Consider the following 229,033-nt stretch of genomic DNA (forward strand, 5'->3'; position numbering starts at 1 on the left):
CAACCGGCTCAAGCAGTTCCGCGCGATCGCCACCCGTTTCGACAAGCTGGCCAGCCGCTACCGCTCCGGACTACTGCTGGCCAGCCTCATCCTCTGGCTCCGCGAATTGTCAGACACGCCCTAGCCGAGGCCGGGGCCCGCGGTGGCGCCGGGCACGGCGAACCAGACGGCCTTGCCGCGGACGGACGGCCCGAGCCGTGATCGCGTCCGCCGCATGCCCCAGCGTCCGCCGGACAGCTCCCGGACGATGCTGAGCCCGCGTCCGCAGTCGCCGGACGTCCACGAGTAGCCGGGGAGCGCGGCGTCGGGGAACGCGTCGAAGACCGCGCACCGCACTTCGCCGCTCACCGCGTCACCTCCCGCCGCGCCCTCGCCGTCGCCGTCGGCGCTGTCATCGCCGCCGTCGCCCTCCGCCGCCGTGTCCGCCGCGTCCTCGCCCGTCTCGTTCTCGCCGAGATACAGCCACAGCTCGTGCGGGCCGTGCTCGCCGGCGTGCTGGTGGGCGTTCGTCGCCAGCTCGCTCACCATGAGCTGGGCGTCGGCGATCGCGTCCCGCGGCACGCCCAGCGAGGCGAGCGCGTCGCGCAGGACGCGGCGGGCGTGGCCCGCGCATCCCGCCCCGCCCGGGAGGGCCCAGACCCATCCGGGCATGGATCCGGCGGCGGCGCGGCGGTCGCCGTCGCCGTCCGCCATCGCGTCGGCCATCGTCTCGGCAGTCGTCTCGGCCGTCGTGTCGGCCGTCAGACCGGGTGTCGTCTCGGCCCTCAGGCCGGCTGTCGTGCTCTTCACGGGTTCCTCCCGCGTTCCTCGTGCCCGGGCGCGCGGCCGGCCCGCTCGTCACTGTCGGTCCCCCGGTGGTTACGGACCCAAGCGTGTCGTGAGAATCTCACCGGCGCAACAGCCTTCGCGGAATTGCTCTACCCTTCCTGCCGGGTTCGTCAATCGCGTTGTGACTCGCGTCAAGAGTGGTAAGACTCCACTCCCATGACCTACCGCCCCACCGTCCGTGGCCGCCGCCTGGCGCGGGAACTGCGCAAGCTGCGAGAGGAGCAGGGCCTGACCCTGCAGGAGGTGGCCGATCGGCTCGACTGGTCGCGAGCCACCGTCTCCCGCCTCGAAACCAGCCAGACCCGCCCCAAACCCGGGGACATCGCCGACATCCTCGACCTCTACGGAGTGCCCAGCCCCGGCCGCGACGCGCTCATCACGCTCGCCCGGCAGGCCGGTCAGCGCGGCTGGTGGACGGCCTACCAGGACGTCTTCGCGGGCAGCTATGTCGCGCTCGAGGACGAGGCGTCGCACATCCGCACCTGGGATCCGCAGCTCGTCCACGGGCTCCTGCAGACCGAGCAGTACTCGCGGGCCGTGATCACCGCCGGCCGGCTGCTGCCGGGTCCCGAGGACATCGAGCGCCGCATCGCCGCCCGCAAGATCCGCCAGGCGTTACTGGACCGGACGGACGCGCCGCGCCTGCACGTCGTGTTCGACGAGGCGGTGCTGCACCGTCCGATCGGCGGCGAGAAGGTGATGCGCGACCAGCTGGAGGCGCTCGCCACCGCCGTGGATACCCGCCCATCCGTCACGATTCAGGTACTTCCGTATACGGCGAGGGAGCATGCGGGCCTGGACGGACGATTCACCATATTGTCGTATCCAGACCCCGCTGACCCAGATATCGCCTACGTAGAGGGCACCATGGGCGACGTTTACCTTGAGAGTGCGGAGGCAATAGCAAAACATAGGGATCGCTTCGATCGGATCGAGGCGGTCGCCCTGTCCCCCGAGGATTCCGCGCACCTCATAGCCGAGGCAGCAAGGAGCAGCCCGTGACCAACCTGCAGCGCGAACTCACCGGTGCCGCTTGGCGCAAGTCGTCCCACAGCGGGAGCGGCGACCAGTGCGTCGAGGTGGCCTCCCTGTCCAGCGACCTTCGCGCGGTCCGCGACTCCAAGGACCCCGCCGGTCCGGCGCTGGTGCTGACGCCGTCCGCCTGGCGGCGCATGCTGAGCGCGATCAAGGAGGTCTAGCGACGGACCCGGGGGCCGCGGCGAGCCGTCGCCGCGGCCCCCGGCCGTGCCCGGCCCTTCCCGGCCCCTTCCCGGAAACTAGAACGTGTTCTAGTATCGCGGTGCGACGATAACCGGAGGGTGCACCGTGACCGCGGAACTGAAGCTCGGCGTCAACGTCGGCTACTGGCAGCGCGACGCCGACGACCAGACCGACACCGTCCTCGCGGCCGAGCGCTGCGGCTACGACTCGGTGTTCACCGCGGAGGCCTACGGCTCGGACGCGTTCACCCCGCTGACCTGGTACGCGGCCCGGACGTCCCGGATCAAGCTCGGCACCGCCGTCGCGCAGATCTCGGCGCGGACCCCAGCCGCCACCGCCATGCACGCGCTGACCCTGGACGCGCTGTCGGGCGGGCGGGTCATCCTCGGGCTCGGCGCGTCCGGCCCGCAGGTCGTCGAGGGCTGGTACGGGCAGCCGTTCCCGAAGCCGCTCGCCCGCACCCGCGAGTACCTCGACATCGTCCGGCAGGTCTGGCGCCGCGAGGCCCCGGTGACCAGCGCGGGCCCGCACTACCCGCTGCCGCTGCCCGGCGGCGCCGGTCTCGGCAAGCCGCTGCGGTCGATCGTCCATCCCGTCCGGCCGGACATCCCCGTCTACCTGGGCGCGGAGGGGCCGAAGAACGTCGCGCTGTCCACCGAGATCGCGCAGGGCTGGCTGCCGCTGTTCGTCGACCCAGCGCAGATCGAGCCGGTGTTCGGGGCGTCGCTGGCGAACCGCCCGGACGGCTTCGAGATCGCCGCCACCGTCGCCACGATCGTCACCGACGACCTCCCGGCCGCGCTGGAGTTCGCCAAGATCCCCGTCGCGTTCTACATCGGCGGGATGGGCGCGCGGCAGCGCAACTTCCACCTCGACCTGATCGGCCGGCTCGGCTACGCGGAGCAGGCGGCCCGCGTCCAGGAGCTCTTCCTGGACGGACGCCGCGACGAGGCGATCCGCGCCGTGCCCGACGAGCTGGCCGACGCGATCTCCCTCCTCGGCCCCATCGGACGGATCAGGGAGCGGCTCCAGCTGTGGCGCGACAGCCCCGTCACCACCGTCCTGATCGCCGGCGTGCGGGACGAGCCGACGCTCCGCGCGATCAAGAACATCGCCGATTCCTGAGCGGATTTCTGAGAGCGATCGCACATCGACGGGCGGAATCGCGGTAGGGCCCAGGATGCTGAACGAGGCAGCACCCAGCGATCAGCAGACTGGAGATGGGACACACGATGTCCACGCAAGAAGCCCCCGCTCAAGAGGACGCCGCACGGCTGCTCGTCAGGGCCCTTGAGGCGGAGGGCGTCGAATACGTCTTCGGAATTCCGGGCGAGGAGAACATCCATTTCGTCCACGCCTTGAACGACTCGTCCATTCGCTATGTCCTCGTCAGGCATGAGCAGGGCGCCGCGTTCATGGCGGAGATCTACGGCCGCCTCACCGGCAAGGCGGGCGTGGCGTCCGCGACGCTCGGCCCCGGCGCGATCAACCTGCAGCTCGGCGTGGCGGACGCGACCACCAACAGCACCCCGGTCGTGGCGATCTCCGCGCAGGTCGGCCTGGATCGCATCTACAAGGAGTCGCACCAGATCGTCGACCTGGTGTCGCTGTTCCGCCCGATCACCAAGTGGTCGGAGCTGGCCCCGCGGGCCGAGGCGCTGCCCGAGATGGTGCGCAAGGCGTTCAAGACGGCGCAGACCGAACGTCCCGGCGCCGTCTACCTGGCGATCCCGGAGGACGTCGAGGCCGCGAAGGTCTCCGCCGAGCTGGGGCCGCTGCCGGTCAACGTCGTCCGGACGCAGGAGCCTTCGCCGTCGCAGATCGCCCGCGCCGCCGACGTGCTCGCGCTCGCCGCCCGGCCCGTCGTCCTCGCCGGGCACGGCGCGACCCGCGCGGGCGCGGGCGACGCGCTGCGGCACTTCTCCGAGCACCTCGGCCTGCCGGTCGCGACCACGTTCAACGGCAAGGGCGTCTTCCCGGACGACCACCCCAACGCGCTCGGCGCCGTCGGTTTCATGCGCCACGACTACGTCAACTTCGGCTTCGACGAGGCGGACGTCCTCATCGCCGTCGGCTACGAGCTGCAGGAGTTCGACCCGGTCAAGATCAACCCGAACGCCGACAAGAAGATCATCCACATCCACCAGTTCCCCGCCGAGGTGGACGACCACTACCCGGTCGAGGTCGGCATCCAGGGCGACATCTCCCGGACGCTCCACGCCCTGGCCGAATCCGTCCACCGCCGCTTCGACGTCAACGGAACGGGCCGACAAATCCGCCAGATGCTTCGTGAGGAGCTGGCCGAGGGCGCGACCGAGGACGGGCACCCGCTGTCGCCCCGCCGCATCGTCTCCGACGTCCGCGCGGCGATGGGCCGCAGCGACATCGTGCTCGCCGACACCGGCGCGGTGAAGATGTGGATGGCGCGCATGTATCCGACGTACGAGCCGAACACGCTGCTGGTGTCGAACGGGCTGTCGTCCATGGGCTTCGCCGTCCCGGGCGCGATCGCGGCGAAGCTCGCCCACCCCGAACGCAGGGTCCTCGCCGCGACGGGCGACGGCGCGTTCCTGATGAACTCGCAGGAGCTGGAGACGGCCGTCCGCGAGAACGTCCCGATCACGGTCCTGATCTGGGACGACTCCGCCTACGGCCTGATCGAGTGGAAGATGGACCTGGACCTCGGCACCAGCTCCAACATCAAGTTCGGCAACCCCGACTTCGTGAAGTACGCGGAGAGCTTCGGCGCCCGCGGCTACCGCGTCGAGGCGGCCGGCGAACTCCTCCCGACCCTCCGCAAGGCCCTGGCCGACGACACGGTCTCCGTGATCACCGTCCCGGTCGACTACTCCCACAACCTGCAGCTCACCGACAAGCTGGGCGAACTCACCGACCCATTCTGAACCTGCCCGACTGATGTCAGGCGCGGCAAAGGATCTCGCCGTGGGTGACGGAGTACCAGCCGTCGTCGGCGGCCGCCCAGGCCTTCCAGCCCTCGTAGATGCGTTGCAGTTCTTCGCGGGTGGCGTGGCCGCCGGCTACGGCGCGGTCGGCGACGGACGAACGGAGCAGGCGGCCGCCCCATGACTCGCTCCACCATTCGCGTTCCTCGGGGGTGGAGTAGCACCAGGCCGAGGCGGAGGCGGTGATCTCGGTGAGTCCGGCGGCGCGGGCCCAGGAGACGAGGCGGCGGCCGGCGTCGGGCTCGCCGCCGTTGCCGCGGGCGACCCTGTAGTAGATCGGCATCCAGGCGTCCATGCCGGGCGGGTCCGGGTGCCAGACCATGCTGCCGAAGTCGGCGTCGCGGGCGGCGACGACGCCGCCGGGCCTGGTGACGCGGCGCATCTCGCGGAGGGCCTGGACGGGGTCCGCGACGTGCTGCAGGACCTGGTGGGCGTGGACGACGTCGAACGTGTCGTCGGCGTAGGGCAGGGCGTGGACGTCCGCGACCGCGAATTCGGCGTTGGCGAGGGCGGCGTTTCTGCGCGCCTCGTCCAGGACGGTCCGCGCGGAGTCGGCGGCGACGACCCGGCCTGGGGCGACGCGTTCGGCGAGACCGGCGGTGATCGTGCCGGGGCCGCAGCCGACGTCCAGGACGGACGCGCCGGGACGCAGGTGACCGACCAGGTAGGCCGCCGAGTTCTCGACGGTCCGCCACGTGTGCGAGCTCAGGACGCTCTCGTGATGGCCGTGGGTGTAGGTCGCTTCGGGGGACATCGGATCACCTCTCTGTGCCGTGCCCTCAGCCTACGACTCTTTCTCACACTTTGAGAATTCTGTCTTGCTATTTGAGACAGCAGAGCAAAGCGAAGGGGACCGAGGAATCCTCGGTCCCCTTCGACGTCGTTCGACTGTCAGGCCGCCACGGCGACGCGGGCGGGCGCGGGGCGCAGGGCCGGGGCGGCCCGCATGGGCAGCGCCTCGACGGGGGCCAGCGCAGGCGGGGTCTCGGCGTAGGCGTTCAGCGACGCATGGGAAAGATCGGTGAGCCACGGCTGCACGACGGTCCGCTCGGCGGGCCCGTCAAGCCGCGGGTGGGAGAGATGGAACGTGCCGGTCGCCGCTCTCATGCCAACACCCCTTCCATAAGCCCGGTGGGCCGCTCCTGTGCGGAAACCACCGTCAGTCACATACCCCTTGGTACGCCTGTACAAGCCACTCGGTTCGACATCTGTTCCCAGGTGTCGCCCGAATCACAAGGTCAACGCTACGGGTCACCTCTGACAAATCTCGAACCCTTTTCGACCGGCTCAGAGACCGGCTCAGGAACCGGCCCAGAGACCGGCTCGGGGAGCGGCTCAGGAGCGGCGGCCGCGGAACGACTCGGCGATCTCCATCGCGGGCATCACGATGCCGCCGTAGATCACGAAGGCGGCGAACGCGAGGACGAACGGCACATAGATCAGATACATGACTCCAGCGTGCGCGGAGCGGCCCGCCCCCCGCATCGGACGCGGGGCCGGTTCCGGGCGGCGGAGTATCGGCCGAACGGTCGATCCGCCGGTCGGCCGCGGGTCGTACGCTCCATGGGCGTGAGCGACATCGGGGCACGGCTGGACCGCATCCACTCGGCGGGCGGCTGCCTGGCGCGCGTCGCCTACGCGGCGTTCGCCGCGATGTTCCTGCTGGTCTGCCTCGCCGTCGGCGTCCGGGACACCGCCATCGTGTGGATGGTGCTCGTCGCGGCCGCGGCCAACGCCGCCGCGATCTCCGGGCGGCGCTTCGTCGCCTGGGCGGCCGTCGCCGGGACGCTGTCGGCGCTCACCACCCTCCTCCTCGCGATGGAGCCGGGGGCCGAGCCCGGCGCGCCGAGCCTGTTCGCGGAGATCGGCGCGCTGCTGATCCTCGTCGTCCGGACGGCGTGGAAGATGCCGCGGCGTCCGCTCGTCCCCATGGCCGTGCTGCTCACCGTCGCGATCCTGTCGACGCCGCTGCGCTGGTCGGCGATCGCGGCGGTGCTGTTCACCGCGCCGCTCGGGATCACCGTGGCGATCGCCGCCGGGGCCGGGCTGTACCTGCGGGCGATGGACGCCCGGCGCGCCCGGTCCCTCGCCGCGGCGAGGCGGGACGAGCGGCTGGAACTGGCTCGCGACCTGCACGACTTCGTCGCCCACCATGTGACGGGGATCGTCGTCCAGGCGCAGGCGGCGCGGTTCGCGGCCCGGTCCGGGGCGGCGCCGCCAGGCCCGGAGGAGCTGGACGGCATGTTCGGCGGGATCGAGAAGGCCGGCGCCGAGGCGCTCACCTCGATGCGCCGCATGGTCGGGCTGCTGCGCGACGCGCAGCACGTCAACGCGCCCGACGGGGACGCTCGCGGGGCCGTCCGCCGTCCGGTCGGGGATCTCGCGCGGCTTCAGGAGCTCGTCGAGGGGTTCGCCCACCCGCCGGCCGCGCTGACGATCGCGCCCGGCCTCGGCACGCTGCCGCCCGAGGTGGCGGCGTCCGCGCACCGCGTCGTGCAGGAGGCGCTCACCAATGTCCGCAAGCACGCCGCGGACGCCGCGTCCGTCCGGGTGACGCTCGCGCGCGTGGGCGGCGAGGTCGAGGTGGCCGTCCGGGACGACGGGCGGGGACGCGGGCGGCGCCTCCCGTCCGGCGGGTTCGGGCTGACCGGCCTGGCCGAGCGGATCGGCGCGCTCGGCGGGCGGCTGCACGCGGGTCCGCGCCCCGAGGGCGGCTGGGAGGTCGTCGCCGTCCTGCCCGCGGGGGACGGATGACCTGACAGAATCGGCGCCGTGGCCATCCGCGTACTGATCGCCGACGACCAGGAGATGGTCCGGACCGGGTTCCGGATGATCGTCGACTCGCAGCCCGACATGGAGGTGGTCGGGGAGGCCGCGGACGGCGCCGAGGCCGTCGCGCTGGCCCGCCGCCTCCGCCCCGACGTGTGCCTGTTCGACATCCGGATGCCCGCGATGGACGGCCTGGAGGCGACCCGCGTGCTCGCCGGGCCCGGCGTCGCCGACCCGCCCCGCATCGTCATCGTCACGACGTTCGACATGGACGAGTACGTGTACGGGGCGCTGCGCGGCGGCGCGGTCGGGTTCCTGCTGAAGGACAGCGGGCCCGCGCTGCTGCTGGAGGCCGTCCGCGCGGCGGCGAACGGCGAGTCGCTGGTGTCGCCGTCCATCACCGTCCGGCTGCTGGAGCACCTGGCGAAGCCGCCCGCCGCGCCGCCCCCGCCGCGCGAGCCCCTCACCGACCGGGAGCTGGACGTCGTCCGCCTCGTCGCCCGCGGCCGGACGAACGACGAGATCGCGGCGGAGCTGTACGTGTCGCTGTCCACGGTCAAGACGCATCTCGGCAGCGTCCACCGCAAGCTCGCCACCCGGAACCGGGTCGAGACGGCCGCGTGGGCGTGGGAGTCGGGCCTCATGGCCTGACCCGGCCGCGGCGAACACGGACCGGTGGGCATGAGAGGGACGGACGGGAAAGGACAGGGCGCTGGCACCGGAGTCGCTGAACGGGCTGCCCACGGCGGTCGTCGCCGTCTGGGCGCTGTGCGCGGCCGGATGGTGCGTCGTCCTCGCCCGCCTGCGCGGCGGCGTGCACGGTCCTGCCCGCGGCCCCACCCTCTTCGCGCACACGATCACGCCGCCGGGCGTCGTCCTGACGTGCTCGCTGATCGGCTTCGGGTCGTTGTACGCGACGATCGCGCTGGCCGCCGAGTGGTGGGCGCTGCTGCTCGTCACCGGGTTCCGTCCCGAGCGGCTCCTCAGCACCGGCGGCCTCGGACGTCTCGCCGCCTGGGCGGCCCTCACCGCCGCCGCCACCTACCTCACGGCGCGGCTCGTCTTCCAAGTGTGACGATCGGCACGCGGGTGTGAAGATCCACACGCCTCCGGCCCGAACCGGCGGCGGGACGCGCAAGTCAAACGTACGTAGTATCCAAAGCAGCGAATCGCAAAGGCCGTCGGAGGTGAACCCATGCCGTGTGCGCTGTGCGGCGACATCATCCCGGCCGAGGTCACCCGATGCCCGGCATGCGGAGCATGGGCGCGGCGCCGCGACTTCCGCGCCGTCGGCGTGGCGGTGTTCATGCTGCTCGGCTTCAACGCCTTCGTCGCCCTCGGCTCCGGCATCAGCCTGCTCCGCCTCTCCCATCCGCTGCGCGGGGCCACGCACGACAACTACGACCCCGCCACCACCGGGAAGGTCCTCGCCCCCTACGCGGACGTGTTCGCCATCAGCGCGATCATGGCCGTCGTCACCGGGGTGCTGTACCTGACCTGGCTGTGGCGCGCGTACCGGCAGTCGCCGGGCCCGCACCGGCACCACCGCGCCTGGGTCCTGCTCGGCTGGCTCTGCCCCGTCGTCAACCTGTGGCTGCCGCCGCGGATGGTCTACGACATCTGGGTCAACAGTGGCCGGTACCGGACGGCCGAACGCCAGGCCGCGGGCCTCGTCGTCGCGGCCTGGTGGGTGTGCGCCCTCCTCGGGCTGCTGCTCGGCCGCGCGTTCACCCACGGCAGCGTCGACACCCTCGCCGACGCCCGCTTCGACGTCCACGTCGGCGTCGCGGCGGCCGCGTTCCAGGCGCTCGCCGCCACCCTGTGCATGGCCACGGTCTTCCAGATCACCCGGCTCCAGTGCCTGTCGGTGACGTCGTCGGCCCAGGCCCCCGGCGCGTGAGGGTCCGCTAGGACCCTGAGCTGCCCTGGCTCCTGTGCCACAGGCGGGCGGCGGGCGGACGCTTGACGGCCGCGCCCGCGTGCCCGATGTCGGAGTAGGGGGACATCGCGAACCCGGTCGGCTGGACGATCCTGCGGCCGACGGGACGGGCCGGCGGGGACGGGGCGGCCGTCGCGGCGCGGGCGGCGTCCGGGCCGCCGCGGCGCCACTCCTCGTGCAGGGCGTTCAGGTCCCAGCAGCCGTCCGCGATGATCGAGACGGCGCGGGCCCCGGCGCGGCGGACGCGCCCGCGCGCGACCAGGAGCCAGCAGCCGAAGATCGTCGCGGCGCATCGGTCCTGCACGGACTCGAAGAACGTGAGGTCGACGGGGCCGGTCGCGTCGTCCAGCGTGGCGAAGATCACCCGCTGGCCGGACCTGACCGCCGGGGTCTGCGTGGCGACCTTGACGCCCGCGACCAGCACTTCGCTCCCGGCGGGGCGGCCGGGCAGGTCGGCGGCGCGGACGACGCCGAGCCCGGCGAGCAGCCCGTCGTAGAAGGTGATGACGTGGCGGCTGACGTCCATACCGAGGATGTCCAGTTCGGCCTCGACCACCTCGGCGGGGGTCATCAGGGGCAGCTCGCCCGCGGGGATCTCCTCCTCCAGGCCGGGCAGCGTGCCGTCCTCGTGTCCCAGGGAGATCTGCCCCTCCATGACGTGCGCGGGACGGGTGTTCACACGTTCCAGGGCGCCCACGCGGCAGAGGAGGTCGCGGCGCGGGACGTCGTGGACGGCGTCGAACCCACCGGCCAGCACCAGCCGCTCGGTCGTCGGACGGGACACGCGGGCACGCCGCCAGAAGTCGCCCAGCGACGCGTACGGCCGGGCCGTCACGATCTTGGTGACCTCGCCGTCGGAGATGCCCTTGACCTCGCTCAACGCCACCCGGATCCCGGCCGGGCCGCCCGCTGCGACGGGCTCGGCATGCCACTCGGCGGACGACCGGTTGACGTCCAGCGGCAGGATCGGGACGCCGAAATGCCGCGCGTCGTCCAGGATGACGCGCTTGGGGTACAGACCGGGGTCGTGGGTGAGGACACCGGCGTAGAACGCGGCCGTGTGGTGCCGCTTCAGCCAGGCCGACTGGTAGGTGGGCAGCGCGAACGACGCGGCGTGCGCCTTGCAGAACCCGAACGCGCCGAACGCGGTCAGCATCCGCCAAACACGCTCGACGGACGCCTCGTCGTAGCCGCGCGCCAGCGCCATCTTGCGGAACCACGCGCCCACCACGGCCTGGCCCCGCTCGTGGTTGAGGCTCCGGCGCGCGGCCTCCGCCCGGGAGAGGCCGCAGCCGGTCATCACGTCGATGACGCGGAGCACCTGCTCGTGGAAGACGATCACGCCGAGGCTCTCCCGCAGCACCGGTTCGAGATCGGGATGCGGGTAGGCGGGCTCGCGGGTCCCGGCGCGGGCGTCCAGGAACGGCGTCACCATGTCGGAGTTCACCGGGCCGGGGCGGAACAGCGAGATGTCGAGGACGAGATCGTCCAGGTCGCGGGGCTGGAGCCGGCCGATCAGCTCGCGCTGGCCTGGCGACTCGATCTGGAAGCAGCCGAGCGTCCGGGACGTGCGGACCAGCTCGTACGTCGCGGGGTCGTCGCGCGGGACGTCCTCCAGCGCGATCGTCCGGCCGGTGAGCCGGGCGGCCTCCGCGACCGCGTGCGCCATCGCCGACTGCATCCGGACGCCGATGACGTCGAGCTTCAGCAGGCCCATCGCCTCGACGTCGTCCTTGTCGAACTGGCTCATCGGGAACCCGGCCGCGGCCCGCTCGACGGGCGTCCGGTCGCGCAGGGACGGGTTCGACAGCAGGACGCCGCACGGGTGCATGGCGATGTGGCGGGGCAGGCCGTCCAGGCGCTCGGCGATCCGGAACAGGACCTCCAGGCGCCCGCTCGCCAGGTTGCTCTGCCGCAGCTCGGGCAGGTCGTCCAGGGCCGCACGGATCTGGCTCGCCCTGATCTGCGGGAACGCCTTCGCGATCGCGTCGATCTCCAGCGGCGGGAGGCCGATGGCGTTGCCGACGTCGCGGAGCGCGCTGCGCGCCCGGTAGGTCTCCATCATCGACACGCAGGCGGTGCTCTCGGCGCCGAACCGGTCGAACAGCGCCTCGTACGCCTCCAGGCGGCGCGCGGACTCGACGTCCAGGTCGATGTCGGGGAGGCCGTCGCGGCTGTCGGCGAGGAACCGCTCCATGACGAGGTCGTGCCGCAGCGGGTCGAGGTCGCCGATGCCGAGCAGGTAGTTGACCAGGCTGCCCGCGCCCGAGCCGCGGATGGCGCAGCGGATGCCGCGCGACCTGATCAGCGCGGCGGCGTCCGCGACCGTGAGGAAGTAGGACGCCAGGCCCTTCCTGGCGATCACGCCGAGCTCGTCGTCCAGGCGCGCGGCGGCCTTTCGTGATCCTTCGAGGTTGCGGCGGGCCAGGCCGTCCGTGCAGCGGGCGGCGAGGCGGGCGTACGGGTCGCCTTCGATGACCGGGAGGTGGACGTCGTCCATGCCTAGGTCGTGGGCCGGGTCGAGGACGCAGCGTTCGGAGAGCCGCCGGGTGGCGGCGAGAAGCGCGTCCGCCTCGTCCGGGCCGCAGCTCAGCTCCGCGACGCGGCGCAGCTCCGGGACGGACTTCAGGTAGGCGTGCCCGGTGCGGTCGTCCAGGTGCCGCCGGTCGAGCGGGACGAGGCGGCGCGTCACGTCCAGGACCTGCGCGACCGGATGATCGGACGGCTCCAGATAGCGGACTGCGTTGCCCAGCACGGCGGGCACCCCGGCCTCGCGGGCGAGCGCGAGCATCCGGGCCGCCCGGTGCCCGTCGCCGCGATCATGGTGGTCGACGATCTCGACCACGGTCTCGGCCGCCGCGCGCCATTCCGCCAGCCGCGCCGCCGCCACGTCCGGGCGGCGGCCGGTGATCGCGCGTCCGACGTCGGACGCCGGGCCGAGCAGGACGACGAGGCCCTCCGCGTGCGCGCCGACCAGCTGCCGCGTGACCACGGGGTTCCCGCGCTCCCCCGCCGCGTGCGCCGCCGTCACCAGCCGGCACAGCGACCGCCACCCGGCCCGGCCCTCGGCGAGCACCACGATCCGTTCCTCGCCCGTGGACGCGACCCTGAGATCGGCGCCGACGACGGCCCCGATCCCCGCGTCCGCACATGACCGGACGTGACGGACGGCGCCGTACAGCCCGTCGCGGTCGGTCAGCGCGAGCGTCTCCATGCCGAGGCCCGCCGCGCGCTCGGCCAGCGCCGCGGGCGGCGCGACGCCGTACCGCAGCGAATAGCACGAGGCGACGTGAATGTGCACGTCAGTCCCATACCCGGGAAAGCAGCCAGCTGTCGGCGGCGACGTCCAGACGCAGCTCGTAGACGCCGATCTCCTTGTCCGGGGTCGCCTCGACCCGCCAGAACTCCCGCTCTCCGGTGGCCTCGCCGTCGGGATGCTGCTCCCGCCACCAGTCACGGGTCGTGACCCAGTGCTCCAGCACCCGCCGCACGGTGTAGAGCCGGCCACGCCAGACGAACCGGACAGGACGTCCATCGCTCACCCAGACGTCCACCGGGTCGCCGAACACGCGTGTCATCTGCCTCCCCCTCGCGCTCACCGCACGGGGGAAGTGCATGCGGGAATTCGAACAAACGTTCGCGTCCGAGTCTAGGGAAGCCGCCCGCGCGGGAGCAAGGTGAGGAGGACCTCAGCCGGATTCCGTCAGCAGAGCCGGGCGAGGCGGTCGGCGACCGTCGCGGCCTCGGTGACCTCGGCCATGCCGCCGCCTGGCCACAGGTAGTACCAGCCGTCGCCGCACGGGGTCGCGACGACCATGATCTGGCGCCGCGTCCGCGCGCCGGACACGCTCAGCAGGGACTCCTCGGGACCGGCGAGCCTCCAGGAGAGCCCCCGGGCCTCGACCTCGTGCGCTAGCGCCGCGAGGTGGCGCCTGCGCACCTCGGCGATCTCCCGCCCACCGACTACTGACACATCAGCCTGCCTCAGCCTGGTCCGAGGCGCCGGACGATGACCTTCGGCGACCGTCCGGCGACAATTGGTGACCGGCCCTCAGCATGACCCGAATCCGCGGGCTGCGCAGGGGATTTCCGGAGAGTGGGACGCCTGATTCCCGATCGGCCGGGGATGGTCTGGAGGGAGCGCCGCGACGCGCCGGGGCGGCATGCGCCAATCGCGCGAGGCCCGTTCCGGACGTTGGAACCCCGTCGCCCGTGCGGAGTACCCGTCCGTGATAGAAGCCTCTGAAAGGACGGGCGTCCACCCGCCCGCGTAAGCGCATAGAAGGAGCGAGCCGATGAGCGCCGTCCCCGCCGGCGACCCGTCAGGCCCCACAGACCCCGGCCCCGCAGACCCCGGCCCCGCAGACCCCGGCCCCGCAGACCCCGGCCCCGCAGACCCCGGCCCCGCGAACTCGGAGTCGCCCCCCGCCGACTCGGAGGCCCCCGCGCCCCCGCCCGCTCTGGCGGGGCTCCGCGAGCGCAAGAAGCAGCGGACCCGCGTCGCGCTCGTCGACGCGGCGTTAGAGCTGTTCGTGTCCCAGGGGTACGAGGCGACGACGATCGACGAGATCGTCGCGGCCGTGGAGGTGTCGCAGCGGACGTTCTTCCGCTACTTCGCCACCAAGGAGGACGTCGTCACGAGCTTCCTCGGCGAGCACGACCAGCTCCTCGCCGACGCCCTCGCCGCGCGCCCGCCCGGGGAGCGGCCGTTCGCCGCGCTGTACGAGTCGCTGCGCGTCGTGCTGCGGACGATCGCGGACGGCGACCCGGCCGACAGCGCCCGGTTCCGCCGCGTCCGGCAGGTGATCGAGGCGACGCCGTCGCTGATGGCGGCGCAGATGGCGCGGTACGGGGCGGCGACGGAGGCGCTGGCCGCCGAGATCGCGCGGCGCGAGGACGTGGACCCCGTCGAGGACCTGCGGCCCAGGATCGTCGTCGCGTTCTTCATGGCGGCGACCAAGGTCGCGTTCGAGGACTGCGCCCGGCTGGACATCTGGGAGCCCGCGACCGTCGCGGCTCGCGTGGAGGAGGCCGTCGCGCTCGTCGGCCGGACGATGCGCGACTGGGTTTGAGCCTCCCGGCGGTGGAATAGCCCGCGGGAAGGCCCGGTTGCCGAGATCAATCCCCGTCCGACCGGGGATCCCCGACCCGAGAGGCAGGAGAGCACGGCATGCGCGCGATCGTGATCACCGAGAACGGCGGCCCCGAGGTCCTGGCGCCGGCGGAGCGCCCCGATCCGGAGCCGGGGCCCGGCGAGGTGCTGATCGACGTGGCGGCGGCGGGCGTCAACTTCATCGACGTGTACTACCGGACGGGCGCGTACGCGCAGGACCTCCCGTACACGCCGGGCATCGAGGCGGCCGGGACGGTCGCGGCGGTCGGCGACGGCGTCCGGGAGTTCTCGGTGGGCGACCGCGTCGCGTCCAGCGACGTGAAGGGCGGCTACGCAGCGAAGGCCCTGGTCGCGGCGGACAGGCTCGTCCCCGTCCCGGACGGGGTCGGCCTGGAGGACGCGGCGGCCGCGATGCTGCAGGGCATGACCGCGCACTACCTGACGCGGTCGACGTACCCGATCAGGGAGGGCGACACCGTCCTCGTGCACGCCGCCGCCGGAGGGATGGGGCTGCTGCTCACCCAGGCGGCCAAGGCGCTCGGCGCCAGGGTGATCGGGACGGCGTCCACGCCGGAGAAGGAGAAGCTCGCGAAGGAGGCGGGCGCGGACGTCACGATGGGGTACGACGGCTTCGCCGACCGGGTCCGGGAGCTGACCGGCGGGGAGGGCGTCGCGGCCGTGTACGACGGCGTCGGCGCGCCGACGTTCGACGGGAGCCTGGCGAGCCTGCGGCTGCGCGGCGTCATGGCGCTGTACGGGGCGGCGGGCGGGAAGGTGCCGCCGTTCGACCCGCAGCGCCTGAACCCGGCCGGTTCGCTGTTCCTCACCCGTCCGATGCTCGCCCACCACGTCGTGACCCGCGAGGAGCTGCTGGAGCGGGCCGGCGACGTCCTCGGCTGGGTGGAGTCGGGCGCCGTCCGGATCCGGGTCGGGCACCGCTACGATCTTGCTGAGGCCAGTGCCGCGCACGCCGATCTGGAGGCGCGGCGGACGACGGGCAAGCTCCTGCTGATCCCTTGATCGTCCATTCCGGGCACGGCGGCTCCCTTAGGCTGGGCCGGGAATATACGATCTTCGAGGAGTCCCGCCCACCATGACCACATATGCCGCCGAACCGCTGGAGCAGGACGAACCGCGCGTCCTCGGGCCCTACCGCCTGCTCGGACGCCTCGGCCGCGGCGGCATGGGAACCGTCTACCTGGGCGCCGAGCCGGACGGCCGCCGCGTCGCGGTGAAGGTCGTCAACCGGGAGCTGGCCGGGGAGGCGGCGTTCCTCGCGCGGTTCCGGCGCGAGGTGACGGCGGCGCGGCGCGTCCACCGGTTCTGCACCGCGCCCGTCCTGGACGCCGGGCTCGACCAGGACCCGCCGTACATCGTCACCGAGTACATCGACGGGCCGAGCCTGGAGAAGGCCGTCGACGGCAAGGGCCCGCTGCCGGGCTCCGACCTGGAGGGCGTCGCGGTCGGCGTCGCCACCGCGCTCGCCGCGATCCACGGCGCTGGGATCGTCCACCGCGACCTGAAACCGGCGAACGTGCTGCTGTCGGCCACCGGCCCGCGCGTGATCGACTTCGGCATCGCCCGCGCCCTCGACGCCCCCGACGGCCCCACCCGCACCGGCCAGTTCGTCGGGACGCCCGCCTACATCGCGCCGGAGGTGCTGCGCGGCGAGCCGGTCGAGCAGGCGTCGGACGTGTTCTCGTGGGGCTGCGTCGTCGCCTACGCCGGGACGGGGCGCCCGCCGTTCCTGGGCAAGACGGTCGCGGAGACGTTCCACCGCATCGGCAACGACGAACCCGACCTCGACGGCCTCGACCCGCGGCTGCGCGACGTCGTCACGGCCGCGCTCGGCAAGGACCCGCGCGGCCGCCCGACCGCGCGGCAGATCCTCACCCGGCTCGTCGGCCAGGAGAGCCCGGAGCACGCCGCGGAGGCGATCTCCACGACCTGGGTGGGCCCGCCCCCTACGTCGGAGCGCGCTCCGGAGGCGGAGGCGCCGCGGCCGAGGCCCGTCCCCGACGTCGAGGAGCCGGCGCGGGCGCCCGCGTCCCCCATCCCCCGCGAGCCCGCCGCGGACGAGAAGACCGTCGTCGTCGACCTGCCGTTCCCGGAGGAGTGGCAGGGGCCGAGGCGCTGGTTCACGTTAGTGCGGGGTGTGCTGGTGCTCCCGCACCTGATCGTGATGTTGGTCATGTTCGCGCTGCTCGTGGTGGTGATGGCGCTGAGCTGGCTGGTCATCCCGTTCACCGGCCGCTACCCGCGCCGCCTGTACGGGCTCGTCGTCGGCTGGCAGCGCTGGTCCGCCCGGGTCGTGGCGTACGCCTTCGGCCTCACCGGCGAGATGCTCCCGCCCTTCCGCACTCTTCCTCGCGTGCGGCGAACGCGCTGAGCACTTTGCGCATCCGATTTAGCACAGCCCGCTAGGGTTCTACGGAAACGACTCCCTAATCCCAGTTCAGGATCACGATGACCACGCACGCAGGAGAGAACGGCGAGGCCCTGCGCCCCGAGGACCCCGCGGAACTCGGCCCCTACAGACTGGTCGGCAGGCTCGGCCGCGGCGGCATGGGGACGGTCTATCTCGGCGAGGACCGCGGCGGCCGCCGCGTCGCCGTCAAGGTGATCAACCGGGAGCTGGCCGGGGAGGCCGCGTTCCGGGACCGGTTCCGGCGCGAGGTGACGGCCGCCCGGCAGGTCCGCCGGTTCTGCACCGCCCCCGTGATCGACGCCGAGCTGGACGAGGACCCGCTGTACGTCGTCACCGAGTACATCGAGGGCCCGAGCCTGGAACGCGCCGTCGCCGACCGGGGCCCGCTGCCCGGCTCCGACCTGGAGGGCGTCGCGGTCGGCGTCGCCACCGCGCTCGCCGCGATCCACGGCGCGGGGATCGTCCACCGCGATCTGAAGCCCGCGAACGTGCTGCTGTCGGCCACCGGCCCCCGCGTGATCGACTTCGGCATCGCCCGCGCGCTCGACGCCGCCGACGGCCCCACCCGCACCGGCCAGTTCGTCGGGACGCCGAACTACCTGCCGCCCGAGCTGCTGCGCGGCGAGCAGGTCACGCCCGCGTCGGACGTTTTCTCCTGGGGCTGCGTCGTCGCCTACGCCGGGACGGCCACCGCCCCGTTCGCGGGCAACACCGTCCCGGAGATCTTCTACCGCGTCGTGCACGACGCGCCGAAGCTGGACGGCCTCGACGCGGACCTCCGGGACGTGGTCGGCGCCGCCCTCGACAAGGACCCGCGGAACCGGCCGTCCGTCCAGGAGCTTCTCGCGCGGCTCGTCGGGAACGGCACCACCGACCCGGCGACGCTCGCCGAGACCGTCCAGGCGGGCTGGCACGGCGCGGCGGCCGACCCGACCGTCCAGGCGCGGTCCGGCCCGCCGGGCCAGCCGACGCACGCCCAGGTCCCCGGTCAGCCGCCCGGTCAGGCGCCTGGTCAGGCCGGGTTCCAGCAGCCGACGGCGATGCTCGGGCCTGACGCGACGCGCAACGACGCCCGGCCGTCCGGCCGTGGCTCCGGCGGGCTCCGCCGCCGTCCGCTGATCATCGCCGGAGCCGCAGCCGCCGCGCTGGCCCTGTTCGCCGTCGTCGGGTTCACCGTCCTGAGCGCGGGCGGGCCGCCCGACAACCTCGCGACGACGTTCAGCGACGACTTCTCCAACGACGACTCCGGCTGGGAGAGCTTCGGCGACGACTACGGCTACCGCGACGGCAAGTACTGGATGCAGACCAGCGACTCGACCGCGACCGTCGGCCGGTGGGTGCCCACGGACGACGTGAAGACCATCCCCGACCAGATCCTCACGACCGTGACCGCCGATGTGGCGCAGGGCCCGCCCGACGCGCTGTTCGGGACGACGTGCCGCGCGAACAACACCGACAGCAAGATCACCCAGTATCTGTTCCTGATCCGCAACGACGGCAAGGGCGCGGTGCTCCGCAAGGTCAACGGGGATCAGGGCAACAAGGAGCTCGCCGCCCCCGACTCGGTGCCCGGCTACTCGGCCAAGGGCGCGAACAAGATCCAGATCGCCTGCGAGGGGCGCGACGGCGGCAAGGAGGTCCGGCTGCGGCTCTGGGTGAACGGCGACCAGGTCATCGACGAGACGGACGCCGACCAGCCGCTCGGCAACGGCTGGACCGGGCTGGAGATCCAGCGGGGCGGGAACCCGGCCCAGCCGGTGAGCGTCCAGTTCGACGACTTCGACATGTCGAAGATCCGCGGCTAGGCGGCCTGGTCGGGCTGGTCGGGCGCCGGGGCGCCGGTCAGGCGGGCAGGTAGGCGTTCGTCCAGCGGGTCAGCTCCGCGAAGACCTGCGACCGGGCGGGCTCGGCCGACAGCACCAGGTCGTGCAGGCCGCCGTCGATCCGGACGAGCGTGACGTGCCGCCCGATCCTGGGCGCCCACCGCGCCATGTGCTCGACGTCCAGGACGGCGTCGGCGCCGGTCACGTCCAGCACCTTGCGGGTCGGACGGACGCTCCGCGTCGACGCCATGACCAGCACGGGCACGTCCACGTCCAGGCCCCGGTGCAGGCGGAGCTGCCCGCGCCGGACGGCCGCCAGCCACCCCGCCCGCACCGGGAACCCGAGGATCGGCTTCCAGCCGAGGTCGAAGTCCCATTCGCCCTCGTGGTCGCGGTGGATGCTCCGCGGATACCGGTCGGACACGCCCGCCGGCAGCTTCGCCTTCGGGAACCGCGATCGCAGCGCCCGCGCCAGGCCCGCGCCGAGCTTGCGCATCACCAGCGGCTCCGCGATGTCGAGGAACGGGCTGTTCAGGAACACGGCGTCGACCAGGCCCTCCCCCTTCGCCCTGTCCGCCCACAGGGCCGCGATGAGGCCGCCGGTCGAGTGGCCGTTCAGCAGGAGCGTGCCGTGCCCGTCCACGTCCCGGACGATCCGGACGGCCTCGTCGATCTCCGGGAAGTAGTCCGACAGGCTCTCGATGAAGTTCGGCGTCTGGTGCGGACGCAGCGACCGCCCGTATTTCCGCAGGTCGAGCGCATAGAAGTCGAAGCCGAGCTCCAGGTAGAAGTCGGCCAGATGCCGCTGGAAGAAGTAGTCGACGAACCCGTGCAGGTACAGCACGGCCCGGCCGGACGGAGCGGCGCCGCGCCGCCGCACGAGCGTCGCCACGACCTCGCCTTCGGCGTCGCGGCCCATCGGCAGCTCGATCGCCTCGTACCCGGCGCCGAGCACATCCGCCGTCACGTCCACGCTTCCTCCCAGGTCGGGCGAACTGATTCCCCTTGATCGAACGTCATAGAGACTGAACCGCAAGACCGACCGAACCACAACACAGCCCTCCGGCCCCCGGGAGTCCGAGCCATGCAGGCCCCTCTTCGCGACCGCGACCCGCAGCGGCTCGGCCCGTACCGTCTCACCGGCAGGCTGGGCCGCGGCGGCATGGGCACCGTCTTCCTCGGCGAGGACGAGTCGGGCCGGCAGGTCGCCGTCAAGGTCATCAATGCGGAGCTCGCCGACGACGAGGCGTTCAACGAGCGGTTCCGGCGTGAGGTGACCGCGGCGCGGCAGGTCAGGCGGTTCTGCACGGCCGCGGTGCTGGACGCCCGGCTGGACGGCGAGCCGGTGTACATCGTCACCGAGTACGTCGCCGGCCCGTCGCTGGACGACGCCGTCAAGGAGGGCGGGCCGCTGCGCGGCGGCGACCTGGAGGCCCTCGCGGTGAACATCGCGACGGCGCTGAGCGCGATCCACGGCGCCGGGATCGTGCACCGCGACCTCAAGCCGTCCAACGTGCTGCTGTCCCCGACCGGCCCGCGCGTGATCGACTTCGGCATCGCCCGCGCGCTGGACTCCTCCGACGGCCCGACCAGGACCGGCCAGTTCATCGGCACCCCGGCCTACATCGCGCCCGAGCTGATGCACGGCGCGGACGTCACGCCCGCGGCCGACGTGTTCTCCTGGGGCTGCGTCGTCGCCTACGCCGGCACGGGACGCGCCCCGTTCGGCGGCGGCACGCTCCCGGAGATCATCCAGCGGGTGACGTCCGCCGAGCCCGACCTCGACGGCCTCGAACCGTCCGTCCGCGACCTCGTCGCCCGGTCGCTGGCGAAGGAGCCGTCCGAACGTCCGGCGGTCAAGCAGCTGATCCGGGCCCTGACCGGCGAAGACGAACCGCCCGCGACGCCACCGACCTTCGTCCTCCCGCAGAACGCCGCACCCCCTCCCCCGCCGGAGCCCAGCGGCGGTTCGGCTCCTTCGCCCGGATCCGGCGGTTCGACGCGGCCGTCGCAGGGGCCGGTCGGGCAGCCCGTCCCGGTGACGCGTCCGGTGAACGCGCCGCCGACCCCTCCGCGTGCGCGTCCCGCGGCGCGGCGCGCGATGCAGCATCGCCGCCCGCTCATCGCGGCCTTCGCCGTGGCGGCCATCGGCGTCCCGATCCTGGCCGGCGTGCTCGCTCCGGGCCCCCGCGGTGTGGCGAACGACTCCGACGCCACCACGGCCTCCGATTCCGGCTCCGGCTCTGGTTCCGGCTCCGGCTTCGGCGCGAAGCCGCCGGAGGTGAAGGAGAAGGTCTTCGAGGACGACTTCGGCGACGACGGCTCGGGCTGGAAGAAGGCCTCGACCCCCAGCTGGGACGCGTCCTACCGCGACCGCAAGTACGAGCTGCACGTCCTCCCCGTGACGAACCGGACCCGCGTGGACGCGCCCGTGAACGACGTCCCCGAGTCGCAGCTCATCGACGTGAAGGTCGAGTCGTCCGAGGGCGACGGCGGCGAGGCGGGGGTCTACTGCCACGGGCAGAGCTCGGGTTTCGCGTTCCTCCTCCGCGAGGACGGCCGCGCCCGCATCGCCAAGCTGGGCGACCTCAGGCTGACGGAGCTGGCGACCGGAACCGCCACCGAGCTCCGCAACAACGAGAACCGGATCCAGGCCGCGTGTGTGGAGGACGGTTCGCAGGTCAGCCTCGGCCTGTGGGTGAACGGCCAGGCCGTCGCGAAGACCACCGCCGCCGCCCCGGACGAGGAGAACGGCGCGAGCGGACTCATCGTGTTCCGTCCCGACGGCTCCACGGGCCACCCCGAGGCGAAGTTCGACGACTTCTCGCTCTGCGAGGTCTGACCTCACCCAGGACGGGCCCCGGCGCCGACCCCGGCGGGGGTCAGTCCTTGCGGCCGGTGGTCGCGACGGTGACGCCGAGGCCGATCATCATCAGCCCGCCGGTGCCGCCGATCGCGGCGAGGCGGCGGGGCGAGCGGGCGAACCAGTCGCGGGCCGTCCCGGCGGCGATGCCCCAGACGCTGTCGCTCAGCAGCGCGATCACCGCGAAGAGCAGCCCGAACACGATCATCTGCAGCGCCACGTGCCCGTGCTCCCGCACGACGAACTGCGGGAGGACGGCCGCGAAGAACACCGTCGTCTTCGGGTTCGTCACGCCCACCACGAAGCCCTGGACCAAGGCCCGCAGGTCGCCGCCCTGCGTCCGCTCGTCCGCGCCGATCGTCTCCTGCAGCGACCGGCGGTGCCGGATCGCCTGCACCCCGAGGTAGACGATGTAGACGGCGCCCACGATCTTCAGGGCCGTGAACACGACGGCGGACCGTTCCACGATCGAGCCGACGCCGACCGCGACGGCCACGGTCAGCACGAGCGCGGCGAGCACCCCGCCGATGACGCCGGCGAGCGCGGTGCGGCGGCCGTGCGCGAGCGCGCGCCCGACGACGAAGAGCACGGACGGGCCGGGAATGATGATGATGGCGAAGGCCATCGCGGAGAAGGCCAGCATCTGATCTATCGACACCATGACCGCGACTTTACGCAGCACGTCCGACACGTCCCACCGAATATTCGGCCGCACGAGCCGCCCCGCGCCGCCGCCGCGCCGTAGCGCCGGCCGGGGCGGTCTCACCTGGACGGACGTGTCCAGGGGTGGCCGTTTCAAGATCGTGACTCGGGGCGCGGGCCCGCATTAGGTTCGTCGCATGTCCGCCCCTGCCTCCGCGGCGTCCGGTCGTCCCGTCGAGATCCCCCGTCCCGCCGCGTCCGCCGCGTTCGCCTGGCGGCCGGTGCTGCTGATCGCCGGCGTGCTCGGCGTCGTGTTGCTGGCCGTCAGCGCGCGGTACGGCTACCACCGCGACGAGCTGTACTTCCGCGTGGCCGGACGGCATCTGGCCTGGGGTTATCCGGACCAGCCGCCGCTGATGCCGCTGATCGCCCGCGCGGTCACGGCCGTGTTCGGCGACTCGGTCGTCGCGCTGCGCGTCCCGTCCGCGCTGTTCGCCGCCGCGAGCGTGGTGGTCGCCGGGCTGACGGCGCGGGAGATGGGCGGCGGGCGGCGGGCGCAGCTGCTGACGGTCGGCGCGTACGCGGTGTGCCCGTTCGCCGTCGCGGCCGGCCACCTGTTCTCCACGGCGACGCTCGACCTGCTGCTGTCGATGACGATCGTGTGGCTCGCGCTCCGGTGGGTCCGGACCCGCGACCAGCGGCTGCTGCTCGCCGTCGGCGTCGTGGCGGCACTGGCGCTGAACGTCAAGTACCTGGCCCCGTTCCTGCTGGTCGCGCTCGTCGCGGGGCTGCTGGTGTCCGGGCCGCGCGAGTTCCTGCGGCGGCCGATGCTCGCCGCCGGGGCGCTGGTCGCGGCCGCCGCGGCCGTCCCGGGGCTGCTGTGGCAGGCCGACCACGGCTGGCCGCAGCTCGACATGGCGAGCGCCATCGCCGACAACGCCGACTTCGGCGGACGCCCCGGGTTCATCCCGTTCCAGATACTGCTGACCGGGATCTTCCCGTCCTGGCTGTGGATCTACGGGCTGTGGCGGACGTACCGGTCCGACGACCTGCGGACGTTCCGGTTCGTCGGGCACGCGTACGTGCTGCTGACCGTCCTGTTCCTGATCACGGCGGGCAAGCCCTACTACGTCAGCGGGCTCTGGGCGGCGCTGTGGGCGGCCGGCGCGGTGGAGATCGAGCGGAACGGCGCGCCGCGCGGCTTCGGATGGCTCGCGTCCGTCCCGGTGTACGCGATCACCGCGGTCACAACCGTCCTGCTGACGCTGCCCGTGTATCCCGTGAAGCAGCTCGCGGGCACCCCGCAGCCGGCCGTCAACGGGGACTCGTCGGAGACGGTCGGCTGGCCGCGCTTCGCCGCCCAGGTCGCGCGGGTCTACGGCGCGCTGCCGCCGGACGAGCGGTCGAAGGCGACGATCGTCGTGAGCAACTACGGCGAGGCCGGAGCGCTCGACAAGTACGGGCCGGACCTCGGGCTTCCCCGCGCCTACAGCGGCCACAACGGCTACTGGTACTTCGGCCGTCCGGCGGACACCGGCGGGCCCGCCGTCGTCGTCGGCCCGGAAACGGTCGCGGGCGCGTCCTACCTGCGGCAGTTCTGGACGGACGTGCGCCCGGTGAGCCGCGTCGACAACGGCGTCGATCTCGACAACCAGGCGCAGGGCAAGCCCATCTGGGTCTGCCGGGGGCAGCGGGCCCCGTGGCCGGAGCTGTGGCCGCGCCTCAAGAGACTTTCGTGATCAGTCCTGGAAGACGTCCCAGGCGATGCCGCTAGCGTTGTCGCCGGTGGCCGGGCGCCGCACCAGCAGGTTGTGGGTGAGCAGGCTCCCGGCGGGCACGTCCCAGGCCGGGTCGCCGCCGGTGTCGCTCCGGTCCCCGGCCCACACCTGCGCGACGGTCCAGCGGAGCTTGCCGACGCCGTCCGGGTGGCCGGTTCCGGACGCGACGAACACGTCCCGCGCCGGGACGGCCACGACGAGGTCGCCGTCCACGTCCTGGGCGAGCTTGTCGAGGAATCCCTCGTCGAGGAGGAGGCTCGACTCCAGGGTCCCGCGTCCCGCCGCCGCGGTCGTCGCGGTGGCCGCCGTTCCGTTTAGGGAGACGGTCACGGCGCGCACGTCCGGATACCAGCTCAGGCTCAGCTCGGGACGCCGGTCACGGAGGTTGAGCACCGCGTGCCGGCGCAGCTCCTCGGGCCGCACGCCGAGGTCGGCGCAGTGCCGCCGCGCCACATGCTCGTGCCGCCGCCCGGACGGGACGGCCTCGTCGGCGATCTCCAGCGCGTAGGCGATGTACAGGTCGGCGGCGAACGGGTCGCGGATCGGCTCCTCGTCCGGCGGCAGCGGGAACTCCAGCTGGACCTCGGCCGGCACCCGCGCCTTCATCAGCGGGACGATCAGACTGGACCGCGGCTCGGTCACGGAACGCTCCTCCTGATGCGGCCGGTGCGGTTGAATGGATCACCCTACCGTCGCGGCGGGCGCCCCGCCCGGCGGGACGACGGGAAGCCCGCGCGGCGCGCCGCCCTCGATGATCCGCCACACGGCGTCGGTGTCGAGGTGCTGTTCGACGAGGTCGCCGAGAGCGTCCAAGGTCGCCTCCCGCAACGCCTGGAACGACACGTCGGGCGCCGGTGTGAAATCGCGGCCGCTTTCCTGAGCGACGTCCCTGAGAAAGGCCCGCCTGAAGCCGTCGTTCTCCATTGCGCCGTGCCAGGTCGTCCCCCAGACGGCGCCTTGGCGGCACCCGTCGAGAAACGGCTCACCCTCGGCTTCTACTTTGCCGTGGTGGATCTCATAGGCGTGGACGTCCTCGCCGTACGCCCGGCCGCTCGGCCGCCCGAGTGACTTCTCTTTTCCGAATTCGACTCTCGCGGGAAGCAGGCCGAGCCCTTCGACCCGCCCGGCGCCCGACTCGACGTGGTCGACGATTTCGTTGGCGAGCATCTGATAGCCGCCGCAGATGCCGAGCACGGGCCGTCCTTCGCGGGCGCGCTTCAGGATTTCGTCGGCCATTCCCCGCTCGCGAAGCCAGGCGAGATCGTTCACCGTTGCCCGCGTTCCCGGCAGGACGACCAGATCCGCCTCCGCCAGATCCCCGACGCTGGCGGCATAGCGGACGACGACACCCGGTTCGCAGGCCAGCGCGTCCAGATCCGTGAAGTTGGAGATCCGCGGAAACCGCACTACGACGATCCTGAGCGTCTCCCGCCCGACCGGCCCTTTGGCGTCGGGACGGGGCGCGTCCAATGCCAGCGTGTCCTCAGAATCCAGATACAGGCCGAGCGTCCAGGGCAGCACGCCCAGCGTGTTGCGTCCGGTGAGCTTGCGAAGCTGGTCAAGACCGGGCTCCAGCAGTTCCCGAGCGCCGCGGAACTTGTTGATGACGAATCCCGCTATCAGGGCCTGGTCTTCGGGTTCCAGCAGGGCCACCGTCCCGTACAGCGACGCGAAGACACCGCCCCGGTCGATGTCGCCGACCACGACCACGGGCAATTCGGCGGCCCTGGCGAGCCCCATGTTCACGATGTCGCCCGCACGCAGATTGATTTCGGCCGGACTTCCCGCGCCTTCGCAGATCACCACGTCGTACTCGTCCCGAAGCTCCGCGAGACTCTGCTGCACAACACCGCTGAGCCACTCCTTGCGCTCCCCGTACTGAAGCGCGTCGACCTCCGCCACCGGACGTCCCAGAACCACGACCTGGCTACGCCGATCACTGCCCGGCTTGAGCAGCACCGGATTCATCACGGCCCTAGGCTCCACGCCCGCGGCCTGCGCCTGCATGTACTGCGCCCGTCCGATCTCGGCCCCGTCACTCGTCACCATCGAATTCAGCGACATGTTCTGAGCCTTGAAAGGCGCGACCTTCACCCCGCGCCGCGCGAGCCAGCGGCACAGCCCCGCGGTGACGACGCTCTTTCCGGCGTCGGACGTCGTCCCGGCGACGAGCAGCCCGCTCACCGCAGACTCCAGATCACGGCCGCCGCCGCGAACGTCACCACGGCGGAAAGCCCCACGGCCCTCCTGATGTCCCGCACTTCGGGAGCCCTTCCGTCCCCCATTTCAGGACGCCGTTCGACCTGTCCCCCGTACTCGTTCACACCCCCCAGCCGCACGCCCAGCGCCCCCGCGAACGCCGCCTCGCACCGCCCCGCATTAGGACTCGGATGCTTCATCCCGTCCCTCCGCAGAACCCGCCACGCGTCAGACCCCGAACAAAGCGCTACCAGCCCGCCGGTCACCCGTGCAGGAACCCAATTGGCGACATCGTCCAGCCGCGCAGCAGCCCACCCGAACCGCTCGTACCTCGGATTCCGGTACCCGACCATCGCGTCCAGCGTGTTCACGGCCCGGTACATGAGCAGTCCCGGAATACCCCCCACCGCACCCCACACCAGCGGCGCAACCGCCGCATCAGAAGTGTTCTCAGCCACCGACTCCACAACGGCCCGCGCCAACCCTTCCCCGTCCAACCCGCTCGGATCCCGCGCGCACAAATGCGGAAGCCGCTCCCGGGCGGCAGCCAAATCCCCGCGCTCCAACAACCCCGCCATGAGAAGCCCCTCACGCCCCAAGGACGTCCCCCCAAGCACAGCCCAAGTACACCCCGCAGTTACCAGAACACTCCCGCGCCCGACCCGCTCAAGCACAAGACCCACCGCGCCCGCGCCCCCCACCAAAACCCCGGCGAAAACAACCCCACGCCACCGAGAGTCCCCATACACCGACCGCTCCACCCTCGAAGCAACCCGCCCGAACCCGGCAACCGGATGCCACCTCTTCGGATCACCGAAAAGCGCGTCCAACGCCACCCCGAGAAGAAGCCCCTCACCAGAGACACGCATCAAGCTCATCCCAGTTCCGCTCCAGCCAATCCTGCGCCCGAAGTATCCGCTGCCCCGCCCCACGCCGCCACATCCGAGCCCACCCACCGCCACCCTCGGCCCGAACCCGCATGGCCTCATAAGACCGCTCGAACCGAACCCGAGCCGCCGGCAGCACGTCCCTCCGCAACCCCCGCTCCAACCCGTACGCATCACAGAAGACCCGCAGCCTCGGCCCGACCTCGACCTGATAGAGCACCGCGTCCCGATCGGCCGGATCGGCGATCGGCCCCCAATGCCGCAACGCCGTCACCACATCGAACAACCGCGTCGTAGGACGAGCCAGATCGAAGTCAATCAACGCCACCGGCGACCCATCCCGAAAAACGACGTTCTCCGGCGTCACATCACAATGCCCGATCACCTCGGGCTCCCCGTCCAGATTCGACGTCTCCCCGTCCCACGGAGCCCCGTCAGGCGCCTCATAGGACGCCACCGCCTCGTGATACCGCCGCAAGAGCCGCCCCACACCCCTAAGCGCGTCCTCCGAAACCGCGTACCCGGGCAACGGCTGGCACGGCACCTCCCCCGGCACCCAGCTCAGCACCTCCCGCCCCCGCCCATCCACCCCGAGCACCCGCGGCGCCCCGTCGAACCCCACCGACTCCAGATGCCGCAACAACCCGTGCACCGCCGGACTATGCGCCCGCAACGGCCTCCGCACCGTCTCGCCGACCCGCACCACACCCTCCGACACGTCCCCGCCGGAGAGCGGCACTTCAAAGTTCACCGCCACAGCAACCAAAGATAAGACCCCCAATACACCACCTCCGCCCGCCCACCCGTGGTAACGCCGTTATAGATGTGGAGCCGAAGGACCCTCACCCTTACACTGTGTCCCGGCGTCCCGCCGGGCGCCGGGCGCCCGTAGCTCAGCTGGACAGAGCATCGGACTTCTAATCCGACGGTCGCGGGTTCGAATCCTGCCGGGCGCGCCCACCCACCAGCACATCTTGGCTCTGACCTGCAAGAATGCATCTTGATCTTGCTCCTCCGGATGCAGCCATGTGCCACCGGAGGCAGCCGCAGCGCACCGTTCACGGAATATACGCGGAATGACCTCGCCCACGTTTGCCCAGGTCAGCACACAAGCGAAGAGAGGCCCCGGACGCTCCGAAGCCTCTCCACCGCGCTCGTTCGTCATGCCGCCAACGCGTCCTCTATGCGTTGGTTGGCGACGTCCCGTTGCCCGTCTATGCACTTAGCGTAAACACGCAGCATCACGTCGACCCCGTGCCCAGCGCGTTCGGCCGCTTCGGGCGCATGCACGCCCGCGTTCAGCCACAGCGAGACGGCCGCGTGCCGCAGGTCGTACGGACGCGCCGCCAAGGGTGACTCGACTTGATCAGGAGTCAGCGCCAGGGCGCGAGCTCGCTTCCAGACTTGTGCGTAGGCTGAGCCGGAGAACGACGCGCCGCTACTGGTGACGAACAGCCGCCCATCATCGGCCGTGCCGAACGCGGCGAGGTGTTCGCGGAGGATCGTCACCAGCTCAGGTGCCCGAAAGGTCGAGGCCGCCGCTGGCTGTCCGTCGAGCTGGAGCGCGAGGACCTCTAGAGCACTCCGCGCCAACCGCGGTTCGTCCAGGGCCGTGATCGGCATGGACGCCGTCTCCAGCCACCGCAACGCCCTGCCCAGATCAGGCGACATCTCCGGACGACGCTCGTCCGCGACGAAGACGTATTGACGCAGCAGCACCCGCAGAAGCGACGCGTCCGGACGTCCCGGCGCATCCTTGAGCAAGAGGAGCGTCACGGCCGTCATGGTGCCGGTGAGGCCCTCACGCGACTTGGCCGCCGCATGCGGCGAGGGTCGCCGCGCTCGGCTCCGAGCTGGTCGTCTCCGGGGCGGTCCCGTCCACCCTCGAACTGCCTGCTGACTCGAGCCTTCCGATCGAGTCGGTCCTCCTCTGAGGCGGGCCCTCTCCTCCTTCCGGCCCAGGGCGAGAGCGCTCGAGCGTACGCGTTTTTCAGTACGCGAATCCTTGACACGCACGATTACGGGAGGGTGCGCGCCCGGAGAGCCTTGTGGGGTTCCCACCAGCAGATACGGAGACTTTCCATGGCCACCTTCCTGTACCGGTTGGGGCGCGGGGCATTCAGATGGCGCTACCTGGTGGCGCTGCTATGGCTCGCCGCCCTCGCCGTCGCCTTCCTCGGCTCCCAGAACGCGGGCAAGGCCCCGTCCGACTCGTTCACGATGCCGGGGATCGAGTCCCAGAAGGCGTTCGACCACGTCAACGAGAAGTTTCCCGGCGCCGCGGCCGACGGCGCCGACGCCCGGGTCGTGTTCATCGCCCCGAACGGGCAGAAGATCACCGCGCCGGAGAACCGCGCCCCGATCGACGCGCTGGTGGCGCAGGTGGCCAAGGGGGCGCAGGTCGCCGACGTGGAGAGCCCCTTCGAGGCGGGGGCGGTGAGCAAGGACGGGTCGACGGCGTTCGCCACGGTCACCTACAAGGTCACGACCGACGACCTCACCGAGGCGAGCAAGGACGCGTTGAGAGGCGCCATCGAGCAGGCGCAGGGGACGGGGATGACCGTCGAGGTCGGCGGGTCCGCGCTGGAGACCGACCCGGCGGGCGGGGTCGGCGAGATCGTCGGCATCGGCGTCGCCGCCGTGGTCCTGCTGATCACCTTCGGGTCGCTGGCCGCCGCCGGGCTGTCGCTGGTCACCGCGATCATCGGGGTGCTCACCAGCCTCATGTCGATCACCGCGCTGCAGAACGTCTTCAACCTGTCCCCCTCGACAGGTGAGCTGGCCTTGATGCTCGGGGTGGCGGTCGCCATCGACTACGCCCTGTTCGTGGTCTCCCGCTACCGGGAGGAGCGAGGCGAGGGGCACGAGCCCCGGGAGGCGGTCGGGCTGGCCGTAGGCACCGCCGGCACCGCGGTCGTGTTCGCCGGGCTCACCGTCGTCATCGCGCTGGTCGGGCTGTCGGTGGTCGGCGTCCCGATGCTCACGCGGCTGGGGATGGGCGCCGCCGGCGCGGTCGTCGTCGGCGTCCTGGTCGCGCTGACCCTGGTCCCGGCGCTGCTCGGGTTCCTGCCGAACTCCGTCCTTTCGCGCCGTACCCGCAAGAGGCGCGCCGCGAGAGGCGGCCGGCTGGGCGCCCGCTGGGCGCGGTTCGTCCTGCGGCGGCCGGTGCCGGTGCTGCTCGTCGCGGTCGCGGCCCTGGGCGCCGTCGCGATCCCGTCGCTCAACATGCGGCTCGGCATGCCCGGCGACGAGGCCAAGCCCACTTCGACCAGCGAGCGGCGCGCCTATGACGCGCTCGCGACGGGCTTCGGCCCCGGTTTCAACGGGCCGCTGACCCTCGTCGTGGACGCGGGCGACGCCCGCGACCCGAAGGCCGCGGTCGAGACGATCGCCAAGAAGATCGCCGGCACCGAGGGCGTGGTCTCGGTCTCCCCGCCCCAGTTCGACGAGGCGGGGACGACCGCGGTGCTGTCGGCGACCCCGTCCACGGCGCCGACCAGCGAGCGGACGAAGGACCTCGTCCGGGACATCCGCGACGGGCGTCCCGCGATCGAGTCCGCTGCTGGCGCGACCTTCGAGGTCACCGGCGCCACCGCGCTGAACATCGACGTCGGCGTGAAGATGCAGAAGGCGTTGATCCCCTACCTCGCGACCATCGTGGGCCTGGCGTTCCTGCTCCTGCTGCTGGTGTTCCGTTCCGTGCTGGTGCCGCTCAAGGCCGCGCTCGGCTATCTGCTGTCGATCGGCGCGGCGTTCGGCGCGCTCGTCACGGTCTTCCAGAACGGCCACGGAGCGGGGATCTTCGGCGTCGACCAGCCTGGGCCGATCATGAGCATCCTGCCGATCTTCCTGGTGGGGATCAGCTTCGGCCTGGCCATGGACTACCAGGTCTTCCTGGTCTCCCGGGTGCGCGAGGCGCACGTCCACGGGGAGGCGCCGGGCCAGGCCGTCGTCACCGGGTTCCGGCACAGCGGCCGGGTCGTGATGGCCGCTTCGCTGATCATGATGGCGGTGTTCGCCGGGTTCATGACCGGCGCCGGAATGATGATCAAGATGGTCGGCTTCGGCCTGGCCGTCGCGGTGCTGTTCGACGCCGTCATCGTGCGCATGGTGATCGTGCCCGCCGTCCTCGCCCTGCTCGGCGGGCGGGCCTGGTGGCTGCCGCGCCGGCTGGACCGGCTGCTGCCGCGCGTCGACGTTGAGGGCGAGTCCCTGCGCCACCGGGCGCCGCCCCCGCTCGCGACGGCGCCGGACGCCGCCGAACCGCACACGGCGCGCGTCTGACCTGCCGCGACGGTGGGGGCCGTCCGTGCGCCGCAGGGACGGCCCCCACGATCCGTGCCCCACCATGGGTACAGGCATCCGGAAGAGAGGAGCTCATGATCACTGCTTGGCGGAGGTTCGCCGACGACCACCCCCGCATCGTCGAGGCGGGCTTCCTGCTGCTGCTGTCCGTGATCACCATCGCGCAGTACATCGACACCGAGTCGGGCTGGTGGCCCGGGACCCTCCCCGCGAGCGCCGCCTGCCTCTCCCTGGTGTGGCGCGGCCGCCACCCCGGCGCCGTCGCCGCGTTCGTCGTCCTCTGCACCGTCATCACCGGCGGCGCGGGCTATCCGATCAGCCACGAGTACATGATTCCGCTCGTCGTCGCGTTCTACGCGCTGGGCGTCCGCACTCCCGAGCGGACAGCGCGCGTGTACGGCGCGATCGCCATCGCGGTGTTCGTCGTCGCGGCACAGGTGTCCCTCGCGGAGGACGAGGACCAGCAGCTGGCGATGTTCGCCCCCGCGTTCTGGATCATCGTGGCACTCGTCTCGGGCGCGGCGGTCCAGGGCAGACGCGCCTACCTGGACGCCGCGCACGCCCGCGCCGAGCACGCCGAACGCACCCGCGAGGAGGAGGCCCGGCACCGCGTCGCGGAGGAGCGCGTCCGCATCGCCCGGGAACTGCACGACGTCGTCGCCCACAACATGGCCCTCGCCAACGCCCAGGCGGGCACCGCCGCGCACATCGTCCGCACCGACCCCGAGCAGGCCGCGGAGATCCTCACGGAGCTGAGCCGGACCACCGCCGCGGCGCTACGCGAGCTCGAGGCCGCCGTCGGCCTCCTGCGCGGAACGGACGACCCCGAGTCGCTGGAGCCGTCCCCCGGACTGGGGCGGCTCGACGAGCTGGTCTCCGCGTTCGGCTCCGCCGGGCTCCACGCCACCGTGACGGTCGACGGGGAGCCACGGCCGCTCTCACCCGGCGTCGACCTGGCCGCGTTCCGTATCGCGCAGGAGGCGCTCACCAACGTCGCCAAGCACGCCGGTGCGAGCACCGCGGAGGTGAAGCTCGCCTACGGGGGCGACACCCTGACCCTCACGATCAGCGACGACGGCGGCTCCGGCCCGCACGCGCCGGCCGCCGGCGGCGGGTTCGGCCTCATCGGAATGCGCGAACGCGCACAGTCCGCGGGCGGACGGCTTCGGGCGGGTCACCGTCGCGAAGGCGGCTTCGCCGTCACCGCCGAACTGCCCATCCACACCTGAAGGCCCTGATGACCATACGTGTTCTGCTCGCCGACGACCAGGCCCTGCTGCGGGCGACGTTCCGGATCCTGATCGACTCCTGCGAGGACATGGAGGTGGTCGGCGAGGCCGCCGACGGTGCGCAGGCCGTCGAGCTCGCCCGCGCGGACCGTCCCGACGTCGCCCTCATGGACATCCGGATGCCCGGCACGGACGGCCTCGCCGCGACCGAGGCCATCTGCGCCGACCCGGACCTCGGGGCCACCCGCGTCCTCATCCTCACCACGTTCCAGACCGACGAGCACGTCGCACGGGCCCTGCGCGCCGGCGCGAGCGGGTTCCTCGGCAAGAACGTCTCCGCCGACGGGCTCCTCGACGGCATCCGCACCGTGGCGTCCGGTGACGCGCTCCTGTCCAGCACGGCCACGCGCTCACTCATCGGCCGTTTCCTCGCCGTCCCCGAGCCCGGCGCGGAGCCGGTGCTCCCGGAGGACCTGGCCGTCCTGACCGCTCGCGAGCGCGAGGTGACGCTCCTGGTCGCGGACGGGAAGTCCGACACCGAGATCGCGAAGGAGCTGTTCGTCAGCCCGCTGACCGTGCGCACCCACGTCCAGCGGGCCAAGATGAAGCTGGGCGCCCGCGACCGCGCTCAGCTCGTCGTCATCGCCTACCGGTCAGGTCTCGCGCGTCCCCCCGGCTGATCGGGCCCGGACTGTAAGTGTGGACGCGCGGTCAGGAATGGAATTGCCAGGTTCCTGGGTGGGGCGCGTCCAGCGGGTAGGACGGTGTGTGGTCGCCGTCGGGGCAGGCCGGGGCGTCGCGCAGATGAACCTGGGCTCGCAGCGCACCAGCAGCGACAATTCACCATCGCGGGTGACGTAGGTCCGGGCACCTAGGCGCCCGCCACGCCACCAGGCTCCTGCGCGCCCTGCTCGCGCTCACCACCACCGAGATCACCCGCTGGACACCGCCCCCATCCCGCGCCCGGAAGAACCACGCGCGCATGGTCGTGAAGCGCCAGCGCGGCGTGGTTCTCTCCCGGGCCCGAAAGGCGAGCTGACCCCCTTTTTAGTAAGCCATCGAGAAGTGTCTCAGCGGACGGGCGCCGGAATGATCGGCAGGGTGATCGAGGACGGGTGTTCGGGGTCGTGCAGGACGGTCTGCGACGCGGGCTGCGTGGTCGTGTCCGCGCCGAATTTCCCGCCCGTGTTCGGATTCCGGTCGTACATCGGGAAGTTGCTGCTGGAGATCTCCAGCCGGATGCGGTGGCCCGCCTTGAACAGGTTGCTGGTCGGCCACAGCTTGATCGTGTACTTGTAGACCTCGCCGGGAGTGATCAGCTCCGGCTTCTCCAGCGAGACCCGGTACCGGGCACGCTGGATGCCGTCCCGGACGAGCATCGAGGTGCCGTCCGGCTGGACGTCGGTGAGCTTCGCCGTCCAGTCGGTGTCCTTCGCCGAGGACCTGGCGTACAGCGTGACCGAGATCGGGCCGGTGACCTCGGTGTCCTTGGTGAGCGGCGGGGTGCTGTAGACCAGCACGTCCGGCCGCTGCTCGACGGGCCGCTGGTCCTGCGGGCCGCCGGGCACCGAGCTCTGGAAGCGGCCGCCGACGCTCGGTACCGGGTTCGCCGGGTCGTACTGGTACTGGTCGGCCTTCTCGTCCGTCGCGGGCGCGGTGGTGTCGAGCGTGCCGCCGCCGTTCGCCGTGTTCGCGTCGCCCTTGCTGTGCAGGTAGTACGTGGTGTTCGCGGTGCCGGGGATCGGCCAGGAGTCAGCCGTGCGCCACTTGTTGGCGCCCATCACGAAGACCTTCACCGGCGGATCCTCGTCCACGCCGTTGTCGATCCCCTTCAGCCAGTGGTCGAACCAGCGCTGATGCAGATCACCCACCGCGACAACCGCCTCGGGGCCGAAGTCGACGGCGCCCACCCTGCGGCCCGAGCCGCCGTGCGTCCACGGCCCGACGAGGAGCTGCGTGCCCTGCCGGGCGACCTCGGACCCGCCCTTGGCGCGCATCCCGGCGAAGTTCTCCACCGTCCCGTTGAGGAAGATGTCGGACCAGCCGCCGAAATTCAGCGACGGCACCTTGACCTGCGGATACTTCGTGCGGATGCTCCAGCGCTTCCAGTAGTCGTCGTCGCTCGGGTGGTCGATCCAGTCGAAGTAGTACGGCGCGATGCGGTCGTCCTCCGGGTACAGCGGCGGGAAGTTGTTCAGCGGCTGGTGCTTGTACCACTTGGCGTGCAGGTCCCGCGACGCCTGGGTCATCTCCGCCCGCAGCTTCGCGCCGTCCGGGAGCTTGCTGATGACGCCCCCGTTGAGGAAGCTCAGCAGCCAGTCCTGGATGAACGCCTGGTACAGCGCGCCGCCCTCGTAGGTCCATCCGTCGTAGATGTCGGAGGACGTGAACGCCGGGGCGATCGTGACCAGGTGCGGGGGCGTGAGGGTGGCGGGCAGCCACTGCGTGAGCCCCGGATAGGAGAACCCGTACATGCCGACCTTGCCGTTGGAATGCGGCAGAGCGGCGGACCACTCGATGGTGTCGTAGCCGTCCTCGGCCTCACTCCGGTACGGGTAGAAAGTGCCGTCCGACTTGTACTCGCCGCGGACGTCCTGCACCACGACGAGGTAGCAGGCCTTGGCATAACGGTCGGGGGCACCGTAGACGAAACTCAGGGCGCCCTCCTTGTTGTAGGGCAGCCGCATCAGGATGACGGGGAACTCACCGTCCCCCTTCGGCGTGAACACGTTGCTGCGCAGCACCGTCCCGTCGCGCATGGTGGCGGGAACATCCTTCTGGACGCTGAACTCGCACTCCTCCGCCTTCGGCGCCGCCTCGGCCGGTGGCGCGGCGGCGACGCCGCCCAGTACCACCACGACCGCCGCCGCTCCGAGGGCCAGCCGCCAGCTGCGGCTCCGTCCGTTCGCCCAGGTCATCCGCCGTCTCGCGCGCATCGCCGCAACTCCTTCCCGGCCGGTGGCGGTGGGGTCGCCCACCCGTCGGGCGGAGCATCGCACGATCACGCCGGACGGTCAGGAGGACGGTCCAGCGGTGTCGGACGAGCGGGTCGACCGGTGCGGCGAGCGGTCTGATTTGTGGGCAATTGTCACCGTCCTCGGCGCGCGGGATGCTCTGCCGCCCGCGGATCTGGAGCGCGCCCGCCGCACTGATGAACACCAGTGCGGTAACGAAGATCCAGCACCCCCGGAAGGCGTCGCCGGTGTGCCGGGCGGTCTCGCTTCCGAGGATCGCCACGAGCCCGGCGACCCCCAGGGCGTAGCCGGACTGGCGCGCCATGTCGACGACGGCGCTGCCGATGGCGGCCACGTGCCGATCAAGTCGAACGCCAGGTTGAAGACTCGATCGGTATGAGCTTTCTCTGAGGTCGCGGGCTGGGAGTCCGGACTTCTCAGGCTTTCCTCCGACGGCATCGGAGCCGAGCGGAGATCTCTAGAAGGCCTCGATGCGCCTGGGCTTGTCACCGTCTTCACCATGAAAGTGCCGAGTGCTGAGGCAGCCCGTTTTTTCGCTTGTCTCGGAGAGCGCGGGTGTGTGCAGTAGTTGCAGCGCCTCCGGCAGGTCCATCGGACACACATGGGCGTTGGTGGAGATGACGTCGACCTCCCTTACCGTCATGTCGGCGAGGGCGAAGGGGGCGGGGCGCCGCCTGGATGCCGAGCATGACGATGGGGCCGCCGCGTCTGGCCGCGTGCCGGGCCGTCTCTGGGCCAGCGGGCGCCCCTGAGCCTTCGATGACCAGGTCGGTGCCCGCGTCACCGGTGACCTCGATGATCCGCTGCGCGGGGGGTTCGCCGGTCACCCGCCCGATCGGAGCGGGCGGTGTCAGTGGCGTTTGGGGTCGGCCGTGAATGCGGCGCGATCGGGGGCCGGGAGCCATTGGTGCCGGGGGTCGAACGGACGGTGGCGGCCGATGATGTGCTGGGCGAGCAGCGCCAGGGCAGGGTGGTGGTTGCGGCGGTGGTGGAGCATTGACCATGGGTAGAGGGGGACGGGATCGACCAGGGGGATCCGGACGGTGTCCGGATGCCAGGGGATCCGGACGTTCTCGCCGACGATGCTGGTCGCACGCTCACCGGAGGCGATCTTGGAGACGAAGTGCTCGTAGCCGAAGTTGGGCCCGGTGGTGTCGATCCGGAAGCCGAATTCGGAGCTGAGGAGGTCGTGGTATTCGGCCCATTCGCTTCCGGTGACGTTTCCGGGCATCCATACGGTGCGGCCCGCCAGCCGCGCGATCTCCACCTGTCGTAGACCGGCGAGGGGGTGGTCGCGACCCACCAGCAGATGCGCCGGTTCCAGGTGCGCCGGCAGGCACACCAGCTCCTCTCCCGGCGTCCCGCCGACCCTGCAGAAGGCGGCGTCCACGGATCCCCGGGCGAGCGCGTCGCGGGCGGATCGGAGTCCGTCGGAGGTGATGATCTCGATGTTCACGTCCGGTACGGTCTCGTGGAAGGCCCGGATCAGGTCGATCGGCGCCACGCGGGTGTCCAGCACGTCGACCCGTAGCGCGCGGCGCCGGCTGCGCAACAGTTCCACGGCCTGGTCGGCGGTGTTGACGAGCACCCGCGCGTGAGTCAGGAACGCGGCGCCGTCGCTGGTGAGCTCGGCCCCGCCGTGCCTGCGGGCGAACAGCGGCACGCCGAGGACGGATTCGAGTTTGGCGATGCGCTTGGAGATGGCCTGCTGGCTGATTCCCAGCCTGGCCGCGGCTTCGCTGAAGTAGCGGTCCTCAGTGATGGCGACAAAGGCGCGGACCGCGGCGAGGTCCAGATCCGCTTCACCTCGATGCACAACCGATGGTTGTGACGTTCGGGCGTGTTGTTTGTTGGACAACAGTGCAATTCCTCGGTTCGAATGCTCGTCATCGCGAATGAGCCTACAACCAGGAGGCGTGGTTGCCGACGCGGTCCTTCGTGCATCTCCACGTGCACACCGAGTACAGCATGCTGGACGGCGCCGCCAAGGTCGGCCTGTTGATGGACGAGGTGGCCCGGCGGCGCATGTCCGCCGTGGCGATGAGCGACCACGGCAACATGCACGGCGCGTACGAGTTCTACCAGGCCGCCGGGAAGGCGGCGATCAAGCCGATCATCGGAATCGAGAGCTATCTGGCGCCGGCTTCGCGGCATCACCGTAGGCCGGTCTTTTACAGCGATGACCCCGCGCTGCGCCGGTCAGATGAGGTCACCGGCGCGGGCGGGGACGTCTCCGGGCGGGGACTGTACACGCACATGACGATGTGGGCGGCTGACGCCGGCGGCCTGCGCAATCTGTTCCGTCTCCAGTCGCGGGCCTGGCTCGAAGGCCACGTCCAGAAGTACCCGCGGATGGACGACGAACTGCTGGCCGCGCACGGCGCAGGCATCATCGCCACGACCGGCTGCCCGTCCGGCGCGGTGCAGACTCGCCTCCGGCTGGGCCAGTACGACCAAGCCATGCAGATCGCCGCCAGGTACCGGGACATCTTCGGGAAGGAGAACTACTTCCTGGAGCTGATGGACCACGGGCTGGCCATCGAACGCCGTGTCCGCGACGACCTGATGAGATTGGGGAAGGAGTTGGGCCTGCCGCCGCTGGCCACCAACGACTCCCACTACGTGACCGAAAACCAGGCGGACGCGCACGACGCGCTGCTGTGCATCGGTACCGGCAAGCAGCTCGGCGACACCAACCGGTTCCGGTTCTCCGGGACGGGCTACCACATCAAGACCGCCGAGGAGATGCGGGCGCTGTGGGACGCCGAAGTCCCCGGCGCGTGCGACAACACCCTGTTGATCGCCGAGCGCGTGGGTGACTACGGCGAGGTGTTCGCGCACCGGGACCTGATGCCGAAATTCCCCGTCCCGGCGGGCGAGACCGAGTCGTCCTGGCTCCGGAAGGAGACGCTGGCCGGGGCGCGGCATCGCTACGGCGGCGACCCGCCGCAGGACGTCCTGGACCGCGTGGACTACGAGCTGTCGGTGATCGACGACATGGGCTTCCCCGGCTACTTCCTCGTCGTCGCCGACATCTGCCGGTACGCCCGCGCGCACGGCATCGGGCTCGGCCCGGGACGCGGGTCGGCGACCGGGTCGTTGGTCGCCTACTGCACCGGCATCACCGAGCTCGACCCGATCGAGCACAAGCTGATCTTCGAGCGGTTCCTCAACCCCGAACGCGTCACGATGCCGGACGTCGACCTGGACTTCGACGACCGCCGCAGGGACGAGGTGATCGACTACGTCACCGCCACGTACGGCGGTGACCGGGTCTGCCAGATCGTCACCTTCGGCACGATCAAGGCGAAGGCCGCCGTGAAGGACGCCTGCCGCGTGCTGGGCTACCCCTACGCGCTCGGAGACCGGATCACCAAGGCCTTCCCCGCCGCGGCCGGCGGCAAGGAGATCCCGCTGTCGGCCGTCCACGACGAGCATCACCCCCGCCACGGCGAGGCGGCCGAACTGCGCAGGCTGTACGAGGACGAGCCCGAGGTCAAGCGCGTCATGGACACCGCCAAGGGCGTCGAAGGGCTGACCCGTGGCACCGGCGTCCACGCCGCGGGCGTGATCCTTTCCGCCGAGCCGCTGATCGACGTGCTCCCCCTGGTGAAGCCGAAACAGGACGGCCCGATCCTCACCGGGTTCCCCTTCACCCAGGCCGAGGACATGGGCCTGCTCAAGATGGACTTTCTCGGGCTGCGGAACCTCACCGTCATCAACGACGCGATCTCCAACATCAAGGCCAACCGGGGCATCGAGATCGACATCCGCGACGTCCCCCTCGACGACCCGGCGACCTACGAACTGCTGGCGCGCGGCGACACGCTCGGGGTGTTCCAGCTCGACAGCGCCGGCATGCGGGTCCTGCTGCGGCTGATGCAGCCGACGGTGTTCACCGACATCGCCGCGGTCAACGCCCTGTACCGGCCGGGGCCGATGGAAATGAACGCCCACACCAACTACGCGCTCCGCAAAACCGGAAAGCAGGAGGTCGAGCCGATCCACCCGGAACTGGAGGACGCGCTCGAACCGATCCTCGGCGACACCTATCACCTGGTCGTCTTCCAGGAACAGGTGATGGCGATCGCCCAGCAACTCGCCGGGTACTCCCTAGGCGGCGCCGACATGCTGCGCCGCGCGATGGGCAAGAAGAAGAAGGACGTCCTGGACGCCGAGTGGGGAAAGTTCTCCGCCGGCATGAGAGAACGCGGCTACTCCGACGACGCCGTCAAAGCCGTGTGGGACGTCCTGGTCCCCTTCTCCGGCTACGGCTTCAACAAATCCCACACCGCCGGATACGGCGTCGTCTCCTACTGGACGGCCTACCTCAAGGCGAACCATCCAGCCGAATACCTTGCGGCGCTGCTCACCTCCGTCGGCGACGACAAGGACAAGATGGCCGTCTACCTGTCGGACTGCCGCCGCCTCGGCATCAAGGTGCTGCCCCCCGACGTCAACGAAAGCGAACTGAACTTCACCGCCGTCGGAAAGGACATCCGGTTCGGTCTCGGCGCGATCCGCAACGTCGGCGCGTCCGTCGTCGACGCGATCGTGCACACCCGCCGCGAGAAAGGCGCCTACACCGGCTTCAACGACTTCCTGACCAAGGTCCCGCCGATCGTCTGCAACAAGCGCGTCATCGAATCGCTGGCCAAGGCGGGCGCCTACGACGGCCTCGGCCACCGGCGCAAGGCCCTCGTCACGGTCCACGAGCAGGCCATAGACGCGGTCATCGACGCCAAACGCAATCAGGCCCGGGGCCAGGACTCCCTTTTCGGCGCACTCGACGAAACCGGCTCCGGCGACGCGTTCTCGGTCGAAATCCCCACCACTGAATGGGACAAGAGCACGCTACTGGCCTTCGAGCGGGAGATGCTCGGGCTGTACGTCTCATCCCACCCGCTGGACGGTGCCGAGCCGACCCTGGACGCCAATCGCGACACCACCATCGCCGACCTGCTCGCCTCCGGCCGCACCGACGGCCCCGCTCGGCTCGCCGGGATCATCTCCGGCCTGCAACGCAAGGTCACCAAGCAGGGCAGCCCATGGGCGATCGTCACCGTCGAAGACCACGACGGCGCCATCGAATGCCTGATCTTCCCCAAGACCTACGCCCTCTACGGAGAAACACTCGCCGAGGACCGCGTGATCTCCATGCGAGGCCGGATCAACATCCGAGACGAGACGATGAGCATCTACGGCGAGGAGATCGCCCCCCTCGATCTCGCCTCCGCCGACACCACACCACCCGTGGTGATCACGATCCAGGAATCCCGGGTGAACCCGCGGCTCGTCCGGGAGTTCAAACAGATCCTGATCACCCACCCCGGCCCGGCGCCCGTCCACCTGCTGGTTCACCGTCACGCCGCCAAAACCGTGCTGCTCGACCTCCGCCCCTACCGGGTCTCACCGGGACCGGCGTTCTACGGTGACGTCAAGGCCCTCCTCGGCGCCGACGCCATCGGCCGAACCTGACACTTCCCGCCGCCAAGAACAACCGCTCATCGGCTGCCCACGCTGAGGCGATGACACGCACTGCGATTGCGGCGGCCGTGGCAACGCCCAAATGTCAACCAGACCCCGACTACGCCGGTCTTCCGAGCGGCTGGGCATTCTCGGTTAGGATCTGGGGTGTGCAGTCGCGGACACCGCCCCCCGAGGAGTCGAATACGTGGCCAGCGATACCAGTTGGGCGGATCGGCCCGGACGCATGACCCCAACCGAGATCGACACCTCGCTCCCGCATTCCGCGCGCGCCTATGGGTGGATGCTGGGCTTGAAGGACAACTTCCCCGCCGACCGGGACTTCTTGCTGAATCTGCTGCCGAACTTCCCCGAGTGCTTGGATATCGCCCGTCAGAACCGGCAGTTCCTGTATCGGGTCGTGAGCTACCTGGCCGCTCCGCCCGAACAGGGTGGCGCCGGCATCTCCCAATTCATCGACTTCGGTTGCGGGCTGCCGACCGGCGATAACGTGCACCAGGTCGCCAAGCGATTCAGCGCCGATGCCCGAGTTGTTTACGCCGACATCGACCCGATCGTTTTGACACACGGCCGCGCCCTGCTCGCCGAAGACGAATCCACCACCATCATCCAGGCCGACATGCGCGACCCGGCCATATTGCAGCACCCGGATCTGGTTCGCCTGATCGACTTCACTCAGCCGGTGGCCGTGCTGTACCTCTCCGTGGGCCACCACCTCAAGGACGACCCAGGCGGCGGCCTGGCAGATGCACGCGATACCTTGCACGCCGTCATCGACCACGCCGTACCCGGCAGCCACATCGCCGCCTCACAAGTCGTTTGCGACGATCCGGCCCGCGGCCGAGCGTTCGGCTCCGCCATCGACGCCGCCGGTATCCCCTGGCAATCCCGGACCCCCGCCGAGTTCGCAACCCTGCTGGACGGCCTCAGCCCCCTGAACCCCGGCCTGGTGAACCTCAAGGAATGGCGCCCCGACCCCAACCAGCCGCCGCTGCCCTCCGTCGACCTCGCCCTCAGCCCCTTCGAAGGCCGCGCCCAAGGTTCAAACCTCTACGAATATGGGGGCGTCCTGACCCGGTAGCCCCGGACGCTTAGCCGATGCCACCGCTGCATCTCGACTCGGCGCCGGCTTGTCGAACGCCCACGATCCAGCCGTACGTGGAATCAGACGGCCGCACGCCGGGCCAAGCCGGAAATCTTGGGGATGGCGTAACGCCAACCCGTGGCAATTCTGCTCAGGAGCTCCGGACAAACTCCATGATCTGCTTCAGGCACTCCCCTTCACCTTCCATGGTGTCGACGGCCAGCCGCGGTTCGGCCCACGCCTCGTAGTCGCGAGCGAGAACCTGCTCCCACCCTGGCGGGCAAGGCTGATCACGCGCCGGAACTCGTCTTTCAACTCGTCGACGATGCTCCTCAGGATCCGAGCACGTCACCTCGATGACCCGAAGTGCCACCCGATGCGACTCGGCCAGTTGCCGCCATCCCGCCCGAGCCGCCTCGACGGGATTGACCGCGTCAGCCACCACGGTCGCCCCCAGGCCGAGCTGCGCGTCCGCCACAGTGTTGGCGACCACATACGCCGCAAGACCGGTCGGTCGATCCCGCTCGACACCAGCGCGCCACATCGCCGACTCGATCGCATCCACCCGCAGCCAAGTCGCCCTCAACCTCAGCGCGACAGCTCGGCTCAGCGTCGACTTCCCCGTCCCAGGCAACCCACCAAACACCACCAACACAGCGCTAGTCTCCCGCAGAACCAGCCACACAGTCCGCTAGTGAGAACACACTGGCGCAGGACCAGCCCACCCGACCGTCACGCCAGATTCGCAATAACGTGCCAGTTCGACCACAGCGCGCGGAGGGCGGCACCAGGGTCTTCTTGGTCGATGACTCCTGTACCGAAGGCCTCACTACTTCCACCGCCGGACATGCCGCTCATCCCACTTTGAGGCACGCCCTAGGCCACCAGTGGGTCGTCAGTGTCTCGGACCATGGTGCGGGTGAGGGTGTTCGGGTCTGCAGACGGTTCAAGGTGACGCGCCCGAGGCGGCCCAGACGCGCGACAGCACGGGAAGTTCGCCCGCGGTGCCGGGCATGGCACGGTCTCGGTCAGCCCGGTCCCGCCACCCAGGCGGCTCGACGGTTCCGCGTACCGCGACGGCTGTCGCGGGAGCGGCGCGGAAGTGATGCCTCACAGGAGTGGTCTGGTCAGGTGGTCGGCGGTGCCGCCGCGCCACTCGATGAGGAAGAGCGTGGCGTCGTCGCTGGTGATCCCGCCTCTTTCCCGTTTGAGTGTGTGGGAGAGGTCCCGGACCATTTGCTGCACGGTCGCGGCGCCGGGTCCGACGCGTTCGATGGTGGCGATCAGGCGTTCCTCGCCGAACTGTTCCCCGCCGGCGGTGTGCTCTTCGATAAGGCCGTCGGTGTAGGCCAGGATCCGATCGCCGGGACGGAGCCGATGGGTGTTGATCAGGGGTGTCGACCCGCCGATGCCGACGGGCAGCGTCCCGGGACCCTCCAGAGCGCGCAGGACGCGGTCGCCCCGGATCAGCAACGGCGCCGGATGGCCCGCGTTGACCCATTCCAACTGCCCCGTCCCGACGTTCAGGCGCATCATCTGCGCGGTGACGAAGTGGTCCGGGCCGAACTGCTCATCAATGGCGGTGTCCATGAACGCGTACAACTCGGCGAGGCCCGCGCCGGCGCGCCTGGCGTGCCGGTAGGCGCCCACGGCGACGGTGGCCAGCACGGCGGCGTTCAGGCCGTGGCCCATCGCGTCGATCATGGCCAGGTGCAGCACGTCGTCGTTGAGGGCGTAGTCCAGGCTGTCGCCGGCGACGTCGTAGGCGGGTTCGAGGATCCCGGCGACGGCGATCTGCGGGGTCGTCATGGTCAGCGGGGGCAGCAGCGACCACTGGATCTCCGCGGACACGGTCATCGGTTCCCGCCGCCGCGCCTGGAAGAACTGGTCGGTGTAGCTGTTCTTGGTGACCAGCATGTCGGCGACCAGACCCGCCAGCCGCAACAGCAGCCTGCGGTCGTCATCGTCGACGACGTCCAGGGTGAGGGCCATCACCCCGATCTCGTCACTGCCGTCCAGCAGGGGCAGGAACATCCGCACCCCGTCGGCCTGCGCACGCTCCACGGCGGTCTCGGTCAGGAACGCCTGCCCGGCCAGGGAGCCCACCAAAGGCACCGGCTCGGTCTGCTTGAGGCCCCGGCCCGGGAGGGCCACCAGTGTGAGCTGCGCGTAGTCCTGCAGCAGGATCGAGACGTCCCGGCCGCCGATCGCGTGCACCTCCTCGGCCACCAGCGGCGCGATGAGCTGCGGCGGCATCTCGTGCGCCCGGTCCAGCAACTGGCCCAGCAGCCGCTCACCGAACCCCTCGCTTCGATCCACCGCGTTCTCAGGCCTGATCCGTTCCCCCACGGCCGTCTCTATGCCCTCTGACGCCTCAATAACTCCATGTAGTCGGCAACGTTCAGATCGTGAGCACCGCGGTTTGCCTCACCCGCCCCAGTCGCCGTGCGCTTCGCACGCCCGGCAGCCGCGCGATCGCGGAGTGACGGGCGCCGGCCCGTCCACGTGCTCGCGGTCTGGTGCCGAGCCGTTCGAGCTGGTGGGCAGCCCCGCCGCGTCGAACTGCCGCGATTCTGACGAGCGTGACGTCGAACCGTTTATGTTGGATGGTGGTCGTGCGGACTGTCGGAGCCGGGGGTGAGGGCCATGAGCGGGACGGTGCCCGGAGTCTGGATCGCGGCCGACAGCGGCCATGACATCGTCCGCGCTGATGCGATCGTGATGCTCCGCCTGGATGAGACCGGACGGCTGACCGCGCAGCTCCGCGACGACGCCAAGGTCAGCGTGTCCCTTCTGGAAGGCTCGTCCGGCTCCCATCCTCCCGATGACTTCCATCGTCAGCTGATCCGGGCGGTCGCCGAGCTCGCCGATTCCAGCGGCGCGCACCTCGTCCGCGCGCGGCACGAGGGGGGCGTCTGGCACTGGATCAGCGAACCCCTGTAGAGGACGCCGCGAGCTGGGCCCGGCCGGCAGTTCCTCAGGCCGATCGGGCCGGGCAGTGCGGCGAGGGTGAGCAGAACTCGACAGGCACCGTCACTTGTTCATGAGGTCGCCCTCCGGCCCGGGCCTGTGCACCCGTATGATCCGCGCCGCGGAACCGTTCCGGACTGGTTGTCTTGACCCTCTTGTGCCAGGCGTCCCAGGGTCATACGGCGAATTCGGCATGGGCGCCTGGGGCCGGGGTGGGCGCTGGCCGTGCGACCGAGCCCGGTGACGCCGTGCCGTGCGGCAATCTGCGGGCCGGGGTCGGCGAGGCGTACGGTGCTGCCGGGCCTGGCGGCGCGGCGGGCGGACGTCCTCACTTCGTCGGGGGCCCGTAAAAAGCCGGCGGCTGCGGACCTGATGGCGGACCTGGTGGCGGTGGGCGTGGTCATGGTGGTCTCCGATCACAGGTGGGCGGGAGCACCGGCCCGGACGGCCGGATGACGGGCCGGCCGGGCTGCGGCCGGATCAGCGTCCCGCGGGGTCTTTCCGAGGTCGCCCGCCCTCGGATTCCCGGACGCTCTCCGAGGCCGTCGGGGTGCTGGCCTGGTCCATCCGGCCGGGTGGCGGGGTGAGGGCGGCCAGCAGGCCAGGGCTGTGCAGAAGGTTATGCGGGTGGGACGCCCCGTCCAGCGACGCCTCGGCTTCGTCCGGGGGCGTGGCGGCCGGGACGGTGAACAGGTCCACGCGCCGGCCGTCGGCGTGGATCGCGGTGAGCAGCCCAGAGGGCAGGGAGTCGAACCAGCTCAGCCGCACCACCCGGGTGTCGGAAGGGCCGTCGATGCGCAGCCTGCGGGGACGGCTGTCCCAGTCGTCCCCCCGGAGCAGGACGTGGGTGATGGGACGCTGGTCGTCGATGGGGCCGTGGTCTTGCAGGGCCAGGATCAAACCCGGCAGTTCGGCGACCGGGTCGGCTGAGCGGGGCCACCAGGCGCCGTCCAGCACGGTCCGCGCCGAGCCGGGAGGGGCCGCGGGGCGCAGCCGCAGCCGGGGAGTCGAGGGTGGTGACAGGCTGATCGTGGTGCGGCGTTCTTCGCTGTTCCACATGGCAGGCGCCTTCCTCGGGTTCCGCTCGGTGCACTGGGTCGGTTTTCTCAGCGGAGGCGCCTGCGGGTCAGCGGGCGCAACTGGGTGAGGCGGGCGGTTCCCAGGATCAGGGTGACCGCGATCCCGATGCCCATCGCGGCCATGAGCACGACCGCCATTGGCAGGACGCCGCTCATCCCGGCGAAGGAGATCCGTACATCACCGGTGTTGCTCACCAGGAACTATCGGGGACTCTGCGGCCGGGTGGTCTGAGCTGGGATACCGAACCGGTCTGGCCGGTGCGCCGGGCTCGTCCGTTGACGCGAGGCGTGTGCGAGGTCGGCATGACTCCCCCTCTCGGGGGCGAGCCGGTGTGACGGATCAACCCCTCAGAACGGGGAGCTCGTCGATTGCCGGATATTTTTGATCCTACCCGAGTAATTGTGAATATGCGTTGTTCGCAATCTCGGGAGCCTCGGCACCGGAGCACGAAAACCCCCGTTCCCTTTCTACCGGGTTCCGGTCGAGGCGACGTCATCAGCGCAAGTGATGGCGTGTGCGTGGATTGGCCGTGTCCATCGCCGGGTGATCATGCTTGGCTGGAGACGTGGCCGGTCACCGCCTGGGGGAGGCTGACCGGTTCTCCAGGGCCGTCCGCTCCTCCCCGGGCCGGACGGCCCTGGACCCACGGCCCCGGTCGTGCATGAGGCGGCGATCGCTGATCGGATCGCCGCCACCGGCAGGTGCAACGCGAACACCGGTGCCGCCGGACAGCATCCTGCGGTTCGTTCATCAACGGAACCGACCTGTCACGTGGTCCAGTGCGATGAAGGCGGCCCAGACCCGGCTCGTCCGGCAGGCCCGCGCGCTCGCGACCTCATCGGTCACGCTGGGATGGACGGGATCGTCGGGGAGGGACAGTGAAATGCGCGTTCGGCATGGCACTCCCCCGATCAGGGGTCAGCCGGCGAGACGGGTCAACCACAGGATGGCATTTTCGTCATTGCCAGATATCTCACTCAGCTCCAAGAACTTCCGATACCCGTGAATATTTGAAGTGATTTCGCTGCAGTTTCAACATCTGCCCTCCGATGAGGAACCCGGCCGGACTCCAAGCCCGACTGGCGTCGATCCGGTGCTGTCGGTAAGACAGCCATGACGCGCCGACCGTTTGGAGGCCGCGCGGCGGTTCTTCCTGAATCGCCGACGTTGCCGAGCGCGATCGGCCATCGGAGGCTCAACCCACCGGTGTGATGGCACGGCGACCCGGCGATGCGCGCCGGGCCGCGTGGTGGTCACGTTCGGGTGCTCAGCGCCCTCAACGCGTCCGCCGGCTCTGGATGCAGGGTGAGGACGTCGTCGATGCCGGTGAGACGGAGGATGCGGTCGACCCGTCCCGTGGCTCCGGCCAGTTCCAGGACCAGGTGCTCGTCCTGGGCACGCTTGAATGCCTTCACCAGGGCAGTGACGCCGGTGGCGTCGCAGAACCTGACGCGCGTGAGGTCGATGACCACACCGCTGCTCGGTGCGGCCCCGGTGCGGACGGTGGTGGCGCCGGCGATCACGGCGGTGAGCTGGGCGGTCAGCCAACCGCTGTTGGAGGCGTCGATCTCCCCGGTGAGCGCTATCAGCGTCGCCGTCGACTCGGCACCGCAGTCGACGTCCATCCGCCGGAGACCGACCCGCGATCCTCCCGGTACGCGGTCGCCGGTCGCGTCACTTTGCCACGTCCGCGCCGCCAGCGGAACGAAGGGTAGGGGTGAGGGTTCGAATGCCGTCATGACAGCCACTTCCCTGGAGCGTATGCACGCTACGCCGCCAGGGTCTGGAGCGGCCGACAGACGGCTACCGCCGTCGCACGCAGCATAAGCCGCCCACGGCCTGCGGTCTAATCCCGTGACCGGTTCAATGCCGGGGCGAGCGGGCCTGGCCGCCGCCTCGGCGATGTCCACCGGCTCACGGCGCCTGCCCTGGCGCGGCGGGAAGGCCGCTCAGCAGCAGGTCGCCCTGCGTGATCGCGACGGCGACATCGGTGAGCTTGCGGTTGTGATCGCGGGCGTACCGGCGCATCACGGTGAACGCCTGGTCCACCGACACCTGGGCGCGCTCGGCGATCATCCCCTTGGCCTGTTCGATCATGATCCGGGTGTTCAACGCCGACTGCAGCTGCTGGGACAGCAGCGCCTGCTCACGTGCCGCGCGTTCACCGATCAGTCCGATCGTGGCGATGTCGGCGAACCCCTGACCCAAGGCGGCGCTTTCGGGCCCCAAGGCACCGGGCGTGTTCTGGAAGAGGTTCAGGGCGCCGATGACCTGATCGCGCAGCCGCATCGGCAGCGAGTGGACGGAAGCGAAACCCCGGCGCAGCGCAACCTCGGCGAACGCCGGCCACCTGTCACGGTCAGCCGCCAGATCGGCGGAGGCCACCGGCCGGCCGGTGGAATGACACTCCAGGCAGGGGCCCTCGTCATGCTCGAGCTGGAACACCTCCAGCAACCGGGCCTGCTCGGACGAGGCGGCGACCAACCGCAGCCCACCGGACTGATCGGTCAGAACCAGGCCCGCCTGATCGACCTCCAGCAACTGCACGCATCTCTCAGTGAGTAGATGCAGGAATTCGATCACATCGAAATCGGCCACCAGCGTGTCCGCCAACTCCACGAACACCCGTGTCAACAACTGCTCACGCGCCATTGTGCTCCCTTCCTTCTGATCGGCCCCTCACACCGGCCCGTAGCGACCGTCTCACTCATCGGACCCGACGCCTCCACCGCCCCCGGACCCGACGCCTCCGCCCTCGGGCGCGAAGCGCAGGACGCGGTCCAGCACCTGCTGAGCGACCTCGGGCAGGCTCTCGCCGCTGGCGAACGCGTGCGCCCGCAACCGAACCAGCGCCTCGTCCAGCCCCGCGCTCAACTGGACCGCGACCATGCCGGTGGCCTGATACACCTCCGCCCGGTCCTCACCCAGCCCACCGGCACCCGCCTCCGGCGCCGGCCCCGCCGATGATCGGTCTCCCATGCCGAGCGGACCGACGGTGTCCAAGGTGACAGCCAGGGCGGTACGCGCGAACACCAGCGCGTCGGCCAGCTGCTCCCCCGACAAGGACCCGGGCCCAGCCCGGTAGAGGACCAGAACACCTGGACGGATGGCGCCGACCTGCAAAGGGAACGCGAACAACGCACCCGCCCCCGCTTCGAGCGCCGACGCCGCGAACCAGGGCCAGCGTGTCCGCGACACACCCGAATCCAGATCGGCCACCAGCACAGGGCCACCCTGCGTCCACGCATCCATGCACGGACCCTCGCCCAGCAAGAACTGCAGAGCGTCCACCCGGCGAGCGGTCTCGTCGGTCGCGTGCAGCAGCGTCCGCCTATCCAACCCGGTGACCAGCGACAGGGACGCGCCGTCCGTGCCCGCCGACAGGCCGACGGCCCGGCACACATGCGCCACCGACACGGCCTCGGCCCCGGCGACCCCGTGGATCAGTGCCCAGACCCGGGCACCTCGGTTCTCATCCTTGATCACCACGCGGTGATCACCGCCCTACCGGCGCAGACACAGAGTCTCAATGGCGAGCCTATCCCCCAGCTCCGCCGTAGGCCGCCTGCTCCAGGGGTGGCGCCGAAGCGCCGGGTGAAGCGCCACAGAGGAGGCCGTGCACCCCGGCCGCTTCGTCATACCTCACCGGCAGCACCGCGCGGTCAGTGCGGCGCCGCTGCCGTCTCGCGGCTGGTGGAAGCACTCAATGACCACCCTTGGTGGAACTGCGTTGACAATCGCCATCAGGCCAAACAAGCGCTTCAGAAAGCTGCGCGATAGGCAACGGCCCCGAAAATCGGCGGCTACTCCTCCAGTCGCGCTCGCTCAGATCTGGATGAGCCTATGCCAGGAAGGCTCACTGTGCGGGTCTACCGCGAGCGCGCGGTGCCGTCGTTGCCGGGCGCCCGCAATGTACGCGCGCGTTGGCCCCCCTTCGGGCGGCCCGCGGCGCTCGGCGGCGGCCGTCGTGCCGCCGATCAGCCATCGTGATGAGCCGTTCACCGATCGCCTGTGTCCCCCAAGCCATCACCGGGTTTGGCTGGACGGTGGCCGGTACCTGCTGGGGCCGCACTGATCGACCGGGGCCGTCCGATGCACGGTGAGTAGTCCCTCACAGCGGCGGACGGCCCTGGCGATCAGCCGTCCCTTTCCGGATCAGCCGTCCCGTCTCGGATCGGAGGACATCCTGATCGCCGATCACGCCGCCGACGCCTCACCTGCTGCGCGTGCGCCGTCCGTCAGCGCTGCCGCCGATATGACGACGCTCCTTCTCCCCGAACCATCCGCGGCCGACCGGGCCGGGGCTCCAGCATGTCCACGCGGTCCTAAAGGGGCGATCGCGCTGGTCGCCTGCGGTGCCGTCCCGGTCGGCCGGGGAGGACGGAGCCGGGGCCGTGCCACGTCTTGGTGACCGGTACGAACGACGACCTTGGAGCCCATGACACGGCAGGTCGCGACGCTTCGGCCCGGCTGAGCCCGGCTGCCTTGGAAGGCCGGCGCGCCGCGTCGCCTGCGGCTCACCCGCACGGCTCCCGAACGGTCTCCCCACCGCCCGGCGGTCTTCTCGTCCCGGCGCCGGACGAGGTGCGGGCGGCGCGGGTCCACCCCCTGACCCCTCGGCACGCCACCGGCCTGGACAAGCTCCTCTGGGAGGCGAGGAAACGGCCGATGCCCGACGGCGCCGCCGTCAACGCGGTCATCGCCGCGTCCAGCCAAGCCCCAGCGAGACGGCGGCAATGCCCTGCCCTCCCCCGCCAGGCCCGGCTCCGCCACCACCCGATCCACACCTGGCGCCGACTGCCCGGGGCGAGGAATCGACCGGCCCGGTACGACCTGATCGACGAGGGCTGAGGCCGCTAATCCGCCGACGAGGTCAGACCTCGCGCCCGTGGACGTAGCACCACTTCCACGTGGACCCGGGCTCCAGGGCACCGACGACGGGATGGTCGGTCTCCTGGTAGTGCGCTCGCCCGTGCTGGCGGGGCGAGTCGTCGGAGCACGCCACCCAGCCGCAGCTCAGGCAGACCCGCAACCTTGTCCAGGTGGCGCCGAGCGCTTGGCAGCCCAGGCACCGGTCCGACAGCGGGGTCACCGGCGCCAACCCGTCGAGGTGCCTGCAACGCGGTGCCAATCCATTCGGGCTGATCGGGAAGACGGACATGATCTGGAGCCGCCTGCCGTGGTCAGCGCCCATTGCAGGTCCTCCTCTCCCCGTCCTCCCAGCGAGCTCCGCGTACGGTCAGTGGATCCCGGACACGGCATTGCCGAGTCAATCGCGGGCGGCGTCGTCCCGGAAACCGCCAAGGCGAGCGGAACTCATCACCAGCGCACATAACACCCGCGCGTGTCGGCGGGAAGGTTCCGGCCGATCGGCCGCGAACGTATGCTCTCGTGCGGGGCCCTTCCCGCTCGACGCCGACGTCGGCGTCGCGTTCCCGACCTGGCGGGAACGGTCCCCGTCTCGGATGGCGGCGATGTCGTGCGGGGGTACCGGTCGTGGAGCTGCGCCAGCTGCGCTACTTCGTGACCGTCGCCGAGGAACTGCACTTCGGCCGCGCGGCGGCTCAGGAGCACATCGTGCAGTCGGCGCTGAGCCAGCAGATCCAGCGGCTGGAGCGTGAGCTGGGGGTCCGCCTGCTGGAGCGCAGCACGCACCATGTCGCGCTGACCGCCGCCGGCGCGGCGTTCCTGGTCGAGGCGCGGCAGATCCTGGCGCACGTGGACCGGGCCGTCGCGGTCGCCCGCACCACCGGCAGCGCGGCGCCCGCGCTGCGCGTGGGGATCATCGACGCCAGCTACGACTCGATGCCCCAGATCCTCCAGGAGGCGCAGGCACGCCACCCCGGCCTGGTCGTCCATCAGATCGAGGCGGGCGTGCCCGAGCAGTACCAGCAGCTCACCGACGGCCGCCTCGACGTCGGCATCGGCCGCGCCGCGCTCGCCCCGCCCCAGATCGCCTCGCAGGTGTTCCGGTACGACCCGCTCGGCGTGCTGATCCCGCACGAGCACCGTTTCGCCGGACTGGACGCGGTGCCGGTGGCCGACCTGGCCCGAGAGCCGCTGCTGCTCGCCGAAGAGGCGCAGGCCCCGGAGTTCAACCAGTTCACCATCGAAATGTGCCGGGCCGCCGGTTTCACACCGACGGTGTACGCGGGGACGGTCGAGAGCATCCGGGCCGCCGCCGACCTCGTCGCCCAGGGGCGCTGCCTGTATTGCGTGCCGTCCTCGTGCATCAGCGCGCTCCCCGGCACCCTGTGGCGGCCGCTCACCGAACCGGCGTCCTACTACCCCTGGTCGGTCCTGTGGCGCGCCGACGACGACTCCGACCACGTCACCACCATCGTCACCTGCGCACGCGCCATGTCCGCACGACTCGGCTGGCTCACCACACCAGACCGACTCACCTCAGACTGATACCGTCCACCGCCCCGAACCCGCCCTGGATCGCTCGCCGACGGTGTCAGTCCCTGGCGCCATCGCCTGGCCAGCGGCGCGCCTCAGCACGCGGGAGTTCGGTCACCGTGGCCGGATCGGGCATGATCCATTCCAGCCTGGCGCGCACGCTCTCGCGGGTCGGCGCGGCAGTGGCCTTGGCGGTAACCGTCTTGACCTGGGCGTGAACCCGCCGGCTCTCGCGGGCGCTCTTCTCGTCACCTCGTCCGGGGTGATGGCGTCCGGCGGCGGGACGGCGACCGTGGATGACGAGGAGGTCCGGTCATGCTGGAATGACCCAGCCTGTCCCGCACCACCTTCAACTCCCCCCCGCCAACGCCAGAGTCGCCGCACCATGACGAAGATCATGCAACCGGACCGGTGGCGGCCCATGCTCGGCGATCAGATCGCGGAACAGGCGGGTCAGCCGGTCGGGGTTCAGCGGGTCACCGTTGGGGCCGGTGAACACGAACCCGCCGTCGCCGTGGCTCGGCCCGCCCTGCTCGCGTTCGCGTCGCTGCCGCTCACGGTGAGCGCGTAGGGCGGCGGCGGTGGTGCGGTCCAGCGCGATGACGCGGGCGCTGGTAGCGGTCTTGGCCAGGCACGTTTCCTCGGCGCTGCCGACCACGTCCTCGTCGAACCCGGGAACGACGACGGTCCGGGCCGCAACGCCATCGCCTCCAAGGCGACGAAACTGAACGACTCGGATCGTGATGGGAACGCTTGATCGACCGCGGCATCTGGGACGGCTTCCTCGGTCTGGTGCCGGGCGCTTGACAGGGTAACACTTATTGTATTAATTGTTACTATCGTAACTATTAATCGGCTGTCGTGCCGGGCTGGGAGGGGCGTGGTTTGATCGTCGAGGAGCGCAACTACACGATGGTTCCGGGTGGCGTTGCGGAGTATCTCAGGCTCTGGGAGGAGTGCGGGCGGGCCTCTCAGGTCGCCCATCTGGGCGAGCCGCTCGGCGTGTACCGGACCGAGGTCGGCGAGCTGAACACGCTCGTCTACCTGTGGCGGTACGAGAGCCTGCGGGACCGGGAGAAGCGGCGCGGCGCGCTCGCGGCGGACCCGGGGTTCGCGGCGTTCCGGCGCCGCGTCCGGGACCTCCTGGTCGCGCAGGAGAACCGCATTCTCGCCGAAGCCGCACCGGGAGGCACGAAATGAGCGACAGCGATCCGCAGGCGTACGTCGACGAGATGGTCCGGAAGCGCGGATACGTGCTCGACTACCACAAGCTCATGGCCAAGCAGGATTTCGAGGTCTTGCAGGCGGCCAACGGCCTGGTGTCGGCGGCTTATCTGCGGGAGCGCAGTCTCGACCGGCGCACGAAAGAGCTGATCTTCATCGTCAGCCTCACCGTGATGCGGGCCGGGAAGGGCCATATCCAGAGCCACATCAGGGTGGCCTTGGAGCTGGGCGTCGACCCGCGGGAGATCCTTGAGGCGATCGAGATCGCCCTTCCGGAGGCGGGTGTGGTCGCATTCCAGCACGGTTTCGAAGCCTGGTGCGAAGTAGTCGGTGCGGAAGGGATCGAGCCGACCGTCACCGTTTCCTGAAGGCGCCCGGCGCGGCGGTCACACGGTGGCCGCCGCGCCGAGCCGTTCCCGGAGGGCGTCGACGGCGCCGTTCAGTCCGGTGGGGCCGGTCAGGGCTGCCACGTAGCGGTCGGGGCGGAGGACGACCAGGCGTTCGGGGCGTCCGTCGAACCATTGCCGCAGGCCGTTGTCCCGATCTTCGATGACGACGGTGTCCGGGGCGGCGTGGTGGTGCGACGAACCCGGACGCGACTCCACCACCTTGAGGAAGGTCGTTCCCAGGCCGTGCAGGAATGTGCGGTGGCCGTCGTCCAGATGCTCGGCGGGGTCTGTCTCGAAACCGAGCACCGCGAAGCCCTTTCCGAGCACATCGTCGAGCGGGACGGTGGCACCGTCGAGCGTTTCCACATCGGGCTGGACGAACATCCGTCCCACTGCCGGTGCGGAGGGGACGACGATTCCGTCCCGGTAGCGCGGCATGGGCTTGAACCGCATCTGCAGCACCCATTCCTTGACGCCGGGAGTCCAGTTCGCCGCGCGGAAGAACGCGTCGCGCAGAAAAGCCACCCGCCGGTCGGTCGGCGACAGGACGCGGCCGAGCGTCGTGGACAGGTTCACCATCGCGCGGGCATGGGCTCGGCGCTCGGTGTCGTAGGTGTCCAGAATGGACGGCGCGGCTCGCCCCTGGACGGCCGCCGCCAGTTTCCAGGAAACGTTGACGGCGTCGCGGATTCCGGTGTTCATCCCCTGACCCGCCCAGGGCGGCATGAGATGCGCCGCGTCCCCGGCGAGGCAGACCCGGCCTGAGACGAACCGCTGCGCGACCCGGGAATGGTGGGTGTAGACGCGGGCGCGAATGACGTTGACCGAGTCGGGATCCGGGACATGCCGGGCGAGCAGTTTCCGTACGTTCTCCGGGGCGAGCATGGTGTCGCCGTCCTCGCCGGGGAACAGCATGAACTCCCAGCGCCGGTAGTCAAAGGGCAGGTGGGCGCACACGTAGGGGCGCGCCGGGTCGCAGTGCAGGCCGGTGAAAGGGGCGTCCACGGGGTCGTTGTCGCATTCGATGACGACCCATTTGCGCGGATGGGTGTCGCCTTCCAGGACGATCCCGGACAGTTCCCGGACGGTGCTGCGGCCCCCGTCCGCCCCGACGACGTACTTGGCGCGGACGACATGGTGCCCGCCGTCGTCGGTCAGCACGTCGAGGTCGACGCCGTCCCCGTCCTGGCGGAGCCGGACGACGTCGTGCCCCGGCAGCAGCGTGACGTTCGGGAAGCGCTCCAGCCCGTCGCGCAGGGTCCGCTCTGCGAGTGGCTGCATGAAGATGTTGCGCCGGTACCAGCCGAACTCGCGGGTGCCGGGCAGGATGTCGGCGAAGCAGCGCCCGGTCCCGTCGAAGAACCGCAGCGGGACATTCTGGATCATGTCGGCGAGCAGCGGCCCGGCCAGGCCGATGCCCTGGAACGCGCGCAGCGCCTCGTCGTCCATGCCGATGGCGCGCGGGTACTCGACGATCCCGTGCCCGCGTTCGAGGACGAGCGTCTCCACCCCGTACATGCCCAGGTAGTTGGCGATGGTGAGGCCGACCGGGCCCGCCCCGACGATCGCGACGTCCACCTCGGTCATCGGTCCTCCCGAAGGAAGGCGGTGACGGCCGCTGCGAAGGCGGCCGGGTCGTCGTCGTGCACGTAGTGGCCCGCGCCGGGGATCTCCGCCCACTCCAGCAGCGGCTGCCGCGCGGCCATCCGCAGGCAGACGTCGCGGCTCAGGTAGTCGGAGTCGCCGCCGCGCAGCACGAGCGCCGGGCAGGCGAGCCGCTCGACGCACGGCCACAGGTCGACCTGGCGGGACGGGCCGGCGTCCAGCCGGGCCGCGGCGATGCCGTCCAGGTCGAACTTCCAGGTGAGGGCGCCGCGGCCGTCGCCGGTGACGGTGTGCCGCACCCGCGACTCGATCGCGTCGTCGGACGCCGCCGGACGCACCGACCGCCAGTACGCACGGGCCTCGTCCAGGTCGGCGAACGCGCGGGGCGTCTCGGCCAGCTCGCGCTTGATGCGCTCGGCCCCCGCGCCTCCGGCGGACGCGCCCGGGCCCATGTCCTCGATCACGGCCCGGCGGACCCGGTCCGGATGCCTGGACGCGTACACCAGCGCGTTCGCGCCGCCCATGGAGTGACCGACGAGCGCGAACCGGTCCAGCCCGAGCCGGTCGGCGAACTCCTCAAGGTCGCGGACGTAGGCGCCGGTGTAGTAGTCGCGGGCCGGGTCCCAGGCGCTGTCGCCGCGGCCGCGATGGTCGAGCGCGAGCACCCGGTGGTCGGCGGCGAGCGCGGCGGCGACGCCGTCCCACGTGCGGGCGTAGCTGCGCAGGCCGTGCAGCAGGACGACAGGCGGGGCGGCGGGGTCGCCCCATTCGACGTAGTGGGCGCGAAGGCCGCCGAGGGTGGTGAACCGGTCCTCCATCAGCGCAGCCCGTCGACGCCTTCGATCTCGGACGCGCGCAGCCCGCCGAGCCGCGCGTGCAGCCGCCCGCGGGTGGCGAACGCGAAGATCACCACGACCTCGTCCGGGGACGGGCAGTCGGGGAACATCGCGGTGATCGTGTCGTAGTGGGACCGGACGTAGAGGGCGTCCTTGTGGGCGAGCGGCACGTCGATCGCGGTGCCAGGCCCGCCGCGCTTCCCGGTGGAGGGCACCCACGACTTCCCGCCGCCGACCGCGTCCCGCACCGGGTCCGCGAACGTCTGCGTCAGGAACGCGTTGCCGTGCTCGTACTCCCCGGCGACCCCGACCAGGCACGCCTTGCCGTAGCTCACGATCATGTGGTCCCCGGCGGCCGCGACGGCGCGGCGGCCGAACTCCACGCCGAGCCCGGCGGAGTCGTCCACGATCTCGGACAGGTCCTCGCTGAACCGTCCCGCGTAGGGGTTGCGGATCGCGGCGCCGATCACGACCTTGCGGACCGGCGGGCCGTCGGCGGCCTGCCCGGTCTCGTTGGCGAGGGTGTCCTCGACCTGCGTGAACCACTTGCGGATGTGGTAGCCCATGGCCGGTCCTTACTCGTAGAGGGGGTCGACGTCGAAGGGGTCGCTGGGCGCGCCGTACTTGCCGAGGATCCGCTTGCCCTCCTCGTCGTCGGTGACGGTCTCGTGGAAGAACTCGAAGCGGTTGCCGTCCGGGTCGGTGAAGTACAGGCCGAACCCGACCTTGTGGTCGGTGGTCTTCACGACGGGGACGCCCTTGGCGCGCAGCATCCCGTACAGGCGCCGCCACTCGTCGAAGTCGCCCTCGACCTCCAGGCCGTAGTGCTGGAGCCCGATGACGCCCTGCGCGGCGCCCTCCGGCGCCTTGATCAGCGCGATGTCGTGGTGCTTGACGCCGAACGACATGAACACCCAGTCGGGGGTGCGGGCGGTGACCTCCATGCCGAGGACGTCCTCGTACCAGGCCGCGGACGCCTCCGGGTCCCGGACGAACAGCGACAGGTGGGTGCGGCGGACCCGCGGCCGGAGCCCGGCGACGGGCGGCAGCGCGGTGGGCTCGGCGCCGTCCGGCAGGACGGTCTCGTCCGGGTCGATGTTCATCAGTGGCCTCCCTCCACCTGGACCACCGCGGGCGTCCAGGCGACATCGGTGATCTCGCTGAACTCGCGCCATTCCTTCGTCCAGGTGCGGCCCGCGTCCGCCGAGCGGAACAGGTGGCCGTACTTGGTGCCCGCGAACACCACCGACGGGTCGGCCGGGTGGACGCCGAACGCCCACGTGGTGGAGTTCGCGGGGACGTCCAGCGCGGACTCCGTCCAGGACGCGCCCCGGTCGGTGGAGACCAGGATCTTCGTCATCGTGCCGGGGGTGGCGTCGCCGATGCCGAGCAGCAGCTCGTCGCCGCCGGGCAGCCGGGTGACCAGGCGCGTGTAGTAGACGCCGAACTCCGCGCGGGAGTCGGTGCGGGTCCAGGTCTTGCCGTCGTCGGTGCTGACGAACAGCGCGTTCACCACCGCGACGATGATCGTCTTGGGCTTGTCGCCGTCCGGCTCCAGGATCGTGACGCAGTGGATGTCGGAGTTGGTCACCCCGTCCGGCGTGCTCTTCGGCGTGCCGTCGACGCGGGACCAGGTGTCGCCGCGGTCGTCGCTGCGCCACAGCCCGCCCTCCTCGATCCCGAACCACGCCGCGCCCGGCACGGCCGGGTCGAACGCGATGGTCAGGATGCGGGGGCGGTTCACCCCGGCGCAGAACTCGGGGATGTCCGGCGGCAGCCGGTGCCAGGTCTCGCCGCCGTCGTCGGTGCGGAACAGCGCCGCCCGGGACGGCGCCCCGGTGCCGACGATCATGCAGCGGGGGTCGTGCGGGTCGATCGCCATCGACCAGACGGCCATGCCGTTCATCGGCCCGTCCACGCGCCGCCAGGTGGCCCCGGCGTCGTCGCTGCGGGCCACGCCGATGTCGGCCCCGGCGTACACGGTCTCGGGCCGCGCCGGGTCGACGGCGAGGCAGCGGACGACGGCGTCGAACTCCAGGTCCATGCCGACGCCGAGCCGCGCCCAGGTGACGCCGTCGTCATTGCTGCGCAGCACGCCCTGGCCAGCCGTGGCGACGAGGATGGTTCCTTCCATGCCGGTGCTCCCTCCTGTCCGGATGCCTGTCTGGACGCCTAGATGAAGATTCCGCGGGTGAGGCCGCCGTCGATGCCGATCGACTCGCCGGTGATCGCCGCCGCGCGCGGGGACGCGAGGAAGCAGATCGTCTCGGCGACCTCCTCGACGGTCAGCACCCGGCGGATCGGCGTCCGGTCGATGTAGCTCTGCTCGACCGCTGCGGCCGTCGTGCCGCGCTTGGCGGCCTCCGCCTCGTACAGCTCGTGGATGTGCTCGGTCTCCACCACTCCCGGGTGGAGCACGTTGACGGTGATGCCGTCCGGGCCGAGCTGGTCGGACAGCGCCTTCGTCAGGTGCGTCACCGCCAGGTTCCGCATGCCGGACAGAGCGTGGCTGGCGCGTCCGGTCAGCCCGCCGATGTTGATGATCCGGCCGTAGCCGGTGGCGCGCATGTGCGGGGTGACGGCCTGCGCGCAGCGGAAGTAGCCGACGACCTTGGTGTTCAGGTCGTCGAGCAGCGCCTCCGGGTCCGCCTCCTCGACCGGGTTGCGGACCCGGCCGCCGGGGGCCGCGGCGCCGTTCACCAGGACGTCCACCCGGCCGAGCCGCGCCACGGCCTCGTCCACCATCGCGCGGACGGACGCGGTGGACGTGGTGTCCGCCGCGATCGGCACGACCCGCCCGCCGGTCTCGCTCTCGATCTCCTTCGCCGCCGTCTCCAGCGCGCTCGCCGTGCGGGACGTGATCGCCACCGCGACGCCCTCGCGCGCCAGCTCCCGGGCGACGGCCCTGCCGATGCCGCGGCCGCCGCCGGTGACGATGGCGGCCCGGCCGGTGAGTTCCAGATCCACTTCGGTCGGCTCCCGTTCTAGGTGAGGTTGACCCAAACGCTCTTGGTCTCGGTGTAGTTGCCGAGGACCTCGCGGCCCATCTCGCGGCCCCATCCCGACTGCTTGAACCCGCCGAACGGCGACGCCGGATCGGTGAGGTTGTAGCAGTTGACCCACACCGTCCCCGCCTTGATCGCGCCCGCGATGCGGTGCGCGGCGCGGACGTCGTTCGTCCAGACCCCGGCGGACAGGCCGTACGGGGTGTCGTTGGCCTTGGCGACCAGGTCGTCCTCGTCGCGCCAGTTCATCGCGACCAGCACCGGGCCGAAGATCTCCTCCTGGACGACCCGCATCCCGTGGTCGGTGTCCTCGAACACGGTCGGGGCGAGGAAGTACCCGTCGTCGTAGGCGGAGTCGAGGCCGTCCGGGCGGCCGCCGCCGACGGCGATCCGGCCGCCCTCCTCGGTACCCGACCGCACGTATCCGGCGACGCGGTCGCGCTGCCTGGCCGACACGAGCGGGCCCATCTGCGTGGCCGGGTCGGTGCCCGGCCCGACGACGATCGACTTCGCCCGCTCCACGACGGCGGCCAGCACGTCGTCGTAGATCTTCTCGTGCACGTACAGCCGGGACCCGGCGGTGCACACCTGCCCCTGGTTGAAGAAGATCGCGTCCGCGGCGCCGCGCGCCACCAGCTCGGGGTCGGCGTCGGGCAGCACGATGTTCGGCGACTTGCCGCCGAGTTCCAGCGTGACCTTCTTCAGGTTGCCGGTGGCGGCGCGTGCGACCGTCCGGCCGACCTCGGTGGAGCCGGTGAACGCGACCTTCGCGATGCGGCCGTGGTCGGCGATCGCCTGCCCGGCGACGCGGCCGTACCCGGTGACGATGTTGACGACGCCGTCCGGGAAGCCCGCCTCGGCGACCAGCTCGCCCAGCCGCAGCGTGCTCAGCGACGTCTCCTCGGCCGGCTTCAGCACGACGGTGTTGCCCGCGGCCAGTGCGGGGGCCAGCTTCCAGCAGGCCATCGACATCGGGAAGTTCCACGGGACGATCGCGCCGACGACGCCGACCGGCTCGTGCACGGTGTAGTTCAGGACCCGCATCCCGGCGCGCGGCGACACCGGGATCGTGCTGCCCTCCAGCTTGCTCGGCCAGCCCGCGAAGTAGCGGAACAGCTTGACGCTCGCGCCGACGTCCACCATCCGGGCGACGGCGACGGGCTTGCCGTTGTCCTGCGCCTCCAGCAGCGCCAGCTCGTCGGCGTTCTCCTCGATCAGGTCGGCGAGCCGGTCGAGCATGCGGCCCCGCTCCAGCGGGGTCAGGTCGCGCCAGGCCGGGTCGTCGAAGGCGCGCTCGGCGGCGGCGACGGCCCGGTCCACGTCGGGCGCGCCGCCCGCGGGAACGGTGGTGAGCACGCGGCCGGTCGCCGGGTCCAGCGACTCGAACGTCTCCCCGGAGGCCGCGGGGACCCACCGTCCGCCGATGAGCATGGTGCGCGGGGACGCCAGGAACCCGCGCACCCGTTCGGCGGCATGCGACGTACTGTTCGGCACGGCATTGTTCGGCATGGTGCCGTCTCCTTCCTGGCCGGTCACAGGGCCATCTCGATGAGTTGCGGGCCGTCCTCGGCGAGCGCGGCGCGCAGCGCGGCGGCGAGGTCCTCGCCCGTGGCGGCGCGGCGGGCGGGCACCCCGTAGGAGCCGGCGAGCGCCACCCAGTCGATGGACGGATCGGCGAGGCTGGTGAGCGCCGTGGCCTGCGGGCCGTGGGCGTCGCCGTGGCGGTCCAGTTCGGTGCGCAGGACGTTGTATTTGTGGTTCGCGGCGATGAGGGTGATGACGCGGGTGCCCTCGCGCGCCATCGTCCAGAGCGCCTGCGCGGTGTACAGGGCGCTGCCGTCGGACTGGAGCGCGATCACCGTCCGGTCGGGCGCGGCGATCGCGGCGCCCAGCGCGCACGGGAGCCCCTGGCCGATCGCGCCGCCGGTGTTGGTCAGCACGGTGTGCCGCGGCGCGGACGCGGACGCGGTGACGAACGGGTAGCCGCACGTCCCGCCCTCCACGGACACGATCGCGTTCTCCGGCAGCAGCCCGGCGACGATCCGTCCCACGTTCGGTCCGTCCAGGGGGCCGGTGGGCAGGGCGTCGTTCGCCGGTTCGTTTCGAGCCGGGACGGGGCGCGCGTCGAGCGCGGCGGCGAGGTCGCTGAGCGCGGCGGTGCCGTCCTCGCCGGGGGCGCTGAGCCGGACGACGGTCCCTTCGGGGGCGAGCAGGCTCGGTACGCCCTCGTAGCCGAAGTAGGCGACGGGTTCGGCGGCGCCCGCCAGGACGACCGCGTCGGCCCCGGCCAGCGCGCGGGCCGCGATCTCCGGGAAGTACGGGAGCCGGTCGGCGTCCGGCAGCCCGCCGCCGCGTTCGGCGCAGGCCGGGAAGGTCTCGCTGTACAGGGTCGCGCCGGTGGCGGAGGCGATGGCGGCGGCGGCGCGCAGGCCCTCCGCGGAGAGCGCGTCGCCGCCGAGCAGCAGCACGGATCGTCCGGCGCGCATCTTCGCCGCGACGGTCTCGACCCGCGCCATCGCCACCCCGCGCAGCGCGCCGCCTTGGCCGCCCCGGCCGGACGGCGGTGCGGCACCCACGCGCTGCTGCTGGAAGTCGGCCGGGACGATCAGCGTGCTGACGCCGTCGTCCGCCGCGTCGACGGCGGCGGCAGTGTCGGGCCCGATGGTCTCGGCGGACGCGACCGTCCGCACCGTCCCGACCGTGCCGGCGAGGGCGGCGATGTCGGACGTGAGCGGCGCGTCGTACGGCAGATGCCAGCTCGCGTGATCGCCGACCACGTTCACGATCGGGGACCGGGCGCGGCGCGCGTTGTGCAGGTTCGCCAGCCCGTTCGCCAGGCCGGGCCCCAGGTGCAGCAGCGTCATCGCCGGACGCCCGGCGATCCGCCCGTACCCGTCGGCCGCGCCCGTGCACACGCCCTCGAACACGCCCAGCACGGCCCGGACGCCGGGCACCGCGTCCAGCGCGGACACGAGCGGCATCTCGGTCGTCCCAGGATTGGCGAAGCAGACGTCCACGCCACGAGCCGCGGCGGTGCCCACAAGGAGTTCGGCCCCGGTGTTCGTGTCTCCGCTCATGCTGTTGCCACCACCGGGAGTCGGTTCACTTCGGCAGGGAGATGAGCGCGGAGGTCGGCTACCAGGTCGTCGCGGATCGCCCGGCGGGACGGGTCGTCCCACAGGTTGTGCCACTGGTGCGGGTCGTCCTCGACGTTGTACAGCTCGCCCTCCGTCCCGTCGTAGGCGACGCCGTAGCTCCGCAGCACCCGGTCGCCCGCGATCTTCTCCAGGCCGGTCGGGACGCCGACGGTGGACGGCTCGTACACCGTGCAGATCCAGCCGTCGCGGTACATCGTCCGCAGGTGCATGCCGATGCCGGGCACCTTGCTGTCGTACTCGCACAGCGCCCGCTCCCGGCCGGAGCCGGGCGCGGTCGGCAGCGGCTCGCCCTGCATCCACTCGGGCACCGGGATCCCGGCGATCTCGCAGAAGGTGGGGGCGAGGTCGAGCTGCCCGACCGGCTCGGTGATCTCCGCGGGCCCGATGCCCGCGGACGCGGCCGGACGCCAGACCAGCGGCAGCCGCATCAGCCCGTCGGTGTGGAACGGCCCCTTGAAGAACAGCCCGAGCTCACCCATCAGGTCGCCGTGGTCGGTGACGTAGAAGACGTCGGTGTCGGCCAGCCGTCCGGACCGTTCCAAGGACGCCAGCACCCGTCCGCACGCCTCGTCGATCAGCTCGTTCATCACGGCGGTCTTGGCGAGCATCTCGCGCATCTGGTCAGCGGTGAGCGAGCCGGGCACGAACCCGCGCGGCGCGCCCTCCTGGTTGCGCCACCTGCCCTGGTAGTAGGCCAGCCAGTGGGCGGGACGCGAGCCCAGCAGGCGCTCGATCTCCGCGTCCCCGCCGGGGTGCCCGGCGGGGAGGTCGACGTCCTGCCACGGCACCCGGTGCAGTTCCCCGGCGGGCGGGTCGAACGGGTGGTGGGGGTCGGGGAAGCTCATCCAGACGAAGAAGTCGTCGTCGTCGGACAGCGTGTCCAGGTAGCGCAGGGTCTGCTCGGCGACCCAGTCGGTGTGGTACAGCTCGCGCGGGACGGGGTTGACCGACGCCTCGGGCGCGCCGGTGTCGCCGCCGGGGACGCCCATCATCGTCGCGCCGAAGCCGTCGAGGTCGCCGGGGTGCTCCCGCTCCATCCAGTACCCGTAGTGGCCGAGCATCGGGCCGAACCCGGCGGTGACGCCGTGGCTGGCGGTCACCGCGTACTCGAAGCCGCGCCAGTTCCCGCCGGTCTCGCCGCGCAGCGCGCGGGCGTTCTCCTCGAAGTCGTTGGCGCGGGCGTCGTGGCCGGGGTCGAAGTGGGCCTTGCCGATGAGCGCCGTCCGGTAGCCGGCCTTCTCGGCGAGATGACCGGCGACCGTCGGGGCGTCGTAGGGGAGCTGGACGCCGTTGGACCACACGCCGTGCGTCCGCGGGTACTGGCCGGTGATCATCGTCGAGCGGGCCGGCATGCAGACGGTGCTTTGGGCGTAGGCGCGCCGGAAGGTCAGCCCGCCGGCGGCCAGGCCGTCCACGACCGGTGTGCGGGCCAGCGCGCCGCCGAAGCGGCCGAGCGCGTCGTAGCGCTGCTGGTCCGAGGTGATCAACAGGATGTTCCGGCCCATGGCCCCCGTCCGTCCGACGATCGAATACTACAGTAATAATTAACATAGTAATTATATGGATGTCAACGGCCCGTCCGCGAGCGCGGACGGGCCGTCGCCCCGGGGTCAGGTCCCGGAGATGAGCGAGAACACCCGGGCCCGCAGGTCCGCGAACCGGGGATCGGCCTTGGTGCCGAGCTGGTCGCGCGGGCGCGGCAGGTCCACCTCGATGACCTCCTGCAGGACGCACGGCGGCCCGCCCAGGACCACGATCCGGTCGGCGAGGTAGATCGCCTCGTCGATGTCGTGCGTGACCAGCAGCACCGTCACGCCGAAGTCGCGGTGCACGGAGAGGGTGAGGTCCTCCAGCTCGGCGCGGGTCTGCGCGTCGACGGAGGCGAACGGCTCGTCCATCAGCAGCAGCTCCGGCTCGTAGGCCAGGCCGCGGGCGATCGCGACCCGCTGCTGCATGCCGCCGGAGAGCTGCCAGGGGTAGGCGTCCGCCTTGCCGCCGAGGCCGACCGCGTCCAGCGCCCTGCGCGCCCGCTCGACGCACTCGGCGCGCGGCAGGCCCTTGTTGCGCAGCGGCAGCGCGACGTTCTTCTGAAGCGTGTACCAGGGGAACAGGGACCGCGTGTAGTCCTGGAAGACGAACGACAGGCCCTTCGGCGGACGGCCCTCGATGGCCGCGCCGTCCAGCCGGGCCTCGCCGCGAGTCGGGCTCAGCAGCCCGGACAGGCACTTCAGCAGCGTGCTCTTGCCGACCCCGGACGGCCCGACGATGCACACGAACTCGCCCGCGGCGACGTCGAAGCTCAGGTCGGCGATCGCCGGGACGGCCGCCGCCCCGGAGCCGTAGGTCTTGCCGAGGCCGCGCACGGTCAGCGTGCCGCCGGTACGGGTGGTGGTCGTCATCGGGCGCTTTCCTTTCCGGAGGTCTCCCGGGCGTCGCGGTACCAGAACAGGACGCGGCGCTCCGCGAGCAGCAGGAGCAGGTTGAGGACGTAGCCGACGATCCCGAGCATGATCATTCCGGCCCACATCTCGGGGATGGCGAACCCGCGCTGCGCGTCCAGGACGGCGTAGCCGACGCCGTCGCTGGAGCCGACCATCTCCCCGACCGCCATCACGATGACGCCGACGGCGAGGCCGGTGCGCAGCCCGGTGAACACCCGCGGCATCGCGGCGGGCAGCACGACGTGCCGGACCCGGAACGCGGCCGTGAAGCCGTACGCCCGGGCCACCTCGGACTGGACGCGGTCGGCGCCCGCGACGCCGTCCATCGTGTTCATCAGCACCGGCCACACGACGCCGAACGCGATGAACAGGATCTTGGTGGGGTCGCCGAACCCGGCCACGATGATGAACACGGGCGCCATCACCGGCGGCGGGACGAACCGGAAGAACTCCAGCACCGGCCCGAACGCCCGCGCGAGCTTCGGCGCCAGCCCGAGCACCAGGCCGCCCGCGACCCCGGCGGCGACCGCGATCGCGTAGCCGATCGCCAGCCTGACCAGGCTCGGGACGAGGTCGGCCGTCAGCCGGGTGGACAGCCAGTCGTCCCGCAGCGCGGAAAGGATCTCCGGCAGCGGCGGGAAGAAGAACGACTCGCTCCCCGCCGACGCCGCCCACCACACACCGACCAGCACCACCGGGACGCCGATCTCCAGCGCGAGGTGAAGCCCGCGCCGCGAGCCGGACGCGTTCGCGTGCCCGTTCATGCGCCCACCCCCGGCCGGTAGGCCTCGTGCCAGTGCAGGACGCGCCGCTCGCACAGCCGCAGGACGCGCTCCAGCGCCATCCCGAGCAGCGCGGCGAGCACGACGACCGCGTACATCCGCGGCATGTCGTCCGCGAGCTGCGCGGTGAAGATCGTCTGGCCGAGCCCGGTGGCGCCGCCGACCAGCTCGGCGACCACGGACAGGCCGACCGCGAGCATCGCCGACAGCCGCAGCCCCGTCGCGATGAACGGCGCCGCCGACGGCAGCGTCATCCGGCGGAACCGCCACCACGGGCCGAACCCGTAGGCGCGGGCCGCGTCGGACAGCACCGGGTCGGTCTCGCCCGCCCCGTACATCGTCTGGATCAGCAGCGCCCAGAAGCAGCCGAACACGATCAGCAGCAGCTTCATCGACAGCCCGGTGCCGAACATCAGGATGGCCAGCGGGACGATCGTGATCGGCGGGATCGGGCGCAGGAACTCCACCACGACCCGCACCGACCGGTTCGCCAGCGTGCTGATCCCGAGCAGCAGCCCGATCGGGACGGCCAGCGCCGCCGCGATCGCCAGGCCGAGCACGGAGCTGAGCAGCGTCTGCCAGATCGCCGTCCAGATGGGGGCGGCGGACAGCTCCTCGTACAGCACCTGCCCGACCTTCGACACGGGCGGGAAGTCGGCGGACGGCAGCACGTCCAGCCGCGACAGGACCTCCTCGACGGCCAGCAGCGCCACCACCGTCACGGTGGGCAACAGGAGCCGTCCGTAGGCGCGTCTCAGTGCGGGCCGCGCGACGAGCGGCGGGGCCTGGGCCACTCCGGTCATCTCCGGATCACCTCATTTCGCGATCAGTTGCCCGGCCGTGACCGGCTTGTCGATGAACTCGTAGCGGGTCATCAGGTCGATGACCCTCTGCAGCGCGGCCGGGTCGAGCCGCGGCTCGAACACCGGCATCTGCATCCGCTGGACGACCGCGGGCGGCAGCCCGGAGTAGCTGGGGATGATCCGCCGGACGGCGCCGTGGTCGCGGTTGGCCCGGTCGCTGGCGCCGTTCATCGCCGCGGCGAACCTGCGCACCGTGTCGGCGCGCTGGGCGGCGAACTCCGCGGACACGATGTATCCCGAGACGAGAGCGCCCGGCCCGAGGGCGGACAGGCCCTTGCTGCCGCCGACGTTGACGCCGCCCTCCTTCATGGCGCGGCTGTAGAACGGGTCCGACACCATGATCGCGTCGACCCGCCCGTTCTTGAGCGCGCTCGGCTGCCCCGGATAGGGCACCTCGACGAACTTGACCTTGGCCGAGTCGCCGCCGTCCTCGTCCACCGCGGCGCGGGTGCTGAGATGGTCGACGCCCTTCAGCGCGTTGACCGCCACGGTCCTGCCTTCGAGGTCGCTCATCCGCTTGATCGGCGAGCCCTTGGGCACGACCAGCCCGCCGTACATGCGGCGGTTCGGGTCGGTCGGCACCGAGTCCCCGCCGGCGGCGAATTTGATCGGCATCCCCTCGGACGCGGCGCGGATCGCGACGACCGAGGAGATGTAGCCGGCCTGGAGTTCGCCGTTGAGGAGCGAGGCCACGGTCGCCGAGCCGGTCTGCACCGGCCTGGTGGTGACCTTCACTCCCTGCTCGGTGAACGCGCCCTGCTGGGCGGCCAGGTAGATCGCGGCGGCCGGGGTGGCGGGGACCACGCCGACCTTCATCGTGCCGGGCGGCGCGGTGGCCGCCTGGCCGGTGCCGCAGGCGGTCAGCGCACCGCCGAGCAGCAGTGCCGCCAGGATGCGGCGTCGCGGATGGTGCATCGCGTCTCCAGAGGGTGATCCGGTGATCCGGAGGGTGGATCCGGGACAAGAGCGCGGGCCGTCTCCGCAGGTTATGCGGGGTATGACGGTGAAATGGCTCAGGATTGGTGGACGATCCGCCCGCCGAGAACGGTCATCTCGACGGGGACGGCGTGCAGGTCTTCTTCGGGCACGGTGAGCGGGTCGGCGCCGAGGACGGCGAGGTCGGCGAGGCGGCCGGGGACGAGGGTGCCCTTCTCGTCCTCCAGCCCGTCCTGGTAGGCGCCCTCGCTGGTCCAGGCGCGCAGCGCGGCGAGCCGGGACACGCGCTCGCCGGGGCCGCTGACCCGGCCCGACCCCTGGACGCGCCGCGTCACGAGCGTCTGGACGCCGCGCCGCCAGTCCGGGTCGGTGATCGGGGCGTCGGACGCGTCCGCGACGTGCAGCCCGGCGTCCAGCAGGGTCGCGACCGGATTGTGGTAGGCGTTGGCGGCCTCGTCGAAGACGGCGTCGAGCGCGTCGGTCGCCTGCCATTTGATCAGCGAGTTGGTGCTGACGGTGACGTCCAGCGCGGCCAGCTCCCGCGCGGTCTCGGCGCTGAGCAGGCTCGCGTGGATCAGATGGTGGCGCGCGGGCCACGGGTCGGCCTTGTGGGCCGCCTCGTACGCGCGGGCCACGGCGTCGCAGGCGCGGTCGCCGGTGGCGTGCACGCCGATCCGGAAGCGGTGCCGGTGCAGCAGCTCCACCATCTCGGCCAGCTCGGCGGCGGGGTCGTCCGCGGCGATGACCGCGTGCCCGCACCCGCCGCCGCGGAACGGCTCGTACATCCAGGAGGTGCGCAGCACCGGGATGCCGTCGGCGAACAACTTCACCCCGGCGACGCGAAGCGAGTGGTCGCCGAGCCCGGACACCGAACCGGACCAGCGCATCGCCTCGCGGATCGTGCCCGCGTGGTTGGCGTCGCCGGTGCCCGTCCAGTGCAGCAGGACGCCGAGCCGCAGCGGCAGCTCGCCGCGCATCCCCGCGTACCGGCTCAGCAGCTCCGGGGACACCATCGGGTCGGTGACGCTGGTGACGCCGCGCCGGTTCAGCTCCTCTGCCGCCACCGCGATCGCCTCCCGCCAGGTCTGCTCGGCAGGCTCGGGCACGTGCCGGGCGACGAGGTGCGCGGCGGCCTCGACCAGGTAGCCGGTGGGCTCGCCGGTGCGCGGGTCGCGGACGATCTCGCCGCCGTCCGGGTCGGGGGTGTCGCGGGTGATCCCGGCCAGTTGCAGCGCCCGGGTGTTGACCCACGCGGCGTGCTCGGAGCGGTGCCAGCAGAAGACCGGGGCTTCGGGCGCGGCCTCGTCCAGGTCGTGCCGGGTGGGCAGCCGGTTCCCGGACGCGAACTCGGCGATGCCGGGCAGGGTCCAGCCGCGACCGACCGCCCAGCGGCCGGGCGGGGTCCGCCGCGCCTGCGCCGCGACCGCGTCCCCGACCTGCGCTAGCGAGGTGAGGGGGCGCAGGTCGGCCTGGTACGGCGGACGGCTGATCGCCCACATCGCCAGGTGCAGGTGCGCGTCGTTGATCCCGGGGATCACCGTCCGGCCGCGCAGCGCGACGACGCGGGTGCCGGGCCCGCGCCAGGCGGCGATCTCGTCGTCGCCGCCGACCGCGAGGATCCGTCCGCCCCCGGCCGCCAGGGCGGTGGCCGCGGGCCGGGCGGGGTCGAGCGTGTGCACGACCCCGCCGGTCAGGATCAGCTCGGCGGCCGTCATGCCGCGCCTCGCACGCGCCCGTCCGGGCCGAGCCGCTCCAGCACGCCGCGCAGCGCCTCGGCGATCTCCTTGGCCTCGGCGTCCTCCAGGATCAGCGGCGGGGACAGCACCAGCGCGTGCCGCCCGCCGCGCACGATCACGCCGGTCTCGCGGCGCAGCACGTCCGGCAGCGGCGGGGCGCACTTCGGCAGCAGCGGCTCCTTGGTCTCCTTGTCGGCGACCAGCTCGACCGCGAGCATCATCCCGATCTGCCGGACCTGCCCGACGACGGGCAGCTCCTCCAGCGGCCGCAGCAGCTCGCCGAGCCGCGCGCCCATGGTGACGGCCCGGTCCAGCAGCCCCTCCCGCTCGATGACCTCCAGGTTGGCCAGCGCGACCGCGCAGGCCGTCGGGTGCCCGTTGTAGGTGTAGCCGATCGGGAAGCCGTAGTCCTCGCCCATCGTCTCGGCGATCTCGTCGCTGATCAGCACGGCGCCGAGCGGGACGTAGCCGCTGGTGATGCCCTTCGCGGTGACGACGATGTCCGGCCGCACGCCGAAGTGGTCGGCGGCGAACCACCGCCCGATCCGGCCGTAGGCGGTGACGACCTCGTCCAGGATCAGCAGGATGCCGTGCTCGGCGAGGACCTCCGCGATCCGCGGCCAGTAGTCGGCCGGCGGGTCGATCATCCCGGCGACGCCCATCACCGGCTCCCCGATCATGGCGGCGATGTTCCCGGCGCCGATCCGCGCGATCGTCTCGCGCAGCTCCCGGACGCAGTAGTCGGTGACGTCCTCGCCGCCGTACCACTCGTCGTGGTAGGGCCAGGGCGGCGTCAGGTGCGCGACGTCCGGCAGGTGCGGCCCCATCCCCTGCTGCATGATCGGCAGCCCGGTGGCGCTGCCGCCGCCGTAGGAGATGCCGTGGTAGGCGCTGCGCCGCGCCAGTATCCAGGTGCGGTCGGGTTCGCCGCGGCGGTGGTGGAACAGCCGCGCCATCCGGATCGCGGCGTCGTTGCCCTCGGACCCGCCGGAGGTGAAGTAGACCCGGCCGAGGGATTCGGGCGAGATCGACACGAGCTTGGCGGCCAGGTCGATCGCCGGGACGTTGGTGAACTCCCAGAAGCTGGTGAAGTACTCCAGCTGCGCCATCTGCCCGGACGCGGCGGCGGCCAGCTCGGGCCGTCCGTGACCCACCTGCGCGAGCCACAGCCCGCCGGTGGCGTCCAGGTACTCGCGGCCTTCGGTGTCGCGGAGGCGGCAGCCCTCCCCGGACGCCATGACGATGCGCTCGTCGACGGTGCCGGGAAGGTTGGGGTGGAGGATCGAGCGCCGGTCAAGCTCGGCGAGGTGGGCTGTGCTTCGGGTCGGCATGGGCGGCTCCTGCTCTGCGCGGATGGTCGGACGTCCTGGCTGCTGCCGGACGCCTGAACCGCACCATGCGGCCGAGCCTCGCCCTCGCTCCGATCATGCCGGCCCTCCCCCCATGTCGTGCGCGCGGACGCGTTCGAGGAGGGTGAGCAGGGTCTTCCACTCCTCCGGTTCCAGCGCCGCGTCGAGCCGCTGGTACACCTCGGCGATGAGCGGCTCCGCCTCGTCGAGCAGCGCGCGCGCCTTGTCGGTCAGCCAGACGTGCACACGGCGCCGGTCCTCCTCGGAGCGGCGCCGCTCGACGAGGCCGTCCCGGGCGAGCCGGTCGACCACGCCCACCACGACCGGCTGGTCGAGCAGCACTCCCTCGGCGACGCCCGAGATCGTCCGGCCGTCCTCGTCCCGCAGCACCCGGAGGACCCGCCATTGCGGCGAGGTCAGCCCGAACCGCCCATAAACTGCACGGAAGTGCGGGGCGATGGACAGCTGGGTGCGGAGCAGATCCGTCTGCAGCGAGTCCGCGTAGCGCGGCATCCCACCGCCGGCCTGCACCGGGGACGCATTAGATGTCACAGTCATGATTGTGATGTTAATTAATTCGGCGTGTCAAGCATCACACCGAACACGCCCGGCCACTCCCCGCACACACCGCCCCGCGCTCGCCTCGGCTTCGGGCCGGTGGGTCACGGGTCTCTGAGGACGTCGGTGCGCCGGACGATTTTGGGGCCGCGGATCACGGTGCGGGCTTCGGTGGTGGTGGCGAGGGCTTCGCGGAGGGAGCCGGCGGCGATGGCGAGGAGTTCGGCTCGGGAGCCTGGTTCGATGCGGGCCGGTGGGAGGCCCATGAGCTGCCGGGCCCCCTCGCTGACCAGGTGGTAGGCCTGGTCGACGGTGAGGTGGCCGGCCATGACCAGCAGTTGCGCGGTCTGGAGGGGGTCGCAGCGGCCCAAGGGGTTGAACGGGTCCTGGACGTTGTCGCCGCCGGCCGCGACCCGCGCGCCGGCGCGCAGCAGTGCCCCGACCGGGGCGAGGCCGCGGGGCGTGCCGGACGGCAGGTCGCGGCCCTGGAGATAGAGGTTGGTGGGTGGGCAGACCACCACGCCGACGCCCGCCGCGGCGACCGCCCGGGAGACCTCCTCCTGGACGGCGGGCGTCCGCATCCCCAGGCTGACGCAGTGGCTGGCCGTCACCGCGGGCGCACCGGGGGCTCCGGCCAGGCGGGCGAGGGCGGGCAGGTCGAGTGCGTCCCCGAGGTGCTCGTCCATGTGGAGGTCGACGGGTACGCCGTGTTCGGCGGCCATCGACATGACCGTCCGCAGGTGGTGGTCGGGGTCTGCGTCGATGTGCGGGGCGCCGCCGAGCATGTCCGCGCCCAGGGCCAGGGCGTCCCGCAGCCTGTACGGGGATTCGCGGCCTTCCCCGGTGAAGGAGTTGGCCATCGCCACGACCTGGATGTCGACGAGGTCGCGCAGCTCGTCGCGGACGTCCACCAGCGCCTCGACGGCGCGGAGTTCGATGCCGGGTCCGACGTCCGCGTGGGTGCGGATCGCGGTGACCCCGTACGACAGCGCGAGAAGCGCCGCACGCCGGGCGCGTCCGGCGATGTCCTCGGTCGTGAGCGTGGAGCGGTGCTCTCGCCAGGCGGCGACGGCGGCCGGGAGGTCCGCGTTCGGCACCGGCACCTCGTCGGCGGTCAGGGCCTTGTCGAGGTGGGCGTGCGGTTCGGCGGGGGCCGGCAGGAGCAGGCGTCCGTCGAGGTCGGCGACCGGCTCGCCGGGCCGGGCGGTGGCCCGGCCCGGCGGAGCGACCTCGGCGATGAGGTCGCCGGAGATCCGGACGTCGGCGCGCGAGCCGTCGGCCAGCGTCGCGCCGCGCAGGAGCAGACCCTCTGGCCGCATTCAGCCCTCCGTCACGTAGGGGACCTTGAACGTCCCGTCCACGATCTGCTTCTTGACCTTCTCCATCTCCTTGATCGCCGTGCTCAGCCGGGCGTTGGCGGGGTAGTCCGGGTTGAGGGTCAGGTCCACGCCGCCCTGGGCGAGGCCGAAGTGGTACTTCTTCCCAGGCTGCATGCCGCCACTGGACAGGTCGTTCACCAGTGCCGTGTAGTACGGGACGAGGTTGTAGGTGACCGAGCCGACGAGGTTCTTCGGCGCCAGGGACCGCATGTCGCCCATGTAGCCGAAGCCGCCGGTGTTCGTGGCCTTGATGGCCTGCACCATCCCGTTGGCCGGTCCCCCGCCGCACGCGATGGCGACGTCGGAGCCCTGCTGATGCTGTGACATGGTCGCCTGCCTGCCCTTGGCGGCGTCGTTCCAATCCCCGATGTAGGTCGCGATCATCTTCGTGCCCTTGCGGACCCGCTGCGCGCCCAGCTCGAACGCCTTGAGCAGGGCGTGGCACAGCGCGATGTCCTGCCCGGCCGTCCCGCCGATGACGCCGCTCTTGGTGATGTCGCCGGCCAGCATTCCGGCGAGGTAGGACGCCTCGTACAGCGGCTCCTCCAGCAGCGCGACGTTGTCGGCACCGGTCGAGCCGTACGTGGCGAAATGCGTGTCGGCGAACTTCTTCGCCACCTCCAGAACCGCGTCGCCCCACGTCGAGTGGGCTATGACCAGGTCGGTGCCGGACTGCGCGTACTGCGCGAGCACCCGGGAGATGCCCGCGGTGTCCTGCGGGGCGTTGGTCGTGACCTTGAGTTCGATCTTGCCTTCGGACTCCAGCTTCTTGGCCGCGCTGAGCGCCTGCCCGCACCACGGGTCGCTGGCCGTGCACGGCATCACCAGCGCGGCCTGCAGCTTGCCCTCGGCGGCGGCGCCACCACCGGACGAGTCGCCGCAACCGACGACTCCGAGTACCGGGAGGAGCGCCGCGGCGGCGGCCACGGTCCTGGTCCTGAGCTTGTCGAGCATGTCCTTCTCCAGTCGTCGTACGTCGGCGGATCTCTCTCGGGGTCGGGAGGCTTCTGCGACTGCACCCTCAGGAACTCCTGGCCTCCTTCCGGAACGGGACGCCGAGCGCGGACGGCTGCGCGGCGCGGCGGCTGCGGATCGTCGCCGCGACCATCACGGTCAGCGTCACGACGTACGGAAGCGCCGCGAACATCTCGTACGGGACCGCGGAGTTGACCCCGCCGCTGATCGTCTGGACCCGGAGCTGGAGCGCGTCGGTCAGCCCGAACAGGAACGCGCCCGCCAGCACCAGCGCCGGGTTCCAGCGCCCGAAGATGACCAGCGCGATGGCGATCCAGCCGCGGCCGGCGGTCACGGTGTCCTCGAAGAGGTTGAGCTGGCCGACCACCAGCACCGCGCCGCCCAGCCCGGCCATCCCGCCGCACACGAGCAGCGCGGTCCAGCGGACCCGGCGGACGTCGACCGACACCGAGTCGGCGGCCTCCGGCCGTTCGCCCACGGCCCGGATCGAGAGGCCGAGGCGGGTGCGGTGCAGGAGCACCCACGTCCCGAGCGCCAAGACGAGCGCCACGTAGAAGAGGAGGTTCTGCTGGAACAGGATCTCCCCCACCACCGGGATGGATCCCAGCAGCGGGACGTGCAGGTCCGGGATGCCGGGGATCGTCGGCTGGTCGGCGCCGCCGAAGAGCCGCTCGAAGACGAACGCGCAGATCCCCTGGGCGAACAGCACGATCGCGATGCCGTTGATGATCTGGTCGGTGCGCAGCGTCACGCTCAGGAACGCCATCAGCGCGCCGAGCACGACCCCCGCGACCGGACCCGCGACCGCTCCGGCGACCGAGCTCTCCAGGTAGTACGCGGCGAGGAACGACGCCAGCGCGCCGGAGAGCATCATGCCCTCCAGCCCGAGGTTGAGCACCCCGGCGCGCTCGGCTACCGTCTCGCCCACCGCGGCCAGGGCCGTCGGCATCGCCAGCGCCAGGCCGGTCTTGAACAGCACGATCAGGGCGGCGGATCCGAAGACCGCTGACCAGTCCATTCCCATCACCGTCACTCTCGGCCGAACCGGTCGGCGATCAGCAGGAACACGACGAAGACCCCGGTGATGGCGGCGACGATCGCGTACGGGAGGCCCTCCGTGACGCTCATCCCCTGGCCCCCGGTCACCAGCGCCGCCAGCAGCAGCCCGGCGACCAGCACGCCGGGCGCCTGGAGCCGTCCGAGCAGCGCGACGACGATCGCCGTGAACCCGTACCCCTGCGAGAGGTCGGGGTCCAGCCGGTCCGAGACGCCCAGTACCTGCAGCGCCCCGGCCAGCCCGGCGAGCGCGCCGGAGACCAGCATCAGCCGGATGACCATCCGGCCGGGCGGCACGCCCGCCGCCTGCGCCGCCTCCTCGTTGAGCCCGAGCATCCGCACCCGGAACCCGAACGGGGTGCGGGCGCTCACGTACCAGACCAGCGGGACCAGGACGAGCACCGCCAGCGCGCCCGCGTGGACCTGGAGGCCGGGAAGGTCGGGCAGCGCCGCCCCGGCGGGCACCTGCTCGCCCTTGAGCGCCGAGGTCGTGGACGGATCGCGCAGCGGCTTCCGGATCACGTAGCTGAAGATCAGCGTCGCGACGTAGTTGAGCAGCAGCGAGGTGATGACCACGTTGACGCCCCAGCGTGCGCGCAGCGCCCCGACCGCGTACGCCCAGGCCGCGCCGCCGGCGACCCCCGCCGCCAGCGACGCGGCGATCAGCACCGGCGCGGAGCCGACGGGCAGCAGGATCGCGGTGGCCCCCGACGCGAGCGCGCCCATGAAGAGCTGCCCTTCCGCGCCGATGTTGTAGACCTTGCCGCGGAACGCCAGCGCGAGCCCCAGCCCGATCAGGACCAGCGGAACCGCCACGGTGAGCACCTGGCCCATGCCGTACGGCGAGCCGAAGGCGCTGTCGAGCAGCGCGCGGTACCCGGAGACGGGATCGCCGCCGGCGATCACCATCAGGGCCCCACCGGCCACCAGCGCCAGGAGGACGGCGACCGGCGTGGACACGACCGGCCGGCCCATCAGCCCGCCGGCCCGATCGGGAAGCGCGGAGTCCCGCCCCAGCCGTACGCCGGCCATCAGGCCTCCTCGAAGTCGGGGCTCGGCGCGTTCTCGCCCGCCGAGTGGGGTCCGCGGTCGACGGCGCCGCCCATGGCCAGGCCGATCCGTTCGCGGTCCAGGTCCTCGCGGGGCCAGGACGCGACCAGCCGGCCCCGGTAGAGGACGCAGCATCGGTCGGCGATGCTCATGACCTCGTCCAGGTCGGTGGAGATGAGCAGGACGGCGAGTCCGGCGGCGCGGGCCTCGGCCAGGCGTTCCCAGACGAACTCGATGGCGCCCACGTCCAGGCCACGGGTCGGCTGGGCGGCGACGAGGCAGCGCAGCCCCGCGCTGAGCGCCCGGGCGAGGACCGTGCGCTGGGCGTTCCCGCCGGAGAGCGTCCCGGCGGCCTGCCCCGGGGACGACACCGCGATCGAGAACCGCTCGACCTCCGCCGCGCCGTTGTCCCCGATCGCCTGCCGCGAAACCCTGAGCGGGGTGCCGAACGGCGCCCGCCCGATCCGGTCGAGGACGAGGTTCTCGGCGACCGAAAGGCCGCCGACGATGCCGCGCCGGTTGCGGTCCGACGGGACGAGCCCGAGCCCGTGCCCCAGCCGCGCACCGGGCGGCAGGCCGGTGACGTCCCGTCCGTCGAGGACGACCCGCCCGGCCACCGGCGCCCGCAGGCCCATCAGGACCTCCTCCAGTTCGGGCTGCCCGTTGCCCTCCACGCCGGCGATCGCGACGATCTCGCCCGCCGCGACGCTGAAGCTCACGTCGTGGAGCGCGACCGGGCCCCTGTCTCCGTGCGCCCTGATCCCGTCGACGGTGAGCACCGTGTCCTTACCGGCGGGCGGGCCCGTCCGCGGCGCGACCCTGCCCACGTCGCGGCCGACCATCATGCGGGCGAGCTCCGGCTCGGACGTCGCGGACGGGTCCAGCACGCCGACCCGCGTGCCGCGCCTCAGCACGGTGATCCGGTCGGCCCAGCGCATGACGTCGCCGAGGTGGTGGGTGATGAACACGACGGCCGCGCCCTCCCGCGCCATCGCGCGCAGCCGGGGGAACAGCCGCTCGCTCTCCACCGGCGCGAGCGTCGAGGTGGGCTCGTCCAGGATGAGGACGCGCGCCTCGTGGTAGAGCGCCCGCAGGATCTCCACCCGCTGCTGCTCCCCGACCGAGAGCTGCCAGACCTTGGCGTGCGGGTCGACGTCGAGCTCGTACCGCCGGGCGAGCTCGGCCAGCCGCGCGGCCACCGCCGCCAGCCGCCGCCGGCCGAGGAACAGCCCGCCGGGCCTGCCGAGCACCATGTTCTCGGCCACCGTCAGCGTCGGGACGAGCATGAAGTGCTGGTGCACCATCCCGATGCCCTCGGCGGCCGCGTCCCGCGGCGCGGCGAACCGCACCGGCCGGCCGCCGATCTCGATGGTCCCGGCGTCGGGCCTGGTCATCCCGTACAGGACGTTCATCAGCGTGGTCTTGCCCGCGCCGTTCTCGCCGAGCAGCGCGTGCACCTCACCGGGCCGCAGCTCCAGGTCCACCCCGTCGAGCGCGCGCACGGCCCCGTACCGCTTGACGATGCCGCGCATGACCAGCGGCCCTCCTGCCGGTGGTGTACGCATCGGTTGCTCCCTCCCTCCTGCGACGACTGCTCGGGCTCAGGGCCTGCGGGTTTCCGGTCTTCGGGTTTCCGGTCTTCGGGCCTCCGCCTGGGAGGCCACCTCGGTGTGGAAGCGCGCCAGGGTGTCCCGCACCTCCCCGCCGCCCGGCGGGGCGTACGGCACGATCACCACCTGGTCGATCTCCGGGAACGCGGCGAGCAGGCGGGCCAGTTCCGCCCGGCAGTGCTCCGGGGTCCCGGCGAGCCCGAAACGCCGCAGAACGTCTTCGGGAAGGAGCTTCCCGGCGGCGGCGACGGCGGCGCGCTCCAGACTCCAGCCACTTGCCTCCATCGCGTCGGCGTACCGTCCCGGCAGCTCGACGCCGAGCTCGCCGAGAATGGGCCGGCTGGTGGCGAGCGACGTCGCCACCATCGGGCGTATCGCGTCCAGCGCCGCGCCCGGATCGTCCGCGACGCAGCAGTAGAACCAGGCCACCAGCCGCACGTCGGCGAGCCGCCGCCCGGCCCGCGCCGCGCCGCGGGCGATGCGGTCGGTGGCGTACGACCAGCCTTCGGCGGTGGCGAGGTTGCCGACGATGACGCCGTCCGCGACCTCCCCCGCCACCTCGAGGACCCGCGGGCCGCGCGCCCCGACGTAGATCGGCACGTCCGCGCGGAGCGGCGCGAAGTCGAGCCGCGCCCCGTCCGTGCGGACCACCCGGCCGTCGAGCGTCACCTCCTCGCCGGCGAGGAGGCCGCGGGCCACGGCGACGGCCTCGCGGAGCGCGGCGGCGGGCGCGTCCCGCCGGACGCCCAGCGGGCGGTGGCCGGTCCCGCCGGTCCCGAGCCCGAGCACCGCCCGGCCGCCGGACAGCTCGTCGAGCGTCGCCACGGCCGACGCCAGCAGCGCCGGATGGCGGGTGTAGGGGTTGGTCACGCCGGGGCCGAGCGCGACGCGGGAGGTGGCGCCGGCGATCGCGGACAGCAGCGCGATCGGATCCCGCTGCAGCCGGTCGTCGTTGACCCAGACGTTGTCGTAGCCGAGCGCCTCGGCCTCGCGGGCCAGCGCGACCGTCTCGCGCGCCGGGAGATCACCGGGCAGCGCCACCCCCCACGCCCGCCGGCCGGTCATGTGAGGTCCAGGCGGAGGTTGAGGTGGCCGTCCACCCAGAGGTGCTGGCCCGGATGGACGAGCACCGTCGTGTCGACCGCCTCGATGATCGCGGGCCCGGCGAGCCGGTTGCCCGGACGCAGCTTCGCCGCGTCGTAGATCGGGACCGTGTCGGACGTGCCGGGCCCGAGGTGCACCAGGCGCTGTCCGGAACGCGCCGCCGAGGCGTCCTTGCCCTCGTCCGGAAGGGGCGCCGGTTCGGGGATGCCGAGACCGGCGACCGCCTCGACCGAGAACGTCATGGCCTCCACACCGGCCTGCCTGTAGGCGGTGCCGGGGCCGTACGTCTCCTCGTAGGAGTCGGTGAAGCGCTCGACGACCCGCTCGCCGCCGTCCGATGCCGCCAGGTCGGCGTCCTCGACCGGGACCCGCACGGTGTGCACCTGGCCGCGGAACTGCAGGTCCACGAAGCGCCGCAGGGTGAGGTCGTGCGCCGGGAGGTTCGCCGCGGCGAAGTCCGCGCGCAGCCCGGCGGCCAGGCCGTCGAAGGTCGTCCGCCACCGGTCCAGGTCGAACGGCGCCCGCGCCGGGTCGGACACCTGGGCGATGCGCTTGGCGTCGCTCAGCCCGATCCCCATGGCGGAGAAGACGGCCGCCTCGCGCGGGACGACGACGTGCCGGCAGCCCAGCGTGCCGGCGTACGCGCCGGCGTGCAGGCCGCCCGCGCCGCCGTACGCGAGCACCGTGAGCCGCGCCGGATCGAGGCCGCGCTCCACCGTCACCCGGCGGATGAGGTCGGCCATCTGCGCGTCCACGATGCCGATGACGCGGGCGGCCGCCTCCTCCGGCGTCAGCCCGAGCGGCTCGGCGACATGCTCCCGGACGGCCTCGCGCGCGGCGTCCGCGTCGAGGCGGATCCGGCCGCCGAGGAAGTTGGCGGGGTCGATGCGGCCGAGGACGACGTTGGCGTCGGTGACCGTCGGCTCGGTGCCGCCGGCGCCGTAGCAGACGGGCCCCGGCGAGGCGCCCGCGCTCCGGGGCCCGACCTTGAGGACGCCGGTCTCCTGCTCGACCCAGGCGATGCTGCCGCCGCCCGCGCCGATCGACGCGACATCGATGATCGGCAGCGCGACGGGATGCTGGGCGAAGATCGGCGCCTCCGCGTACGCGGGCTCACCGTCCACCACCATCCCGATGTCGAAGCTCGTGCCCCCGACGTCGGTCGCGATCACCCGGTCGAGGCCGAGCCGCGCGGCGAGGTTCCGCGCGCCGAGCATCCCGCCCGCCGGGCCTGACGACAGCAGCGCCACGCCCCGCTCGCGCGCCTCCTCGATCGACGAGACACCGCCGGAGGAGTGCATCACGGTGATCGCGCCCCGGTGCCCCTCGGCCCGCAGCCGCTCGGCCATGATGTCGAGGTACCGGTGCACTCCGGGGGTCAGGTAGGCGTTGAGCACGGTCGTCGACGTCCGCTCGTACTCCCGGATCACCGGCGCGAGATCGCTGGACGCGGTGACGAACCAGCCGTCGTCACCCTCATTGAGCCATTCGCGGAGCTTCCGCTCGTGCTCGGGGTTGAGGAACGACCACAGCAGGCTGATGGCGATCGACTCGACGCCCGCGTCCCGCAGCCGCTTGCGGAGCCCGTCCGGGCCTTCCAGCCGGTCCAGCTTCAGCGGCGCCACGATCCGACCGGCGCGGTCCACCCGCTCGTCGATGCCGTGGACGCTCGTCCGCGGCACCAGCGGCTCGGCCTTGGCCAGCGCGGCGACGTTGATGATCTCGGCCTCGGAGAGCCCCGCCACCTTCTGGACGGTCCGGCCGATGAGCATCACGTCCTCGTGGCCGCGGGTGGTGAGCAGGGCGGTGCGCGGGCCCGTCCTCGTGATCAGGATGTTGGTGGCGACGGTGGTGCCGTGCGCGAACAGGGTGGTGTCGGCGAGCAGCGTCCCGAGCGGCATGCCGAGCTGCTCGGCGGCCTGGGACACGGCGTCCAGGACGCCCTGCTCGAACTGCGGCGGCGTCGACGGCGCCTTCGCGCGGGTGGCGGTGCCGTTCCCGTCCAGCACGACGCAGTCGGTGAACGTGCCGCCGCTGTCGACGGCGATGACGTAGCTCATGAGCGGTTCTCCCCCTGCCGCGCGTCGTCGTCCCGGTGGAGGCGAGCGTCGTCCCGGCCCAGCCGGGCGTCATCGAGGACCGGATCGCCGGGACGGGCGATCTCGACCTCCAGAAGGGCCAGGCAGCCGGGGCAGTAGAACTCGCGCAGCTCGAAACGAGCGCCGTTGATCTTGTGCGGGTTGACCTCCGGGCCGATCCGCTGCACCGGGAAGCGCGCCTGCGCGGCGAGCTCCTTGTACGGACGGTCGGCGGAGCCGAGCACATGCCCGCACCGGCACCGGTACACAGCCCCTTCGCCGGACGGTTCGGCGGGGCCGCGGAACAGCGACTCGCTCAACCGCTCCCCGGCTACGGCACCATCGCCGCCCGCCGCATCGGAGGGGCCTGGCAGCCCGGCGGCTTTGGCACGTTCCCGGCGGAGGGCGGCGCGGCGGCGGGCGGTGGCGGCGTCGTCCACCTGGAGGGCGCCGGGGTCCAGGACGACGCCCCAGACGCGCTCGGCCCACTCGCGGCTGACGAGGAAGGCGCCGACGTCCCGGGCGACGAGCGCGGGGTCGCGCTCCAGCGGGTCCCCGTAACCGCCGCCGCCCATGGACACGACCCGGTACACGTCGTCGGACCGCATCGACGTGGCGGCGAACGCGCCGAAGACCTCCAGCGTGCCGTCGAGGTCGTCGAGCTCCTGCGGCACCTCGCCCCGCGCCAGGCGTGCCCGGACGTCCGACCCCCGCACGATGGCGAACTGGTTCGTCGTGGACGGGTAGCCGCCGCACAGGCCGGGCGATTCGGGCTGCTCCACGCCGAACGTGTGCAGGATCTTGGTCGGGATCTCCTCGACCCCGTGGACGATGTACATCATGCTGGGCCCGGCGCCGCCCCGGTACTTGCCCGGCCCGCCGGAGTCGCGGGTCTGCCGCCGGTAGAGGTACAGGATCGGGTAGCGCAGCTCGTAGCTCTCGACATTCGCGATGGTCGCGCGCAGCGAGCTGGTGTGCCCGCCGGTGTCGATGCCGTCGCGGGTGGCGAGCGCGCCCCCGCCGCCGGCCATGCCGTCCAGCAGCGGGCCGCCGAAGCGCTCGCCGTCCGCCTCGTATCCGAACAGCTCCTCCAGCGCCTTGACGCCCTGCCACCCGGCCATGGCCCGGTGCCGGTGCGGATCGCTGGCGGCGAGCATCTTGCCGCAGGTGATGCTGGCCAGGTTGCGGACCTCCCAGATGGAGGTCGTGGTGGATTTCGAGACCCCGGCGGGACGGGCCGCGTCCACCACCGAGCCCTCGCGGGACTCGATGGTCAGCGCGCGCCGTACGCCCGCCGGCGACCACGGGATGTCCCAGCACAGGTAGACCAGGACCGCGGCGAGCACCCCGCCGTGCAGCGCGGGACGCGCGCAGTTGATGACGGCGGGCGCCTGGTCGGCCGTCTCGGTGAAGTCGAAGGCGAGGTGCTCGCCCTCTTTGCGCATCGTGACGTGGCAGTCGTAGATGTCGTCGCCGAACTCGATGTACGCGCGGTGCCGCCACGTGCCGTCGGGCAGCTCCGCGAGCCGCGCCCGCAGCCGCCATTCGGTGTAGTCGATGACGTCTTCCATCGCGGCGAGCACCGTCTCGGCGCCGAACTCGCGCAGCGTCTCCACCAGCCGGGTGCGGATGACCTGCACCGCCGCGACCTTCGCCCGCAGGTCGAGGCCGAGCAGCTCGGGCAGCCGCGAGTTGTTGAGATAGGTGTTCTCGACGTCCCGCCGGAACCTGCCGCCCTCGTACACCTTGATCGGCCCGATCAGCGGCTGCTCACCGTAGATGTCGGCGGCGTCCGGCTGGACCTGGCCCGCGGTCGGGCCTCCCACGTCGATCGCGTGCAGCGACGCGCCGGCCCACGCCACCAGGTCGCCCTCGTAGAAGATCGGCGCGACGACCTGGACGCAGTTCTGGTGGCAGACCGAGACGTACGGGTCGTTGCACAGGAACACGTCGCCGTCCGCGAAGCCCGGATTGTCGGCGTAGAACTCCAGCAGGTGCTTGACGTGCGCCGACAGGGTCGTCGCCTGCGCGCAGATGAAGTTGTCGATGTAGACCAGGTCGCCGTTCGCCGTCATCAGCCCGGTGTTCATGTCGAACACCTCGGTGGCCACCGGCGACCCCGACAGCCTGCTGATCGTCAGCGCGCCCTCGTCGTTGATGTACCAGAGCCGGTGCCGGACGATCTCGAACACCGCCGGGTCGAGCCGCAGCCGCCGTCCGGGCCGCGTCCCGACCGTCATGCCGACACCTCCACGGCCTCCGGCGACATGACCACCGAGGGAAATTCGCCGAGCGTGACGACGGCGCCGAAGTAGGTCTCCACCTTCGCGAGCGTGTCCTCGTGGAACTGCTTGCGAGGCCCGGCAACGCATTCGCGGACGACGATCACGTCGAGGTCGCGGTAGTAGCCGTCGCGGATCGTGGTCTCGACGCAGAAGTCGGTGTTGCAGCCGGAGATGATGATCTGCTCGATCCCCAGCATGCGCAGCTTGGTGTCGAGCGTCGTCTCGAAGAACACCGACGCGCGGTGCTTCTCGACGATGATGTCCTCGGGGCGCAGGACCTCGGTCACCTCGTCGACGAAGTCGACCTCCCAGGTGCCGCGCAGGCACGGCGCCCACTTCTGCTTGTCGATGTGGGACGGGATGCTGCGGCGGCGCCGGGTCACGTCCTCCGGGTAGTGGATCTGCTGCGACCACAGGATCGGCATCCCGTAACCCCGGCACAGCTCCACCAGCTCGAGGATCCGGGGCAGGGCCGCCCGCTGGTTGGCGGTGCCGATCCCCGCCTTCTCCATCCGGCTCTCGGGGTCGCAGAATCCCTTCTGCATGTCGATGACCAACAGTGCGGTGCGGGACGGGTCGATGTACGGCTTGGTCGCCGGAACGTCGGTCATGCGCTTCCAATCTCGTTTCGTCGCCTGCGGTGCAGGCCGTGTTCAGATGCTTCGCGTGCGGCACCCGGAACGGCCGAGGTCATTCCTGGCGGCCCGGGTCATGGACGTCGAACTCGGCTATGCGGCGCGGGCTCGGATACGCGCCGCGGGATAGGCGGCGCGGGCTCGGATGCGCGCCGCGGGCTCGGTCATGCGCGGGGGGCGGAGGGAAGGGGATGGCCGTCGCGGGCGCGGCACGCCCGGGCGGCGAGGATGTCGATGACCAGGCGCGCGGCGACCCGCGCGGTGTTCCCGGAGGCGTCCAGCATCGGCGCGACCTCGACGCAGTCCGCGGCGCAGATCGGCCCCGCGGCCACGATCTCCAGGGCCCGGACGATCTCCCGCCCGGTCATTCCTCCGATCTCCGGACCACAGGTGCCCGAGACGTACGCGCCGTCGAGGACGTCGATGTCGATGGAGAGGTAGACGCCCGCGGTGCCCTCGGACGCGGCGGCCAGGGCGCGGTGGGCCACCTCGTCGATCCCCAGCCGGTCCACGTCGCGGACGGTGAAGACCCGCACGCCGTGCTCCTCGGCGATGTCCTTCTCGTACTTCGGGTTGGCCGCGCCGTGGATGCCGATCAGGACGACGTTGCTCCCGTCGACGTTCGGCAGGTCGAGCACCCGGTGCACGGGAGAGCAGTGCGAGAGCGGCTCCCCGTCGATGTCCGGCGCGGTGTCGAGGTGGGTGTCGAACATGATGAAGCCCATGGGCCCGTCGAGGTGCCGGGCGAGGGCCCGGGCCCCGGGGATGGTGGTCATGTTGTCGCCGCCCAGCAGCACCGGGAAGCAGCCGGCGGCGTAGAGCTCGTCCAGCGCCCGCTCCGCCCGCTCGACCGTGACGGCGGCGCGGCCCGGGGCACCGTCCACGTCCCCGCAGTCGACGATCTTGAGGTGCTCGGAGATGGTGACGTCGTAGTCGAAGTGGTAGCCGGCGCCGAACGAGAAGTGCGACGACGCGTCGCGGATCGCGCGCGGGCCGTGGCTCGCTCCCGGACGCGTGACGGTCGTGCTGTCGTACGGAAGCCCGAGGATCGCCACATTGGCGCCCACTGATCGGAGCTCGGATCTCTCCGGAGCCAAGTGGGGAGACTGCAGAAACGTTGAGATACCTGCGTGCAGGATCGCCACAGCGTTCAGCCCTTCTCAGGGTTCGAGGTAAGAGGTCGGACCTCTATTCGCTCATTCTTAGCCGGGTGGCCGTCGGCCGTCAATACCCCCGCCGGCCGCCGACCGGCGGCCGTGTCCCCGAAACCGGGCCGCGGCTCGTGCTCCGGCGCGAGCGGCGAGCAATGGAAATGCCAGATCTTCCAGGTGCGCCCGCCCTCGCCGTCGTCCCTGCGCAGGACGCACGTCTCGCGGAATCGGACGTGCACCGTCCGCCCGTCGCCGCCGTACAGCGGAACGACCGCGTCCAGCGTGGCCGACCCCGACCCGTCGCCGCTGACCTCGAACGGCAGCACGCCCTCCGAGGTCACGTACGCCATGTCCCCCACGACGACGACTCTGACGTCCCAGAGCCGGGGCGGCTCGGCGGGCACGAGCCGCCCCTTGTAGTACTGGAAGAGCGCGATCTTCTCGTTGAGCCCGTAGTACGGATGGCCGTTGAGGTTCCACATCAGGTAGCCGGGGGCGAAGCACTCGCGCATCCGCTCGACGTCCAGCCCCTGGTTCGCCTCCCACCACTGTCCGTGGACCCGCCGCACCTCCCGCACGTCCGCCACCGGCCCGAGATCACCCCCGCCAAGCTCCTGCTCGGCCTCCGGCACATCGCGCCGAGGCCCCTCCGCGGGCCGCCCGCGACCACCCCTGTTCAAATCCCGCTCAACCGACATATCACCCTCTCCTTCTCCATGGCCCGGCCGACATCCGCCTCAGCAAGCACCCGGCCACCACGCGCGGGCGCGATCACCGCTCGACGCGTCCGGTCAGCCGGCCGTCGCCTTGCGGATCTCGGCGAGTACGACAGGGTCGATGCGGTCGGCGCCCCGCACTCGCTCCTCGAGGTTCTCCACACCGGCCCACGCGAACAGATCCATGGCCAGGTCGCCCCCGTCGTGCCCGAGCGCGCGCAGGCGTTCGCGCAGTTCGGCTCGCAGTTCCCCGTCCACGGCGAGCCAGCGGCTCTCCGGCGTCCGCCCGAAGTAGAGCTCGTGCAGCCCGCGCAGCCTGCGCAGCTCGACCAGCGGCCGCGCATGGTCGTCGACGCGAAGGTCCATCACGACGCTCGCTCCGCCGTATCCACCGCCCTCGCGCACCACCCGCAAGACAGCGGACTGCTGGCCTCGGCGATCACCGCCCGCCGCCTGCCCGGCCTCCATCGCGGCGAGCAGCCGGTCGCCCAGCGGCTCCCCCGCCAGCGACTCGTACTCCGACGCCAGAGCGTCGAGCGTGGCGGCGGAGACGAGCATGTTGCCCTGGGCCGCGTAGCCGTCGCCGGTCCGGCCGCCCGCCCAGTCCATGCAGCGCGAACCTGTATAGGTGGCGGAGCGGCCCGCGGCGTCCACGATCCCGAGTTGGCGCAGCTCACGCCCCTCGTCACCGGCCAGCAGCAGGTCGAGCGCCGCACCGGCGGACATGCCACCCGCAAGCAGCCGCAGGCCCTCCTCTCCGTGCGCGGCATTGATGAACGACTGCGTGGCGACGGCGCCGACCTCGGCCTCGGCCCACGCGCTGAGGGCACCGATGGCCAGGAACCGGGAGGCGATCGCGACCCCCCACTCCCGCCGGACGGGGTCGCAGGCGACGATCGAGAACGTGGTAGACCTCATGACGCGGCTCCCTGGTTCGACCTCCGACGTCAGGTCATCAAAGACCGGCGCTCGCCCGCATGTCAATGGACCGGCTACTATGAGGATGGAGGTCCAACCCCTCGGACCGAGGGCGCTCGCGCTGCCGGAACCGTGCTACGACTGCACGGAGAGCGCGGGCGGAGACAACCGAACGCCGGCGACGAAGACCGGCGTGAGACACGGATTGGGGCACGACAGGTGACGCCGATGTCGCACGGTGAGCCCAGGCTTGAGCCGCTGCGCTCCGAGCCGATCAAGGAACGTGTGATCCGCGAGCTGTCCCGGCAGATCGAGGAGGGCGCGTTCCAGCCCGGCGACCAGCTGCCGAACGAGCGCAATATGAGCGAGCAGCTCAAGGTCAGCCGCGGCACGGTCCGGGAAGCCCTGCAGTTCTTGCAGACCCTGGGGCTGGTGGAGATCCGGCACGGCGTCGGCACCTTCGTCCGGTCCGCGGGCGACTCCCGGCCGTTGCGGACCGAATGGCGCCAGTGGACCGCCCGGCACGCCGACCAGGTCCACGACATGCTCGAGGTGCGCAAGGGCCTGGAGTCCTTCGCCGCCGAACTCGCCGCCCAGCGCGCCACCGAGGCCGACCTCGCCGCCCTCGACGAGGCGTTCGCCCGGATGGAGGCCGCCTTCCACGACCGCGACCTGATCGCGATGGTGCAGGCCGACGTCGAGTTCCACCGCGCGCTGATCGCCGGCGCGCACAACGAAGCGCTGCTCGAACTCGCGAACACCATGGGCGAGCAGCTCCTCCCGGAACGCGGCGCCACCTGGGACCTGCCCGAGCGGCCCGAGAAGTCCATCACCGAACACCGCGCCATCCGCGACGCGATCCGCTCTCGGCGAGGCGAACTCGCGCGATGGCACGTCATCGCTCATCTGGAGAGCGTCGAGCAGGACATCGCCGGCTCCCTGGCCCCGGACAACCGCCCGACCCCCGTCCCGGATCCCACCCCGCCGCCTCCCTGACCCAGCTTTCCTGGTCACGCCGCTGCCGTTCAGCTCGGCGACGCTCTCAACCCCGACGCCGTGAATTCGACCGGCTCCGGCACATCGAGCCGGGCTAGGGTGGCGCCATGGCCTCCGGGTATTCGGGCACTCCGCTCGGCAAGAAGATCGGCATCAAGCCCGGCCATCGGGTGCGTCTCACCCACCGTCCGGACGGCTGGACGATCCCCGACCTTCCCGCGGAGTGCACGGTCTCCGACGGCGGAACGGCGGACGCCGATGTCACCATGGCCTTCTACCGGACGTTCGACGACCTGGCCGCCGAAGGGCCCCGGCTCGTCCAGGACCTGGCGGACGAGTCCGCGCTCTGGATCGCATGGCCACGACGGGCCACCGGGCACGACAGCGACATCACCGAGAACGGCTTGCGCGACCTGTTCCTCCCGACGGGCGTGGTCGACGTCAAGGTCGCCGCACTGGGCGAGGACTGGTCGGGCCTCAAATTCGTCCGCCGCAAAGAAAATCGCCGCGCTCGCCCGTAAGCCCGGATCCTGTACGGCCTGTCCACTTGATCGAGCCGTCCATGCCGCTCCCACTTGTGTCAACGGATCGGGTCGGCAGCACCGAGACCCCGCCGCCAGCTGGTAGCCACAAGGCACCCCGGCCTCAGCGAATTCACCGATCCCCTCAGACGGAGCCACCCGTCAGCTAGCCAGGCACACCCAATGCCGACTCGCGGGTCCGGACGCGGCCACCTTCGGCGGCGGTCCGATGGGTTTTCATCCGAGTGGTGTCGAGCGGCGAACACCCGGTGTTCTGTAAGTCGCTGGATGTCGAGGTGTCCGATGCGAAGATCGTTGGTTGGTTCATCGTGGTCCGCAGTGTTAGCGGCGGCCTGCATGTTGGTGGGTACGCTGGTGGCGATGGGCGCGCCGCCTGGTGCGGCGGCCGCCGGTCCAAGCCCCGTCTCGGGGGCGGGTCCGGTCCTGCTGGTGCCGGCGCCCGGAGTAGGTGAGAAGGCGGCGCGGACGGCTCCGAAGCTGATCGAGGCCGCGCAGCGGGACCTGCGTCTGACCCGTGCCCAGGTCATCACCCGGCTCGGCCGCCAGGAGGCCGCCCACGCCGTCGGGCCGCGGGCCCGCCGCGCGGCGGGGCGGCACTATGCGGGGTCCTGGCTGACCGAGGACGGCTCGGCGCTCATGATCGCCGTCACCGACGGGCGGGTCGCGTCTGCTGTCCGCGCCGCGGGCGCCAACCCCGTGCCGGTGGCCCATCGCCTCGGCGAGCTGGAGACCGCCCGGCTCAAGCTGCGCGACCGCGCCGGCAAGGTGCCCGTCGCCGCCGTGCACGGATGGCACGTCGATCCCGCGCGCAATCGCCTGGTCGTTCAGGTCGCCCCCGGGGAGCAGCGCGCCGCGGCCGCTTGGGTCGCCGCCACCGGCGTGCCCGCCGCCCTGGTGGCCTACGACCGGGCCGCGGCACCGCAGCGGGCGACCACCGACCGGCTCGGCGGCGACCCCATCGAGGGCCCGAGCATCAACGGCAAGATCGCGCTGTGCACCGAGGGCTTCAGTGCCAGGCCGTTCTTTCCCGGTCCGGACGGCTTCATCACCGCGGGGCACTGCGCCCAGGCCGGGGACCGCATCAACCTGCTCGGCATTCCGCGAAGTACCGGGACCACCTTCAGGTCCAGTTTCCCCAACAACGACGCCGTCTCGCCCGACGAGGCGTTCGTCCAGCTCAACAACCCGCTCGACCGAGTGGTGCCATCGGTGCGCTCCGACCGCGCCCCGGTCCCCGTCTTCGGCACTCAACCAGTCTCGCCCGGTGAGATGGTCTGCTTCTACGGCAACGTCAGCAAGTTCGGCTGCGGCCGGCTGCTCACCACCGGCGTCGACGTCCGGCTGAACTTCGGCGACGTCCCGCGCATCGGCCGGGTCGTCACCGTCCCCAGCCTGAACCAGGCCTCCTTCTGCGTGGCCCCTGGGGACTCTGGTGGCCCGGTCACCTCCATGGGCACCGCCCAGGCACAGGGCACCCTGATATCCAGCGCCTGCCCCAATGGCGGAAGCACCTCCTCCTACATGCCGATCAACCAGACCGAGCTCGACCTTCAGGTCGAGGTCCTGCGCGCGGGCATCTCGCCGCCCGTCCCGCCACCGGTGATCACCACCTTCACCTGCTACTCCTTCGACAACCGCTTCGACTGCGAGCTGTACTGGGAAGACGGCTCCGATCCCGACTCCGTCCAGGTCAGCACGAACAGCCGATATGTCAGGCGAGTCAACGACTACGACGGCAACTTCGTCGTCCTGACCGGCACGTGCGCACCCTTCAGCGACACCTTCGTCTCGGTCTCGGTCATCGACGCCGACGGCCGCCGCGACAGCGCCAGCCGGAACTCCTTCTGCTCACCAGAGTGATCGACACACCAGCGGCCCGCCGCCGCCCCACCCGGAGCAGCGGCGGGCCCGGCCGAGGCGGGAGGGCACGGGGTGCCGATCCGGGTCAGCGGTCTCGTGACGGCGGTGCCGTCAGGTCGTGGACGGGCCGCTGTGAGGTCGGCGGTGCGGGTGAAGGCGCCTGATGTGGTGATGCGGGTTGAACCTGACCAGGCCGCCGGGGAAGGTGCGGATGCAGATGATGACCAGGACTCCGTAGAGCAGCAGGTCGACGCCGGGGACGGTGCCGCCGACCTCCGTGCGCAGCCAGGTGCCGAGGGGATAGAGGATGACGGTGCCGAGCACCGGGCCCCAGACGGTGCCCATGCCGCCCACCAGGCTGAACAGGATGACCTCGATGGTGAGCTGCGGGCCGAACAGGCTGGGGTTGATGAAGACCGAGTACTGGGCGAAGATCGTCCCGGCGATCGCGGTGAGCGCTCCGCTGATGCCGAGGGCGATCACCCGGCTGGCGGTGGCCGAGACCCCCATCGCCTCGGCGGCCAGGGGGTTCTCCCGGACGGCGCGGAAGCGGTGGCCGAGCGCCGAGCGGTTGATGCCGGTCGCGACGAGCTGGCAGCAGATCAGGTAGCCGGCGCCGACGGCCAGCCATGAGGTCGGCGAGCTGAACTGCATGTCGGCGAAGGCATGGTCGGACGGTGGGATGTCGATGCCCCGGCTGGCGCCGACCGGCTCGAACGACTGGACGAACAGGAAGGCGATTTCGGCCAGCGCCAGGGTGAGCACGGCGAAGGCCAGGCCGCCGATCTTGAGGCGGGAGCCGAGCCAGCCGATGCCCGCGCCGAGCAGGCCGCCGAGCAGGGCGCCGACGAGCAGGCCCAGCCATGCGGTGATGCCGAGCCGGTCGAACAGCAGGGCGGCGGAGTAGCCGCCGACGCCGAAGAACAGGCCCTGCCCGAAGGACGAGGCTCCGGCGAAACCGCCCGCGATGTTCCAGGCGCTCGCGGCGCCCGCGTACACCAGGGCCAGGAAGGCGACGCCGACCCAGTAGGGGCCGAACAGCAATGGCAGCAGCGCCGTGGCGGCGAGGAGAAGGGCGAACGGTTTCATCGGGACCTCCCGCCCAGGGCCGGCACGAGGCTGGCGAGGCCGCCCGGCCGGACCACGAGGACGACGACGAGCAGGACGTACGGCAGCAGCCCGCCGTAGGACTTGGGGAGATAGAGCAGCCCGAGGTTCTGGACGACGCCCACGAGCAGGCCGGCGACGACGGTGCCGCCGAGGGAGGCGCCTCCGCCGCAGATCAGCACGACCAGCGCCAGCACGGTGTACGTCAGGCCCATGTCAGGGGTCATCGGCAGCACCGCCGCCAGTGACGGGCCGATGAGGCCGAGCGAGCCCGCGCCCACCATCCACGCCCACGCCTCCAGCTTCGTCCGGTCCACCCCGCAGAGGGCGGCCGCCATCTCGTCGGAGGCCGCGGCGCGCAGCCGGCGGCCCCAGTCGGTGTGCTGGACGGCGAGCCCGAGTCCGGTCAGCGCGACGACGGCCGCGACGGCGGCGATGACCCGGACCAGCTCCAGGCCGGTTCCGAAGATGTCGACGTAATGAGACGAGGCGATGTTGGGCGCGCTGCGCACGTCCCCGCCGTACCGCAGCAGGAGCAGCGAGGAGATCACGAACGTCACCCCGAGCAGCAGCTGGACGGCGAGGAGATGGTGCCGGCGACGGATCGGGTGGACGCCGGCCCAGTAGATGAGCAGCCCCAGGCCGGCCAGCACCAGCGTGGTCACGACGGCGGTGAGCAGCGGGTCGAGCCCGGTCTGCCGGGCCAGGTCGAAGCCGAGGTACATGGCGACCGCGAGCAGCGAGCCGTGCGCGAAGTCGATGATGCCGCTGACGCGGTAGATGAGGGTCATGCCGCTGGTGATGAGGGCGACGATGGCGCCGTACACCAGGCCGCCGATGAGGCCGGGGACGAGCAGGTTCATGACAGGTACACCCGCTTGATCGTTTCGTCGGTGAGGTCGCGGGCGTCGCCGCGGTGCGCGACCGCTCCCTTGCGCAGCACGTAGCCGCGCGTGCACAGGTCCATGGCGAGGGCGGCGCTCTGCTCGACGAACAGCATGGTCGTGTCGGCGCGCTGCAGCGCGCGGAAGACGTCGATCACCTGGTCGACGGCCACCGGGCTCAGGCCCAGGCTCGGCTCGTCGACCAGCAGGACCGACGGGTCGGCCATCAGCGCCCGGCCGACCGCGACGAGCTGCTGCTCGCCGCCGGACAGCGCGCCGGCACGGCGTCGGCGGAGCGGCGCGAGCGGGGGCAGCTGCTCGTACAGCCGGTCGAGCCGGGCGGCGCGCCGTCCGCGGGGCAGCCGGGACGCGCCGACGCGCAGGTTGTCCTCCACCGTCAGGTCGGCGAAGACGTGCCGGCCCTCGGGCACCTGGACGATGCCGGAATCCACCCGCCCGACCGGGCCCAGCCCGGTGAGGTCGTCGCCGCGCAGCAGGCACTGGCCGCCCGTCGGCGTGACGAGTCCGGACAGGCAGCGCAGCAGGGTCGTCTTGCCCGCGTTGTTCGGCCCGAGCAGGGCCACGCTCTCTCCCGCGTCGACGTGCAGGGACACCCCCTGCAGCACCGGGACCTTGCCGTATCCGGCCCGCAGGTCGCGGACCTCCAGCAACGGGCTCATCGGGGACCTCCTCCACGTCTGCCGAGATATGCGGCGATCACCCGGTCGTCGTCGACGATCGCGCCGGGCGGGCCGCTGGTCAGCAGCCGGCCGCCGACGAGCACGTGGATCTGCGCGCAGGCGCGCATCACGATGTCGACGACGTGCTCCACGAGGATGATCGCGACGCCGCGGCGGTGCAGCTCGGCGATGCGTTCGAGCATGAGGTCGGCCTCGGCCGCGGTCAGGCCCGCCATGATCTCGTCCAGCAGCAGGATCCGGGGCTCGGCGACCTCCGCGCGGCCCAGTTCCAGGCGGCGTATCTCGGCGGGCGTCAGCTCGGCCGGGGTGGCGTCCCAGCGCAGTTGGAGATCGTCGGCCGCCCCGGCCGCCCGCCGGCGCGCCGCGGGGAGGCCGGACCGGGCGAGCGCCGCGGTCGTGAGGACCTCGCCCACGGTGAGGTCGGGGAACACCTCCTGTTCCTGGAAGGTGCGGACGATGCCCAGCCGGGCCCGGCGGTAGGCGGGCAGGCGGTCGATGCGCCGGCCGTCCAGGCTGACACGGCCCGAGTCCGCCCGGACGAAGCCGGACAGCAGCCGGAACAGGGTGGTCTTGCCGGCGCCGTTCGGCCCGATGACGCCCTGGATCTCGGGGCCGCCGAGTTCCAGGCTCAGGTCGTCCACCGCCGTCACCCCGTCGAAGGACTTGGTCACGTTCTCGAGCCGGATCGTCGCGGTCATGACCCCGCCCCTCCTGGCCGCGCCTTCGCGTCGGCGAACTCGTCCGGGTACACGACCTGCTTGCCGCCGTTGGCCCAGTGCACGAACAGGGCCTGCGGCGCCTTCGGCTTGCCGGTCGGCTCGAAGGCCACGCCGCGGGCGAACTGCGGCATCGACACGCGCTCGCTGTCGGGCGGCAGCGTGACCCGGTGGACGGCCGCGGCCAGCTTCGCCCGGTCGGTGGTCGCGGACCGTTCGAGCGCGGTGACCAGGATCCAGGCTGCCTGCGCGCCCGCCGCCACCGCCTGGTCCAGCGGGCCCGGTCCCTTGAAGTGCTGGACCAGCCAGCGGACGCCGGGGGTGCGGACCGTCCGCTCGAACTGCGCGAGCCCGTAGGTGTCACCGCTCAGCGCGGGTCGCGCGGCGCTGCCCAGGAGCTTCCACAGGCGGTCGTCGGTGAAGCTCGCCGAGCCGCCGATCCACAGGGGCGGCGAGGTGTAGTTCTGGGTGACGCGGCTGCGGTGCAGTTGCAGCCCGTCCTCCAGGTAGCCGATCGAGACGACCGCGTCGGGGGCGGCGTTCCGGGTGCGCTGCACGATCGGGGTCAGGTCCTTGGTGTCGGGCGGGAAGCTCAGCGACCCGGTCACCTGGACGCCCATCCGGCGCAGTTCCCGGGCCGCGCTCTTGGCCGCGGTCTGCCCGTAGTCGTTGTCGGGGTAGGTGATCGTGATCTTCTTGATCCCGGCGCGCCGGGTGGAGTTGAGCCACCGGACGAAGCCGGCGTAGCTGTCCCCGAACTGCGACGACGTCATCGAGACGGTGGTGACGTACTCGTAGTCGCCCTCGAAGAACTCGTCGTAGGACGCCTGGGTGGACAGCAGCCCGACCTTGGCGCGCTCGCTCACCGGGACCGCGGCCTGCGCCTCCGGCGTGGAGTACGGGCCGAGGATGAACGGCACCTCGCGGCGCTGGATGAGCTGGCGCGCCTGCTCCGCGGCCTTCATGGGGTCCGAGGCGTCGTCGGCCGTCACCAGCTTGAGCTTCTTCCCGCCCAGCGACCGGATGCCGCCGGCGTCGTTGACCGCCTTGACCACCAGTCGCATTCCGGCGAGGTTCGATTTGCCGGAGGCCGCCTGCTTGCCGGACAGCGGCAGCAGCGCCCCGATCTCGATCTCGTCCGCGGCGGCGGTGCCGCCCGCGCAGCCCGCCGCCCCCAGCAGGCAGGCCAGGACGGCGAAGGCCACCGCCGTCGTCGCCCGTTTCCGGGCTCGTCTCTCGGACCGGCGCATCAGGTCCTCCTCACCGGCGACACCGCCGCCGTACGGGCGCCCCCGCCGAACGGGGCGCCGCTGAAACCTGCTAGGGGGCCCCGGCGCCGTCGTACGCCGCCGCCAGCGTCGCCGCGACGTCGGCTTCGTCCGGGGGTCGTGGGTTGTTGGCCAGGTGATGGGCGGCCATGACCTGTGGCAGCGCGGCGTCCAGGTCCGCGCGCCGCAGGCCGAGGTCGCGCAGCGTCGAAGGGACGCCGGCCGCGGACGCGAGCTCTTGGAGCGTTCCGTCCAGGTCGGCGAGACCCAGGGCGGCGAGCGTCTCCGACACGGCGCCTGGCGCCAGCCGCGCGTTGGTGGCGACCGCGGCCGGCAGTACCGCCAGGTTGAGCGCCGCGTGCGAGACGCCGGTCAGCCCGCCGAGGACGTGGCAGATCGCGTGGTGCAGGCCCATGCCGCGGGTGTTGAGCGCGAACCCGGCGAGGCAGGCCGACTCGAAGAGCCGGGCGTGGACCTCGCCGGTGCGCTCGGCCGCCGCCCGGCGCAGCAGGCCGGGCAGGTCGCGGCCGGCCTGGGCGGCGCACGCGGTCCCGATCCAGTGCGGCCGCCGCGCGTAGTGCGCCTCGACGGCGTGCGCCAGGGCGTTGACGCCGCTGGCCAGCAGCACGTCCGTGGGAAGCGACGCGAGCAGCGAGGGGTCGTAGCAGACCGTGCCGGGCAGCAGTTTCGCGCCGCCGCCGCCCCGCTTGACGCCGTCCGGATGCCGCGAGCCGTACACCCGCGACATCTCGGAGCCGCCGAGCGTCGTGGGCACCGCGACCGAGGCGGCGGGCGACCGGTCGGCGACGGCCTTGCCGAGATCGATGGCGGCGGCGCCGCCGACGGCCACGACGGTCGCGGCCGCCAGCGACCGGGCGCGCTCCGCGGCGGCCGCCACGACCGACGCGGGGTTGTGCGCCGCGGCTCCGTCGAAGACCTCGACCCGCTGGCCGAGCGCCGCCCAGTCCGCCAGCCCGACGCTTCGCCGCGAGCCGACCACCAGTACCGGCCCGGCGGGGGCCGACTCGTCGAGAAGCTCGGCGAGCGGCCCCACCAGGATCCGCTGCGCCGCCGTCCGCTGGACGATCGAAGTCATCCCCGGTCCGGACGCAGTGCCGCGGTGCCGACCAGGACCGGCTCCGCCTGGACGGTCCCTTCGATCCGTTCGCCGTCGGCGGCGATGACCACCTCGTCGCCGGGGCAGACCGGAGCCGTCCAGGTCACCGACAGCGTCCCGCGCCGATGCCAGTCCGCACCGTGCCGCCGCGCGCCGATCTCGGCCGCGTACGCCATCACCATCAGGCCGTGCGCGAGCGTGCCGCGGAAGCCGCGGGCGTGGGCGTAGGCCTCGTCGTAGTGGATGATGTCGTTGTCGCCGTTGATGCGGCCGTACCGGTCGATGGTCTCCTGGGTGATCTGCCGCTTGACCTCGTCAGCCATTCGGGTCGGCCTCCTCCGGGCTGGGGACGTAGAACTCGTTCTCGGCGGCCGCCAGCGGCGTTCCGTCCGAGCGGGTGAAGGTCGCGCGCCACCGGACGAAGCTCTTGCCGCGCCGGTCCTCGACGTTCAGCACCTCGCCGGCGCCGATGATCTCGGTGTCCTCGTCCGCCCAGATCGGGTGCCGGAACTCCCAGCGCTGCTTGGCCAGGATGATCCCCTGGGCCGGCGGGAACCGCCGGTAGAGGATCGCCAGCAGGTAGACGGCGAGCACGTTCGGCGGCGCCGCCGGCCGGCCGTCGATCTCGTACACGGCCGGATCGCCGTCGATCGCCTCGACGTACTCGCGAACGATCCCCGGGTCGATGGTGAAGCGCAGCTCCGGCAGCGCCGCGCCGATCTCGAAGGCGGGGGCGAGGGTGCCCTCCTGCTCCCCTTCGCGGGGTTTGACCTCGGTCGGATGCGTCATGGATTTCCCTTCCCTTCCTTGGAGCCATCGGGCTCCTTGGAGCCATCGGGCGCACGGGCGACGACCCCGCGGGCCGCGAGATCATCGATGCGCGCGTCGTCGTAGCCGCAGACCTCGCGGAGGACGCTCGCGGTGTGCTCGCCCAGCCGGGGCGGGTACGGCAGCGCCGGCTTCCCGCCGTCCGTCCGGAACGGGTTGCCGAGGAAGTCCAGCGAGCCGCCGCCCGGCGTCGGCACCGCCTCCACCATCGACCGCAGCCCCGCCACCGCCTGGTGCAGCGCCTGGTCGACGCCGAGGACGGGCGCGGCGGGCACTCGGGCCCGGTCGAGACGTTCCACCCATTCGTGCGCGGGCCGCTCGGCGAACATCCGGCCGAGCTCGCCGGCCAGCGCGTCCACGTTGGCGATCCGGTCGCCCGCGGTGGCGAACCGCGGATCGGCCGCCAGGTCCGGACGGCCGGCGGCCTCGCAGAAGGCCGCCCAGAACCGCTCCCCGGTCGGCGAGACGACGAAGGACCGCCCGTCGGAGCCGGTGAACGCCTCGCTCGGCGCGATCATGTGATGGCGCGAGCCGTTGGCCGCCGGCACCTCCCGGTTGATCAGATAGTTCTGCGCCTGCCAGGTCAGCAGCGCCAGCTGGCAGTCGAGCAGCGAGATCTGGACCGCCCGCCCGGCCCCCGTACGGCCCGCCTGCAGCAGCGCCCCCAGCACGCCGAGGGCCAGGTAGAGCCCGCCCGCCAGGTCGGCGATCTGGTAGCCGACCCGTACCGGCCGCCCACCGGGCTCGCCGGTGATGCTCATGACCCCGCCGAGCGCCTGGACCACGAGGTCGAAGGCCGGCTTCGAGGCGTACTCCCCCTCGTCGTGCAGGCCGATGAGCTGGCCCAGGCAGATCCGCGGGTTCACCTCCAGCAGGGAGGCGTGGTCGAGCCCCAGCCGCGGCGGCACGTCCGGCGCGAACCCGTAGATGACGGCGTCCGAGGCCCGTACGAGGTCGTGCAGGACCTCCCGTCCGGCCGCGCTCTTCAGATCGAGCGCGACGCCGCGCTTGCCGCGGTTGACCGAGAGGAAGAAGCTCGAATCCCCCTCGAAGAAGACCGGCTCGGTGGCCCTGGCCATGTCGCCGGCCGGCGGCTCGACCTTGATCACATCGGCGCCGAGCTGGGCCAGCAGCTGACCGGCGAACGGCCCGCCCAGCACCCAGGTCAGGTCGAGGATCCGGAAACCGTCGAGCATCAGGCGCCCCCCGCCTGGACGGACTTCACCGCGTCCATCAGCAGCCCGGGCCAGGTGCGCAGCCGTTCGGCGTCGGTCTCCTCGCCGCGGCTCGGCCACAGGATGCACACCGAGCCCACGGCGTACCCGTCCTCGCCGAAGACCGGCGCCGCCAGCGAGTGCACCGCGGGCGTCCGCTCCCCGAAGCTGTGCGCGTACCCGCGCTCCCGGGTCGCCTCCAGCGTCCGCCGCAACGCCCCGGCATCCGTGATCGTGTTCGGGGTGAACGATGCCAACTCGCCCTCGACGACGGTCCGCCGCGTCTCTGGAGCGCTCCAAGCCAGGATCGCCCGCGGCCCAGCGGCGACGTGCAGCGGCACCGCCCGGCCGATCTTGTTCGCGTAGCGGACGGACTCACCGCTCTCGATCTCATAGATCGTCATGCTGCTGAGGCCGCGCCTCTCCGACAGGCTCACCGTCTCCCCCGTCCGTTCCGACAGCAGCCGGAGAACGGGCATGCACTGGCCGAGGAACGCATGTCCCTGCATGGCGGCGCGGGCGAGCACCATGGCCCCCGACCCCAGCCGGTAGCGGCGGCTGCGGGGATCGTGCTCGATCAGGTCGAACTTCACCAGCGACTGCGCCAGCCGGTACGTCGTCGCCTTGTCCAGCTCCACGCCTGACGCGATGTCACCGAGACTGTGCTCCGCCGTGTCACTGTCCGCGGTCCGCTCCGCGAGCCAGAACAGGAGCTTCACCGCTCTTTCCACCGTCTGAGACATGACCCCGCGTTTCATATAATGAAATAGGTATTCGCTATGTAAAATACGATAGGCACACGTAGAAACACCCGTCAAGATCCCGATCCGCAAGGGCGTGGGACGTAGCTCCGGCCCCGGTCGGCGTACGTGGGGACGGTCGGCTCAGGACCTTCTCAGCATCGGGACGGGCCGCCGCTCGCCCGGGGTGAGCGCACCCAGGATGGCCAGGGCCACGTCCAGCACGTCCGAAGGCACGAGGTTCAGCATCTGCAGACTTACTGCGCCAGGAGCAGCCGAACGACGAAGTCGTCGCCCTCGTGGCGTCGGTCGTCATGGAGATGCTCAGCGTCGCCGCTGCCCTGGCCGCTCTAGCCGCGTCGGCCTAGACGATTCGGTTCGCACGCAGGAGCGAAGACCTGGCCGAGGAAGCTTTCGCGGCAACCGGATACCGGCGAGCACGACCTCGATACGCGTCCGCGTCCCGCGCTCATCCGGTTGGGTGATCGATAGATTCGCGAGCCCGCATGGCATTCAGCGACCTTTCGGTGGGCATTATCGATCACCTCTAGGACGCCATCCCGGATTCACGGGCCAAGCGTCGACAGGGTCAGACCTCTCCGAGTTGCCGCAGTCTCAGAGCAGCACGGGACCGCACCTTCTTATAATTGCTGCCGGACGCCAGCATCTGGAGCACCTCGCGCCGCTCTGTCACTTCGGTGACTCTCCCCTGCAGCCAACGTGACCACGTAGAGAGCTCGGCGAGGTCCGGAGCATCGCCACCGGCAAGCAGGTGGTCGATGATCTCCAGATCGCCGATCCGCTGCACAACCGCGGCAGACTCGCCCCGCTCGGATGCCAGGTCCAACCATGAGGCGCGATCGTCCATCGAGCACAACTCCACCGCCCGAAGAACCACACCTATCAGGACTGAAACGTCTTGTTCTTCCTTAAGCACGTCACGCAATATCGGCCGTACGGCTGGATTCCGGAGTGCTTCCTGGTAGAGGCGCCAGCGCCAGTGCTCGTCATTCTCCTCGCCCAGCTGGGGAGGGTCGAACCCCAGGGCAGATGATAGTTGGACGATCCGGTTAGACATCAGCACGTATTTCGCTTATACATGGTCATCCGCTTTTTGAGCGCGGTTCGAACCGTGGATTTATGCTTCTCGAGTATAGCTCTCTCTGTTCGGCCGTAAGCTCTTCCCCTCTCACACAGGGTGACCGTTCTGGCCGATCTGGATGCCGTTGCCTGCGATTCCGGGCCCCCTGAGATGACCGTGAGCCGGCGAGTGATCGTTGGCGTAGATATGGAATGAGTACCGACTGTCGCGGAAGATCGTCCCGACGGCGGGGATCGGTCATCGTTGTGCACCAGCACCGGGGTGTTGCCTGCGAGCACGTAGTAGGTGTGCAGGTCGGCGACGGTGAGATTGTGGACCCGCTGATCTTGGGCGGCCCACAACTCTGTCGCTGTGACCTGGACGTAGGTGCCGGCACTGGTGCGGAGCCACATGCCCGGCTTCAGGTCGGCGGCTGTGACCCACTTGTTGAGGCTGCCGGCGACCCAGAAGGGGTGGGCATCGGTGGCGACGATGACGGCGCTCTTGGGGCCGGCTGTTGTGCGCAGTAGGCCGGCAGGCTTCTTGATCTCCTCATCTGTCGTCCAGAAGGGGCGAGGCCCAGCGGTTTGGACCGTTATCTGAACGAGCTTCTTATCCCCTTGGCTGACGATTGTGTCCAAGACGGGTTCGGTACGCGTCCTGCCACTTTCTGGATCGGTGGTGAGGATTTTGTCGCCGACCCTCACGTCTCGGATGGATTTTCGGCTTCCATCCGCCATCAGCACCTTGGTATCGGGGTAAAACTACTATGACGGGTACATGCCGCCTTCAGCTGCTTGAAGGTGACGCGGTTGCACGACATCTCGCGAACGGTCAGCGATGTACCCGTGTTGCGCCGCCGCCTCGCTGGTGTGGCCGTCCGGTGGTAGATCTTCGCTGCTACGCCGGGCCTGGTCTCGCGCAAGGACCAGGACCGGACTGAGGCCCACCTGGGGCTCAGGCATTCCTCCACACACCGGGCAGGCCCCACACCGCAACCTCAACAATGATCCCGAGCCTCGAACAGGCGCACTCATCGCTTATCACCTGTCACCAGAGCCGATACGGACGGTTATGCAGTTTGTCCTTATGGTCGAAGAACAAGAACTGGGAGCCTGTGGCCCACGATTAACTCGACGATGCTGCCCATCCGCCGCTTTGCTATCCGCAGTCAGCGGCGTTGCGTTCGGCCGAGCTGGCGTGCGGGATGCGCAATCGGCGCCCGTGGTGGGACCGCACCGGACGTCCCGCGTCGGCGTTTCCGGCGGCCGGTGTTTCGCCGACTCACCCGGTTAGTGCCGGGCACCAGCCGACCCGCCTCCTCACATGCTCGGCGGTCCTTTCGGTCGCGCGGTGAGCGACCTCGGGCAGCACCGAGGTGAAGGTGTCGGCGGTCAGCACGAGGCTGGCATGGCCCAGCATGTCCGGCGTCACCTTCAACTCCCGCCCCCGCCAACGTTGCCGCACCATGACGGAGGTCGCGCAACCGGATCGGCGGCAGCCAGGACGAGCCCGGTCATGATCAGCCATCCCGAGGCGGACGGCCGGACGCCGATGAAGACGGCGGCGATGTAGAGGACGGCCATGCTGATCAAGGCCGGCAGGTACTCGGTGGCCGCCTTTGGCGGCGAAGTAGGCGCGAGCGGGCAGCGGGCTGGCACGCAGAGGGCGGTTCCATCCGTCGGCGCGTTCGGCGGCGATGCGTGAGCCGGCGGCCATGACCGCGGCCAACGTCCCCAGGACACCATGCCGGTCATGCAGTAGACGGGGAAGGCGCGCCTGCCGAGTTGCTGATGCCGGTCCGGGCCTCCCACCAGCGGGAACAACAGCAGTGGAAGGCCGAGGGAGAAGATGATGAGCCTCCGGTTCAGGAGGGTCTGGACGGAGGGCGGTGCTCCACCGGCGACCGATGGAGCACCGCAAGCCGCACGGCACGGTCGCGTTCGAAGGAATGAGGGAGGTGCGGGCCGCCGCCGCGCCGGATCAGCGAGCGCAGGCGCCCCGGAGCGGAGAGGCGACCGTGGTCAGGTCCGGCCCTTCGCCCAGCCGGTGCACCACAACGTCACGACCTCGTCCATGTAGCACATCTTGATCTCGATCAACTGGTCCTCGGGGGCGTCGTAGGTCCAGGTCACCTCCTCGCCCGCTCCGCGCTTGTTGTCAACCCAATGCTCGGCGCGGCCGTTGATCCTGAAGATGCCCTGGACCCAGTAGCCGTCCGCCAATCTGTCCTTGACGGTGAACTTGTCGCCGTAGCTCTTCCACCACACCCCGCCACGCTTGAGGACGATCTCCGCGTCGGTGCCCGCCGACGCCGGGACCGCGGTGGCCATGACACCCGCACTCGCGAACGCGAGGCCGGCGACTAAGGCGATGCCGCGTCGGACGCTGGTACGCATACTTTCCTCCAGGTTTTTCATGATCGACTCCGGTTTGGGCAACGCACCGGAACGCTTCCAGCGCGGATTCGCCCGATATCAGGCGGTGTCGCAAGGCCACGATGGACACGTCCCGTAGGCACTACACCGCGCCCCCGTTCCATGAGGGGTTAGTGCACTAGAGCTACTGACCAATCGGGACGGTACCTGAGTCAGTTCAATAGAGCAACTAGGCCCCATCAGGGCCGCGGGGGTGTATCCCTCGATCAGGCTGGCTGCGCGCTGGTGCGGCAACCGCGCCCGTTTGGGGGCGGGCAGACGTCCATCACCGGGGTGCGGGCGGGGGCGCGCCGGTCGGTCAGAAACACCCGGTCCTGCGTTGCGGCCGCCGAGCAGGGCGGGGCAGCAGTTGAGCGGTGCCGGATTGCCAGTGCACTCACTCGGCTGCGCCGCCCTTGAAAGCGCGCAGGTTCCGGCTCATCGTGCACTCTCGATCAGTGCATTGATAGTGCCGACGAGTGACCGCAACGCCACGCTGATCCGCGATGGCTTCTCATCCGGCATGGTGATCGGCTGGCGGCTGGATCCAGTCGGGAGGCGACTGGTAGTCGCCGCAACGGGTGCCACCGCGGCGGGAATGAACTGGTCGCCGGTGTGCCGACCCTGCAGAGCTGATCCGCGGTAAACGGCACCGGGAAAGAACAGAGCGTGCCGGAACAGGGCTCCGGCACGCTTTGTTTTGTGCTGAGCGTCACCAATGAACGGAGGACGGCTCAACGGCTACACGGGCAGTGTGATCGCGGCATTCCAGGTTGCGTGCCAGGTCTTCGGGCCGACGGTCCCGTCTACCTTCAGTTTCGCCATCTTCTGGAGATCTCTGCAGTCGTCCTCGGATTTCGGGCCGTAGATGCCGTCGACCTTGAGGTGAAATCCGCGCTTGTTCATCTGGGTCTGCCAGTTCTTTACGTCGTTGCCCTTGCCCTTCATCGGCGGCGGCTGCTTGAAGACGTAGCCAGGGTAGGCCGGTCCAGCCATGTCGAATCCCTCCTCGACGGTATCGGGTTCTTACCAGTCAGAGTCCATGATGCCGCGTTAATGCCACAATGCCCACCAGGGAAGATTCACGCAAAGAGGTCGCCTCCGCTTTTTACCGGATACGCGGGAGGATGAAAATTCAATGGCTTCTGCGAACCCGTGAGAACTCGTCCATGGCATGTGAGATGGGCTCTACCCTCGGCTCTCATGCTCATTCGGCTGCTGTACTTGATGTTCATCCGCGTCCTGGGCCGGCTGGTGCTGCCGGCTCGCGGTGATGCCTCGAAGGAGGCAGAGATCTTGGTGCTGCGCCACCAGGTCGCGGTGCTGCGGCGGCAGGTCGGGGCAGCCGCGGTGGGACTGGGCCGACCGCGCGGTGATCTCGGCACTGGCGCATCGAGGGTCCGCCGTGGCCGCGCATCGCATCGGCTGGTGAGGCCGAACAAGCCCTAGCCGACCACGCCGGGCACCCGGACGCCGACGTGACCCGCATCGCCGTCGCGCTGCTGATCCTCGGGTTCGGGGCCAGGACGGGCCTCGCCCCGCTGCCCGCCGCGGGGTTCGGCGCGGCCGGGCTCGCACTGCTCGGCGTCCCGCCGTTCGGCCCGTTCGCCGGCGAACTCGGCGTCGTCCGGGCAGGTTTCGCGGCGGGGCCTCGGCTGGGCCAGCGGCACCGCCCTGATCCTGCTGCTGATCATCACGGCCCGCCTCGTGGCCCGGACGGGCCGGATGCTGCTGGGCGCCCCGCAGACCGGGCCCGGCGCGGCCACCTTCCCCGTCCGCCTCCCCCGGGCGGACGAAGCGGCGCCCATCTTGGGGCTGCTGCTGGCTGCGCCGCGATCGGAACCAACCTCGGGCCGCTGCGCAATCTCCTGGACCACGCGGCCACCGTCCCTGGAGCACTTTTATGAGCTCACCCGAACGGACGATGGCCGAGGTCGATGCCGGGGCGCTGCCCGGACGAGCCGCCGCGCTACTCGGCGAGGACTTCCGCCTGGCCCTCGTCGCGGCCCACCAGGACCCCGACGCCCTGCGGGCCCGTCTACGTATTGACCCGCGCCGAATCGGACCCACCGCACCGAACTGCACGTCCGCCTCGACCCGGCCGACCCCGTCCTGCCCAGCCTGGCCGGGCTCAGCTCTACAACCACGTCACCGACCTCGGCGCGCTGTGCAACGACGTCGCCACTCGATCCTCAACACCCAGTTCGGCGGCGTCCGCGAGCAGTTGCTCCGCCTCAACGCCCAGGTCACCCACACCGGCTGCTGCGCGGCGGCGTGCGACTCGGCGGCGCCGTCCTGCGCGTGATCCCCGACTCCCGGCTGCTGCGATCCATCGAGGTCGACGTCGTCGAGCTGGCGCTCGGCCACATCGTGGTCGCCGACCGCTTCACCGGCACCGCCCCGCTGAGCGCGCAAGCGGCCCGTGACCTGGGCGCCCTCGGCTACGTCGCCCGCGCCCGCGCCCGCGGCCTGGACGCCGATGCCCGCCGCGACCACCCGTTCACCGACCTGCGTACCGCGCTGACCGTCCCGACCGCCGACAGCGGCGACGTGCTGGCCCGCTTCCAGTTCCGCGCCCGCGAGACCACCGCATCGATCGCGATCATCAACGACCTGGGCTACGGGACGAACCCGGGCGCGGCCTCCTACTGGCCGCCGCTCATCCCCTTGGACGGCGGGCCTCCGGCGTCGACATCGTCGATGCCTGGCGCGGCGCAATCGTCCACCGCGTCGAACTCGCCCGCTACGGCACCCTCACCCGCACCAAGATCGTTGAGCCCTCGTTCGTCAACTGGTCGGCTCTCCCCATCGCGCTGACCGGCGCGATCGTCCCCGACTTCCCCTGGTGAACAAGAGCTTCAACCTCTCCAACGTCGGCAACGACCTGTAGATGCCCTACCAGGACGAGCCCGCCTCCTTCGGCGTGTACGCGACGGCCTCGCAGGGCCGGACGGCGCAGGACACGCGGCAGAGGTCCCTACGGCCGCGCGCACCGGCCGCCGAAGCTGGAGTCGCCCGCGGAGCCGTTACCGGCGACGCGCCGCCGCCGCTGTGGAGAAGGAGGTATCTGACGAGCACGCACCTGCGCCCCGCCGGAGGCGCCGGGGCCTGTGGTTGGCCACCGCGCGCGGGGCTACTGGATCGCGGTATGGGCTGGGAACGCCGCCATCGCGATCGCATTCGTCGGATATCTGACGTACTCATTGCGGAAGCCTGCCAAGGACCTTGGTCCGTTGCGCACGGGCGGCCCGCGGGTATTCGCTGTGAGGCAAGGGGACCAGAAGGACCACCCATGCCCGTGCGGCGACCGCCGAACGAGCACCGCGCGATGCGGAGGGCGCGCCGATGCGTGATCTCGGAAGACCAGCTCGCCGCCATGGTCGCGGGGTTGCCCGCACGGCTGCGGGTGGTCGCCGGAGGCAACTTCGCCACCCGCGCCGCCTCCTGGCCGCCCTGGACGCCGCGCCCCCTGTACCGGCTATTCATGCTCAACGCCCAGGGCGACCTGCCCGGCCGGATTGTTGTTCCGCTCCGTTGTCGATGGACGCTCCGGCACTACAGCGGCCTTGATTGATGTATTGCGCCTCACCCGGATAGCTTGGGTTGGCAGGGGCAGTCAGAGTCATCACGGACCATCAGCGATCTATTCTTGAAAAGAGGTCAGCCTTATATTGACTCTCTATTCGGCACAACAAGTCGCCGTGATCGACGACCCGGAGACGAGGGCAGCACTAACCAGCATCGGGCTTTCAGATACGGATGCCGTTTCGTTTCGCGCTGCCAAAACAGTCACCGTATGGGACCGGGATTCCGATTATGCCGTCATCGGCGCGTGGAACATCGACGAAATACCAGTCTGTGTGCACCGCGTTACCGGTGAAGTGTTCACCGCACCGCCCTGGTCGGATGAGATGGACCCGCTCAACACTTCCGTGCGTACGTTTGCGGAGAGTCTTGCCGCCGTCGACAGGGCTAAACCTCTGTCGGCGGTACGTTACGGCACCAATGTCGCCGCCAGTGATCAAGTCAAAGCTTTCCTGGAGGCCATAGACGCCGACGTTCTTGCCGACCCTTACTCTTTTTGGCAGACCATAATTGACGACATCAAGAACGGCCTCTACGTCGAGTGATGCAAATCACCCAGCCACACACCTGATCACCAGCCACCCCGGACACCTGGACGGGGACGCCGCGCACCGGGCGCAAGCGGCCGCCGGCACGCTGCCTCGAGCTGGAGGGCGTCGCGGCTCGCGTGGTGGAGTCGTTCGCGTAGATGACGGCCCACCTGGACGGACACCGGCCGCCCGACGCCCTGGAACGGGGCCGAAGCCACCAGCTTCCCGTCCCCCCGAAAACCGGGTCAACCGCATCCGCCCAGATTTCGGCGCCATTCACTGCCGTACTCCCCTTGGAATGGAATCGGATCAGAACCCTTCACATGTCTGGGGCGATTCCGGACGTCAAGGAGACGGCGTAGTGATCGAGGAACAGGCGGGCGATCAGGTCGCCGCGTGAACCGGTGCCGGACTTGGCGAAGATCGACTTCAGGTGGTCCTGCACGGTGTACGACGACACGTGCAGCCGGGCGGCGATCTGCTTGGTGGACAAGCCTTGGGCCACCAGTTCGGTGACCCGGCGCTCGCTGTCGGTGAAGCCGTAGGCATCGACCATCAGGGGTGCCATCTCGGCGGGGCGAGCGGCTTCCAGCATTACCGCGACCTGCGGTTCCGGACCGTCGTTCAGCAGCGAGCCTCGGACGATCAGCCACCGGCCGGTCCGGGTGCGCGCTCGGGCCTTGGCCGGCCCGGTACCGGTCGGCGCAGGTGGCGTGCTGGTCGCCGGGCCGGAGAGGGAACGGGCCTGGCGGGCGACAGCGGAGATCACCAGTGGCAGCCGAGCGCCCTGTCTGCCACCGGTGCCCAGCTCGTCCAGCAGGTGATCCGCTGCCCTGTTGGACATGTGCACGCCGTCATCGGCGTCGAGGACCAGGAGACCGACGTCGTCGTCACCGGCCTGTGCGCCGCCGAGCAGCAGGCCGCGCCGTAGTCCATCGGCGATCAGGCCGGCGATCGACGAGGCGAACTCGACCTCGGCCGAGGAGAAGTACGGGCGGCCCGCCTCCCGGAACACCGTCAGCTGCCCCCATGTCCCGGTGCCGTCGGCGAGCACCACCCGCAACTCATCGGAGAACCCCCCGGGGCGGCGGATCTCCCGCTGACGCAGGCTCCGGTCGAGATCACCCGCGGTGGCGTCGCTCAGGCTGCCTGCCGGACGGGCGGCATGGGCGAGCTGCGTCCACTTGTTGAAGTCCGGATCACGCACCTCGATCTCCACGAGCCGGAGCAGCTCGGCCGCGGGCAGGCCGTTCTCCACGAACTCCGCGGTCGGGAGCATGGTCGCGGGGTCGGTCGTCATCAGGCAGGTGCCCTCGGCGGGCACGGCCCGGGTCAGGGCATCGCCGACGGCCTGCGCGAACTCCGGCGCGGGCAATCCCCGGTGGACCAGCCTGACGATTTCGTCGCGGACGCGCGCATGCGCCGCCGATGCGTTGACCACGATCGGGAGCCTATGGCGATCGACGGCGTTATCCCAGAAATCTGGGATACCACCCCGGCTCCATGATCTCGCATGCTGGGCGCACACATCAGTGTCCGCCCAGCATGCCGGGCCGCGAAGAGGGAGCCCCATACGCCATGAGCACTGTCGATGCCGCCCTCGCCGCCGGCACCTGGGTCGGCGATCCCGTCCATTCCGACATCTCGTTCAAGGTCCGCCACATGGGCGTCGGCAAGGTCAGGGGAAGGTTCGCGCTCGCCTCGGCGGCGCTGACCGTCGGCGACGACGGCGGCCGGGTGACCGCCCTCATCGACCCCGCCTCGGTGGACACCGGAAACCGGCAGCGTGACCAGCACCTCAGGTCCGCCGACTTCCTGGACGTGGAGAACCATCCGCAGATCGAGTTCACCTCGACCGAGGTCCGCGGCTTCGACGGCGAGACCTTCGTCCTGGTCGGCGAATTGACCCTGCACGGTGTCACCGAGACCGTCGAGTTGGAGGCCGAGTTCCACGGCGTCGTCGACGATCCGTCCGGCGCGGGGCGCACCGGGTTCTCGGCGACCACCACGATCAGCCGTGCCGCGTTCGGCGTCGACATCCAACTCGCCTTCGGCGCCGGCAACGCCGTGGTCGCCGACGCCATCGAGATCGCCATCGAGATCGAATTCACGGGCACCGGACCCGACCCCGACCCGCGATGACCCCTCGTGGCAACCGTCGCACGTACCGAAAGGATCGGGAGCATGAGTAAGACCGTGCTGTACATGTCGATGTCGGTGGACGGGTTCATCGCCGGACCGAACGTGGCGGCGGGCAACGGGCTCGGCGACAAAGGGCAGCGGCTGCACGAGTGGCTTCTGCCGGACGCCGATGCCGAGCACCGAAAAGGCGGCCACCTGGCGGGCGTGAACCGTGACGTCATGGACGAGGCCCTGGCCACCGGGGCGGTCGTCGTCGGCCGGCGGACGTTCGAGCTCGCCGACGGCTGGGGCGGCGACCACCACGATGGCGTGCCGATCTTCGTCCTGAGCCGCCATCAGCCCGATCCCAAGAGACAATGGCCTGGGGTCAGCTACGTAAGCGACATCACGGCCGCGATGAGAATGGCCAAGGACGCGGCCGGCGACAAGGACGTACTCGTCCACGGAGCCCGCACCGCTCAGCTCGCACTCGCCGCCGGTGTCCTGGACGAGCTGCAGATTCACCTGATCCCGGTCCTGCTCGGACAGGGCGAACTGCTCTTCGAGGACATGCCACCCGACCACATCGAACTCGAACTGCTCCGTGCCATGGACGGGCCAGGCGTGGCGCACCTGCGCTACCACGTAAGGACGGCGGACTAAGGCGATGGCACTCATCCGGCTGTATATGACCATGTCCCTGGACGGTTACGTCACAGGCCCGCAGGACAGCCTGGACAACCCGATGGGCATCGGCGGGTTCCGCCTCTTCAACTGGCTCGACCGGCGCAACGACCCGGGACCGAACGGACAGGTCTATACCGAGGTGCTGGCCACCCGCGCCGTCATCTCCGGCCGCCGTACCTACGAACACGCCGGCCGCTGGCAGGGCGACCACCACGACGGCGTCCCGATCTTCGTCCTGACCCACCACGTCCCGGACGACCCGCCGCCGGGGAGCGTCCGCTACGTCACCGACGTGAGCGAGTGCGCCGCGCAGGCCCGCGCGGCAGCCGGAGACGGCGAGGTGATGGTGCACGGCGCCGGGGCGGCGCAGGCACTGCTGCGAGCCGGGCAGCTCGACGAACTGGAACTCCACGTCGTACCGGTCCTGCTCGGCCAGGGACGAAGGCTGTTCGACGACCTGCCCGCCGAGCTCATCGAACTCGACCTGGTCCGCCGGTTGACCACTCCGCAAGTCGAGGACCCCGCACAACACGTCACACACATGCGCTACCGCATCCGCCGTCCGTGACCCCCTTGGGCCCGGCTGGGCGCGGCTTGTTTGAGTGCGGCATGGCCTTTCTCGGTGAGCGCTCCGTAGACGCCGCGGAAGCCGGACCGTTCCCGCTGTTCTCCCCCAGTGGCGGCCGTGCCCCCGGCGCCCCGCCCCCTGGCTGCACGACTTCATCGCGCCCCCCGCGCCCGTCGGGAAGGCCCCCACCTGCACGGATGAGGTCCGCCCGGCCAGCGCAAGGGCGGCTTACCCCGTTTCGTGCGGGCTCAGGCTGACCAGGTGGGTGCTCACCCGCCAAAGCCGGTCGGCGGCGGCCTTGTCGTGGCTGTGCCGGGAGGATCGTTTGGGTGCGCAGCCGGCGAAGTAGAGGCCGCTGGTCCCCTCGAGTTCCGGTGCGTTCGCCACGTGGATCGAGGTGGCGGCACCGTGCGCGGCGTCCTTCATGAAGGGCCGTATGAGCGGCACCAGCAGCCGTTGAGTGCGGCCCGGGTCCTCGGCTCCGAACGAGGTGCTCACGACGCCGGGATGCAGGGCGTTGGCGACGACGCCGCTTCCCTGCAGCCCCACCGCGAGTTCGTAGGTGAAGAGGACGTTGGCGAGTTTGGACTGGTTGTAGGCCCGGGCGCCGGAGTAGGACCGTTCGCCCTGGAGGTCGTCGAAGTCGATCCGGCCTTGGGCGTGTGCGTGGGAGGAGACCGTCACCACCCGCGCGGGAGCGCTGTGCCTGAGCCGGTCGATAAGCAGGTTGGTGAGCAGGAATGGTGCCAGGTGGTTGAGCGCGAAGGTCCGTTCGAGCCCGTCGGCGGTGAGGTGGCGGGTGTTCCAGTAGCCTCCGACGTTGTTGACCAGCACGTCGATCCGGGGAAGGCGCTGGAGCGCCTCGTCAGCCATCCGGCGTACCTCTGACTGGGCGGACAGGTCCGCGACGAGGACGTCGATGTGCGCGCCGGTGGCGGCGTGGATCGCGCGGGCCGCGTCCTGCGTGCGGGCGCCGTCCCTGCCGGTGATCGCGACGTTCGCGCCCATCCTGGCCAGGCCGAGCGCCGTGGCCCGGCCGATGCCGCCGGAACCGCCGGTGACCAGCACCGTCTTGCCCGCCATCGGGGTCATTTGCTGGCATCGACAGCAGTGCGGTGAACCTGTCCCATGGTCGCGCTCCTTCGTATGCGGACCCGTCCAGGACGGGTCAGACGGTGATGACGAGTTTGCCCCGGGGTGCTGTCTTGCGAGTGGACGCCGTTATGGGCGCGTTGTGCTGCGCCGTCAGGTTGGTGACCGTCGGCGCGAGCGGGCTTCCTGTTGCCGCCATCGTGCGTCGCCTTCTCTTGGTCGGCAATGACCCGCCATGATCGGCGGTCTTGGACGGCGATCCGGGATCGGGCGATCTCGGGCATGGTGTGCGTCCTGCGTCGGTGAGCTGGCGCCAGGGTGGTCCTCCGCCGAGGACCGGGTGCGTACGGGTGAGCAGCGTGTCAGGAGCGACGCCGGATGGGGCTCGGTCGCCGTCGTCGAGGCGTGGCGATAGGTGGCGAGGGTGTCGGTGATGGCCTGGTCGAGGGGGGTCGCGGTGAGGCCGAGTTTGGTGGCGATTTTGCTGCTGTCGACGATGAAGGGTTCGTCGAATTGGTATTGCATTTCCAGCAGTTCGCGGACGGTGGGGTTGGTCAGGGCGATGGCGCGTAGCAGCAGCGGCGGGATGGTGCGGTGCTTGGTGCGCGGCCGGCCGGCGCACCGGTAGATCGTCTCGACGATGGCGCGGGTGGTGCGGGTGTCGGGGTCGTTGGGCAGGTGCCATACCTGGCCGGGGGCGTCGGGGTGTTCGCCGAGGACGGCCAGGCCTTCGCCGATGTCGGGGATGTAGGTGTAGGTGTGTGGTTGGTCGGGGTCGCCGAGCGTGGTGGCGGTCTTGCCGGCCAGGGCGGCGGGGAAGACGCGGTCGCCGAGGTTGGACTGGGCGCCGCCGCGGGGGCCGAAGTAGTCCGATGCGCGGCCGATCGCGACCTGGACGCGGCCGGCGTCGTGGGCGGCCAGGAGTTCAGCGGCCATCTGCCCGCGCAGTCGTCCCTTGCGGGTGTGGGCGTCGTGGGCACGGTCTTCGGTGAGCGGGTGTCCGGCGGGACGGCCGTACATGTAGACGTTCTCCATGCTGACCAGCCGGGCCCCGGTCGCCTGGGCGGCGGCCAGGACGCCGGTCTGCAGGGCGGGGAACTGTGCGGTCCATTGCGGGTAGGGCGGGTTGAGGGTCTGGTAGAGCACGGTGGCGCCGTGCGCGGCCGCGGTGGTGAAGTCGGGGTCGCGGGCGTCGCCGCCGATGATCTCGACGTCGGCGGGGACGGAGGCGTGGCCGGAGCGGTTGATCATCCGGACGTGGTGGCCGCGGCGCCGCAGTGCGTCCAGGGTGGCCAGTCCGATCGCGCCGGTGCCGAAGATGACGTGCCGCGCGCCGGTCATGCCCGCGTCCCGACCGGCGCGTGCGCCTGATCCGGGTGGAGGCCGCCCCGGTGAGGCAGCAGGTGGTGGAGCAGGAGCCCGGACACGGCGGAGAACGTCAACGCCCCGGCCGCGCCGAAGATCATGAACTGTTCATCGACCTGGATCTGGGCCAGGGTGGTGACCGTCCAGCCCAGGGACCACAGGACGGGAAGCGCAGCGGCCCAGGCCCAGCGGCGACGGGTGTGACGGGGCAGCGCGGCGGCTTGCGCGGGGCCCAGCACGAGGCCGGTGAGGACGCCCATCAGGGCCAGGTCGGCCAGGGATGTCTGATAGTCGACGGCGGCGGCCCCCAGGCCCAGACCCAGGCCCATCCCGATCGCGGTGGCCGGGATCCACCGGCGCGGGTCGAGCCGCCGCCCCCCGGCCAGGGCCTGCCCGGCGCCGATGACCAGCCCGGTGACGCCGCCGCCGAGCAGCGCCGCGGACGGGCTGTCGAGGCGGCCAGCCACGCCGGTACCCGCGATTCCGGCGAGGGGGAAGGCGAGGAAACCCGCCGTCCAGATCAACCAGGTGCGCAGGAAGGACGGTTGGGACGCCTTCGCGTGGATCCTCGCGTCGGTCCTCGTGTGGGTCATTGTGCTCAGCTCCTCAGCTCGGTGTTCACCTCCCCGTCCGAACTCTTTTCTGGACGGTGTACAAATACTGTACGGTGGCCAGAAATTAAGCAAGGGAGGTGGCGATGCCCAAGCCGTCCGGAACCGGCCGCCGTGGCCGACCGCGGGCCCTGACCGCGGATGAACTCCTCGACGCCGCGTTGACCCTGCTGGACGAGGGCGGCCCCGCCGCGGCGTCGGTGCGCGGCATCGCCGCCCGGGTCGGCGTGGCCCCCAACGCCGTCTACACCTACTTCCCCGACAAGGCCGCCGTGGTCAAGGCACTGGTCGAGCGCCTGCTCGGCGAGGTCAACCACGACGTGTTCGCCGACCGCACCCAGCCGTGGCGGCTACGCGTCCAGTCCCTCGCCCTCGAACTCAGGCAGCACCTGAGCGAGCACCCCGGCGCGGTCCCCCTGCTGATCGGCGGCCCGATGGACGGACCCAACGCCCTCGCCCTCAACGAACGCCTCCTGGAACTGCTCGCCGACGCCGGACTCGACTCCGCCACCGCCGCACGCGCCTGCTACCTGCTGATCGTCTACGTCTTCGGGTCGATCGCCCTGGAAATCGCCGACACCGACCAACCCGGCCCGCTACCGCCAGAGACACAACGCATCACCGACCGGCGCCGCACCCTGGCCGCGACACCGGCCGACCACTACCCCCGCTCCGCCGCGGCAACGGCCACCATGGCCGGCTACATCTCCACCGAGCAGTACCTCTGGGGACTGCACCGGCTCCTCGACGCGATCGCCACCAGCCCACACGACCCCGATGCCGAACACCACGCCGAAGACCCGGAAGCCGACCCGCACCCAGGACGTTCGGGGTGAGCCCGTCAGCGGTCCGGTAAACGTCGTGTCCGGCAGTGGTCGCCGTGGTGCTCTCCTCGGCGCGGGTGCCCGTCCTCTTCACGAAGGTCATGAATCGACGGGGAGACCTTCACCAGTCCCCGCGAGGAGGGACGAGTCCGTGATGATCAGAACGAGACGGGCCGTGGCGTGCGGGGCCGCGCTGCTGGCGGCCACGATGGCGGCGGCGATGGCGGCGGCGGTGCCCGCCCAGGCGGACGGTTCGGAGTGGCGGGTTGTCGAGGCCGGTCCCAATCCCGGCTGGGACGACCTCGAGACGGTGGCCACGTCGAGCAGGCGCAACGCCTGGGTGTTCGGGGGCGTGATCGGTGACACGCCGCCCATGCGTCCCGTCGCAAGGCGCTTGGTGGACGGCGAGTGGCAAAACGTCGCCCTGCCAGACGAGGTCGACGGATACATCGACGCGGCCAGCACGACCTCCGCGCGGAACGTGTGGGCCGTCGCCGACCATGGTGACGCGGGGCCCTCGTACGCGCTGCGCTGGGACGGGAGCGCCTGGACGTCCTCCCACCGGTGGGAGGAGGGCCTGACCAGCGACGTGATCACCACCGGCCGCCGCGACGTCTGGGTCTTCGGCTACTCGCGGGCCGGCGCCGGCGTCGGGACCTGGCATTTCGACGGCAGCCGGTGGAGCCGGGCCGATGTCGGCGACCTCCTGCTGGAACGCGGCAGCGCCGTCTCCGCGCGCGACATCTGGGCCGTGGGCGCCACCCGGTCGACCGGCTGCGGCGACCGCACGGTCGCCCGCTACGACGGCAGGCGATGGCGTGCGATGCCCGTCGGCGACGCGTTGCCGCCCGACATCCCGCAGCCCGACGAGGGCGGCCCGTACCAGTGCGTGCACCTGCGCGACGTCCTCGCGACGTCCAGCCGCGACGTGTGGGTGACCGGGAACGTCTACCGGTCGGACGGGTCGGACCACTATGAGGAGCAGCCCGTCCTGGCCCACTGGGACGGCAGGACGTGGCGGAGCCAGGACGTCCCCGGCACATGGATCCCCAGCAGGCTCGCCTCCGACGGGCGCGGCGGGCTGTGGATCACCGGCTGGGACGACTCCTCCGGCCCGACGCCCGACGCCACGCCGCTGATGCACCGGGCGGCGGACGGCACCTGGCGAACGGCGACGATCGACGCGGCAGGCCGTACCGCGCGCATCAGGGACCTGGTGCTGATTCCCGGTACCCGGTCCCTGTGGGGAGTGGGCCGGATCGAGACCCCCGAGGAGATCGACGGGGCCGTCTACCGCCACCGCTGATCCGGCGCACGACCTCCGCCGTCCGCGAGCGGCACGGCGGAGGTCGTGCTCGGCGAAGGCGTCGTCCGTGGCGCCGGGGGCGCCGCCGCCTTCCGGCCCAGGACATCGGGCTCAGGGGTGAGACAGACCCCCTGCCTGCCGTTCGCCGTGGAGATTCGACCGTTCGTCGCACGCGACGGGTGTGCTCAACGCACGTAGAGGGCCGCTCGACGCTGGCCCAAAACCGCGATCTTTCGTTTGTTCGTCACGTAACGGACTCTCTGTCCATAGATCAATCCCTGTGTCCCATTACGGATGTTTCTCGACCTCCCGCCAATGCGCCTCGCACGCACCAAACCCCCATCCCGAGGTAGGTCCCCCATGAGAAAGTCCAGAGCAAGACCCGGAACGGCCGTGCTGGCCGTGGGCGTCCTGGTGGCGGCCGCCCTGCCGGCGCTGCCGCAGTCGCAGGCGGCCGGCGCGCCGCGCCCGAACGCCGCGCCCGTGAACTACGTGCCCGACGAGCCGCTTCCCACCGAGCCGGTGCCCCCGCAGGAGCAGCTGGACCGCCTCGGCATCAGCGGCTACCCCGACCGGCTCAGCGTCAAGCCCGGGGAGTCGGTCGAGATCATGGCGAGTACCAAGGCGAAGGCGTTCAAGTCCACCATCGTCAGGGTCAGCCACGGCGACGCCGACCCCGCGGGGCCCGGCGTCAAGGAGCAGGTGATCGACGCGCCGGTCAACCGCACCTACCCCGGCGCGGACCAGCGGCTCCCGCTGGGCTCGTACGTCACCGTGCCCGACGACGACCGGCTCAGGCCGGACGACGGGTTCACCCTCACCGCGTGGATCGCCCCGTCCACGATCCCGGGGTCGCCCTACAACAGGACCGCGCTGAAGCGCACGCCGGTCGGCACGCCGCGGGCGCAGGGCCTGGTCACCAAGTGGTCGGAGGCCGACAAGCGCGGGTACGGCCTGTTCATCGACGAGACCGGCGCGGCCGCCCTGCGGGTCGGCGGGGAGAGCGTCTCGACCGGGGTCAAGCTCAAGCCCTGGGCGCCCGCGATGGGCGGCCCGGAGATGTACTTCGGCGCCAACAGGAACCCCCGGCCGCAGCACGTCAACAACTCCGGCTGGTACTTCGTCGCGGCCTCCTACGACGCGAAGACGCGCCAGGTCACCGTGACGCAGCGGCCGGTCTCGACGGCCCCCGACGACTCCGGGGCGACCGTGACCAAGCGGATCGGCGGGGACCTGCGGCACTCCGACGACCCGCTGCTCATGGCCGCCTACTGGAACCGCTCGGGCGACGGCCATCCCGCCGGCTTCTACAACGGCAAGATCGAGTCGCCCGCGCTCTACGGCCGGGCGCTCGGCGAGCGTGAGCTGGACGCCGCCGCCAAGGGCAAGACCGGGTCGCGCCCGTCCGCGGCGTGGGACTTCTCCAAGCAGATGTCCGGCGACCGGGTGACAAGCACCGGCTCCCGGGGCCTGGACGGACGCGCGGTGAACCTTCCGGTCCGGGCGCTGACCAGCCACTCCTGGGACCGCAAGACGATGAACTACAACCAGGACCCCAAGCAGTGGGGGGCGATGTACTTCCACGAGGACGACCTGGGCGACGCCGCGTGGAAGCCCACGTTCACCTGGAAGGTGCCGGAGAACGCCCGCAGCGGGGTCTACGCCGCACGGCTGGAGGCCGACGGGAAGGTCTACCACGCCACGTTCGTCGTCCGGCCGAAGAAGCGGACGTCGAAGATCGCGATGCTGGTGCCGACGCTGACGTACCTGGCCTACGGCCAGACCGGCGGCACCATGAGCCAGTACTCCGACCACGCCGACGGCAGCGGGTACGTCTACTCCCACGAGCGGCGCCCGATCCAGAACCTGCGGTCGCTCACGACCGGCCCGAAGGGCGAGGGCCGCCCGTGGGCGTTCGAGGCGGACACGCACATCTTCGACTGGCTGGAGACGAAGAAGTACAACGTCGACTACATCACCGACCACGACGTGGACCGCGAGGGCAGGAAGATCCTCGACGGCTACCAGACGGTGATCACCGGCACCCACCCGGAGTACATCTCCACCACCGAGTTCGAGTCGATCAAGGGCTGGCTCAACGACGGCGGACGGCTGATGTACCTGGGAGGCAACGGCTTCTACTGGGTGACCGCGCTCGACAAGTCCAGGAGCTACACCGAGCTGCGGCGCCATGACGGCACCGAGGCGTGGCAGGCCGCACCCGGCGAGTACTACCACAGCACCGACGGCGAGTACGGCGGCCTGTGGCGCTTCCGCGGAACGCCTCCGCAGGAATTGCTGGGCGTCGGCTTCTCCGCTCAAGGGTTCGGCAATTCGACGGGCGCGGCGCAGTACAACAAGCCGTTCGACCGGTCCGAGGCGAGCTATTCCGAGGCCGGAGCCTGGGTGTTCGACGGCGTGTCGAAGAAGGACGGCATCGGCGACGGCCTGCCGAGCCTGCAGAGCCCGGGCGGGCCGATGGGCGAGGAGGTCGACCGCGTCGACTACTCGCTCGGAACCCCGGCCAACGCGATCGTGCTCGGCACGTCCCAGCGGTTCGGCGAGCAGTACATGCACGTCGTCGAGGAGATCAACACCTCGTCGCTGTTCGAGGGCGGCGACACCAACCCGATGGTCCGCGGGGACGTGACGCTGATCCACTACCCGAAGGGCGGGGCGGTGTTCTCGGCCTCGTCGATGGTGTGGAGCGGCCAGTTCTTCCACAACGGCTACAACAACGATCTGACGCGGATCAGCGAGAACGTCCTGAACAAGTTCACCTCCGGTGCCCCGCTCCCCGGCGCGGGGTAGCAGGCCGCGGTGACGCGACGGCCCGGGGCGCGGGCACCGGCCCCGCCCCGGACCGTCGCGCACCACCGCCTCCCGCCCGGGTCTCGCGCTCCGGCACCCGGGCGGCGGAGCTGAGTCCAGGTCCCGCAGAAAGGCCGGCCCGTGTACATAACCGTTCGTGGGATGCCGTCCTCCGGCTCGCGTGAATCGTCCAGGTCCTGGCGTTCGAGGGCCGGACGGGTCCCGGGCACCGTCGTCGTGCTCGGATTCGTCAGCCTGCTCACCGACGTCTCCACCGAGATGGTCACCGCGGTGCTGCCGCTGTTCATCACCGTGGCGCTCGGCCTCTCGCCGATGGCGTTCGGCGTCCTCGACAGCGTCTACCAGGCGGCCACGGTGGCCGCCAGGGTCGGGGGCGGCTACACCGCCGACCGGCTCAGGCGGCCCAAGGCGGTGGCCGTGGCCGGATACGGGCTCGGCGTGATCGCCAAGGTGCTGCTGCTGCCCGCGGCGGGCGTCGGCGCGCTGTCGGCCGCGACCGGCCTCGACCGGATCGGCAAGGGGCTGCGCACCGGTCCGCGGGACGCGCTGATCGCCGGCTCCGGGCCGCCGGGGACGCTCGGCCGCTCGTTCGGCGTCCACCGCGCGCTGGACACCCTGGGCGCGCTCCTCGGCCCGGTGGCCGCGTTCCTCCTGCTGACGGCGGCGCCGGGGAACTTCGACGCGGTGTTCGTGGTCGCCATGTGCGTCGCGGGCCTCGGCGTGCTGCTCCTGATCGGCAAGGTCGACGAGAGCCGTCCGATCGCCACCGACGACGCCGACGCCGGCGCGGCCCGGGTCACGCTGGCCGGGGCGGGGCGGCTCATCGCGGGCGAGGCGCGGGTGCGGCGCGTCCTGCTGACCGCGACGGTGCTGTCCGCGCTGACGATCAGCGACGCGTTCCTCTACCTGGTGCTGCTGAAGGGCGAGGCCATCTCCACCCACTTCTTCCCGCTGATGTTCCTGGGGACGGGGGTCGTCTACCTGGCCGCCGCGGTGCCGTTCGGGCGTCTCGCCGACCGTTTCGGCAGGCCGCGCGTCTTCATCGCGGGCCACGTGATGATCCTGCTCGCCTACGGCGTGGCGGGCTCCGGGGCGAGCGCCCTGGCCGCCGGCGCGACACTCGCCCTGCTCGGGCTCTACTACGCCGCGACCGACGGCGTGCTCCCCGCCGCCACGGCGGCGATCGTCCCCGCGGCCTACCGGGCGACCGTCATCTCCGCGGTGCAGACCTGCGTGGCGCTCGGCCGCAGCCTCGCCGCGCTCACCTTCGGCGCGCTGTGGGCGCTGACGGGACCGTCGACGGCGCTGTGGGCGTTCGCGGCGGTCCTCGCCGCCGCCCTGGCCGCCGTCTCCCTGATCGGAGGACTCAGATGAACCGCTCCCGGGTGACCCTCGCGCTGGCCGTCCTGCTCGTGGGCGTGGCCGCCGGCACGGTGCTGACCGCGGTGCTCGGACGCCAGGGCGAGTCCGCCGCGGGCGAGGCGGACTCCGGCCTGTTCCGCACCGAGCACATCGTGTTCAGATCGCTCAAGCGGGGCCCCGACCAGGGCCGGATCGCCTACGTGCCACCGGACGCCGCCCGGAGCCGCGTGCTCGCCGGACCGCGGTGCCTGCGCGTCGCGGCCGAGGCGGGGCGTGCGGTGTGCCTGCGCGACGGGGGCGTGCCCGGCCGGCCGTACGAGATCGTCCGGCTCAACGACCGGCTGAAGGAGGCGGGCGACGAACCGCTGGCAGGAGTGCCCAGCCGGGCGCGGGTCGCGCCCGACGGGCGGCACTTCGCGAGCACGGTGTTCGTCAGCGGGCACAACTACATCTCGCTCGGGTTCTCCACGGAGACCATGGTCTACGACGGCAAGAACGGGCGTCCGCTGGCGAACCTGGAGCACTTCACCTTCCTCGTCAACGGCGCGAAGGACGGCAGCGTCGACCGCAACGTCTGGGGCGTCACCTTCGCCGCCGACTCGAACGTCTTCTTCGCCACCGTCGCCGTGTCAGGCCGCACCTACCTCGCCCGGGGCGACCTGTCCCGCCGCACCCTGACCGCGCTGCGGGAGAACGCGGAGTGCCCGTCGCTGTCCCCCGACCAGACCAGGGTCGTCTACAAGAAGCGGGTGAACGAGACCTCGCAGGACGCCTGGCGCTTCTACGCCTTCGACCTGCGCAACGGCCGGGAATGGCCGCTCGGCGAGACCCGCAGCGTGGACGACCAGGTGGCGTGGCTCGACGGCGAGCGGGTGATGTACGCGGTGCCGAAGTCGGGCGGGGGACGCACCACGGCCGACATCTGGATCGCCCCGGTCGACGGCGGGCAGCCGCGGCTGCTGATCCCCGACGCCGACTCCCCCACCGTGGTCGGCACCGACCTCTAACCGCGAAACCGACGCCCGGCGTGGGCCTTGGCGAATGCCGTGGTGAAGGCCTGTCGCCTAGGGCCGATCTCGCCGTGTCCGTGATGCGGTCGACGTCCGCGCGTTCTTCGGGCGGCAGGGGCGCGCCGGTGGACTCGCGCAGGGCGGCGGCCTCGCCGAGGAGCCGTGCGGCGTCCACCGGGTCGCCGGTGAGGGCCGCCACGCCGGCCTGGCCTTCGAGGGCCAGCGCGATCGCCCGGGGGTCGCCGGTGTCGTGCGCGACGGCGAGGGCTTCCCGGTGGAGCTCCAGCCCGGCAACGCGAGCACTCTCCCGCCACCAGCGAGTCTGCTTGTCGCGCCGGCATCGCCCTTGGTAGCCATGGGTGGTGATCGATGACTCGGCTTCAGGACCAGGCGCGGGCGTGCCGCCCGACCCCGACGAGCCATGGCGCGTCCGCCCTCGCCGCCGACCTCGCCGTCGCAGTCTCCGCTTGGTGACGCCTCTGATCAGCGCCCTGCTGGCATCTCTGGGCACCGCAGCCGTGCTCCACCTTGAGGACCGATCGCGTCCGGGGCGTCCTACCCAGACGGCAGGCGCCCGGTCCACGCCCTCGCACACCCCCGACACCGATCAGCCCAACCCTCAAGGCCCCATGCAGCCTCGGCGAGGTGACGGACGGCCGACGTCCGCCGAGAGGAATCCCGCACAGGCCGAGACCTCCGGTGGGCGACCGTCTCCAGCGCAACGCCCTCCGAGCATGAAGGGCCAGGAGCGCTCGGCCTCGCACCGTCCTCAATCACACACCCACCAGCCACGGAAGGCGCGTCGGGTACCGGCGTGGGTGCGCGACGAATGCGACCGCCGCTACCCCCGCGACGCCACCCGCCGGACCGCCTGCCTAGCCGCGCTACGCGACTACCTCGGCAGGTGACCTGCTGAGGCTGCGGTGGAGGAAGTCGGCGGTTGCCTGGGCGGCCTGGCTGACGTGCGGCTCCGTGTCATAGAGGTCGATGTGCCGGTCGGCGTCCAACCAGAGGATCTGCTTGTCGCCCGGCTTGCGCTCGTAGAGCTCCCGAGCCTGCTCGGGTGAGCAGTAGGCGTCGGTCCTTCCGTGGACGATCAGTAGCGGGGTGGCGGCCAGGAGGTCCGCCGCGCCGAGAGCGTCGAAGGTCATCAGGGAGTGGAGCGATCCCCTGGTGACCTCGTTGCGCCAGTACGGCGAGGCGGAGCGGGCGGTGCCGTAGTAGGCGTACGGCTCATCGCCGGCCATCGCGGCCTCGCCGCCATCGGACGCCACGGCGGGTATGTACTCGTCGTACCGGTCCAGGAAGCCGCCGAGTGCGGACCGGTAGGCGTCGACGCCCATGGACTGGGCGAACCGAGCCGGGCTGTTGAAGGCCCCCGCGATTCCTGCCACGGCCTTCACGCGGGAGTCCGTGGCGGCGGCCCGCACCGCGTAGCCGCCGCCGAGGCAGATGCCGACCACTCCGATCTGGGCCGGACGCACCTCGGGTCGGCCGGCCAGCACGCCGACCGCGGCCCTGAGGTCGGCGAGTTTTCCCTGGCCGTCCTCATGTTGGCGGCGTCCGCCGCTTTCCCCGAAGCCCCGGTGGTCGAAGGCGAGCGCGACGAGCCCGGCCCGGGCGAGCAGCTCGGCGTAGGTACCGAGGACCTGCTCTTTCACACCGGTGAAGGGGCCGGTGAGCGCGACGGCGGGCCGCGGATCGCCGGTGTCCGGGAGCCAGAGCCGGCCCACCAGCTCGATGCCTTCGCTGCTGAACGTGATTCGCTCGGCCTTGACCGCGGTCATGCGAAGATCCCGGGGTCTGACGCCGTGTACGGGTGGACCTTAAGCTCTGTCATGACCGGGACACTAAGCGCCCTGATCTTGAACCGGCCAGAAGGCACTTCGAAGTGCCCCTCCACACGGGGAGACCCCTTGGCACTGGTGATACCCGACGTCCTGGAAGAAAGCTGCGCGACCCGGCAGGCGCTGGAGCGGCTGGCCGCCAAGTGGCGGATCCTGCTGATCTACGCGCTGCTCGCCGGACCGCAGCGGCACGCCGAACTGCGCCGCAGGCTGCCCGGTGTCACGCAGAAGGTCCTGACCGAGACGCTGCGGAACATGGAAAGCGACGGGCTGGTCGAACGGCGAGTGCTCAAAGACACCGCCCCGCAGCATGTGGAATACGCCCTGACCACACTCGGCAAGACCTTGCAGGAGCCGCTGTCCGCCATCTGCGCCTGGGCATTGGAGCACCCCGGCGCCACACGCGACAGATGACATCCGCAGATGCCGTGTCTTCGCGACTCACTGCGGAGCGGTGGAGGCGGACGTGGAGAGCGATGCCGGGGGGCCGCCCGGCATCGCTCTGCACGCCGCCGGGATCACCGTTTGGGGAGTGTGCTTCTCAGCGGAGGAGGGTGGAGCTGCGGACGATCGGGAGGCGCGCCCAGGCTCGGCCGAAGCCGAGGGTGGTTCCGGCGTCGGTGAGCGCGAGGGCGATCAGCATCGCGGCGTAGATCCAGTGCATGTCCATGAAGGGGTTGGTGTCGGGCCACAGTGACGCCGCCCAGAGCATGAACATCAGGATCGTTCCGCCGATGGCGGCCAGGCGGAGGGCGATCCCGAGGATGAGCGCGACGCCGAGGCCGCCGAGGCCGAACATGAAGAGGGCGTCGACCCAGACCTGTCCGGCCATCGAGTGGAAGACGTCCTTGAACGGGCCGTCGGTGTGGCTGAGGAAGCCCTTGGACGGGGACGTGCCGGACAGCCAACCGGTCTCGGTGCCCTTGCCGAGACCGAAGAGCTTGTCGATGAAGGCCCAGAGGAAGATCCAGCCGAGGAAGAGGCGGCCGATGGCCAGGGCGTAGCGGGCGGGGTGCTCGGCGGCCAGGGAGGGCGCGGACCGCAGGCGGGTGTCGAGGGACATGGCGGTTCCTTGGGGGGGTGGGAGACCAGAACGAGCCAATCGATAGGTAAGTTTCCTATCAGTTGATGGCCGTATCAAGTAGACCAGTGCGTCTTTCGCCCCCAAGCTCATCGGGCGTCGGTGAGGAAGTCTCCGATCACGCGGTTGAACTGCTCGGGTTGCTCGAACATGGGCCAGTGCCCGGCGCCGGTGATCATGTCGAAGCGGGCGCGGGGCATGATCTTCGACGCGCGGCGGCCGACCTCGGCGGGGGTGGTGGGGTTGTGGTCGGTCCAGACGATCAGGGTCTCGTGGCCGATGGCGGCGAGGTCGTCCTCGCCGAGCATGTGCGTCCGGTTGGCTTCGCCGGGCTGTTCGGCGACCAGCTTGGCGAGGGCCTCCTCGGCGCCGGGCAGGGTGTAGTAGCGGTAGCGGCATTCGACCAGTTCGTCGGTCACCGTGGCCGGGTCGGCCATGAGCCATTCGAGCCTCGCGCGGACGCTCTCCCGGGTCGGCGCGGCGGCGGCCTTGGCGGTGACCGTCCTGACCTGGGTGTGGACGCGCTCGCTCTCCGCCGCGCTCTTCTCGTCCGACAGCAGCAGGCCCGCGCCGGTCACCGAGGCGATCTTGCCCACCCGGTCCGGGTGCCGCAACGCGGTGAACAGGGCCGTCCAGCCGCCGAGGGACTGGCCGACCAGGTGCGCGCGTTCGGCGCCGATGGCGTCGAGGAAGCCGATCAGGTGCCGGGTGAAGACGGGGGCGTGGTAGGTGACGTCGGTGGGACGCGCGGTGAGGCCGTGGCCGAGCGCGTCGACGGCGTAGACGCGCAGGCCGCGCCGGGACAGCGGGACGATGTTGCGCAGGAACGCCTCGGCGTGGCCCGTCAGGCCGCCCATGAGGATGACCGCGTCGCCTTCTCCGGCCTCGATGGAGCGGGTGCGCCAGCCGGCGGCGTCGCGGAAGCGGGTCTCGGTGCCGAGTGAGTCGGTCCACAGGGTCATGAGGGATTCTCCTTGTCGAGGAAGTCGATGAGGGAGGCGTTGACGAGTTCAGGCCGCTCGTACTGCGGCCACTGCTTGGCCTGGGGGACGGTCAGGAGGCGGGCGTCCGGGACCGCGCGGACCGCCGCCTCGACGACGGCCGCGGGAGTGTGCCCGTGCTCGCCGCGGACGAAGAGGACGGGCGCCGTGAGGGTGGCGAGCCGTTCCGGGGTGAGAAGCGACGGGGCGTTGTCGGCGGCCCGTACCAGCCGGTGCACGCGCCGGGCCTCCTCGGGCCGGTACAGCACGGTCCGGACCTGGACGAGTTCGGCGTCGACCCCGGCGGGGTCGGCGAGCAGTCCGGCGAGCCGGGTCCGGACGGCCTCGGGGGTGGGCTCGGCGTAGGCCCGGCCGCCGCGCTCGTAGGCCGCTCGCACGGCGGGGTCGGCGAGCCGTTCGGCCTCGGGCTGGAGCCCGGCGGGTTCGATGAGGGCGAGCCGCCGCACCCGCTCCGGCGCGCGCGACGCCGCCAGCGCGGCGGTCCAGCCGCCCAGGGACTGGCCGACGACGTCGGCGGCGGCCAGGCCGAGCGAGTCCAGGACGGCCAGGACGTGGCCGGTCAGCGCCTCCACCGTGTAGGAGCCGGACGGCGACCGTCCGGTGAGCCCGTGGCCGAGCAGGTCGAAGGCGATCACGCGGCGTCCTGCCGCTGCGAGCGCGGGCAGGTTGCGGGCGAAGGTCTCCAGGTGGCCGCCCCGCCCGTGCAGCAGGACGACCGGCTCCCCCGACCCGAGATCGGCGACGCGCGTCCGCACGCCTGCGGCGGTGACGTGCCGGATCTGGGCGCCGAGCAGGTCGGTCCACAGGCTCACAGGTGCTTCCTCAGGAAGGCGAGGGTGCGCTCCCAGGTGAGGCGGGCGGCCTCGGGATGGTGGTTGGGGTGCGTGTCGTCGTGGTAGGCGTGCCCGGCGCCGTCATAGACGTGGACCTCGGTTTCATGGCCGGACTCTTCGAGGGCGTCGCCGAGGCGGGCGACCTGGTCCAGCGGGATGACCTCGTCCGCGCCGCCGAAGTGGGCCTGGACGGGGCAGCGGACGCCCCCGGCGACGTCGATGCGGGAGCGGACCCGGCCGGTGGGGCTGTAGGCCGGCGGCAGCTCGGGCAGTCCGTAGAGCGGAACGGCGCAGGCCAGCCGGTCGGTCCGGGTCGCCCAGGCGATCGCGAGGCCGCCGCCGAGGCAGAACCCGACGACGGCGGCGCGGGAGGCGTCGACGTCGTCGCGTCCGGCCAGATGGTCGAGGCCCGCTTCCAGGTCGGGCAGCGCCTGCTCGTCGCGGGCGGCGAGGAAGGCCTTGGCGCGGCGCTCCTCGGGGGTCGTGTAGTCCTGCGGGGGGCGGCCCCCGATCCTGCTGTACAGGTCGACGGTCAGGCACGCGAAGCCCTCGTCGGCGAACCGTTCGGTGACCCGCTCCCGGTGGGCGGTGACGCCGAGGTTCTCGTGCGCCATGACGATCACCGGCGGCAGGACGTCGCCGGGGCGGCGGGAGGGCAGGGCCAGATAGCCGCGGATCTCGTCGGAACCGGCGGGGAAGGTCGTCCATGCGGCGTCGTTCATGCTGGTGTCTCCGGGTCAGCCCGCGCGTGGCGGGGAGGGCGGATGCGCGGCCGCGGTCCGGCCGAGCAGGTGCTTGATGTGGTTGCCGAGGGCTTCGAGCCGCTGGCGCGGCATGCGGGTGATCCGTCCGCAGACCGCGATCGCGCCGGCGGGACGGCCGCCGACCATGACCGGGACGGCGACCCCGGCGATGCCCGCGATGAACTCGCCGATCTCGACGGCGTAGCCGTACCGGCGGGTGGTCTCCAGTTCGCGGCGGAGCACGTCGGGGTCGGTGATGCTGGCGGGGGTGCGCTGCGCCAGCGGCAGCCGCGTGACGATCTCCTCGCTCTCCTCCCGCGGCAGGGCGCTGAGGATGGCGCGGCTGATGCAGCCGTTGGCCAGCATCGAGCGCCGGCCGAGCGGCGACAGCGACTCGGGCGAGTGCGGCGCCTCCCGCTTGCCGGTGATGAGCAGCGACCTGTCCTGCCAATCGATCTCCGCGATCAGGACGGTCTCGCCCGTCGACCGGATCAGCTCCTCGGCGACGCCCTGCGTCAGGTGGGACAGGGCGTTCGTCGTCGAGACCAGGCTGCCCAGCTCCAGCAGCCGGTTGCCCAGGACGTAGGCGCCGTCGGCCTCCTGGCGGAGGAACCCGCGCTCGACCAGGGTCACCGCGATGCGGTGGGTACTGGTCTTCGGCACCCCGGCGGCCTCGGCCAGCTCGGTGAGCTGGAAGCGGGGGTGCGCCGCGCTGAAGGCGCTCAGCACGTCCAGGGCACGGTCGACGGAGCGTACTCCGCGGCGGCGTGCGGGGTCGTCGGCGGGAACGGAGCCAGCGGAATCGTGCACGGTGACCTCACGAGCAGTAGGGCGGTGCCTTGCTCGCATTGTCGCTGGTCACGACCACGTCGGGCACGGTGGCGATCTTCTGGACGCCCTTCGTGCCGCGCAGCAGCCCGACGACGTTGTCCACGGCCAGCTCGCCGACGCTCTTGGGGGTGTTGCTGACGGTGACCGCGAACTCGCCGTCCTTGACGGCCTTGACGCCGGCCGCGCTGCCGCCGTTGGTGAGGATCTTGATGTCGTCCCGCCCGGCGGCCTTGAAGGCGGCGAGCACGCCGAGGGCCATGTCCTCGTTGTGGACGAAGACGTAGCGGACCTTCGGCCGGGCCTGCAGGAGGTTCTCGGCGACGTCCTGGGCCTTGGCCCGCTGCCAGAACGCGGGCTGGTCGAAGACGACCTTGGAGTCGCCGCCGAGGCTCTGCTTGAACGCGTCGTTCATCAGGTCGGCGGCGGCTCCCGGCGCGCCGCCGATGATGCCGACCTCGGCGGGCTTGCCTTTGCTGTCCTCGGCGAGCCAGGCGCCGAGGTCGCGGCCGACCTTCTTCACGTCGGTGACGACCGCGCCGAGGATCTTGCTCTGGTCCACCGACGCGACGGAGGTCAGGAAGATCGGGATCCCGGCGCGGTTGGCGCGGCTGATCCCGCCCTCCAGCGAGTCGATGTTGACCGTCTGCACGACGATCGCGTCCACCCGCTTGACGATCATGTCGTCGATGTTGGACAGCTCCTTGGCCGGGTCCATGGCCGAGTTCGCGGTCAGGACCTTCACCCCGGCGCGGCTCGCGCGCGCCTGGAGGGCGTTCTGGAGGCAGGTGTGGAACTCGATGGTGTTGCCGTTGACGAAGCCGATCGTCAGCTGCTTGTCCGAGGGGACGGGGCCGGCGGCCTTGCCTTTTCCGTCGTCCACGCTGCAGGCCGACAGCGCGAGGCCGGCGGCGAGGGCGAGGGCAGTGGCTCTTATGGGGGCCATCGTGATTCCTCCGGGTCGGGGTGGTGGGGTGGGCGGCGGAGGGCCGGGGACCGGTCAGTGGGGACGGCCGCGCAGATGGTTGGTGATGGCCGCGACGAGCAGGACGGCGCCGAGCGCCACGTCCTGGTAGTGGGAGTCGATCTGGAGCAGGTTGATGGAGTTGGTGACGACGCCCAGCAGCAGCACGCCGAGGACGGTGCCGACGAGGGTGCCGCTGCCGCCGTGCAGGGCGGTGCCGCCGATGACCACCGCGGCGACGACGGTGAGCTCCAGGTGCAGGCCGCCGGTGCCGGGGCTGGCGGCGCCGAGCCGGGCGACGAGCATCACGCCGCCGAGCCCGGCGAGCAGGCCGCCGACGGTGTAGAGCAGCAGCTTGGTCCGCGCGACGGGGATGCCGGCCAGGCGGGCGGCCTGCTCGTTGCCGCCGATGGCGAAGGCGTTGCGGCCGAACGCCGTCCAGCGCAGTATCAGGCCCGCGGCGGCGCAGACGGCGACCGCGACGACGACCAGGGCCGGGATGACGCCGAACATCTCGCCGAACCCGAGCGGCACCAGCGCCTCGCCGATGGAGACGCTCTTGCCGTCGATGATGAGCAGCGCGGCGCCGCCGAGGACGGTGGAGGTGGCCAGCGTCGCCACGAACGGGGTGACCCGCAGGTACGTCACCACGATCCCGTTGACCAGGCCGATCGCAGCGCCGAGCGCGAGCGCCAGCGCGGCGGCGGTCCACTCGTTGAGGCCCGCGACGATGAGCTGCGCGGTGACGCCGTGGGTCACCGCGGCGATCGCGCCGAGCGAGAAGTCGATGCCGCCCGCGGTCATCAGCAGGGTGAGCCCGGCCGCGAGGACGGCGACGACGGCGATCTGCTGCGACACGTTGAGCAGGTTCGGGCCGGTGAGGAAGGCGTCGCTGCGCAGCGCGGTGAACGCCCCGACGATCAGGAGCACGGCCAGCAGGCCGGCGTGGCGGGACAGGCCCGGCGGCAGGGCGAGCCGCAGGCGCTCGCTCGACGCGGTCAGTGCGGTCATGACTGGTCTCCTCCAGCGATGAGCGTGACGAGGTCGTCCCGGCTCACCTCGTCCATTCGCAGGTCGGCGACCGTCCGGCCGGCCCGCACGACGACGACGCGGTCGGCGAGCCGGATCACCTCGTCGATGTCGGAGGAGGTGAGCAGGACGGCGGACCCGCGGTCGGCGAGGCCGTCGACGATCCGGTGGATGTCGGCCTTGGCGGCGACGTCCACACCGTTGGTCGGCTCCTCCAGGAGGCAGGCGGCGAGGTCGCCGTCCAGCCACGCCGACAGCAGGACCTTCTGCTGGTTGCCTCCCGACAGCGCGGCCACCGGCGGGTCGTCCTGGATCGTGGTGACGCCGTAGCGGTCCCGCGAGGTGCGGGCGCGGGCGTGCAGGTCGCGCCAGCGCACCAGCCACGGCCGGAGCCTGCCGCGCCGGACCAGGTCGAGGTTCTCGTCCACGCCCAGGCCCGGCACGAGACCGTAGGAGAGCCTGTCCCCGGGCACGCAGCGCAGCCCGGCGTCGAGGGCGGCGGTGACGCTGCCGGACCTGATCACGGCGCCGCGGACCGCGACGGTGCCGCTCCGCGCCCGGCGCAGACCGCTGAGCAGCCCGAACAGCTCCGACTGGCCGTCGCCCGCCGGGCCGAGGACGGCGACGACCTCACCGGCCCGGATCTCCAGGTCGAACGGCCGGAGCCTGCCGCGGGCGAGTCCGGACAGCGTCAGCACCGCGGCGCCGGGGGTCCGGGCGATCTCCGGTCTGCCCTGCACCAGGCGGTCGCCGACCATGGCCCGGACCAGGGCGGGCAGATCGAGCGCGGCACGGTCCTCGACGGCCGCGACCAGGCCGTCGCGCATCACGGTGACGCGGTCGGCCAGGGACAGGACCTCGTCCAGGCGGTGCGAGATGTAGACGACGGCCTTGCCCCGGTCGCGCAGGGTGCGGACGAGGCCGTGGACGCGGTCGGCGTCCCGGGCGCCGAGCGCGGCGGTGGGCTCGTCCAGGATGAGGACCCGGCCGCCGTGGTGCACTTCGCGAGCGATCTCGACGAGCGTCTGCTCGGCGGGGTCGAGGCTCCGGGCGAGCGCGCCGGGGGCGACGTCCAGGCCGAGGTCGGCGAGGGCGGCGGCGGCCTCCTCGCGGGCCTTGCGCCACAGCACCCTGCCCGCGCGGGTGGGGAGCCTGCCGAGCAGCAGATTCTCGGCCACGCTCAGCTCGCCGACGAGCGTGCGCCGCTGGTGGACGATGCTCACCCCCGCCGCGTGGGCACGGCGCGGGGTCAGCGGGCCCTGGCGGCGGCCGTCGATGACGATGTCGCCGCCGTCCTGGGTGAACGAGCCGCAGATCAGCTCCACCAGGGTCGACTTGCCGGCGCCGTTCATGCCGACGACCGCGTGCACCTCGCCCGGCCGGAGCGTGAAGTCGACGCCCGCGAGCGCCTGCGCTCCGCCGAACGCCTTGCGCACACCGCGCAGTTCCAGGACCGGGACGCCGTCCGCGGACGCCGCCTCCAGATCCGGCGGCGTTCCCTTCGCGTCGGAAACGGCCATGTCAGGAGCCGTCCTTCGGTGCGGGGTACATGTCCCGGTGGGCGACCCCGAGCACGACCATCAGGTTGCGCAGCGCGACGGGGTTCATTCCGGCGTCGAGCAGCCAGGACGCGTCCTTGCCGGTCACCGCCCGCCGTTCCGGCCCGGTCAGCCGGTACCCGTCGAGGACGGTTTCCGGAGACTCCAGGTAGCGCGCGAGCAGGCCGGGGGTGTGCTCCAGTTCCCTGGCGAGCCGGTTGAGGGCGACGATGCTCATCCGGTCACCTCGACGGCGGCCACCTCGACGGCGGCGATCTCGAAGGCGGCGATGCCGATCCCGACCGTCCATGCGGGCATCGGCCGGTAGGCGTGGACGCGGGCCGGGCCGCCCGCCGCGCTCGCCGCGATGAGCCACGTGCGGATCTCCAGCGCGCCGTTCCCGGCCTCCTCCTGGATCGCGGCGTCGTCCCAGCCGAGGATCTCCCCGGCGTCGCCCCGCTCCAGCAGGTCCAGCAGCCGGACGTCGAACTCGGCGTTGACGTCGCCGAAGCGGGGCAGCCCGACCCAGTGCGACAGGCCGCCGGTGCCGATCACGCCGACCCGGGCGTCGCCGGGCAGGGCCCGCACCGCCTCCCGCAGCGCCGCGCCGAGGTCCGCGCAGCGGCGGAGCGTCGGCAGCGGCGGGGTGTTGCAGTTGACGAACAGCGGCACCACCCCGGCGGCCGCGGCCGCCGGGAGCTTGGCCAGCGGAACCGTGAAGCTGTGGTCGAGCGGCATGGTGTGCGAGCGCGCCAGGTCGAACCCGCGGGCGGTGAGGTCCGCGAGCAACGCCGCGCCGATGGCGGGCCGGCCGGCGACGGTCCCGCCGGGGTTGCCGAACTCCGCCCAGCCCTCGTGCTCGTCGGCCACGCCGAGGCAGAAGGCCGGGTAGTTCTCCAGCCCGAACGTCTCGTAATGGTCTGTGGCGACGAGGACGACGGCGTCCAGGCGGGCGGCGGCGATCTCGGCGTCGAGCTTCCGCCACGCCTCGTGCAGCGCCGCGGAGACCGCCGGGTCGGCGTCGGGGTTCTTGACGATCGCGCCGACGTGCGAGGTCGCCGCGGCGAAGGCGAGCCGGCCCATCACCCCTCCTCCTCCTGGCCTTCGCGGCCGGTGAGCAGGCGGATGTCGTCGGGATGCGCGGCGCCGCGCCGCACCACGTCGGTGGCCTGGAGCCGGCCGCACGACGGGCAGGAGTAGGCGCGCAGTTCGAGGCCCTCGTCCAGGCGCGTGGCGAGGCTGAAGGCGTGGACGTCGCGGCTGGTCCGGACCGACGCGCGGGGACGCCAAGGCTCCTCGGCCGCCGACAGAACGCATCCGCAGGCGCAGGCGATCCAGCGGCGGCCGTCGGCCTCGACGACCTGGAGCCCGTCCCCCATCGGGTGGATCCGGGTGCGCTCCCCCACCGGCTGCTCCGGAAGGGGCAGGTCGGCGGGCAGGGACCGGCGCTCGGCGCGCAGGCCCTCGCGGCGCCCGGCGGTGGCGGACGCGTCGACCCGCCCGTCCGCCGCCAGGACCACGCCGTAGAGCCGGACGGCGCCGTCCGGGGTGACGGCCCCGAAGTCCAGGTCGTCCTGGACGGACTCGGCGGGCCGGTCGAGCGGGTCGCCCCAGCCGCCCCCCGCCTGCGGCACGGTGGCCAGGACGTCGTCGTCGCCGAGGCGGTAGAGACCCTGGCGGCCCCGCATCGCCGGGCGCTCGCCGGACAGCTCCCCCACCGCGGGGACGACCCCGGCGGCCAGCCGCGCCTTGACGTCGCTGCCGTGCACGACGGTGCGGGTGTTCTGCGCGCCCGGGTAGCCGCCGAAGATGCCCGTGGAGTTGGGCACCTCCCAGCCGTGCGCGGAGTTCAGCGCGGTGACGTCCCGGCCGCCGTGCACGGTGTAGACCGCGCCCATGCTCATGCCGCCGCGGCGGCGGCCCGCGCCGCCGGAGTCGGCGACCAGGCCGCGCCACAGGTACAGCAGCGGGGCGTCCATCTCGACGGCCTCGACGTTGGAGATCTTCTGCCGCTCGATGTTGTGCTGGCCCTGCGTCCAGGCGCCGTCGCGGTGCGCGTAGGCGGCGCCGCCCGTGGCGAGGCAGTCCATGATCACGTAGGTCTGGCGGGCGCCGTTCTCGCCCGCGCCGGTGAGGACGAACTTGTCGGGCCCGCCCGCGGGGCCCGCCTGGGCCTCCCGCAGCAGCTCGTCGGAGCAGGCCGCGAGCTTGGACAGGCACTCCAGGGCCGTCATCTCGACGAGCCAGCCCGCCTCCAGCGCGCCGCCGCTGACGGCCGCCGGACGCGCCGCGTTGCAGATCAGCCCCTCGGGGCACTCGACCTCGACCGGCTGGAACAGCCCCTCGTTCCACGGGGCGTCGAAGGCCAGCGTCGGCAGCAGCGCCGCCGCGATCCCGGCCATCATCCCCGAGTGGGCGCAGTTGATGTACCCCTTGGCCTGCGGGGACGACCTGGAGAAGTCGAAGTGCAGGGTGTCGCCGCGCTTGGTGAGCACCAGGTCGACCTCGTAGGTGGCGTTCTCGGACGACTGGGCGAGGCCGCCGTCGTTGTCGAGGAAGGCGCGCGAGTGCAGCCGCGCGTCGGGCAGGAGCGCGAGACGGTTGCGCAGGCGGCGCTCGGACAGGCCGATGAGGTTGGCCATCACGGTGCGGACCGTCGCCGCGCCGTACTTCTCGGCCAGCGCCGTCATCGCCCGGACCGCGGTGTTGTTCGCGCCGACGAGCGCCCGCAGGTCCAGGTTGACGGTCGGCGCCATGCGGGTGTGGCCGAGGATCAGGTTCCACACGTCCGTGCGGACCTCGCCGCCGTCGACGAGCTTGGTCGGCGGCATCTGCAGACCCTCCTGGTAGGAGTCGGTCGCGTCGATGCAGAAGCTGCCCGGCGTCATGCCGCCCACGTCGACCATGTGGCACATCGCGCCGGTCCAGGCGAGCAGCTCGCCGCCGAAGAAGATCGGCGCGATGAGGCCGACGTCCTGGGCGTGGACGGTGCCCTTCCACGGGTCGTTCACGATGAACATGTCGCCGGGGTTGATGCCGGGCGACTCGGCGCAGTCCCGGATGACCGAACGGGTGATCGCCGCCATGGACGAGGCGTGCGACAGGATCGTGCGGCCCATCGCGGCGACCGAGCCGTCCGGCAGGTAGAGGCCGACGTTGTAGTCGCTGGCCTCGACCACGTGGGTGGAGCCGGAGATGGCCGCCAGGGTCGCGCCCTGCTCGTCGGTGATGGCCAGCAGGCGATGCCGGATCACCTCGAAGGTGATCGGGTCGATGGCGGTCTCGGCGGCGGTCGCGGTGGCGGTCACGCCTCCCCCTTGCAGTCGATGACGAGGTTGCTGTGGTGGTCGACGGCCAGCGACTGGTTCGGGCCGAGCACGACGGTGGTGCCCGCGAACTCCAGGATCGCGGGGCCGCGCAGGGCGGCGCCGCCGCCCAGGCCCTCGCCGCGGTAGACGCGGGCGGCGGTCCGGCCGGTCTCGGGGAAGTGCACCTCGCGCTCGCCGATGAGGGCGGCGTCGGGGTCGGCGGCGCCCGGGTAGCGCCCCTCCCGGACGTCGGTGATCTTCACCCGTCCCTCCACGCGGAGCGTGTGGATCTCCACGCCCGCCTCCAGCAGCGCGGTGCCCGCGCCGTAGATCCGCTCGTAGGCGGCGCGGAAGTCCTCGATCAGCGCGCGCAGCACGCCGGTGGTGACGGGGCCGTCGGGAACGGTCAGGGGCAGTTCGTGCGACTGGCGGCGGAACTTCAGGTACGCCACTCGCGAGAGGCGGACGCGCGGGTCGTCGTCCAGGTCGGTGCGGCACTGCGCGGCGAGCGCGTCGAAGGTGGCGGAGACGGCCCCGGCGTCCAGGTGGGCGGCCGGGTCCGGCGCGCCGGGCGGGGTGCGGTGCACCTCCGTCGTCTGCACCGCGCGGTACCGGTCGGACGTGACGGCCCCGTACGCGGAATGGACCGTCGAGGTCGGCGGGACGACGAGCGTCGCGATCCCCGCGGCCTCGGTGTAGGCGTAGGCGTGCGTGGGGCCCGCCCCGCCGTAGGCGTAGACGACGAAGTCGCGCGGGTCGTGGCCCTGCTCGACCGTCACCTTGCGCAGCAGGTCGGCCATCTGGTTGTCGGCGACCTTCCGGATGCCGGCCGCCGCGTCCTCCACGCTCAGCCCGAGCGGGTCGGCGACGTGCACGCGGATCGCCTTCTCCGCGAGCGCGCGGTCCAGCGGCATCTGCCCGCCGAGGAAGCGGGCCGGGTCGATGATGCCTAGCACCACGTCGGCGTCGGTCACGGTCGGACGGTCGCCGCCGCGCCCGTAGCAGGCCGGGCCTGGCACCGACCCCGCGCTCTCCGGGCCGACGACGAGGACGCCCGACTCGTCCACGGCCGCGAGCGATCCGCCGCCCGCGCCGATCGCGGTCACCTTGATCCGGGGCAGCGCCAGATGCAGGTCCCCGACCTCGCTGACCCGCTCGACCAGCGGCTCGCCGTCGATGATCAGGCCGACGTCGAAGCTGGTCCCGCCCATGTCCGAGGTGATCACGTTGCGGTGCCCGAGCCGCGCGGCCAGGGCCGTCGAGGCCAGCACGCCCCCGGCCGGCCCGGAGGTGAGCATCGAGGCCGCGCGGCGCGCCGCGTCCTCGGCGCGCATGACCCCGCCGCCCGAGTCCATGATCGAGAAGTCGCCGGTGAACCCCGCGGCGCGCAGCCGCCCCTCCAGGTTCGCGACGTAGTCGCGGATGACCGGGCCCAGGTAGCTGTTGACGACCGTCGTGGCCGACCGCTCGTACTCGCCGATCACCGGCGCGACCTCGTGCGAGAGCGTCGCGTACGCCTCCGGCCACTCCGCGCCGATGATCTCGGCGACCCGCTCCTCGTTCGCGCCGTTCACGAACGACCACAGGAACGACACCGCCAGCGCGCGGACGCCCTCGTCCCGCAATCGGCGCAGCGCCGCGCGCACCTCGTCCTCGTCCAGCGCGACGACGTGCGCGCCGCCGGAGTCGATCCGCTCGGTGATCTCCACGATCCGCGCCCGCTCGACGATCGGGTCGGGGTTGCGGCGGCGGCTGTAGTGGCCCGTCCTGGCGCCCATGCCGACCCAGGACGTCATCGACCGCTGGATGAGCATGGTGTCGCTGAACCCGCGGGTGGTGAGCAGCGCGGTCGGCGCGCCCTTGCGCTCGATCAGCGCGTTGGTCGCCGCGGTGGTGCCGTGCGCGAAGTAGACGACGGCGGCGCAGAAGCCCGGAAGGTCCAGCCCGTAGGACTCGGCGGCCAGCCGCAGGGCGTTCACGACGCCCTCGGAGCGGTCGTCCGGGGTCGTCGCCGACTTGAACAGCCGCGGCGGGCGCCCGTCCCGCAGGACGACGAGATCGGTGAACGTCCCGCCCACGTCCGTGCCCACGAAGAACCGCGGGCTGGATCCCGATGAGTTGTCCACGCTCTCTCCACGGAGTCGACGAAAACGTCTTCGCGAACGCGATATGCCGCCGATGCGACGGCCGTGTCGTGCCGCGGGTCACACTCTGCGAGGCGGCCCGCCTCACACACAACGCCTCAGTCCGCACTGCGGACTGAGGCGGGGACCTGCGGAAACTCCTGCGACGCGGGTGACGCGAGCACATCCGGCGCAGAGGGCGGGCTCGCGGGCGGGGCCGCGTCCGTGACGGGCGCGACCGGCGGCGCCGACCCGCGCATGACGGCCGCGGCGAAAGCGGGCGGGACAGAGAATGACCGTTTCCTTGCCGCGCGACAAGAAGGGCCGCTGTGGGGAATTTGGTTGGACCGAACCCTTGTTCATGGCGAACCTATAAAGCCGCCGGTGGACGATCAGCAGCCCTTCCCCGGCCGTGAGCAGGACGAGCGGCACTGCCTCCGGGTGAGGTCGGGGCGCCCCGCGTCGGGCGAGAAACCGGATAGGGCCTGGGAGGACGCGGCCGTCCTGCCCTCGGCTGCCAACGTTCCTGGCCGGAGCATCTCGGCCGGGGTCCTGCGGAGGTCGCCGGGCGGGCTCCGCCGTTCACTTCTTTCCAACGATTGACTTTCTTGCCTGACGCCAGGAATGAGCTATTGCAAGAAACTGCGCGTGCATTTACATGGACCAGATACCTGATTGGCGTCAGCTCGATACGGACGGTGTTCGACGTCCCGGACTTCGGGTTCATGGATCGGCACGCCGCGGCACCCATCCGGTGTCGCCCGCCGGTGCGAAGTAGAGGAATCAGCACCGAAGGGGAACGGGCATGACACGCCACGAACCGTCACGCCGCAGCGGTGCGGAGCGTCCTGCGCGCCCGCCGCCGCGGGCGGCGGTCTTCGTCCACGGCTTCGACACCAGGCGTGCGCCTACCTGACACCACGCCGACGACGCCGTTTCCCGGCGACGGCCGAGTGTGATGTGCAGCGGCTCATGCGGGGTCGCGAGCACGCGGTCCACGACGGGAGGCGGGTCCGGGCATGCCGGGGGGAGAGAACACGGGGCCGGACGGCGGGCGTGAAAGTTTCACTTCCCCCATCGCTATCGAAACATGGGGGGAATCGAACCATTTAGCCCGGACGTCCGTCTCAGGAATGAGCCCATTATGCTGGGCGCCCGAGGCCCTATATGACCACGGTACGTACCCTGTCCGATCATGGAGGATCAGGTTGAGTCTGCATTTGCACGCCCTGGCCCGGCTTTCCGGCGTCACAGACATCCACTACTATGCGCGCCGCGCGCTGGGGGAAGTCTGCCGTGAGCAGGCCCGGGTAATCTTCTGTGGACATTCCGTAACGGATAGTTGCGAGCGAGGGTCCTAGGCGCGCGCATGCGGCGCGCGCCGGAAAGGCCGTCGGCACAGACCCCGCCGGTCAAGGCACCCGATTTTCGTGACGTAGCGCAATTCCAGCAGGTCAGCGCCCGGTGTCCGCATGACCAAGGCGCTGCGGGCGGAGCCGCCCCCTGAGGGATGCTCGCCGACATATCACGGGGGAATACACGCGATCATCTTCTTCGCCTCTGCGTAACCGGGGGGCGAAGGCAGTTCGTCATGGGGCGCGAGCCCGAACCTCATCTGAAGTGGGATTCGGCGAAGACGAGGAGACATGGGGAGACCGGAGAAGCCGATCAACGCCTCCGGCGGGGCGGTCGCGGCTTTCGCGAGCGAGCTGAGGCGGCTGCGCGCGCTGGCGGGCAATCCGACGTATCGGGACATGGCACGGTCCGCGTTGTACTCACCCTCGGTGCTGTCCAGCGCCGCGAGCGGCCATCGATTGCCGACGCTGCAGGTCACACTCGCTTTCGTGGCGGCCTGCGGGGGTGATCAGGAGGTCTGGCGGCGGCGCTGGCTCGAGGTGTCCGGCACCCCGCCGCCGCAGCCGCCCACCCCTCCGCGGCCGCGGGACTTCACGAGCCGCACGGTTCTGGCGGGCCGCACGGTTCTGCCGGGCCGCACCGTCATGCCGGGTCGCACGGTCTTACCGCCTCCCGCGCAGTTACCGTTGCGGCCGCGCGGGCTTGTCGGGCGATCCCGGGAACGGAGTCTGCTCAGCAGGCCGGCCGCCGCGCCAATCGTCATCTGCGGGCCGGTCGGAGTCGGCAAAAGCGCGTTCGCGCTGGATTACGCTCATCAAATCGCCGGTGAGATGGTCGATGGCCAACTCTATGCAGATCTCGGATCGGCGCCGTCCGACGACAGAAGCCTGGTGACGTGTTTCCTGCGCGCGTGCGGCATGCGCGACGAGCAGTTACCCGCCGGCCTCGGCCAGCAGGCCGGGGTGCTCCGCTCAATGCTGGCCGAGAGAAAGCTCCTGATGCTGCTGGAGAACGTGCGCGACGAGCGGCAGGTCCGGCTTCTGATGGCCGAAACACGGCGCGGCGCGATGATCGTGGTCAGCCGAAATCCGCTGCTCGGCCTACGAGATGTCCGCCGCGTGCGATTGGACGTCCTGCCCCGCGACGATTCCGTCACGATGATCACCGATGCGCTGGCCGATCGCGTCACGGCTGATCTTGTGGACTGCGATCGGCTCGCCGAGCTGTGCGGCGACCTTCCGCTCGCCATCGATATCGCGGTCCGCAAATTGGCGGCCCGCCCGGACGTTCCGCTGGCCCGGATCATCGGGCGGCTGACCGACCGCGGCGCGCTGCTCGACTGGCTGCGCATCGGGGACGTGTCGGTATCCGATCTGCTGAGGTCCGCGTACCTCCAGCTCGGCGGGGCGGCCCGGACGCTGCTGCACGAGCTGGCGCACCGCTCGCCCGGCGAGCCGGCCGGCCGGGCCGACGACCTCACGTCGACCGCGCCGATCGGCGACGAGGTGGTGGACGAGCTCGCCGCCGCCGGCCTGCTCCGCCATGACGGCCGCGCCGGCGCGTACCGGCTCGACCCGCTGGTGCGCGCCTTCGTCGTCCGGTACGTGATCCCGATGATGAACCAGAGATCGATCTTCAGTTGACGCCCCTCGGGTGAGGACGGCGTCCATCACCGGTCAGGCCGGGCTGCGGGGACGGTCCCGTGCAGCTCCAGCGTGCAGCACTTCACGCTCCCACCGGCCTTGAGCAGCTCGGACATGTCCGCGCCGATCGGCTCGAAGCCGTGCTCGCGCAGCTTGCCGATCAGCCCGGTCGCGGCCTGGGGCAGGACGACGTGCCGTCCGTCCGACACGGCGTTGAGGCCGAAGGCCGCGGCGTCGGCGGCGGTGGCCAGGACGGCGTCCGGGTACAGCTCCGCCAGCCGTTCACGGCTCTCGGCCGAGAACGCCTCCGGGTGGTACATGACGGTGTCGTCGGCGAGCACCGCCAGCGCGGTGTCCAGGTGGTAGAAGCGCGGGTCGACCAGGGTCAGCCCGATCACGGGGACGCCGAAGTACTCCTCGGTCTCCCGGTGCGCCCGCGGCGTGCTCCGGAAGCCGGTCCCCGCCAGGATCACCGACCCGGCGGCCAGGTAGTCGCCCTCGCCCTCGTTGACCCACCGCGCCTGCCGCACGTCGGTGTAGCCGTGCGCCGGGAACCACTCCAGGTACGCGTCGGACTCGGCGGCGCGCTGGGAGTCGCGGAACCGCGCGACGAGCACCCGGCCGTTCATGACCGTGGCGCCGTTGGCCGCGAACACCATGTCGGGCAGGCCGGGCCGCGGCGGCAGCAGGTCGACCTCGTGGCCCAGGTCGGCGAACAGGTCCCGCAGCCATTCCCACTGGGCGATGGCGAGCCTGGTGGACGTCGGCTTCTCGGGGTTCATCCACGGGTTGATCGAGTACACCACGTCGAAGTACGTGGGCCGCACCATGAGGTAGTGCCGAGGGGTCGCTACACGTTCCATGTCTACCACCAGGGGGAATCGGGGATCTCGTGCGCGGCGGACGGGCCAGGGTCCGCCGGGACGCGGTAGCCGCCGTCCACGAACAGCAGCGGCGGCCCGTCGCGGCGCGGGTCGGCCGCGACGACCTCGCCCACCACGAGCGTGTGGTCGCCGAGCGCGAAGGTGTCCCACAGCTCGCACTCCAGCCAGCTCGCCGACCGGAACACCAGCGTGCCGGTCCGCGGTCCGGGCGAGGCGGGCAGGGCGCCGAGCGCGTCCCGCCGCGCCGCCCGGTCCTTGGCCAGCACGCGGGCGATCTCGCGGGCGCCGTGCGGCAGAACCGACACCGCCCATTTCTTCGTCGCGAGCAGGTCGGCCAGGAACAGCGACTCCATCCGCATGCACACCGACACGAGCGGCGGGTGGAGCGACACCGAGCTGAGCGAGTTGATCGTCACCGCGTCGTGGCGGCGTCCGTCCGCCAGGTCGGCGTACGTCGCCGCGACGCACACCCCGGTCGCGAAGCTCCGCATCACCCCGCGCAGGTCCAGCGGCGCTTCCCTGGTCGGCGTCGCCGGCGATGACCTGGTCGTCATGGCTAGATCGCCTGCGGGGAGTCGAAGACCCGGTCCGGGTCGTGGCGGCGCTTGATCTCGGTGAGCCGCGCCAGGTTCGGTCCGTAGTACGCCGAACGCCAGTCCGCCAGGTCCGGGTCGGCGAAGTTGACGTACGACGCGTCCGCCGCGAACTCGCCCATGTCCCGGTGCAGCCGGGCGAGCCAGTCGAGGTTGGCGCGCACCGTCTCCGGCGGGTCGCCGGGGTCCCACGCCGTGTCCAGCGAGAGCAGGAACAGCACGTCCCGATGCGGGAACGCCGTGTCCGCCGCCCCGACGCGGTTGATCGCCCCGCCCCAGGTGAACAGCGCCGCGCCGCCGCCGTCCGCGTTGCCGCTGCCCGGCCACTTCTCGACCGCGGTCACCAGCGTCCGGACGGCGTCGCCGGGCAGCGGCGCCGGGGTGGTCCGGGTCCGCACGGCGAACGCGCCGCCCGCGGAGGCGTGGTGCAGGTACTCCACCGCGTCCCAGTACGTCCGGTCCGCGATGTCCGCCCGGTGCGGCCGGGCCGCCGCCAGCGCGGGCGACAGCAGCTCGCGCAGCTCGGCGGCGGGGCCGAGGTGCTGCCCGACCACCGAGACCACGCCGTCCTGGCCGGACGACCTGCTGATGCCGATGCGGGCGGCGAACCGGTCCGGCGCGTCGCGCATGACGCCCTGCATGACGGTCAGGACGTCGGCGGCGTGCTCCCAGTGCCACAGCAGCAGGCAGGTGGACACGTCCATCACGGGACGGGCCTGGAAGGTGAACGACGTGTTCACCCCGAAGGCGCCGCCGCCACCGCCCCTGCACGCCCAGAACAGGTCGGCGTTCTGCGTCTCGTTGCAGGTCAGGACGGACCCGTCGGCCAGGACCAGCTCCGTCTCGACCAGCGCGTCGCAGGTCAGCCCGAGCGCCCGGGACGAGGCCGCGACGCCGCCGCCCAGCACGAGCCCGCCGATCCCGACGTCGTCGGAATTGCCCAGCGGGAACATCAGGCCGTACTTGCGCAGCACGTCGTGGATGCCCTTGGTCCGGGCGCCGCCGCCGACGGTGACCAGCTCCGTCACGGGGTCGACCCGGACCTCGTCCAGGCCCTGCAGGTCCAGCACCAGGCCGGTGTTCACCGAGGTGCCCGCGTAGCCGTGGCCGCCGCCGCGGGCGACGATCGGCACGCGGCGCCGCCGCGCCCAGCCGATCGCCGCCGTGACGTCGGCGGCGGAGGCCACCGACAGCACCGCGGCCGGACGCACGTGCCGGTACCGCTCGTTGTGCGCCCGGGTCCGCTCGCCGAACCCGTCGTCGCCCGGCAGCCGCAGCCGCCCCTCGACGAGCCCGCGCAGATCCGCCCAATCGATCATCAGACCGCTCCCGTCACATCCGCACGCTTCGCGGCCTCGTCCGCAGATCCGCCCGCGGGTGCGGCGACCTCTTCCAGGTAGGAGACGCCGGCGCCGGCGTGCTCCCCGAACCGCTCCCATTCCTCGCGCAGCAGCAGCCGTCCGTCCGCGCGCCGCTCCGGGACGTTCACCGTGTGCCCGGAGATCACCTCGCCGGTCACCAGCACCATGACGTAGCCGAGCCGCAGCGTGCCGTCCGGCTCGCAGGTGCCGGTGACCGTGCCGCGCCGCACCTTCCCGCCGCCGAAGTGCGCCCAGACCAGGTCGCCGTCCTGCCGGTAGCGGGCGACGGTGCCGTCGCCGCCGCCCGCCCGCTGGAACAGCCGGCCCTCGTAGTCGATCGTCACGCGTCGGCGTCCAGCAGCCCGGCCGGCATCTCCAGGCGGGTGCCCGGCGGCGGCGGCTCGACCTCCGCGGCGTCGATCTCGACCAGCGCCAGCGCGGCCTCGAGCCGCGCGTCGCAGGTCGCGGGGTCGTCGGCCTCGGCCACCACGAAGGAGTGGCGGGCGATGTAGCCGCCCGGCGGGAGCCGCAGCGTCGTCCCGGGGTCGACCATCGGCGACGCCGTGACCAGGCCGGGCGACTCGGTGGGGACGCGGACCGCGTGCACGACGCAGTCGTGGCCCGGATAGCCGAACCGGATGCCCGCGACGCCGCTGCGCGTCGTGGCGATGTCGGGACGTGTCCCGGTGGCGGCGTCGACGAGCACGTGGCCGGGATCGATGCCGGTGGCGATCTTGCCCACGAACGGGATCAGGTCGCCGCCGAGCCGCCCGTTGATCTCGATGATCAGCGGGCCGCGCGCGGTCAGCCGCACCTCGGTGTGGGTGATGCCGTCCTCGATCTCCAGGACGCGGTGCGCGCGGGCGAGGGTGCCGATCAGCTCCTGGTCGCGCAGCAGCTCGTCGTCGGCGTCGATGACGTGCCCGACCTCCTCGAAGTACGGGTACTGGCCGGTGCGCTTGCGGGCGAGGAACATCGGCAGGTACTCGCCCTTGTGCACGGCCGCGTCGATGCTGATCTCCGGGCCGTCCGCGTACTCCTCGACGATCGCGCCGCCGCGGTACTCCTCGTCGCCGATCAGGCTGGCCTCGTGCGCGACGCGGTAGCCGGCGTCGAGGGCGGCCTCGTCGGCGGCGAGGACGACGCCCATGCTGGCGCCGAGCGCGCGCGGCTTGACGACGACGGGGTAGCCGATCCGCTTGGCCGCCGCGCGGGCCTGGTCGAGGCTGTCGGTCATCTCGAAGGCCGGCTGCAGGACGCCCGCGGCGGTCAACCGCGACCGGGTGCTGCGCTTGTCGCGGCAGCCCTGCACGCCGGGGATGGACAGGCCCGGCACGCCGAACTCGGCGGCGAGCTCGGCCGCCGGCATCACCAGCGGCTCGTCGTAGCAGACGAGGCCCGCGACGGTGCGCCGCGCGGCGACCTCGCGGGCCGCGGCCCGCAGCTTGTCGTGGTCGAAGACGTTCACGACGTGGATCTCGTCGAAGTACGGGTGCTGCCAGGTGGGCTTGAGGTTGTTGATCAGGACGAGCTCCAGGCCCGCCGCGCGGGCGCGGGCGCTCGCCGAGCGGATCAGGTATTCGCGGTAGAGCTTCAGCCCGCTGCCGATCACCAGCAGCACGCTCTTGGAGGCGTTCATCTCTTTCCTTCCGATCCGGCAGGGGTTGGGCAACGCCGGGGGCGGCTCCGGGGCGGGCCGGCTCATGCCGCCACCCCCAGCAGCGCGCCGGCGATCTGGTCGGCGACGAGCGGGGCGGTGCGGAAGCCGTCGCCGCCGCTGGCCGCGCGGGCCCAGACCGAGGTCCCGACCCGGGCCAGCCGGCCCGCGCCGGTGCCCGCGTCCACCGCGTAGTGGCACCGCTTCACGGCGGCGACCGTGTAGGCGTCCGCGTCGGCGAGGATTCCGGCGGCGAGGATCTTGTCGGCCCAGGCCCGTTCGTCCGCGTCCGTGTCATCCGCGACGCCGTCCCCGGCGGAGGCGACCTCGCGGCAGGCCGCGTCGGTGCTGATCTTGAGATGGGCGCCGGCGCCGGGCGGCAGCAGCCAGCCCCGCCCGTCCGCCCCGATCCGCCCCGCGCTGGGCATGCGCTCCCACCGTCCCGCCAGCTCGGCGGGCGGGGTCAGGTAGACCATGGTCTGCCGGTGCACCACCACGGGCACGTCCACCAGCCGGGACGACCACGGCCCGGCCGCGACCAGCACCAGGTCGCCGTGCTCGGCCGTGCCGTCGGCCAGCTCGACCCTCGCGGTGTCGGCGTCCACCGCCACCACCTCGTGCCCCGGCCTCAGCTCGGCCGCCGGATGGCGGTCCAGCCATTGCGCCGCCGCCGCCAGCACACGGTCGGCCAGCAGCACGCCTGCGTCGAGTTCCAGGACGCCGGACGTGCCGTCCGGGAACCCGATCGGCCACATCTCGCGAGGGCCGACCAGCTCCACCCGCAGCCCGGCGTCGCGCGCCGCCGCGGCCACCGCAGGGACCTCGGCCTCCGGCCACGCGGTCACGACGCCGATCCGGCGGTAGAAGCCCGCGCCCGGCCGGGGGCCGCACAGCAGGGACTCCAGCTCGACCCACCGGCGGTGCGCGGCGGCGGCCCGCCGCGTCGCGGACGGGTCGCCGGGGACGAGCGCCCGCACGGCCCGGTGGTGGTCGAACGAGCTGGCGCCGGGGTTCGGGATCGCGCCCCGCTCCAGCACCACCACGTGGTGGCCCAGCAGCACGGCCCGCACCGCGGCCAGCAGTCCGGTGACGCCAGCGCCGACGATGACGATCCGCTGGTCCGTCCAGCCGCGTAACGGTTCGTCCAGTGCGCTCCGGGCCATCTCAGCCATCGCTTCCGCCCAGCGCGGGCAGCCGGACCGGGGTGATCGTGGACGGGCCGTCGCGGCGGATCGCGGTGTCCGGCAGTGCGGCGGCCAGGTCGATCAGGATCGGCGCGGCGCAGCGGAGCACGACCTCGGCCTGGTGGCAGAAGTCGCCCGCCTCGTCCGGCGCGGGGTCCCACCGGTCCAGCCGCGCGACCTGCTCGGTGAGCGTCTGCGCCGCCCGGACGAGGCTGAAGCAGTCCAGCTCGTACGACGCGGCGAACCGGTCGATGATCCGCACGGCGGCGCCGCGTGAGCGCTCCGACACCGGCAGCGGCCCCTGACCGGCCCACCGGCCGGCCTTCGCCGCGACCCGGTTCCAGGGCTCGGCCAGCCACGACCCCGTCACCTTCGCCATGTCCGGCCGGCTGAAGTTGGTGCACTGGTTCTCAGGGCTGGTCGCGGCCAGGTGGAACCGGACCAGGTCGCGCGGCATCTCGGCGGCGAGGTCACCCGCCCGCACCACGTGCCCCCTGCTGGTGGAGAACTTCTCGTGGTCCAGCAGGTAGAACTCGTTGGTGACGAACTCGACCGGCAGCGTGTACTGGTCCCCGTGCGCCAGCAGCACCGCCATCATCGCGACGGCGAAGGGGTAGGTGTTGTCGAAGCCGAGGAAGTACACGACCTTCGTGCCCGCGCCGGACAGCCAGAGCGCGTCGTCGGTCCCGGGCACCTCGCCCCAGCGCTCCGCCGACAGCGCGGAGGCGTGCATGCTCCACGCCGCCGGCTCCGCGTTCGGGTTGATCACCTGCCCGGGGACCTCCGGGAAGGGCGCCGGGATCCCCCAGGAGATCGGGTAGGTGACCGGGTAGTCCGGCAGCGGGCGCGACAGCATCTCCCGCAGCGCCTGCGCCATGTGCGGGCGCATCGCCGTCGCGTGGACGTCGTGGTACGCCCGCAGCCGCTCCCGGTAGCGCTCCATCGGCAGCACGAGCACCCGCGCCTCGCGCGGCTCGACGGGGTCGTCCGGGTCCAGCGTGGACCGCGGGTCGATGAGGTCGGCCGCCGCGATCGGGTTCCCGCAGGTCTCGCAGAGCCCGGCGCAGCCGTCGGCCAGGCACACCGGGCAGCCGCCGCCAGCGAAGCCGTCCACGAGGAACCGGCCGGTCCTCGGCGAGTACAGGAACTTCATGGTCTTCAGCTCGAGCTTCCCCGCGCTGTGGACCCGCTGCCAGAAGTCGGCGACCCACTTGGTGAAGCGCTCGTCGTCGCCGGTGAACCCGTCGACGCCGATGCCCACCGCGTCGAGACTCGACGAGATCCGCCCGGCCGACTCCGCCACCAGCGCCTCCGGCGCCATCCCCCGCCGGCCGGCCGTCGTCACGACGAAGGTGGACGTGTCCTGGAAGCCCGTCCCGAAGTACGCCGTGCGCCCGGTGGCCCGCAGATAGCGGGTGTAGACGTCGGCGGCCAGGAACGGGCCTGCCAGGTGACCGAGATGCAGGTCTCCGTTGGCGGTGGGCGCCGGGGAGATCACCACCGTCCGCTCGGTCATGACGAACGCTTCCGGTGCCGGTCGAGGAACGACTCCGCCATCTCGGCGTCCCACCAGATGCCGTAATACTCGAAGTCCTCGGTGGTGTCGTTCACCACCTGGTGGTTGCTGCCCGGGATCAAGTGGACGATGTCGCCCGCGACGAACGGAACGTCCTCGCCGTCGATGCGCAGCTTGGCGCGGCCGGTCATCGCGATGAAGATCTCGTACTCGTGATGCGAGTGCGGAGTCGACTCCGTCCCGGCCCGCAGAACGCACCAGGCGCCCTCGAACGGGGCGTTGAGCACGGGCCACGGCAGCAGCCGCTCGGAGTCCAGGCCGTACGCCCGGGTCAGGTCGGCCCGGTCCAGCGTGCGGATCTCGAACATGCGGTCCTCGCTCTCGATCATGCCGACCGCACCTGCTCCGGCAGCCGCCCGTCCCGGCCGAGCTCGGACGCGCGGCGGGCGAGCATGTCGTCGGTGATGTCCTGGGAGCGGTGCGCCAGGACGCTGATCAGGGAGTCGGCGATGCCGTGCGTCGCCTCGTTGACACCCTGCAGGTAGAGCGCGCCCGACGCGGGCCGGCCGAGCTCGACGCGGTAGCGGCGGCTGACGACGACCTCGTCGAGGCCCGAGCGGGCGGCGAGGTCGCGGACCATGACGGGCATCCGCGAGTCGTAGCCCGTGCCGAGGAACACCAGGTCGCAGCGCAGCGGCTCGACCTTGCCGTTCTTGCGGTCGCGCAGGTCGAGGACGACGTCGTCCCGGTCGACGCGGGCGCCGACCACCTCGGTCAGCGGACGGACGGTGGAGCGCTGGTCGCCGAGCATCCGCTGCTGGTAGAGCATGTAGTACAGCTCGTCGGCGAACGGCGGCGCGAGCCCCGCGTAGTTCGTCAGATGCATCTCCTCCAGGACCTGCTCGCGGGCCTCGGGCTGCATCGTGAAGAACTCGTCGACGAACGAGGGGAAGAACAGCTCGTTGACGAACTTGCTGGTCTGGTAGTTCTGGAAACCGATCGAGCGCAGCACGATCGTCGGACGGCTCTGCGGCAGATCCTGCGACAGCGCCATGAACATCTCGACGGCGCTCTGCGCCCCGCCGACGACCACCGGCCGCAGCGTGCCGCCTGTGTCGGCCTCCGCGATGCGGGCGCTGTACTGCGTGCTGTGGACGACCCGCTCCGCCGGCAGGTCCCGGAACACCTCGGGGATGTGCGGGTCGCGCCCGGCGCCGATCACCAGGTCGCGGCAGTGCACGACGTCGCCGCCGGCGAGCGTGACCGTCCAGCCGGCGATGGAGCCGTCGTCGGCGAGGCGGGGCTCGACCCCCTCGCCGCGGGCGTTGTAGCGGATCTGCACGTGCTGGAACGATCCGGCGACCCATTGCTGGTACGCCGACAGCTGCCAGCGGTAGGGGTTGAAGGTGCTGAGGTTGACGAACCTGTCCAGCTCGCCCGTCTCGTGCAGGAAGTTCAGGAAGGAGAACCGGCTGCGCGGGTTCCGCAGCGTCACCAGGTCCTTGAGGAAGGACACCTGGCTGCGGGCCCACGGCAGCAGCAGGCCGCGCTGCCATTTCACGTCGGAGTGCTGTTCGAGGATCAGCGCGCTGCGCGCCATCTCGGCCGGGGCCGACTCCTCCAGCGCCACGGCGAGCGCCAGGTTGGCCGGGCCCGCGCCGATCATCACGATGTCAACTTCTTGGACTTTCACAATCCCACCTGTCGTTCCGGTCGGCGCCCCCGTGCGGGCAGGCCGAGAGGGTCGCGCCCCTGCGGGCGGATCGAGGGAGTCGTCGGATCGGCTCACCTGGGGAAGGTCACGACGCCGGCCGGCCGGCGCCGGCGGGCTTCGCGGCGGTGATGCCGAGGCACAGCGGGAACCCGGGCTTCGCGCCCAGCAGGTAGGCCCCGGCCGACTGCAGGATGCGGTCCTGGGCCACGACGTGCTGGCACATCGTGTGCGTGTCGCGAAGCCAGCGGTCCATCGGGGACGGCTGGTAGATGGAGCTGGTCTGCAGCAGGTCGTACAGCCGGGTGACGATCGACCGCGCGGTGCGGAACGCGTGCCTGCGCGAGAGCGGCAGCGCGGCCCGCTCCTCCGGGGTCAGGTCGTCGAGGGTGCCCCCGGCGGCGAGCAGCTCGTGCTGGCGCCGCATCGCCCCGTACACGCCGTGGCGGCTGGCGACGAGGTCGGCCTCGCAGTCGGCGACGGTGATCTGTGTGCGGTAGTCGTCCCCCTTCTTCCGCGCCGCGACGATCTCGCGGACGTGGTCGAGCGCGGCCCGCGCGATGCCCAGCGGCACCCCCGGCATGTTGCGCATGTGCACCTCGGGCTGGGCCAGCGGGCCCTCGCCGTTGCGGACGGAGTCGAACGTCAGCGTCCGCTCGGCCGGCACGAACACGTCGGTGATCGTGTAGTCGCAGCTGCCGCTGCCGGCCAGCCCGGTGGTGTACCAGGTGTCGATGACCTCGACGTCCTCGCGCGGCACCATCATCAGCTTGGAGTCGTGCGGGTCGCCGTCCGGGCCGGGCTCCGGCGCGCCGTCGCGGTAGATGAACGCGCCGGAGATCACCCAGTCGGCGTGGGTGACGCCGCTGCCGAACTGCCAGCGGCCGGTCAGCCGGTACCCGCCCGGGACGATCTCGGCCTTCCCGGTCGGGAACAGCAGCCCCGCGGTGATCAGGTCGAGGCTCGGGAACATCTCCTTCGCCACCGGCTCGTCCAGGAACGCCGCGTACAGGCCGGTGTCGGAGCCGATCATCGCGCACCAGCCGGCCGCCGGGTCGCCGTAGGAGACCGCCTCGATGATCTCGGTCTGCTCGATCGAGCTCAGCTCGGGGCCGCCCCACTCGTGCGCGAAGCCCATCCGGAACACGCCGGTGCCGCGCAGCAGCTCGACGACGTCCATCGGCAGCCTGCGCTCGCGCTCGATCTCGGCCGAGCGCGCCTGTAGCTCGGGGACGATCGCCCGGACGCGGCGGAGGATGTCCTCGCCCGTTCGCGGCGGCGCCGGGGCCGGGGCCTCGGCGGCGCCCGGACGGCTGGGTGCAGTGGCCATCAGCTCGCTCCCTCGATCGTGAACGCGATTGCTGGGGGGCGGCGGCGATCACCGCCTGCTCGCCATTCAAGCCAGCCGGATATTTGACCGGAAGCATTGACCGCAACGAACAATCAAGTGCGAATTACGCAGAACAAACAAACAAAACCGGCGGTCACGCGAAGTGCGTGACCGCCGGTCGAATGACGTGGCGCGGGCCTATCAGGCGACGCCGTGGCCCGTCAGTTTGTTTTGTTTGGCGAGACCGCCGGGTAATGCCGTCAGCGGCTGACGGCGCTGTTGATGCTGCCGAAGTCGAGCGCGCCCTCCAGCTCGGTGTAGGTGCCCTTGCCGAGCAGTTCGGCGGCCGCGCGCTGCGCGACGGTGTAGGCCGCCTGGCTCAGCGCGGTGCCGAGGCTGACCCGGCGCACGCCCGCGGCCTCGAACTCGGCGACCGTGGGCGCGCCCGGCCAGGCCATCACGTTCACCGGCAGCGGCGACGCCTCCACCAGCCTGCCCAGCGCGTCGAGGTCGATCAGGCCCGGCACGAACAGGCAGTCCGCGCCCGCCTCGGCGTAGACGCCGGCACGCGCGATGACGTCGTCCAGCCGGCCCGCCTCCTCCCCGATGCCGAACAGGAACACGTCGGTGCGCACGTTGATCACCAGGTCCGGCAGGCCGGCCTTCACCGCCGCGTCCCGGGCGGCGCGCAGCCGCGCGCCCTGTTCGGCGGCGTCGAAGAGCGGGCCGCCGGGCGCCCTGGAGTCCTCGATGTTCACCCCGACCGCGCCCGCCTCGACGATCCCGGCCACCGTCGCGGCGACGTCCTCGGGGGCCGCGCCGTAGCCGCCCTCGACGTCCGCGGTCACCGGGACGTCGACCGCCGCGGCGATCCGCCGGACCGCCTCGACCATCTCGTCCCGGGTCAGGCCGTGCCCGTCCGGCCGGCCGAGCGACCACGACACCCCGCCGCTGGTCGTGGCGATCGCCTTGGCGCCCGCCCCGGCGATGAGCGCGGCGCTGCCCGCGTCCCACGCGTTCGGCAGCACGAGCACTCCGCTGTCGTGCAGCTCACGCAGCGCTGCCGCCCTGGCCTGCTGAACTTCACTGTCCACGCCGTTTCCTCCCTATTGTGTTTCCGCCACGGTGACGCTGTAGAGGTCGAGCTCGCGGAACGGGTTGGGCTGGACGTCCCGCAGCCGCGTCGACCAGGCCGACAGCGTGCTCTGGTACCAGATCGGGATCGTCGGCATGTCCCGCAGGATCGCCCGCTCCGCCTCCTGGTAGAGGGCCCAGCCCTGCTCCTGGGTCGGTGCGCTCTCCGCGGCGGACAGCAGGGCGTCGACCTCGGGGTTGCTGTAGTCGCCGACGTTGTCCGAGGCGCCGGTCCGGTACATCGAGCTCAGGAAGTTCTCGATCGACGGGTAGTCCGCGACCCAGCCGGAGCGGAACACCGCGGTCATCTCCCGGGCGTTCAGCTTGCGGCGGAACTCCCCGAGCGTCGGGATCGGCACGAAGCGGCAGGGCACCCCGAACGTCTCGGTGATCGAGGCGCAGACCTCCTCCATCCAGGGCTGGTTCGGCGAGTCGACGTTGGACGTCAGCTCGATGTCGCCCTCGAACCCGGCCGCCTCGAACAGCTCCCTGGCCCGCGCCGGGGAGTAGGTGCACAGCTCGCCGCCCTGGTCCTCGGCGCGCCCCGAGATGGCCGGCGGGACGAGGCCGTCCGCCGGCACCTGGTGGCCCTGGAAGATCTTGTCGATCAGCTTGACCCGGTCGATCGCCATCGAGATCGCCCGCCGCACCCGCGGGTCGGCGTAGCGCGGGTCGTAGAGCGGGAACGAGATCGTCTGGATGCCGAGGTAGGTCCGGTCGTGGGTGCGGTTCGGCAGGTCCTTCAGGTACCGGTCGCCCTCCAGCGCCCAGAACGGCGTGACGTCCAGGTAGTCGAGCTCGTCCGCCATCACGTCATGGTAGGCGTCCCCGAGGTCGGCGTAGATCCGGAAGTCGACGCCGCCGATGCTGGGCATGTCGTCCCCGGCGTACCCGTCGTAGCGCTCCAGCAGGATGTTCTTCTCGCGCTCCCGGGAGACGAACCTGAACGCGCCGTTGCCGATCGGGTGCTCCTCGAACGCCTCCCGGTCCTTGAAGAACGCCTCCGGCAGCGGGAAGAACGCGCTGCAGCCGAGCGTGACGGGGAACTCGGAGAACGGCGCCGACAGCGTCACCGCGAAGGTGCGGTCGTCGATGACCTTCAGGCCGGACAGCTCCGCGACCGTGGAGTCGGGGGCGTTCACCTCGTCGAAGCCGTCGATGTGCGAAAGGAAGCTGGCCGCCTGCATCTTGTTCGGGCCGTGCGCGGTGTGGTTCCACGCGTCGACGAAACTGCTCGCGGTGACGGGCGTGCCGTCGTGGAACGTCCAGCCGGGCTTCAGCCTGATGGTGAAGACCGCGGAGTCGGCGGTCTCGATCGATTCCGCGACCGCGTTCCGCGGATGGGCGTCGACAGGGTCGTACGAGACCAGCCCGCGGAACAGGGCGGCGATCACCTTGACCCCGCCGGACTCGGTCGTGTGGCCGGGTATCAGCGCGTTCTCCGGCTCGGTGCCGTGGTAGCTGATGATGGATGGGCGCACACTTCCCCCTCAAAACCTCGTCTGGTCGATGGCGTCGGAACTCGCGCAGAGCCGCCGGGCGTCCGCGCCGATCAGAGTTCAACAAAACATCGGGTTGGCTGCCATCTCCGGGAACCAGATCAATCAACAGATCAAACGCACCGGGCCCGCCGCGCCGGCACGCGTCCGGCTTGCGCGAGGTCAGGCGGGTGTGAGCGTCTTGGTCTCCTCCTCCTTGGCCGGAGCGCGCCTGATCGCCATGGAAAGGGCCGCCGCGCCGATGCTGAGGAGCCCGGCCGTGTACCAGGCGGGCGCGTAGTCGCCGAAGCTGTCGCGGGCCATGCCGGCCAGGGTGGACGCGCAGGCGGCGCCGATCTGGTGCGCGGCGAAGACCCAGCCGAACACGACCGGCGCGGACATCCCGAAATGCTCCCGGCACAGGATGATCGTCGGTGGCACGGTGGCGATGAAGTCCAGCCCGTAGAAGACGACGAAAACGATCATGAACCCGGTGACCTTCTCGTCGAACACCTGCGGCAGGAGGAGCAGCGAGACGCCGCGCAGCACGTAGTAGATGGCCAGCAGGATCCGCGGGTTGACGTGGTCGCTGAGCCAGCCCGAAAGAACCGTGCCGACAAGGTCGAAGATGCCGATGACCGCCAGCAGGCCGGCGGCGGTGACCCGGTGCATGCCGTGGTCGTGGGCGGCGGGGATGAAATGGGTGAACACGATGCCGTTGGTGGTGGCGCCGCAGATGAAGAAGCTCACCGCGAGGAACCAGAACGGCTGGGTGCGGGCGGCGCTCTTCAACCGGTCGATGGCGTGCCGCGCGGCATTGCCCGTGGGGGGCGGCGGGGGCACGATCTCCTTGGCGCCGAAAGGCGGGATCCCGACGTCGGCGGGGTGTTCGCGGAAGAAGAACAGCACCATCGGCACCGCGGCGGCCGCGACCAGGGCCACCACCACGGCGGCCGTCCGCCACCCGCCCTCCGACTCGCTCAACGACGTCACCAGCGGCAGGAAGATCAGCGAACCGGTCGCGCCGCCGGCCGAGAGGACGCCGGTGACGAGGCCCTGGCGCTTGACGAACCACCGGGTGCCGATCGTGGCCACGAATCCCAGCGAGATCGAACCGGCGCCCAGGCCCACCATCACGCCCCAGAGCAGGACGAGCTGCCAGGCCGCCGTCATGTACACCGTCAATCCGCTGCCCAGCGCGATCAGCGCCATCGCACCGGCGGTCACCTTGCGTACACCGAACCGTTCCATGAGGGCGGTGGCGAATGGCGCCGTGACGCCGTACAAAGCGAGGTTGACCGACATGGCGAAGCCGATAGTGCCCGTCGACCAGCCGAATTCGTCCTGCAGCGGTTCCACCAGCGCGCCGGGCGTGGACCGGAACCCGGCCGCGCCGACGAGCGCGGCGAAACCGATTCCCGCGATCATCCACGGCCATATGAGTTGTTTGTTGTGAGTCACTCGGTAAGAGTGCTCAAAGCGGCACGGTTCCGGGAAGTGGCTCTTTGGCCATCATGTGCAAGAATTGGGCCATGGACCGGCTGCACCAGATCGCCGTGCTCGCGCTGGACGAGGTGGTCGCGTTCGACCTCGGCACGCCGACGCAGGTCTTCCCCTCGGCCCGCGACGAGCACGACCGGCGGCTCTACCAGGTACGGATCTGCACCCCCGGCGGCCGTGCGGTGCGCAGCTCGGCGGGGCTGACCGTCACGTCCGAGCACGGCCTGGAACTCCTGGCGGAGGCGGACACGATCCTCGTGGCAGGCGTGCACTACGGCGCGCAGGTGCTGGGGGACGGCACGATCGACGAACCGGTGCGGCTCGCCCTGCGGGCCGCGGCGCATCGAGGCGCGCGCGTCATGTCGGTCTGCACGGGCGCGTTCGTCCTGGCCGCGGCCGGTCTGCTGGACGGCCGCCGGGCCACCACCCACTGGGCGCACGCCGACAACTTCCGCCGGCTCTTCCCGCACGTCGACCTCGACCCCGACGTGCTGTTCGTCGACGAGGGCGACCTGCTCACCTCGGCGGGCGTCGGCGCGGGCGTCGACCTGTGCCTGCAGGTCGTCCGGGACGACCACGGCAGCGGCATCGCGAACATGACCGCGCGGCGCTGCGTCGTCCCGCCGTGGCGGCCGGGCGGCCAGTCGCAGTACATCGTGCGCCCGATCCCGGAGGTGACCGACACCTCCACCGCCGCGGCCCGCGCGTGGGCGCTGGAACACCTGCACGAGCCGCTCGACCTGCACGCCCTGGCCGCGCAGGCCCGGATGAGCATCCGCACGTTCACCCGCCGGTTCCGCCAGGAGACCGGCCTCAGCCCGCGAAAGTGGATCATCCAGCAGCGCGTCGAGCGGGCCCGGCACCTGCTGGAGACCACCGACCTGGCCATCGACCAGGTGGCCCGCCACTCGGGCTTCGGCACCGGCGCGGCCCTCCGCCAGCAGATGAGCGCGACGCTGGGCGTCGCCCCCAGCGCCTACCGCACCACGTTCCGCTCCACGGGGCTCGACAAGCTCACCCCCTCCCCCGAGGCCCTGGGCGCGTAGTCCTCGCCAGGGCGGGCCGGGGGGATTCGTGGGTGAAGATCTGTTCGGCTTCGGTCGGGTTCTTTGCGCAGGTCAGGGTGAGCATCAGGAGGATGCGGGCCTTGGGTGGGTGGAGGTCGGTTCCGATGACCGCGTCCTCCTGGGGGTAGGCCGCTCCCGTGGGGGTGTGCGGTGCCGCCACGAAGGTCAGGCCGTTGCCGGCCAGGGTACGCGCCGCGCGCTTCTGGCCGGGGGACAGCGGGCCGGACAGGACGATCCCGGCGGCCCCCGCCTCCGCGACGGCCAGGAGGGGCTCGGGGCCCGCGTCCAGGTAGCCGGGCACGATCTCCACCTTGGGGATCTTCTCCGGGCTCGTCTCGAACGGCGTCCAGCGGTCTCCCGCGGCGGGGACGTGCTGGAGCCTGATGTGGGCGGCGTCGATCGTGCCCAGCCGGCCCGTCGCCGGGGACTGGAACGCGTGGGTGCGCACGGTGTCGCTCTTGACGGCGTCCCGGGCCGGGAGGATCTCGTCGTTCAGCATGACCACGACGCCGTGGGGCCGGGTCCGGCCGCTCGCCGCCAGGACGACCGCGTTGTAGAGGTTCGCGGGGCCGTCCGAGCCGATGACGGTCCAGGGGCGCAGGGCGCCGGTGACCACCACCGGCTTCGTGCGGGACAGCGTCAGGTGGAGCCAGTAGGCCAGCTCCGCCAGCTCGTTCGTGCCGGTCGTCACCACGACGGCGTCGGCGGTGGTGCGTTCCACCGTGCGGGTGAGGGCGCACAGGCCGGCGACGGTGTGGTGGTCGCCCGCGAAGTCGGCCGCCGTCACCTCGGCGACCTCGTCCAGCTCCGGACGGAGCGCGGCGGCCATCTCGGCGGCGGACAGCAGCCCGGACTCGTACCGGTGGAAGCTCACCCTGGTCTCCGCGACACCCGCGATGGTGCCGCGGGCGCCGACGACGGCGACCCGCGCGGCGCCCGTCACGCGGAGGGCTCGGCCATCGCCACCGCGATCTTCCGGCGGCCGCTGAACGGCTCGCGGCCGTGCGCCGCCAGCATGTTGTCGACCACCAGCACGTCGTCGCGCCGCCAGTCGTACCGCACGGAGGCGGCCCGGTAGCAGTCGCGCAGGTGCGCGACGACGTCGTCCGGAATGCGGCCGCCGTCGCCGTAGTAGGTGTTGGCCGGCAGCTCGTCCTCGCCGAAGGCCTCCAGGAGCCCCTCGGCCACGTCCTTGTCCCGGGTGGTGATGTGGAAGAACGTGGCGTGGTTGAACCACACGCGTTCGCCGGACACCGGGTGGACGTGCACGGCGTCGCGGACGGCCCGGGTGCGCAGGCCGTCCGCGCCGCGCCATTCGATCTCGATGTCGCGCTCCTGGCAGTAGGCGGTCACGGTGTCCCGGTCGGCGGTGCCGAACGCGTCGCACCAGAAGGTGCCGAAGTCCTCGTGGAAGTTGCGGACCACCATCCACCGGCGCCGCTCGAACTCCTCCCGCACGGACGGGTCGATGCGCCGGTACACCTCCCGGACGTCGGCCAGCGGCGTCGCGCCCTGCCCGGCGGGCGGCTCGATGCAGTAGAAGTACAGCGTCCGCGGCCAGACCGACTGGTAGGAGTTCTCGTTGTGCAGGAAGATCTCCTCGTCCGCCGGGTAGTCGGTCGAGGTGTAGACCCGGCCCTTGATCGTGCTGCGCGGGGACGACCGCTCCGCGTAGGCCAGCGGCGGCATGCCCGACACCGTCCGGACCACCCGGTCGAACCCGTCGACGCCGCCCACCGCGAAGCCGCGCAGCAGCACGGCCCCGTCGTCGGCGAGCCGCCGCCGGATCTCCGCGCGGTCGCGCTCCAGCAGGCCGAACAGGTCCGCGTCCCCGTCCCCGCGCTCGATGACGCGGGGCAGCACGCGGCGAGCCTGCGCCGCACTCGTCATGATCCCTCCGCCGCTCGTTCAGTCGGTCGTCGCGACTTCAGTCGGTCATCGCGACCAGCACGCGCCGGCTCCCGGTGAACGGGCGGCGGCCGTGCCCCACCAGCACGTTGTCGATCAGCAGCACGTCCCCGGCGACCCAGTCGACGTCGACGGCCTCGGAAAGCCCGCGGTCGCGGACCTGCAGGACGTGCTCGGCCGGGATCGGGCCGCCGTCGGCGTAGGACACCGACTGCGGCAGCTCCTCCTCCGGCAGTACGTCGGCCAGCGCCGCGGCGGTCTCGTCGCCCAGCGCGGCCGGGTGCCACTGGTCGGCCTGGTTGAACCAGACCTCGTCGCCGGTCACCGGGTGCCGGACGGTGGCGGGCCGGATCTGGCTCACCCGCAGCGCCCCGTCGGGCCGCCACTCCCAGGTGGCCTCCATGTCCGCCAGGTACGCCTCCACGCGGTCGCGGTCCTCGGTCTCGAAGGTGTCCTGCCAGCTCTTGCCGAGCCCGTAGCCGTCGTGCAGGTTCTGCGTGTAGCGGACCCCGCCCGCGAAGGCGTCCCGCACCTCCTGGTCCAGGGCGCCCAGCCACCGCGTCCCGTCGACGACCGGGGTCGCGCCGCCGCTCTCGGCGGCGATCTCGCAGTAGAACATCAGCCGCGACGGCCACGAGGAGGAGTAGGACAGCTCGTTGTGCATGGAGATCGTCATCTCCGCGGGGTACTCGGTGGAGGTGTAGACGTTGTCCCCGACCTTGGTCCGCGGCGAGTTCCCGTGCACATAGGCCAGCCGGTTCGGCAGGACGCCGTCCATGACCGGTTCGAGCCGGTCGCGGGCGACGCCGAAACCGCGGAAGACCAGCGCTTTCTCCTTGACCAGGAGGTCACCGATCTGCTGCCGGTCGGCAAGGTAGGCGAGAAGTCCGTCGACGTCTGCCGAGGCTCCGATGTCGCCGGGCCGAATCTCCAGAGGCGTCCAGCCGTGCTCGTCGTCCATGCGCGTACCCTGCCGCCGCGATCTATACGGATTCTGTACGCGCACCGCTACGGGGTTCATTCGTTGGTTCCCAGGGCCTCGGTGGCGCGCGTCCGCATCGCCGCGCGGGCGGGCAGCACCGACGCCAGCAGCGCGATGACGACGCAGGCGGCGACGACCCCGCCCACCGGCGACCACGGCACCACGACCGTGAGGCGTCCGGAGAGGCCGAGGAGCCCGGCCACCACCCCGCCCATGCTCAGCGCCGACACGAGCAGGGCGAGCACCGCGCCGACGCCGACCACGAGCAGCGACTCGGCCGCCACCACGCCCAGGACCTGCCGGCGGGTGGCGCCGGTCAGGCGCAGGACGGCCTGGTCCCGGGCCCGGTCGGCGGTGGCCATCACCAGGGTGTTGGCGATCGCGATGGCGCAGTAGAGCAGCGCGACGCCGAGGACCACGTACATGCCGAGCCGGCTCTGCCGCCCGCTGTCGGACGCGGCCGCGCCGATCCAGTCCGGGACGGCGGCGGGCCGCGCCCCGAGCCGGTCGGTGGCCGCTCGCAGGGCCGCCAGCGCGGCGGCGCCGTCGGTGCCCGGACGCAGCTTCACGTCGATCGACTCCGGCATGGCGGGACCGGCGTTGCGCGGGGTGACGAACACGCTGTGGTCGCCGGTGCCCGTCTCCAGGACCGCGGCCACCGTCAGGGACGTCCTGGTCCCGTCGGCGAGCCACACGTCGATCCGCTCGCCGGGCTCGCGCCCCCATTCCCGCGAGACGATGATCGAGTCGTCGGCCAGCCGGGCGGGGTCTCCCGACACCAGGGGCAGCTCGGCGACCTCGCCGAGCGCGCGCGGCGTCACCGCCTGCGCCGGGTACTTCACCAGGGCCTCGCCGTCCTCCAGGGCGAACAGGACGGTCGGCGTCCGGACCACGGTGTCCACCCCGGGAACGGCCTCGACCCGGTCGACGACGGCCTGGTTGAGGCCGGGCGTCCCGGCGGGGGTCACGATGAAGTCGGCGCGGTGCTGGTCGCGCAGCTCCGCCTGCTCCGCGCCGTCGATGCTGGCGGTGGCGCCGAGCAGGGACAGCGCCAGGCCGACGGTGACCAGCACCGGCGCGGCGGTCGAGGCGGTCCGGCGGGCGGCGGTCAGCGCGTTCTCCCGGACGACCATCGCCCCCGCGCCCCGCAGCAGCCGGAGCGGCCAGGTGACCAGCCGGGCCAGCGGCGGGACGATGATCGGGGCGAGCATCGCGAACCCGGCGATCAGCAGCATCGTCACCGGGATGTACTGCTTGCGGCCGGTCGCGCTGCCGGGGTCGCCGAGCGCCGAGGCCAGCATCCACAGGCCCGCGACCGTCCCGCCGGCTCCCAGCACCCAGCGCCCGGCGGTCATGGCCCTGGTCTCCAGCGCCGCGTCGCGCAGCGCCTCGGCCGGGCGGATCCGGCCCGCCCGGCGGGACGCCGCCCAGACCCCGAGCAGGGAGACGGTGAGGCCCATCGCGAACGCCACGGCCAGCGGCCAGGCCGTCGCCGGCACCGTGTAGGACGCGGGCGCCAGCTCCCGGTCGACCAGCCAGCCGCCGAGCGCCGGGGCGCAGACCGGCCCGAGGGCGCAGCCGAGCGCAGCGGCGATCACGCCGACGACGAACGCCTCGGCGAACAGCATCCGCCGCACCTGGCGGGGCGTCGCGCCGACCGCGCGCAGCAGCGCCAGCTCGCGGCGCCGCTGGGCGACCGCCAGGGAGAAGGTGGACGCGACGACGAAAACGGCGACGAACCCGCAGATCCCGCCCGCCGTGCCCAGCATGATCTTGGTTCCGTCCAGCGTGTCCTGTTCGGTGTTCTTGCCGCCGCCGTCGCCGAGCCCGGCCCCGGCCGTCCGGGCCCGGTCCCCGGTGAGGACCACGGCGGAGCCGCCGACCGCGGCGCGCAGCTCCGCCGCCGGCGCCCGGCTGATCACGGCGTCGATCCGCGGCGAGAGCCGGGCGGCCGCGGCGTCGGTGAACAGGATCGCCGGTTCCGCCTCCCCCGGGTCGACCACCCCGACGACCCGGTACGTCGCCGGGCCGCGGGCGGTGAGGACGGGGACCGCCGCGCCCGGACGAGGCCCGCCCACGGGGGAGGCGACCTCGTCGGGCGCGGCGGGAGCTCTGCCCGCGACCAGCCGGTACGGGGCGTAGGGGGCCACCGACCACGGCCGGCCGATGGTGACCCGGGGCCCGCCGGCGTCGCGGGACGCGGGCTGGGCGTAGAAGACGCGGTCCTCGACGGCGCCGCCGAGCGCGGCGGCCTTCGCCGCGACGGCGGGGTCCAGCCCGCGCGGCGCTTCGAGCTCGCGGCTCTCGGTCTCGTCCCCGACCGCGACGCGCACGCTGCCGGGCGCCCGGACGACCGCGGGCGCGGCGCCGTACCGGACCGAGCCCTCCTCGGCCGCGGACGCCGTCTCGGTCTCGTAGGCGGCGGCCAGCGCAAGTCCCATGGTGGCGACCAGGCCGACGCCCAGGGTGAGGGTGAGGAACGACCCGGCGAACGCGATCCAGCGGGCGCGGACGGTCAGCAGCGCGATCCTCAGCACGGCGCCGACTCCAGCCGGGTCATCTGCGCCGCGACGGCCTCGGCGGTCGGCTGCTCCATCTCGCCGACCAGCCCGCCGTCCGCGAGGAACACCACGCGGTCGGCGTAGGAGGCGGCGACGGGGTCGTGCGTCACCATGACGATCGTCTGGCCGCGCTGGTCGACGAGGCTGCGCAGCATGATCAGGACGTCGCGCGAGGTGGAGCTGTCCAGCGCGCCCGTCGGCTCGTCGGCGAACAGCACGGCGGGGCGGGTCACCAGCGCCCGCGCGATCGCGACCCGCTGCTGCTGGCCGCCCGACAGCTGGCTCGGCCGGTGCCCGGCCCGGTCGGCGAGCCCCACGTCCTGGAGCACGGCGGCGACCTCGCTCTTCTTGGGACGGCGCCCGGCCAGGTGCAGCGGCAGCCCGACGTTCTGCTCGGCGGTGAGGGACGGCATCAGGTTGAACGACTGGAAGACGAACCCGATCCGGTCGCGGCGCAGGAGCGTCAGCCGCGTCTCGCCGAGGCCGGTCAGGTCGGTGCCGGCCACGTCGACGCGTCCCTCGTCGGGACGGTCGAGCCCGGCGGCGCACTGCAGCAGCGTCGACTTGCCCGAGCCGGACGGGCCCATGATCGCGGTGAAGGTGCCGCCGGCGAACTCCAGCGTGACCCCGGCGAGCGCGGTCACCTTGCCGTCCCCGGACCCGTACGTCCTGGTCACGGCCGTCAGGCGCACCGCCACACCGGGCACCGCCTGGCCGGTCGCCGGCGCCGTCTCGGCGCCGCTGTCCGTCCCCGTCTTGTTCATGCCGCAAGCCAACCGCGCCGGGGCCGGTGAGCGCACTGGCACTGATGCGACTCTTCGGGGTAGCACTGGCACTACCCCGTCGGTAGTACTGCCGTCATGGGCTGCGGCGGGCCGGGCGAGTACCGTCGTGCCATGCGATCACGCACGGCCTGGCAGGCGCTGACCGACCGGGGGTTCCTGGTCACCGCCTGGCCGTGGCGGGCGACCGCGTACCTGCTCACCGGGACGCTGGCCGGGGCGCTGGAGCTCGTCCTGCTGAGCACGGCGCTCACCCTCGGGATCGTGCTGGGCGCCGTCCTCGTGGGCGTGCCGCTGCTGCTGGCACTGGGGTTATGCGGGCTGCCGGTCGCGGCGGCGGAGCGGCGCCGGCTGCGGCTGGTCGACCTGGAACCCGCGCCGGGCCCGCATCGCGACCCCGAGCGTCCCGGCTTCTGGCCGTGGCTGCGGACCCGCTACCGCGAGCAGGCCACCTGGCGGGACCTGGCGTTCACGCTGTTGTCGGCGGCCGTGCTGTGGCCGGTGGAGCTGGCGGCACTGGTGACCGGGCTGGCGGTGCCGGCGGCGCTGCTGACCGCCCCGGCGATCATGGCGGCGGACCCGGACGGCGAGCTGAAGCTGCTCAAGACCTGGACGCTCACCAGCAGCTGGCAGGCGTGGGCGATGCTGCCGCTCGGGGTCCTCGCGCTGCTGGTGGGGATGTACCTGGTGACGGTGGTCGCGGCGGCGCGCGGCGCGCTCACCCGGCTGCTGCTGGTGGCGCCGCTCGAACCGGAGCTGACCGAGCGGGTCGACGAGCTGACCCGGTCGCGGGCGCGGCTCGTCGACGCCTTCGAGGCCGAGCGGCGCCGGATCGAGCGGGACCTGCACGACGGCGCCCAGCAGCGGCTGGTCGCGCTGACCATGACGCTGGGGCTCGCCCGCACGACCAGCGGGCGCGAGACCGGCGAGCTGGTCGACAAGGCGCACGCGGAGGCCAGGCTCGCCCTCGACGAGCTGCGCGAGCTGATCCGCGGGATCCATCCCAAGCTGCTCACCGACCGGGGCCTGCCCGCCGCGGTCGACGAACTGGCCGGCCGCTCCCCGGTCCCGGTCAAGGCCGAGCTCGACCTGCCCGGACGCCTCCCCGAGCCGGTGGAGAGCGCGCTCTACTTCGCGGTCTGCGAGGCGCTGGCGAACGTGGCCAAGCACAGCGCCGCGTCCACGGCCTGGGTGACCGCCGGACGGGACGGCGACCGCGTCACGGTGGAGATCGGCGACGACGGGGTCGGCGGCGCGGCGGCGGCGCGGGGCAGCGGGCTGGCCGGGCTGGTCGACCGGATCTCCGTCGTGGGCGGCACGCTCGTCCTGTCCAGCCCGCCCGGCGGGCCCACCCTCGTCCGCCTGGAGGTCCCGTGCGGCCCGATCGACCGCTCCGCCTAGTCGTCGCCGAGGACGGCGTGCTGCTGCGCGAAGGGCTGGTGGGCCTGCTCGCCAGGTTCGGCCACGAGGTGGTCGCCGCCGTCGGCGACGCGGAAGAGCTGATCGCCGCCGTCGCCGAGCACACGCCCGACCTGGTCCTGACGGACGTGCGGATGCCGCCCGGGTTCTCCGACGAGGGGCTGCGCGCGGCGGTGGAGCTGCGCTCGTCCCATCCGGGGATGGCGGTGATGGTGCTCAGCCAGTACGTCCAGCACGCCTACGCGGCCGAGCTGTTCGACTCGGTCGGCGGGCGGGGCGTCGGCTATCTGCTCAAGGACCGGGTCGGCGACATCGACGAGTTCCGCGGCGCGCTGGAGCAGGTGGCCGCCGGCGGCACGGTCGTCGACCCGGAGGTCGTCCGGCACCTGCTGCGCCGCCGGCACGACCCGCTGGCCCCGCTGACCGGCCGCGAACGGGAGGTGCTGGCCCTGATGGCGGAGGGGCGCACCAACGCGGGGATCGCCCGGGCGCTGACGGTGTCCGAGGCGGCGGTGGCCAAGCACATCGGGAACATCCTCATCAAGCTGGAGCTGCCGCGCACCGAGGACGATCACCGCAGGGTGCTCGCGGTGCTCACCTACCTGCGCCGCTGAGGCTGACCACAAACGGCCAGGCGCCCCGTGCGATGTCACGAGAGGCGCTGACAAGCCGCAACCGTTCCGGTCAAGCGATTGTCGGCCAGACCTCTATACGAAGCCTATATCTGCTGGACGGAGCCGGTCCGGGCCCGTCTGAACACCAGGTGAACCGGCAAATTTCCAGATTGTCCCGTTTGGTTGACATCTGTCCTACTGCGGAGTCATCATGATCAAGGCCCGGCGGGCTTAGATCGCTCCCAAAACAACAGACAAGGAATGTCATATATAGATCTTGCTGGTCCATTTCACACGGGGGAAAAGCCAGACCATGGAAATCTTCATTCTCGGGTCGATAGAAGCACGCCTGAACGGCGAGCGCATTTCATTAGACGGTGCCAAGCAGAAAACGGTTCTCGCCGCGCTGCTGCTATCGCGCGACCACATCCTCCCGGACTACCGGCTCAGCGGGCTGCTATGGGGGGAGAACCCGCCCGCAACCGCCAGCTCCCAGATCTATACATATGTATCCCGGCTGCGCAAATACCTTGGGGGCGAGGTCAGCATCGTGCGCAAACCGCCTGGTTACATGATGAGCATCGGGCGCGCGGTCCTAGATCACGAAATATTCCAGCGGCTCGCCCGCGCCGGTCAGCTAGACCTGAAGAACAGGCAGTTCCGGAGCGCAAGCGAACATTTCAGGCAGGCGCTTTCCCTATGGCGCGGCCCGGCTCTCGCCAACGTCAGCGAATTCCTCGCCGAGGCCGAATTGCCGCGCCTTGAAGAGGCCCGGATGACCGCCATCGAGGACCGCGTGGAGGCCCGGCTCGCGCTCGGCGAGCAGCTCCAGGTCATCCCCGAATTGACCGGCCTGGTCGCCGAGCATCCGCTGCGCGAGCGGCTGCGCGCGCAGCTGATGGTCGCGCTGTACCGGGCCGGGCGGCAGGCCGACGCGCTCACCGTCTTCCACGCGGGCCGCCGGCTGCTGGCCGAGGAGCTCGGCGTGGACCCGGGCGCGACGCTGACCGACACGCACCTGGCCATCCTGGCCAACGCCCCCGCGCTCGACCACACCCCCGGGATCGAGCCGGTGCGCGGCGTGGAACGGCACACGCTGCGGCCCCGGCTGCTACCGCCCAACGTCATCGACTTCGCCGGCCGCGGCGCCGAGCTGGCCGAGGTCGTCGCGGCGCTGACCGCGCGCGACGGCGCGGCCCCGGCCGCGGTCGAGATCTCCGGGATGCCCGGCGCCGGCAAGAGCGCGCTCGCGCTCCGGGCCGCCCACGCCGCCAAGGACCACTTCCCGGACGGGCAGCTGTACGCCGACCTGGCCCCGGACGGCGGCGCGCCGCTCGCCCCCGGGACCGTGGTGCTGTCGTTCCTGCGCGCGCTCGGCATGACCGACCGGGAGATCCCCGCCGAGTTCGGCGAGCGCGTCCGGCTGTACCGCACCCTCACCGCCGACCGCCGCGTGCTCGTCGTGCTCGACCACGCCGAGAACGAGGCGCTGCTCCGCCCGCTGCTGCCCAGCGGCCAGGACTGCCGGACCCTCTTCACCGCGCGCCGGGACGTCGCGTCCGGCGTCGGCGCCCGCACCGTCCGGCTGGAGACCCTGGACGACGAGGGCTCGCTGGCCATGCTGACGAGGATCGTCGGCGACGAGCGGGTCGCCGCGGAGCCGGAGGCGGCGCGGCGGATCGCCGCCCTGTGCGGCGGGCTGCCGCTCGCGCTGCGCGTCGCCGGGACGCGGCTCTGCACCAAGCCCCACTGGCCGCTGGAGGCGATGGTCCGGCGGCTGGAATGGTCCCGCTCCCGGCTCGACGCGCTGCGGCACGGCTCGCTCGACGTCCGGACCCGGATCGAGAGCGGTTTCCTGGAGCTCGACGGGCAGGCCCGCGACACCTTCGCGCTGCTCGGCCTCCTCGACGACCCGGACTTCACCGCGCCGGCGGCGTCGCGGGTCCTCTCGCTCTCCGAGGCCGAGAGCGAGGAGATCCTGGAGACGCTCCTGGACGCGCGCATGCTCCAGGTCAGCGCCTGCGCGAAGACGGGCCATTTCCGCTACCGGTTCCACGAGCTGTTCCGGCTGTTCGCCCGCGAGCAGGCCACCGGCCGGACCCTCGACGACATCATCGGCGCCGACGGCGAGTCCCTCACCGCACACTGCTGAACCACCGCCGGCGGCGTCAGCCCCGGTACCCGCCTCCCGCCGGAGGGACGGACGGCGTTCCGTCCCCGGCGGCGGCGGGCGGGTCGTCGTCGTCTTCGGCGAGGGGGATGTCGCCCACCCGGTGCGGCACGGACCGGATCGCGGGGCTGATCACGGTGGCGAGCGCCAGGCAGACCATGGCCGCGCCCAGCCCGAGCACCGTGTGGGTCGCGCCCCACGCGTCCAGCGCGACGCCGGTCACCAGGGGGCCGAGGGCGCTGAGCCCGGAGCCGAGCAGGTCCATGACGCTGCTCGCGCGGCCCTGCATGCGGTCCGGGGTCGTCCGGACGAGGTAGACCCCGCCGACCACGTTGAACGTGCCGGAGATGACCGAGACCGCGATGAAGATCGCGCCGAGCGCCACCGGGTCCCGCACCACCGCGACCAGCGGCAGCAGCACCGCCCACGCGATGTTCCCCCAGATGACGATGGCCCGCATGGACATCAGCCGCATCCACAGCGGCCCGGTGGCCGCGCCGAGCACGCCGCCGACGCCGCGGGCGACCAGGATCACCGCGAAGGCGGTCTTCGTCAGGTCCTCGTCGTGCTCGACCAGGTACGCGAGCGCGAGGCTGATGCCCTGGAAGAGCAGGTTGCTGCCCGCGACGACCACCATCACCGCGCGCAGGAACCGCTGGCGCCACACCCAGGCGAGGCCCTGCCGGATCGGCCCGATGATCCCCTTCGGACGCCGCCGGACCGGGCGCTGGAGGTCCTTCCTGATGAACAGCATCCCGCACAGGCCGAACATGTGGCTGAGCGCGGTGAACGTCGTCGGCCACCAGTGCGCGAGCGCGTAGATCGCGGTGCCGAGCGGCTGCCCGAGGAGCCCGGCGCCGCGGCCGCGCACCTCGTTCTGCGCCAGCGCCGCCGAGAGCTGGGACGGGGCGACGAGGTTGCGCACCGCGCCGCGCTCGGCGTGCTTGTAGAAGATCGTCAGCGACGACTCGACGAAGGCCGCGACGACCAGGTGCGGCAGCCACAGCCGGCCGAACGCCAGCGCGACCGCCACGCTCCCGACCGCGAGCACCGCGCCGCCGTTGCAGGCGGTCATCAGCCATTTGCGGTTCCAGCGGTCCACCAGCGCGCCGGCCGGAAGCTGGACGAGGAGGTTGGGCAGGAGCGCGGCGAAGCCGACCAGGCCCGCCGCCGTCCCCGACCCGGTCAGGAACACGACCAGGAGCGGGTAGGTGATCGCGCTGACCCGGGTGCCGAGCAGCGAGGCCGCCGCCCCGCTCCACAGCAGCAGGAAGTCGCGGTTGCGGCGGAGCGGCGGCGGGGCGTCCGGCGGGAGGTCCTCCGGGACGTCCGCCGAGCGCGGGACGTCCGGCGGACGCGGCCCGTCCGGGGGGCCGACGGGCGCCGGGGGCCGCCGCACGGTGCTCATCGGCCCGGCGAACCGCCTCTGGTCGCGGCGTCGTCTTCAAGCGCGGCGCCCTCCGTCGGAGCGGTGCCGTGGCGGCACCACTCCAGCGCCGCCATGGCGCTGTGCATCTTGTTCTCGGCCTGGTCGAAGGCGATGCTCATCGGCCCGTCCAGGACCTCGGCGGTGACCTCGTCGCCCCGGTGCGCGGGCAGGTCGTGCATGAAGACGGCCTTGGGGCTGTGCTCCCACAGGGCGGCGGTGACGCGGAACGGGGTGAAGACCGTCCGCCAGTCCGGGTCGGGCTTGGCGGTCCCCGTCGTCTCCCACCTGGTGGTGTAGACGACGTCGAAGTCGCCGGGCAGATCGTCCATGTGGTGGTGCTCGGCGACCGCCGCGCCGGCATCCCGGGCCTGCCGGGCGGCCCGCTCCCGGATCGCGTCGGCCAGGCCGTAGCCGGGCGGGGTGCGCAGCTCCAGCCGGACGCCCTCGAACCGGCTGAGCGCCAGCGCCAGCGCGGCCGCCGTGTTGTTGCCCTCCCCCACGTAGAGGATCTTCAGCCCCTCGATCCGGCCGAACCGGCCGCTCAGCGTCACCAGGTCGGCGAGCGCCTGGGTCGGGTGCTCGTCGGCGCTCATCGCGTTGACGACGGCCATCCGGTCCTGGCCGTGCGCCCAGGCCCGCATCTCCGCCGGGTCGCCGGCCGTCCGGGCGACCAGCACGTCGAGCATCCGGGCGAAGACCCGGCCGGTGTCCTCCGCCGTCTCGCCGGTGTTGGTCTGCAGGTCGTCCGGCCCGAACGTGACGATCCGCGCGCCGAGGCGGAGCGCGCCGCTGGAGAACGCGGTGCGGGTCCGGGTGGACGTCTTGCGGAAGTAGATCCCCGCCACCAGGCCCGCCAGCGCTGGGGGCGGGGCGTGCTCGCGGGCGGCGAACCGGGTTCCGCGCGCGACGATCGAGCGCAGGTCGGCGTCGGTCAGGTCGTCGATCGAGATGAGGTGTCGCACGGCGCTTGTCTCCTCTGCTGGTCGGGGGTCAGGCCGGGTCCGCGGCGGTGCGGCCCGCCCGCCAGTCGTCGGCCAGCCGGCCGCGGCCGAAGTCCCCGTCCCGGCGGCCGAGCGCGGCCACCAGCAGGCGCACCACGGCGCCGCCGGACTCGCCGTTGGTCAGCGCGACGAAGCCGGTGCCGCCCGCGACGCGGCTGATCGACATGTTCCAGTAGCCGATCGGCTCGCCGCCGTGGCCGAACTCCAGGTCCGCGCCGGTGTCGTCGACGATGGAGCCGAGGCCGTAGAAGGCGCCCGGGTGCGGCACCAGCATCTGGCGCGCCGACTCCGTCCCGATGAGGACGGACTCCTCGCCGCGGTGCGCCCTGCGGATCTCCCGGGCGATCTTGGTGAGGTCCTCGGCGGTGGTCCACAGCCCCGCCGCCGCCACCTCCAGCCGGACCCGCCAGCCGCCCTCGATCGGGCTGCCGTCGGGCGCGTGCCCCACCGCCACGGCCCGGCCGGACGTCTCCGGGAAGCGCTGGTGGTAGCTGCTGGCATCCATGCCCAGCGGGCCGAGCACCAGCGTGTCCATCAGCTCGGTGAAGGGCAGGCCGGTGACGTCCTCCATCACCTGCTGGAGCACCGACCAGTTGACGTTGGCCTTCCGGTACACGGCGCCGGGCGCGCCCGCCGCGCGGATCGGCGGCGTGGTCACCGGCGGCCGCCCGCACAGCAGGTCGAGCAGCGCCGGGACGGGCTCGTCGCGCCGGTAGCCCTTGTTGGGGGCGAGGCTCAGCCCCGAGGTGTTGCCCAGCAGGTGCCGCACGGTGATCACGGGCGGCGGCGAGCCGTCCTCGGCGCCGGGAACCTGCCAGGACGTCAGGTACCGGTTGACGTCCTCGTCGAGGTCGAGGCGGCCCTGTTCGACCAGGGTGAGCGCCCCGAGGGCGGTCACGTGCTTGCTGATGGAGCCTGCCTGGAAGAGCGTGTCCGGGGTGACCGGGTCCGTCCCGCCCGCGGCGAGGACACCGTGCGCGTGGAGTTCGGCGGGCTCGCCGTCGCGGAGGATCGCGATGCTGACGCCCGGCACGTGCTCGTCCTTCATGGTGGCCAGCAGGCCGGGCACCGGCTCGGCCGCGGCGCGCCGTGGCTTGGCGGACGGTGCCGTCGCGGGACGTTCGACGAGTTCGGCGACCCTGGTCAGGTGCTCCACGGCGAGGCGGGTGACCGCGACCTCGTCCAGCTCGGCGGCCGGGTAGGTCCAGCGGACGCGGAGCCGTCCGGCGCGGACGCCCGCGTCGATCTCCAGCGGGCGCGGACGTGCCGGAGCGCCGTGCTGCACCGGCCGGGTGTCGCGGGCGACGGCGCGCAGACCGACCTGGGGCTCGGGCAGAGCGGCCAGTTCGGCGGCGATGTCGCCGCCGGGATCGAGGCGGAGGAGTCCGTACCCGATGCCCTGGTCCGGGATCGCGCCGAGCTGGCCCCGGACGGACCTGAGCGCCGAGGCGGGCTCGCGTTTCGACGGCAGCCAGAGCTGCACCGGATGGCGGTGCGCGAAGAGGCCCACGGCACGGCCGAGACCGGACCGGCCGTCGTCCTCCACGTCGATCAGCACCCGGTCGCCGCCCGCCCAGCGGGTGAGCACGAGCCCGAGGGCCGTCAGCAGGACCTCCGTCGCGCCGTCGCCGGGAAGCGCGGCGGTGAGGTCGGGGGGCAGCTCGACCTCGACCGTGCCTCGTTCACCCGTCCCGTCGCCGCCCAGCGGGAGCGGCGCGGCGGGCGCCCGGTTGAGCCACAGGTGGGCCTGGGCCTCGATCTCCTCGGACCCGGCCTGCTCGGCCAGCCCGCGCGCCCACTCCGCGAAGGACTCCGCGGCGGGCAGCTCCGGCGCCTCCCCCGCGGCCAGCGCCCGGACGGCTGTCTCCAGGTCGGCCGCGACGATCGCGACGGACGCCTCGTCGGCCAGCAGCGGATCGACGCGCAGGACGATCCGGCGCCCATCGGCCTCGGCGCTCAGCACGGCGCCGTCCATCGCCTCCTCGACGGTCGCCACGCGCGCCGTGCCCGTTTCGGCGTCCAGGCGGAGCCGGAGCGCGTCGTGGTGGCCGATCACCGCGCGCAGCGCCCGGTCGAGAACTTCGGGTTGGACGGCGTCGTCCAGCGTGAGATGGGCCTCGTGGGCGTGGCCGCTCCCCTGGGCCGACGTGCGGTCGAGCAGCGTCCGCTGGAACGGGGTGAGCGGCACCGTCGGCGCGGGTTCCGCGGGCTCCGCGGCGGCGGTGTCCTCGTCGATCGCGGCGGCGAGGTCCTCCAGCGTCTCGTGCTGGTACATCCGCCACACCGACACGGTGAGCCCGGCGCGGCGCGCGGCCGCCAGCACCTGGATCATCAGGATCGAGTGCCCGCCCAGGTCGAGGAACTTGTCGTGCACCCCGACCTGCGGGACGTTCAGCACCCGGGACCAGATGTCGGCTAGGATCCGCTCGGTCTTGGTGCGCGGCGCGACGAACGCGTGCCCGGCCCCCATCGCCGACCGGTCCGGGTCGGGCAGCGCGGAGCGGTCGAGCTTGCCGTTGGCGTTGAGCGGGATCTCGTCCAGCCGGACGAAGGCGGCCGGGACCATGTACTCCGGCAGCCGCTGCGCGCAGTACTCGTCCAGCCCGTCCAGGTTGCGGCCGGCGACGTAGTAGCCCACCAGGAGCGTGTTGTCCGGGGTGGGACGGAACGTGGTCACGGCGGCGTCCCGGATCGCCTCGTGCCCGGCCAGCACGGACCGGATCTCGCCTGGTTCGACGCGGTAGCCGCGGATCTTGACCTGGTCGTCCACCCGGCCGATGAACTCCACGTTGCCGTCGGGCGCGCGCCGCACCAGGTCACCTGTGCGGTAGAGCCGCGTCCCCGGGTTCCCGAACGGGTCGGGGACGAACCGGTCGGCGGTCAACTCCGGGCGGCCCGCATACCCGCGCGCCACTCCGACGCCTCCGACGTACAGTTCGCCGACCACGCCCACCGGGACCGGACGCATGCCTCCGTCCAGCACGTACATCGTCATGTTCGGCAGCGGCGACCCGATCGGCACGACGTCCCAGCCGCCGCGCCCGTCGACGGGGAACACGCAGGTGCCCACGGTCGCCTCGGTCGGGCCGTACTCGTTGATCAGGCGGCCGGGGCCGAGGATGTCCGCGGCGTCGCCCGCCGCCTCCCCGGCGAACGCCTCCCCCGCGACCAGCACCACTTCGGCCAGCCGTCCGGCCTGCTCGGTGTTGAGCTGCTGGGCCAGGATCCGCAGATGGCCGGGAGTGAGCTTGATGAAGCTGAACGGGCCCGCGTCGGCGAGCGCGGGGCCCAGGTCGGCCGGGTCCAGGTCCTGCGGGAAGATGCGGACGGGCTGCCCGCAGACCAGCGGGGCCCACAGGTTGGGCACCGGCAGATCGAACGCCACCGAAGAGAACAACGCTCCGCCGCCGGAACCGCGCGAGGCCAGCGAGTCGGCCGCCCACCGCACATGGTTCACCAGACCTCGGTGGGTCACCTGCACACCCTTCGGACGGCCCGTCGAGCCCGAGGTGAAGATGACGTAGGCGAGACTCTCCAGGTCTACTGCTACGTCGAGCGGCGCATCGTCCAGATCGGCCAGTGCTTCCCAATCCACCGTGGAGACCGTCAGTTCGGCACCGGCATCGGCCAGCATCGACGCCACCCGCTCGGCCGGATACGACGGGTCGACCGGAACGTAGGCGGCGCCCGCCTTCCACACGCCCAGCAGCACCGCCACCAGGTCCGCGCCGCGATCCAGTTGCACACCGACCGCAGACTCCGGGCCCACGCCCAAGCTCTGGAGGTGGCGGGCGAACCGGTTCGCGCGGGCGTCCAGCTCCGCATAGGTGAGGGAGCCTTCGCCCCACACCAGCGCCGCCGCGTCAGGCGTCTGTGACGCCTGCTCCTCGAACAGCTCGCGGACCGACGTCGACGGCACCGGCGCCGACGTCTGGTTCCAGCCCGACACCAGCAGCTCGCGCTCGCCTTCGGGCAGGTAGACGGCCTGCGCGTCGCCCTCGGGGTCGGCGGCCATCGACTCCAGCACCGTCCGGTACATGGTCACGAGACGGTCGGCGTTCTCCCGGCTCAGCGCGCGGGTGTCCGTGGTGAGCACCAGATATCCGGAGACGGCGGCGACCGCCAGCGCGAACTCGGTGGCGCCCTCGCCCTGGCTCGACTCGACGTCCACGACCTCGGTGTCGACCTGGTGGAAGTCCTGGTAGCTGAAACGGACGTCGACGAGCCGGTCGCCGCCCGCGAGCCGCTGGATCTCCGGCATGGGGAAGCGGCGCCGCGGCCAGACCTCCGCCTCGCGGGCGAAGGTCCGCTCCACCAGCTCCCGCCAGGTGCGGGCGCCGCGCTCGTGGACGAACGGCAGCGTGTTGAGGTACATCCCGTACACGCGGTCGGCCCCCAGCGCCTCCGGCCGCGCGCTGCAGACCAGGCCGGTGAAGAACGACTCCTCGCCCGTCAGCATGCTCAGGACCTTCAGATGCGCCGACAGCAGCACGGTCTTCAGGGACGCCCGCGACCTGGCCGCCAGGCCGCGCAACCCGGATTCCAGGTCGCGCAGCGGGACGCCGGCGCGGTACTTCTCGCGCGGTGCGCCCGTGCCGTCCGCCCACGCCTCGGGCAGGGCGAGCCGCGCGTGCCGGTCGAGGACGCCGCGCCAGTAGCCCCGGTCCTCTTCGGACGCGATGGAACGGCGCTCCGCCGCGATGAAGTCGGCGTACCGCACGGACGGGCGCTCGACCGGCTCCGGCTCGGCCCCGTCCCGGAACCGCCGGTAGACGTCCAGCAGCTCCATCAGCATCGACCGGTGGCTCCAGCCCTCGGTGATCGCGTGGCACACGGTCACCGTCAGCCACCAGGCGTCGTCGCTCTCCAGGTGGACGGCCATCCGCAGCAGCGAGGACTCGTCCAGCTCGAACAGGCTCGCCCGCTCCGCCGCGACGAACTCGCGGAGTTCCGCCTCCGCGTCCCGCCCGCGCAGATCGTGCGCGGACACGCCGATCTCGGCGGACGCGTGCACCAGCTGCATCGGCACCGAGAAGGCGTCCAGGTCGAACGAGGTCCGCAGCATCTCGTGGCGTTCCGCCACCACCGCGACGGCCCGGCGGAACGCCTCCGCCGAGAACGGCGCCTCGTCGCGGATCCGGAACGAGGAGACGTTGTGGTAGGCGTGCAACTCGTTGTCGGCGAGCATCTCGACCAGCATGCCGAGCTGCACCTGCGACATCGGGTAGGCGTCGGCGACGCCGTCCGGAAGCGCCGCCCGGTCCGCCGCGGAGATCTGCTCGAACGGCTCGACCGGCCGCTCCACCTCGGGCCGCGCGGGGCGCCCGGTCAGGTACTCGGACAGCGCGGCGACGGTGCGGTGCACGAACACGTCCCGCACCGCGACGTCGAACCCGGCGGCGCGCAGCGCGCCGACGAGCGCGACCGCCCTGATGGAATGGCCGCCGATCTCGAAGAACCCGTCGTGGACGCCGACGCGTTCCAGACCGAGCACCTGCGTCCAGACTTCGGCGATCTGCGCCTCGGTCACCGTCCGGGGCGCGGTGAAGCGGTCGTCCTCGGCGTCGGCCGGGTCGGGGAGCGCGGAGCGGTCGAGTTTGCCGTTGGCGTTGAGCGGGATCTCCTCCAGCCGGACCAGCACCGCCGGGACCATGTACTCCGGCAGCCGCTGTGCGCAGTACTCGGCCAGATCCGGGACGTCGTGGTCGGCGGTGTAGTAGCCCACCAGGCGCTCAGCCTCCGCGACCACCGCAGCGTCACCGACCGCCTCGTGCCCGGCCAGCACGGCCCGGATCTCGCCGGGTTCGACGCGATAGCCGCGGATCTTGACCTGGTCGTCCACCCGCCCAACGAACTCCACATTCCCGTCGAGCGCACGGCGCACCAGATCACCCGTGCGATACAGCCGCGATCCCGGGTCTCCGAACGGGTCGGGGACGAACCGGTCGGCGGTCAACTCCGGACGGCCCGCATACCCGCGCGCCACTCCGACGCCGCCGACGTACAGCTCACCGACCACACCGACAGGGACCGGACGCATGCCGCCGTCCAGCACATACATCGTCATGTTCGGCAACGGCGACCCGATCGGGACCACATCCCAGTCGGCATCGTCCGGGACAGGGAAGGTGCAGGTGCCCACGGTCGCCTCGGTCGGGCCGTACTCGTTGACGATCGGGCCGGTGAACCCCAGCTCCCGCACCCGCTCCAACGTCCGCCGCGTGAACGGCTCCCCCGCCGCCATGATCAACCCAGCCAACCCCGCAGCATCGGACAGCCGCTCAGTCACCACGTCCAGCTGACCCGGGGTCAGCTTCACGAAGCTGAACGGACCGGCCTCGGCGAGCGCGGAGCCCAGATCAGCAAGGTCCAGGTCTTGCGGGAAGATGCGGACCGGCTGGCCGCAGACCAGCGGGGCCCACAGGTTGGGCACCGGCAGATCGAACGCCACCGAGGAGAACAGGGCCCCACCACCAGAACCGCGCGAGGCCAGCTCATCGGCCGCCCACCGCACATGGTTCACCAGACCCCGATGGGTCACCTGCACGCCCTTCGGACGACCCGTCGACCCAGAGGTGAAGATGACGTACGCCAGACCCTCTGAGTCCACTGCTATGTCGAGCGGCCCGTCATTCAGATCGGACAGGGCCTCCCAGTCCACGGAGGACACCGTCACCTCGGCGCCCGCGTCGGACAGCATCGACGCCGCACGCTCGGCCGGATAGGTCGGGTCGAGGGGTACGTAGGCGGCGCCCGCCTTCCACACGCCCAGCAACACCGCCACCAGATCCGGACCGCGATCCAACTGCACACCCACCGCGGACTCCGGACCCACACCCAAACCCTGGAGGTGGCGGGCGAAACGGTTCGCGCGGGCGTCCAGCTCCGCATACGTCAGCGAGCCCTCGCCCCACACCACCGCCGCCGCGCCAGGCGTCCGTGACGCCTGCTCCTCGAACAGGTCGCGCACCGACACCTGCGGCACCGGCGCCGACGTCTGGTTCCAGCCCGACACCAGCAGGTCGCGTTCGCCCTCGGGCAGGTAGGCGGCCTGCGCGTCGCCGCCGGGGTCGGCGGCCATCGACTCCAGGACCGTCCGGTACATCGAGGCCAGGCGGTCGGCGTTCTCGCGGGTGAGGCTGGGGGTGTTGCAGGACAGGATGAGGTAGCCGACCCGGGCGGAGAGGGCGAAGGCGAACTCGGTCGGGCTCTCGTCGATGCTGGCGAGGTAGTCGATGAGCTCGGTGTCGACCTGGTGGAAGTCCTGGTAGCTGAAGCTGGTCTCGACGAGCCGGTCGACGCCGGCGAGCCGCTGGATCTCCGGCATCGGGAAGCGGCGGTGCGGCCACAGCTCCACCTCGCGGGCGAACACCTGGCGCACCAGGTCCCGCCAGGTGCGGGCGCCGCGCTCGTGGGCGAACGGCAGCGTGTTGAGGTACATGCCGTACACGCGGTCGGCGCCGGTGACCTCCGGGCGCGCGTTGCAGACGAGGCCGGTGAAGAACGACTCCTCGCCCGTCAGCATGCTGAGGACCTTCAGGTGCGCCGACAGCAGGACGCTCTTGAGCGACACCTCGGTCTCGCTGGCGAAGGCGCGCAGGTCGTCCACGAGGTCGCGGAACATGACCGGGACGACGTACCCCTTGCGGGTCGCGTCCGGGCCCTCGCCCCAGCCCTGCGGCCAGGCGAATCGGGCGTGGTCGCGGACGATCCCCGTCCAGTACGAGCGGTCCTCGTCCGACCGGAGCGCCTCCTGTTCGGCGGCGATGAAGTCCGCGTACCGGACCGGCGGGGCGTCGAACGGCTTGGGCTCGGCGCCGTCCCGGATCCGGCGGTAGGCGTCCAGCAGCTCCATCAGCAGGGTGTGATGGCTCCAGCCCTCCAGGATCGGGTGGCATTCGGTGGTCGACAGCCACCAGACGTCGTCGCAGGCGTAGGCGAACAGCCGCAGCAGCGGCGGGACGCCGAGGTCGAACAGGTCGGCGCGGTTCCGGACGGTGTAGTCGTGCAGGGCCCGCCGCTGCTCCTCCTCGTCCCGGCCGCGCAGGTCCGCCATGCCGAGCGACATCTCCGCGCCGGCGTGGACGAGCTGGAGCGGCTCGGAATAGGACTCCAGGTCGAAGGAGGTCCGCAGCACGTCGTGCCGCTCCACGACGAGCGCGACGGCGCGCCGGAAGGCGTCCATGTCGAACGGCGCGTCGTCGCGGATCCGGAACGACGTCACGTTGTGGTACTTGTTCGTGCCGTCCCCGGACAGCATTTCGACGATCATGCCGAGCTGGACGCGCGACAGCGGATAGGCGTCGACGACGCCGTCCGGGAGCGCGGCCCGGTCCGCTTCGGAGATCTGCTCGAACGGCGCGACCGCGGCCACCTGCCCGGTACCGGCGCCGGCGCCGTCTTGCGACCCGTTCTCGGTGAGGTCCAGTGCCTCGCACAGGGCGGCGACGGTGCGGTGGTCGAAGATGTCGCGGACCGTGACGGGGAAGCCCGCCTCCTTCAGCGCGCCGACGAGCGCGACCGCGCGGATGGAGTCGCCGCCGAGGTCGAAGAAGCCGTCGTGGACGCCGGCGCCGTCCACGCCGAGCACCTCGGCCCAGATCGCGGCGACCCGCTCCTCGGCCGGGGTGCGCGGGGCCACGAACTCGCGTCCCGACCCGAGCGCGGCGCGGTCCGGGGCGGGCAGCGCCGCCCGGTCCACCTTCCCGTTGGCGGTCAGCGGGATCGCGCCGATCGGCACGTAGGCGGCGGGGACCATGTAGTCGGGCAGCACCGCCGCGCAGTGCGCGTCGAGGTCGGCGCGGGACGGCAGGTCGCCGACGGCGGGCACGCAGTAGGCCACCAGCCGGGCGCCGCCCTCGGCGCCGCTGTCGTCGGTGACGACGACGGCGTCGCGCAGGCCGGGGTGGCGGGCCAGCACGGAGCGGATCTCGCCCAGCTCGATCCGGTAGCCGCGGATCTTGACCTGGTCGTCCACCCGGCCGGCGAACTCCACGTCGCCGGCGGCGGTGGCGCGGCCGAGGTCGCCGGTGCGGTACAGCCGCGCTCCGGGCGGCCCGAACGGGTCGGGTACGTAGCGTTCGGCGGTCAGGTCCGGGCGGTTCACGTAGCCGCGGGTGACGCCGGCGCCGCCGATGTAGATCTCGCCGACGACCCCGGCGGGCACCGGCTGCATCAGCGCGTCCAGCACGTACATCGTCGTCGCCGGGATGGGGCGGCCGATCGAGACCAGCTCGGCGCGGGCGCCGCCGGTGACCTCAAGCCCGGAGTTGCCGACCGTGATCTCGGTCGGGCCGTACTCGGCGGCGAGCCGGGTGCCGTCCGGGCCCGCCAGCTCCCGCCACCGGTCGGCGAGCCGGGCGGTGAACGCGTCGCCCGCCGCGATCGCCAGGCCCGCGAGCCCGGCCAGCCGCTCGGCGTCGAGTTGCTCGGTGAGCAGCGCGAGGTGGCCGGGGGTGACCTTGACGAACGCGTACGGCGCCCGCTCCGCCAGCAGCTCGCCCAGCCGGGTGATCTCGAACTCCTGCGGCAGCAGGTGCACGGGCTGCCCGGTCATGAGCGGCGTGTAGAGGTCCGGGACGCCGAGGTCGAAGGCGATCGAGGAGAACAGCGGCGCCCCGCCGGACCCGGCGGAGGCGTACGCGTCGACCGTCCAGTCGAGGTAGCCGGACAGGCCCCGGTGCGGGACGAGCACGCCCTTGGGACGTCCCGTCGAGCCGGACGTGTAGATGACGTAGGCGAGGGTGTCGAGGTCGGCGGCGGGCTCCACCGGCTCGTCGTCGGCGGCGCCGTCCAGGCCGCCGCGGTCGATCAGGAGGCGGTCGCCGCTGTGGACGCCGTCCAGGAGGGACACGTGCCGCGCCTCGGTCACCACCAGCCGGGCGCCGGTGTCGCCGAGGATGTAGCCGAGCCGGTCGGCCGGGTAGGACGGGTCGAGCGGAACGTAGGCGCCGCCCGCCCGCCAGATGCCGAGCAGGCACGCCACCATGTCGGGGCCGCGGTCCAGCAGCACCCCGACCAGGGTCTCGGCACCGACGCCGAGGCTGCGCAGCCGCCGCGCGAACAGGTCGGCCCGCGCGTCCAGGTCCACGAACGTGGTCTCGCCGTCCCTGGTCGTCACGGCGACCGCGTCCGGGGTCCGCGCCGCCCATTCGGCGATCACGTGATGGACGGGACGCGGCGGCGCGGCCGGTTCCGGGCCCGCACCGGCGGCGAGCAGCCCGTCGCGCTCGGCTGCCGGCAGCAGATCGACGGTCGAGACCCGCGAGTCCGGGTCCGCGACGACGTTTTCCAGCAGCCGGACCAGGTGCCCGGTGAGGCGCCGCGCGGTCTCCGCGTCGAACAGCGCGGTCGCGTACTCCAGGCGGCCGCTCATGGCGCCGTCCGGATCGTCCTCGATCTGGAGCGTCAGGTCGAACCGGGCGGTGCGGGCCGCCGCCTCGACCGCCGTGACCTCGATCCCCGGCAGGTCGAACAGCGCGGCCCGCGGCTCGACCAGGTCGAACACGACCTGGAACAGCGGCGTGCGGGACAGGTCGCGCTCGGGTTGCAGCTCGTCCACCAGGCGGGCGAACGGGACGTCCTGGTGGTCGAAGGCGTCGAGCGTCGTCGTCCGGCCGCGGGCCAGCAGCTCGGCGAAGGTCGGGTCGCCGTCCCAGCGGGCCCGCAGCACCAGGCTGTTGATGCCGTAGCCGATGAGCCGCTGCAGCTCGGGCCGCTCCCGCCCGGACACGGCCGTGCCGACGGCGACGTCCTTGGTCCCGGTGTAGCGGGCGAGGAGGAGCTGGAAGCCGGTGAGCAGCACCACGAACGGGGTCACGCCATGCCGCGCCGCCAGATCGCGCACGCCTTCGGCGAGCCCGGCCGGGAAGTCGAAGGTGACCAGCTCGCCCGCGCGGTCGCGGACGGCCGAGCGCGGCCGGTCGGTCGGCAACTCAAGCGGGTTCAGGCCCGCCAGCCGGTCGCGCCAATACCCGAGGTGCCGCTCCAGGGTCTGCCCCGACATCCGGGCGCGCTCCCACGCGGCGAAGTCGGCGTACTGGACGGGCAGCGGTTCGAGCGACGGCTCGCGTCCCGCGGCGAACGCCCCGTACGCCGCGCTCAGCTCCGCGGCGAGCAGGCCCGTCGACCAGGCGTCGCAGGCGATGTGGTGGAACGCCATGACCAGCAGGTGATCGTCGGCGGCGAGCCGCACCAGCCGGGCCCTGGCGGGCCACTGCCGCTCCAGGTCGAACCCGGTGGCCGCCTCCCGCTCGGCCAGCGCGAACGCCTCGTCCCACCGTCCGTCCTCGGGGACGGAGGAGAGGTCGGTCAGCGGCACGTCCACGTCCGCGGCCGGATCGATCACCTGCACTGGCTCGTCCCCGGCCATCGCATAGCGGGTGCGCAGCACCTCGTGCCGGCCGACGACCGTGTTCCATGCCTGGGCGAACGCGGCGGCGTCCAGCGGGCCGCGCAGCCGCAGCACCATCGGGACGAGGTACTCCGTGCCGTCCGGGTCGAGCCGGTTGAGGAACCACATCTGCTGCTGCCCGAACGACAGCGGCAGCCGGCCCGAGCGGTCCGCAGGTTCGATCACCTGGCGGCGGCCGCCGCCGCCCTGCCCCCGGCCCGCGAGCCGCCTGCGCAGCAGCTCCGCCCGGAGCCGCGCGGGGTCCGACGTCACGATCTCGCCCGTGCTCATGCCTCTCCCTCGATGTCCGCCGCCAGCGCGGCGTCCGGCAGCGCGTCGATCTCCGCCCTGATCTGCTCCTCGATCGCCGCGGCCTGGCCGGCGACGGTCGGCCGCTCGAAGATCGTCCGGACCCGCAGCTCGATCTCGAAGGCCTCCTGCAACTTCGAGATCAGCCGGATGGCCAGGATCGAGTTCCCGCCGATCTGGAAGAAGTTGTGATCGACGCCGACCTCGGCGCCACCGCCCAGCAGGTCCGTCCACAGCTCCGCGACCCGCTCCTCGACGACGTTCCGCGGCTTCACGATCTCGGGCCCGTCCGGTCCCGCCTCGGGGTCGGGGAGGGCGGAGCGGTCGAGTTTGCCGTTGGCGTTGAGCGGGATCTCCTCCAGCCGGACCAGCACCGCCGGAACCATGTACTCCGGCAGCCGCTGCGCGCAGTACTCGGCCAGATCCGGGACGTCGTGGTCGGCGGTGTAGTAGCCCACCAGCCGCTCAGCCTCCGCGACCACCGCGGCATCGCCGACCGCCTCATGCCCGGCCAGGACAGCCCGGATCTCGCCGGGCTCGACGCGATACCCGCGGATCTTGACCTGATCGTCCACCCGCCCGACGAACTCCACGTTCCCGTCGGATGCGCGCCGCACCAGATCACCCGTGCGATACAGGCGTGTCCCCGGGTCCCCGAACGGGTCGGGCACGAACCGGTCAGCGGTCAACTCCGGACGACCCGCATACCCGCGCGCCACCCCCACACCACCGACATACAACTCACCGACCACACCGACAGGGACCGGACGCATGGCGCCGTCCAGCACATACATCGTCATGTTCGGCAACGGCGACCCGATCGGGACCACGTCCCAGTCGGCGTCCTCGGGGACCGGGAAGGTGCAGGTGCCCACGGTCGCCTCGGTCGGGCCGTACTCGTTGACGATCGGGCCGGTGAACCCCAGCTCCCGCACCCGCTCCAACGTCCGCCGCGTGAACGGCTCCCCCGCCGCCATGATCAACCCAGCCAACCCCGCCGCATCGGACAGCCGCTCAGTCACCACATCCAGCTGACCCGGGGTCATCTTCACGAAGCTGAACGGAGCCGCCTCCATCAGCGCCCGGCCCAGATCAGCAAGGTCCAGGTCCTGCGGGAAGGTCCGAACCGGCTGGCCGCAGACCAGCGGGGCCCACAGGTTGGGCACCGGCAGATCGAACGCCACCGAAGAGAACAGGGCCCCACCGCCGGAACCGCGCGAGGCCAGCTCATCGGCCGCCCACCGCACATGGTTCACCAGACCCCGATGAGTCACCTGCACACCCTTCGGACGACCCGTCGACCCAGAAGTGAAGATGACGTACGCCAAGTTGTCCAGGTCCACCGCCACGTCCAGCGGCCCATCGTCCAGACCGGACAGGGCCTCCCAATCCACTGTGGAAACCGTCACGTCGGCGCCCGCGTCGGACAGCATCGACGCCGCGCGCTCAGCCGGATACGACGGGTCCAGCGGGACGTAGGCCGCGCCCGCCTTCCACACGCCCAGCAACACCGCGACCAAATCCGGACCGCGATCCAGTTGCACGCCGACCGCAGACTCCGGACCCACAGCCAAACCCTGGAGGTGGCGGGCGAAACGGTTCGCTCGCGCGTCCAGCTCCGCATACGTCAGCGAGCCCTCGTCCCACACCACCGCCGCCGCGTCAGGCGTTTGTGACGCCTGCTGCTCGAACAGGTCGCGCACCGACACCTGCGGCACCGGCGCCGACGTCTGGTTCCAGCCCGACAGCAGTTGCTCGCGCTCGTCGGTGGCGAGGAAGTTCACGGCGTCCACCAGGACGTCGGGGTCGGTGGCGAGGGCGTCCAGCAGGCGGACGAAATGGCGGCCGAGGCGCTCGACCGTGGCGGGGTCGAACAGGGCGGTGGCGTATTCGAAGGCCCCCACCAGGGAGCCGTCGGGGCGGCGGCGCATGAAGAGGGTGAGGTCGGTCTTGGCGACGTGCCAGCTCTCCTGGTAGGTGTCCAGGTCGGTCAGGTCGGCGCCGCCGCTGGTGAGCCGCTCGTCGTGCAGGTCGAAGGCGACCTGGTAGAGCGGCGTGCGGGACAGGTCGCGCTCGGGCTGCAGCTCGTCCACGAGGTGCTCGAACGGGAGCTCCTGGTGGGCGAAGGCCGCCAGGCACGTGGCGCGGGTGCGGGCGAGGACCTCGCGGAAGGACGGGCCGCCCGCGAGGTCGCAGCGCAGGACGAGGGAGTTGAGGAAGAATCCCGCCGTCTCCTGCACCTCGGGCTGGCTCCGCCCGGCGACGGGGGTGCCGATCGCGACGTCCCGCTGGCCCGCGTACCGGCCCATCAGGACGGAGAAGGCCGACAGCAGCGTCATGAACGGGGTGGTCCCGGCGGAGCGGCCGAGCGCGTCGAGGGCGCCGGCGAGCGGGGCCGGGACGGTGAAGGGCATGACGGCGCCGTGCGCGTCGCGTTCGGCGGGGCGCGGGCGGTCGGCGGGGAGCCGCAGGGGTGGGAGGTCGGCGAGCGCCGTCCGCCAGAACGCGAGGGCGCGTTCGAGCCGTTCGGGTGACAGCCAGTCGCGCTGCCAGGCGGCGAAGTCGGCGTACTGGACGGACGGCCGCGCCCGCTCAGGTGTGCCGCCGGCCGCGCGGGCGGCGTACAGCTCACGGACGTCGCGTTCCAGCAGCGCCGCCGTCCAGCCGTCGCAGGCGATGTGGTGGATCGTCAGGAGCAGCAGCGGCGGTTCGCCGTCGGGGCGTGCCAGAACGGCGCGCCAGACGGGGCCCGTCTCCAGGTCGATGCCGCGGTCGAACTCGGTCCGGAAGATCTTGGCGAGGCCGGCGCGGTCGGTGTCGAGGACGGTCAGGTCGGGTTCGGTCTCCGCGTCGACGATCTGCCGCGGCTCGCCCGCCTCCTCGGTGTAGCGGGTCCGGAGGATCTCGTGCCGGTCGGCGAGGTCCGCCAGGGCGCGGCGGAGGGCGTCGGGGTCGGTGCCGGGGTCGAGGCGGATGAAGACCGGCGCGAGCCATTCCGGGCTGCCGGGGCGCATCCGGTCCAGGAACCACAGTCTGCGCTGCCCGAACGAGACGGGCAGTGTCCCGCCGGCGGGACGCGGCACGGCCTGGACGGGCGGCGGCTCGTCCCCGGCGCCGGACAGCAGGCGCGCCTGCTCGGCGACGGTCGGGGCGCCGAACAGGCCGCGCAGCCGGTCCCGGCCGCCGAGCGCGGTGCGCAGCCGGCCGGCGAGCCGGGTGAGGATCAGCGAGGTGCCGCCGAGCTGGAAGAAGTCGTCGTGCACGCCGACCCGGTCGACCTTGAGGATCTCGGACCAGGTCTGCGCGATGAGCTCCTCGGCGGGGTCGCGGGGGGCGACGTAGGGCGGCCGGCCGGGGTCCTCGGTCAGGTCGGGGGCGCGCAGCGCGCCGCGGTCCACCTTGCCGTTCGCGGTCAGCGGGAGGGCGTCCAGGCGGACGAACACGGAGGGGACGAACTGCTCGGGCAGGCGGTCGCGCAGATGACCGCGGAGCATGTCCGCGGACGTGCCGTCCGCGCCGACCACGTAGCCGACGAGGCGGTCGGTTCCGTCGGGGGCGGCCGCCGCGGCGACCGCCGCGCCCCGCACCGCGGGGTGGGCGAGCAGCGCGGACTCGACCTCGCCGGGCTCGATCCGGACGCCGTTGACCTTGACCTGGTGGTCGAGGCGGCCGAGGTACTCCAGCGTCCCGTCGGGCCGCCACCGCACCCGGTCGCCGGTCCGGTAGAGGCGGGATCCGGGCGGCCCGTACGGGTCGGGCACGAAGCGTCCGGCGGTCAGGCCGGCCTTGCCCAGGTAGCCGCGGGCGAGGCCGGGGCCGCCCGCGAACAGCTCGCCTGGCAGGCCGGGCGGGACGGGCGAGCCGTGCGGGTCCAGCACCAGGACTCGGGTGCCGTCGATCGGGCGGCCGATGGGCACGGGCCCGGTCGGCTGCGCGGGATCGAAGCGCTGCGCGGTGACGTCGATCGAGCATTCGGTCGGGCCGTAGGTGTTCCAGATCTCCACGCCGGGGACGAGCCCGCGGAACTCCTGGCACAGCTCGGCGTAGAGGGGTTCCCCGGCGGAGAACAGCAGCCGCAGCGTCCCGCACCGGTCCCAGCCGTCCTCGCGGACGAGCATCCGCAGCACGGACGGGACGACCTGCAGCACGGTGACGCCGTCCCGCGCGATCGCGCCGACCATGGCCGCCGGGTCGCGCTCGGCACCCACCGGGGCCATCACGACGGTCCCGCCGCTCACCAGCGGCGCGAAGAACTCCCAGCACGCGGCGTCGAAGCTCAGCGACGTCTTCTGCAGGACCCGGTCCCGCTCGCCGAGGCCGTGGGTGCGGACCGTCCACGCCACCCGGTTCGCGATCCCCTCATGGGTGATCACGACGCCCTTGGGGACGCCGGTCGAGCCCGAGGTGAAGACGACGTAGGCGGCGTCCGCGGGCCCCGGTCCGGCGTCCGGCGGGGTCGCGGGCAGTTCGGCGAGCATCGGGTCGGCGTCGGCGTGGACCGCCTCGGCGCCGGTTCCGGCCAGCTCGGCGGCGAGCGCCCGCTGCGTCACGACGAGCGGGCCGCCGGTCTCGGCCAGCATCCAGCGCAGCCGTTCGGCCGGGTGCCCGGGGTCGAGCGGGACGTACGCGGCGCCCGCCCGCCACACGCCGAGCAGCGCGACGGCCAGGTCGAGGCCGCGGTGCATGCGGACGCCGACCAGGGACCCGGGCCCGGCGCCGCGGGCCCGCAGCAGGTGGGCGAGCCGGTTGGCGCGGCGGTCGAGCTCGGCGTAGCCGAGGCGGTCGCGGCCGGCGGTGACGGCGACCGCCTCCGGCGACCGTCCGGCCCGCCGGGCGACCATGCCGGGAAGGAGGCGCTCGGTGTCGGGAAGCAGGCGCTCGGTCATGGGTCAGCCCGCGCTCTGCCCGGCCATGCGGCGGCGGAGGCTCAGCGGACGCAGGTCCGTCCAGATCTCGGCGATGTGCGCCAGGCACTCCTCGCGGGTGCCCTCCGTCCCTTCGGCGTGCCAGCCCTCCGGCAGCGGCCGGTCGGCCCACCACACCGAGTACTGCTCCTCGTCGTTGCGCACCACGCGGTGGAGCACGTCGTCGTTCTGCTGCTCGTCAGCCACCTGAACTCCCGTCCTTCCTTGCGATCAGCCTTGATGGGTGGCGGTCCGCGGTCGCGGCGGACCGTCCACGGGGTCCTTCCAGAGGTGGAACACCTCGCCGAAGCGGGCGCGGACCCAGTCGTCCGAGTAGACGGTGCCGAGGTAGCGGTCGCCGCCGTCCGGGAAGACCAGGACGCAGTTGGCTCCCGCCTCCAGCTCGGGGGCGAGCCTGGTCAGGGCGGCGACGGTCGCGCCGGACGAGCCGCCCGCCAGGATCGCCTCCCGGCCGATGAGCCGCCGGCACGCCGCGACGCACTCCAGGTCGGTCACGTGCACGACCCGGTCGGCGAGCTCCGGCGCGGCGAGCGCGGGCAGGATCGAGGCGCCGTGGCCCGGGATGAGCCGGGGCGCGGGCGCGCCGCCGAACAGGACGCTGCCGACGGCGTCCACGCCGACGACGGTGGTGTCCATCCCGTGTTCCCGGAGGTAGGCGGCGCAGCCGCGCAGCGTCCCGAAGGTGCTGGTGGCGCAGAACAGGTAGTCGACCCGTCCGTCCAGCGCGGCGGCGATCTCGCCCATGGTGCGCTCGTGCGCCCGCGGGTTCAGCGGGTTGGAGTACTGGTCGGGCCAGAACGCGTGCGGCGTGTTCTCGACGATCTCGCGGACCCGCCGCACGCGGACGGGGAGGTATTCGCCGGACTCAGGGTCGGGCTCGGAGACCACCTCGACGTCGACCTGGTAGGCCCGCAGGATCGCCAGGTTCTGCTCGGTCGTCTTGGCGTCCACCACGCAGATGAAACGCAGCCCGAAATAGCGGCATATCTGCGCGATGCCGATGGCCAGATTGCCGGAGCTGGACTCCACGACCACCGATCGGCCCGGCACCAGCTCGCCGGAGCGGAGCCCGCCCAGCAGCAGGCTGAGCGCGGACCGGTCCTTGATGCTGCCGCCCGGGTTGAACCGCTCGAGCTTGGCGAAGATCCGTCCGGGAAACTCGGGCAGCAGCTTCGCCAGCTCGACGAGCGGCGTGTCGCCGATCGTCGAGAGCACTCCCGCGGCCGTCACGTCGTCCACGAATTCCCTTCCCCCGGTATTTCCGTTGGCTCGAACACGCGATTCTCCCGCCACGTTTTCCCCATAATGTGAAATGCCGCTATACCGCAGCTATATATGGCTCAGGCCAGCACATTGCCGTTCTCGGCGCGCAGGGCGCGGGAGCGCCGGTGGTCCAGGTGGACGAACGTGCGGTACAGCCACCGGTCGTTGCCGTCGTAGCGGGGCGTGAAGGCGGTGCGCCCGTGGATCGCCAGCCGGTTGTCGAGCAGGGCCAGCTCCCCCGTCCGCAGCACGAGCGTCCGGGTGACCTCGGTGAACGCCTCCTGCAGCGCCGTGATCGCGGCCCGCGCGCCGTCGTCGCGGGGGTGGGTGCTGAGGAAGTCGACCCGCACGTCGGGGTCGTCCCAGGCGCCGGTCAGCACCGCGTGCGGGACGGCCGCCCCGGCCATGTCGCCGAACGAGGGCGGCGGCTCGGTCACGAACCGCTCCTCCGACAGCACCTTCCGGTCGTCGTCGGTCAGCAGCGCGGCCGCGCGGCGGATGGAGCCGACCCGCAGGCCGGCCTTGTCCTCGTGGTCGTTGCGCAGGCAGAACAGCGCGACGAAGTCGGGCCGGTGCGGGTGGAAGGCGTTCTCGATGTGCATCTCCAGCACCTCGGCGCCCGCGTTGCTCTGCGACGTCTCCCTGCCCGGCACCGGCACCACGTTCTGCACCAGCGCGCCTGACTTCTCGTTCCGGAACGCGATGATCTCCCCGAGCTGCAGGGTGAGCAGCGCCTGCACGGCGGCGGCCACGGTCGCGGTCCGCTCCACCGAGCCCGGGACGCTGGGGGTGGGCGGCAGGGACGCCGCGTCCACCGGGAGCCCCGAGATCAGCATCAGCCCGTCGGCGCCCGGATCGTTGCGGAAGTCGCGCAGCCGCTCGCGCAGCCGCCGCGGCGCCGCGCAGGACAGCGCCCTCGCCGCGTCGACCCACGCGGGCTCGTCCACCCGCCGCGGCTCGGTCCGCGTCAGCCTGTCCGCGAGGGCGCGCAGGTCGTCCCGCTCGGCCTCGGTGAGCGCCAGCCTTTCGATGTCCGTCGATGTCATGCCTGGTCCCCGTCCTCTTCCGTGGTCTTTGCGGCCGGTGGCCGCCCCCCTGGCGGATGTCGTCTCACGGTCCGGCGGCGCCCTGCCCGAGCCGGAGCAGCCCGCGCAGCTCGTCCTCGGTCATCAGGGAGACGGCGCCGACGCGGGCGCCGGGGTCGTCCACGGCGGCCCGCGCCAGCAGCAGGAAATGGTCGCCGAGCCGCTCGATCGTCTCGGGCTCGAACAAGTCGGTGTTGTAGCGGAGCACGGCGGTGAGCGAGTTCCGGCTCCGCCGGAGCTCGACGTTCAGGTCGAGCTGGCCCTCCATGTGCGCGACGTCCACGATCGACAGCCGCAGCCCGCCGTAGTCGAGTTCCGCGGCGGCGTCGTCGGCCAGCAGGTCCAGCAGCGGCTCCAGCCGGTTGGCGGTCACCATCGTGGCCGCGATCTGGAAGACCGGCGGGCGGTCCTGCACCCGCGGCAGGCCCAGCACGCCGGGCACGAGCGGGAAGGGATAGCGCGCGACGCCGACGGCGTCGCGCATCTGCCGCTGCGCCGACTCCACCGCCTGCGCGAACGTGGTGTCGGGCGTGAACGCGGCGCGCAGCGCGACGGTGTTGACCAGGTATCCGACGACGTCCCGCATCGCGCCGCCGAACCGGGTGGCGACCGGGCAGCCGATGAGGAACTCCGGCTGCCCCCCGTACCGGTGCAGCAGCGCCTGGAAGACCCCGAGGAGCTGGACGAACTGCGTGACGCCCGCGCGCTCGGCGCTCTCGCGCAGCCGCCGGTCGAGGTCGGCGGGGAAGGTCACCCGGTGGGTCGCGCCGCCGAAGGTCTGCCGCACCGGACGCGGCCGGTCGGCGGGCAGCACGGCGGCCGGGGCCCCGGCGCAGATTCGCGACCAGCGGTCCTCCAGCTCCGCCCGCTGCGGCGACGCGAGCATCCGCCGCTCGGCCGCGACATGGTCGTCGAACGACGCCTTCAGCGGCCGCCAGGCCGGGCTCCCGGTCTCGGTCAGCCCCAGGTAGGCGTCCAGGAGGTCGCGCATGATCAGCCATTGGGAGGTGCGGTCGGACACGATGTGGTGCGTGACGACGACCAGCACCGCGTCGCCTGGGGCGCGGCGCAGCAGCACCACGCGCAGCGGCGCCTCCTCGGTCAGCCGGAACGGCGCGGAGCCGGCCTCGGCGACCAGGTCGTGCAGCTCCGCGTCGTCGGCGCCGGGGACCTCCCGGACGTCCAGGGCGACCAGGTCCACCTGCCCGGCCAGGCGGACCGGGCCCGCCCCCTCGTCGGCGAACGTCGAGCGCAGCACCTCGTGGCGTCCCGCGAGCTCGGTCACCGCCCGGCGCAGGGTCGGCACGTCAAACGGCGCCGACGCGGGCGTGCGGACCCGGAAGGCCAGCGTGATGTTGTAGGCGGCGCTGTCGGGGGCCCACCGGTGGACGAACCACATGGCCTCCTGGCCGGCCGAGAGGCCGCGCTGGTCTCCCGCCATCAGCGCTGCCCCAGCTCCCCGATCAGGAAGGCCGTGATGGCGTTCACCGTGGGGTGGTCCCAGCCCAGCGTGGGCTCGACCTCGAAGCCGAACTCGTCCTCGATGTCCCCGCACAGGTTCAGCGCGTAGACCGAGTCCAGGCCCAGCTCCACGATCTGGACGTCGGGATCGACCGCGTCCGGGGCGCGTTCGGTGTAGAAGGCGACCCGCTCGATCAGCCAATCGCGGATGGTCTGCTCCGACGGGACGGTGCTCGCGTCCGGCATGTGCCGCTGCTCCTCTGGCCGGTGATGGAATCTGGTCAGCCGGCGAGACGCCGGGCGTACAGGTCGAAGGTCAGGTGGTCGTCCGCCCGGCCGAACAGCTCGGCGGCCAGGCGTGCCTCGGTGTCCTCGGGGAGCCGGGCGCGGCGGCCGAGGCGGGCCTCCAGCCGGGCGAGCGCGCCGGTGATCCAGTCGGGTCCGGCCAGGAAGCCGGTGGCGTTCCGCCGCACGCCGACGCACGCGGCGGCCCCGAGCAGGACGATGTAGCGCTCGCAGAGGTCGAAGGCGGCGCGGCCCGCGAGCGCGGTCCGGTCCCGCGCCGGGAGGTCGAGGCAGGCCCGCCGCAGCCGGTCCAGCTCGGCGACGAGGCGGGCGCCGGGCTCGGCGACGCGCGGATCCGCGTCGTCCGCCGCGACGGCGAGCATCGCGGACAGCCCGTCCGCGCCCCGCGCGTTAATCGCGAGTTGGCCGAAGTCGAGCGGGGGCAGCGCGGCGGCGGTGTCGAACAGCGCGTCCGGCGGCGGGTCGGCGCGCAGCCAGCTCCGGGCCGCGAGGCGCGGCAGCTGCGGGATGATCGTCGCCTGGCAGACCGCCGCGTTGGCGTGCGCGAACGTCACCAGCGGCAGGTCGCGCATGGTCTTCTCGAAGATCGCGTACGGGCCGTCGCGCAGGTAGGAGCGAGCGCCGACCAGCACCGACAGGGCGTAGGACGCCTCCCGCAGGATCTTGGGCACCAGGAACTTCACCGCCGCGGTCAGCACGCTGGTCTCCGCCGGGCGCAGGTGCAGCGCGCGGGCCCCGACGGTCGCCAGGGCGTCGCAGATCAGCAGGTCGACGAAGGCGCCCACCAGGGTGGAGCGGGCGTTCGGCAGGTCCGCGACCGTCCCGCCGTAGAGGACGCGGTTCCGGGCGAAGTCCGCGGCCGTGCGCAGCTGGGTGTCCAGCGCGCCGATGACCACCCCCGGCAGCACGGCCCTGGTGACCTGGAACGCCTTGAGCACGGTCTCCATCGCGCCGCCGCGCTCGCCGAGCAGGCTGTCGCCCGGCACCGGGCAGTCCGTGAACTCCACCCCGCCGAGCAGGCAGCCGCGGACGCCCACGGTCGGGAAGCGCGGCAGGTAGGTCCGGCGGTCGGCGGGCAGCGCGGTCATGTCGACCAGCAGGTGCGAGTGGCTGCGGCTGCCCGGCCCGTCGTCGGTGCGGGCGAACAGCACGACCGCGTCGGCGCGGCCCACGTTATTGACGAGCTCCTTGCGCCCGTCCACGGTGAACCCTCGGGCGGACGGCAGCGCGGTCAGCTCGTTGCGGGTGAAGTCGTTGCCGTGCGGGAGTTCGGTGTAGGCCGCCGCCGCCCGGCGGTTGCGCAGCAGCAGCCGGGCGAGCGACGCCTGCTGCTCCGGGTTCCCCGAGGTCCAGACGGGTGCGGCGGCGACGAAGTTGGTGATGCCGTAGCCCAGCCCGAGCGTGACGTCGCGGCGGAACACGGCGCGGACGGTCTCGGCCAGCCGGTCCGCCCGCTCGAACCGGCCGCCGAGCCGGCGCGGCACGAACTCGGCGTTCAGGCCGTAGGCGTCGAGGGCATCCTCCCCGGCGGCGAGGATCTCGCCCCGCTCGTCGGCGGCCAGGACGGCGGCGTGGCCCAGCGGGTTCGCCGGGTCCCGCGGATCGCCGAGGAGTGCCTCCAGCTCGCCCGGACCGGCGGCGCCGGTCGCGGGGGCGGGGGTCGCGGTGGCGTGCGTCATGGACGCTCCTCGGGCAGTCGGCAGAGCAGCGGGGAGAACAGGTGCCCCGCGCGGTACTGGGCCACCAGTTCGGGCAACAGCCGGTCGTAGACGTCGTCGGCGTTCTCAGTAGTCGGGCGGAGCCTGGCGAGGAGGCGGGTCAGGCAGGCCTCCAGCCAGAGCGCGCCGTCCCAGAGCCCGGACGTCCGCTGCTCCGCGCCCGCCCACTCGCGGTTGTGCAGCCAGAACCGCAGGCAGGCCGCGCCGGTGACGCACAGGGCGTACTCGCGGGCGAGGTCGAAGGCCGCTCCGGGGACGTTCCGCGCGGACGGCCGGTGACCCGCCATCCGCTCGTGAACATCGGCGGCGATCTCGCAGAGCCGCCGCGCCAGATCGGCCACGGCCGGGGGCGTGCCGCCGGGTAGCGCGGCCACCGCGGCGGGCAGTCCCTGGAGGAGCGAGCATCCGGCGCGAGCGACCAGTTCGAGCCGCTCCGGGTCGAAGTCCGGCGGCGGGTTCGCCGCGCCCGCCGCGGCGGCCACGCCGGACTCGTCCGCGCGGCCCCGGGCGAACCCGCGCGCCAGCACCGGGAACTGGTTGATCACGACGTTCAGGTTGACCAGCGTGTTCCCGTCGAAGATCCCGACGATGCGGTGGTCGCGCTCGACCTTCTGGAACACGCCGTTGTCGTCGTCGGTCGCGAGGAAGGCCCGCGCGCCCATCGTCTGCCCCAGGTTCGCGATCAGCGCGTCGACGCTCGTCGGCACGTGGTACTTGACCACCGCCGAGAGCACGCTCAGCTCGCCGGGCAGCGCGTGGATCGCGCGCGTCGCGACCAGGCTCAGCACCTCGGCGGTCAGCAGGTCGGTGTACGCCTCGGCGAGGGTGCGCGCCGCGTGCGGAAGGTCGGCGAGGCGGCGGCCGTACAGCTCGTGGCCGAGCGCGAAGCCGGTGCACAGCCGCAACGCCCGGTCGGCGGCGCCGAGCGACAGCGCGGCGACCAGCGTCCGGGTGAGCTGGAGCCCCTTCAGGACGGTCTCGACCCCGCTGCCGGGCGCGCCGAGCAGGTCCCCGGCGTCCACCACCGCGCCGTCGAAGCCGATGCCGCTGATGTCGGCGCCGCGCACCCCGTGCGTGCGGACCTTCGGCAGGCACCGGTAGCCGCCGGGGCCGAGCCGGCGCTTGTCCATCAGCAGCAGGCTGAACCCGCGCGGCCCGCCGCCGGGGTCGGTGCGGGCGAGCAGGCACACGACGTCGGCCCGGGTGGCGTTGTTGATCAGCCATTTCTCCCCGGCGACGCGGTAGCCGCCCGCCTCCGGGACCGCGGTGACCTCGCCCGCCAGCAGGTCGCTGCCGTGCGCCGCCTCGGTCAGCCCCCAGGAGACGACGCTGCCGCCGAGCACCTCCGCGGCGACCCGCCGGGCCTGGTCGGGTCCGGCGCCGACCCACGCCGAGACGCCGCCGAGGAACGTCTTGCCGTGCCCGATCGCGACGGTCAGGTCGCGGCGCGCCATCAGCCGGACGGCCTGGAGCGTGTCCTCGAACGTCCGGACGGCGCCGCCGTAGCGGGCGGGCACGTAGTAGGCGGCGACGCCCGCCTCGTCCAGCTCCCGGCAGATGTCGGCGGGGAACTCCTCGCGCCGGTCCAGCTCGGCGCAGCGGGCGAGGGAGAAGGCGCGGGACGCGTCGCCCGGGTCGCCGAAGCGCTCCTCCAGGCGCTCGGTCAGCGCGTACGGCTGGTACCTCATGCCGGGTTCCGCACGGGCTCGGCGGCGCGGTGCCCGGATGCGCGGTCCTCGGGTGCGCGGTACCGGTCGCGGACCGCGGCGTCCAGGTCCTCGTGGACGGTCCGCAGCCCCCCTTCGGCGAACCGCTCCCGGACGCGGAGCCGCTGGATCTTCCCGCTGGTCGTCCGGCTCACCTGGCCCACCCGGACGAGGACGAACCCCGCGACGGCCACGCCCAGCCGGGTGGCCAGCGCCGTCCTGGCCCGGCGCGCCAGCGCGGCCGGCTCGGCGGCGTCCAGCCCCCGGACCCGGACCTCCTGGACGACGACGATCTCCTCGCGCGGCGCGGGCACCGCGAACGCGCAGCTCGCCAGCCCGGCGAACGCCTCGTCGAGGCCCTCCGCCTCCCGCTCGATGTCGTGCGGGTACAGGTTGCGGCCGTGCACGATGAGCATCTCCTTGAGCCGGCCGGTGATGTACAGCTCCGGGCCCTGCCGGACGCCGAGGTCGCCGGTGCGCAGGAAGCCGCGGTCGCCGTCGGCCGTGACGGCGCCGAACGCGCGCGCTGTCTCCTCGGGCCGCATCCAGTAGCCCCGTGCCACGCTCCCGCCGCGGATCCAGACCTCGCCGACCCGCCCTTCGGGCAGCGTCCGCGCCGTCGCCGGATCGACGATCCGGACGTCCAGGTCCCGGACGTGACCGCTGCTCACCAGGCTCGCCGAACCGCCGTCCGCGGGGACGAACGCGTCCCGCCGGAGCGCCTCGGCGTCGACAGGCGTGACGACCGGGGCGGACGCGGCGGGCGCCCCGGAGACGTAGAGGGTCGCCTCGGCCAGTCCGTAGCCGGGCAAGAAGGCTTCAGGCGCGAACCCCGAGACGGCGAACCGCTCGCCGAACCGCCGCAGCGTCTCCGCCGCGACGGGCTCGGCCCCGTTGCAGGCCTGGCGCCAGCGGGACAGGTCAATCTCCGCCGCCTGCTCCGCCGTCACGCGCCGCGCGCAGAGGTCGTAAGCGAAATCGGGCGCGCAGCTGACCTGAGCGCCGGTCTGGTCCATCAGCTGGAGCCAGGTCCGGGGGCGCTTGAGGAAGTCGGTCGCGGGCATGAGCGCCGCCGTGCCGCCGAGGTAGAGCGGCATCAGCAGCATGGCGATGAGCCCCATGTCGTGGTGGACGGGCAGCCAGCTGCAAAAGCGCGTGTCCGGGTCCCAGCCGTGGCTGCGCCGCATCAGGTCCAGGTTGTGGACGAGGTTGGCGTGGGAGACCATCACGCCCTTGGGATCGCTGGTCGAGCCGGACGTGTACTGGAGGAACGCCAGGTCGTCCGGGTCGCGGGGCGGGGCGTCCCAGCCGTCCGGGTCCGCCTCCCGCGCGGTCTCGATCGCGACCGCGCCGAGCCGGGCGAGGCCCTGGTCGGCGAGCCGGGCCCGGACGTCCGGCAGCGCCGCCGCCGCGGTGAGGACCAGCGCCGGACGGGCGTCGGCCGCGACGGCCACGGTCCGGTCGACCTGGTGGCTGGTCCGCGTGGGCACGGGTACGGGCACCGGGACGAGTCCCGCGTACTGGCAGGCGAGGAACGCCTCGGCGAACGCCGGGCCCGGCGGGAACGGCAGCAGCACCCGGTCTCCCGGAGCGCACCGCTCCCGGAGCGCGACGGCGGTCGCCCGCGCCGAGCGGTCGAGCTCGCCGTAGGTGAGGACGGCTTCCGTCCGGCGCTCGCCCGCGCCGCTGAAGAAGCGGACGGCGGCGGCGCCCGGGGCACGGCCGGCGTGGCGCGAGACCACGGTCATGAGATCAGCGAGATCAGGCACGCGCGACCCTGGCCTCCCAACGGTCTCTGGCTCGTCTGGACGAGCGCTTCGATGATCAGATCGTCACGGCCGCCCCTATACGTGGGCTATACGCGGCCTATGTGTGGTAGGCGCTGGGACGCGCTCAGCCGCAGCCGCCCGCGTGGCCGTCGTCGACGAGGGCGGAGACACCGCCGCCGCCCTGCACGGGCGCGGCTCCGCCGTCCGTCACGGCGGGACGGACGGAGGCGGCGAACGCGGCCAGCCGGTCCACGCCCCAGAACCTCTCGAACCCGTTCACGAAGTACGGCACCCCGAAGACGCCGTCCTTGTAGACGTCCATGAGCGCCCGCACACCCTCCGCGCGCACCTCCGGGTCGTCCACCGCCTCGGTCAGCTCGGCCGCGTCCAGCCCGAGATCGGCGCCGATCCCCGCGACGGTCGTCGGGTCGCAGATGTCGCGGCCCTCCTCCCAGCGCGCCCGGTAGGCCGCCGCGATGAACTCCGGGCCCCGGCCGTGCCCGCGCGCGACCAGGTAGCCCAGATGCGGCACCTCCCACCACGGCTCGCGGTCCACCGGCCAGGCGATCGCGAGCCCGCGGTCGGCGGCCAGGCGCCGGACGTCCTGGAGGATGTAGAGGTGCTTGGCCTTGGACATCGGCGTGAAGGGGAACTCCCCGCCCGCTTCGGCGAGCAGCTTCAGGCTCGTCTCGTCCGGTTCCCAGAACGGCGCCCACTCCAGCCCCGCGGCCAGGTCCGGGTACTGGTCGAGCAGGTCGCGGTAGGCCAGCCACGAGTAGGGGCTGCGCAGGTTGAAGTAGAAGCGCGGCGGGCGTTTCCGGCGGCTCACAGCGCCATTCCCCCATCGACCTGGAACACCTGGCCGGTGACGTAGGAGGCGCGGTCCGACAGCAGGAACGCGACGAGGTCCGCGACCTCTTCGGCCCGGCCGAACCTGCCGAGCGAGATCCGTCCGAGCATCTCCCCGGTGAGCTTGTCCGGGAGCCCGGCGGTCATGTCGGTCTCGATGAAGCCGGGCGCGACCACGTTCGCGCGCAGCCCGTGCGGGCCGACCTCCTTGGCGAGCGCCTTGGTGAACCCGATGATGCCCGCCTTGGCGGCCGAGTAGTTGGTCTGCCCAGCGTTGCCCGCCACGCCCGCGATCGAGGAGACGGTGACGACGGCGCCCGCCTTGCGCTTCAGCATCGGGAACAGCGCCGCGCGGCACACGTTGTAGGTGCCGTCGAGGTTGGTCCGCAGGACCGCGTCCCAGTCGTCGTCGCGCATCAGCAGCAGCGGCCGGTCGGCGACGATCCCGGCGACGCCGACCAGCGCGGCGACCGGGCCGAGCTCGTCCTCGACGGCGCCGGTGAACGCCTTGACCGCGGGACGGTCGGTGACGTCGACCTGCCGGGCCAGCACGCGCGCGCCCCGCTCGCGCGCCTCCTTGGCGACCAGCTCGGCCGCCTCCCGGCTGCGCTGGTAGCAGAACGCGACGTCGTGCCCCGACTCGGCGAGCCGGTGGACGACGGCGCGGCCGATCCCCCGGGAGCCGCCGGTGACCAGTGCGACGGGACGTGCCGTGTCCGTCACGGTGCTCTCCTTCACGCGGTTGTCTCCTTCACGCGGCCGTTCTGCGGGACCGGCCCGAGCGCCTCGATGGGACGCAGCGCCACCACGAAGTGGCCGACGGACATGACGGTCGCGCCGTCCGCCGTGGTCTCGCCCGCGAGGATGGCGGTGTCCGCGACCGCCCGGACCATCCGCACCTCGTGCCGCAGCACCTCGCCCGGGTGGACGGGCCGCTCGAAGCGGATGTCGTTGATCGCCCCGGCCAGCTCGACCTTGCCCGCGAGCACGTCCGGGTTGGGCTGCTCCCAGACCGCGAGCAGCACGGCCGACTGCGCCCACGACTCGATCAGCAGGGACGAGGGGTAGGCGTGGTCCGCGTCGTCCGGGACGTCCGCGTAGCAGGGCTCCGCCGCGGTCACCGCCTTGAGCGCGGTGAGCCGGACGCCCGGTTCGACGGACAGCACCCGGTCCACCAGCAGGATCGGGTGGCGGTGCGGGATGATCCGCTTGATCGCGTCGACGCCGATCATCCGGCCGGCTCCCGCCGGTAGGACAGCGTGATGTCGGCGGCGGGGCCGCGGTCGGTCGCCGCCTTCGCCGTGCACCGCAGACCCGCCTCGGTGTCCTCGGTGGTCAGGGCGATGGTGACGACGTCGCCCGGATAGACCGGCGCGAGGAACCGGCAGCGGTCCACCGCCGCCAGCCGCACCGGCGGCCCGCCCGCGGCCAGGGCGGGCTGGGCGCGCACGGCGCGGTCGGCGTACTCGATCAGGTAAACGCCCGGCAGCACCGGGTAGCCCGGGTAGTGCCCCGGGAACACCGGGTCGCCGGCGTCGACCGGGAAGGACACGACCGCCTCCGTCCGCCCGGGGGCGGCGGAGGGGTCGTGGGCGACCTGCGTCATGACACCGCCTTGAGGCGGCCGTCCAGCAGGTCGTAGGTGCCGGCGAGGGTGGTGATGGACTCGAGCTCGGTCTCCTCCAGCCGCAGGCCGTACGCCTTCTCCAGCCGGACCATGATCTCCAGCGCCATCAGCGAGTCCACGTCGAGGTCGTCCAGGAAGTGCGCCTCGTCGGTGACCTCGGCCACCGGGAGGTCCAGCACCTCGGCGATCAGGCCCCGCAGCTCCTCTTTGTCGAGCGTGTCGAACCTGTCTGCCATGTCACTCTCCCTTCTCTCGGCCGCCGCCGGCGGCGGCGGGCAGGTCGAACAGCGCGCAGCCGGCCGTGCCCTCGGCACGGTCGACCGAGGTCACCAGGGCGAGCCCGGGACGGTCCGCCGCGCCGGCGAGCACGGCGGCGAGCTGGAAGGCGGCGGACGCCGCGCCGGTGTCGCCGATCGCCTCGCGGCAGTGCACGGCGGGGACCGCGCCGCCCGCGACCTCGTCCAGGGCGGCCCGCTCCTCCTTGCCCTCCCGGCCCTGCGCGTCGGACGGCGCGACCAGGCGGACGTCGGCGGCGTCGCGTCCGGCGCGGTCCAGGGCCCCGCGGACGCACCGGACCAGCGCCTCCCGCAGGGACAGCTCGGGGCCCGCGGCGGCGAAGCCGAAGCCGAGCACGGTGGCGAGCGCGGCCCGGCCGCCGCGCTCGGCGTCAGCGGCGCTCTCCAGCAGGAACATCGCGCAGCCTTCGCCGATCGGCGCGGCGTCGCCGCCGGTCGCCCGCCACTCCAGCCAGGCCCGCCGCGGGGTCAGCTCCTCGGCGGCGCCGCACAGCATCGTCCCGGCGTGCCCGCAGCGCTGCAGCCGGGCGGTGTAGTTGAGCGCCGACAGCCCGGTCAGCGCGCCGGCGGCGACGGTGGCGTTGGGACCGCGCAGCCCGTGCCAGATCGCGCTCAGCCCGGCCATCCGGTTCATCACCGTGTTGGGGAACAGCGCGGGATCCACGTGGTACGGCTTATCGCCGGTCAGGCCGTCGCGGGTGAAGTCCATGATGCTCTGCACGCTGCCCGAGCCGGTGCCGAGCACCATCCCGACGCTGTCGGGATCGTCGGTCAGCCCGGGGCCCGCCGACTCCAGCAGGAGGCCGCTCGCGGCGACGGTCAGGGCGGTGACGCGGTCCATGGAGCGGGTGCCCTTCTTGCCCAGCACCTCAGCGACCTCGAACCCCGGGACCGCTCCCCCCTGCTCGAACGGCCCGAGCCCGCCTTCACCGGACCCGGTCCCGGCGGCCGCGAGGGGCCGTACGCCGGAGCGGCCTTCTCGCAGGCCCCCGGCGAAGGCGTCCGCGCCCAGGCCGAAGGCCGAGATCGCCGACCATCCGGTGATCACCAATGCGTCGGAGCTCATCGTGTCCCCTCCTCGCTGTCGTCACGGGGCCCGGCGGACGGGCGGGCGCCCCAGACCGTGCCGGGCGCGTACAGCTCCCCGCCGTCGATCCCGATGGTGTTGGCGGTGATCCAGGAGGAGTCGGTGCGCGACAGCAGCACCACCGCCTCGGCCACGTCCTCCGGCGTGGTGAGCCGTCCGTGCGGGTTGGACAGGGCGGCCTCGTCCACGAACTCGGCGTGCTCGGGGATGCGCTCCAGCGCGGGCGTCACGGTCGTCCCGGCGCGCAGGGCGTTGACCGCCACCCGCCGGGGCGCCAGTTCGAGGGCGAGCTGCCGGACGTGCGACTCCAGCGCCGCCTTGGCCGCGCTCACGGCCCCGTAGCTGGGCAGCGCCTGCGTGGTGCCCGAGCTGGTCATCGCGTAGACCTTGGACCCGGGCGGCAGCAGACCGGCGGCGACGAGGTCCTGCACCCAGTAGACGAGGCTGTGCGCCATGACGTCGAGGGTCATGGCCATCTGCCGCCTGCCGATGCCCGCCGGATGGCCGTCCCTGGGCAGGAACGGCACGAGCGAGCCGAACGCCAGCGAGTGGACGAGGACGTGCAGCCCGTCCCCTCCGGTCAGCTCGGCCACGCGGGCCGTCATGTGGGCGCGGGTCTGCTCGGCGGCGGCGTTGACGTTGAAGAAGTGCGCCTCCACGCCGTGGGCGCGCAGCTCCTCGACCAGGACCGCGACCTTCTCCGCGCGGGCCCCGGTGTCGAAGTGGACGCCGATGACGTTCACGCCCTCGCGCGCCAGCCCCTCGGCGATGGCCTTGCCGATGCCGCTGGACGCGCCCAGCACCAGGCACCAGGCGCCCTTGATCGATATCAGCACGATCGGCTCCCCTCGACGCGCGCGATCGCGAGGTTTCCCTCGCCCGCGGCGGCCACGATGAGTCGGTCCCCTGGCGGGCCGGTCAGCAGTTCGGCCAGCCGCGTCATCGGGGTGAGGCACCCGTTCCCGGCCAGCGTCCGCTGGATCCCGTCCGCGTGCCCGGCGGCTTCGGCGAGCGCGTGGCACGCCAGGTCGGCTACCGCCGAACCGTCGTCGACGATCTCCGCCGGAAGGGCCGCGCCGTTGGCCAGGTCCTTCGCGGCGGCGCGGATCGCCGCGCCGATCCGATCCCGGCCGGCGGCGTCGGCGAGCAGGCGGGGCGGGGCGAACATCGTCCGGACGCGGCACGCGCCGTACCGGCGTGCGCCGCGGGCTTCCGCCGCCGCGCGCGGCTCGAACGCCAGGGCGACGGCGCCCCGCTCGGGCGCGCGGTCCGGGAGGCCGTCCTCGGCCGCCGCCACCAGCAGCGCCTCGCACCGGCCTGCGGCCATGGCCCGCAGGCCCGACTGCACGGCCTCCAGCCCGGCCACGCGGGGTGAGGTGACGGTGAGCGCGAACCCCTTCAGGCCGTGGTCGGACGCCAGGCGGTTGCCCAGCACGTTGATCGCGAAGAACGGGGCGCGGGCCGGGCTCAGGTCGTCGGCGCCCAGGTCGGCGACCGTGCGGTCCATCTCGTCCAGGGTCGCGGTGAGGCCGTTGTTGGTGGCGAGGACGGTGCCCCGCCTGTCCTCGGGGACGTCGCCCGCCCCGGCGAGCGCGTCCCGGGCGGCGGCCACGAGGTACTGGGCGGCGGGCGGAAGGTAGCGGTAGCCGCGGCCGCCGAGCCGGGTCCGGACGTCGAACCAGGTCGCGGGGTCGTCGCCCGCCTCCGGGACGACCACGCCGATCCCGGTCACGACGGCGTCCATGGGAGGGGTCACGCCGCCTCCAGGACGACCGAGCAGTTGTTGCCGCCGAAGCCGTAGCCGTTCACGAGGACCCTGCGGCTGGGGCCGGTCAGCGGTTCGGGGCCGGACTGCGGCAGCCATACCGGGCATTCGGGGTCCTGCTCGTCCAGCGGCACGTTCGGCGGGACGGTCCCGCTCCGCAGCATCAGCACGGCGGCGCACGCCGCGATGGCCGCGGACGCTCCGCCGGTGTGCCCGATGAGCGCCTTCAGGCTGTAGAGCGGGACGCGGTCCAGGTCCGGGCCGATCACGTCCCGCAGGGCGCCCGCCTCCAGGGCGTCGTTCAGCCGGGTCCCGGTGCCGTGCGGGATGACGCAGCCCGGCGCGCCGCCGTCGCCCAGCGCCTCCCGCGCGGCCCTGGCGACCTGCGCCCCGCCGGGCTCGGGCGCCGTCGGATGGTGCGCGTCGCAGCTCCAGCCCGTCCCACCGATCCGGGCGAGGACGGCGGCGCCGCGGGCCTCGGCGCGGGCGCGGGACTCCAGCACGAGCATCCCGGCCCCCTCGCCGAAGATCGTCCCGGCGCGGTGCCGGTCGAACGGGCGGCAGCGGACCGGGTCCACCGCCCCGAGGCGGTTGAAGCAGCCGAGCGCGATGCGGGAGTAGCCGTCGGAGCCGCCCGCGATCGCCAGGTCGGCCTCGCCGGCCCGGATCAGGTCGGCGGCGGCGCTCACCGCGAACGTGCCCGCGGCGCAGGCGTTGGCGACGCTGAGGTTCGGCCCGGTCGCGCCGAGCCGGTCGCCCACCGCCGCCGCGAGCCGGAACGCGGGGTCCCACGCGGCGCCGGTCGCGCCGCGTCCCCGCTCGCTCGCCGCCACCTCGCCCATGCAGCTGCCGACCACGACCGCGGCGTCCGGCGCGGCGTCGAGCCCCGCGTCCTGGAGCGCCTCGTCGGCGGCGGCCAGCGCGAACCGCGCCGCCCGGTCCGCCTCGCCGCCGCCGTCCGGCACCAGGTGGATCAGCGGCAGCGCCATGCGCGCCAGCGGGTCGGCGGGACGGTCGGGCCCGCGCGCCGCGGCGGCGCCCATCGCCTCCCACAGCGTCCCGGCCCCGTAGCCGAAGCAGGTGACGGCGCCGACGCCGGTCACCACCGGTTCGGCCCCGGGATCCCCCGTCATCGGATCATCCCCGTCCCGTGCCGTGCCCCTGCCCGCCCGCGCCTTCCAGCGCGCCGGCGAGGCGGTCGTCGAAGGACACCAGGCTCCAGTCGCGGCGGTTCTCGATCACCGCGTAGCCGTGCGTGATGTGCCCGGTCGCGGTGGGCACGAGGACGCCGTCGCGCAGCGCGTAGCAGTCCATCCGGGACGTGTAGGTGAACCGCTTGAAGACGTTCTCGACGGTGAAGACGGTGTAGAGGTCGTCCTCCATGCGCGCCTCGTCCAGCAGGGTGATGCGCGAGTGCGGGACGACCGGGATCCAGTTCTGCTCGTCCAGCAGCCGCTTGATCGACACCCCGCGGTCGGCGAGGAACAGGTCGACGACCTCCTCCATGAGCCGCAGGTAGCCCGACATCTGCACCCGCTCGGTGAAGTGGCAGTAGAAGTAGGGCATCCGCCACTTCCACACGAAGGAGTTGCCGCCGCCGAGAGCCGCTATGGGGTCGCCGTCCCCGACCGGGACGGCGGGGGTCTCGTAGGGGGCGGGGAGCCCGGCGTTGGACACGACGAACGGCGCCAGGTGCGCGGGCACGTCCTCGGCGTCGCTGCCGTGCGGGTCGCTCCGCAGGACCACGCGGACCTTGGCGGAGACCGCGATGTTGGACGGATCGGCCTGCCGGTTCAGCCGCACCGTGAACGCCAGCTCGCCGCCGGACGCGTTCGCCAGCGGGGCGACCTCGCCGACCGCGAGGTCGTCGATGTGGAAGGCGTGCAGGATGCGGGTGTCGATGTCGGCGATGTCCACGCAGAGGCCGTACCGCTCGTACAGCTCCCCCGCCGGTGCCCCGCGCCGCCGCAGGTGTTCGAGGACGGCCTCCTCGACCAGGTAGTTGACGTGCTTGAACCCGATCCAGGTGCAGATGTTCGACCCCTCGTACCGGGGGCGGATCTCCAGGTCGGTCGGCTGTGCGAGGGGCCCGGCCGGGCGGGTCGCGTCGGTGACGGTCATATCGGCTCCGGTTGCTTGCGGATCGGGATCGGGACGAAGCGGGCCAGGAACCCGCATACGAGGTCGGCGAAGCGGTCGGGGTGCTCGATCATGGCGTTGTGGCCGCAGGCGGGCAGCAGCTCCAGGCGGCCGTCCGGGAGGGTGGCGGCGAGCGCCCGCGCATCCTGCGGCCGGGCCGCCGGGTCCTGCTCGCCGCCGACGATCAGCACCGGCAGGTCGAGGGCGGCGGTGTCGAGGAACGGCGTGCGCAGGTAGGCGTCGAAGAAGCGGATCCAGCCGTACGGGCCGAGCCGGTCGCGGATCCGCAGCGCCATGCTCGCCCGCAGCTCGCCGGACAGCCGCCCGGCCGAGCCGACCCGCAGGCCCTCGTCGATGAGCGGGAGGAACCCGTCCATGTAGCGGGTCATCGCCGCCCAGTCGAAGTCCTGCTCCGACGCCCGGTAGAAGGGCGCGACCAGGACCACCGCCGCAGGGCGCGGGCGCGTCCGGTCCGCGAGGAGGGTGAGGAGGAGGTTGGCGGCGTAGGAGTGCGCGACGACGACGTCCGGCACGCCGCCGGGGCCCGCCATCGCGTCGGCGACGGCGCGGACCGGGTCGGCCCGGTGGTCCCAGCGGGGCCCCTCGCCCGCCGACCAGGGCAGGACGGGCGCCCGCACCGGCAGGGTCTCCGGCAGCCGGGCGCGCAGCGGCGCCCAGGCGAGCGGGCCGCCGGCCAGCCCGTGCAGCAGGAGCAGGCCGCCGCTCACCGCGCGGCCCGCAGGATCAGCGCGGCGGACGCGTCGGTCCCGCCGTCGCGGCCCGTCCCGGCCGTGGCCAGCACGCCGGATGTCTCATCGTTCAGCCAGGCGGTCCCGGCGGCCGCTTGCAGCACGCCGAGGGCGCCCGAGCATTCGCCCATCTTCGCCGTCAGATCGCAGGTCAGGGCGGGCTCCAGCGCGTGCGGCGGGACGGCCCCGCCCGGCGCGCACCACAGCCCGAGCGGTCCGGCGCCGGGCTCGCGGACGGCGGCGACGGCCTCCGTCCAGGTGCCCTTCCTGGCGTACGGGCCGATCCCGGCGAGCGCGGGCACGCCCCGCTCGCGCGCGGACTCCGCCGTCTCCACGACGAGGGCCGCCGCGCCGTCGAGCAGCCGGACGTCGGCGCCGGTCCCGCCGGACGCCAGGTGGCGGACGGGCGGGTTGACCGGCTCGACCCCGACGACCAGCACCCATCCGACCCGGCGGGCGGCGATCAGCTGCCGGGCCCAGTGCACGGCGTCCAGCCCGGACGTCTCCCCGTTGCACAGCGTCAGGTTCGCGCCGCGCAGGCCGTGCGTGATCGCGACCCAGGAGGCCACGACGTTGCTGGCGGTCGCCGGGAGCGCCATGGGGCTGGTGCCCGCGTAGGTCTCCTTGGCGATGGTGGTGACCGCGTCGCAGACGGTGTCGACGTTGCCGTAGTTGGTGCTGGCGACGACGCCCGCCCGGTGTGCGGGCACGGTCAGCGCGCCGTCTCGGACCAGCCCGGCGGCGGCGAGCGCGTCCCGCGCGGCGCACATCGCGAGCCTGGTCGCGCGGTCGCGGTAGCGCAGCCCGCGCCCGGTGAGCCGGGCGACGGGGTCGTCGCCGTCCGGCGCGGGCGGGTCCGGCGCGAGGAGCCCGCGGGCGTCGTCGACGCCGCGCAGCGCGAGCCCGAGGCCGGTGACAACGACGTCCATGCTCAGACCGCCTTCTCCACGACCGCGACGGCGTTGAGGCCGCCGAACCCGAACGAGTTGACCTGGGCGACCGACAGCCCCTCGGCGCGCGCGGCGGCGCCCCGGACCAGCCGGAAGCCCGCCACCTCGTCGATCGGGTCGTCCAGATGCACGATGGGCGGGACGGTGCCGGTCCGCATCGCCTCCACCCCGGCGACCAGGCTGTGCAGCCCGGACGCCCCGGCCGTGTGCCCGGTCATGCTCTTGATGGCCGTCAGGTACGGGCGGCCCGCGGCCGCGCCGAAGACGTCGGCGAAGGCGTCGACCTCGGCCTCGTCGTTCAGCGGCGTGCCGGTCCCGTGCAGCATGACCAGGTCGATGTCGTCCGGGCGCACGCCGGACCGCTCGTGCGCCTCGCGGATCGCGACGCCGATGTTCGCGGCGTCCGGCGCGGACGGGTGCGAGGCGTCGCAGTTGATCGCCACCCCGCGGACGGTGGCGTGCGACCGTCCGGCCGGGCCGGGGCCGTCGGCGGCGCGGCGCAGCACGACGGCTACCGCGCCCTCGCCCTGCAGCATGCCGCGCCGGTCCCGGTCGAAGGGCCGGATCCGGTCCGGGGCCTCGGGGTAGCAGCGGTCCAGCAGCCCGTAGGTGCTCTCGGTGATCGTGTCGACGCCGGCCACGACGACCGTGTCGCACTCGTCCAGCTCCAGCAGGTCGGTGCCGAGGCCGAGCGCGTAGAGGGACGCGGAGCAGGCGTTTGCCACGGTGTAGGTGCGGGTCGCGCCGAACCGGCGGCCGAGCGCGGCGCCGAAGTGCAGGTCGGCCGGGTCGAACGGGACACCGTCGCGCCAGCTCAGCTCCACCGAGCGCAGCTCCCGCAGGGTGGTGCCGACCAGCACGGGGACGTCGCCGAGCCGCTCGTCCATGCCGGCGTCGCGCAGCGCGGCGGCGACCGCCCGCTCCAGCCACCGGCTCGCGCGCAGCGGCACGTCGCCGGAGTCGGGTCGGTCGTCGATCTCGTAGGCGTTCCGGGCCCGGTACCGGGTCGGGTCGAAGCCGCGCAGGGGGGCGTGCGCGCTGCGGCCGGCGCAGAGCGCGGCGAAGAACGCCGCCACGTCGTCGCCGGGTGCGGCGACGGCCCCCATGCCCGTGACGATCCAGCTCATCAGGCCGCCCCCGCCACAGGCGAGGGCTCGGGCGCGCGCCCGAGGATGAGGACGGCGTTGTTGCCGCCGAACGCCAGCGCGTTGTTCTGCACGACCCGCAGATCCGCCTCGCGCGCCTCATTGGGGACGCAGTCGACGCCGCACTCCGGGTCGGTCTCGACATGGTTGATGGTCGGCGGGATGAAGCCCTCGCGCAGCGCCAGCGCGCACGCCGCCGCGGCGATCGCGCTGGCCCCGCCCATCGTGTGCCCGATCATCGCCTTGATGGAGATGGTGGGCGGCGGGCGGTCGCCGAACACCTGCCTGATCGCGCCGCTCTCGGTGACGTCGTTGGCCTTCGTCCCGGTGCCGTGCGCCGAGATGAAGTCGACGTCGCCAGGCCCGATCCCGGCGTCGCGGTGGGCCATCTCGATGCCGCGGGTGATCCCGTCGCGGTCCGGGGCGACGGGATGGCGGGCGTCGCACGACAGCCCGTAGCCGAGCACCTCGGCGTAGATCCGGGCGCCGCGGGCGAGCGCGGCGTCCAGGCTCTCCAGGACCAGGACGCCAGCGCCCTCGCCCGTGAGGATCCCCTTGCGGTCCTTGTCGAACGGCCGGCAGACCTCGGGGGTGATGGTGCCGAGCCGGTAGAAGCCGGTGAAGGTCTTGCGGCAGACCGCGTCGGCCCCGCCGACGAGGGCGATCTCGGCGTCCCCGCAGCGGATCGCGTCGAACCCGCTCCCGACCGCGAAGTTGCCCGCCGCGCAGGCCGTGGGCAGGGTCGTGGCCTCGACGTCGGTGAGCCCGAACTCGGCGACGATCGACGTGGACAGCCGGACCGCGCCGACCCGGCGGGCGATCACCGGGTCGAAGGCGCCCGGCCCCCGCTCCAGCTCGCTCTCCACCAGGCCGTCCAGGTCGCGGGACTCGCCGTCGGTGGTGCCCATCGACACGAGGGCCCGCCGGGCCCGGAGGTCCGCGGGGCCGAGTCCGGCGTCAGCGACGGCCATCCGCGCGGCGGCGACCGAGAACCGGGCCGCCCGGCCGAGGTCGTCCAGCGGGGTGCCGGTGATCCAGTCGGCGGCCCGGAAGTCGTCGATCTCGCAGCCGTTGGCGTGGGCGAACCCGGCGGTGTCGAACGCAGTGATCGGCTTGGCGCCGCTCCGCCCGGCGCGCAGCCCGGCGGCGAAGTCCGCGACCCCGATGCCGATGCTGGTCACCGGTCCGAGCCCGGTGACCACCACCCGCCGGGACGCCTCCAGACCCGTCATGGCGCGGGTCACTCCCGCGCGGCGTCGGCCACGACGGCGTAGACGCCGTCGAGGTTCACCATCCGGTCCATCGCCGCCTGGTCGATCGTCACGCGGAACGTGCGCTCGAGCGCGGCCAGGATCTCGATGGCGCGCAGCGAGTCGGCGCCGTGATCCTCCTTGAAAAGGCTTCCGTCGGTGAGCTCGTCGGGGTCGAGCTCAAGGATCTCGCAGACGATCTCCTTGATCTGACCCTTTTGCTCGCCGTCCAGGACCGCCGTGATATTCGAGCCGGACATGTCACCTCCGCGATTCGACGTACCGGTTCACGTCACTGCCGCAGAGCGTGCGATTGGGCGCTATATCTTTCCTATACGGCCGCCAGGTGCGCGGACACGACCGCCGGCCTCCGCGCCCGGCTCGCCGGGCAAGGGGTTGCGAGTCCGAGATGCTCGTGTATACGGTGAGGTTCCGCAATGGCGCTGACGCGCGCCGGCGGCGAACTCGGGGACGACCATGAATTGTTTCTTCAGCCGCTGGTCAAAGCGCGCCCACAAGCATCGGGCCCGCGGGAATTCAATGGCGACTTGTGGAGGCGGACCCGCGGAATCCCCGGCCGCCTGATCATCTAGCCGACCCGGAGTTTCCATGACACAGGTCCCGACATTCGCCGTGATCTCCGGCGCCCAGGTCCACGACGCGGTCGCCGGACGCGAGAAGCAGGTCATCGAGATGATCGAGGCGGCCTACCGGCTGCACGGCGAGGGCCGCACGGTCAATCCCGACTCCTACTTCCTGCGCTTCCCCGACCGCCCGTCCGACCGGATCATCGCGCTGCCCGCGTCCGTCAAGGGCGACGTCGGCGTGCACGGCGTCAAATGGATCTCCAGCTTTCCCGGCAATGTCGCGAACGGCCTTCCCCGCGCCTCCGCCGTGCTGATCCTCAACGACGCGGAGACCGGCTACCCGTTCGCGTGCATGGAGAGCTCGATCATCTCCGCCGCCCGCACCGCCGCGTCCGCGGCCCTCGCCGCCGCGGCCCTCACCGACCGCCGCGGGTCCCGCCCCCGCCGCGTCGGCTTCATCGGCGCCGGCCTCATCGCCCGCTACATCCACACCTACCTGGCCGCCAACGGCTTCACCTTCGACACCCTCGGCGTCCACGACCTCTCCGCCGAGCACGCCCAGGGCTTCGAGGGCTACCTGCGACGCACCGAGAAGGGGGCCATCACCGTCCACGACACGGCCGAGGCCCTCATCCGCTCCTCGGACCTGATCGTCTTCGCCACCGTCGCCGGCGAACCCCACGTCACCGACCCGGCCTGGTTCGCGCACAACCCCCTCGTCCTGCACGTCTCCCTGCGCGACCTCTCCCCCGAGATCATCCTCTCGTCCTGGAACGTGGTGGACGACGTCGAGCACTGCCTGAAGGCGAACACGTCCCCCCACCTGGCCGAACAGCAAGCCGGCAACCGCGACTTCGTCGCCGGGACGCTCTACGACGTCCTCACCGGCAAGGCCACCCCGCCCGCCGACGAGCCGGTCGTCTTCTCCCCGTTCGGCCTGGGCGTCCTGGACCTGGCCGTCGCCCGCCACGTCTACGACCACGTCGCCACCTCGGGCGCCCTGCACACCGTCCCGAACTTCTTCCACGACCTCACCCGCTACGGCTGACCCTCCGCGCTCGCCGCTCCTTTCACGCGAACCGCTGGCGCAGTTCGCCGATGCCCTCGACGCGGCTGACCAGCTCGTCGCCCGGGGCCAGCCAGCGCTGCGGGGTGCGGCCGAGCCCCACCCCGGCGGGCGTCCCGGTGAAGACCAGGTCGCCCGGCAGCAGCGGCAGCACCGCCGACAGCCGCGCGACCAGCAGCGGGACGGAGAAGATCAGCTCCCGGGTGCGGGCCTTCTGCACCTCCTCGCCGTTGATCGCCGAGCTCAGCTCCAGGTCGCCGGGGTCGGCGAACTCGTCCGGCGTGACGACCCACGGCCCGGTCGGCGCGAACCCCGGGAATGACTTGCCCAGGCTGAACTGCGGCGCGGGCCCCGCCAGCTGGGAGACCCGCTCGGAGATGTCCTGCCCGACGGTCAGGCCCGCGACGTGGTCCCAGCCCTCGTCCTCGGGGACGTTCCGGGCGTGCCTGCCGATGACCGCGACCAGCTCCACCTCCCAGTCGGTGTGGCCGCCGGGCGGAAGCGCCACCTCGGTGACCGGCCCGGTGATGCTGGTGGCGAACTTGGTGAACACGGGCGGCAGCCCGTCCGGCGCGTCGAACCCGGACTCGGCCGCGTGGTCCCGGTAGTTGAGGCCGATGGCGAACACCTGCCTCGGCGCGGGGACGGGCGCTCCCAGCTCCGCCGGGTCGAAGCGCACCCCGCCGCCGAGGTCCGCGTCGGACGCCCACGCGCGGAACGCGTCCCACTCCGCGTAGACGGCCTGCGGATCGGGTCCGAACCGTCCGCCGCTCGCCGCCTCCACGTCCACCGCGCGGTCCCCGCCGAGCAGGGCCAAGCGACCTGCGAGGTTGCCGATGCGCACCCGTCCTCCTAAATCATCAGGATCATTTCGCTCGATGATGATCCCTGGTGAGACGAGGTGTCAAGGCCGCGCTCTGCTATTGTGCATGCTGAATTAGCCGAGGGAGGACGGATGCTCTCTGCGACGCCGGCGAACACCCGGCAGGCCGCCGAGCGGGCCGCGGACCGCATCGCCGGCCTGGCCGGGTCCGCCGAGCCGGGCACGCGCCTCGGGACCAAGAGCGAGCTGCGCGCCCTGTGCGGGGTGTCGGTCAGCACGTTCAACGAGGCGCTGCGCCTGCTCCAGGCGCGCGGGCTGGTGTCCGTCCGCCCCGGTCCGGGCGGCGGCCTCTTCGCCGCCGAGCAGTCGCCGATGGTGCGGCTCGGCAACACCATGCTCGCGCTGGACGCCGAGCCCACCTCCGTCGCCGAGGCCATCCGCATCCGCGACGCCCTCGACCCCCTGCTGATCGAGGACGCCCTCTGGCACGCCTCCCCCGCCGACATCGCGGAGATGCGCACGATCCTGGACGAGATGGGCCGCGCCGCCGAGGCCGAGGACGCCACCGCCTTCGCCCGCGCCAACTGGCGCCTGCACGCCCGTATCGCGTCGACCAGCCCGCACGTGCTGCTCCGCGCCCTCTATGCCAGCCTGCTGGACCTCATCGAGGCGCACACCCTGGACGTGCTCCCGGACGGCGTCCGTCCCCTCCCGGAATACCTCCGCGAACGCCACCGCCTCCACACCGACCTCATCGACGCGGTCGCCCGCCACGACCACGCCGCCGCGAAACACCTGATCCACACACACAAGACGGCCGCCCATCCCGGCGCGACCGAATGATCTGGACGAATGATGGCGGCCCGGTGCGGGCCGGGCCGCCGCGGCCCGGAACTACCAGGTGTGGGCCACATCGACGACGAGCCGCGTGCCGCCGCCGTCACGCGGAAGCGTGATGACCCGGAACGGCAGGCGTGCTCGCACGCCCACGCCGATCGTCGTCTGGCTCTCGAACGAACCCGCCCCCGCTACCTGCCGGAACGTGGTGTAGCCGGAGACATTGGCCAGATTGGACGAGGTGGCCGGGAATCCCGGAGCGGTGGCCGCCTGCACGATGACCCGCAGCTTGGCGCCGCCTCGCAGCGGAACCGGCTTGCCCGAACCTTCCTGTTCCACCTGGTCGACGTACTCGACCCGGTATCCGTAGCCGGATCCGGCCACCTCGATGACGAGCCGGTCGTAGCAGGTCTGACGGCCGGTGCGGACCCGCTCCAGCGGGCCCTCCGAGTAGTCGCCCAGCGAGCCCTTCGGCAGTGATCCCCACGTGGTGGCGCACGCGGCCGAAGCCGACGTGCCCATCACTCCGATGAGAGCGACCGACATGACAAGTGTCAGCACCCCCGCGAAAAATGCGCGCATTCTGAACCTCCCGCGCAAACTGACATCAATTGCTGAAGTAGACGCCTCATTTGCGGGGGTGGTTGGCTCGCCGCCAAGTCCGCATGCGGCCGACATCCCGCCGCATGCCCGCCGTTTACGCGGAATGGAGGTCCAAGGCCGCGCGGACGATCGAGTCGGCGTCGATTCCGTGGTGGCGGTGGACGTCGTCGATCGAGCCGGACTGGCCGAAGCCGGTGACGCCCAAAGTGACGCAGGGGACGTTGTTCACCCCGGCGAGGAAGGCCAGGGTGTGCGGATGGCCGTCCAGGACGGTGACGAGCGGGGTGGCGCGCGAGCCGGGGAACGCCTGGTCCAGGATCCAGTTCGGGCCGTCGTCCTGGCCCTGGCGGGAGCGGAGGGCCTGGAAGAGCAGGCCGGGGCTGGTCACGCACACCACGTCCGTGCCGACGCCGGCCTGCTCCAGGCGGTCGGCGGCGGCGAGCGCCTCGGGGACGAGGGCGCCCATCGCCGCCACGGTGACGGCGGGACGTCCGGCGCGGCGCAGCGGGTAGGCGCCGGCGACCACCTGCCGGCGGCGGCGCTCCCGGGCCGCCGGGTCGGCCGGGACCGCGGCGAGCGTCTGGTCCACCGGACGGGTCGACAGCCGCAAGTAGGCCGAGCCGCCGCCGGGACGGCCGAGGCGGGCCATGCTCGCGAGCAGCGCCCACTCGGTGTCGAGGGCGAACGCGGGCTCGTAGGCGACGCAGCCCGGCTGCTCGATCCCGATCGACGGCGTCACGATCGACTGGTGCGCGCCGCCCTCGGGGGCCAGCGTGACCCCGGACGGCGTGCCGATCAGGATCGACTGGCCGCCCGCGTACATGCCGAACGACCACGGTTCGAGCGCGCGGCCGACGAACGGGTCGTACAGCACGCCGATCGGCAGCAGCGGGCGGTTCCAGCGGCTCCAGGTGGCGCCGAGCTCGCCGAGCAGCCCGACCAGGTTGGTCTCGGCGATGCCCAGCTCGATGTGCTGGCCCGCCGGCCCCTCCCGCCAGTGCAGGATCGTCTCGCCGTCGTCGGCGAACCAGTCGCGGCGTTCGGCGGTCGACCAGACGCCGGCCTTGTTCACCCAGCCGCCGAGGTTGGTGGTGGAGCTGACGTCGGGGCTGACGGTGACGACCCGCGCCGCCGCCTCGGGCGCCTCCCGGGTGAGGTCGAGCAGCAGCCGGCCCAGCGCGGCCTGCGTGGTCGCGGTGCCCTTCGGGGTACGGCCGATGTCGTCCGGCAGCGCGGGCGGGGGCTGCGGCGCGACCGGGGCGCGGCGCAGCCGTGCGGCGGTGTCGGCGCACAGGCGGGCGGCGGCCGAGTCCTCCTCGAAGCGGGCCCACGGGTCGGCCGGGTCGACGCCCAGCCGGGCCGCGAGCCCGGCGATCTGGTCGCCGGTGAGGAGCGAGGAGTGGTTCTGCGGGTGGCCCTCGCTGGGCAGACCGTGGCCCTTCACCGTGTAGGCGAAGATCACGGTGGGGCGGGTGTCGTCGATGGACGCGAACGCGTCGGCCAGGCTGCCGAGGTCGTGCCCGCCCAGGTTGCGCAGGGCGGCCAGGAGCGTCGCGTCGTCCAGCGCCGCGACGAGCCGGGCGACGGGCTCGCTCCCGCCGGGGAGCCGCTCGCGCAGCTCGTCCGCGTCGCAGCGCAGGAGCCGCTGGTACTCCGGGTTGGGCATCGCGTCGATGCGGGCGCGCAGGTCGGCCCCGCCCGGACCGTCGAACAGCTCGGTCAGCAGCCGTCCGTACTTCAGCGTCAGCACCTGCCAGCCCGCGGCGGCGAACATGCCCTTGAGCCGGTGCGCGGCCAGGTACGGGACGACCCGGTCGAGGGATTGCCGGTTGAGGTCGACGATCCACACGATCTCCCCCAGCTCGGCCACGCCGGGGTCGAGGATCGCCTCCCAGACCGCGCCCTCGTCCAGCTCGGCGTCGCCGACCAGCGAGTACTGCCGCCCGGCGGGACGTCCGCCGGGCGTCCGGTCGACGTACCGGCGGGCGATCGCGCCCCAGATCGGCGCGGTGGCGCCGATGCCCACCGAGCCGGTCGAGTAGTCGACCGGGTCCGGGTCCTTGGTGCGGCTCGGGTAGCTCTGCAGGCCGCCGAACTCGCGCAGGGACGTCAGGAACCGCCCGTCCAGCTCGCCGAGCAGGTAGTTGATCGCGTGCAGGACCGGCGAGGCGTGCGGCTTGACCGAGACGCGGTCGTCCGGTCCCAGCTGCCGGAACCACAGCGCCGTCATGATCGTCGCGATCGACGCCGAGGACGCCTGGTGCCCGCCCACCTTCAGCCCGGACGGGTTGGGCCGCACCCGGTTGGCGTGGTCCACGATGGCCGTCGCCAGCCACAGCACCCGCCGCTCGACCTCCGCCAGCACCCCGGCGGGCGCGGCCGTCGCCATCTGATCGTTCATCGTCGGCTCCTTCGCCTCAGCGCCAGGGCTGGGTCAGGTCGACGGAGATCGACTGGATCTCCGTCACGGCCTCGGCCATGTGGCGTCCGCCCAGCCGGCCGTGGCCGCTGTCGGTGCCAGGCGCGCCGCCGAACGGCAGGTGCAGCTCCCAGTAGTTGCTGGTGTCGTTGACGGTGACCTGCCCGGCGCGCAGCCGTCCGGCGACCGCCAGCGTACGGTCCAGGTCTCGGCCGAAGACCGCCGAGCTGAGCCCGTACCGGCCGCGGTTCGCGGCGGCGACGATCGTGTCGGTGTCGTCGCCGACGCGCAGCACGGGCGCCAGCGGCCCGAACGTCTCCTCGCTCATCACCGCGGCGTCCTCGTCCAGCCCGACCAGGACGGTGGGGTTCCAGTACAGGTCCGTGGGCCGGTCGGGCAGCGGGCCGCCGCCGAACGCGGTCCGGCCTCCTCGGGCCTGCCCGTCGGCGACATGCCTGGCCATCGTGTCGGCCACGCCGCGCGTGTGCACCGGCCCCATGGTCGTGGCGGCGTCGAAGGGCGACCCGACCACCTCGCGCTTGGCCTCCTCGACCAGGCGCTCTTCCAGCTCCGCCGCGATCGACTCGGCCGCGATGATCCGTCCGGCGGCCGAGCAGGACTGGCCCGCGTTGGCGAACGCGGCAGAGGCGATCGCCGGGGCGGCGCGGTCCAGGTCGGCGTCGGGCAGCACCACGATCGGCCCGTTGCCGCCCAGCTCCATCACCTGCGCCTTGCCTGCGGCGAGCCGGGCGATCTCGGCGCCCGCCTTCGAGCTGCCGGTGAACCCCACGCCGTTGACGGCGGGATGGGACACCAGGCGCTGCGCCGGTCCGAGGTCCGGGCCGGTGATCAGGTTGACCAGCCCCGGCGGGACGCCGGCGGCCTCGACGCAGTCGTACAGCGCGCCGGCCACCGCCGCCATGCTCGGCGCCGGACGCCACACCACCGCGTTGCCGCAGGCCAGCAGCGGCCCGAGGTACTCCACCGGGATGTTCACCGGGAAGTTGAAGGGGGTCATCACCGCCCACACGCCGCGCGGCTTGCGGGTGGTCAGCACCAGCTTGGCGCCGTCGCGGACGGGCACGGTCTCGCCGCCGAGCCGCTTGCCCTCCTCGGCGGCGAGCCGGAAGCCGTCGGCGGCCAGCCGGATCTCGGCCTCGGCCTGGCCCACCGGCTTGCCGTGTTCGAGGGCCAGGAGCCGGGCCATGCCGGGGGCCCGCTCCTCGACGACTGCGGCGATCCGGTGGCACCAGTCCGCGCGGGTGAACGCGCTCTCCTGGCGGTGCGCCTCGAACGCGTCCGCGGCGGCGGCCACCGCCGCGTCGACGTCGGCCTCCGCCGCCCGCGCGACGGCGGCGATCCGCTCCCCGGTCGCCGGGCTCACCGCGTCGTAGACCGCGCCCCCGCGGGCGGGCACGGCGCGTCCTCCGATCCGCAGCGCGACCTCGTCAGCCACTCCCGACCTCCTTGGTGATCTTCGGGGCGGGCGCCGGCGCGAGCGCGCCGCCGTCCTCGGCGTCGAACAGATGGGCCTTCCCCGGACGGACGCGCATGGCCACCGGAGTGCCCGAGTCCAGCTCGATGTCCGGGTCGGCGCGAGCGATGACGTCGCCGGACGGGAACGAGGCCACGACGATCGCCTCGACCCCGAGCCGCTCGATCAGCCGGACCTTGCCGACCGCGCCGGGCCCGTCGCCCGGCTCCAGGGTGACGTCCTCGGGACGGACGCCGAGCGTCACGCCCGCCCTGGCGGAACCCGTCCAGCCGATCGGGACCGTCCAGTCGCCGTGCGCGAACGAGCCGTCGCCGTCCAGGTCGCCCGGCACGAAGTTCATCCCCGGCGTCCCCACGAATCCGGCGACGAACCGGTTCGCGGGCCGCCGGTACAGGTCGAGCGGCGGCGCCTCCTGCTGCACCACCCCGCCGTTCATGACGACGACCTGGTCGGCCATGCTCATCGCCTCGCCCTGGTCGTGCGTGACGTAGACGAAGGTGCCGCCGAGCTCGCGCTGCAGCTCGCGCAGGCTGATCCGCATGTCGGCGCGGAGCTTGGCGTCGAGGTTGCTGAGCGGCTCGTCCAGCAGGAAGACGTTGGGCCGGCGGACGATCGCCCGCGCCAGCGCCACCCGCTGCTGCTGCCCGCCGGACAGCTGCCGCGGCTTGCGGTCCAGGAGCGCGCCGATGTCGAGCATCTCGGCGACCTCGGCGACCCGCGCGGCGATCTCGGCGGCGGGCTGCTTGCGCAGCTTGAGGGCGAACGAGATGTTCTCCCGGACGCTCCGGTTCGGGTAGAGCGCGTACGACTGGAACACCATCGCGACGTCGCGCTTGTGCGGCGGGACGTCCTGGACCTCCTTCCCGTCGAAGAGGATCCGCCCGGACGACGCCTCCTCCAGCCCGGAGATCATGTTCAGCGTGGTGGTCTTGCCGCACCCGCTGGGGCCGAGCAGCACGGTGAAGCTGCCGTCCTCGATGGTCAGGTCGATCGAGTCGACGATCAGCGTGTCACCGAACCGCTTGGTGACCTGCCGGAGTTCGATACTGGACACGCGTCACACCTTTCCGACGCCTGAGGTCAGGCCGCGTACGAGGAACCGCTGCGAGACGAGGGCGAGCAGCATGGTGGGCAGTGCGGCCAGCAGCGTGCCGGCGGCCATGATGCCGAAGGACTGCTCGCGCACGTTGTAGAGCCCGGAGATGGCCGGCTGGATGAGCATCGCGTCCGTCCGCGAGTTCAGGACCAGCGCGAACAGGAAGTCGTTCCACGACACCATGAACGAGAACAGGCCGACGCTGATGATCCCGGGACGGGCCAGCGGCAGCACGACGCGGGCGAAGACCTGCCAGCGGGTGCAGCCGTCGATCATCGCGGCCCGGTCCACCTCGACGGGGATCCCGTTGAAGTAGGCCCGCATCATCCACACCGAGAACGGGACCGTGAAGCCGAGGTGGGCGATGACGACGCCCGTCCTGGTGTCGGTGAGGTCCATCGAGTGGAGCATCACGTAGAACGGCACGACGAGGGCGAACACCGGGACGAGCTGGCTGCCGAGCATCAGGCCCGGCACCGTCCTGGAACCGGGGAACCGGAACCGGGCGAACGCGTAGCCCGCGGTGGAGGCGATCGCGATGTTGAGGACGGCGACGCAGACCGCCACCACGGCGCTGTTCTGCATGCCGGGGACGATCAGGTCGCTGGGGTTGCTCGGCGGCGCGCCGCTGAACGCCGAGTCGAAGATCTGCTGGAAGCTCCCGAAGTCCATGGCGGGGATCCACCTTGGCGGGGTGCGCAGCGAGTCGGCCCGGGACGTCAGCGCCACCAGCAGCAGGAAGTAGAAGGGCAGCAGCACCCAGAGCAGCAGCGCCAGGACGATCCCGGTGCGCAGCGCGCGCACCCCGATCCGTTTCGCCAGGCGCGCGCGGTTCGCGGCGGCGGTCACGCGGTCCTCCCTTCGCGCTTGCGGCGGGGGCCTCTGATGCCGAGCGCGGTCAGCGCGGCGAGCAGCACCATCGCCAGGGTCATCAGGTAGAAGATCGCCGCGCCCTTGCCGAGGTCGAGGTCGCGGAACGCGGTGGTATAGCCCCACCAGGACAGCAGCGTCGTCTCGGTGCCCGGGCCGCCGCCGGTGAGGATGTAGATCAGCGCGAACGCCAGGAACGCGTTGATCAGGGCGAGCACGGACACCACCAGCACGGTGTCGCGGATCCAGGGCAGCGTGACGAAGAAGAACCGGCGGACCGGGCCGGCCCCGTCGATCCGCGCCGCCTTGTGCAGGTCCTCCGGGACGGTCTGGAGCGCGCCGAGGATGAGCAGCGTCGCGAACGGCACCAGGCTCCAGACGAACGCCACCGCCATCACCGTCAGCGCGACCTGCCCGGAGGCGAACCAGGCGACGTACTTGTCGATCAGCCCGGCCTGCTTCAGCGCCCCGTTCAGCGGCCCGAAGGTGGAGTTGAAGATCCAGCCGAAGGTGAGCGCCAGCGTGATCTGGGACAGCGACCACGGCAGGATCAGCACGCCCCGCACCAGCGACCGGCCCCGGAAGTCCTGGTTCAGGGCGAGGGCGAACACCGTGCCGAGCAGCAGCGTGCCCGCGACGACGGCCGCGGCGAACAGGACGGTCCGGGTCAGCGACGGCAGGAACACCGGGTCGCTCAGGACGGCGGTGTAGTTGTCGAAGCCGACCCAGCGGGCCGGGGCGCGGCTGCCGAGGGTCTGCTCGTGCAGGCTGACCCAGAACGAGTACACCAGCGGGTAGGCGAGCAGGACCAGCGTGACGATGAGGGCGGGCAGGGCCATGGCGATGCCGAACCTGGCCTCGCCGCGCCCGTAGCGAGTCGTGGCCACGGCTACTTCTGCGCGCCCGCGAAGTCGCTCAGCTCCTTGAGCCCCTCGTCGGAGGACTTCTTGCCGAGGACGACCTCTTGCAGGACGGCGCACGCCCGGTCGGCGAACTTGGGGTACCAGGCCCTGGTGGTGACCGGCCCGAGGGCCACGGTCTTGGCGAGCTGGCCGGTCAGGGCGTCCACGTCGGCCCACTTCGCCCACGACTTGAGGACGGCCGGGTCGGAGTCGACGCTCTTGTAGCCGCTGGAGAGCCCGAGCTCGGTCGCGACGAGGTTCTTCGGCACGTGGTAGGTGCCGTCCTTGCCGGCGCCGCCGAGGTAGTCGATGAGCGTTCCGGCGTTCTTATTGCCCTCGGTTTCGTAGGAAAGCATCCAGTATGCGCCGAAACTATGCGTTTGATGTGTTTTGCCGGGCATGGCGATATTCTTCACGGCCTTGGCCGCGGAGCTCTGCTTCGGGTCCTTCCAGCCGACGACCTGCGCCTGGTACCGCATCGAGAAGCTGCTCTTCCCGCCGCCGAAGATGTTGGTCACGCCGCCGTAGTCGGTGGTGAACAGGTCCTTCGGGACCAGGCCCTCGGAGTAGAGCGTCCGCCAGCGCTCCAGGGTGGCGCGCGCGGCGGCGTTGCCGACGAGGACCGGCTTGCCGGACGGGTCGAACAGCGAGCCGCCGCCCTCCGACGCCACCTCCGCCGCGAACTGGTGCCACATCAGGAACGCGTACTTGATCCAGTACGGCGAGTACGGCGTCTGGCTGACGCCCTTCGCCTTCAGCTCCCGCGCCTGCTCCAGGAACTCCTCCCAGGTCGCGGGCGCGGACGCGTCGATCTTCTTCAGGTGGTCGGTGTTGACCACGAAGAGCTCGGCGCCCTGGAAGTAGGGCAGCGCGTAGATCTCGCCGTCGGGGCCCTTGAGCGCTTCGGCCACACCGGGGTTCATGTTCGCGACCAGCTTGTCCAGGCCGGGCAGGTCCTTGAGGGAGCGCACCCACTGGTTCTTCGACCACGACTCCAGGTAGCCCTCGTCCGCGAAGAGCACGTCGTAGGACGCGTTGCCGCCCGCGAGCTGCTGGTTGGTCACGGTGAGGTAGTCCTGCGCGACGTACGACGTGCCGAGCTTGAGCGGCGCGTAGTTGCTGTTGAAGTGGTCCACGTACGGCTTGAACAGCGGGCCGACCGCGGCGTCGTGGTGCATCTGGAGGTCGTTGGGGTCGCCTCCGTCGTCGCCGGACCCGCAGCCGGTCAGCAGTCCCGAGCCGCCGAGTCCGGCGACGACGCCGAGCGCCACGCCGCCGCGGAGGAAGGAACGCCTGGTCACGCGCGAGGTGACCGGGGATGCGTTGCTGGTTGCCATGGATTGCTCCGTTCCAATCGGATGCGTAGGAATGCTCATGCCGCCCGCAGGACCTTCCCTGCGCGCCGACCGGTGGGGCGGAAGTTCTCGATGGCGGTCTCGCCGTTCACGAAGACCCAGCGCATGAGGCCGGGGTAGGCGTGCCGGGCCTCCGGTCCCCCGTCGTTCTCGTAGGCCGCCGCGCGGGCCGGGTCGGCGACGGCGATGTCGGCGTAGGAGCCGGATCGGAACGTTCCACGATCGTCCAGGCGCAGCCGCCGGGCGGGGACGGTGACCAGGTGCCGGATCGCCCGGTCGAGCGGCGCCCGGCCGAGCAGCGCGGGCACCAGCACCTCGGCCGCGCTCGCCAGGTTGCGCGGGTGCTCGTGCCGCGCCTGCTCGGCCGTCATCAGCCAGCCGTCGCTGCCGTGCATGGCGGCCGGATGCGCCGACACCCGGGCGAGATCGTCGCGCGACGCGGCCGGGACGATCATGGTGAGGCGCTCCCCCTCGGCCAGGATCAGCTCCAGCAGCACGTCCACGGCGTCCCGGCCGAGCGCGGCCGCGTACTCCGGCAGCGCCCGCCCGGACGCCTCGGGCCGCGCCCCCGACCGGCCGAAGATGATCTCGTCCGGACGGAACTGCGCCGCGCCGTCCAGATGGCGGAGCAGCCGCAGCCGCTCGGCGCCCTCCCCGGCCCGTGCGCGCAGCAGTTCCCAGCCGCCGTCCAGGGAGCCGGGCGGGAGCAGGCTGGAGACGCCGGTGCTGCCCGAGGTGTAGGGGTAGTAGTCGACGGCGACGTCGATCGCGCCGCGCTCGTTGGCCTCGTCGACCATCGCGAGGGTCTCCTCGGTGCGCCCCCAGTTGGCCTTGCCGAGCGCCTTGTGGTGGGAGATCTGCAGGTCGACGCCGGCGTCCTCGGCGGTGGAGATCGCCTCGGCCACGGACGCGACCAGGCCGTCCCGCTCGTCCCGCAGGTGGGTGGCGTAGAACCGGCCAGACCCGCGCAGCGGCGCGATGACCCGGCGCAGCTCGTCGGCGGCCGCGAACCGCCCCGGGGTGTAGACGAGGCCGCTGGAGACGCCGAACGCGCCCTGGTCCAGCCCGCCGGCGACGAGCCGCCGCATCTCGGCCACGGCCTCGTCCGACGGCGGGCGCGGGTCGGAGCCCGCGACGTGCTCCCGGACGGCGCCGAGCCCGACGAGCGGGGCGACGTTCACGCCGGTGCCGAGCGACTCCAGATGCGCCGCGTAGGACGCGAGGTCGGCGAAGCCGCGGTCGAGCCGGGAGCTGAAGAAGGAGCCGAACCCGATGCTCGTGGGCGGCAGCGGGAACGGGGAGAAGCCGCAGTTCCCGGTGACGTCGGTGGTCACGCCCTGGTGCAGGCGCGACGGCGCGGCCGGGTCGTGCTGGAGCGTGAAGTCGCTGTGGGTGTGCATGTCCACGAACCCCGGCAGGACCACCAGGCCGGTGGCGTCGAACACCGCCGCGCCGGCCGGCGGCTCGATCCGCGCCGCCAGCGCCGTCACCCGCTCACCCTCGATGAGCAGGTCGAGCACCGCGTCGGTCCCGGTGCCGGGGTCGACGACGCGGCCGCCACGGATGATCTTCAGCACTATCTCTGCGTTCCATTCTACGGTTTGGAGTTCCACTCAATGGGATGTTGTGGCAACCTAATCTCGCTGCCGCTCCCCGGTCAAGGCATTCTTTGGAGGCGTTCGTGGTCCAGGTGGTCGATCGCGTCGGTGCGCTGCTCGCCGCGTTCAGTCAGGAGGAACCCGTCCTCGGCCTCGCCGAATGCGCCGAGCGGGCGGGGCTCAGCAAGAGCTCGGCGCACCGGCTGCTGACCGGGCTCGCCGAGATCGGGCTGGTGGAGCGCGACCGGGCGGGCAACTGGCAGATCGGGGAGCTGCCGCTGCGGCTGGCCGCGATCCGGCTCTCGCACCGCACCATGCGGCGGGAGGCCGTGGCGGCGCTGGTCGAGCTGGGCAGGCGCTTCGACGCAGCCACCGCGTTCTCCGTCCCGAACGGCGACGAGATGGTCTACGTGGAGCGCACCGACAGCAGCCTCCCGTTCGCGCCCAGCGCCCGGCTCGGCAGCACCGCGCCGATCTGGGAGGGCGCGGCCGGACGCGCCGTCCTGGCCCGGCTGGAACCCGGCCGCCGGCGGGACCTCTGCGCCGGGCCCGGCTGGTCGGCGCTGCCCGAGGACGTGCGCGCCCGGATCACCGGCGACGTCGAGGAGTCCGTCACCCGCGGCTACTCGGTGGACCGCGGCCAGTTCTTCGACGGGATCGCCGGGGTCGCGTCGGCGCTCGGCCCGCAGGGCGCACCGGCCGCCGCGCTCAGCCTGATCGTGTCGATCGAGCGGATGTCGCCCGACCTGGAGCGCGAGATGGGCCGCGCGGTGTCCGAGCTGGCGCGGGAGATCAACGGCAGGACCGCCCTGCCCGGAGCGGGCACGTGACGGGCGAGCACGTGGCGAGCGGGGACGGCTGGGCGGCCGTGTGCGCGGACGGCGGGCCGCCGACCCCGTTCCTCGCCGTGCACCATCCCCGGCTCCTCGCCAACGTCCGCGGCATGGCCGCCCGCGTGACGGCGCAGGGCGGGCACTCCACGCCCCATCAGAAGACCCACAAGTCTCTCGAGATCGCGCGTGCGCAGGTCGCGGCGGGCGCGACCCGGGCGACCGTCGCGACCGCGGCCGAGGCGGAGCTGGCCTTCGACGCGGGGTTCGAGACCGTCCTCGTCGCCTACCCGCCCGTCCCCGGCGGGCGCGCCGCCGCGCTGGCCGCGCTGACCGAACGCGGCGGGGTCGCCGTCACCTGCTCGCGTCCCGAGCACGTCGGCGCGCTCGCGGCGACCGGCGCGGAGTTCGACGTCTACTGGGAGATCGACTCCGGGACGGGACGGCTCGGCACCGCGCCAGGCCGTCCCACCGCCGACGCGGTCGCGGCCGCCCCGTTCGGCGGGCGCGTCCGGCTCCGCGGCCTGATGACCTTCGCCGGGCACGCCTACGCCGCCACCGACGCCGCCGGGCTGGCCGCAGTCCGCGACCAGCAGGACGACGCGCTGGTGAGCACGCGGGCGGCGCTGGCCGAGCGGGGGGTCGAGGCCCCCGTGCTCAGCGCGGGCGTCACCCCGCTGGCCCGCCTGGAGTCCGGCCGCGCGGACGAGTACCGGTACGGCAACTACGTCTTCTACGACGCCACCCAGGTCGCGCTCGGCGGCCCGGACGCGGCCGAGTGCGCGCTCGCGGTGATCAGCACGGTGGTGGACGTCCCCGCGCCGGACCGGCTCGTCCTGGACGCGGGCTCCAAGAGCCTGCCCGCCGAGCGGATGACCACCCTGACCCCGGGCTTCGGCCTGGTCGACGGGCATCCGGGCGTCGTCGTCGAGAAGCTGTACGAGGAGCACGGGCTCGCCGGATCAGCGGAGCCGCACGGCCTGGCGCCGGGCGACCGCGTCGCCGTGATCCCCAACCACGCCTGCACTGCGGTGAACCTGTTCGGCCGGTACTCGGTGCACGACGGGACGGCCTTCGTCGACACCTGGCCGATCCGGGCACGCCGGCACTGAGCCGACACTGAGAAGGGAACACGCGATGACAGCGGTGAAGGAACGGCTCGCGGCCGGACCGGACCTGGACCTCGACACCGTCCGGTTCGGCTCCGGCGGCGGGCCCGCCGTGACGATCCTCGGCGGCGTGCACGGCGACGAGCCGGAGGGCGTCCTCGCCGCGTACCGGGTCGCGGACGAGCTCGCGTCGGCGCACGTCCGCGGCACGGTGACCGTGCTGCCCCGGGCGAACCCGCCCGCCCTCGCGGCGGGCACCCGGCACGGCGACGGCGGCGTGAACCTCGCCCGGGTCTTCCCCGGCGACCCCGGCGGCGACCTCAGCGCGCGGATCGCCCACGCGATAGCCCGCGAGCTGATCGAACCCTGTGACCTGCTCATCGACCTGCACTCCGCCGGGCGCCGCTACCGGATGCCGCCGATGTGCGGGTTCGGCGCGGCCGGGACGCTCGGCGGCCGTCCGCTGCTGGACGCGGCCCGCACGACGCCGTTCCCGTACCTGTGGGCGCACGGGTCGGTCGCGCCGGGCCGATCCGTCAGCCACGCCGACGCGCTCGGGAAGCCGTGGGCCTACTTCGAGAGCGGCGGGGGCGGCGCGCTGCGCGAAGCCGACCTCGATCTTTACGTGCGGGGCGTCCTGCGCCTGCTGGAGGTGGCGGGCGCCGTCGAGCCCGTGTCGTTCGCCGGGCCGCCGCCCGGACGCCAGACGGTCGTGACCGGCGGGGACGGCGACACCGACACCGGCGTCCTGGTCACTGTGGCGGGGTCGTTCGCCTCGTCCGTCTCGGCCGGGGACGCGGTGAGCTCCGGGCAGCGGATCGGCGCCGTGTACGACGACGGCGGGCGGCGGGCCGAGGTCGTGCGGGCCTCGTCGTCCGGGATCGTCATGATGCTGCGGCACGAGCTGCGCGTGGCGCCGGGCGACGTGGCCGCGATCGTCGCCGGGGCGGACCGCCGTGCGGCTTGACGCGAACGTCGACCTGGTCGGCGGCGGACGGCTCGGCGCTGGGCTCAGCAACGCCTACGACAGCAACGTCTACCTGCTCCGGGGCGCGGACGGAGCCTGGCTCGCCGACACCGGGAGCGGCCTCGACCAGCCGGTCCTGCTCGCCCGCGTCCGCGAGGCGCTCGGCGGTCTCCCGCTACGCGGCGCCGTGCTCACGCACGCGCACGCCGACCACGCGGGCGGCGCCGCCGGGCTCGCCGCGCCGGGCACCATGATCGTCGCCGGGGCGCGCACGGCCGAGCTCGTCCGCGCGGCCGACCCGGGCCCGCTGGGCCTGGACGCCGCGCTGCGCGCCGGGATCTACCCGCCCGGTTACCGGTTCGCGCCCTGCCCCGGCGTGCTGACGCCGGACGAGGCGGACCTGGGCCCGATCCAGGCACTCCCCACACCGGGGCACAGCGCCGACCACACCGCCTACCTGTTCACCGCCGGCGGCACGACCTACGCCTGCACGGGCGACCTGCTCTTCAGCCGGGGACGGATCGTCCTGCCGGGCGCCGAGGACGCCGACGTCCAGGAGCTGCGGCGGTCGCTGGAACGGCTCCGCGACGCGCGGCCCGACGTCCTGCTCCCCGGCCACGGCACGCCGGTGATGGCGGACGCGTCCTGGCACATCGAGCAGGCCCTCGCCGCCTTCGACCTGGGCCGGCTGCCCGCCTCCTTCACCTGAGCAGAGGAACGTTCCATGAGCAGAAGCGTGATCGTCACCGGCGGTGGTGGCGGCATCGGATCCGCCATCACCCGCCGTCTCGCCGCCCCGGGCCGGACCGTCGTCGTCTTCGAGGCCGGGCCCGGCGCCGTCGAACGCGCCCGCACAGACCTCGCGGAGATCGCCGAGGTGATGGAGGTCGACGCGGGCGACCCGGCCGCGATCGGCGCGGCCGTCGCCGCGGTCGCCGCCGCGCACGGGCCGCCGGAGATCCTGGTGAACTGCGCGGCCGTGACCGGCGCCCCCGCGAAGGCGCCGCTGCTCGACACGTCCGACGAACTGCTGGCGCGCATCCTCGCGGTCAACACCGCCGGGCCGTTCGCCTGCGCCCGCGAGGCCGCGCGGCACATGGTCGCGGCGGGCGGCGGCGTCATCGTCAACATCGGGTCGATCGCCGCGCACCGGGGCCAGCTCGACGCCGCCGCCTACACCGTGAGCAAGTCCGCGCTGACCGGGCTGACCCGTGCGCTCGCCATGGAGCTCGGGCCGTCGGGCGTGCGGGTCGTCCAGGTCGACCCGGGCGACATCAGCACGCCCGTCAGCGACCGGCTCGTCGAGCTGGTGGAGACCGACCAGGCGCGCTCGGGCGTCTCGGGCCTGCCGCCGCTCGGCCGCCGGGGGCGGCCGGAGGAGATCGCCGAGGTGGTGGCGTTCCTCTGCTCGCCCGGGGCCTCGTTCGTCTCCGGCGCCCAGATCGTCGTCGACGGCGGATACCTCGCCGGATAGGGAACCCATGATCGACCTTCGCTCCGACGTCAAGACGCTGCCCACCGAGGGCATGCTGCGCGCGATGACCACCGCCCCGCTCGGCGACGAGCAGGAGCGCGAGGACCCCACCGTCCTCGCCCTGGAGGACGACCTCGCCGAGTTGCTCGGCCAGGAGGCGGCGGTGTTCGTCCCGTCCGCGACGATGGCCAACCAGATCGCGATGCTGTGCCAGGTGGAGCGCGGCCAGGAGATCGTCGGGGAGCGGCACAGCCACATGTTCCGCTACGAGGCGGGCGGCCCCGCCTTCCTCGCCGGCGCCGTCGTCACCGGCCTGCCGGGGACGGCCGGGGTGTTCACCGGGGGCCAGGTCCGCGAGATCGCCCAGCTCGGGGACTCCGAGCACCGGCCCCGGACCGTGCTCGCCCTCGTGGAGGACACCCACAACGTCTCCGGCGGACGGGTCTGGCCGCTCCCCGCCCTGGACGACCTCTACGACACCTGCGACGAGCTGGGACTCGCCGTCCACATCGACGGGGCGCGCCTCTTCAACGCCGCCGTGGCGCTGGACGTCCCGCCCGCCCGGATCACCGCGCGGGCGCGGACCGTCGCGGTCTGCTTCTCCAAGGGCCTCGGCTGCCCGGCTGGCGCGGCCCTCGTCGGCCGCGCCGACGTGCTGGCCCCCGCCCGGCGGATCCGCCAGATGCTCGGGGGCTCGCTCCGCCAGGCCGGCGTCCTGGCCGGGGCCGCGCGCTACGCGCTCCGGCACCACGTCGCCCGGCTGGCCGACGACCACGCCAACGCGCGCGCCCTGGCCGCCCTGCTCGCCGAGGGCGGCCTGCCGGTCGACCCCGCCGCGACCGACACCAACTTCGTCTTCCTCGACGTGGAGCCGCTCGGCCTCGCGCGCGACGCCGCCCGGGACCGCCTGCGCGCGGGCGGCGTCCTGTGGTCCAACTCGCACCACCCCACCCTCCTGCGCGCCGTCACCCACCTCGGCCACTCCAAGTCCGACGTCCACACCGCCGCGACCCGGACCATCCGCTCCCTGACCACCGGCTGAGCGCCGCCGGGAGAATCCTTGGCCTGATCTTGGGACTGGACGGCGGCCGGTCGGAAAGTACCTCATTCGACCGGATTGGGGTGACGGCGATGTCAGACGCGCCGGAAAACGGGGGTTCCTTGCTGGACATCGCGGTCTATTCGATGCACTACAGCCCGGGGGTGGTTCGCGAACTCCCGTATGTCGAATATTTCGTCGAGCGCGGGCTGACCCATGTGGCGGGATTGCGGGATTCGCGGAAACGTCTCGTCCTTTTGACGTCGCGTCCGGTCGTCCCGGAAGTGCTGTCGTATCACCTGCGTGAGGCGTGCGGGATGAACGGCGCGGAGGCGGCCGCCGCACGCAGCCGGTTGACGATGATGACGGCGGGTTCGCCGGAGAACGCGTCGCTGGCCGAGTCGCTGTGCCGGGACGTGAAGGCGATGGAGCGGCTGCGGCGCGAGGTGGAGAGCGCGGAGCAGGCACGGCTGCATGTCTTCGCGGCGGATCCGTTCGGTGAGGAATTGGGGCGGCGGCTCGGCATTCCGTTGTCGGAGCCCTCTGCGGACCTCGCGCGCTACTGGGGCAGCAAGGCGGGAGGCAAGGAGGCGTTCCGGCTCGCCGGCGTCCCGACGGCGCCGGGCGAGTCGTCGCTCTGCTGGTCCGAGGAGGAGGTCGCCGAGGCGGCGCTGAAACTGGTTCGCGGGCCCGGCGCGCCGGTGCGCGTCATGGTCAAGCTGAACGGGCCCGAGTGGGGGGACGCGGTCGGCAACCTGGTCGTCGACGCCGCCGAGCTGGCGCGGACCGGCGACATCGGCCTGTCGATCGACACGATCCTGCAACCGTGGCCCGACTTCAGGTCGGAGATCCCCGCTCAGGGGGCGGTGGTGGAGGAGTTCCTGGACGACGCCGAATGCTCGCCCAGCGGCCAGGGGATCATCACGCCGGACGGTGCGGTCAGGGTCGTGTCCAGCCATCAGCAGATCGTCCGGTCCGGTCAGTACGTCGGCTGCGAGTTCCCGGCTCCGGAGAGGTTCGTGGATCAGATCCGCGAGGGTGTGGAGAAAACGGGGCAGGTCCTGGCCGAGCGAGGGATGCGCGGCTCGTTCGGCATCGATTTCATCGGACGGCGCGACGGGTCCCTCTTCGCGGTGGAGATCAACGCGCGGAAGGTCGCGCCGTCGCACGTCCTCGATGCCGTCGAGGCGGCGGCGCGGTCGCGGCTGGGCGCGGACGGGCGGACGCCGGACGGGCCGGTGCGGTACGTCCACCGCCGGCTGTACTCCGACGAGATGACGAGCCTCTCCCCCGGGACGGCCGTCGACGTCCTGCGCCAGGCCGGTCTCCTCTACGACCGCTCGCGGGGAACGGGCGTCCTGCTGCACATCCTCGGCGCGCTGCGGGAGCACGGCTACGTCGAGGCGACCGCCGTGCATCGGACCTGCGCGCACGCCACCGCGCTGCTGGCGGACGCCGAGTCGCGACTCCTGACCACGGCCGCCCCCGGGAAGAAGGCGTTCAACCGGCTCGCGCCTTGAAGCGGCCGGTCAGTGCCAGATGGTCTCCAGGACGCGCATGACGTTGCCGCCCGTGACCTTGAGGATGTCCTCGTCGCTCCAGCCCTCCCGGACGAGCCATCCGACGATGTTGTGGAAGCACTCGCTCGGGTTCTCCAGGCCGGCGACGTGGTCGACCGTGGGGTGGTCCGGCGTCCCGGTCGCCTGGTGGACGCCGAAGTTCGCGGCGAAGACGCGGTGCGAGCCGACGTGGTCGCCGTACATGGTGTCCGGGCCGAACGCGACGTGGTCGATCCCCATGAGCTCGACGCAGTACATGAAGTGGTCCATGACCGAGTCGAGGGTGTGGACGGGGTGGTCCGGCGAGATGGTGGTGTGCGGGGCCGCCTCCAGGCCGAGCACGCCGCCCGACTCGGCGCAGGCGCGCAGGACGTCGTCGGGCTTGAGCCGCGGGATCGGCCACAGCGCGCGGGCCCCGGCGTGGGTGATCAGCACCGGCTGCTCGGACGCCTCGATGGTGTCGAGCGACGTCCGGTCGCCCGAGTGCGAGACGTCGATGGCGATGCCGAGCTTGTTCATCCGCTCCACGGCCCGCTTGCCGAAGACGGTGAGCCCGCCGTCGCCCGCCTCCTTGAGGCCGCTGCCGAGGGAGTTGGACTCGGAGTACGCGATCCCCATCTGGCGGATGCCGAAGCCGTAGAGGATGTCGAGCCGGTCGACCTCGTTCTCGATGGGCGTCGAGCATTCCAGGCCCATGACCATCGCGAGGCCGCCGCGCCGGTGCGCCTCCTCGATGTCGGAGAGGCGGTGCGCGACGCGGATGTAGTCCTGGTGGGCGATGTCGGACAGCCGCATGCCGAGGTCGTACAGGACGTCGTCCCATTTCCAGCCGGACTTGCTGGTCACGCAGCAGGTGCCGCCGAGGAGGTTGTCGAAGACGGCGGTGAGGCCGGAGCGCGAGAGCCCCTCGTACGCGGTGTGCTGGCGCCCGGTGCGGATGTAGTCGAATGCCTGGCCGAGGTCCTGGGCGTGCCGCGTCGGGTGGTCGTGCAGGCTGATGACGATGTTGTCGTTGATCAGCGCCTGCCGCCGCTCGTCCTGCTCGGGCGTGAGACCGAGGTCGTAGGCGGGGAGACGGTCCAGCTCGGGCGCGAGGTCGAAGGTCTCGTAGTCGGCGCCCTCGTCCAGGTAGGAGAAGGAGCGGTATCCCTCGTGGCGGGGCGCGCGGTACGGGAGTCCGGCGGCGGTCATGCGGAGGTCCTCTTCATCAGTGACGCGAGATGGTCCAGGCAGGCGGTGCCGCGCTCGACGGTCCCCTGTTCGGCGCCGTGGACGAGGTCCAGCAGGCCGGCCAGCAGCGGCACGTCGCGGCCCTGTTCGCGGGCCAGGGCGACGACCGGGCCGACGATCTGGTCGACCTCGGTCTGGCGGCGGTGGACGGCGAGGTCGCGCCAGACTCCGGTCCGGCCGATGCCGTGGGCGTGCCAGTAGTCCTGCTGCGCCTTCCAGGCGGCGTCCGCGCGGGCGGCGTCGCGGGGGACGGCGGTGAAGACGGCCGGGTCGAAGCCGTCGAGCGCGACGCAACGGACGCCGTCCGCCGCCGCGACTCCGGCCACTTCGGCGACCAGGGCCTCGAACATGGGGCGGTACTCCGTCCAGCCGAAGATGACCGGGACGTCCTCGTCGACGAGCGCCGTCGCGATGTAGGCCGCTCCTATGGCGGCCTTGCTCCACAGGGCGCCCGCGATGTTGCCGGTCGCCTCCGCCTGATGGAAGTCCTGGGTGAACGTGTCGGCGAGTTCCTGCGTCCGTGCGGATGGACGGCCGTCCATCTCGCCCACGAGCAGGGTGCCGGGGCCCATGTAGTGGATCACGCCGGGGGACGCGTAGTAGCCGCCGAAGGTGAGCAGCGAGCCGACGACCCGGTCCGGCCCCACCAGGGCGCCGATCTTGGCCTCTTCCAGCCCGTTCTGCAGCGAGACGACGTACCCGTCACCGGTCAGGAGCGGGGCGACCGGCTCCAGGGCGGCCTCGGTGTGCCGGGCCTTCACCGCGAGCAGGACGGTGCTCAGCGGCTCGTCCAGCTCGGAGGTGTGGAGGGCGCGGACGGCGACGCCGCGCTCGACGTGGCCGGTCAACGTCAGCCCGTCCTGCTTGATCGCCTCGACATGTTCTTCGTTCGCGTCGACCACCGTGACGTCGTGCCCCGCCGGGACGAGGTGCGCCGCGACGATCCCGCCGATGGCGCCGGCTCCGACGATGTGGACCTTCATCGCATCTCCGAGGTCTCGGGCATCTGGGTGCGGCCTGCGTGGGAGCCGCCGCTGATGTCGATGACGGCGCCGGTCGTCCAGGCGGACGCGTCGGAGAGCAGGAACGCGGCCGCGTGGGCGATGTCGTCCGGTGCGCCGGTCCGTCCCAGGGGGGTGAGGTCGAGCTGGAGGGCGAAGTACGGGTGCAGGCCCTCGTCGCCCTTGTGCTGCACCTCGTCCAGGACGAGTCCGGGCTGGATGGCGTTGGCGCGGATCCCGTGCGGCCCGCCCTCGATCGCGGTGACGGCGGTCAGCGAGTTCACGGCGGCCTTGGAGCCGCTATAGTGGCTGCCGCCGGTGCGCGGCGAGGTCGCCGCGCAGGAGCTGATGTTGACGATCGAACCGGCGGCGCCCCGCTCGATCCAGCGCAGCAGCATCGCGCGGGTGGTGAGCATGCTGCCGCGCGCGTTGACCGCGAAGACGCGGTCCCACTCCTCGACCGTCATCTTCGTGAGCGGCAGGTTCGGGTAGTAGCCGTGCGAGTTCACCAGGCCGTCGAACCGGCCGAGGGCGTCTTCGAGCCGCGTCACCGCCTCCTCGACACTGTCCGCGTCGGAGACGTCGCAGGACGTGTAGCGGAAGTCGTCGCCCTCCGGGATCGAGGTGGTCTCGCCGAGGTCGGCGCCGCCGACCCGGGCGCCCGAGTCGAGCAGCAGCCGGACGATCGCGCGTCCGATCCGGCCGTTGCAGCCGGTGACCAGGACGGTCCGGCCTCCCAGGTCCGTCATGCGAGGGCCTCCTTGGTATCCGTCACTTCTGGCTCCCCTGGCTGCGGCGCAGGGCCTCCATCGCGTTGCCGCGCTTGAGCAGGACCGCCGCCACGATGACGAGCGCCACGCTGAACAGGATCATCAGCGACGACAGCGCGGCGACGGTCGGGTCCTGGTGCTTGATCGTGTAGTTGAACAGGGCGATCGGCAGGGTCTCGGTCCCCGGCTTCAGCAGGAAGATCGTGGACTCCAGCTGGTCGAAGGAGACGATGAACGCGAACAGCGCCCCGACGGTGATCGAGACCCGGATCTGCGGCAGGACGATCCGGCGGAACGTGGTGAGCGGCGAGGCCCCGAGGTCGCGGGACGCCTCTTCGAGGCTCCGGTCGAGGCCGACCATCGCCGCGCTCACCAGCGTCACCACGAACGGCAGAGAGATGACCGCGTGCGAGACCACGACGGACCACAGCTGCCCGTAGCCGCCGATCTTCGCGAAGAAGACGAAGAGGCCGACGCCCAGGACGATCTTGGGGACGACGAGCGACGCGAGAATGGCCCCCGAGATCAGCCCCTTGGCGAACAGCCTGCCCCGGACGAAGGCGTACGAGGCCATCGCTCCGATGACGGTCGCGAGCACCGTCGACAGCGCCGCGAGGACCAGCGAATAGATCGCCGAATTCCCGAACTCCGGCACCTGGAAGATGTTCTCGTACCACTTCAGCGAGAAGCCGGGCGGCGGGAACTTGTTGTACGACACGCTGCTGAACGAGTTCAGGATCACGATGACCAGCGGCGCGAGCACGAAGAAGACGCACAGCGCGGTGATCACATGCAGGATCAGCCTGCGGACGCGGGCCGCCCGGAACGTGGAGGACGCTGCCATCACTT

The 229,033-nt window shown here is 72.2% G+C and carries 200 protein-coding genes, 1 tRNA gene and 1 pseudogene (1 of these 202 cut by a window edge); 58 read left to right on the forward strand and 144 right to left on the reverse strand.

Going from position 1 to position 229,033, the window contains the following annotated elements:
• Positions 1-124, forward strand: a pseudogene (locus tag ACH35V_RS21905) (IS5/IS1182 family transposase); the annotation flags it as partial.
• Here ACH35V_RS21905 and ACH35V_RS21910 read toward each other — a convergent pair.
• The gene (locus ACH35V_RS21910; protein WP_395974760.1) at positions 121-789 is read right to left on the reverse strand and encodes an ATP-binding protein; all 669 of its coding nucleotides are present in this window, start codon (positions 787-789) and stop codon (positions 121-123) included. The pseudogene ACH35V_RS21905 and the gene ACH35V_RS21910 sit on opposite strands and share 4 nt — an antisense overlap.
• A 195-nt stretch (positions 790-984) precedes the next feature.
• Between ACH35V_RS21910 and ACH35V_RS21915 the strand changes: the two genes are divergently transcribed.
• The 4 genes from ACH35V_RS21915 to ACH35V_RS21930 all read left to right on the forward strand — a co-directional run bounded on the left by ACH35V_RS21915 (position 985) and on the right by ACH35V_RS21930 (position 4,952).
• The gene (locus ACH35V_RS21915; protein ID WP_395974761.1) at positions 985-1,830 is read left to right on the forward strand and encodes a helix-turn-helix domain-containing protein; all 846 of its coding nucleotides are present in this window, start codon (positions 985-987) and stop codon (positions 1,828-1,830) included.
• Positions 1,827-2,027: a DUF397 domain-containing protein gene (locus tag ACH35V_RS21920; RefSeq protein WP_395974762.1), complete on the forward strand. Its 201-nt coding sequence runs from the start codon at positions 1,827-1,829 to the stop codon at positions 2,025-2,027. The genes ACH35V_RS21915 and ACH35V_RS21920 overlap by 4 nt, the downstream gene beginning before the upstream one ends.
• A 127-nt stretch (positions 2,028-2,154) precedes the next feature.
• Positions 2,155-3,174 (forward strand): LLM class F420-dependent oxidoreductase, encoded by a 1,020-nt coding sequence (locus ACH35V_RS21925; protein WP_395974764.1) that lies wholly within the window; start codon positions 2,155-2,157, stop codon positions 3,172-3,174.
• A gap of 107 nt (positions 3,175-3,281) precedes the next feature.
• Positions 3,282-4,952, forward strand: a complete 1,671-nt coding sequence (locus ACH35V_RS21930) for an acetolactate synthase large subunit (RefSeq protein ID WP_395974765.1) — start codon at positions 3,282-3,284, stop codon at positions 4,950-4,952.
• A gap of 16 nt (positions 4,953-4,968) precedes the next feature.
• On the opposite strand, the gene ACH35V_RS21935 is transcribed toward ACH35V_RS21930, so the two are convergent.
• Positions 4,969-5,766, reverse strand: a complete 798-nt coding sequence (locus tag ACH35V_RS21935) for a methyltransferase domain-containing protein (protein WP_395974766.1) — start codon at positions 5,764-5,766, stop codon at positions 4,969-4,971.
• Positions 5,767-5,903: 137 nt separating this feature from the next.
• Positions 5,904-6,119: a hypothetical protein gene (locus tag ACH35V_RS21940; protein WP_395974767.1), complete on the reverse strand. Its 216-nt coding sequence runs from the start codon at positions 6,117-6,119 to the stop codon at positions 5,904-5,906.
• A gap of 462 nt (positions 6,120-6,581) precedes the next feature.
• Here ACH35V_RS21940 and ACH35V_RS21945 point away from each other — a divergent pair, with 462 nt between their 5' ends.
• The 4 genes from ACH35V_RS21945 (at position 6,582) to ACH35V_RS21960 (ending at position 9,681) form a co-directional block, all read left to right on the forward strand.
• Positions 6,582-7,766, forward strand: coding sequence for a sensor histidine kinase (locus ACH35V_RS21945; protein WP_395974768.1), 1,185 nt, complete (start codon positions 6,582-6,584; stop codon positions 7,764-7,766).
• 18 nt (positions 7,767-7,784) lie between these two features.
• On the forward strand, positions 7,785-8,432 hold the full coding sequence (locus ACH35V_RS21950) for a response regulator (protein WP_395974769.1): 648 nt from the start codon (positions 7,785-7,787) through the stop codon (positions 8,430-8,432).
• Between the two features lie 163 nt (positions 8,433-8,595).
• Entirely contained in the window at positions 8,596-8,856 is a 261-nt protein-coding gene (locus ACH35V_RS21955; RefSeq protein WP_395974770.1) for a hypothetical protein, read from the forward strand.
• A 120-nt stretch (positions 8,857-8,976) separates the two neighbouring features.
• Positions 8,977-9,681, forward strand: coding sequence for a DUF4328 domain-containing protein (locus ACH35V_RS21960; RefSeq protein WP_395974771.1), 705 nt, complete (start codon positions 8,977-8,979; stop codon positions 9,679-9,681).
• 7 nt (positions 9,682-9,688) lie between these two features.
• Here the strand turns inward: ACH35V_RS21960 and ACH35V_RS21965 are convergent, their stop codons facing one another.
• The 3 genes from ACH35V_RS21965 to ACH35V_RS21975 all read right to left on the reverse strand — a co-directional run bounded on the left by ACH35V_RS21965 (position 9,689) and on the right by ACH35V_RS21975 (position 13,693).
• Positions 9,689-13,021 carry a DNA polymerase III subunit alpha gene (locus ACH35V_RS21965; RefSeq protein ID WP_395974772.1) on the reverse strand — a complete coding sequence of 1,111 codons (3,333 nt, stop codon included), beginning with the start codon at positions 13,019-13,021 and terminating at the stop codon, positions 9,689-9,691.
• A gap of 1 nt (position 13,022) precedes the next feature.
• The gene (locus ACH35V_RS21970) at positions 13,023-13,298 is read right to left on the reverse strand and encodes a DUF6504 family protein (protein WP_395974774.1); all 276 of its coding nucleotides are present in this window, start codon (positions 13,296-13,298) and stop codon (positions 13,023-13,025) included.
• A gap of 125 nt (positions 13,299-13,423) precedes the next feature.
• Entirely contained in the window at positions 13,424-13,693 is a 270-nt protein-coding gene (locus ACH35V_RS21975; RefSeq protein WP_395974775.1) for a hypothetical protein, read from the reverse strand.
• Between the two features lie 322 nt (positions 13,694-14,015).
• Between ACH35V_RS21975 and ACH35V_RS21980 the strand changes: the two genes are divergently transcribed.
• The 4 genes from ACH35V_RS21980 to ACH35V_RS21995 all read left to right on the forward strand — a co-directional run bounded on the left by ACH35V_RS21980 (position 14,016) and on the right by ACH35V_RS21995 (position 19,066).
• Positions 14,016-14,792 (forward strand): TetR family transcriptional regulator, encoded by a 777-nt coding sequence (locus ACH35V_RS21980; protein WP_395974776.1) that lies wholly within the window; start codon positions 14,016-14,018, stop codon positions 14,790-14,792.
• Positions 14,793-14,890: 98 nt separating this feature from the next.
• Positions 14,891-15,853, forward strand: coding sequence for a quinone oxidoreductase family protein (locus ACH35V_RS21985; RefSeq protein WP_395974777.1), 963 nt, complete (start codon positions 14,891-14,893; stop codon positions 15,851-15,853).
• A gap of 73 nt (positions 15,854-15,926) precedes the next feature.
• Positions 15,927-17,222 (forward strand): DUF4389 domain-containing protein, encoded by a 1,296-nt coding sequence (locus tag ACH35V_RS21990; RefSeq protein WP_395974778.1) that lies wholly within the window; start codon positions 15,927-15,929, stop codon positions 17,220-17,222.
• 77 nt (positions 17,223-17,299) lie between these two features.
• Positions 17,300-19,066 (forward strand): protein kinase, encoded by a 1,767-nt coding sequence (locus ACH35V_RS21995; RefSeq protein WP_395974779.1) that lies wholly within the window; start codon positions 17,300-17,302, stop codon positions 19,064-19,066.
• 37 nt (positions 19,067-19,103) lie between these two features.
• Here the strand turns inward: ACH35V_RS21995 and ACH35V_RS22000 are convergent, their stop codons facing one another.
• Positions 19,104-20,057 carry an alpha/beta hydrolase gene (locus ACH35V_RS22000; RefSeq protein ID WP_395974780.1) on the reverse strand — a complete coding sequence of 318 codons (954 nt, stop codon included), beginning with the start codon at positions 20,055-20,057 and terminating at the stop codon, positions 19,104-19,106.
• A 111-nt stretch (positions 20,058-20,168) separates the two neighbouring features.
• Between ACH35V_RS22000 and ACH35V_RS22005 the strand changes: the two genes are divergently transcribed.
• Positions 20,169-21,926 (forward strand): serine/threonine-protein kinase, encoded by a 1,758-nt coding sequence (locus ACH35V_RS22005; protein ID WP_395974781.1) that lies wholly within the window; start codon positions 20,169-20,171, stop codon positions 21,924-21,926.
• Positions 21,927-21,966: 40 nt separating this feature from the next.
• Here the strand turns inward: ACH35V_RS22005 and ACH35V_RS22010 are convergent, their stop codons facing one another.
• The gene (locus tag ACH35V_RS22010; protein ID WP_395974782.1) at positions 21,967-22,608 is read right to left on the reverse strand and encodes a LysE family translocator; all 642 of its coding nucleotides are present in this window, start codon (positions 22,606-22,608) and stop codon (positions 21,967-21,969) included.
• 178 nt (positions 22,609-22,786) lie between these two features.
• Between ACH35V_RS22010 and ACH35V_RS22015 the strand changes: the two genes are divergently transcribed.
• A complete protein-coding gene (locus ACH35V_RS22015) occupies positions 22,787-24,328 on the forward strand; it encodes an ArnT family glycosyltransferase (RefSeq protein ID WP_395974784.1) in 1,542 nt (513 codons plus the stop codon).
• Here ACH35V_RS22015 and ACH35V_RS22020 read toward each other — a convergent pair whose 3' ends face one another.
• From ACH35V_RS22020 to ACH35V_RS22035, 4 genes are read right to left on the reverse strand one after another with little or no spacing between them, the layout of a single operon-like run.
• Entirely contained in the window at positions 24,329-25,009 is a 681-nt protein-coding gene (locus ACH35V_RS22020; RefSeq protein ID WP_395974786.1) for a DUF1444 domain-containing protein, read from the reverse strand.
• A 39-nt stretch (positions 25,010-25,048) separates the two neighbouring features.
• Positions 25,049-26,551 (reverse strand): cobyric acid synthase, encoded by a 1,503-nt coding sequence (locus ACH35V_RS22025; protein WP_395974788.1) that lies wholly within the window; start codon positions 26,549-26,551, stop codon positions 25,049-25,051.
• A complete protein-coding gene (locus ACH35V_RS22030; RefSeq protein ID WP_395974790.1) occupies positions 26,548-27,444 on the reverse strand; it encodes a cobalamin biosynthesis protein in 897 nt (298 codons plus the stop codon). Before ACH35V_RS22030 ends, ACH35V_RS22025 begins: the two co-directional genes overlap by 4 nt.
• Positions 27,419-28,210: a phosphotransferase enzyme family protein gene (locus ACH35V_RS22035; RefSeq protein WP_395974792.1), complete on the reverse strand. Its 792-nt coding sequence runs from the start codon at positions 28,208-28,210 to the stop codon at positions 27,419-27,421. The genes ACH35V_RS22030 and ACH35V_RS22035 overlap by 26 nt, the downstream gene beginning before the upstream one ends.
• A 125-nt stretch (positions 28,211-28,335) precedes the next feature.
• Between ACH35V_RS22035 and ACH35V_RS22040 the strand changes: the two genes are divergently transcribed.
• Positions 28,336-28,409, forward strand: a tRNA-Arg gene (locus ACH35V_RS22040).
• 205 nt (positions 28,410-28,614) lie between these two features.
• On the opposite strand, the gene ACH35V_RS22045 is transcribed toward ACH35V_RS22040, so the two are convergent.
• Positions 28,615-29,229: a hypothetical protein gene (locus ACH35V_RS22045; RefSeq protein WP_395974794.1), complete on the reverse strand. Its 615-nt coding sequence runs from the start codon at positions 29,227-29,229 to the stop codon at positions 28,615-28,617.
• 306 nt (positions 29,230-29,535) lie between these two features.
• Here ACH35V_RS22045 and ACH35V_RS22050 point away from each other — a divergent pair, with 306 nt between their 5' ends.
• The 3 genes from ACH35V_RS22050 (at position 29,536) to ACH35V_RS22060 (ending at position 33,667) form a co-directional block, all read left to right on the forward strand.
• Complete coding sequence (locus ACH35V_RS22050; protein ID WP_395974796.1) at positions 29,536-31,737, forward strand: MMPL family transporter; 2,202 nt, start codon at positions 29,536-29,538, stop codon at positions 31,735-31,737.
• 95 nt (positions 31,738-31,832) lie between these two features.
• A complete protein-coding gene (locus ACH35V_RS22055) occupies positions 31,833-32,987 on the forward strand; it encodes a sensor histidine kinase (RefSeq protein WP_395974798.1) in 1,155 nt (384 codons plus the stop codon).
• 8 nt (positions 32,988-32,995) lie between these two features.
• Positions 32,996-33,667: a response regulator gene (locus ACH35V_RS22060; RefSeq protein WP_395974799.1), complete on the forward strand. Its 672-nt coding sequence runs from the start codon at positions 32,996-32,998 to the stop codon at positions 33,665-33,667.
• Between the two features lie 390 nt (positions 33,668-34,057).
• Here ACH35V_RS22060 and ACH35V_RS22065 read toward each other — a convergent pair whose 3' ends face one another.
• The gene (locus tag ACH35V_RS22065; RefSeq protein WP_395974800.1) at positions 34,058-35,923 is read right to left on the reverse strand and encodes a CocE/NonD family hydrolase; all 1,866 of its coding nucleotides are present in this window, start codon (positions 35,921-35,923) and stop codon (positions 34,058-34,060) included.
• Positions 35,924-36,020: 97 nt separating this feature from the next.
• On the opposite strand from ACH35V_RS22065, the gene ACH35V_RS22070 reads away from it, so the two are divergent.
• The gene (locus tag ACH35V_RS22070) at positions 36,021-36,341 is read left to right on the forward strand and encodes a hypothetical protein (protein WP_395974801.1); all 321 of its coding nucleotides are present in this window, start codon (positions 36,021-36,023) and stop codon (positions 36,339-36,341) included.
• A gap of 471 nt (positions 36,342-36,812) precedes the next feature.
• Here ACH35V_RS22070 and ACH35V_RS22075 read toward each other — a convergent pair whose 3' ends face one another.
• A complete protein-coding gene (locus tag ACH35V_RS22075) occupies positions 36,813-37,778 on the reverse strand; it encodes a LysR family transcriptional regulator (protein ID WP_395974802.1) in 966 nt (321 codons plus the stop codon).
• Between the two features lie 104 nt (positions 37,779-37,882).
• Between ACH35V_RS22075 and dnaE the strand changes: the two genes are divergently transcribed.
• A complete protein-coding gene (gene dnaE / locus ACH35V_RS22080) occupies positions 37,883-41,440 on the forward strand; it encodes a DNA polymerase III subunit alpha (protein WP_395974803.1) in 3,558 nt (1,185 codons plus the stop codon).
• Between the two features lie 196 nt (positions 41,441-41,636).
• The gene (locus ACH35V_RS22085) at positions 41,637-42,530 is read left to right on the forward strand and encodes an SAM-dependent methyltransferase (RefSeq protein ID WP_395974804.1); all 894 of its coding nucleotides are present in this window, start codon (positions 41,637-41,639) and stop codon (positions 42,528-42,530) included.
• Between the two features lie 154 nt (positions 42,531-42,684).
• On the opposite strand, the gene ACH35V_RS22090 is transcribed toward ACH35V_RS22085, so the two are convergent.
• Positions 42,685-43,218 carry an AAA family ATPase gene (locus tag ACH35V_RS22090; RefSeq protein ID WP_395974805.1) on the reverse strand — a complete coding sequence of 178 codons (534 nt, stop codon included), beginning with the start codon at positions 43,216-43,218 and terminating at the stop codon, positions 42,685-42,687.
• A gap of 425 nt (positions 43,219-43,643) precedes the next feature.
• Positions 43,644-44,852: a PP2C family protein-serine/threonine phosphatase gene (locus ACH35V_RS22095; protein WP_395974806.1), complete on the reverse strand. Its 1,209-nt coding sequence runs from the start codon at positions 44,850-44,852 to the stop codon at positions 43,644-43,646.
• 327 nt (positions 44,853-45,179) lie between these two features.
• On the opposite strand from ACH35V_RS22095, the gene ACH35V_RS22100 reads away from it, so the two are divergent.
• Positions 45,180-45,476, forward strand: a complete 297-nt coding sequence (locus tag ACH35V_RS22100; protein WP_395974807.1) for a hypothetical protein — start codon at positions 45,180-45,182, stop codon at positions 45,474-45,476.
• Positions 45,477-45,983: 507 nt separating this feature from the next.
• Here the strand turns inward: ACH35V_RS22100 and ACH35V_RS22105 are convergent.
• From ACH35V_RS22105 to ACH35V_RS22125, 5 genes are all read right to left on the reverse strand, one after another.
• A complete protein-coding gene (locus tag ACH35V_RS22105; protein ID WP_395974808.1) occupies positions 45,984-46,562 on the reverse strand; it encodes a DUF5994 family protein in 579 nt (192 codons plus the stop codon).
• Positions 46,563-46,609: 47 nt separating this feature from the next.
• Positions 46,610-46,777: a hypothetical protein gene (locus tag ACH35V_RS22110; RefSeq protein WP_395974809.1), complete on the reverse strand. Its 168-nt coding sequence runs from the start codon at positions 46,775-46,777 to the stop codon at positions 46,610-46,612.
• A gap of 1,059 nt (positions 46,778-47,836) precedes the next feature.
• On the reverse strand, positions 47,837-48,208 hold the full coding sequence (locus ACH35V_RS22115) for an STAS domain-containing protein (protein ID WP_395974810.1): 372 nt from the start codon (positions 48,206-48,208) through the stop codon (positions 47,837-47,839).
• A gap of 289 nt (positions 48,209-48,497) precedes the next feature.
• The gene (locus tag ACH35V_RS22120; protein ID WP_395974811.1) at positions 48,498-49,235 is read right to left on the reverse strand and encodes a GAF and ANTAR domain-containing protein; all 738 of its coding nucleotides are present in this window, start codon (positions 49,233-49,235) and stop codon (positions 48,498-48,500) included.
• Between the two features lie 51 nt (positions 49,236-49,286).
• Complete coding sequence (locus tag ACH35V_RS22125; protein ID WP_395974812.1) at positions 49,287-50,072, reverse strand: GAF and ANTAR domain-containing protein; 786 nt, start codon at positions 50,070-50,072, stop codon at positions 49,287-49,289.
• A 1,179-nt stretch (positions 50,073-51,251) separates the two neighbouring features.
• Between ACH35V_RS22125 and ACH35V_RS22130 the strand changes: the two genes are divergently transcribed.
• Positions 51,252-51,434: a hypothetical protein gene (locus ACH35V_RS22130; RefSeq protein ID WP_395974813.1), complete on the forward strand. Its 183-nt coding sequence runs from the start codon at positions 51,252-51,254 to the stop codon at positions 51,432-51,434.
• Between the two features lie 22 nt (positions 51,435-51,456).
• On the opposite strand, the gene ACH35V_RS22135 is transcribed toward ACH35V_RS22130, so the two are convergent.
• Complete coding sequence (locus tag ACH35V_RS22135; RefSeq protein ID WP_395974814.1) at positions 51,457-51,777, reverse strand: UBP-type zinc finger domain-containing protein; 321 nt, start codon at positions 51,775-51,777, stop codon at positions 51,457-51,459.
• Between the two features lie 302 nt (positions 51,778-52,079).
• On the opposite strand from ACH35V_RS22135, the gene ACH35V_RS22140 reads away from it, so the two are divergent.
• Complete coding sequence (locus ACH35V_RS22140) at positions 52,080-52,997, forward strand: LysR substrate-binding domain-containing protein (protein ID WP_395974815.1); 918 nt, start codon at positions 52,080-52,082, stop codon at positions 52,995-52,997.
• A gap of 337 nt (positions 52,998-53,334) precedes the next feature.
• Here ACH35V_RS22140 and ACH35V_RS22145 read toward each other — a convergent pair whose 3' ends face one another.
• The gene (locus tag ACH35V_RS22145; RefSeq protein ID WP_395974817.1) at positions 53,335-53,643 is read right to left on the reverse strand and encodes a hypothetical protein; all 309 of its coding nucleotides are present in this window, start codon (positions 53,641-53,643) and stop codon (positions 53,335-53,337) included.
• Positions 53,644-53,870: 227 nt separating this feature from the next.
• On the opposite strand from ACH35V_RS22145, the gene ACH35V_RS22150 reads away from it, so the two are divergent.
• Positions 53,871-54,185, forward strand: a complete 315-nt coding sequence (locus tag ACH35V_RS22150) for an NIPSNAP family protein (RefSeq protein ID WP_395974819.1) — start codon at positions 53,871-53,873, stop codon at positions 54,183-54,185.
• Complete coding sequence (locus ACH35V_RS22155) at positions 54,182-54,577, forward strand: carboxymuconolactone decarboxylase family protein (protein ID WP_395974820.1); 396 nt, start codon at positions 54,182-54,184, stop codon at positions 54,575-54,577. Before ACH35V_RS22150 ends, ACH35V_RS22155 begins: the two co-directional genes overlap by 4 nt.
• Positions 54,578-54,595: 18 nt before the next feature.
• On the opposite strand, the gene ACH35V_RS22160 is transcribed toward ACH35V_RS22155, so the two are convergent.
• The 28 genes from ACH35V_RS22160 to ACH35V_RS22295 form a co-directional block, all read right to left on the reverse strand.
• Positions 54,596-56,185 carry a bifunctional 3-(3-hydroxy-phenyl)propionate/3-hydroxycinnamic acid hydroxylase gene (locus tag ACH35V_RS22160; RefSeq protein ID WP_395974822.1) on the reverse strand — a complete coding sequence of 530 codons (1,590 nt, stop codon included), beginning with the start codon at positions 56,183-56,185 and terminating at the stop codon, positions 54,596-54,598.
• On the reverse strand, positions 56,182-57,021 hold the full coding sequence (locus tag ACH35V_RS22165) for an alpha/beta fold hydrolase (protein WP_395974823.1): 840 nt from the start codon (positions 57,019-57,021) through the stop codon (positions 56,182-56,184). Before ACH35V_RS22165 ends, ACH35V_RS22160 begins: the two co-directional genes overlap by 4 nt.
• On the reverse strand, positions 57,021-57,605 hold the full coding sequence (locus ACH35V_RS22170) for an amino acid synthesis family protein (protein ID WP_395974825.1): 585 nt from the start codon (positions 57,603-57,605) through the stop codon (positions 57,021-57,023). Before ACH35V_RS22170 ends, ACH35V_RS22165 begins: the two co-directional genes overlap by 1 nt.
• A 9-nt stretch (positions 57,606-57,614) precedes the next feature.
• Positions 57,615-58,142: a VOC family protein gene (locus ACH35V_RS22175; RefSeq protein WP_395974827.1), complete on the reverse strand. Its 528-nt coding sequence runs from the start codon at positions 58,140-58,142 to the stop codon at positions 57,615-57,617.
• On the reverse strand, positions 58,142-59,173 hold the full coding sequence (locus tag ACH35V_RS22180; protein WP_395974828.1) for a WD40/YVTN/BNR-like repeat-containing protein: 1,032 nt from the start codon (positions 59,171-59,173) through the stop codon (positions 58,142-58,144). The genes ACH35V_RS22175 and ACH35V_RS22180 overlap by 1 nt, the downstream gene beginning before the upstream one ends.
• A gap of 38 nt (positions 59,174-59,211) precedes the next feature.
• Positions 59,212-60,006, reverse strand: a complete 795-nt coding sequence (locus ACH35V_RS22185; protein ID WP_395974829.1) for an SDR family NAD(P)-dependent oxidoreductase — start codon at positions 60,004-60,006, stop codon at positions 59,212-59,214.
• Positions 60,007-60,023: 17 nt separating this feature from the next.
• Positions 60,024-61,553, reverse strand: coding sequence for an aldehyde dehydrogenase family protein (locus ACH35V_RS22190; RefSeq protein ID WP_395974830.1), 1,530 nt, complete (start codon positions 61,551-61,553; stop codon positions 60,024-60,026).
• 23 nt (positions 61,554-61,576) lie between these two features.
• Positions 61,577-63,121, reverse strand: a complete 1,545-nt coding sequence (locus tag ACH35V_RS22195) for an acetolactate synthase large subunit (RefSeq protein WP_395974831.1) — start codon at positions 63,119-63,121, stop codon at positions 61,577-61,579.
• Positions 63,118-64,707, reverse strand: coding sequence for a sulfatase (locus ACH35V_RS22200; RefSeq protein WP_395974832.1), 1,590 nt, complete (start codon positions 64,705-64,707; stop codon positions 63,118-63,120). The genes ACH35V_RS22195 and ACH35V_RS22200 overlap by 4 nt, the downstream gene beginning before the upstream one ends.
• 105 nt (positions 64,708-64,812) lie before the next feature.
• A complete protein-coding gene (locus ACH35V_RS22205) occupies positions 64,813-65,601 on the reverse strand; it encodes an ABC transporter ATP-binding protein (RefSeq protein ID WP_395974833.1) in 789 nt (262 codons plus the stop codon).
• A complete protein-coding gene (locus ACH35V_RS22210; RefSeq protein ID WP_395974835.1) occupies positions 65,598-66,407 on the reverse strand; it encodes an ABC transporter permease in 810 nt (269 codons plus the stop codon). Before ACH35V_RS22210 ends, ACH35V_RS22205 begins: the two co-directional genes overlap by 4 nt.
• The gene (locus tag ACH35V_RS22215; protein WP_395974836.1) at positions 66,404-67,228 is read right to left on the reverse strand and encodes an ABC transporter permease; all 825 of its coding nucleotides are present in this window, start codon (positions 67,226-67,228) and stop codon (positions 66,404-66,406) included. The genes ACH35V_RS22210 and ACH35V_RS22215 overlap by 4 nt, the downstream gene beginning before the upstream one ends.
• A gap of 12 nt (positions 67,229-67,240) precedes the next feature.
• Complete coding sequence (locus tag ACH35V_RS22220; RefSeq protein ID WP_395974838.1) at positions 67,241-68,203, reverse strand: ABC transporter substrate-binding protein; 963 nt, start codon at positions 68,201-68,203, stop codon at positions 67,241-67,243.
• A 98-nt stretch (positions 68,204-68,301) separates the two neighbouring features.
• A complete protein-coding gene (locus ACH35V_RS22225; RefSeq protein WP_395974839.1) occupies positions 68,302-69,939 on the reverse strand; it encodes an amidohydrolase in 1,638 nt (545 codons plus the stop codon).
• Positions 69,936-71,291 carry an aspartate aminotransferase family protein gene (locus ACH35V_RS22230; protein WP_395974840.1) on the reverse strand — a complete coding sequence of 452 codons (1,356 nt, stop codon included), beginning with the start codon at positions 71,289-71,291 and terminating at the stop codon, positions 69,936-69,938. Before ACH35V_RS22230 ends, ACH35V_RS22225 begins: the two co-directional genes overlap by 4 nt.
• 93 nt (positions 71,292-71,384) lie before the next feature.
• Positions 71,385-71,867 carry a MarR family winged helix-turn-helix transcriptional regulator gene (locus ACH35V_RS22235; RefSeq protein ID WP_395974841.1) on the reverse strand — a complete coding sequence of 161 codons (483 nt, stop codon included), beginning with the start codon at positions 71,865-71,867 and terminating at the stop codon, positions 71,385-71,387.
• 104 nt (positions 71,868-71,971) lie between these two features.
• Positions 71,972-73,186, reverse strand: coding sequence for an amidohydrolase family protein (locus tag ACH35V_RS22240; RefSeq protein WP_395974842.1), 1,215 nt, complete (start codon positions 73,184-73,186; stop codon positions 71,972-71,974).
• Positions 73,187-74,200: a BMP family protein gene (locus ACH35V_RS22245; protein ID WP_395974843.1), complete on the reverse strand. Its 1,014-nt coding sequence runs from the start codon at positions 74,198-74,200 to the stop codon at positions 73,187-73,189. It abuts the gene before it with no gap.
• 67 nt (positions 74,201-74,267) lie between these two features.
• A complete protein-coding gene (locus ACH35V_RS22250) occupies positions 74,268-75,239 on the reverse strand; it encodes an ABC transporter permease (RefSeq protein WP_395974844.1) in 972 nt (323 codons plus the stop codon).
• Between the two features lie 11 nt (positions 75,240-75,250).
• Positions 75,251-76,309, reverse strand: a complete 1,059-nt coding sequence (locus ACH35V_RS22255; protein ID WP_395974845.1) for an ABC transporter permease — start codon at positions 76,307-76,309, stop codon at positions 75,251-75,253.
• Positions 76,309-77,892: an ABC transporter ATP-binding protein gene (locus tag ACH35V_RS22260; RefSeq protein WP_395974847.1), complete on the reverse strand. Its 1,584-nt coding sequence runs from the start codon at positions 77,890-77,892 to the stop codon at positions 76,309-76,311. Before ACH35V_RS22260 ends, ACH35V_RS22255 begins: the two co-directional genes overlap by 1 nt.
• 36 nt (positions 77,893-77,928) lie before the next feature.
• Complete coding sequence (locus ACH35V_RS22265; RefSeq protein ID WP_395974848.1) at positions 77,929-79,002, reverse strand: LLM class flavin-dependent oxidoreductase; 1,074 nt, start codon at positions 79,000-79,002, stop codon at positions 77,929-77,931.
• Complete coding sequence (locus tag ACH35V_RS22270) at positions 78,999-81,101, reverse strand: hydantoinase/oxoprolinase family protein (RefSeq protein WP_395974849.1); 2,103 nt, start codon at positions 81,099-81,101, stop codon at positions 78,999-79,001. The genes ACH35V_RS22265 and ACH35V_RS22270 overlap by 4 nt, the downstream gene beginning before the upstream one ends.
• Positions 81,098-83,359 carry a hydantoinase B/oxoprolinase family protein gene (locus tag ACH35V_RS22275; RefSeq protein ID WP_395974851.1) on the reverse strand — a complete coding sequence of 754 codons (2,262 nt, stop codon included), beginning with the start codon at positions 83,357-83,359 and terminating at the stop codon, positions 81,098-81,100. The genes ACH35V_RS22270 and ACH35V_RS22275 overlap by 4 nt, the downstream gene beginning before the upstream one ends.
• Positions 83,356-84,015 carry a cysteine hydrolase family protein gene (locus tag ACH35V_RS22280; RefSeq protein ID WP_395974852.1) on the reverse strand — a complete coding sequence of 220 codons (660 nt, stop codon included), beginning with the start codon at positions 84,013-84,015 and terminating at the stop codon, positions 83,356-83,358. Before ACH35V_RS22280 ends, ACH35V_RS22275 begins: the two co-directional genes overlap by 4 nt.
• A gap of 188 nt (positions 84,016-84,203) precedes the next feature.
• Complete coding sequence (locus ACH35V_RS22285; protein ID WP_395974853.1) at positions 84,204-85,106, reverse strand: agmatinase family protein; 903 nt, start codon at positions 85,104-85,106, stop codon at positions 84,204-84,206.
• A gap of 83 nt (positions 85,107-85,189) precedes the next feature.
• Entirely contained in the window at positions 85,190-85,822 is a 633-nt protein-coding gene (locus ACH35V_RS22290; protein WP_395974854.1) for a YybH family protein, read from the reverse strand.
• Positions 85,823-85,981: 159 nt separating this feature from the next.
• Entirely contained in the window at positions 85,982-86,824 is an 843-nt protein-coding gene (locus tag ACH35V_RS22295; protein ID WP_395974855.1) for a DUF1028 domain-containing protein, read from the reverse strand.
• Positions 86,825-87,052: 228 nt separating this feature from the next.
• On the opposite strand from ACH35V_RS22295, the gene ACH35V_RS22300 reads away from it, so the two are divergent.
• The 3 genes from ACH35V_RS22300 to ACH35V_RS22310 all read left to right on the forward strand — a co-directional run bounded on the left by ACH35V_RS22300 (position 87,053) and on the right by ACH35V_RS22310 (position 90,222).
• Complete coding sequence (locus ACH35V_RS22300; RefSeq protein ID WP_395974856.1) at positions 87,053-87,820, forward strand: FadR/GntR family transcriptional regulator; 768 nt, start codon at positions 87,053-87,055, stop codon at positions 87,818-87,820.
• 107 nt (positions 87,821-87,927) lie between these two features.
• Positions 87,928-88,341, forward strand: coding sequence for a hypothetical protein (locus ACH35V_RS22305; RefSeq protein WP_395974857.1), 414 nt, complete (start codon positions 87,928-87,930; stop codon positions 88,339-88,341).
• Positions 88,342-88,698: 357 nt separating this feature from the next.
• Complete coding sequence (locus ACH35V_RS22310; protein ID WP_395974858.1) at positions 88,699-90,222, forward strand: S1 family peptidase; 1,524 nt, start codon at positions 88,699-88,701, stop codon at positions 90,220-90,222.
• Between the two features lie 111 nt (positions 90,223-90,333).
• On the opposite strand, the gene ACH35V_RS22315 is transcribed toward ACH35V_RS22310, so the two are convergent.
• From ACH35V_RS22315 to ACH35V_RS22385, 15 genes are all read right to left on the reverse strand, one after another.
• Positions 90,334-91,311 (reverse strand): branched-chain amino acid ABC transporter permease, encoded by a 978-nt coding sequence (locus ACH35V_RS22315; protein WP_395974859.1) that lies wholly within the window; start codon positions 91,309-91,311, stop codon positions 90,334-90,336.
• A complete protein-coding gene (locus tag ACH35V_RS22320; RefSeq protein WP_395974860.1) occupies positions 91,308-92,192 on the reverse strand; it encodes a branched-chain amino acid ABC transporter permease in 885 nt (294 codons plus the stop codon). The genes ACH35V_RS22315 and ACH35V_RS22320 overlap by 4 nt, the downstream gene beginning before the upstream one ends.
• Positions 92,189-92,893 (reverse strand): ABC transporter ATP-binding protein, encoded by a 705-nt coding sequence (locus tag ACH35V_RS22325; RefSeq protein ID WP_395974861.1) that lies wholly within the window; start codon positions 92,891-92,893, stop codon positions 92,189-92,191. The genes ACH35V_RS22320 and ACH35V_RS22325 overlap by 4 nt, the downstream gene beginning before the upstream one ends.
• On the reverse strand, positions 92,890-93,612 hold the full coding sequence (locus ACH35V_RS22330) for an ABC transporter ATP-binding protein (protein ID WP_395974862.1): 723 nt from the start codon (positions 93,610-93,612) through the stop codon (positions 92,890-92,892). The genes ACH35V_RS22325 and ACH35V_RS22330 overlap by 4 nt, the downstream gene beginning before the upstream one ends.
• Positions 93,609-94,880: an ABC transporter substrate-binding protein gene (locus ACH35V_RS22335; RefSeq protein ID WP_395974863.1), complete on the reverse strand. Its 1,272-nt coding sequence runs from the start codon at positions 94,878-94,880 to the stop codon at positions 93,609-93,611. The genes ACH35V_RS22330 and ACH35V_RS22335 overlap by 4 nt, the downstream gene beginning before the upstream one ends.
• 70 nt (positions 94,881-94,950) lie before the next feature.
• Positions 94,951-95,994, reverse strand: coding sequence for an iron-containing alcohol dehydrogenase (locus tag ACH35V_RS22340; protein ID WP_395974864.1), 1,044 nt, complete (start codon positions 95,992-95,994; stop codon positions 94,951-94,953).
• On the reverse strand, positions 95,991-96,338 hold the full coding sequence (locus tag ACH35V_RS22345) for a MaoC family dehydratase (RefSeq protein ID WP_395974865.1): 348 nt from the start codon (positions 96,336-96,338) through the stop codon (positions 95,991-95,993). The genes ACH35V_RS22340 and ACH35V_RS22345 overlap by 4 nt, the downstream gene beginning before the upstream one ends.
• The gene (locus ACH35V_RS22350; protein ID WP_395974866.1) at positions 96,331-96,804 is read right to left on the reverse strand and encodes a MaoC family dehydratase; all 474 of its coding nucleotides are present in this window, start codon (positions 96,802-96,804) and stop codon (positions 96,331-96,333) included. The genes ACH35V_RS22345 and ACH35V_RS22350 overlap by 8 nt, the downstream gene beginning before the upstream one ends.
• Positions 96,801-98,039, reverse strand: coding sequence for a CaiB/BaiF CoA transferase family protein (locus ACH35V_RS22355; RefSeq protein WP_395974867.1), 1,239 nt, complete (start codon positions 98,037-98,039; stop codon positions 96,801-96,803). The genes ACH35V_RS22350 and ACH35V_RS22355 overlap by 4 nt, the downstream gene beginning before the upstream one ends.
• Positions 98,039-98,815, reverse strand: coding sequence for an IclR family transcriptional regulator (locus tag ACH35V_RS22360; RefSeq protein WP_395974869.1), 777 nt, complete (start codon positions 98,813-98,815; stop codon positions 98,039-98,041). The genes ACH35V_RS22355 and ACH35V_RS22360 overlap by 1 nt, the downstream gene beginning before the upstream one ends.
• Positions 98,816-99,386: 571 nt before the next feature.
• A complete protein-coding gene (locus ACH35V_RS22365; protein WP_395974870.1) occupies positions 99,387-99,875 on the reverse strand; it encodes a hypothetical protein in 489 nt (162 codons plus the stop codon).
• Positions 99,875-100,618 (reverse strand): polymorphic toxin-type HINT domain-containing protein, encoded by a 744-nt coding sequence (locus tag ACH35V_RS22370; RefSeq protein ID WP_395974872.1) that lies wholly within the window; start codon positions 100,616-100,618, stop codon positions 99,875-99,877. Before ACH35V_RS22370 ends, ACH35V_RS22365 begins: the two co-directional genes overlap by 1 nt.
• Positions 100,619-101,162: 544 nt before the next feature.
• A complete protein-coding gene (locus ACH35V_RS22375) occupies positions 101,163-101,300 on the reverse strand; it encodes a hypothetical protein (protein ID WP_395974874.1) in 138 nt (45 codons plus the stop codon).
• Positions 101,301-101,902: 602 nt separating this feature from the next.
• Positions 101,903-102,277 (reverse strand): hypothetical protein, encoded by a 375-nt coding sequence (locus ACH35V_RS22380; protein WP_395974876.1) that lies wholly within the window; start codon positions 102,275-102,277, stop codon positions 101,903-101,905.
• Positions 102,278-103,036: 759 nt separating this feature from the next.
• A complete protein-coding gene (locus ACH35V_RS22385; protein WP_395974878.1) occupies positions 103,037-103,291 on the reverse strand; it encodes a peptidoglycan-binding protein in 255 nt (84 codons plus the stop codon).
• A 207-nt stretch (positions 103,292-103,498) separates the two neighbouring features.
• Here ACH35V_RS22385 and ACH35V_RS22390 point away from each other — a divergent pair, with 207 nt between their 5' ends.
• Positions 103,499-103,744, forward strand: a complete 246-nt coding sequence (locus ACH35V_RS22390) for a hypothetical protein (protein WP_395974880.1) — start codon at positions 103,499-103,501, stop codon at positions 103,742-103,744.
• On the opposite strand, the gene ACH35V_RS22395 is transcribed toward ACH35V_RS22390, so the two are convergent.
• Positions 103,741-103,989, reverse strand: coding sequence for a hypothetical protein (locus ACH35V_RS22395; RefSeq protein WP_395974881.1), 249 nt, complete (start codon positions 103,987-103,989; stop codon positions 103,741-103,743). The genes ACH35V_RS22390 and ACH35V_RS22395 overlap by 4 nt on opposite strands.
• Positions 103,990-104,198: 209 nt before the next feature.
• On the opposite strand from ACH35V_RS22395, the gene ACH35V_RS22400 reads away from it, so the two are divergent.
• From ACH35V_RS22400 to ACH35V_RS22415, 4 genes are all read left to right on the forward strand, one after another.
• The gene (locus ACH35V_RS22400) at positions 104,199-104,600 is read left to right on the forward strand and encodes a hypothetical protein (protein ID WP_395974882.1); all 402 of its coding nucleotides are present in this window, start codon (positions 104,199-104,201) and stop codon (positions 104,598-104,600) included.
• Entirely contained in the window at positions 104,570-105,112 is a 543-nt protein-coding gene (locus ACH35V_RS22405; RefSeq protein ID WP_395974884.1) for a hypothetical protein, read from the forward strand. The genes ACH35V_RS22400 and ACH35V_RS22405 overlap by 31 nt, the downstream gene beginning before the upstream one ends.
• A gap of 475 nt (positions 105,113-105,587) precedes the next feature.
• Positions 105,588-105,869, forward strand: coding sequence for a hypothetical protein (locus ACH35V_RS22410; RefSeq protein ID WP_395974885.1), 282 nt, complete (start codon positions 105,588-105,590; stop codon positions 105,867-105,869).
• 127 nt (positions 105,870-105,996) lie between these two features.
• A complete protein-coding gene (locus ACH35V_RS22415; protein ID WP_395974887.1) occupies positions 105,997-106,425 on the forward strand; it encodes an SUKH-4 family immunity protein in 429 nt (142 codons plus the stop codon).
• Positions 106,426-106,729: 304 nt separating this feature from the next.
• Here ACH35V_RS22415 and ACH35V_RS22420 read toward each other — a convergent pair whose 3' ends face one another.
• The gene (locus ACH35V_RS22420) at positions 106,730-107,851 is read right to left on the reverse strand and encodes a LuxR C-terminal-related transcriptional regulator (protein WP_395974889.1); all 1,122 of its coding nucleotides are present in this window, start codon (positions 107,849-107,851) and stop codon (positions 106,730-106,732) included.
• A gap of 137 nt (positions 107,852-107,988) precedes the next feature.
• On the opposite strand from ACH35V_RS22420, the gene ACH35V_RS22425 reads away from it, so the two are divergent.
• The 3 genes from ACH35V_RS22425 to ACH35V_RS22435 are packed head-to-tail and all read left to right on the forward strand — an operon-like array spanning position 107,989 to position 109,786.
• On the forward strand, positions 107,989-108,552 hold the full coding sequence (locus ACH35V_RS22425) for a YceI family protein (RefSeq protein ID WP_395974890.1): 564 nt from the start codon (positions 107,989-107,991) through the stop codon (positions 108,550-108,552).
• Between the two features lie 42 nt (positions 108,553-108,594).
• Entirely contained in the window at positions 108,595-109,194 is a 600-nt protein-coding gene (locus ACH35V_RS22430) for a dihydrofolate reductase family protein (RefSeq protein WP_395974891.1), read from the forward strand.
• 4 nt (positions 109,195-109,198) lie between these two features.
• Entirely contained in the window at positions 109,199-109,786 is a 588-nt protein-coding gene (locus ACH35V_RS22435; protein ID WP_395974893.1) for a dihydrofolate reductase family protein, read from the forward strand.
• 228 nt (positions 109,787-110,014) lie between these two features.
• On the opposite strand, the gene ACH35V_RS22440 is transcribed toward ACH35V_RS22435, so the two are convergent.
• From ACH35V_RS22440 to ACH35V_RS22450, 3 genes are all read right to left on the reverse strand, one after another.
• Positions 110,015-110,869 carry an SDR family oxidoreductase gene (locus ACH35V_RS22440; protein WP_395974894.1) on the reverse strand — a complete coding sequence of 285 codons (855 nt, stop codon included), beginning with the start codon at positions 110,867-110,869 and terminating at the stop codon, positions 110,015-110,017.
• Positions 110,870-111,031: 162 nt separating this feature from the next.
• Complete coding sequence (locus tag ACH35V_RS22445; RefSeq protein ID WP_395974896.1) at positions 111,032-112,219, reverse strand: NAD-dependent epimerase/dehydratase family protein; 1,188 nt, start codon at positions 112,217-112,219, stop codon at positions 111,032-111,034.
• Entirely contained in the window at positions 112,216-112,836 is a 621-nt protein-coding gene (locus tag ACH35V_RS22450) for a hypothetical protein (RefSeq protein ID WP_395974897.1), read from the reverse strand. The genes ACH35V_RS22445 and ACH35V_RS22450 overlap by 4 nt, the downstream gene beginning before the upstream one ends.
• A 104-nt stretch (positions 112,837-112,940) precedes the next feature.
• Here ACH35V_RS22450 and ACH35V_RS22455 point away from each other — a divergent pair, with 104 nt between their 5' ends.
• The 5 genes from ACH35V_RS22455 to ACH35V_RS22475 all read left to right on the forward strand — a co-directional run bounded on the left by ACH35V_RS22455 (position 112,941) and on the right by ACH35V_RS22475 (position 120,185).
• Positions 112,941-113,690: a TetR/AcrR family transcriptional regulator gene (locus ACH35V_RS22455; protein ID WP_395974898.1), complete on the forward strand. Its 750-nt coding sequence runs from the start codon at positions 112,941-112,943 to the stop codon at positions 113,688-113,690.
• A 142-nt stretch (positions 113,691-113,832) separates the two neighbouring features.
• Complete coding sequence (locus ACH35V_RS22460) at positions 113,833-114,984, forward strand: hypothetical protein (RefSeq protein ID WP_395974900.1); 1,152 nt, start codon at positions 113,833-113,835, stop codon at positions 114,982-114,984.
• Positions 114,985-115,344: 360 nt separating this feature from the next.
• A complete protein-coding gene (locus ACH35V_RS22465) occupies positions 115,345-117,795 on the forward strand; it encodes a N,N-dimethylformamidase beta subunit family domain-containing protein (protein WP_395974901.1) in 2,451 nt (816 codons plus the stop codon).
• Positions 117,796-117,957: 162 nt separating this feature from the next.
• Positions 117,958-119,190, forward strand: a complete 1,233-nt coding sequence (locus tag ACH35V_RS22470; protein ID WP_395974903.1) for an MFS transporter — start codon at positions 117,958-117,960, stop codon at positions 119,188-119,190.
• Positions 119,187-120,185, forward strand: coding sequence for a hypothetical protein (locus tag ACH35V_RS22475; protein WP_395974904.1), 999 nt, complete (start codon positions 119,187-119,189; stop codon positions 120,183-120,185). The genes ACH35V_RS22470 and ACH35V_RS22475 overlap by 4 nt, the downstream gene beginning before the upstream one ends.
• A gap of 887 nt (positions 120,186-121,072) precedes the next feature.
• On the opposite strand, the gene ACH35V_RS22480 is transcribed toward ACH35V_RS22475, so the two are convergent.
• Positions 121,073-121,975, reverse strand: coding sequence for an alpha/beta hydrolase (locus ACH35V_RS22480; RefSeq protein ID WP_395974905.1), 903 nt, complete (start codon positions 121,973-121,975; stop codon positions 121,073-121,075).
• Between the two features lie 138 nt (positions 121,976-122,113).
• On the opposite strand from ACH35V_RS22480, the gene ACH35V_RS22485 reads away from it, so the two are divergent.
• Complete coding sequence (locus tag ACH35V_RS22485; protein ID WP_395975142.1) at positions 122,114-122,449, forward strand: winged helix-turn-helix transcriptional regulator; 336 nt, start codon at positions 122,114-122,116, stop codon at positions 122,447-122,449.
• Between the two features lie 127 nt (positions 122,450-122,576).
• Here ACH35V_RS22485 and ACH35V_RS22490 read toward each other — a convergent pair whose 3' ends face one another.
• From ACH35V_RS22490 to ACH35V_RS22545, 12 genes are all read right to left on the reverse strand, one after another.
• Positions 122,577-123,098, reverse strand: coding sequence for a DoxX family protein (locus tag ACH35V_RS22490; protein ID WP_395974906.1), 522 nt, complete (start codon positions 123,096-123,098; stop codon positions 122,577-122,579).
• Positions 123,099-123,205: 107 nt separating this feature from the next.
• Complete coding sequence (locus tag ACH35V_RS22495; protein ID WP_395974908.1) at positions 123,206-124,078, reverse strand: alpha/beta fold hydrolase; 873 nt, start codon at positions 124,076-124,078, stop codon at positions 123,206-123,208.
• On the reverse strand, positions 124,075-124,929 hold the full coding sequence (locus tag ACH35V_RS22500; RefSeq protein WP_395974909.1) for an alpha/beta fold hydrolase: 855 nt from the start codon (positions 124,927-124,929) through the stop codon (positions 124,075-124,077). Before ACH35V_RS22500 ends, ACH35V_RS22495 begins: the two co-directional genes overlap by 4 nt.
• Positions 124,926-125,672 carry a dienelactone hydrolase family protein gene (locus ACH35V_RS22505; protein ID WP_395974911.1) on the reverse strand — a complete coding sequence of 249 codons (747 nt, stop codon included), beginning with the start codon at positions 125,670-125,672 and terminating at the stop codon, positions 124,926-124,928. Before ACH35V_RS22505 ends, ACH35V_RS22500 begins: the two co-directional genes overlap by 4 nt.
• A gap of 15 nt (positions 125,673-125,687) precedes the next feature.
• Positions 125,688-126,503 carry an IclR family transcriptional regulator gene (locus ACH35V_RS22510; protein WP_395974913.1) on the reverse strand — a complete coding sequence of 272 codons (816 nt, stop codon included), beginning with the start codon at positions 126,501-126,503 and terminating at the stop codon, positions 125,688-125,690.
• A 7-nt stretch (positions 126,504-126,510) separates the two neighbouring features.
• Positions 126,511-127,467: a sugar ABC transporter substrate-binding protein gene (locus tag ACH35V_RS22515; RefSeq protein WP_395974914.1), complete on the reverse strand. Its 957-nt coding sequence runs from the start codon at positions 127,465-127,467 to the stop codon at positions 126,511-126,513.
• A 54-nt stretch (positions 127,468-127,521) separates the two neighbouring features.
• Positions 127,522-128,496: an ABC transporter permease gene (locus ACH35V_RS22520; protein WP_395974915.1), complete on the reverse strand. Its 975-nt coding sequence runs from the start codon at positions 128,494-128,496 to the stop codon at positions 127,522-127,524.
• Complete coding sequence (locus ACH35V_RS22525) at positions 128,493-130,034, reverse strand: sugar ABC transporter ATP-binding protein (protein WP_395974917.1); 1,542 nt, start codon at positions 130,032-130,034, stop codon at positions 128,493-128,495. The genes ACH35V_RS22520 and ACH35V_RS22525 overlap by 4 nt, the downstream gene beginning before the upstream one ends.
• Before the next feature lies 1 nt (position 130,035).
• Positions 130,036-130,290 (reverse strand): hypothetical protein, encoded by a 255-nt coding sequence (locus ACH35V_RS22530; RefSeq protein ID WP_395974918.1) that lies wholly within the window; start codon positions 130,288-130,290, stop codon positions 130,036-130,038.
• On the reverse strand, positions 130,287-131,135 hold the full coding sequence (locus ACH35V_RS22535) for a hypothetical protein (RefSeq protein WP_395974919.1): 849 nt from the start codon (positions 131,133-131,135) through the stop codon (positions 130,287-130,289). The genes ACH35V_RS22530 and ACH35V_RS22535 overlap by 4 nt, the downstream gene beginning before the upstream one ends.
• Positions 131,135-133,360 carry a hydantoinase B/oxoprolinase family protein gene (locus ACH35V_RS22540; protein WP_395974921.1) on the reverse strand — a complete coding sequence of 742 codons (2,226 nt, stop codon included), beginning with the start codon at positions 133,358-133,360 and terminating at the stop codon, positions 131,135-131,137. Before ACH35V_RS22540 ends, ACH35V_RS22535 begins: the two co-directional genes overlap by 1 nt.
• Complete coding sequence (locus ACH35V_RS22545; RefSeq protein ID WP_395974923.1) at positions 133,357-135,486, reverse strand: hydantoinase/oxoprolinase family protein; 2,130 nt, start codon at positions 135,484-135,486, stop codon at positions 133,357-133,359. Before ACH35V_RS22545 ends, ACH35V_RS22540 begins: the two co-directional genes overlap by 4 nt.
• A gap of 1,643 nt (positions 135,487-137,129) precedes the next feature.
• Here ACH35V_RS22545 and ACH35V_RS22550 point away from each other — a divergent pair.
• Entirely contained in the window at positions 137,130-138,482 is a 1,353-nt protein-coding gene (locus ACH35V_RS22550; protein ID WP_395974925.1) for a hypothetical protein, read from the forward strand.
• A gap of 26 nt (positions 138,483-138,508) precedes the next feature.
• Here the strand turns inward: ACH35V_RS22550 and ddaH are convergent, their stop codons facing one another.
• The 13 genes from ddaH to ACH35V_RS22615 all read right to left on the reverse strand — a co-directional run bounded on the left by ddaH (position 138,509) and on the right by ACH35V_RS22615 (position 152,758).
• The gene (gene ddaH, locus ACH35V_RS22555) at positions 138,509-139,345 is read right to left on the reverse strand and encodes a dimethylargininase (protein WP_395974926.1); all 837 of its coding nucleotides are present in this window, start codon (positions 139,343-139,345) and stop codon (positions 138,509-138,511) included.
• Positions 139,346-139,347: 2 nt separating this feature from the next.
• The gene (locus tag ACH35V_RS22560) at positions 139,348-139,920 is read right to left on the reverse strand and encodes a flavin reductase family protein (RefSeq protein WP_395974928.1); all 573 of its coding nucleotides are present in this window, start codon (positions 139,918-139,920) and stop codon (positions 139,348-139,350) included.
• A gap of 2 nt (positions 139,921-139,922) precedes the next feature.
• On the reverse strand, positions 139,923-141,278 hold the full coding sequence (locus ACH35V_RS22565; protein ID WP_395974929.1) for an FAD-binding oxidoreductase: 1,356 nt from the start codon (positions 141,276-141,278) through the stop codon (positions 139,923-139,925).
• Complete coding sequence (locus ACH35V_RS22570; RefSeq protein ID WP_395974930.1) at positions 141,278-141,664, reverse strand: hypothetical protein; 387 nt, start codon at positions 141,662-141,664, stop codon at positions 141,278-141,280. Before ACH35V_RS22570 ends, ACH35V_RS22565 begins: the two co-directional genes overlap by 1 nt.
• Positions 141,661-142,959, reverse strand: coding sequence for an ATP-grasp domain-containing protein (locus tag ACH35V_RS22575; RefSeq protein WP_395974931.1), 1,299 nt, complete (start codon positions 142,957-142,959; stop codon positions 141,661-141,663). The genes ACH35V_RS22570 and ACH35V_RS22575 overlap by 4 nt, the downstream gene beginning before the upstream one ends.
• Positions 142,960-143,021: 62 nt before the next feature.
• Positions 143,022-144,149, reverse strand: coding sequence for an NAD(P)/FAD-dependent oxidoreductase (locus ACH35V_RS22580; RefSeq protein WP_395974932.1), 1,128 nt, complete (start codon positions 144,147-144,149; stop codon positions 143,022-143,024).
• Entirely contained in the window at positions 144,142-145,677 is a 1,536-nt protein-coding gene (locus ACH35V_RS22585; protein ID WP_395974933.1) for a class I tRNA ligase family protein, read from the reverse strand. Before ACH35V_RS22585 ends, ACH35V_RS22580 begins: the two co-directional genes overlap by 8 nt.
• Entirely contained in the window at positions 145,674-146,066 is a 393-nt protein-coding gene (locus ACH35V_RS22590) for a cupin domain-containing protein (protein WP_395974934.1), read from the reverse strand. The genes ACH35V_RS22585 and ACH35V_RS22590 overlap by 4 nt, the downstream gene beginning before the upstream one ends.
• The gene (locus ACH35V_RS22595; protein WP_395975143.1) at positions 146,063-147,343 is read right to left on the reverse strand and encodes a SidA/IucD/PvdA family monooxygenase; all 1,281 of its coding nucleotides are present in this window, start codon (positions 147,341-147,343) and stop codon (positions 146,063-146,065) included. The genes ACH35V_RS22590 and ACH35V_RS22595 overlap by 4 nt, the downstream gene beginning before the upstream one ends.
• Positions 147,344-147,476: 133 nt before the next feature.
• The gene (locus ACH35V_RS22600) at positions 147,477-148,718 is read right to left on the reverse strand and encodes an acyl-CoA dehydrogenase family protein (RefSeq protein WP_395974935.1); all 1,242 of its coding nucleotides are present in this window, start codon (positions 148,716-148,718) and stop codon (positions 147,477-147,479) included.
• A gap of 260 nt (positions 148,719-148,978) precedes the next feature.
• Positions 148,979-149,812 carry an isocitrate lyase/phosphoenolpyruvate mutase family protein gene (locus ACH35V_RS22605; RefSeq protein ID WP_395974936.1) on the reverse strand — a complete coding sequence of 278 codons (834 nt, stop codon included), beginning with the start codon at positions 149,810-149,812 and terminating at the stop codon, positions 148,979-148,981.
• A 12-nt stretch (positions 149,813-149,824) separates the two neighbouring features.
• Entirely contained in the window at positions 149,825-151,333 is a 1,509-nt protein-coding gene (locus ACH35V_RS22610) for an ABC transporter substrate-binding protein (protein WP_395974937.1), read from the reverse strand.
• Between the two features lie 180 nt (positions 151,334-151,513).
• Positions 151,514-152,758, reverse strand: coding sequence for an MFS transporter (locus ACH35V_RS22615; protein WP_395974938.1), 1,245 nt, complete (start codon positions 152,756-152,758; stop codon positions 151,514-151,516).
• A 104-nt stretch (positions 152,759-152,862) separates the two neighbouring features.
• Here ACH35V_RS22615 and ACH35V_RS22620 point away from each other — a divergent pair, with 104 nt between their 5' ends.
• The gene (locus ACH35V_RS22620; RefSeq protein WP_395974939.1) at positions 152,863-153,876 is read left to right on the forward strand and encodes a GlxA family transcriptional regulator; all 1,014 of its coding nucleotides are present in this window, start codon (positions 152,863-152,865) and stop codon (positions 153,874-153,876) included.
• Here the strand turns inward: ACH35V_RS22620 and ACH35V_RS22625 are convergent.
• From ACH35V_RS22625 to ACH35V_RS22645, 5 genes are read right to left on the reverse strand one after another with little or no spacing between them, the layout of a single operon-like run.
• A complete protein-coding gene (locus ACH35V_RS22625; RefSeq protein ID WP_395974940.1) occupies positions 153,845-154,840 on the reverse strand; it encodes an asparaginase in 996 nt (331 codons plus the stop codon). The two genes, ACH35V_RS22620 and ACH35V_RS22625, sit on opposite strands and share 32 nt — an antisense overlap.
• Positions 154,837-155,787, reverse strand: a complete 951-nt coding sequence (locus tag ACH35V_RS22630; RefSeq protein ID WP_395974941.1) for a TauD/TfdA family dioxygenase — start codon at positions 155,785-155,787, stop codon at positions 154,837-154,839. Before ACH35V_RS22630 ends, ACH35V_RS22625 begins: the two co-directional genes overlap by 4 nt.
• A gap of 37 nt (positions 155,788-155,824) precedes the next feature.
• Positions 155,825-156,766 (reverse strand): TauD/TfdA family dioxygenase, encoded by a 942-nt coding sequence (locus ACH35V_RS22635; RefSeq protein WP_395974942.1) that lies wholly within the window; start codon positions 156,764-156,766, stop codon positions 155,825-155,827.
• A gap of 56 nt (positions 156,767-156,822) precedes the next feature.
• Positions 156,823-159,324, reverse strand: coding sequence for an FtsX-like permease family protein (locus ACH35V_RS22640; RefSeq protein WP_395974943.1), 2,502 nt, complete (start codon positions 159,322-159,324; stop codon positions 156,823-156,825).
• On the reverse strand, positions 159,318-160,112 hold the full coding sequence (locus tag ACH35V_RS22645; protein ID WP_395974944.1) for an ABC transporter ATP-binding protein: 795 nt from the start codon (positions 160,110-160,112) through the stop codon (positions 159,318-159,320). The genes ACH35V_RS22640 and ACH35V_RS22645 overlap by 7 nt, the downstream gene beginning before the upstream one ends.
• 132 nt (positions 160,113-160,244) lie before the next feature.
• Here ACH35V_RS22645 and ACH35V_RS22650 point away from each other — a divergent pair, with 132 nt between their 5' ends.
• The 3 genes from ACH35V_RS22650 (at position 160,245) to ACH35V_RS22660 (ending at position 164,315) form a co-directional block, all read left to right on the forward strand.
• The gene (locus tag ACH35V_RS22650; protein WP_395974945.1) at positions 160,245-161,531 is read left to right on the forward strand and encodes a sensor histidine kinase; all 1,287 of its coding nucleotides are present in this window, start codon (positions 160,245-160,247) and stop codon (positions 161,529-161,531) included.
• Positions 161,504-162,163 (forward strand): response regulator, encoded by a 660-nt coding sequence (locus tag ACH35V_RS22655; protein ID WP_395974946.1) that lies wholly within the window; start codon positions 161,504-161,506, stop codon positions 162,161-162,163. Before ACH35V_RS22650 ends, ACH35V_RS22655 begins: the two co-directional genes overlap by 28 nt.
• A gap of 313 nt (positions 162,164-162,476) precedes the next feature.
• Positions 162,477-164,315: a BTAD domain-containing putative transcriptional regulator gene (locus ACH35V_RS22660; RefSeq protein ID WP_395974947.1), complete on the forward strand. Its 1,839-nt coding sequence runs from the start codon at positions 162,477-162,479 to the stop codon at positions 164,313-164,315.
• 16 nt (positions 164,316-164,331) lie between these two features.
• Here ACH35V_RS22660 and ACH35V_RS22665 read toward each other — a convergent pair whose 3' ends face one another.
• From ACH35V_RS22665 to ACH35V_RS22795, 27 genes are all read right to left on the reverse strand, one after another.
• On the reverse strand, positions 164,332-165,741 hold the full coding sequence (locus tag ACH35V_RS22665; protein WP_395974948.1) for an MFS transporter: 1,410 nt from the start codon (positions 165,739-165,741) through the stop codon (positions 164,332-164,334).
• The gene (locus tag ACH35V_RS22670) at positions 165,738-166,724 is read right to left on the reverse strand and encodes an ornithine carbamoyltransferase (protein ID WP_395974949.1); all 987 of its coding nucleotides are present in this window, start codon (positions 166,722-166,724) and stop codon (positions 165,738-165,740) included. Before ACH35V_RS22670 ends, ACH35V_RS22665 begins: the two co-directional genes overlap by 4 nt.
• A gap of 28 nt (positions 166,725-166,752) precedes the next feature.
• Positions 166,753-178,446, reverse strand: coding sequence for an amino acid adenylation domain-containing protein (locus ACH35V_RS22675; protein WP_395974950.1), 11,694 nt, complete (start codon positions 178,444-178,446; stop codon positions 166,753-166,755).
• A complete protein-coding gene (locus tag ACH35V_RS22680) occupies positions 178,443-183,350 on the reverse strand; it encodes an amino acid adenylation domain-containing protein (protein WP_395974951.1) in 4,908 nt (1,635 codons plus the stop codon). Before ACH35V_RS22680 ends, ACH35V_RS22675 begins: the two co-directional genes overlap by 4 nt.
• A gap of 3 nt (positions 183,351-183,353) precedes the next feature.
• Positions 183,354-183,575, reverse strand: a complete 222-nt coding sequence (locus ACH35V_RS22685) for an MbtH family protein (RefSeq protein ID WP_395974952.1) — start codon at positions 183,573-183,575, stop codon at positions 183,354-183,356.
• Between the two features lie 24 nt (positions 183,576-183,599).
• Positions 183,600-184,628, reverse strand: a complete 1,029-nt coding sequence (gene sbnA / locus ACH35V_RS22690) for a 2,3-diaminopropionate biosynthesis protein SbnA (protein ID WP_395974953.1) — start codon at positions 184,626-184,628, stop codon at positions 183,600-183,602.
• A 101-nt stretch (positions 184,629-184,729) separates the two neighbouring features.
• Positions 184,730-185,698, reverse strand: a complete 969-nt coding sequence (locus ACH35V_RS22695) for a TauD/TfdA family dioxygenase (protein ID WP_395974954.1) — start codon at positions 185,696-185,698, stop codon at positions 184,730-184,732.
• Positions 185,699-185,762: 64 nt separating this feature from the next.
• Entirely contained in the window at positions 185,763-187,178 is a 1,416-nt protein-coding gene (locus tag ACH35V_RS22700; RefSeq protein WP_395974955.1) for a condensation domain-containing protein, read from the reverse strand.
• Positions 187,178-187,444, reverse strand: coding sequence for an acyl carrier protein (locus ACH35V_RS22705; protein ID WP_395974956.1), 267 nt, complete (start codon positions 187,442-187,444; stop codon positions 187,178-187,180). The genes ACH35V_RS22700 and ACH35V_RS22705 overlap by 1 nt, the downstream gene beginning before the upstream one ends.
• Before the next feature lie 35 nt (positions 187,445-187,479).
• A complete protein-coding gene (locus ACH35V_RS22710; RefSeq protein WP_395974957.1) occupies positions 187,480-189,183 on the reverse strand; it encodes an acyl-CoA dehydrogenase in 1,704 nt (567 codons plus the stop codon).
• Positions 189,180-190,910, reverse strand: coding sequence for an acyl-CoA dehydrogenase family protein (locus ACH35V_RS22715; RefSeq protein ID WP_395974958.1), 1,731 nt, complete (start codon positions 190,908-190,910; stop codon positions 189,180-189,182). The genes ACH35V_RS22710 and ACH35V_RS22715 overlap by 4 nt, the downstream gene beginning before the upstream one ends.
• Complete coding sequence (locus ACH35V_RS22720) at positions 190,907-192,676, reverse strand: fatty acyl-AMP ligase (RefSeq protein WP_395974959.1); 1,770 nt, start codon at positions 192,674-192,676, stop codon at positions 190,907-190,909. Before ACH35V_RS22720 ends, ACH35V_RS22715 begins: the two co-directional genes overlap by 4 nt.
• A gap of 145 nt (positions 192,677-192,821) precedes the next feature.
• Positions 192,822-193,526: a 2-hydroxychromene-2-carboxylate isomerase gene (locus tag ACH35V_RS22725; RefSeq protein ID WP_395974961.1), complete on the reverse strand. Its 705-nt coding sequence runs from the start codon at positions 193,524-193,526 to the stop codon at positions 192,822-192,824.
• Positions 193,523-194,284, reverse strand: a complete 762-nt coding sequence (fabG, locus tag ACH35V_RS22730; RefSeq protein WP_395974962.1) for a 3-oxoacyl-[acyl-carrier-protein] reductase — start codon at positions 194,282-194,284, stop codon at positions 193,523-193,525. Before fabG ends, ACH35V_RS22725 begins: the two co-directional genes overlap by 4 nt.
• A complete protein-coding gene (locus tag ACH35V_RS22735; RefSeq protein WP_395974963.1) occupies positions 194,281-194,778 on the reverse strand; it encodes a 3-hydroxyacyl-ACP dehydratase FabZ family protein in 498 nt (165 codons plus the stop codon). The genes fabG and ACH35V_RS22735 overlap by 4 nt, the downstream gene beginning before the upstream one ends.
• Positions 194,775-195,152, reverse strand: coding sequence for a 3-hydroxyacyl-ACP dehydratase FabZ family protein (locus tag ACH35V_RS22740; protein ID WP_395974964.1), 378 nt, complete (start codon positions 195,150-195,152; stop codon positions 194,775-194,777). The genes ACH35V_RS22735 and ACH35V_RS22740 overlap by 4 nt, the downstream gene beginning before the upstream one ends.
• Positions 195,149-195,409 carry an acyl carrier protein gene (locus tag ACH35V_RS22745; protein WP_395974965.1) on the reverse strand — a complete coding sequence of 87 codons (261 nt, stop codon included), beginning with the start codon at positions 195,407-195,409 and terminating at the stop codon, positions 195,149-195,151. The genes ACH35V_RS22740 and ACH35V_RS22745 overlap by 4 nt, the downstream gene beginning before the upstream one ends.
• Before the next feature lies 1 nt (position 195,410).
• Positions 195,411-196,535 carry a beta-ketoacyl synthase N-terminal-like domain-containing protein gene (locus tag ACH35V_RS22750; RefSeq protein ID WP_395974966.1) on the reverse strand — a complete coding sequence of 375 codons (1,125 nt, stop codon included), beginning with the start codon at positions 196,533-196,535 and terminating at the stop codon, positions 195,411-195,413.
• Complete coding sequence (locus ACH35V_RS22755) at positions 196,532-197,392, reverse strand: SDR family oxidoreductase (RefSeq protein ID WP_395974967.1); 861 nt, start codon at positions 197,390-197,392, stop codon at positions 196,532-196,534. The genes ACH35V_RS22750 and ACH35V_RS22755 overlap by 4 nt, the downstream gene beginning before the upstream one ends.
• On the reverse strand, positions 197,386-198,312 hold the full coding sequence (locus ACH35V_RS22760; protein WP_395974968.1) for a beta-ketoacyl synthase N-terminal-like domain-containing protein: 927 nt from the start codon (positions 198,310-198,312) through the stop codon (positions 197,386-197,388). Before ACH35V_RS22760 ends, ACH35V_RS22755 begins: the two co-directional genes overlap by 7 nt.
• Positions 198,309-199,454 (reverse strand): beta-ketoacyl-[acyl-carrier-protein] synthase family protein, encoded by a 1,146-nt coding sequence (locus tag ACH35V_RS22765; protein ID WP_395974969.1) that lies wholly within the window; start codon positions 199,452-199,454, stop codon positions 198,309-198,311. The genes ACH35V_RS22760 and ACH35V_RS22765 overlap by 4 nt, the downstream gene beginning before the upstream one ends.
• 4 nt (positions 199,455-199,458) lie before the next feature.
• Positions 199,459-200,442 carry a thioesterase family protein gene (locus ACH35V_RS22770; protein ID WP_395974970.1) on the reverse strand — a complete coding sequence of 328 codons (984 nt, stop codon included), beginning with the start codon at positions 200,440-200,442 and terminating at the stop codon, positions 199,459-199,461.
• A complete protein-coding gene (locus ACH35V_RS22775; protein WP_395974971.1) occupies positions 200,439-201,188 on the reverse strand; it encodes an alpha/beta fold hydrolase in 750 nt (249 codons plus the stop codon). Before ACH35V_RS22775 ends, ACH35V_RS22770 begins: the two co-directional genes overlap by 4 nt.
• On the reverse strand, positions 201,185-202,138 hold the full coding sequence (locus ACH35V_RS22780) for a beta-ketoacyl synthase N-terminal-like domain-containing protein (RefSeq protein ID WP_395974972.1): 954 nt from the start codon (positions 202,136-202,138) through the stop codon (positions 201,185-201,187). Before ACH35V_RS22780 ends, ACH35V_RS22775 begins: the two co-directional genes overlap by 4 nt.
• Before the next feature lie 2 nt (positions 202,139-202,140).
• Positions 202,141-203,286, reverse strand: coding sequence for a beta-ketoacyl-[acyl-carrier-protein] synthase family protein (locus tag ACH35V_RS22785; protein ID WP_395974973.1), 1,146 nt, complete (start codon positions 203,284-203,286; stop codon positions 202,141-202,143).
• The gene (locus ACH35V_RS22790) at positions 203,286-204,536 is read right to left on the reverse strand and encodes a beta-ketoacyl-[acyl-carrier-protein] synthase family protein (RefSeq protein ID WP_395974974.1); all 1,251 of its coding nucleotides are present in this window, start codon (positions 204,534-204,536) and stop codon (positions 203,286-203,288) included. Before ACH35V_RS22790 ends, ACH35V_RS22785 begins: the two co-directional genes overlap by 1 nt.
• An 8-nt stretch (positions 204,537-204,544) precedes the next feature.
• A complete protein-coding gene (locus ACH35V_RS22795) occupies positions 204,545-204,814 on the reverse strand; it encodes an acyl carrier protein (protein WP_395974975.1) in 270 nt (89 codons plus the stop codon).
• A 349-nt stretch (positions 204,815-205,163) separates the two neighbouring features.
• On the opposite strand from ACH35V_RS22795, the gene sbnB reads away from it, so the two are divergent.
• Positions 205,164-206,189: a 2,3-diaminopropionate biosynthesis protein SbnB gene (gene sbnB, locus ACH35V_RS22800; RefSeq protein WP_395974976.1), complete on the forward strand. Its 1,026-nt coding sequence runs from the start codon at positions 205,164-205,166 to the stop codon at positions 206,187-206,189.
• A gap of 22 nt (positions 206,190-206,211) precedes the next feature.
• On the opposite strand, the gene ACH35V_RS22805 is transcribed toward sbnB, so the two are convergent.
• The gene (locus tag ACH35V_RS22805) at positions 206,212-207,051 is read right to left on the reverse strand and encodes a fumarylacetoacetate hydrolase family protein (protein WP_395974977.1); all 840 of its coding nucleotides are present in this window, start codon (positions 207,049-207,051) and stop codon (positions 206,212-206,214) included.
• 111 nt (positions 207,052-207,162) lie between these two features.
• Here ACH35V_RS22805 and ACH35V_RS22810 point away from each other — a divergent pair, with 111 nt between their 5' ends.
• The gene (locus ACH35V_RS22810) at positions 207,163-207,873 is read left to right on the forward strand and encodes a FadR/GntR family transcriptional regulator (RefSeq protein ID WP_395974978.1); all 711 of its coding nucleotides are present in this window, start codon (positions 207,163-207,165) and stop codon (positions 207,871-207,873) included.
• Between the two features lie 51 nt (positions 207,874-207,924).
• On the opposite strand, the gene ACH35V_RS22815 is transcribed toward ACH35V_RS22810, so the two are convergent.
• The 8 genes from ACH35V_RS22815 to ACH35V_RS22850 all read right to left on the reverse strand — a co-directional run bounded on the left by ACH35V_RS22815 (position 207,925) and on the right by ACH35V_RS22850 (position 218,184).
• Positions 207,925-208,449, reverse strand: a complete 525-nt coding sequence (locus ACH35V_RS22815) for a hypothetical protein (RefSeq protein ID WP_395974979.1) — start codon at positions 208,447-208,449, stop codon at positions 207,925-207,927.
• Positions 208,450-208,564: 115 nt separating this feature from the next.
• Positions 208,565-210,871 (reverse strand): transketolase-like TK C-terminal-containing protein, encoded by a 2,307-nt coding sequence (locus ACH35V_RS22820; RefSeq protein ID WP_395974980.1) that lies wholly within the window; start codon positions 210,869-210,871, stop codon positions 208,565-208,567.
• Between the two features lie 16 nt (positions 210,872-210,887).
• The gene (locus ACH35V_RS22825; protein ID WP_395974981.1) at positions 210,888-212,345 is read right to left on the reverse strand and encodes an aldehyde dehydrogenase family protein; all 1,458 of its coding nucleotides are present in this window, start codon (positions 212,343-212,345) and stop codon (positions 210,888-210,890) included.
• Positions 212,338-213,438 carry an ABC transporter ATP-binding protein gene (locus ACH35V_RS22830; protein WP_395974982.1) on the reverse strand — a complete coding sequence of 367 codons (1,101 nt, stop codon included), beginning with the start codon at positions 213,436-213,438 and terminating at the stop codon, positions 212,338-212,340. Before ACH35V_RS22830 ends, ACH35V_RS22825 begins: the two co-directional genes overlap by 8 nt.
• Positions 213,439-213,441: 3 nt before the next feature.
• Complete coding sequence (locus ACH35V_RS22835) at positions 213,442-214,329, reverse strand: carbohydrate ABC transporter permease (RefSeq protein ID WP_395974983.1); 888 nt, start codon at positions 214,327-214,329, stop codon at positions 213,442-213,444.
• Positions 214,326-215,237: a carbohydrate ABC transporter permease gene (locus tag ACH35V_RS22840; protein WP_395974984.1), complete on the reverse strand. Its 912-nt coding sequence runs from the start codon at positions 215,235-215,237 to the stop codon at positions 214,326-214,328. The genes ACH35V_RS22835 and ACH35V_RS22840 overlap by 4 nt, the downstream gene beginning before the upstream one ends.
• A 2-nt stretch (positions 215,238-215,239) precedes the next feature.
• Positions 215,240-216,589: an ABC transporter substrate-binding protein gene (locus tag ACH35V_RS22845; protein WP_395974985.1), complete on the reverse strand. Its 1,350-nt coding sequence runs from the start codon at positions 216,587-216,589 to the stop codon at positions 215,240-215,242.
• A gap of 35 nt (positions 216,590-216,624) precedes the next feature.
• A complete protein-coding gene (locus ACH35V_RS22850) occupies positions 216,625-218,184 on the reverse strand; it encodes an amidohydrolase family protein (RefSeq protein ID WP_395974986.1) in 1,560 nt (519 codons plus the stop codon).
• A gap of 104 nt (positions 218,185-218,288) precedes the next feature.
• On the opposite strand from ACH35V_RS22850, the gene ACH35V_RS22855 reads away from it, so the two are divergent.
• From ACH35V_RS22855 to ACH35V_RS22885, 7 genes are all read left to right on the forward strand, one after another.
• On the forward strand, positions 218,289-219,035 hold the full coding sequence (locus ACH35V_RS22855) for an IclR family transcriptional regulator (protein ID WP_395974987.1): 747 nt from the start codon (positions 218,289-218,291) through the stop codon (positions 219,033-219,035).
• Positions 219,032-220,147: an alanine racemase gene (locus tag ACH35V_RS22860; protein ID WP_395974988.1), complete on the forward strand. Its 1,116-nt coding sequence runs from the start codon at positions 219,032-219,034 to the stop codon at positions 220,145-220,147. Before ACH35V_RS22855 ends, ACH35V_RS22860 begins: the two co-directional genes overlap by 4 nt.
• A 25-nt stretch (positions 220,148-220,172) precedes the next feature.
• On the forward strand, positions 220,173-221,111 hold the full coding sequence (locus ACH35V_RS22865; protein WP_395974989.1) for a succinylglutamate desuccinylase/aspartoacylase family protein: 939 nt from the start codon (positions 220,173-220,175) through the stop codon (positions 221,109-221,111).
• The gene (locus ACH35V_RS22870) at positions 221,101-221,820 is read left to right on the forward strand and encodes an MBL fold metallo-hydrolase (protein WP_395974990.1); all 720 of its coding nucleotides are present in this window, start codon (positions 221,101-221,103) and stop codon (positions 221,818-221,820) included. Before ACH35V_RS22865 ends, ACH35V_RS22870 begins: the two co-directional genes overlap by 11 nt.
• 15 nt (positions 221,821-221,835) lie before the next feature.
• Positions 221,836-222,585, forward strand: coding sequence for an SDR family NAD(P)-dependent oxidoreductase (locus tag ACH35V_RS22875; protein WP_395974991.1), 750 nt, complete (start codon positions 221,836-221,838; stop codon positions 222,583-222,585).
• A 7-nt stretch (positions 222,586-222,592) separates the two neighbouring features.
• Positions 222,593-223,627, forward strand: coding sequence for a threonine aldolase family protein (locus ACH35V_RS22880; RefSeq protein ID WP_395974992.1), 1,035 nt, complete (start codon positions 222,593-222,595; stop codon positions 223,625-223,627).
• A gap of 161 nt (positions 223,628-223,788) precedes the next feature.
• Positions 223,789-225,144: a peptide ligase PGM1-related protein gene (locus tag ACH35V_RS22885; RefSeq protein ID WP_395974993.1), complete on the forward strand. Its 1,356-nt coding sequence runs from the start codon at positions 223,789-223,791 to the stop codon at positions 225,142-225,144.
• A gap of 9 nt (positions 225,145-225,153) precedes the next feature.
• Here the strand turns inward: ACH35V_RS22885 and ACH35V_RS22890 are convergent, their stop codons facing one another.
• The 5 genes in view from ACH35V_RS22890 to ACH35V_RS22910 are tightly spaced (at most 22 nt apart) and all read right to left on the reverse strand, a layout consistent with a single transcriptional unit that may run on beyond the window.
• Positions 225,154-226,374, reverse strand: coding sequence for a dipeptidase (locus tag ACH35V_RS22890; protein ID WP_395974994.1), 1,221 nt, complete (start codon positions 226,372-226,374; stop codon positions 225,154-225,156).
• On the reverse strand, positions 226,371-227,396 hold the full coding sequence (locus ACH35V_RS22895; protein WP_395974995.1) for a ketopantoate reductase family protein: 1,026 nt from the start codon (positions 227,394-227,396) through the stop codon (positions 226,371-226,373). Before ACH35V_RS22895 ends, ACH35V_RS22890 begins: the two co-directional genes overlap by 4 nt.
• Positions 227,393-228,163, reverse strand: a complete 771-nt coding sequence (locus ACH35V_RS22900) for an SDR family NAD(P)-dependent oxidoreductase (RefSeq protein ID WP_395974996.1) — start codon at positions 228,161-228,163, stop codon at positions 227,393-227,395. The genes ACH35V_RS22895 and ACH35V_RS22900 overlap by 4 nt, the downstream gene beginning before the upstream one ends.
• 22 nt (positions 228,164-228,185) lie before the next feature.
• A complete protein-coding gene (locus tag ACH35V_RS22905; RefSeq protein WP_395974997.1) occupies positions 228,186-229,028 on the reverse strand; it encodes an ABC transporter permease in 843 nt (280 codons plus the stop codon).
• A protein-coding gene (locus ACH35V_RS22910) for an ABC transporter permease (protein ID WP_395974998.1) crosses the window boundary here: on the reverse strand, positions 229,028-229,033 show its end. It continues 894 nt past the right edge of the window; 6 of the gene's 900 nt are visible here — the last part of the coding sequence; the start codon falls outside the window, past its right edge; it ends in the stop codon at positions 229,028-229,030. The genes ACH35V_RS22905 and ACH35V_RS22910 overlap by 1 nt, the downstream gene beginning before the upstream one ends.

The organism is Actinomadura sp. 1N219 (assembly GCF_044326405.1).
In the GTDB taxonomy this organism is placed as follows: Bacteria; Actinomycetota; Actinomycetes; order Streptosporangiales; family Streptosporangiaceae; genus Spirillospora.

Excerpts from the sequence above, each read along its gene's own strand:
- ACH35V_RS21915 (WP_395974761.1), top strand. The coding sequence starts at position 985 with ATGACCTACCGCCCCACCGTCCGTGGCCGCCGCCTGGCGCGGGAACTG.
- ACH35V_RS21930 (WP_395974765.1), top strand. The coding sequence starts at position 3,282 with ATGTCCACGCAAGAAGCCCCCGCTCAAGAGGACGCCGCACGGCTGCTC.
- ACH35V_RS21935 (WP_395974766.1), bottom strand. The coding sequence starts at position 5,766 with ATGTCCCCCGAAGCGACCTACACCCACGGCCATCACGAGAGCGTCCTG.
- ACH35V_RS21940 (WP_395974767.1), bottom strand. The coding sequence starts at position 6,119 with ATGAGAGCGGCGACCGGCACGTTCCATCTCTCCCACCCGCGGCTTGAC.
- ACH35V_RS21960 (WP_395974771.1), top strand. The coding sequence starts at position 8,977 with ATGCCGTGTGCGCTGTGCGGCGACATCATCCCGGCCGAGGTCACCCGA.
- ACH35V_RS21970 (WP_395974774.1), bottom strand. The coding sequence starts at position 13,298 with ATGACACGCGTGTTCGGCGACCCGGTGGACGTCTGGGTGAGCGATGGA.
- ACH35V_RS21980 (WP_395974776.1), top strand. The coding sequence starts at position 14,016 with ATGAGCGCCGTCCCCGCCGGCGACCCGTCAGGCCCCACAGACCCCGGC.
- ACH35V_RS21985 (WP_395974777.1), top strand. The coding sequence starts at position 14,891 with ATGCGCGCGATCGTGATCACCGAGAACGGCGGCCCCGAGGTCCTGGCG.
- ACH35V_RS21990 (WP_395974778.1), top strand. The coding sequence starts at position 15,927 with ATGACCACATATGCCGCCGAACCGCTGGAGCAGGACGAACCGCGCGTC.
- ACH35V_RS21995 (WP_395974779.1), top strand. The coding sequence starts at position 17,300 with ATGACCACGCACGCAGGAGAGAACGGCGAGGCCCTGCGCCCCGAGGAC.
- ACH35V_RS22005 (WP_395974781.1), top strand. The coding sequence starts at position 20,169 with ATGCAGGCCCCTCTTCGCGACCGCGACCCGCAGCGGCTCGGCCCGTAC.
- ACH35V_RS22010 (WP_395974782.1), bottom strand. The coding sequence starts at position 22,608 with ATGGTGTCGATAGATCAGATGCTGGCCTTCTCCGCGATGGCCTTCGCC.
- ACH35V_RS22015 (WP_395974784.1), top strand. The coding sequence starts at position 22,787 with ATGTCCGCCCCTGCCTCCGCGGCGTCCGGTCGTCCCGTCGAGATCCCC.
- ACH35V_RS22030 (WP_395974790.1), bottom strand. The coding sequence starts at position 27,444 with ATGAGCTTGATGCGTGTCTCTGGTGAGGGGCTTCTTCTCGGGGTGGCG.
- ACH35V_RS22050 (WP_395974796.1), top strand. The coding sequence starts at position 29,536 with ATGGCCACCTTCCTGTACCGGTTGGGGCGCGGGGCATTCAGATGGCGC.
- ACH35V_RS22055 (WP_395974798.1), top strand. The coding sequence starts at position 31,833 with ATGATCACTGCTTGGCGGAGGTTCGCCGACGACCACCCCCGCATCGTC.
- ACH35V_RS22060 (WP_395974799.1), top strand. The coding sequence starts at position 32,996 with ATGACCATACGTGTTCTGCTCGCCGACGACCAGGCCCTGCTGCGGGCG.
- ACH35V_RS22065 (WP_395974800.1), bottom strand. The coding sequence starts at position 35,923 with ATGCGCGCGAGACGGCGGATGACCTGGGCGAACGGACGGAGCCGCAGC.
- ACH35V_RS22100 (WP_395974807.1), top strand. The coding sequence starts at position 45,180 with ATGAGCGGGACGGTGCCCGGAGTCTGGATCGCGGCCGACAGCGGCCAT.
- ACH35V_RS22105 (WP_395974808.1), bottom strand. The coding sequence starts at position 46,562 with ATGTGGAACAGCGAAGAACGCCGCACCACGATCAGCCTGTCACCACCC.
- ACH35V_RS22115 (WP_395974810.1), bottom strand. The coding sequence starts at position 48,208 with ATGGACGTCGACTGCGGTGCCGAGTCGACGGCGACGCTGATAGCGCTC.
- ACH35V_RS22120 (WP_395974811.1), bottom strand. The coding sequence starts at position 49,235 with ATGGCGCGTGAGCAGTTGTTGACACGGGTGTTCGTGGAGTTGGCGGAC.
- ACH35V_RS22130 (WP_395974813.1), top strand. The coding sequence starts at position 51,252 with ATGCCCGACGGCGCCGCCGTCAACGCGGTCATCGCCGCGTCCAGCCAA.
- ACH35V_RS22135 (WP_395974814.1), bottom strand. The coding sequence starts at position 51,777 with ATGGGCGCTGACCACGGCAGGCGGCTCCAGATCATGTCCGTCTTCCCG.
- ACH35V_RS22155 (WP_395974820.1), top strand. The coding sequence starts at position 54,182 with ATGAGCGACAGCGATCCGCAGGCGTACGTCGACGAGATGGTCCGGAAG.
- ACH35V_RS22160 (WP_395974822.1), bottom strand. The coding sequence starts at position 56,185 with ATGACCGAGGTGGACGTCGCGATCGTCGGGGCGGGCCCGGTCGGCCTC.
- ACH35V_RS22165 (WP_395974823.1), bottom strand. The coding sequence starts at position 57,021 with ATGGAGGACCGGTTCACCACCCTCGGCGGCCTTCGCGCCCACTACGTC.
- ACH35V_RS22170 (WP_395974825.1), bottom strand. The coding sequence starts at position 57,605 with ATGGGCTACCACATCCGCAAGTGGTTCACGCAGGTCGAGGACACCCTC.
- ACH35V_RS22175 (WP_395974827.1), bottom strand. The coding sequence starts at position 58,142 with ATGAACATCGACCCGGACGAGACCGTCCTGCCGGACGGCGCCGAGCCC.
- ACH35V_RS22180 (WP_395974828.1), bottom strand. The coding sequence starts at position 59,173 with ATGGAAGGAACCATCCTCGTCGCCACGGCTGGCCAGGGCGTGCTGCGC.
- ACH35V_RS22190 (WP_395974830.1), bottom strand. The coding sequence starts at position 61,553 with ATGCCGAACAATGCCGTGCCGAACAGTACGTCGCATGCCGCCGAACGG.
- ACH35V_RS22195 (WP_395974831.1), bottom strand. The coding sequence starts at position 63,121 with ATGAGCGGAGACACGAACACCGGGGCCGAACTCCTTGTGGGCACCGCC.
- ACH35V_RS22200 (WP_395974832.1), bottom strand. The coding sequence starts at position 64,707 with ATGGGCCGGAACATCCTGTTGATCACCTCGGACCAGCAGCGCTACGAC.
- ACH35V_RS22205 (WP_395974833.1), bottom strand. The coding sequence starts at position 65,601 with ATGACGACCACCACCCGTACCGGCGGCACGCTGACCGTGCGCGGCCTC.
- ACH35V_RS22210 (WP_395974835.1), bottom strand. The coding sequence starts at position 66,407 with ATGAACGGGCACGCGAACGCGTCCGGCTCGCGGCGCGGGCTTCACCTC.
- ACH35V_RS22215 (WP_395974836.1), bottom strand. The coding sequence starts at position 67,228 with ATGACCGGAGTGGCCCAGGCCCCGCCGCTCGTCGCGCGGCCCGCACTG.
- ACH35V_RS22220 (WP_395974838.1), bottom strand. The coding sequence starts at position 68,203 with ATGCACCATCCGCGACGCCGCATCCTGGCGGCACTGCTGCTCGGCGGT.
- ACH35V_RS22225 (WP_395974839.1), bottom strand. The coding sequence starts at position 69,939 with ATGACGGCCGCCGAGCTGATCCTGACCGGCGGGGTCGTGCACACGCTC.
- ACH35V_RS22230 (WP_395974840.1), bottom strand. The coding sequence starts at position 71,291 with ATGCCGACCCGAAGCACAGCCCACCTCGCCGAGCTTGACCGGCGCTCG.
- ACH35V_RS22235 (WP_395974841.1), bottom strand. The coding sequence starts at position 71,867 with ATGACTGTGACATCTAATGCGTCCCCGGTGCAGGCCGGCGGTGGGATG.
- ACH35V_RS22240 (WP_395974842.1), bottom strand. The coding sequence starts at position 73,186 with ATGCGGCCAGAGGGTCTGCTCCTGCGCGGCGCGACGCTGGCCGACGGC.
- ACH35V_RS22245 (WP_395974843.1), bottom strand. The coding sequence starts at position 74,200 with ATGCTCGACAAGCTCAGGACCAGGACCGTGGCCGCCGCCGCGGCGCTC.
- ACH35V_RS22250 (WP_395974844.1), bottom strand. The coding sequence starts at position 75,239 with ATGGACTGGTCAGCGGTCTTCGGATCCGCCGCCCTGATCGTGCTGTTC.
- ACH35V_RS22255 (WP_395974845.1), bottom strand. The coding sequence starts at position 76,309 with ATGGCCGGCGTACGGCTGGGGCGGGACTCCGCGCTTCCCGATCGGGCC.
- ACH35V_RS22260 (WP_395974847.1), bottom strand. The coding sequence starts at position 77,892 with ATGCGTACACCACCGGCAGGAGGGCCGCTGGTCATGCGCGGCATCGTC.
- ACH35V_RS22265 (WP_395974848.1), bottom strand. The coding sequence starts at position 79,002 with ATGACCGGCCGGCGGGCGTGGGGGGTGGCGCTGCCCGGTGATCTCCCG.
- ACH35V_RS22270 (WP_395974849.1), bottom strand. The coding sequence starts at position 81,101 with ATGAGCTACGTCATCGCCGTCGACAGCGGCGGCACGTTCACCGACTGC.
- ACH35V_RS22275 (WP_395974851.1), bottom strand. The coding sequence starts at position 83,359 with ATGACGGTCGGGACGCGGCCCGGACGGCGGCTGCGGCTCGACCCGGCG.
- ACH35V_RS22280 (WP_395974852.1), bottom strand. The coding sequence starts at position 84,015 with ATGACCGACGTTCCGGCGACCAAGCCGTACATCGACCCGTCCCGCACC.
- ACH35V_RS22295 (WP_395974855.1), bottom strand. The coding sequence starts at position 86,824 with ATGAGGTCTACCACGTTCTCGATCGTCGCCTGCGACCCCGTCCGGCGG.
- ACH35V_RS22300 (WP_395974856.1), top strand. The coding sequence starts at position 87,053 with ATGTCGCACGGTGAGCCCAGGCTTGAGCCGCTGCGCTCCGAGCCGATC.
- ACH35V_RS22305 (WP_395974857.1), top strand. The coding sequence starts at position 87,928 with ATGGCCTCCGGGTATTCGGGCACTCCGCTCGGCAAGAAGATCGGCATC.
- ACH35V_RS22310 (WP_395974858.1), top strand. The coding sequence starts at position 88,699 with ATGTTGGTGGGTACGCTGGTGGCGATGGGCGCGCCGCCTGGTGCGGCG.
- ACH35V_RS22315 (WP_395974859.1), bottom strand. The coding sequence starts at position 91,311 with ATGAAACCGTTCGCCCTTCTCCTCGCCGCCACGGCGCTGCTGCCATTG.
- ACH35V_RS22320 (WP_395974860.1), bottom strand. The coding sequence starts at position 92,192 with ATGAACCTGCTCGTCCCCGGCCTCATCGGCGGCCTGGTGTACGGCGCC.
- ACH35V_RS22325 (WP_395974861.1), bottom strand. The coding sequence starts at position 92,893 with ATGAGCCCGTTGCTGGAGGTCCGCGACCTGCGGGCCGGATACGGCAAG.
- ACH35V_RS22330 (WP_395974862.1), bottom strand. The coding sequence starts at position 93,612 with ATGACCGCGACGATCCGGCTCGAGAACGTGACCAAGTCCTTCGACGGG.
- ACH35V_RS22335 (WP_395974863.1), bottom strand. The coding sequence starts at position 94,880 with ATGCGCCGGTCCGAGAGACGAGCCCGGAAACGGGCGACGACGGCGGTG.
- ACH35V_RS22340 (WP_395974864.1), bottom strand. The coding sequence starts at position 95,994 with ATGACTTCGATCGTCCAGCGGACGGCGGCGCAGCGGATCCTGGTGGGG.
- ACH35V_RS22345 (WP_395974865.1), bottom strand. The coding sequence starts at position 96,338 with ATGGCTGACGAGGTCAAGCGGCAGATCACCCAGGAGACCATCGACCGG.
- ACH35V_RS22350 (WP_395974866.1), bottom strand. The coding sequence starts at position 96,804 with ATGACGCATCCGACCGAGGTCAAACCCCGCGAAGGGGAGCAGGAGGGC.
- ACH35V_RS22355 (WP_395974867.1), bottom strand. The coding sequence starts at position 98,039 with ATGCTCGACGGTTTCCGGATCCTCGACCTGACCTGGGTGCTGGGCGGG.
- ACH35V_RS22360 (WP_395974869.1), bottom strand. The coding sequence starts at position 98,815 with ATGAAACGCGGGGTCATGTCTCAGACGGTGGAAAGAGCGGTGAAGCTC.
- ACH35V_RS22365 (WP_395974870.1), bottom strand. The coding sequence starts at position 99,875 with ATGTCTAACCGGATCGTCCAACTATCATCTGCCCTGGGGTTCGACCCT.
- ACH35V_RS22370 (WP_395974872.1), bottom strand. The coding sequence starts at position 100,618 with ATGGCGGATGGAAGCCGAAAATCCATCCGAGACGTGAGGGTCGGCGAC.
- ACH35V_RS22375 (WP_395974874.1), bottom strand. The coding sequence starts at position 101,300 with ATGCTGGGCCATGCCAGCCTCGTGCTGACCGCCGACACCTTCACCTCG.
- ACH35V_RS22380 (WP_395974876.1), bottom strand. The coding sequence starts at position 102,277 with ATGCGTACCAGCGTCCGACGCGGCATCGCCTTAGTCGCCGGCCTCGCG.
- ACH35V_RS22385 (WP_395974878.1), bottom strand. The coding sequence starts at position 103,291 with ATGGCTGGACCGGCCTACCCTGGCTACGTCTTCAAGCAGCCGCCGCCG.
- ACH35V_RS22390 (WP_395974880.1), top strand. The coding sequence starts at position 103,499 with ATGCTCATTCGGCTGCTGTACTTGATGTTCATCCGCGTCCTGGGCCGG.
- ACH35V_RS22395 (WP_395974881.1), bottom strand. The coding sequence starts at position 103,989 with ATGATCAGCAGCAGGATCAGGGCGGTGCCGCTGGCCCAGCCGAGGCCC.
- ACH35V_RS22400 (WP_395974882.1), top strand. The coding sequence starts at position 104,199 with ATGAGCTCACCCGAACGGACGATGGCCGAGGTCGATGCCGGGGCGCTG.
- ACH35V_RS22410 (WP_395974885.1), top strand. The coding sequence starts at position 105,588 with ATGCCCGTGCGGCGACCGCCGAACGAGCACCGCGCGATGCGGAGGGCG.
- ACH35V_RS22425 (WP_395974890.1), top strand. The coding sequence starts at position 107,989 with ATGAGCACTGTCGATGCCGCCCTCGCCGCCGGCACCTGGGTCGGCGAT.
- ACH35V_RS22430 (WP_395974891.1), top strand. The coding sequence starts at position 108,595 with ATGAGTAAGACCGTGCTGTACATGTCGATGTCGGTGGACGGGTTCATC.
- ACH35V_RS22435 (WP_395974893.1), top strand. The coding sequence starts at position 109,199 with ATGGCACTCATCCGGCTGTATATGACCATGTCCCTGGACGGTTACGTC.
- ACH35V_RS22440 (WP_395974894.1), bottom strand. The coding sequence starts at position 110,869 with ATGGCGGGCAAGACGGTGCTGGTCACCGGCGGTTCCGGCGGCATCGGC.
- ACH35V_RS22445 (WP_395974896.1), bottom strand. The coding sequence starts at position 112,219 with ATGACCGGCGCGCGGCACGTCATCTTCGGCACCGGCGCGATCGGACTG.
- ACH35V_RS22450 (WP_395974897.1), bottom strand. The coding sequence starts at position 112,836 with ATGACCCACACGAGGACCGACGCGAGGATCCACGCGAAGGCGTCCCAA.
- ACH35V_RS22455 (WP_395974898.1), top strand. The coding sequence starts at position 112,941 with ATGCCCAAGCCGTCCGGAACCGGCCGCCGTGGCCGACCGCGGGCCCTG.
- ACH35V_RS22460 (WP_395974900.1), top strand. The coding sequence starts at position 113,833 with ATGATCAGAACGAGACGGGCCGTGGCGTGCGGGGCCGCGCTGCTGGCG.
- ACH35V_RS22465 (WP_395974901.1), top strand. The coding sequence starts at position 115,345 with ATGAGAAAGTCCAGAGCAAGACCCGGAACGGCCGTGCTGGCCGTGGGC.
- ACH35V_RS22470 (WP_395974903.1), top strand. The coding sequence starts at position 117,958 with ATGCCGTCCTCCGGCTCGCGTGAATCGTCCAGGTCCTGGCGTTCGAGG.
- ACH35V_RS22475 (WP_395974904.1), top strand. The coding sequence starts at position 119,187 with ATGAACCGCTCCCGGGTGACCCTCGCGCTGGCCGTCCTGCTCGTGGGC.
- ACH35V_RS22480 (WP_395974905.1), bottom strand. The coding sequence starts at position 121,975 with ATGACCGCGGTCAAGGCCGAGCGAATCACGTTCAGCAGCGAAGGCATC.
- ACH35V_RS22490 (WP_395974906.1), bottom strand. The coding sequence starts at position 123,098 with ATGTCCCTCGACACCCGCCTGCGGTCCGCGCCCTCCCTGGCCGCCGAG.
- ACH35V_RS22495 (WP_395974908.1), bottom strand. The coding sequence starts at position 124,078 with ATGACCCTGTGGACCGACTCACTCGGCACCGAGACCCGCTTCCGCGAC.
- ACH35V_RS22505 (WP_395974911.1), bottom strand. The coding sequence starts at position 125,672 with ATGAACGACGCCGCATGGACGACCTTCCCCGCCGGTTCCGACGAGATC.
- ACH35V_RS22515 (WP_395974914.1), bottom strand. The coding sequence starts at position 127,467 with ATGGCCCCCATAAGAGCCACTGCCCTCGCCCTCGCCGCCGGCCTCGCG.
- ACH35V_RS22520 (WP_395974915.1), bottom strand. The coding sequence starts at position 128,496 with ATGACCGCACTGACCGCGTCGAGCGAGCGCCTGCGGCTCGCCCTGCCG.
- ACH35V_RS22525 (WP_395974917.1), bottom strand. The coding sequence starts at position 130,034 with ATGGCCGTTTCCGACGCGAAGGGAACGCCGCCGGATCTGGAGGCGGCG.
- ACH35V_RS22530 (WP_395974918.1), bottom strand. The coding sequence starts at position 130,290 with ATGAGCATCGTCGCCCTCAACCGGCTCGCCAGGGAACTGGAGCACACC.
- ACH35V_RS22535 (WP_395974919.1), bottom strand. The coding sequence starts at position 131,135 with ATGGGCCGGCTCGCCTTCGCCGCGGCGACCTCGCACGTCGGCGCGATC.
- ACH35V_RS22550 (WP_395974925.1), top strand. The coding sequence starts at position 137,130 with ATGGGGAGACCGGAGAAGCCGATCAACGCCTCCGGCGGGGCGGTCGCG.
- ddaH (WP_395974926.1), bottom strand. The coding sequence starts at position 139,345 with ATGGAACGTGTAGCGACCCCTCGGCACTACCTCATGGTGCGGCCCACG.
- ACH35V_RS22560 (WP_395974928.1), bottom strand. The coding sequence starts at position 139,920 with ATGACGACCAGGTCATCGCCGGCGACGCCGACCAGGGAAGCGCCGCTG.
- ACH35V_RS22565 (WP_395974929.1), bottom strand. The coding sequence starts at position 141,278 with ATGATCGATTGGGCGGATCTGCGCGGGCTCGTCGAGGGGCGGCTGCGG.
- ACH35V_RS22575 (WP_395974931.1), bottom strand. The coding sequence starts at position 142,959 with ATGAACGCCTCCAAGAGCGTGCTGCTGGTGATCGGCAGCGGGCTGAAG.
- ACH35V_RS22580 (WP_395974932.1), bottom strand. The coding sequence starts at position 144,149 with ATGGCTGAGATGGCCCGGAGCGCACTGGACGAACCGTTACGCGGCTGG.
- ACH35V_RS22585 (WP_395974933.1), bottom strand. The coding sequence starts at position 145,677 with ATGACCGAGCGGACGGTGGTGATCTCCCCGGCGCCCACCGCCAACGGA.
- ACH35V_RS22590 (WP_395974934.1), bottom strand. The coding sequence starts at position 146,066 with ATGATCGAGAGCGAGGACCGCATGTTCGAGATCCGCACGCTGGACCGG.
- ACH35V_RS22595 (WP_395975143.1), bottom strand. The coding sequence starts at position 147,343 with ATGATCGGCGCGGGCCCGGCCAACCTGGCGCTCGCCGTGGCGCTGGAG.
- ACH35V_RS22600 (WP_395974935.1), bottom strand. The coding sequence starts at position 148,718 with ATGGCCACTGCACCCAGCCGTCCGGGCGCCGCCGAGGCCCCGGCCCCG.
- ACH35V_RS22615 (WP_395974938.1), bottom strand. The coding sequence starts at position 152,758 with ATGATCGCGGGAATCGGTTTCGCCGCGCTCGTCGGCGCGGCCGGGTTC.
- ACH35V_RS22620 (WP_395974939.1), top strand. The coding sequence starts at position 152,863 with ATGGACCGGCTGCACCAGATCGCCGTGCTCGCGCTGGACGAGGTGGTC.
- ACH35V_RS22630 (WP_395974941.1), bottom strand. The coding sequence starts at position 155,787 with ATGACGAGTGCGGCGCAGGCTCGCCGCGTGCTGCCCCGCGTCATCGAG.
- ACH35V_RS22635 (WP_395974942.1), bottom strand. The coding sequence starts at position 156,766 with ATGGACGACGAGCACGGCTGGACGCCTCTGGAGATTCGGCCCGGCGAC.
- ACH35V_RS22645 (WP_395974944.1), bottom strand. The coding sequence starts at position 160,112 with ATGAACAAGACGGGGACGGACAGCGGCGCCGAGACGGCGCCGGCGACC.
- ACH35V_RS22650 (WP_395974945.1), top strand. The coding sequence starts at position 160,245 with ATGCGATCACGCACGGCCTGGCAGGCGCTGACCGACCGGGGGTTCCTG.
- ACH35V_RS22660 (WP_395974947.1), top strand. The coding sequence starts at position 162,477 with ATGGAAATCTTCATTCTCGGGTCGATAGAAGCACGCCTGAACGGCGAG.
- ACH35V_RS22665 (WP_395974948.1), bottom strand. The coding sequence starts at position 165,741 with ATGAGCACCGTGCGGCGGCCCCCGGCGCCCGTCGGCCCCCCGGACGGG.
- ACH35V_RS22675 (WP_395974950.1), bottom strand. The coding sequence starts at position 178,446 with ATGAGCACGGGCGAGATCGTGACGTCGGACCCCGCGCGGCTCCGGGCG.
- ACH35V_RS22680 (WP_395974951.1), bottom strand. The coding sequence starts at position 183,350 with ATGACCGAGCGCCTGCTTCCCGACACCGAGCGCCTCCTTCCCGGCATG.
- ACH35V_RS22695 (WP_395974954.1), bottom strand. The coding sequence starts at position 185,698 with ATGACATCGACGGACATCGAAAGGCTGGCGCTCACCGAGGCCGAGCGG.
- ACH35V_RS22700 (WP_395974955.1), bottom strand. The coding sequence starts at position 187,178 with ATGGCGGGAGACCAGCGCGGCCTCTCGGCCGGCCAGGAGGCCATGTGG.
- ACH35V_RS22705 (WP_395974956.1), bottom strand. The coding sequence starts at position 187,444 with ATGCCGGACGCGAGCACCGTCCCGTCGGAGCAGACCATCCGCGATTGG.
- ACH35V_RS22710 (WP_395974957.1), bottom strand. The coding sequence starts at position 189,183 with ATGACGCACGCCACCGCGACCCCCGCCCCCGCGACCGGCGCCGCCGGT.
- ACH35V_RS22715 (WP_395974958.1), bottom strand. The coding sequence starts at position 190,910 with ATGAGGTACCAGCCGTACGCGCTGACCGAGCGCCTGGAGGAGCGCTTC.
- ACH35V_RS22720 (WP_395974959.1), bottom strand. The coding sequence starts at position 192,676 with ATGACCGTGGTCTCGCGCCACGCCGGCCGTGCCCCGGGCGCCGCCGCC.
- ACH35V_RS22735 (WP_395974963.1), bottom strand. The coding sequence starts at position 194,778 with ATGATCGGCGTCGACGCGATCAAGCGGATCATCCCGCACCGCCACCCG.
- ACH35V_RS22740 (WP_395974964.1), bottom strand. The coding sequence starts at position 195,152 with ATGACGCAGGTCGCCCACGACCCCTCCGCCGCCCCCGGGCGGACGGAG.
- ACH35V_RS22745 (WP_395974965.1), bottom strand. The coding sequence starts at position 195,409 with ATGGCAGACAGGTTCGACACGCTCGACAAAGAGGAGCTGCGGGGCCTG.
- ACH35V_RS22750 (WP_395974966.1), bottom strand. The coding sequence starts at position 196,535 with ATGAGCTCCGACGCATTGGTGATCACCGGATGGTCGGCGATCTCGGCC.
- ACH35V_RS22765 (WP_395974969.1), bottom strand. The coding sequence starts at position 199,454 with ATGACGGGGGATCCCGGGGCCGAACCGGTGGTGACCGGCGTCGGCGCC.
- ACH35V_RS22770 (WP_395974970.1), bottom strand. The coding sequence starts at position 200,442 with ATGACCGTCACCGACGCGACCCGCCCGGCCGGGCCCCTCGCACAGCCG.
- ACH35V_RS22780 (WP_395974972.1), bottom strand. The coding sequence starts at position 202,138 with ATGGACGTCGTTGTCACCGGCCTCGGGCTCGCGCTGCGCGGCGTCGAC.
- ACH35V_RS22785 (WP_395974973.1), bottom strand. The coding sequence starts at position 203,286 with ATGAGCTGGATCGTCACGGGCATGGGGGCCGTCGCCGCACCCGGCGAC.
- ACH35V_RS22790 (WP_395974974.1), bottom strand. The coding sequence starts at position 204,536 with ATGACGGGTCTGGAGGCGTCCCGGCGGGTGGTGGTCACCGGGCTCGGA.
- ACH35V_RS22795 (WP_395974975.1), bottom strand. The coding sequence starts at position 204,814 with ATGTCCGGCTCGAATATCACGGCGGTCCTGGACGGCGAGCAAAAGGGT.
- sbnB (WP_395974976.1), top strand. The coding sequence starts at position 205,164 with ATGACACAGGTCCCGACATTCGCCGTGATCTCCGGCGCCCAGGTCCAC.
- ACH35V_RS22810 (WP_395974978.1), top strand. The coding sequence starts at position 207,163 with ATGCTCTCTGCGACGCCGGCGAACACCCGGCAGGCCGCCGAGCGGGCC.
- ACH35V_RS22815 (WP_395974979.1), bottom strand. The coding sequence starts at position 208,449 with ATGCGCGCATTTTTCGCGGGGGTGCTGACACTTGTCATGTCGGTCGCT.
- ACH35V_RS22820 (WP_395974980.1), bottom strand. The coding sequence starts at position 210,871 with ATGAACGATCAGATGGCGACGGCCGCGCCCGCCGGGGTGCTGGCGGAG.
- ACH35V_RS22845 (WP_395974985.1), bottom strand. The coding sequence starts at position 216,589 with ATGGCAACCAGCAACGCATCCCCGGTCACCTCGCGCGTGACCAGGCGT.
- ACH35V_RS22865 (WP_395974989.1), top strand. The coding sequence starts at position 220,173 with ATGACAGCGGTGAAGGAACGGCTCGCGGCCGGACCGGACCTGGACCTC.
- ACH35V_RS22875 (WP_395974991.1), top strand. The coding sequence starts at position 221,836 with ATGAGCAGAAGCGTGATCGTCACCGGCGGTGGTGGCGGCATCGGATCC.
- ACH35V_RS22880 (WP_395974992.1), top strand. The coding sequence starts at position 222,593 with ATGATCGACCTTCGCTCCGACGTCAAGACGCTGCCCACCGAGGGCATG.
- ACH35V_RS22890 (WP_395974994.1), bottom strand. The coding sequence starts at position 226,374 with ATGACCGCCGCCGGACTCCCGTACCGCGCGCCCCGCCACGAGGGATAC.
- ACH35V_RS22895 (WP_395974995.1), bottom strand. The coding sequence starts at position 227,396 with ATGAAGGTCCACATCGTCGGAGCCGGCGCCATCGGCGGGATCGTCGCG.
- ACH35V_RS22900 (WP_395974996.1), bottom strand. The coding sequence starts at position 228,163 with ATGACGGACCTGGGAGGCCGGACCGTCCTGGTCACCGGCTGCAACGGC.
- ACH35V_RS22905 (WP_395974997.1), bottom strand. The coding sequence starts at position 229,028 with ATGGCAGCGTCCTCCACGTTCCGGGCGGCCCGCGTCCGCAGGCTGATC.